The organism is Flavobacterium branchiarum (assembly GCF_030409845.1).
GTDB classification, from domain to species: Bacteria; Bacteroidota; Bacteroidia; order Flavobacteriales; family Flavobacteriaceae; genus Flavobacterium; species Flavobacterium branchiarum.
Genome location: NZ_JAUFQQ010000003.1, coordinates 1,093,652 through 1,324,337 on the forward strand (window position 1 = coordinate 1,093,652; position 230,686 = coordinate 1,324,337).

Below are 230,686 nucleotides of genomic sequence, written 5' to 3' on the forward strand. Positions count from 1 at the left end.
TTAGTCACACCACCATATGAGGGGCCTCGAGGGATATAGGTCATAGGAGGAAACGTTGGTGGTGATGATGGAGACGTAATTACAACATCTCTAAGCGGTATAGCAGGAGAACTACTACTTCCTCCTCCTCCTTTGGGCTCTTCTTCATCAAGACAAAGAGAACAAGGGCTGGCTACCATTTTGCTTTGTTCATTGTAACTGGCAGATGATACCATTGCTACTATTCCTTCTTGAACAACTTTATTGTTCTCAAATTGAGCCGCTTTTATAAAACCATTTTTCAAATCCCAAGAGCTAATGTATCCATTAAAATCGCCACCATCTATTGATTGACTACTATTTTTTGAGTTTTTATCGGGAAATATCTCAAAGATTAATGCTTCATAATTATTTTCACTTATCTTATAAAGATACAAATTTTGTTTCCAAATTTCTGATGAATTTCTTTTGCGTTCAACGATAGGAACAATAATGGTTTCAGTCCCATCTTCTGAGGTTGTTATTTTGGCTTGACTCCAATTGTATTCTAAATTTTGAAATAGATCAAAATTTGGGCTTTCAGCTTCGTACTTTTCAAACCAAGTTTGAACATCTAAGGTTTGACTTGATACAGTTTCTTCAGTGCTACAGGAGCAAACAAAAGTAAAAAGAACAAGAAAAGACAAGCAATAATTTAAAATTTTATAAGTATTTTTTCTCATATTGTTGATTTTGAGATAACAATGTAAGAATTTTAATTTAATTAAATGAAAAATTTATTAAAAAAAAGATCTACGCAAGATAATTGCGTACTTTAATTTGAATATTTGCTTAAGAAATTAAAGACACGTTCTTTTAAATAAAATAATGGAATAATCAGGTCAAGTTTAAGTTACTTCAATAACCATCAAGATATACTTAAACAATTACCGATTAATACATTTATAATAAAATGGGGCAGTAGCTCAGCGGTTAGAGCAGGTTAGTTTTGAAATTACCTAAAAGGTCAATCTTAACTTACTTCACGCTTTTGTAACGCCCAGGTCGTGGGTTCGATTCCCACCTGCTCCACAAAATTAAGGTCAAGTGTTTCTTATTTCAAAACCCTTTTAGATAGAACCAGAAACACAATTATCTAATTATTAAATATCAAAAAATGAAAACAAAAACACTATTACAAATCAGTTTACGCCAAAATGCAATTTATATTCCTAAAGATGTAGTGGTAGGTGATTCTAAAACTTTGTCTGAGTCAACAGCAATGTTGGTAGCTAATGTTTTAAAGTTAGGATTTACTTTTTCGGAAGAATTATTACAAGAATTAAATAATGTTACTCCAACTTATAAAGTTACTATTTTATCGACTTTACAATCGGTTTTGGGTACAGATAAAAACTGGACACCATTGGTAAAAAAATGGGATGTTCCTACAGGAGAATCTATTGTAGATCATATTGCTACGTTGTTTGCCAATATTTTTAAGTCTAGTAAAGGAGTTACTTTGCAATGTGGTCATGTTATTCCTAATGGTACTTTTCCGTTAGAGCGCTATAATGGTTGCCCTTTTTGTGGAACTCCATTTGAGTTTGGTGAGATTGAAAAGTTCGGACAAGGAAGTAAATTAAAGGTTTTAGAATTATGGTCGGAAAAAGAATTGAATGATTTTTTTGTTTCGCTATTAACATCTAAAACAGCTTTAGATGCTACTCAGGTAGAAAGTCTAAAAGGATTGATTACTTATTTATCATTGCCAGAAGTTGCTATTGCTATGAAAGAAACTTTAATGCTTGTTATTGATGCATTAATTGAAGAAGACCAAGCCGATAAAGCAGCACAATATTTTAAATCGCCAACGGATATTTTGAGATATTTATGGTACAAGAAAACCAATTTATTACAAATTGTAGATCCAAAGACTATTGTACAAAGAGCTGAAAAAAATAATCAGCATTTGGTTAATCATTTGGATAATAGTGCCAAATCTAAGCTTACTGCCAAAGAGAGTTTGAAACTTAAATATTCTAGAAAAGAAGGTATGATGGTGGCTAATTGGTTGAATACTCTAGAAATGAGTACCGAAGTTGCTTGTGAAATCATGCATCCGAAAAGAGGAATGTGGATTCGTTTTATACGAGCATTGCGTTTGGCAGAATATAGTAAAAGAAAAGGTTTCGAAAAATTAGCGGTTCTATTGGATGTTTTTTATAACCAAACGTACGAAGTATGGCAAGGGAATCTGAATCATTTTCGTTTGAAATTAGATGCAGATAAAACTTTTGCTTTGCTAAAACAGCGACCAGGATTATTTGCTCGTTCTTTATTTTCGAATATGCTTTGGTTTGGAGCTGATGAAACGATTACACATTTTAATGAAATCATTGATAAAGTACCATCACGTTTGGTTTTTACATTGAATATGTATGCTCAGAATTATTTTGACCCAAGCATCCAAAGAAGTGTGAAACCATTAGGAGGTACTTCTAAAAGAATTGAGCCAAATCGTTTATTGTCATTATATACTGCGGAACAATTGGATGCTATGAAAAAGCAAATCGAAGAGGTGTGTATTTTAGCGATGAAGAAAAGATTTGCTTCTATTGCTAATACTAATAAAACAATTTATATCGATCCGCAATTGTTTAATATTCCTGTTGCAATAGGGGATAGAAGCGAAACGGTTCAGGATTTACCAGTTGCTTTAATGGGAACTCGTTTTCCGATTGAAGGTAACGAAGTGCGATTGTTTATGCAATGGGGGAAAGATTTGCCTGCACAACATTTGGATATGGATTTAAGCTGTCATATTGCCTATCAAAATAGTGCGGATATATGCTCTTTTAGCCGATTAGAAACCGTAGGGTGTAAACATAGTGGAGATATCAGAAGTATTCCGAACAAAATAGGAACTGCTGAATATATCAACATAGATATTAATGAATTGGCGAAAGCAAATGCTAAGTTTGTAACCTTTACATGCAACGCATATAGTAATGGGAATATAAGTCCGAATTTAATTGTAGGTTGGATGAATAGTAAGCATCCTATGAAAATATCCGAAAGTACAGGAGTTGCTTATGATCCATCTTGCGTAGATCATCAAGTGAGAGTGACGCAAAATGCTGCAAAAGGATTAGTTTTTGGAGTTTTGGATGTGGCCAAAAAAGAAATTATTTGGTTAGAAATGACCTTTGGAGGACAAGTAGTTCAAGGATTAGATTACAAAGGAGTAAAAGCCTTATTGTCTAAATTGAGTAGTAAATTAAATATAGGTAATTTGTTAGTTCTTAAAGCGGAAGCGCAAGGTTTAGAAATTGTAGAAACAACAGATGCTGATGAGGTTTATGATGCACAATGGGCTATTAATTCGGCAGCAGTTACCCAATTATTAATAGATTAAAAGATAAAACCACGAATATCTAGTTCGTGGTTTTTCGTTTATTTATAATCGAAGTTTATTCTTTTTTAAAAGTGCCATTATCAACATCCTTCAGGAATTGAATAACGCCAGGAAAGTAATGTTTAGGGTCATCATATTGTGAAAGGTGACTTCCGTTAGGGCAAAACAAAAAGCGTCCGTTCTGAACCTCGTTAGCAATCCATTTCATATGTTCAGGATCCATTGTGTCATATTTAGAACCAATTGCGAGCGTAGGAACTGTAATAGTCTTTAATTTTGATTCCAAATTTGCCCTTCTGAGGAACAGAGACCTGAGCGATAGCAAACAGACGAAGTAATCGAACTTAGTAGCTCGACAATCTAAGAATACTTTGCGTTAGTTTCTTGAGGAGATTCTTCGTTCTTCAGAAGGACAAGATTGTGGTTAAAAAAAATGAAACAAAAAAATCTTGCTACTCCACAAGTTATCTTATTGATTCGTTAAATGTCATTTTTAATTAATACCAAACGGTGTTTACGCAACAAATTCCACGAATTAATAGGTATTAATAAGTGGAATTTGAGTTTAATGTCAGATTTCTAGTTGTTTATCTATTCGCTAAACTAATAAACGGCTGAATCTGTGTTATGTAATGTGGCGATTGTATTTTATTCGCCGTAGATTTTCTTATAAAGAGGAGCGTAAATTTCTTTGATTATTTTACGTTTCAGTTTTAAAGTTGGAGTTAATTGTCCACCGTCGATAGACCAAACATCAGGAGTAAGTTCAAAACGTTTGATTTTTTCCCAATGTCCAAATTTTTCATTTACACTATCAACTTCTTCATTGACACGTTTGATAACTTGTACGTTTGTAATGATATCATTATTAGAATCTCCTAAATCTATTTTGTGAATTTTAGCCCATTCTTTTACAAACTCAAAGTTTGGTTGAATAAAAGCAGCTGGCATTTTTTCGCCTTCACCGATCACCATAATTTGTTCGATAAAACGAGATTGTTTCATCATGTTTTCAATCATCTGAGGGGCAATGTATTTACCTCCCGAAGTTTTGAACATTTCTTTTTTACGATCTGTGATTTTAAGGAAACCTTCGCTATCAATTTCACCGATATCTCCCGTATGGAAATAACCATCTTGTAATGCTTCAGCCGTTTTTTCTGGATCTTTGTAGTAGCCCAACATTACGTTAGGTCCTTTGCAAAGAATTTCACCATCTTCGGCAATTTTAACCTCTACATTCTGGATTGGTTTTCCAACAGTTCCAATTTTGAAACCTCTATTTCTAGTATCATTTACAGATATTACAGGCGAAGTTTCAGATAGTCCGTATCCTTCCATAACTGGGATTCCAGCAGCTGCAAAAACGCGTGTTAATCTTGGTTGTAAAGCTGCACTTCCAGAAACCATTAAATCGATATTTCCACCTAAACCTTCTTTCCATTTACTGAAAATTAATTTACGTGCTATTTTTAATTGAAACTCATACCAAAAGCCATTGGCTCCGTTTGGTTCGTATCTTAGGCCTAAATCAATAGCCCAGAAAAATAATTTCTTTTTTACGCCAGTTAATTCTCCCCCTTTAGCATAAATTTTATCGTATACTTTTTCAAGAAGTCTAGGAACAGCCGTAATTACATTTGGTCTAACTTCTTTTAAGTTATCACTTAACTTATCAATAGATTCTCCAAAATATACCGAAATGCCATAATATTGATAAATGTATAATACCATTCTTTCAAAAATGTGACAAATAGGAAGGAAGCTTAATGCGATACTCAGACCTGGTTCAAAAGGAATTCTAGGAGCACTATCTAAAACATTTGAAACAATATTTTTGTGCGAAAGCATCACTCCTTTAGGACGTCCAGTTGTTCCTGATGTATATATAATTGTGGCTAAATCATCTGTAGCAATACTATCTTTTCTAGCTTCAACTTCGCTTTGATTGCTTTCGTCTGCCCCTTCAGTCAATAAAAGAGACCAGTTTTTGGCACCAGCTATTTCATCAAAAGTAAAAACATCTTTTAGCGTAGGTACATTTTGTTTGATAGCCAATACTTTGTTTAATACTTCTTTATCAGAAACAAAACAATAACTACTACCACTATGGTTTAAAACATATTCGTAATCTTCCTCAGATATAGTAGGGTAGACAGGAACGGTTTGTGCACCAGTTTGTAAAATACCAATATCCATGATATGCCACTCGGTTCTGTTATTTGAAGTAATTAAGGCAATTTTATCATCTTTCTGAATTCCCATTCGCAATAGCGCACGAGAAATAGCATTAGATTTTGCAATATATTCTTCAGTAGAAGTTTTCTCCCAAACACCATTACGTTTGGTTACTAAAGCATCTTTTTTGTTGTATTTTTCTTTCTGATAATAAGGAAAATCAAAAAGTCTCGTAATTGTAACCATGGCGTTTAGATTGAATTTTATTGCAAATTAGTAAAATTTATCGTTAATTTTTATTTTTAATAAATTAAATATTGAAACTTTAATTTTATTGAACTTAAATTACGAAATCGTTTTCTTTGTGCAGTATATTTTTATAATATTTATGTAGTTAACATGCAATGTAATAATGCTGTTTTTGCTTGTAGTTGCCGTTTATGATTTCTTTACCTCTTCAGCATATTCTTTTACTCTTTCTCCCGAAATGAACATTTTCTTTTTATTGAAATGAATTGAGAATTGTGCATAAACCCATTCACTATCTTCTTTATCATCGGTTTTATACCAAAGGGAATAAGAAGAACTATCAAATCCTTCTTTAAATATTGGAATTCCTGTCTGCGAAGATTCGATTCCCCAAGTGATATTTTTTTTAATAAGATCTTCATTCTGATAAATGCCAGTACCATTAGCATTTAGTTGCGTAATAGGTTCTTTTTCTCCAACATAATGATAAATTCCAGCGATAGGATAAGCAATAGTTGTAGTGATGAAGCGTTCTTGATTTTTGGCAATTATTTTACTAGTTTTTATTTGGGAATAAACGTTAGTTAAACAAAGCAAGAGTGTAATAAAAAGTAGGTTTTTAATTTTCATTAATAAAGTATTTAGGATGTAATTTTATTTGCTTTTGATGTACAATAAATTGTGGTATTTTTTGTACGGAGGGCAAAACTAATAAAATCATCTCAAAAAAGAAGATAAAATCAGTTTACTAATTTTATCTTTTTGGTGTTAAAAAAGAGAAGTATTGAAAATTAACTTGTTGTGTTTTTTTAGTTAATTTTTATCCATGGGACTAGTCTTAATAAAAAAGCTCATTCGGTTAGGAATGAGCTTTTTTGGTATGTTGTAAAAATTAGATTTTATCAATCCATTTTCTAGCGTTTACAAATGCCTCATGCCAAGGAGAAACTTCGTCGTTTCTGTCTTTTGGATAATGCGCCCAGTTCCATTGGAAAGTAGAACGCTCAATATGTGGCATCATTACTAAGTGTCTTCCTGTTTTATCACATAGCATTGCTGTGTTGTAATCAGATCCGTTTGGATTTGCAGGATATCCTTCGTATGCATATTTAGATACGATATTATAGTTTTCTTCGGCCAATGGTAAATTGAATTTTCCTTCTCCGTGTGAAACCCAAACTCCAAGTGTGCTTCCTGCAAGTGATGATAACATTACTGAGTTGTTTTCTTGAACTTTTACAGAAGTAAAGATACTTTCGTGTTTGTTACTTTCGTTATGAAGCATTTTTCCATGTATTTCATGTTCTGGATTAATAACTTCAAGTTCCATAAACAATTGGCAACCGTTACAGATTCCTACAGATAGCGTATCTTCTCTCTTAAAGAAATTATCCAAAGCAGTTTTAGCTTTTTCGTTATATAAGAAAGCGCCAGCCCAACCTTTTGCAGAACCTAAAACATCTGAGTTAGAGAATCCTCCAACTGCACCAATAAACTGAATGTCTTCAAGAGTTTCACGACCAGAAATTAAATCGGTCATGTGAACATCTTTTACATCAAAACCTGCTAAGTACATTGCATTTGCCATTTCTCGCTCAGAATTACTTCCTTTTTCACGAATAATAGCAGCTTTAGGTTTTGGTTTTGAACTATCGATTACTGGTTTTTTACCTGTAAAATGTGCTGGGAATGTATAGTTTAAAGCTTGATTTTTGTAGTTCTCGAAACGAGCTTGTGCTCTTCCGTTTTTAGATTGTTTTTGATCTAATAAGTAAGAAGTTTCAAACCAAATGTCTCTGTATTTAGGAATATTTAATGACCAATCTCCAACTTCAAGAGTTTCTGTAGTTGTTACAGTTCCAATTTTGAAGAATTCGATGTTGTTAGTGTTTAATTTAGCTTCAACAGCTGCATTAGATTTTGCTTGGAAAACAATTCCGATATTCTCTGCGAAAAGGATTTTTAAAAGGTCTTTTTCAGCGAAAGCAGAAAAATCAATTTTAGCACCTAAATTCACATCAGCAAAACACATTTCTAATAAAGTAGTGATTAATCCACCGCTTCCGATATCGTGTCCTGCAAGAATTTGATTGTCTTCGATTAATTCCTGAATTGTATTAAATGCATTTTTGAAGAATGAAGCATCTTTTATAGTCGATGTTTCGTTTCCAATTGTGTTTCTGATTTGTGCAAAAGAAGAACCTCCTAATTTGAACGCATCTTGTGATAAATTGATATAATAAATAGAATCACCATTTTTTTGTAAAACTGGTTCAACTACTTTTTTAATGTCAGTACAGTTTCCACCTGCCGAAATAATAACCGTTCCCGGTGCAATCACTTCATCATTTGGATATTTTTGTTTCATCGAAAGAGAATCTTTTCCTGTTGGAATATTGATTCCTAATTCGATTGCAAATTCTGAACAACCTTCAACAGCTGCATATAAACGAGCATCTTCTCCTTCGTTTTTACAAGCCCACATCCAGTTTGCAGACAATGAAATTCCTTTCATTTTGTCTTTAATTGGAGCCCAAACAATATTTGATAAAGATTCGGCAATAGCATTACGGCTTCCTGCAACAGGATCAATTAAAGCAGCAATAGGAGCATGCCCAATAGAAGTTGCAATTCCTTCTTTTCCTAAATAATCCAAAGCCATTACACCACAATTGTTTAATGGCAATTGTAATGGTCCTGTATTTTGTTGTTTAGCCACTTTTCCACCTACACAACGGTCCACTTTGTTTGTTAACCAGTCTTTTGATGCAACAGCTTCTAAACGTAAAACGCTTTGTAAATAATTTTCGAAATCAGCTGTAGTATAAGCAACAGCAGCATAATTTCTATCGATAGTTTTATCGGTCATTATTGTTTTTGGAGAACTTCCGAAGAAATCTTCAAGCGCATAATCCATAGGTTTAGCTCCAGTTGATTTTGATTCAAAAGTAAAACGGTGATCCGCTGTAACGTCACCTACTTGGTACATAGGAGAACGCTCTCTGTCAGCGATTCTTTGTAGGATATCAATATCTTTTTGACCAATTACCAATCCCATTCTTTCTTGAGATTCGTTTCCGATTATTTCTTTAGCAGAAAGCGTTGGGTCTCCAACAGGTAATTTGTCCAAATCAATTAAACCTCCAGTTTCTTCTACCAATTCCGAAAGACAGTTTAAGTGTCCTCCAGCTCCGTGATCGTGAATAGAAACAATAGGATTGTTATCACTTTCTACTAAACCACGAATGGCATTAGCAGCACGTTTTTGCATTTCTGGATTAGAACGTTGAATTGCATTTAATTCAATTCCTGAACCAAAAGCACCTGTGTCTGCAGATGAAACCGCAGCTCCACCCATTCCGATTCTATAATTTTCTCCACCAAGAATAACGATTTTGTCTCCTTCTTGTGGTTTCTTTTTTATGGCTTGATCTAATTTTCCGTAACCGATTCCACCAGCTTGCATGATTACTTTATCATAACCAATTTTGCGGTTGTCTTCTTCATGTTCAAAAGTTAAAACAGAACCTGTGATTAATGGTTGGCCAAATTTATTTCCAAAATCTGATGCTCCGTTAGATGCTTTTATCAAGATATCCATTGGAGTTTGATACAACCATTTTCTTTCTTCAACAGCATTTTCCCATTCACGATCTTTTGCTAAACGAGAGTAAGATGTCATATAAACAGCAGTTCCTGCAAGTGGCAATGAACCTTGTCCTCCTGCAAGACGGTCACGAATTTCTCCTCCTGATCCAGTTGCAGCACCGTTAAAAGGCTCTACAGTCGTAGGGAAGTTATGCGTTTCGGCTTTTAATGAAATAACCGAATCAAATTCTTTTACTTCGTAGAAGTCTGGTTTGTCTGCTGTTTTTGGAGCAAACTGTTGTACACGTGGCCCTTTTACAAACGCCACATTATCTTTGTAAGCCGAAACGATATCGTTAGGGTTTTCTTGAGATGTTTTTTTGATTAATTTAAATAAAGACGTTTCTTTTTCTTCTCCGTCAATCACAAAAGTTCCGTTGAAAATTTTGTGACGACAGTGCTCTGAATTCGCTTGTGAGAAAGCAAAGATTTCAGAGTCAGTTAATTTACGTCCTAGTTTAATCGCAAGATTGTCTAAATAATCTACTTCTTCTTGGCTTAAAGCTAACCCTTCGGTTTTGTTGTAAGCAGCAATATCATCGATGTCCAAAATAGCTTCTGGTTGTACGTTGATAGTGAAGATTTCTTGATTCAGTTCAGTATACTTTTGCGAAAGCATCGGGTCAAAATCTGAAAATTCAGTAGTTGCCGGATAAAATTCTTCAATTCTGATAATGCCAGAAATTCCCATGTTCTGAGTAATCTCAACAGCATTGGTACTCCAAGGGGTAATCATAGTGGCACGTGGGCCAACAAAAAAATCCGTTAGTACGGATTTTTCTATTTTATTGGAGTCGGCAAAAAGCCAGTTTAATTTTGAAATGTCTTGAGCCGAAATTTCGTTTTGCGTTTGTACTGCAAAAACAGTTTTGCTTTGGTTTTCAAAGAAATGAATCATTGTGTTGTGTAGTTTGTTGTAATTTAGTTGCAAATTTAGTTAATTAAGATCAAAAAAAAAAGCGACAATTGCCGCTTTTTAATTATTGGTTGACTAATTTGTAATTAGTTGATTGTTATATTTTTAATGAACGTTTTTTTCTTATTTGTTACTTTTATTACATATAAACCTTTCGGGAGATTGCTTACGCTTATAGCTTCTTGTATTATGGCTAGTTTTTTAGGTGCTTATTTAGGAAAAGGCATGTTATGATACGCTCCTAAATCGGGAGGAGAAGTTCTAGTGTTTCCTAAGATGTCTAGCGGAATACTGTATGTCGGATTTCCTTTTGCGAAAGCACCAGAATTAGCATCGATATTAAATTTGTTTTGAGATGCTTTGTAGAATTTAGGATCCTGATTTAGTATGATTCCGTTATAGTGTTGTGTATCGGTGTTGAACTGATAATCTGGATTTGTACTTGTACTGCTATGTTTAATTAAGCAATTATTGAATTGATACAGAAAGGCAGTACTACTTTTTTTCTCTAATGATAACTCATTTGTATTTGAGCCGTAGATAATGCAGTTGTTAAAAGTTGCTTGTATTAAATCTTTAGTTTCTGGAGTTGCTCCTGAAAGAGTATTGCTTAGGGAAACTGCACTTTGCTGTGAACTTTGCCAATTGTTATTGAAGGTACAATGTGTAAATTGATAATTTCCGCCATATAAACAAGCCAAACTGGATAGTCCTGCGCGGTTTATCACAATGTTTTCTCCTTTTATTTTTCCGTTTTGGGCTAAAATACCATGATTAACAGAGTTGTAAATTTGTGTATTTTTAATGTTTACCGTTGTTTGATCGCTATTTTCTATAAATAAGCCTGTAGTGGCATTTTTGATAGTTAAATGATTGATGCTATTATTTGTGCTTCCGTTGGCTAGCCAGATAGTTCCCCATTGTCCTGGAACATCAGAATATAAAGGTTCTAAACGATCTCCTTCAAAAATGACTTCTTTTTCTAATTTTTCTGTTGATGATAATGCGCCGTTTACATTAAGACTTGCTTTTTTACTAACTATGAGTCCTGAATTGGTGTGAAAATGAACTCTTGCGCCAGCATCAAACGTAGCGGTTTTTCCTTCAGGAACGGCTGCGTAACCGTATATGACGTATGGTTTTTGATTTGTAAATTGTAATTCGTTGTCTTCTAGGAAAAAGCCTTCTACTTCTTTACCGTTGATTGGTAATGTTTCGGTGGTTCCATCGGCAAAATGTTTCGGATATAAAAAAGTTGCATCTTGGATAAGAGTTACTAATTCTACATTTTGAAGGTTTGCGCCACTATCAAATTGAATCTGGTCGGTATATAAAAAATCAGTTGGATTTGCGTCGGTAATTGCAGCTGTTGTTTCTATGAAAACATACATGCTGTCTTTGGCTAATAGGGTTACATCGTTAAATATTTTACCTTCGGTTCCATGCATTCCATCAACAGTCATTCGGTATTTTGAATTTAAGCCTTTTCCTAATTTTATAGACGGAATTGTAATGTCTTTTTTGCTCTTATTGTACACTTTTAGTTGGTATGTACTGGAGCCTATATTGGTGAAAACGGTATCTAAATAAATGGTGTCTTTTGAGAAAAGTAAATCTCCAGTACTGGCAACAGTTTCAAAATCACTTCTGCATGAAGTTGTAGCTAAAAGTATTCCGATAGTAAATAGTATAAAAAACGTACGCATTTGAATAGAATTTATGTAAAAATAGCAAAAAAGTAATTCGATTAACATATCATTTTTAATTTAGAATTGTATTTGCTACTTTGTGACTTATCTTTTATTTAATTTTACATTTTAAAGCCAAATAAATGAATTTTAATAAAGAACAAATATTGGAGCGTTGCAATCAGTTTTCTAGAAACACCTTGATGCAAACGCTAAAAATTGAATATATAGATGCTGGAGAAGATTTTTTAGTAGCCAAAATGCCTGTAAATCCTGCTGTTCATCAGCCTATGGGATTATTACACGGAGGTGCATCTGTTGCACTTGCAGAAAGTGTTGGTAGTGCAGCATCTTTTTTTTATATAAATCCTGAATTACAAGAAGTACGCGGTATCGAAATAGCAGCAAATCATTTAAAAAGCATTCGTGAGGGATTTGTTTATGGAACAGCACGAATTATTCATAAAGGAAGAAGCTTGCATCTTTGGGAAATTAAAATTACGGATGAAGAGGGTAATTTGGTTTCGCTTTGCAAATTGACGAATATGGTTTTGGATAGAAAGAAAAGCTAATAACCATGAATCAATTTTTTTCTAAAATTAAAAAACACAAAGAGCAGGATTTACCTTTTGTACTTTATAAAAAACCTAAGTCGGATACAATTATAGCTTTGTTGCAACAGAACGATACGTTGTATAAAGTTCTTGATTATAAAGAAAAAGGTTTTGTATTTGCTTCTTTCGATAAGAAACAAATTGTCCTTATTCCTGAAAATGAATCTGAAATTTGTACTAGTAAATTAGAAGCAAGATCAGTTAGTTTAAATGATATAGTTGGTTTGAATGTTGATGCTAATGCTAAAAATCAATTTGAAACATTAGTAACGAATGGAGTAGGGGCGATTGTAAATGATGAATTCCAAAAAGTAGTTTTATCACGAAGTGAAATCGTTCCTTTGAAGGAGTTTGATTTTATCGAAACGTTTCAGAATCTAGCAAATTTATACCCAACAACGTTAACGTATTGTTTCTTTCATCCCGAAGTTGGTTTTTGGATGGGAGCAACGCCAGAGCAATTACTTAAAGCAAACGGAAATGTTTTTGAAACTACTGCTTTGGCAGGAACTCAAAAGGCGGCTTCGGTATCTGACGTTGTGTGGCAACAAAAAGAAAAAGACGAACAGCAATATGTTACTGATTTTATTGTGAAAAGATTAAAGGATGTAGCTTCGTCTGTTGCTGTTACTGAACCGTATAATGCTAATGCAGGAAGTATCTGGCATATAAAAACGGATATTTCGGGAGCTTTAAATGCAGATTCTAGTTTAGAGGAAGTGATTGATTTATTGCATCCGACACCTGCAGTTTGTGGTTATCCTAAAAAGAAATCTAGAGCATTTATTCTTGATAATGAAAATTACGACAGAACTTTCTATTCTGGTTTCCTAGGGGAGTTAAATAGTAGTTTTGCTTCTAACTCGATAAGCTCAGATTTATTTGTAAATTTACGTAGCATGCAAATTCGTAATTCAGAAGCAGTTCTGTATATGGGATGCGGTATCACTAAAGAAAGTATTCCTGAAAACGAGTGGGAGGAAAGTGTGAATAAGTCAATGACAATGAAAAGGGTTTTGAATGTGAAATAAGTTTTCAGTTTACAGTCACAGTACTCAGTTTACAGTTTACAGTCACAGTGAAACCTGAAACCTGAAACCTGAAACAAGAAAGACCTGAAACGAAATAGAATAGTTGCAATTTACAGTATTCAGTTACAGTATTCAGCCGCAGTTTTCAGTCACAGTATTCAATCGCAGTGTCATCCTGAGCGGAGTCGAAGGATAATTTAGTATTCAGTCACAGTATTCAGTCACAGTATTCAGTCACAGTATTCAGTCACAGTATTCAGTCACAGTATTTAGTCACAGTTTACAGTCACAGTGAAACAAGAAAAACTTGAAACAAAAAACTTGAAACAAATAAAATGTTTTAAAAAAATAAAAAAATGAAATTAGATATATTAGCTTTTGGAGCGCATCCGGATGATGTAGAGTTGGGTTGTGCTGGAACAATTTTAAAAGAGATTTCTTTAGGGAAAAAAGTTGGGATTGTAGATTTAACCCGAGGCGAGTTAGGTACTCGTGGATCTGCCGAACTAAGAGATTTAGAAGCGACGGCCGCAGCAAACATATTAGGAGTGACTGTACGCGAGAATTTAGCAATGCGTGATGGGTTTTTTGTAAATGATGAAGCGCATCAATTAGAGGTTATTAAAATGATTCGTAAGTACAAACCAGAGATTGTATTGTGTAATGCAATTGACGATCGCCATATTGATCATGGAAAAGGAAGCAAATTAGTTTCTGATGCTTGTTTTTTATCTGGACTAATGAAGATTGAAACAAGTCTTGAAGGAGAAGCGCAAACAGCATGGCGTCCTAAGTTGGTTTATCATTATATTCAGTGGAAAAATATAGAGCCAGACTTTGTTGTAGATATCACAGGATTCACTGAAAAGAAGATAGAATCCATTTTAGCGTATGGTTCGCAGTTTTATGATGCAAATTCTAAGGAACCTGCTACTCCAATTACGAGTAAAAACTTCCTTGAGAGTCTAAATTATCGTGCGCAAGACTTAGGAAGGTTAGTTGGGGTAGATTTTGCTGAAGGATTTACTATTGAAAGATGTTTGGCAGTCAGTAGTTTAGATAATTTGATGTAAATTTATTGTAATTTTTTTCATTTTTTGCTTGCACAACTAAACTTTAGTTGTATCTTTGCCACCGCTAAGCACTAGCAAAAATGGTGGTTGTAGCTCAGTTGGTTAGAGCATCGGTTTGTGGTACCGAGGGTCGCCGGTTCGAACCCGGTCATCCACCCAAAAACAAGAGCCTCGAATTTATTCGAGGCTTTTTTTGTGGAATAAACTTTCGTGAAAAAAAATGCATTTCATACAATTTGATATTGTGTGGAATTTCAGAATGACTTCAAAAAAACAAAAGCAGCTATTTAGTAATAGCTGCTTTTAATGTTTTTAGAAAAAGAAAGATTATCTAATTTCTGCAAAAGTATCTCCTTGCTTGATGTCTCCTGTGCTAAATCCTTTTTTGAACCAATACATTCGTTGTTCTGATGTGCCGTGTGTAAATGAGTCTGGAACTACTTGTCCTTGCATTTTACTCTGTATTGCATCATCGCCAACTGCATTTGCTGCACTCAAGGCTTCGTCTATATCTCCTTCTTCTAGGTATTGCTGGTTATAATGTGCCCAAACGCCTGCGTAAAAGTCGGCTTGAAGCTCTAGGGCTACAGATAATTTATTGGCTTGGGCTTCGCTTTTTCCTTCTTGTGCTCTACGCATTTTTGCCGATGTCCCTAATAATGTTTGTATGTGATGTCCAATTTCGTGCGCTATAACGTATGCAATTGCAAAATCACCACCCTTAGCACCAAATCTAGTTTTTAGTTCTTCAAAGAAAGCTAAATCCATGTATACCTTTTGATCGGCAGGACAGTAAAACGGGCCGGATGCTGATGTTGCTCCACCACATTGAGTTTGTACAGAATTTCTAAATAAAACTAATTTAGGATATTTATATGTCATTCCGTTTTCAGTAAAAATTTTATCCCAAGTTTCTTCGTTTCTTGCCAGAACAGCTTTAACAAAATGCCCCATTTCTTCATCTTCTTTGCTTAATGGCGCAACAGCTTCGGTTTGGCTGGGTTGAGAACCTTGCATTTGTTCTAAAACAGGAGTTATAAATTGTGCATTTTCACCACCAAAAATATTTACTAGTAAAATTATAATACCAATTATTCCGCCTCCTACAATAGTTTTTCCACCTGACGACATTCCTCTTCTGTCTTCAACGTTATCACTTTCTCTTGTACCTTTCCATTTCATAATTATATGGTTTTAGCGTTTTTAATCAATTTTATATACACGAATTTAGATATATTTTCCGAAATAATGCATTTAATGTTCTGTTTCTTTGGTGTTTAGAAAATAGATTTTATTATAGCTTTTTCAATGCTACCTTTTATGATTGGTTTTGGTATATATCCTGTCATTCCAGCATTGATACAATTTTGTTTTTCGTCTTTTTCGGCTCCTGCAGTTACAGCAATGATTGGTTTTTTTTTGCCTGATTTTAATTCCCGAATTGCTTTAGTGGCTTCATATCCATTCATAACAGGCATTTGTATATCCATAAAGATAATGTCTGGATCTACAGTTTTGTATAATTCAACGGCTTCTTTTCCGTTTTCGGCATCATATATTACTGCATTTACAAATAGGTTTTTTATAGTAGCTCTTAGTAATAATCGGTTAACGTTATTGTCTTCTACAATAAGAAATTTTATTTTTTTAGCAAGTTGTTCTTCGGTTAAGGCGTAAACAGTAGTATTGTCTTCGATGGAGTTTTCGATAAAAATGGGATCATATACATCGCAACTTTGAATGTTTAGATCAAAATAAAAAGTACTACCTACGTTTATTTCACTTTCTAGTTTTAAATGGCTATCCATTAAACTAAGTAATTTGTTAGAAATGGTTAGTCCTAATCCCGTACCTCCAAATTTTCGAGTTGTAGAGCTGTCTTCTTGTGAAAATGCCTGAAAAATACGTTTTTTATTTTCTTCGAGTATTCCAATTCCAGTATCAGAAACAGAAAAACGGATGGTATAAAAGTTATTTACTTTATCAAGAATTGTAACATCTAGTTTAATAGTTCCTTTTTCGGTGAATTTAACAGCGTTTGCAAGTAGATTGATTAGAATTTGTTTTACTCGAACTATGTCGATCCAAAAACAACTAGGTATGTCTTTATGAATATTAAGTTCTAAAGTAAGATTTTTAAGGTTGGATTCGTATAACAGCAAATCGGTAACTTCATTGAGTACTTCTCTAATGTCGTAATGATCGATATTTAATTCTAATTTTCCAGCTTCAATTTTAGAGAAGTCTAAAATGTCATTTATAATATTGAGTAATGATTGTGCAGACTGGTTAATTGTAATCATGTATTTTTGTTGAATCTCCATAAGGTCTGTTTTCATTAATAAATCGGTAAAACCAATAATGCCATTTAGAGGAGTTCTTATTTCGTGTGACATGTTTGCTAAGAAATTCGATTTTGATTTATTTGCGGCTTCTGCTATCTGCTTGGCTTTTATAGCATCTTCTGCTTCTTTTTTGCTTGTAATATCAAAATAAATACCGCCTACAAAATCAATCGTATTCCCTTTTTTGATGACATCACCAAACTCTTCTATCCAGATATATTCTCCAGACTTTCTTTTTATTCTATAAACACAATGTATTGGGATTCCTTTTTTTAAATCGCTAATCTGATTTTTAATGATGGTTTCTTTGTCATCTGGATGCATTAGTGACATGAAAGATAATTTATTCTCTAGGAACTTTGATTTAGGATAACCAGTTAAGTTTTCTATTTCATCATTTAGGAATATTTTTGTTGCTAATTCATCAAATTTAGATAGGTAAACAGTACCAGGTATGTTATTCGCAATTAGCTTGAATTTTTCTTCGCTTTCGTGAATTCTAGTTTCGCTTCGGTTTCTTTCTAATGTGGATGAAATGTTATTGGCTAAAGATTGTAAAATATAGATTTCATCTTCAGTCCATTTTTTCTCATTAGTGCAGTCGTCAAATCCGATAAAACCAATGAATTTATCGTTGATGTATAAAGGAAGAATCAAAATAGATTTGATTTCGTTGGCAAGCAATAGTTCTTTAAAAAAAGAATCTTTAAGCTTTGAGGTGAGTGTGTTTAGTATTTTTTTGTTTTGAGCAAGAGCAAATATCTCGTGTAATTTTTCGGTATTAAAACTTTGTAATTTTGTAATTTGTTTTACAACTCCCTTTCTTGCCCATTTGTGTTTTTGGTTTATAAGTTTTGTATTATTGTCTTTTTCGTAATAAAACAGATGATCTGCTTTTGAAGCTTTTCTTATTATGTCAAAGGTTTGCTCAAACATTTTAGAAGTGTTTTTACTAAGTAAAAATTTTTCAGTACATAGTGCTAATGCTGATAATAACTGACTTTTGAATTCTAATTTTTTTTCAGCTATTAATCTCATTTGAGATGAAACAGTGATGGATATGATGTCTGAAATTGTTCGACCAAAACTGATGTCTTCATTGTCCCAAATTCTTGTGTTTGGTGTCGACTCAAAACAAAGAATACCAGTAATTTGTCCATTTGTAAAAATAGGAAGGTCCAACATTGATTTAATATCATTCTTTAAAAAAGTATCTTTTGTAAATTCGGATATTTCTAATTGATTGAATACGTTTGGGGCGTTAATTATGGTTTTATTTACTATAGAGTCAAAGTAAATGGGATAATCTACTTTTTTTAAGACTATTTTCTTGTCGAGTTTCTTATTGTCTGTGCTAAATAAATTGGTACAAGTAATAGTGTCTTCTGTGAATTTCCAATAACTTACACGGTTAGTTTTTGAAGCAAGTGCAGCTTCTTTAATTATTAGTTGAACAACACTGCTTATATCTTCATAATTACTAAAATTGGTAGTCGATAATTTTTTGGATACAGTATTGTAGTATTCTATTTTTTCTTGTCTAATTTTGTTTTCTATCTCAATGATTTTTAGTTTGGTGATATCTCTTGCGATACCAGCATAACCGGTTATTTCTCCTAAATCATTCTTACGAATAATAACTTTGAGTGAGACCCATAATTCTTCTTTGTTTTTAGTCAATAAAGGAATTTCTATAGCTGGAAAATCATTTTCTTTTTTCTTTAGATTTTCTTCAAGATTTTCATAAAAACGCATCGCATTGGTAATGTGATCTAGACGAATGAATTCTAGGTAATTATGCGATATGATTTCTGATTGAGAATAACCTAATGTTGCAATTGCAAATTCATTGATAAAAATAAAATTTCCATCATCGTCAGTTTCAAAAATTAAATCTGTGGCTGTTTGAATTAGATTTTTATATAAATCTCGTGTGTTGATTTGTTCAGTAATATCTTGTCCGATTCCAATGATTAAGTTTTCAGAGAATTTTTTATCTTTCCATTGAATGTATTTGTATTCTCCATTTTTACACTTTAATTTTCTTATGTAGAGTTTATTGTCGGTGTAGTTTAAATGGTAATCTTCGCCCATAAATTCGGGGTCTTCGGTATGTTTCCAAAATCCCATTCCCATAACTTCTTCGGGAGTATATCCAAGGATGTCAATTATTGTATCACTACAAAATAAAATTTCTCCTTTACGATTGCTTGCAATACTGAGTGAGTTTCCTTTATGTACGATTTCATTCGAAAAACGAAATTTGTCTTTTTGGTTTAATAAAACAGCATATTTTACATAATTGACAACAAATGTAATAAGCGAAAAGTTGATTAAAATTACAGCTGTCTTTACAGTAATTAGTTGAGATATGGTTGCATCAATCAAAAACAGAAATAGTAAACTTGAAAAAAGCCAGTATAATTTTATTGGTTTTAGAACACTGTATGAAAAGTAAAGGGCTACAATGAAGCTAATTATAGGAGTAATGTCATCGGGTAGTACTACGACATTGCGTACGATGTAGCAAAAAAACAACAAAAATCCTGTGATAAAGATAGATTGTACATTTTTACGTAGATAATCAATTTTATAAGTAAGAAAATAAAATAATAAAAAGAATAGGCCGATTGAAGTATTTACTACTAGTAAGCTTTTAGGTCTTACTTTGAATATTTCATTGACAATTTCTATAATTATAATAGTAATTCCTAGAAACAAAAAATAGAGAAGGTATTCTTTGTCAGAGGTTTCGTTTTCGTTTTCTTTCTCAATAAAATTACCTAATTGTTTTTTTATATTGAAAAAATGATAAATCAAGAAAATAACAAAACCTAATAAAGCGAGCCCTAGCATTGGAAATTTAGGGCTGTCGTAAAAAATAAAAAAATTAGTGCTTACTGTACTATGACGTAACAATAGCTCATTGGACAAGCCTGTTAGGTCTGACCAATGAGCTATTGTTGATATTAAACTATAGTTAAGAACCATAGATTTTAGGTGTTTTATTTTAATTAAACATATTCAGAAGAATTATTTGATTAATTTTTTATAAAAAGAGCTTAGGACCAGAATTAGAGTCCTTAACTTCTTCTAAAGTGTCTTTGCCAATAATTGCAGCATAGATCGCATATGTCATAGAGTAAATAAATGGGATAGTAAAAATTACACCAATACAACACCCTATAAATCCTACCATTGCTGCTAATGTTGAAACGATCAGTAGTAAAATAATCGTAAGCGGTTGTTTTGAAACTAGCATGAAACTAGTTTTAATTGCGTCTACAGCATTTAAATTACCAAAAACAATCAATGGTATTGTTAGGTAAGTGAAAAGCGTAACTAATAAAGATATTACAGTTCCTAAAAAGGATAAGTTTAGCGTTTGAAGGATTGATGAAATTGGTACATTTACAATTGATATAATTAATGTAGCTATAATAATATTTGTTAAATAGGGTAATCTATAGTAATAAAATATAGTAGATACGTTGAATTCTTCATCTTTTTCTGCACAATCAGCCATTTTTAGAAAGCCTGCAGTAAAAGGAGCTATGATTAAAGCTAATACGAGCATGCTTGATATATAAATTGCAAGTGGCTCTCCTGTTAAGTTGAAGTTTTGTAAATTTTCTAGAGATTCTTTTGAGAAACTCTCGATTCCAAAAACTGAAATTACTAGTCCAGAACCAAAAATACCAAGTATAAAGTAAGCAATAAATATAATCAACCCTGCGTAAAGGGCTATTTTTTTATAATTTTCGAATGCATGATTAAAGACATCTGAAAATTCTATTTGATAACCATTTTTTTTAATTTCTTCAATTCGTTTTTGTGTAAGATTCATGTTTTTTTAGGGGAGTTGTTTGATTAAATTTAGTTATTTTAGCTTTTTTATGGGTAAAGTAGCAGTAGTAAATGTAATATATTTTTTAATTTAACAAAGAACAAAAAAACACTTTTTTGCTATAATGGCTTAGTATAATTATCTAATTTATCACTAATATTTAATTTAGCTAATTAGTTTTAGAATTTGTGGTGCTTACATCCAATCTAATATTTTTTTAATCATAGCCAGTTTATCTTTATACGGAGCGTATCGCATGGGTAAATCGAGCCAGTTTGCTTTTTTCACAATGCCTTTATGATGCGAGAAAATATCAAAACTTAATTTTCCATGATAAGCACCAATACCACTATGTCCGACACCTCCAAACGGAAGTCTTTTATTAGAAAAATGTACAATTGTATCATTTATACATCCTCCACCAAATGAATAACGGGAGATTATTTTTTTAATAAAATTTCGATTTTCACTAAATACATAAAGCGCTAAAGGTTTTTCGTATTGCTCGATAACATTTTTTATATCTGCTTCGGTTTTGTATGTGATTATAGGTAATATTGGGCCGAAAATTTCTTCTTGCATGATTGCACTTTCCATGCTTGGCTCATCAATAATAGTAGGTGAGATATAAAGATTTTTGGCATCTGTTTGACCTCCAAAAACGATTTTGTTTCTGTCAATCATACTATCTAATCGTACCCAGTTTTTAGTGTTAATTATCCTTGCTAAATCGGATGATTCTTGTGGGTTGTGGCCATAAGCTTTGGTGATTTCATCTTTTAGATATCCTATGAAATAATCTTTCATATCTTTGTGAATCAAGATATAATCGGGGGCAATACAAGTTTGTCCTGCATTAATGAATTTACCCCAAACAATTCTTTTAGCGGCTAATTTTAAATTAGCAGTTTCATCAATAATACATGGGTTTTTACCTCCAAGTTCAAGTGTAACAGGAGTAAGGTTCTCCGCTGCGGCTTTTGCAACAACTTTTCCAACTCCGACACTACCAGTAAAAAATATATAATCCCAGCGTTTCTCTAAAAGTTTTTGTGAAACTTCAACACCTCCTTGTACTACTTCGACATGATTGATGTGGAATGTTTTCTGGATTATTTCGGTTATTATTTCTGCAGTTTTTGGAGTAAGTTCAGATGGCTTTAAAATTACCTTATTTCCTGCTGCTACAGCCGAAATTAAGGGACATAACGCCAATTGAAAAGGATAGTTCCAAGGAGCAAGAATTAATACTTTTCCATAAGGTTCTTTGTAGATATAATCGGTAGAAGGAAAGTTAAGGATGGATGGGAATACACGCTTAGGTTTAGCCCAATCGTGAATGTTTTTTATTGTATCTTTTAGTTCAGAAATAACATAATTAGTTTCAGTTAGAACTGCTTCAAAAGCAGGTTTCTTGAAATCATCATGCAACGCTTTAATGATTAAATCTTCACTTTTTTGGATGTTAAATAGTAGTTTTTTAAGCGTCTCTTTTCTGTAACCAATATCATTTTTATAGTCCATTTTTAAATCAGCTTAGTTTTACACTATGCAAGTTAATTTTAAAATATCAAATAAAATAGTTTTTCTCAAAAAATCATATAGCATTCCAAATCACTTCATCGGGAGTAGGAGCAATAATAGTAAGTGGTTCTTTGGTTACGGGATGTATAAAGGTTAGTTTTCGGGCATGAAGGTGAATTCCTCCATCAGGATTACTTCTGTCAAATCCATATTTTAAATCTCCTTTTATAGGTGATCCAATTGCCGAAAGTTGTGCTCTAATTTGGTGATGTCTGCCTGTATGTAAATTGATTTCCAGCGCTACATAATTTTGTAGTTCTTTAAAAACAGTATAATCCAAACTAGCTAATTTACTATCTGGAACTTCTTTTAAATGTGCTTTTGATGTATTGTTTTTTTCGTTTCTCTTTAAAAAGTGAACCAATTTGGCTGTCGTTTCCTTAGGCTTATTTTTGACAACTGCCCAATACGTTTTTTGAGTTTCACGGTTACTGAACAATTCGTTCATACGCGTTAATGCTTTGCTTGTTCGAGCAAAAACTACTATTCCTGTTGTAGGACGATCCAAACGATGAATAACTCCCAAGAATACATCACCTGGTTTGTTGTATTTCGCTTTAATATATTCTTTTACAATATCCGATAGCGGTTTGTCACCTGTCTTGTCACCTTGTACAATATCACCCACACGCTTATTAACCACAATAATATGGTTGTCTTCATGTAAAACTTGTAAGTTGTCTTTATTGGAAAGTATTTTCAAAATTGATTAATTAGATTGTTGGATTATTAGATTTTTAGATTGTTGGATTGTTGGATTGCTTGGATTTTCGAAAACTTATTTTAATATTGATCTGAATTTAGAAGTCATTTTGACAATTTTATCAAGCTTAAAACATAATTCTTCTAATTTGATTAGTTCAATATAACCTAAATCAAAAGCTATTAATAGTTGAGTTTCAATTTCATAAATTGAACCAATTGATATCTCTAAGAACCTAGAAAAATCTTTATTACTACTTCTAGAACAGCCTTCAGCTATATTCGAAGGTACAGAAACTGAGGCTCTACGAAGTTGATTAGTTAGTCCAAATTTTTCTACTTCAGGAAAATTTGAAGTAATAGTGTAAATATCAGAACAAAATTTTCTACTTAATTTCCAAATTTCTAAATCTTTAAATCGATGCATTTTTTTAGATTTTAAATTGTTTTATTACTTCTTAGATTATTGATGTTTGTAAAAGTAGTAAAAAATAAGATTTGTACTACTTTTGTTCAAGTAAGTTCAACAATCTAAGAAGTCTAAGTCAGTCTAATAATCCAACAATCTAAAAATCTAAAATGTCTAAAATTAATATTGTTCATTCGTATTAGGGAAATCACCAGATTTCACATCATCAACATATTGGCTAATTGCTGTAGTCATTCCTTCGTATAAGTTCATGTAGCGTCTTAAGAAACGAGGGCTAAACTCATTGTTCATTCCTAGCATATCATGAATTACAAGAACCTGACCATCTACTTGACCACCAGCTCCAATTCCGATAACTGGGATTGAGATACTTTCGGCAACTTTTTGAGCTAAATGAGCAGGAATTTTTTCTAGAACCAAAGCAAAACAACCTATTTTCTCTAGCATTTTTGCATCAGCGATTAGTTTTTCGGCTTCGTCTTCTTCTTTAGCGCGAACAGTATATGTTCCGAATTTGTATATCGATTGAGGAGTTAAACCTAAATGTCCCATAACAGGAATTCCAGCGTTTAATATCTTTTTTATAGATTCTTTAATTTCTTTTCCACCTTCAAGTTTTACAGCATGACCACCGCTTTCTTTCATGATTCTGATAGCAGAACGTAAAGCTTCTTTTGGGTCTGATTGGTAACTTCCAAAAGGTAAATCAACAACAACCAATGCTCTTTCGATAGCTCTCACTACAGAAGATGCGTGGTAAATCATTTGGTCTAAAGTAATAGGTAAAGTAGTTTCATGACCTGCCATTACATTTGAAGCAGAATCTCCCACGAGAATTACATCAATTCCGGCAGTATCAACAATTTTGGCCATTGTATAATCGTAAGCCGTAAGCATTGAAATTTTTTGCCCATTGGCTTTCATTTCAATTAATGATTTTGTTGTAATTCTTTTATAATCTTTTTTTGCTACAGACATTGTAATCTATGATTTAGTTCCGATACAATCGGATTGATTTATAATTTGAATCTGTAAAAGTAATAAATTGAAATTTTTAAAATCTAATTTTGATTGGGAATATATAAAATGCTTTACTGTAATGGGGATTCTTTTGATTTTGCTAATGATGGAAGTTTAAAGTTAATCGTAAAAAGGTCACCTGAGATTAAAATTTTAACTGCAAAGCTCTCAAAGCCACACGTAAGTAGCGTAAATGTTGTTTTAACGTGAAACCTTTAAATCTGAAACTTTTGGATTGAAATTAACCTAAAAACGGTTATTGTATTTTAGTTTAATGGAATTAAACAGGGTTTTATTATATTTATCTATCATAAATTAAGAATTAAAGAACTAAATAAACTGCCCTTGTATTATGTGGACGGTATTGGAAACGACCGTAAACGCTGTCGTAGGCGTTAGAATAGCTAATATACAAGGGTTTTGTAATTAATTAGATCTAAAGTCCGTGTGGTATGGTGGCGGTATTGGAAACAACCGTAACACTTCTGTAAGTGTAGGACACCTTAGTTACACGGGTTTTATTTTAAAATAAGCTATTAAATAATAAACCTCGATTTTTAATAAAATCGAGGTTTATTATTATAAAGAAAATCAAACATTTTTGTATGTATTGAAAGAATCTAGAAAGTATTGTTGTGTGTATTGGTGGTGATTTTTAGCCCTGATGGGAACGGCATCCTTTTATGGCGATGCCGATATTTATCGGGATGCCACAAAAGATATAGTGTACAGCAGGAGATAGCTCCTAAAAATAATACTAACAGTTTTTATAAAAAGGAATTGTGTTATGATGAATTAAAAAAGAATTGTAAATTTTATTTTGCGGTATTAAAATAACTAATTTTGAAAAATAAATTCACAAAATTCTATTTTGAAAAAGATACTTATTATTGACGATGAAGAAAAATTACGTAATCTTCTCGCTAGAATTATACGTTCGGAAGGTTTCGAAGTTTTTGAAGCACCAGATTTAAAATCAGGTTACAAGAAATTGGAGCAAAATGATATTGATGTTGTGCTTTGTGATGTTAAACTTCCTGATGGAAACGGAGTTGATTTTCTTCAAAAGATAAAGTTGGCTTTTCCACTTACAGAAGTTATTTTGTTAACTGCTTTTGGTAATATTCCAGATGGGGTTCAAGCCATGAAAAATGGAGCTTTCGATTATATTGTGAAAGGAGATGATAATGACAAAATTATTCCGCTTTTGTATAAAGCTTTAGAGAAAGTACAACTGCAGAAGAAAGTCAAGCAACTCGAAAAACGTATTTCGGATAAATATTCATTTGATAATATTATTGGAAAATCAAAAGGATTAGAACAAGTGATTGATTTGGCACGAAGAGTTTCTAAAACAGATTCGACTGTGCTACTAACAGGTGAAACAGGAACAGGGAAAGAAGTTTTTGCTCAGTCTATTCATGAAAATAGTAATAGAGTTGGAAAATCATTTGTGGCATTAAACTGCAGTACTTTTAGTAAAGAAATCCTCGAGAGCGAATTATTTGGACATAAACAAGGTGCTTTTACAGGTGCAATTAAAGATAAAAAAGGTTTTATAGAAGAGGCAAATGGAGGAACTTTATTTCTTGACGAAATAGGGGAGATGCCATTAGAGTTACAAGCAAAGTTATTGCGTGTGCTAGAAACCAGCGAATACATTCAGCTAGGAGATACTACGCCTCGAAAATCTAACTTTAGATTGATTGCTGCAACCAATAGAAATTTAAAAACAGAAAGTGAAGAACACCGTTTTCGATCGGATTTATATTTTAGGTTGAATATTTTTGAGATTAAAATTCCGTCTTTGCGCGAAAGGGTAAAAGATATCGAACTATTGACTCAGTATTATGTAAAGCAATTTTCGGATAAAACCAATAAGAAAGCGTTGTCTGTAGATGGTGCTTTCATGCAGAAAATGGAATCGTACCAATGGCCTGGAAATATTCGTGAACTGAAAAACGTTATAGAACGATCTGTTATTTTAGTTAATGGTGATGTTTTAACGGTAGATGTTTTACCATATGAAATGCAACATCAAGTGGATAAAACGAGCAAAATAGTTTCTGCATTCTCTATGCAGAGCGTAGAAAAACTTCATATTCAGAAAGTATTAAATTATACTAAAGGAAATAAAGCCGAAGCAGCACGCTTACTTGAAATAGGTGTTGCGACTCTTTATCGGAAATTAGACGAATATAATATTCATTAATAGAACATACTATTTTGAGAAAAGCCTATCATTTTGATAGGCTTTTTTTATGGCTTTTTTTAATGAAAAATTGTTAATTGTTTGTTTTGTAGTGTTTTGTGGTTAAATGTTTTTTTTGGAATGTATTTTGGCATAAGGGAAGAGAACATAAAAAATAATCTTATGAAAAATCAAGTCAGCACGATTTATAAGCAAGCAGAACGGTTTGCGGAAATCACTAAGACAGCTATCATTACAGGAAATATTATTAGAGCAAAAAAATGTTTAGCACTTGCTGAGCGGCTTTATATTACGGGAAGCTACGAAACTAAAAGTGCTATTTCGAATGTGTACGTTTTCTCGGTTTCTTCTTTTATGGAATTACGTCACTGTACGATTTCTGATCTGTTTCCAAAATCGCTGAAGGCAGAATATATCAAACAAATTAACTCTTCGGGAGTATAACTGGCTAAATGTGAGATGCATTCTAGTAAAAGTAAAACGTTCTTACGGACTTGCATCTTACTATTTCACAATAAACACTTAACCCTTTTAATCAAAAATCTATGTTAATCACTATTCTCTTACTCGCACTGGCAGTTTTGTTGTTTGCGATTTGTTTTAAATCTGTCGAATTTTTTGAAAAAGTTTAAATCATGACTGCACTATTTATTATTGCCCTTGCCGTTTTTGGCTATTTGATTTATGTATTAATCAAACCCGAAAAATTTTAAATTAAGTAAAATGCTTTCTGTAAAAAGTAAGATGAGAAAAAGGGAGAAGTAAAAACAAACGGATGTAGAATATCTAACCTTCTTATATTTCACGATTCACAATTTACAATTTGCAAAAAAACATTTCACAATAAACAAAACAAATCTTATGAATACAGAATTATTTGGCATCATCGGTATTTTTATCCTTACGATAGTTTTAGCCATTCCTTTAGGGAAATATATTGCTAAAGTCTATTTGGGTGATAAAACACTACTTGATCCGATTTTCAATCCAATTGAAAAATTTATTTTTAAAATCAGTGGTATAAATTCTACTGAAGAAATGAACTGGAAACAACACTTAAAAGCTCTTTTAAGTATAAATATGGTTTGGTTTTTTCTTTGCTTTTTTATTTTATTGTTCCAAGGGGCGTTATTTTTAAATCCCGATAATAATCCATCGATGAGTCCCGATTTAGCATTTAATACTGCTATTTCATTTTTGGTAAACTGTAATTTACAGCATTATTCGGGCGAAAGCGGTGTGTCTTATTTATCTCAAATGTTTTTGATGTTCTTGCAATTTGTTTCGGCTGGTGTCGGAATGGCTGCCGCTGCAATGGTTTTTACTGCCATGAAAGATAGAACAACCGATAAATTGGGGAACTTTTATAATTATTTTATTAAAAGCTGTACTCGTATTTTGTTACCACTTTCGGCTATTGTAGCAACTGCTTTGGTATTCAGTGGCTCGCCAATGACTTTTGAAGGAAAAGATACTATTACTACTTTACAGGGTGATACTGTAGCCGTTTCTCGGGGACCTGCTGCAGCATTTATTGCCATAAAACATATTGGTACAAATGGTGGTGGATTTTTTGGAGCTAACTCAGCTCATCCATTAGAGAACCCTACTTATTTTTCGAATGCTGTTGAATTATGGGCACAATTAATTATCCCATTCGGAATGATTTTCGCTTTAGGTTTTTATCTAAAGAAACGAAAATTCTCATACGTGATTTTCGGTGTTATGACGGTTGGATTTTTATTACTGGTAATTCCAACAGTTATTAGTGAAATTAATGGAAATCCTGCTATCGAAAGAATGGGAATTGCCCAAGCAACAGGAGCTATGGAAGGTAAGGAGGTTCGGTTTGGACCAGCTATTTCAGGGTTCTGGAGTATTGCCACAACTGTAATTTCTACAGGTTCTGTTAATAGTATGCATGATAGTTCAATGCCTATTTCGGGTGCTATGGAATTACTTGCCATGATGGTTAACTCCTTTTATGGTGGTTGCGGAGTTGGTATTTTAAATTTTTATGTTTTTATTATTCTTGGGGTATTTATTTCTGGATTAATGGTAGGTAGAACTCCTGAGTTTTTAGGTAAAAAAATCGAAGCTCGTGAAGTTAAGATTGCTGCCTTTATTGCTATTCTTCATCCTTTATTGATATTATCAGGAACTGCTTTGGCATCTTATTTTGCGGCACACGATACTGCAATGGGATATTGGTTTAACGGAAACGCAACGGGTTGGTTAAACAATCCTGGAAATCATGGATTCTCTGAAATGTTATATGAATACACTTCTAGTGCTGCCAATAATGGTTCTGGTTTTGAAGGGTTAGGCGATAACAATCCATTCTGGAATATCACTACAGGAATTGTATTATTATTGAGTCGTTTTATCCCTATAATCGGGCCATTGGCTATTGCAGGTTTACTTGCTAATAAAAAATACATCCCTGAAAGTGCTGGAACTTTAAAAACAGACACTTCTATTTTTGGAGTAATGGTTTTTGCTGTAATCGCAATTATTGCTGCCTTGTCATTCTTCCCAGCGTTGGCTTTAGGTCCATTGGCAGAATATTTTACACTAACATAAATGATTGATAAGAATTTTTAAACACATAGTAACATAGAAAAAATGAATAAAAAGAAATTAAAGAAAACTCATTTTTTCACATAGCTATGTGATTGTATGGAAGTGAAACGCTCTCAACATAAAAAGAAAGAATCTATGTTTCTATGCGTTAAAAGAAACAGTCAATTAAATAAATAATATAAAAAGAAAATGACTAACAATAAATCCAATTCATTGTTTGAAAGTAAGCAGGTAAAAGATGCCTTAGTGCAATCTTTTGTGAAGCTTAATCCAAAATTGATGATTAAAAATCCGGTAATGTTTACCGTAGAAATAGGGACTGCCATTATGTTTGCTGTTTGTGTTTCGATTTTGTTTGGAGCACAAGATCAAGGTAGTTTTATTTATAACTTAATTGTGTTTTTAATTTTACTAGTAACACTTTTGTTTGCCAATTTTGCTGAAGCGATTGCCGAAGCTAGAGGAAAAGCTCAAGCGGATAGTTTAAGAAAAACACGTGAGGAAACACCAGCAAGACAAATTTTAGCCAATGGAGAAATCAAGAATATTAGTTCTTCGGAATTAAAAAAAGGAGATGTTTTCGTTTGTGAGGCTGGAGATCTAATTGCAACAGATGGTGAAATCATCGAAGGTTTGGCTACAATTGACGAAAGTGCGATTACTGGAGAAAGTGCTCCTGTAATTCGTGAAGCTGGTGGAGATAAATCATCAGTAACTGGAGGTACAAAAGTATTGTCGGATAAGATTAAAGTAATTGTAACTTCTGAACCTGGCGAAAGTTTTCTTGATAAAATGATTGCTTTGGTTGAAGGAGCAAGCCGTCAGAAAACTCCAAATGAGATTGCTTTGACTATTTTGTTAGCGGCATTTACACTAATCTTCGTAATTGTTTGTGTTACGCTAAAACCATTTGCTGATTATGCCAATGCGCCAATAACAATTGCTGCTTTTATCTCTCTTTTTGTATGTTTAATTCCAACGACAATCGGAGGTTTACTTTCGGCAATCGGAATTGCAGGTATGGACAGAGCGTTGCGTGCCAATGTAATTACTAAATCTGGAAAAGCGGTAGAAACTGCTGGAGATATTGATGTATTGCTTTTGGATAAAACAGGAACAATTACAATAGGAAACAGAAAAGCTACTAATTTTTACCCTGCTCAAGGTATTTCAGAAAAAGATTTTATTGAATCGGCTGTATTAAGTTCTCTTGCAGATGATACTCCAGAAGGAAAAAGTATTATTGAGCTAAGTAAAATGTTAGATGTGACAGGTAAAACGGAAGCAGCTATCTCACTTCTTACGGATAACATTTCACAAACTATCAAATTTACTGCAGAAACTAGAACTAGTGGTGTTGTTTTAAAAGACGGAACCAATATTAGAAAAGGAGCTCAGGATGCAGCAAAAAACATTGCACTTCAAGCAGGTAATGATTTCCCTGCAGATACAGCTCAAAAAGTAATTGATATTTCTTCTAAAGGAGGTACGCCATTGATAGTTATAAAAAATAGTCAAGTGCAGGGTGTTATCGAATTACAGGACATTATAAAAACTGGAATGAAAGAACGTTTTGACCGTTTGAGAAAAATGGGTGTAAAAACGGTTATGGTTACTGGAGATAATCCTCTTACGGCTAAGTTTATTGCTGAAGCTGCGGGTGTTGATGATTTTATTGCCGAAGCGAAGCCTGAGGATAAAATGAATTACATTAAGAATGAACAGCAAATGGGTAAACTCGTTGCAATGATGGGTGATGGTACAAATGATGCTCCCGCTCTTGCTCAAGCTGATGTAGGTGTTGCAATGAATAGTGGAACTCAAGCGGCTAAGGAAGCTGGAAATATGGTGGATTTGGATAATGATCCAACGAAGTTAATTGAGGTTATTGAAATTGGAAAACAGTTGTTAATGACTAGAGGAACGCTTACTACTTTCTCTATTGCGAATGACGTAGCGAAGTATTTTGCAATTGTTCCTGCGCTTTTTATCACTGCAATTCCTGCTCTTGAAGGTTTGAATATCATGCATTTGCATAGCCCTGAAAGTGCTATTCTATCGGCTGTGATTTTTAATGCGATTATCATTCCGATATTGATTCCGCTGGCATTGAGAGGTGTTGATTATAAACCAATCGGAGCGAGTGCGATCCTAAAACGTAACTTATTGATCTATGGTTTAGGAGGATTAATTATTCCTTTTATTGGTATTAAATTAATCGATTTGGTTGTTGCTCTATTTATGTAAGCTACTAAGGTGCTAAGTTTCTAAGGAACTAAGATAAAAGCCTAGATACTAAAGTTTTAATATGTATAAAACTTTAAAAAAAAGCTTCTTAGGTACTAAGTTGTAAAGACACTGAGGAAAAACTTAGAATCTTAGCAATTTAGTTCCTTAGAACCTTAATAAGAGACTAAGATAAAAACTTAGAGACTAAAACCTTAATATGTATAAAACTTTAAAAAATAGCTTCTTAGGTACTGAGTTGTAAAGACACTGAGAAAAAACTTAGAAGCTTAGCAACTTAGTTCCTTAGAACCTTTAAAAAAACAAAAAATGAAAAATACATTTTCAATATTAAAACTTACCCTACTAATGGTGGTTCTGTTTGCAGTTATTTACCCTTTGGCAATTTATGGAATTGCGCAGTTTGCTCCAAACAAAGGTAAAGGAGAAACTATTTCGGTTAACGGTAAAGTAGTAGGGTATCAAAAAATAGGTCAGAAATTTGATAAATCGAATTATTTCTGGGGACGCCCTTCGGCTGTAGATTATAACGCTGCAGGAAGTGGAGGAAGTAATAAAGGACCAAGTAATTCGGAGTATTTGGCATTGGTTCAAAAGAGAATTGATACTTTTTTAATTGTTCACCCGTATCTAAAAAAATCAGATATCCCTGCTGATTTGGTTACTGCTTCTGGTAGCGGATTGGATCCTAATATTTCGCCTCAAGGCGCTTTGGTTCAGGTGAAGCGTGTTGCCAAAGAAAGAAAATTATCTGAGGATAAGGTGAAAGCTTTGGTTGAAGCAAATACCACTACTCCTAAGGTTGCAGGAACTGCTATGGTGAATGTTCTGGAGTTAAATATAGCTTTGGATGCCTTGAAGTAGTTTTGGCTCTGAGGAACTGAGTTTCTAAAATTTTTATGCAAGTTTCTATTGTTTGATGTTCTTTTTATTCGTTTTGGCGAAGGAGAAATCACACTCTTAAACTTAAGTATTGGAATAGCTAAATATGATTTCTGCTTTGTTGTAATGACAAGTTGAAATCTGTTAGCAAGGTTTCTAGTGCCTTGTAAGTAGGTATTCTGATGCTAAAATATAGATAAACTTGTAGTTGCTTTATCTGTGATTCCTTTTTAATTCCTAGCAGGTTTTTGGAAGCCTGTTAGGAAACCTAAAGCTCTTGTTGCCCCAAGTGTTTTTAGCCCAGATGGAAGCGGTATCCTTTTTGTTTTTTCTTTAAAAATAAAAAGATTTTAGCGGACAGCTGGTCCCGATAATTATCGGGATAGCTCCAAAAAATAATAATTTTAATTAATCCTCGGTAGGTAGTAGAAACTTATCGGGTTTGCATCCCCTTACAAATGAAAAAAATAATACTTACTGCTTTAATAGCAATCGGATATACTACAGTTAATGCTCAAGAAGAAGCTAAAAGCCCATTTACTTTTTCGGGTTATATAGATACCTATTACAGTTATGATTTTGGAAATCCTGAGAATCATACTCGCCCAGGTTTTATTTACAATTACAACAAACACAACGAAGTAAATTTAAATTTAGGTTTAGGGAAAGTAAATTATGCGAAAGATAATGTTCGTGCTAATCTGGCAATAATGGCAGGAACGTATGCTGAATATAATTTGGCCGCTGAACAAGGTTTGCTAAAAAATGTTTACGAGGCGAATGTAGGAGTGAAAATTTCTAAGGAGCATAATTTATGGATTGATGCGGGAATTATGCCTTCGCATATTGGTTTTGAAAGTGCAATTGGAAAAGATTGTATGACTTTGACAAGAAGTATTCTGGCGGAAAACTCTCCGTATTACGAAGCGGGAATTAAAATTGGATATACTTCTAAAAGTGAAAAATGGTATTTGGCTGCAATGTATTTAAATGGATGGCAACGAATTCAAAAAGTAGAAGGGAATCAAACTCCTGCTTTTGGAACTCAGGTGACTTACAAGCCAACTTCGGCGGTTACATTAAACTGGAGTACATATGTTGGGAACGAACAACCAGATGCTGATAGAAAATGGAGGTACTTTAATGATTTCTTCGGACAATTTAAAGTGTCTGAAAAGGTAAGTCTAATTGCTGGTTTTGATATTGGAGTGCAACAAACTACTAACGGAAGTTCTGATTATGATGTTTGGTATGCTCCAATTGTTATGGCGCAGTATAAACCAACTAATAAAATTCAGATTGCAGCAAGAGGTGAATATTATCAAGATAAAAATGGTGTTATTATCACAACAGGAACTCCAAATGGATTTAAAACATATGGCTTCTCAGCCAATTTTGATTATTTAGCTGCAGAGAATGTGATATTTAGATTAGAAGCACGAACTTTGAATAGTAAAGACAATATTTTTATGAGAAATAACAACCCAACGGATGGTAACGTTTTTGTGACGACTTCTTTGGCGATTTCTCTTTAGGTTTTTAGGGGTTAGAAGTATACTGTTTTGCCCACATTGCTTCTAACCCCTATAATCTTTTTTACAGATAACAATTATGGATAACGAAAAGGAAAATAATGTAAAGCACTTTCTTGATTTAATTCAGAAATCCCGCAAAGGAAAGTTTAAGGTCTACATTGGCATGAGTGCTGGTGTAGGCAAAACTTTTCGTATGCTACAGGAAGCGCATACATTATTGAGAAACGGGATTGACGTAAAAATTGGATATATAGAAACACACAACCGTAAGGAAACACATGAGTTGCTGGATGGTTTGCCTGTGATTCCGCGTCGTTCTATTTTTTATAAAGGAAAGCAACTGGAAGAAATGGATGTGCAAGCGATTATTAATTTGCGACCAGAAGTGGTAATTGTAGATGAATTGGCACATACAAACATTGAAGGAAGTAAGAATGAAAAACGCTGGCAGGATGTGTTGGAAATTTTAGAATCTGGGATAAATGTGATTTCGGCAGTTAATATTCAGCATATCGAGAGTTTAAACCAAGATGTAAAACGCATTACTAATGTTGATGTTAAAGAGCGAATTCCAGATAATGTATTGCGACTGGCTGATGAGGTGGTAAATATTGATTTGACTTCGGAAGACTTAATAGATCGATTAAAAGAAGGAAAGATTTATACTGCAGATAAAATTCAGACAGCTTTAAATAATTTTTTTAAGTCAGACCAAATTTTGCAACTGCGGGAACTAGCTCTTAAAGAAGTAGCAAGTCAGGTTGTTCGAAAGGTAGAAAATGAGGTGCCTAAGACTCAAGCACTGCGGCATGAAAAATTATTGGCATGCATAAGCAGTAACGAAAAAACAGCAAAGAATATTATTAGAAAAACAGCTCGATTGGCAAGTTATTATAATAGTGACTGGTATGTGTTATATGTTCAATTACCAAAGGAAAGTAGTGATAAAATTGCCCTTGATAAACAACGTCATTTAATCAATAATTTTAAACTAGCTACTGAACTCGGCGCTGAGATAATTAAAATAGAAGGCACTAATATCACCAATACAATACTTACTGTTGTAGAACAAAAACATATCACAACTGTTTGCATTGGGAAACCCCATTTTAACTTATTTAAAGTAATTTTGTCAACATCGATTTTTAGACGTTTACTGAATCGTCTTTCTTCATCGAATGTTGACCTTATTGTTTTATCTTAAAAATTGTAGATTATAATTTTAAAACATAGTAGTGATTTAAGCCCGTTTAAGTTTCGTTTTTAATGTAACGACTTATGTTCTCTTAAAAAGCTAAGATGGTTTAAATAACAAATAAAAAAACTTGTTTTTAAAACATGCGTGATGAGAATTAAAACTAAATTAAATCTGGGTGTTGGATTGTTATTCTTAATGATAATCATTCTTTCATTGGTAAGTGCCTTTTATATTTTTTTGATAAAAGAGGATACTGAGAATATTTTGAAAGCGAATTATAATACTTTGGAATATTCTAGAGATATGTTGACCTCGCTTGATGCAGCAAATGAAACTGAAAATAAAGTAATTGTTGTTTTTAAAGATAATTTGAAAAAGCAACTTCTTAATGTAACAGAAAAAGGGGAAGATAAAGCCACAAACAATTTGCGAGAAAGTTTTAATAAATTAGAACATAATTGGAATAATGAAGCATTAAGGAGTGAGGTGCGTCAAGATATTTTTGCAATCATGAAACTCAATATGGATGCAATGAAACTGAAAGGTGATATTGCAAAAAAAACAGCCGAAACTGCTAATTTTTCGATTGCAATTGTTGGTACACTTTGTTTTTTGATTGCATTTAATTTATTAATTAATCTACCCAATAATATTGCAAACCCAATCAAGGAATTAACGGAGAGTATTAGGCAAATCGCTAATAAAAACTATTCAGAGCGTGTTCATTTTATGAATCATAACGAGTTTGGTGATTTGGCAAAATCGTTTAATACAATGGCGGAGAAACTCAAAGAATACCATGATAGTAATTTGTATAAATTATCATTTGAAAAGAAACGCTTAGAGACTTTAATAAACAATATGCATGATCCGATCATTGGGTTGGATAATCAAGGGACGGTTTTGTTTGTAAATGATGAAGCGCTTAAGATTATTGGAATGAAATCGGAAGAGGTAATTGGAGTATTGGCTACAACCTTGGCTTTAAGAAATGACTTGATGAAATCTTTAATTATCAATGATCTTGAAAGTACAAAAGCGCATCCTATGAAAATTTTTGCAGATGGAAAAGAAAGCTATTTTGATAAGGAGAAAGTTAATATTGCAATTACGCCAACGGGTGAAGATGAACCGATTAATATAGGAGAAGTAATTATTTTACGAAATATTACGTTGTTTAAAGAGCTAGATTTTGCTAAAACTAATTTTATTGCTACTGTTTCTCATGAATTAAAAACTCCAATTTCATCAATTAAATTAAGTCTTCAGTTATTAGAGAAACCAAATACGGGTAGTATCAATGAGGAACAAAAACAATTAATTGATAGTATTAAAGATGATAGTCAACGCTTGCTTAAAATTACTGGTGAATTACTGGATTTGGCACAATTAGAGACAGGTAATATCAAGCTTAATATTGGACAATGCAGTCCGTATAAAGTGATAGATTACGCTATTGAAGCAGTGAAAGTACAAGCTGAACAAAAACGAATTGAACTTATCGTTGAAACAGAACCGAACTTGGTAGATATAAAAGCCGATTCGGAGAAAACGACTTGGGTAATGATTAATTTTTTAACCAATGCAATTCGGTACTCTTATGAAAATAGTAGTATTACAGTTAAACTGAAAAAAGAAAAGAATCAGATTGTTTTTAAGGTAGTCGATACCGGAAAAGGAATTGATAGTCACTATAAATCGAAAGTGTTTGATAAGTTTTTTCAAATTCCAGGGAGTCATAAATCAGGAACTGGATTGGGCCTATCTATCAGTAAAGAATTCATTGAAGCCCAAAACGGAACAATTGGCGTAGAAAGCGAACTAGGACTCGGTAGCTCGTTTTGGTTTAAACTTATCAAAGCGTAGTTTTTTGTTCTCAGTCGCAGTTTACAGTATTCAGTCGCAGTTTACAGTTTTCAGTCTCAGTGTTAAGTTTGTGGTTACAATATAAAAAAAATGAAGTCGAAGTTTTCAGTATATGTATTACTGAAAACTTCGACTTTTTTATCCACAATCCTCTGAAAACTGAAAAGTGCGACGTACTTCGACTCCGCTCAGGATGACACTGCGACTGTCAACTGCGACTGAAAACTTTTTACTCTGTGACTGAAAACTGCGACTTTTTTTTATCCACAATTCTCTGAAAACTGAATACTACCAACTGCGACTGAAAACATTTTAAATCGCAAACTGAGACTGAATACTGAATACTGTAAACTGATACTGTAAACTGATACTGTAAACTGATACTGTAAACTGAGACTGAAAACTTTTCTACATCGCAAACTGCGACTGAATACTGTAAACTGAGACTGTAAACTGCGACTGAATACTATCAACTGCGACTGAATACTGTAAACAGAATACTAAAAAACTAACAATCCGCCATATTCACGGCAATTGCTAATCCACCTTCAGAGGTTTCTTTGTATTTAGAGTTCATATCTTTTGCAGTTTGCCACATTGTATTAATTACTTTATCAAGAGGAACTTTTGCATTTTTTGAGTCAGTTTCTAGAGCTAATTCAGCGGCATTGATAGCTTTTATTGCTCCCATTGTATTTCTTTCGATACATGGAATTTGTACTAGACCTCCAATAGGATCACAGGTTAAACCTAAGTGATGTTCCATAGCAATCTCAGCGGCCATTAAAACTTGTGCTGGAGTTCCGCCCATTAATTCGCAAAGTGCTGCCGCAGCCATTGATGATGAAACACCAATTTCGGCTTGGCAACCACCCATTGCGGCAGAAATTGTAGCACCTTTCTTGAAGATACTTCCTATTTCGCCAGCAACCATCAAGAATTGTTTGATTTCTTTCTCACCAGCATTATGGTTTTCGATTACTAAATAGTACATTAAAACGGCTGGAATAACACCAGCACTTCCGTTGGTTGGAGCAGTAACTACACGTCCTAACGCGGCATTTACTTCATTTACTGCAAGTGCAAAACAACTTACCCATTTTAATATTTGACGGAATTTAACTTCCGTTTTTCTTATTTCTTCTAACCATGTTTGTGGTGAATTGTAATTGGATAAACCGATGAGGTTTTGATGCATGTCAAATGCTCTACGACGCACATTTAATCCACCTGGGAGTATTCCTTCAGAATGGCAACCAATGTACATACATTCTAGCATAGTATGCCAAATGCGCATTAATTCATCATTAATGAACGCTTCGGTACGCATTGATTTTTCATTCTCATAAACAATCTCAGAAATAGATTTGTTTTGAGCAATGGTATAATCTAAAAGTTCCGCTGCGTTTTGTATAGGAAACGGAAAAGCACATTTTATCTCCGATTTGATTTTAGCATTTTCACGCTCTTCTTTCACTACAAATCCACCTCCAATTGAATAGAAAACAGATTCGTATTCAGAATCATCTTTGGCGTAGGCCGTAAATTTTAAACCATTAGCGTGAAATGGCAAGAATTCTTTATTAAAAACAATGTCTTGCAAAAAGAAAAACGGGATTGTAGACTCGTTTCCAAGTACAATTGTATTCGTTTCTTCGATAGATTTGATGATTCCAGCAATATCATTTATTGGAATATATTCAGGATCTTGACCACTTAATCCTAACATAACAGCTAAATCTGTAGCATGTCCTTTTCCCGTTAAGGAAAGAGAACCGTACAAATCGACTTTTACACGAGTGACTTGAGAAAACAGATTTTCACTTTTTAATTCAGCAAGAAAACGTTCTGCTGCACGCCAAGGTCCAAGAGTATGTGAGCTTGAAGGTCCCACACCAATCTTAAGCATATCAAAAACCGATATACATTCTTCCATTATACTATAATTTTGTTTTCACAAAGATAATTGAATAATGCAAAGAAATTAAATGATGAATTGTTAATGTTGCATATTTATTAAAATTTGTATTTAATTTTAATAATTTGGCAATAAAATAATAATGTGAAAAATATTGTTTATAATGTTTTGCTAATGTATAAAATTTAGAATTAGTTTTTTGATATTAAAAAACCCATCTAAACTTCAATGTTTTAGATGGGTTTTCAGTGTGATTAATGTAATATGTTGTATGTAATTACTTCGCCAATTCGCTTCGCTTGGTCGAAAAAATGACATTTAACACATAGAGACATAGTTCCGATAGCCATCGGAATAGAATTGATAATCTAAGGTGATTTAAGAAAAAATATTTTTTTTTACATAGCTTATGTGATTTATCTTAAGTGAAACGTCTTTTTTAGGTTTCGTAAGACTATGTTTCTATGCGTTAAAATAATTAAATCCAACGGGCTAAATTCATTACTAGCTTAATTCTGGTTTCATTTCGGTAGTAACTCCAATTCTATTCCATGCATTCATAGTAATAATTGCCATTATAATTTGTGAAAGATAATTTTCATCAAATAGTTTAGCAGCTTGTTGGTAGGTTTCGTCTTTAACTCCTCCGTTGCTTATTAATGTAATTTCTTCTGTCAAAGCTAAGATGGCTCTTTCTTCTTCCGAATAAAAATCTACCTCTCTCCATGCATTTAATAGATAGATACGTTGTTCTGTCTCTCCATATTTGCGAGCGTCTTTTGTATGCTTATCAATACAATAGGCACAGCCATTTATCTGTGAAGTTCTGATTTTTATTAATTCGTGATGTGTATCTGTTAATGAAGTTGATTGTAAATAAATATTTAAAGTTGATAAAGCTTTAATTGCTGCAGGTTGCGTTTGTGCGATTTTGATTCTATTGCTCATGATTTCTTTGTTTTAATATTATAATACAAAGGTATTTAGATGAAAATCAAAAAAACTTAAGCTGGTTTAAGAAATGATTTTCAGGAGTTCTTTTTTCTTATTTCGCTTAAATATTCAGGAGTTAAATTCAAATAAGAGGCTAGCATATACTGCGGTATTCGTTGAATAAATTCGGGGAATCTAGAAGAGAAATGCTGGTAGCTTTCTTCTTTTGAAAAATCATATAAATATTTCATTCGCAGTTGGGCTGCAGAATAAGCTTTGTGTAAAACCAGTCGGAAGTAGCGTTCTAGTTGTGGTAATTGGCTAAAAACTTTTTCCTGATTGTTATGATCAAAAGTATAAACGGTGATATTTTCTATTGCTTGAATAAAAAAATGTGAAGGGGATTGAGTATCAAAACTCATATAATCAGTAATCCACCAATTTTCGATTGCAAATTGTGTGATTTGTTCCGTTCCTTTATCATTGATAAAAAAGAAACGCAAGCAGCCTTTTTCTACAAAATAAAGAGAAGAACATACTTGCCCTTCTTCTAGTAAATAACTTTTCTTTTTTACAGTTAAGGGCTTTATGTTATCCAAAAGAAAATGAGTCTGTTCATCGTTTAGTTCGACGTACTTTTTTATATGTTCAATTAGTTTTGGTTGCATCTGTTAAACAGCTATGTAAATAGGGACTTCGGCATTTTCTGGATTGGATGCTTTTTCTCCATATATTTCAAAATCGGCAGTATATTTTCTGTCAAGATCAGAATTCCAAATTTCTATCCATTTTTGGATTACAATACCGTCTGCCAATTTTCCTTTAGCTATAAATTGTTTGTAGGTTTCCTTTGCAATTGTCTTTCCAATCATTCCAGTTGGGATATTGGCTAAACTAGAAACTTTACAACCTAAAATTGTAGTGTATGGTTTTGTGTAATCTTTCTCGTATTCGGTGTAGATAGAATAGATTGAGCTATCTATTTTATTTGGAATTTTTTCAATTGCGTTTTCAGTCATGAATTTATTCCAAAGTGCTGGAATATCTGTTGCAGATTGTTCATTTTCATTCGTAGTTCTTATTGATAATCCGATAATGAAAAATTCTTCGATAGTGATTAATTCCATTTTTATTTTAAATAATATTGTTATTGTATGTAAATGTAATGCAAAAATTATGTTGTTGCAGTTAATGTAATTCCTAAAAGTGCAATTAGTAAACACAATGGAGAAAAGTATTTTGTATCCATTAGTGCAAATTTTGTGGTTTTGATTTTTTTGAAAAAGCCTACATATTTAAAGTCGCCAATTGCCCTTATAATGAATAGTAGAGAAACACACCAAAGCCCATATTCCTGTATCCAATTAGGTATATTTAAGCTAATTATTGCTAATTTCTTTAAAACTAAAAAACTAAAAGACAGCAATACAATGGCTACTGTAAAGCATTCAAATAATTTTGGATTGATAACTTTTTCGTTGTTCTCATTTGTTGGAATAGCAGCGTCATTTCCCCATTTACCACCCAATCCCCAATAAATATGGATAGTAGCCAATAATAAAAAGATTATAAATAGGAGGGCTCCAATTACTGTTTGCATAACGTAAATTTTTATAATTATGATTTCTTTGTGGCTAGTATCGAATAAACCATTGGAATTTTATTATCGAGTTGTTTTATTCGATATTTTTTTGGTTCAAATTCTATTGTATTACTGAAACAATCATAAGGAGAATAATCAAATTCATTAAGAGCATTTAATTCAAGTCCATTTTTGAGTAAACTGGTTACAACTTCGCTCATGCTATGATTCCAACATACATATTCTAGTTCGATTGGAGCATCTTTGTCGGCGTAGGTACCTTCTTTAGTTTCTATTATTGCTCCTGAATTGAAATAATTATAAGCTACTTTCTCAAAATTATCATCAAACATCCAAACTACAGGATGAAATTCGGCAAAGACCAATTTACCATTTCGATTAAGGAAACTTGCAATTAATTTTGCCCATTTATCTAAGTCAGGTAACCACGGAATGGCTCCATAGCTTGTAAATACAATATCAAATTTTTTGTTTAGATGATTTGGTAAATCATAAATATCACAACATATAAATGTGGCATCAGTATTTGTTTCTTTTGCTAGTTTGTTTGCACTATCAATCGCTTTGTCTGATAAATCAACACCAGTTGCATTTGCACCAAGTCTAGCAAGTGATATTGTGTCTTGACCAAAGTGACATTGTAAGTGCAGAATCGATTTCCCTTTTATATCACCAAGTAATTCTAATTCGATACTGTTTAATGACGTGGCTCCTTTTAAAAAGCCTTCTAAATCATAAAAATCTGATTTAAGATGTGACTCAACACGACTGTTCCAAGATTGTTTATTGACTTCAATGTAATTATTTTCTAAACTCATTTTCTTTGAAATAAAATTTGATAATTTGAATGAAATTTCTTTGAATTATTTTAAGCTAATTTATTATTTTTTTATTGCTTAGAAGCGTGCATATAAAAGTATTCTTTTGAATGCGTATAATGAAGGTGTTTTACGGAACCTTTTTTCGATTCTAGCTTTAAATTCTTTGATGAATTGATTTTTAATTGACTCTTCGAATCTCTCAAAATAAGGAACTAATGTAGAGCCAGAGATAAATTCATATAACTCGTCATGTGACTTGGCTATCATAGGATATACCTTTTGGTAGATAGTGATTTCTGTTCCTCCGTTTTCGAATAAAATTTGTGCATAACCATCCATTGTAAGCACAGGAGAAAGTCGTTTCCAGTTATTAAGCGCAGTTCGGTACGGTTGAAAAGAATCCAAGATGATTTGCTTTGAGATAATAATTTATTCTGAGAATCTATTTAAAATGGTAATTGCATGCTCAGTATCTCTTCTGTTTACAAAGATATGATCATGATAAAATGCGGCTACCACATTACAACTAATTTGATTATCCGAAAGTGCTTTTGCAAAGGCGGCTGTTAAACCTACAGCTTCTAGAGAAGAATGTATAGTAAGTGTTATCCAAGACATGACTACAGTATAATCAAGTTTTAGCGCGTCGGCAATTTCTTTTTTTACGATTAAAGTAGTGCCTTCGCTTTCAACAAATGACATGACAACATCGTTAAAATTTATATTATCAAAGCTTTTAACAGTACAGAAAACATAGTCACCGCTATTATGTTTTGGTTTCATGCTTTTTAGTAATTTCTCTAAATCTTTTTCTCCTGACATCTTTAATTGAGTTACTTTATTTTATTTAATCTGTATTTCATTTCATTACTGATACCTTCATCTGCTGAATTAGTATATTCTTCAATCAATGCAATTGCATCATTGTTTCCAATTGAAAATAAAATCCAACTAAACCACTTAGCTATTGCATCTGAATCTGAACAAGTGTAATCTAAATAATCAAAATTGGATTCTAATGCTTTCTTTACGAAAGGAATAGTTGTTGGACTTTTAATTTCTTGTAAAGTTTTGGCAATTTCTTGATGATTATAATGATTAGGATCAATTAATAATTCATTTAATAATTCGGTATAATTAGAAATTGTTTCAGAAGCCAAAAGATTTGAAATAGAAACTTCTATTTGGTCTGAATTATTGTCTTGAATTGCATTTCGAACTTCGACTTCAATAGTATCTTCTTTCAATGTATTGTATTTTTATTTATTAATCATATGTAGTGCGATTCTATTTCCTTCGCAGTCTTTAAATTCTGCTACTGAACCAAATTCTCCATTTGATGTTATCGGAAACAAAATTGCAGCACCATTTTTTACTGCTAAGTCTAATGTTTCAGCAATGTTTTCGGTATTAAAATAAATAAGTGTTCCGCTTATTGTTGGTTTGTATATTTCTCCTTTTGCTAAAGCTCCAGAAATACCTTTATGATTTTCGGTAAGAGGAAAAAATGCCATTTCGTTATCATGAATGGTATCTCGCTCAAACTCAAAATTAAAAACAGCCGAATAAAACTGTATTGCTCTTTCTATATCAGTAACAGGAATTTCAAAATATACAACTGGATTTGATTTACTTTTCATATTTAATTTAAAAGGTATTTTATTTTACTTTGGTCATGTACATATACCAATTCCATTCCCATGTTTCTCCATCATCAGCTGACATTGCTTGACTCCAAATCGGATTTTTTTTATCTCTTGCATCCCAGCGAAATACCTGAATTACTTTTTTTCCTTCATAAATATCTCTTGAAAAGAAATGGCCAATTTTTTTTTCGAATGAACCAATAACAGGTTTATCTAAAACTCCTGTATTAGAATCAGACCAATAAATACTCCACAGTTTTGTATCGGGGTTAAATAAACGAACTGTCATTCCTTCAAATGGTTCTCCATTAAATTCGGCAAGGAAATTATCGATATTGCCAATTCCGTTAAGCACCTTGTACATTTCCTGAGTCGATGGAAATTCGATCCATTCGGTACAGTCAGAGAATCTGTATTTTAATTTTTTATTTACAATATTTGATTTCCCTTGAAAAAAATCAAAATCATCTTTGGATGAAGTAGGGGAAGGAAGGATTATTAATTCTCCACTTGCATTAAAAATCAATTTTGGAATTTCTAAATTTAAATTATCAGTTGGCATTATTTCTATTTTAATGTTTTATTCGTTTCCTTTTTTTATCCACTTACCAACCTCTGGAGCCACGTAGTTTTCCATTTTATGGAGTAAGTCTTGTGGATTGGCGCTTACAATTATCATTTGTTGGTTAATTTCTTTTAGGAATCCTTCGTTTACCATTTTTAGGATAAATTCTAATAATAAATCATAGAAGCCATCAATATTTAAAATTCCTATTGGCTTTTTATGAAGTCCCAATTGCGCCCAGGTAAGCATTTCAAAAAACTCTTCTAGCGTTCCAAAACCGCCTGGTAAAGCAATTACACCATCGCTTAATTCATTCATTTTGGTTTTTCTTTCATGCATACTTTTCACAATAATTAACTCTGTTAGACCATCATGTGCAATTTCTTTTTTCATTAGGAAATCGGGTAATATACCAATTACTTTTCCTTTTTTATTTAAAACGCCATCGGCAACAGCTCCCATAAGTCCCACTTTGGCTCCGCCATAAACTAAATCAATATTGTTTTCTGATAATATTTGCCCAAGTAGAAAAGCTTGAGTTTCGTATTCTTTTTTGTTTCCAAAACTTGATCCACAAAATACTGTAATTCGGTTCATATTCAGTTTTATATGTTGTAGTTAATCAAAATCCCAAGTTATTATTGGTCTTTGATTGCTTTTGAGGGATTGAACGAAGTTATGAAAAATATAGTTTTATAGCTAAACAAAACAGGCAATGACTAGAAATCTAGTATTGCCTGTTTGTTGTTTTTTGAAATGGAATCTAATTTAAGGTTTAGATTTTACTCTACTTAATGTTTCTTGAGAAATATTGAGATAGGAAGAAACTATTTTGTTTGACAGTCGTTGTGCAACTTTTGGATTTGTTTCTAGCAGATGTTTGTATCTTTCAGTTGCATTTTGAGTTAAGAACGACATAAGCCTTTTGGTATTGGTTACATAAGCCATTTCCATATAATGTCTGTAGAAACTTCCCCAATTTGGAATGCTTGCCAGCAAATGGTAAAAGTCTTGATGCGATATATAAAGCAATTCAGTTGGCTCTAATGCTTGAACAAATTCTAAAGAAGGTTCGCTTAATACAAAGCTTGATAAAGCGGTTACAAAATTGTTCTCGAAGCCCAGATAACGTGTTGCTTCTTGCCCTTCTTCTGTTATGAAAAAGATACGCAAGCAACCATTACAAATAAAGTACATTCGTTGAGTCGTTTGCCCCTGAATAACTAAGAGTTCGTTTTTTTCTACCTCCAAAGGATTGAAGTAATTAAGAATCTTATCTAGCTCTTCGTCCGTTACAGTTGATACTTCTTTTATGTATTTAGCTAATTGCTCTTTCATCTTTTAAATAAAATCTCTAACAAACTTACGATAATGTATGATATCCTCTATTGTTAAAACTACCAATTGGTGTTTTTTGGCAAATGATAAAATCTCTGGTAATCGTGCCATAGTTCCATTAGGATTCATCAATTCGCATAATACAGCTTCAGGTTTTAAACCTGATAATTTCATTAAATCTACACTTCCTTCGGTATGACCATTTCTCTGTAGAACGCCTTTGTCATTTGCTCTTAACGGAAAAATATGTCCCGGTTTTACCAGATCTGTAGGTTTAGCAAAATCAGCAGAGGCAGTTCTTATAGTTTGAATTCTGTCTAATGCTGAGAGTCCTGTTGTGACACCTTCTTTTGCCTCTATTGACACTGTAAAAGGAGTTTGGAAAAGGCTAGTGTTTTCTTTGACCATATAAGGTAGTTCTAATTCATCAGCTTTTTCATTGGTTAAACAAAGACATACAATCCCACTACATTCTCGAATCATTAGCGCCATGTCTTCTACTGACATATGCTGTGCTGAAAAGACTAAATCGCCTTCGTTTTCACGGTCTTTGTCATCGATCAATAAAATTCCTTTTCCTATTTTAAGTTCTTTAATTGCATTCTCAACGCGTTCTTGACTATTTGTACCAAATAATAGTAACGGATTTTCATTTTCTATTGCAGTAATCATTTTGAGGTTATTTTTTGAACTAGTTTTCTAATATGAAGAATAATTGTATGCATGAATCGCAAATACACTAATCATCTTTAGGTAGATTGCAACAAATAAAATGTTGTCATATTTGAATACTTTTTGTTCATGATTAAAATTTAAAGAGACAAAATTGTTTAAATAATAAAGAGAAAACATTGATGTATGTCAAAAAAAAATCCCGAACTAATTCCTATAGGTTCAGGATTTTAATGTTTTTTAAAGTACCTTTTTTTCTTTTTTCCATTGTCGTATTCTAACTCTGGCATTTTTATATGGAGAGGAGGTATTAAATTGTATCATTCTTCCCATTGTCCATTTCTCATACCATTCTTGCTCATAGAGCGTTTCGTTATCATAGCTTTTAATCAGTGTTTGCAGGTTGTCTACTGTTGTTTTTAATTTTTCCTGTAATTGTAAAAAATCTAAACCTTCGTAATCTGTATAAAATTTCTGAGCAAGTTTGCCAAGTTCATTCCATTTAAATCCTGTTTCTGGAAAATCTACACTTTGGTTATTATTCTTTTTGTGATGCCATTTTAAGACTAATTCTCCCCAGCCAACTAAGTATGAAACTAAGTTATTTACGCTCATCATTGTGCCTTTAGCATGCCCCTCGAGTGTTTTTTCGTTTGTGAGCTCAATCGGAATTGTCTTTAAATCCTCTTGGAGTTTGACATATGTTTTTTCAATATCACTTAGTAATTCTTTTTTATTTTGAGGTACAGCCATATTTAAAAGGTTAGAATAAAATCAATTGTTTTCCAGATAATTATTCCCATCGAAAAACCACCGATTGTACCTGTTAATAATCTCATTAAATTACTATGATATTTGTGCAATGAATTTTGAAAATACCAATCTGCTAGCATGAATGCCAAACCAATAATCGAAAAATAAAAGGGTGGTAAGAAATAAAGGAAATAGCAAATTGCACAAAAGATATGACCAATGCTAGCTCCTAAACATCTTGCACAAAAAGGCAGGTGTTTTTCGTTAATCTTAAAACACCTTTCAGGGATTCCGTGACAACCTAATGTAAAATCATTTAGTTTCATTTACCAAGTATGTTTGCATTTAAGACAAGTTATTCTGATCTTATTGGCTTTGTGAGTGCCACATAATAATCCCAAAGGGCCAGCCAAAATTGCACCACAGCACGCTTTTTTTCCACTAAATCCTTTTTTGTCAACATACACTTGTGTCGATTTGCATCTTGGGCATTGAATTGGTTCGTTTTGGTTAATTGTATTCATTGTTATCTTTGGATTTATTTTATAAAACAATTACTTAGTTTCAATTTCGATTATTTTTTTTCCTTTTTCTCCTAAATAGTGAGTAAGTAACTTTTCATATATTTTATATCCATCATCGACATTAGTAAAAATTAGAATTCCTTCTTTTGTTTTTGGAAGTATAAAGAAGATCGTTTGTGCGCCTTGATCGGCACCTCCATGAGATAATGCAGTTTCTCCGTTTCCTAAATCATAAATTTCGAGTCCTAAACCAAAATGTTTGTTGGCTTTTGTTTCTACTTGATTTGTTTTTAAATCTTCAAAAACTTTTTGTGATAATCCATCACCATTCATAATGCTAACTGCGAATTTACCGTAATCTTCGATGGTCGTTAATAGATCATCAGCCGCACTTGCTGTTTTTCTTTTTTCTGTTTCATAAGCTTTTCCTTTTGGATCATAGCCAATTGCAAAACGTGTTTCGTCAGTATTTTTATCCCAGATGTAATTGGTATCTGTCATTTGCAAAGGATTAAAAATTAATTCTTTGGCTAATTGATCAAGAGATTTGTGAAACTTTTTTTCTAATGCTTTTCGGAGATATTCAAAACCTTCACCAGAATATTGGTATTTAGTTCCAGGTTCAAATAGAAAGCTTAGTTTTTTGTCAGGATTCATCCATCGCCAATTTGGGAAACCTGTTTGATGGCTTAAAATAAATCTCGTTGTTAGTTTTTTTGTTCTAGGATCGTTTGCAATATCTGGATCAATCCAATATTTAGAAAGAGATTCATCTAAGTCCCATTTCCCTAAACTAACTAGTTTTAAGGCAACCATTGCGGTAACAGGTTTGGTAAGTGAAGCAACATTAAAAATTGTATTGTAAGGTGCGGTTTCTCCTTTTTTTAGTTCACCAAAAACTTTGATTTGTTGGAGCTTTCCACCATTGATTATTCCAAGTCCTAGATTAGGAATGTTATTTTCTTTAAGCCAATTTTCAATCTCATTGTCATCACCAAACATTTTTGTTTTATTGATTATGGTAGGATTGTTTTGATGATCGTAGCTAAGAGATCGGGCTAGTTTCCATGTTCCGTTTTGGAGTAGCCATAAATGTGTAAATCGAGCGATACTTCCTGGGATTTCTTTTTTACCAGATGTAGATTCATAGAATTGATGAGCACCAATTTGGACAGCACCATATAATGTTTTGTTTTTATAAAGAGGGTAAATTTCGGTAGTTCCAGCTATTAATTCCCTTCTTACTCTATATATTGAAGACGGATTGCATATTCCCTTTAGAAAATTATACAAAAAAACTTTCTTGTTGGATATACTGTCCGTATCATGATAAAATTCAAAATCTTCGGTTAATAATGTTTTAAATTGATTTACATCGCAAGTATTGAAGCCAACTTTAAAAAGCAAGCTGTCTTTGGAAATGATGGTTTTATATAAATCAGATTTTTTATCGATCTGTGCCGATAAAGAGATTGAAGCTAGAAATAGCAGTAATAAATAGAGATTGATTGATTTGATTGTCATGATGATGATGATGATGATTTTTTTATAAGACGAGATATAATTTTTTTGTTACAAAAAACAAATAGTCTTAAAGGATTGTTCTCCTATTATGTGTTTTTCCTACCTACAAATCGTATTACAGAACCTTTTCCGTTATGAAAAAGACCTTCGTTTAATTCAATTTCGGTTTCTATTAGTTCTATTATTTCGTAATCAGGAAAATCAGCTTTTATTTCATCAATAGAAAATAGCATGTCCAATTCTTTTGGACCTCCAATTTTCTCGTTTATAGAGTTGTATTCGATGTGTTTTTTACTAAATGCTTTTTTGTTTTTTTTTCATAAAAGGAGTTTTTAGTAAACGTAAATTAGGGAGAATTATGTCATTAATTGGTGATTTATAATAATAAGTTGTATGAAATATTCTTTCGGTTTTTAAACGGTTGAATTACTTATACGAGAACTATTAGAATGCAAGAATAGTAAAATAGTACTGTTTGTAATTTATTAAGTAGGAAAAAAAACATGGAAAATAAATTTATATTACGATATTTGTAAGAAAAAATTAACACATTTGAATTTGGTAAAATAAAGTTACTCTTTGTTAATGTTTCTTAATTGACGCCTATATGAAGAGTTATTTCGCACATATGCAAATTAACACGTATTGAAGCAGAATATAAAAAAACAAATTTAATGACAGAATTTAAAAATTATTATGGGACAGACCCCGGTTGGGGAACAGCTGCTAGGAGAGTGTTATTTAACGCTGCATGTAAATATTTAGGAATTAACCCAACACAAGCAGAAAATATTTTTGGTGTAGGATTTCATTCTATATTGCAAAGTAGCTCAGTCCAGCTTTCGGGGGAAATTCTCAATAAAGTCAAGAAAGATCCAGCAATTCTTAATAAACAAAGGGAAATAGTAGCCACAATAAAAAATGATGCGCGCTATAAAGTTAAATTTATAGAAGATAAAATAACAAATTCTTTCGCGATTCAGCTTGGCGGACAACGAGCCAGAGGCGAAATGTGGAAACAAGCCCTGGAGTTTTGGAAATGGAGAACAGAATATAGTGCCACTTGGGAAATGGCATTTGATGAATTAACTTGGGCAATTCGATCAGTAAATGTGAAGTATAGTTATATTGCCGATAGTAATGGAGATATTACGATATCTTATAACTTAACCGATACATTAGATCTACGCCCATCTTGGGGAGACCGTTCTATGGAGTACAATGCTATATGCTGTGTATTGGGTTTTATGTACCACGATGTTCTTGGCGGAAGCGACGAATTACAGGTAAAAGCAAACTGGAAAACGATAATTAAATAAAGATGAAAAACAAAATAAGTATTACACTTGGCATTGCTATTTTGCTATGTTTGGTATCATCATGTTTTTTAAAAAAAGAACACAAAGATGTAGATCCTTTTTATACAATTAACCATTTTGGTCAATTCCACATTCTTCCTTTGTTAAAACCTATAACATTATTGTATGACCCAAGTACAAAAGAATGGTGGTTAAATAAAAATAACTTATTAAAACAAAACATATCTAATGAAATAACTGAAAAAGAAATTGGAGTAGAGAAAACTTATATTTTTTGGAAAATCATTGGAAGGAGAGATACTATTGAAGGTTATACTTCAAAAGATTATGTGTTTTTAGATAAATATGGAGTAATATCATACGGACGTTCTAAAATAAAAACTTTCGTTGATGAGATCCAAATTTACCCTACTGATAGTATTCATAAAATATTTATAATACCAGAACGCTGGTTTGTTATTAATGTAGCAGACAGCACAACCGAAGCTTTTTTCTCGAAAAAAAAATATAAAAACTACCTGAAAGAAAAGGGGGTATCTGGCAAAATGTACAACATAGAAAGTGTAAAAAAAGAATTTGCTAAAACAGGTATCGCTCCGTGGTTTCCCGAAGACATAAAAACGAAGCTGAGAGAATAAACAAAACTATAATCGATTAGTTACCATTTAGGAATAGGAGATTTTTATGTATGACATTCTTGACGGAAGCGGTGAATTATTAGTAAAAGCATACTGGAACGATAATTAAATAAAGATGAAAAACAAAATAAGTATTAAACTTGGCGTTGCTATTATGCTATGTTTTATATCATCATGTATTTTTAAAAAAGAACACAAAGATGTAGATCCTTTTTATACAATTAACCGTTTTGGTCAATTTCACCTCCTTCCTTTAGTAAAACCGATAACTTTATCGTATGATCCTAGTACAAAAGTATGGATGCTAGCTGATAACCATTCGTTAAAGAATAGTATTGGCATTGATTCATTAATAAAAATTGGAGTAGAGAAAACCTATATTTATGGTAATGTACGTGGATGGAATGACACTATTGAAACTTATACTTCAAAAGACTATGTGTTTTTAAATAAATACGGTACAGTATACGGGCCTAGTAAAAACAGAAAGGGTATAACAAACGAAATCCAAATTTACCCTACTGATAGTATTCATAAAATATTTATAATACCAGAACGCTGGTTTGTAATAAATGTAGCAGACAGTACAACCGAAGCTTTTTTCTCAAAAAAAGAATATAAAAACTACCTGAAAGAAAAGGGGGTATCTGGCAAAATGTATAACATAGAAAGTGTAAAAAAAGAATTTGCTAAAACAGGTATCGCTCCGTGGTTTCCAGAAGATATAAAAACGAAGCTGAGAGAATAAACAAAACTATAATCGATTAGTTACCATTTAGGAATAGGAGATTTTTATGTATGACATTCTTGGCGGAAGCGACGAATTACAAGTAAAAGCAAACTGGAAAACGATAATTAAATAAAGATGAAAAACAAAATAAGTATTACACTTGGCGTTGCTATTTTGCTATGTTTGGTATCATCATGTTTTTTAAAAAAAGAACACAAAGATGTAGATCCTTTTTATACAATTAACCATTTTGGTCAGTTCTATCTCCTCCCTTTAGCAAAACCAATAGTATTAACATATGACCCAAATGGTAGAGTATGGAGGATGTTAGAAGATAACCAATCGTTAAAAAAAAATGTGTATGTTGACTCTTTAACAGAAATAGGAGTTGATAGAACTTATATTTATGGTAAAAAATTTGAGAGGAAAGAATTTATTGAAACATATCAACTAGGAGACTATTTATTTTTAAGTAAGTATGGTACAATTTCGTGGAATGATAAAAAGGACAAGCCAAGACCAGACCAAATCCGAATTTACCCAATAGATAGTGTACATAAAATATTTATAATACCAGAACAATGGTTTGTTATAAATGTAGCAGACAGTACAACCGAAGCTTTTTTCTCGAAAAAAGAATATAAAAACTATCTGAAAGAAAAGGGAGTGTCTGGCAAAATGTACAACATAGAAAGTGTAAAAAAAGAATTTGCTAAAACAGGTATCGCTCCGTGGTTTCCAGAAGATATAAAAACGAAGCTGAGAGAATAAACAAAACTATAATCGATTAGTTACCATTTAGGAATAGGAGATTTTTATGTATGACATTCTTGGCGGAAGCGACGAATTACAAGTAAAAGCAAACTGGAAAACGATAATTAAATAAAGATGAAAAACAAAATAAGTATTACACTTGGCGTTGCTATTTTGCTATGTTTGGTATCATCATGTTTTTTAAAAAAAGAACACAAAGATGTAGATCCTTTTTATACAACTAACCATTTTGGTCAATTCCACATTCTTCCTTTGTTAAAACCTATAACATTGATGTATGATCCTAGTACAAAAGTGTGGTGGTTAGAATATAACCATTCATTAAAACATAATATATCCATTAATACTTTAACAGAAATAGGAGTCGATAAAACCTATATTTATGGTAATATACTTGGATGGAAAGATACGATTCAAAGTTATACTGCAAGGGATTATGTATTTACCGACAAGTATGGAATAACATCTTGGGATGAAAAAAAAGATAAACCAACACCAGATGAAATCCAAATTTACCCTACTGATAGTATTCATAAAATATTTATAATACCCGAACGTTGGTTTGTAATAAATGTAGCAGACAGCACAACCGAAGCTTTTTTCTCGAAAAAAAAATATAAAAACTACCTGAAAGAAAAGGGTGTATCTGGCAAAATGTACAACATAGAAAGTGTAAAAAAAGAATTTGCTAAAACAGGTATCGCTCCGTGGTTTCCCGAAGACATAAAAACGAAGCTGAGAGAATAAACAAACCCTAACATCTTTTTTACTTACACACTTTATGAGATAGTACCTTTGTTTATTATTACATTTAGAATTTATGACTTACAGATTTAGATTTATAACTAGCAGAGTTAGGTTCATAGCTTATCCTATATCTATTTCAGTTCTAAATACCACTACAGCATCTCCTTTTATTTGAATCAATGTAGGTTTGTTGTCTTCTATCTTAACTTTTATATTTATCACACCAAGTCGATCTATTTTTTCTGCTTGTCTGCCATTGAATTCAAATTCATACTCTTTAAAATCAACAATTTTATTTTGGATTAAATATCCACCTAAAGGGCCGTTTGCATTACCAGTTACAGGATCTTCATTTATACCTATTCCAGGAGCAAACATTCGTCCATAAGTTAAAATGTCTTTCTCATCAGAATCAAAAGTAAAAACAAAATATCCATTGCAGTTAATGGCTGTACTCAACTCCGCTAATGCATTGTAGTTTGGCGATAACGCATTTAGTTTAGCTCTACTTTTAATTCCAATCATAACTTTAGAATGTCCTGTAGAGGCTATCTGTATGGGGCATTTTTCATTAATGTCTGCTTCTTCTAGTCCTAATGCAGTTATCATTTTAGTTGTTATATCCTTATCAAAAGTTGGACTAAGCTCGAAAGCTCCTTGTGTCATTACAATTTGGTAGTCTCCATTGTTCTTAATTATTTCAAAAGGGAGAATTCCAATTTTAGTTTTAAATCGTAATACACAAGAATCTAAATTATCTTCGACTGCTTTTGCATACATCGCTGCGATTGTAGCATGTCCGCAAATTGGAACTTCCATAGTTGGGGTAAAATAGCGTATTATTCCATCGCAGTCATCGCTATCAGGCGGGAATAGAAAAGCAGTTTCGGAATTGTTTAATTCTCTTGCAATTTGTTGCATTTGGTGATCATTTAATCCCTCGGCATTTACAACTACTCCTGCTGGATTTCCTTTGAATCTTTCTTTTGTAAAAGAATCAATTTGATATACTATTCGGTTTTTCATTTTTTTCTGCCTACAAATCGTATTACTGAACCTTTTCCGTTATGAAAAAGACCTTCGTTTAATTCTATTTCGGTTTCTATTAATTCTATTACTTCGTAATCAGGGAAATCAGCTTTTATTTCATCAATAGAAAATAGCATGTCCAATTCTTTTGGACCTCCAATTTTCTCGTTTTTTGAGTTGTATTCGATGTGTTTTTTACTAAATGCTTCAAAAATTAGCATTCCACCTTTGCGTAAGTAGTTACTAAGTATTTTATGATAAGATGATTTGATATCGCTAGGAAAGTGCGCGTAGATTAAAGCAATTGCATCAAATTGTTCAGGAACATAATTTAATGTTTGTAATTCGCCAACTTGATAATCAATTGATACATTATTGTCTTTGGCTAGGCGAAGGGCTTTATTTTTTCCTTCCATGCTTATGTCAAATGCAGAAACTGTCCAGCCAAGTTTAGCCGCGAAAACAGCATTACGACCTTCTCCTTCGGCAGGGAAGAGTATGGTTCCTGGAGTTAGTTTTTCTAATTGTTCTTTTAAATAGTTATTCGGATGTTCACCATAAGCAAACTCATCTGTACTATATCGGTCATTCCATCTGTCGGTCCAAGAATTATTCATAATTTATGTAGGGGTTATTGCTTTCATAACTTCATGTAATATTCTTATTATAGAAGTTATTAGGCGGTTTTTAGCTTAACGAAAATACGAATTTAAAAGTGAATTTACAGCAGTTTTGCGTGAAGGATAGAGGCGATATCCTTTTGTGAGCGTAGCTAAGCAAAAGATAAAGCCGAAAGCCTGACCCTTTTTCGGGTCACGCCATAAAAAAATCCGATCTGTTTTCACAAATCGGATTCTAAATTGAAAATTATATATAACTATAAAAATGTACTATTGAACATTTTTAAGTTAGTTTTTATAAGTGAATTACTTCGCCGTATGCATCTGCAACAGCTTCCATAACAGCTTCGCTCATTGTTGGGTGAGGGTGAATAGATTTTAGGATTTCATGTCCTGTAGTTTCTAGTTTACGTGCTACAACTGCTTCAGCAATCATATCAGTAACACCAGCACCAATCATGTGACATCCTAACCATTCGCCATATTTAGCATCGAAGATTACTTTTACAAAACCGTCTGGAGTTCCAGCAGCTTTTGCTTTTCCTGAAGCTGAGAATGGGAATTTACCAATTTTTAATTCGTATCCTTTTTCTTTAGCTTGTTTTTCTGTTAAACCTACAGAAGCAATTTCTGGAGTTGCATAAGTACATCCAGGAACGTTTCCGTAATCAATTGGATCTACGTGTAAACCAGCAATTTTTTCTACACAGTTAATTCCTTCAGCAGAAGCTACGTGAGCTAATGCTTGACCCGGAGTAACGTCTCCAATTGCATAATATCCAGGGATATTTGTTTGGTTGTAAGCGTTTACTAGTATTTTATCTCTGTCTACAGCGATTCCTACTTCTTCAAGACCGATGTTCTCGATGTTAGTTTTGATTCCAACAGCCGAAAGAACGATGTCAGCTTCAAGAACTTCTTCACCTTTTGCAGTTTTAACAAATGCTTTTACTCCTGCACCAGTTGTATCAATACGCTCAACTGAAGAGTTAGTCATGATTTTAATTCCAGCTTTTTTCAACGAACGCTCAAATTGTTTTGAGATATCTTCATCTTCTACAGGAACTACGTTTGGCATAAATTCTACAATAGTAACTTCTGTTCCCATTGAGTTATAAAAATGTGCAAATTCAACTCCAATAGCTCCAGAACCAACGATAATCATTGATTTTGGTTGTGTTGGTAATGTCATTGCTTGACGGTATCCGATTACTTTTACGCCATCTTGAGGTAAGTTTGGTAACTCACGAGAACGAGCTCCAGTAGCAATGATGATATGGTCAGCACTATATTCTGTAACTTTATTATCTTTATCTGTAACGTCAAGTTTTTTCCCTGGCTTTAATTTTCCAAAACCATCGATAACGTCGATTTTGTTTTTCTTCATCAAGAATTGAACACCTTTGCTCATTCCTTCTGCAACACCACGGCTACGTTGAACAACAGCTGGGAAATCTTTATCGAATTCAGAAACAGTCAATCCGTAATCGGAAGCGTGTTTTAGATAATCAAAAACCTGAGCTGATTTAAGTAATGCTTTTGTTGGTATACAACCCCAGTTTAAGCAAACACCACCTAAGTTTTCTTTTTCAACTACAGCTACTTTAAAGCCTAATTGTGATGCTCTAATGGCAGTTACATATCCGCCTGGACCACTTCCTAAAACAATAACGTCGTATTTCATTTTTTAAGTATTTATTTTATTTTTAAAATTGAAAGCCGTAAAAAAAGCATTCCATTTTCTATTTTTTTTATAATGTATATAGAATGCGAATTTAAGGATTTATTTTAAAAAAAAGTTTAATTTTTATTTCAAGGTCAATTTACATTGGCTATTTCACAGAGATTAAAATAAAAGCGATATAATTTGCTAAAATTAAGTGAATAATTCGCTTTTTTTTGAGAAAACAGCAGTAATATACAGCTGTGATTTCAAGGCGTTTTCTTAATTTGCAACTACAAATTGCGAATCGTATAAGTTTTTATAAAACCCATTGGCACGATTTATCAATTCCTGATGCGTTCCTTGTTCTACTATAAGCCCTTTGTCCATAACGACAATTTTATCTGCATTTACAATTGTTGCCAATCGATGTGCAATAACAATCGAAGTTCTTCCTTTGGTAATTGTTTCCGTAGCACGCTGTATCATTTCTTCGGAGTAAGTATCAATAGAGGAAGTTGCTTCATCCAAAATTAAAATACTAGGATTACTTACATACGAACGCAAAAATGCTATAAGTTGACGTTGTCCAGAAGACAGCATTACGCCTCGTTCTTTTACATCAAAATCATAATTATCGGGTAAGGTCATAATGAAGTCGTGAACGCCAATTACTTTTGCAGCTTCTAAAACTTGAGCTTTGGTAATTTCGGGATTGTTTAGCGTAATGTTATTGTAAATTGTATCGGCAAATAAAAACACGTCTTGTAAAACTACTGCAATTTGCTTGCGTAGCGAAGCCAAAGTGTAATTTTCAATATTATGTCCGTCGATATAAATAGTACCGCTATTAATTTCATAAAAACGATTCAGTAAGTTAATTATAGTCGATTTACCTGCTCCCGTTGAACCTACAATTGCTACTGTTTGTCCAGCCTCGACCGATAAATTGATTCCTTTTATAACTTCTTCTTCCGGAATATAGCCAAAATGAACATCTTTAAACTCTATGTCTCCATTAAAGACAGGGGCTTCGATAGTTCCTGTATCTTGTATATGGTCTTGCGTATCAATAATATCAAAAACACGATTGGCAGAGATCATTCCTAATTGCATCTCGTTGAATTTATCTGCAATCTGGCGCAATGGATTAAATAACATTCCGATAAACATTGTGTAGGAGAATAAATCTCCAAATGTGGTAAAGTTGTCGCCATTCAGAATTTTAAAACCTCCAAAAACAACAATACAACCTAATGTAAGCGACGAAATAATATCGGCAATAGGAAAGAATATCGAGTTGTACAAGATGGTTTTTATCCAAGCTTTTTTATGTTTTCCGTTTATTTCTTTGAAGCTTTCATATTCGGTTTTTTCACGATTAAAAAGTTGTACAATTTTCATACCCGTAACGCGCTCTTGTACAAAGGAGTTCATGTTTGCAATTTGGGCACGTACTTCTTCAAAAGCGACTTGCATTTTACGCTGAAAAATCCGAGTGATGTAAACCAAAATTGGCATTGCAATAACAACAATCCAAGTCAGTTTCCAGTTCATATAGAACATGAAAATTAAAACAACAAGCATTTTCATCAAGTCGCTAATAATCATAAATAAACCTTGGCTAAAAATTCTAGCAATCGATTCAATGTCCGAAACCGAACGGGTTACCAATTGTCCTACTGGAACCAGGTCGAAGTATTTCATTCTGAAACTCAAGATGTGCTTGAATAACTTTGTACGAATGTCTTTTACAATATCTTGTCCGAGCCAGTTTGCCCAGTACACAAAGTAAAACTGAGAGAAGACTTCTAGCAAAAGCACAATTCCCATTAGGGTTATGTAAAAAAGAAGACCTAATTGGTCATGCGTTTTAATATATCCATCTACCGTTTCTTTAAGTAAATAGGGGCGAAGGGCCGCAAAAATAGAAAGCGATACGGCAAAGATAATCACTCCATTGTAGCGCCATTTATAAGGCTTAGTATAAGTAAGAATTCGTTTGAAGAGACCAGTATCAAATGCTTTTGCTTTCATTTTATTTAGGAGCTGTATCCTGCTTTCCGTTGCAATCTTTATTGTTTTAAAGAAAAACAATAAAGGATTTTCACTTTAATCAGGGCTATTAAGTAATGTAATCGTATTTAACCTTCGTTAGATACAATCCGTGAGCCGGAACCGAAAAACCAGCTTTATCTCGGTTTTTGCTAGCGATAATGTTTTCTAAATCGTCTAGCGTAATTTTATGTAAGCCAATGTTTATTAGTGTACCAACAATAGAACGAACCATATTTCGTAAAAAACGATTGGCCGAAATGGTAAAAATCAGTTTATTGTTTTCTGTTTTCCAATAGGCTTCAAAAATACTACAATCAAATGTATTTACGTCTGTATTGACCTTTGAAAAACATTGAAAATTGGTATGATTTAACAAAATTTTAGCAGCCTCGTTCATCAGAGGTACATCCAAATATTGATGAAAATACCAACTTAGCTCTTCCAGAAATGGGTCTTTTACACTATTTATATGGTATTCATAGGTGCGTTTAGTTGCATCAAAACGACAATGTGCTTCGTCTTGAACCAAGATAATATCATAAATTGCTATGTCTTTTGGTAAATATGAATTTAGTTTGTGTACCAGATTTGGGACCTCAATAGGAGAATCATAATCAAAATGGGCATACATTTCTTTGGCATGAACACCAGTATCAGTACGTCCAGCTCCCATTAAATTAATAGGCGTGTTTAATAAAACCGAAAGTGCTTTGTTAAGTGTTTCCTGAACAGAGGTTGCATTAGGTTGGTATTGCCAGCCGTGATAATGTGTGCCGTTGTAAGCAAATTGTATAAAATATCTCAAAGTGTTCTGGTAAAGGTTCAAAGGAACAAAGGTACAAAGGTTTTTTTTAAGCTACAAAGCTACAAAGGGACAAAGGGACAAAGGGACAAAGCTACAAAGCTACAAAGGTTCAGAGGGTTTTTTAGCTGCAAAGGGGCAGAGGTTTTTTTAGTTGCAAAGATGCAAAGGTTCAGAGGTTTTTTTAGCTGAAAGGTTCAGAGTCTCAAAGGGTCAAAGGTTTTTTTTAGCTACAAAGGGTGATAACCTCTGCGCCTTTGCATCTTTGAACCTTTGAAGCTCAGAATCTTTGTAGTTCAGAATCTTTGTGACTTCAATAAACTTAGCATCTTAGTACCTTAGAGCCTCAGTAACTTTAGAAAACTTTGTACCTTTGCGTCTTTGCACCTTTGTACCTTAGTTTTTCACAATGAAAAAAATCCTATTACTTTCCGATACCCATAGTCATATTGACGATACTATTTTAAAATATGTAGCACAAGCAGATGAAGTGTGGCATGCAGGTGATATTGGTGATTTATTGGTAACTGATGCTATAAAAGAAATAAAACCGTTGCGTTGTGTTTATGGAAACATAGATGATGCTAAGGCGCGTTTAGAATTTCCTTTAAATAACCGATTTATGTGTGAAGATGTTTCGGTTTGGATTACACATATTGGAGGTTATCCCGGAAAATATAGCCCAGCGATTAAAGAAGAAATGGCTTCTAATCCACCAAAATTATTCATCTGTGGGCATTCACATATTTTGAAAGTCATGTATGATAAAAAGAATAATTTACTGCATATGAATCCTGGAGCTGCAGGAAAAAGTGGTTTTCATCAAGTGCGAACGATGCTTCGTTTTGTGATTGAAGGTGATAAAATAAAGGATTTAGAAATTATCGAAATAGAAAAACGTAATTAATTTACGTCTGGCGAAGTATAGGAACTTCAATTTTAATTGAGGTACCCATGTCGATTATTGATTTAACTGTGATTTCCCCTTTCAGGTTTTTTATTCTTGCTCTAATTTGGTTTAGGCCAAAACCTTCGATGATATGAAATTTATTGGTTTTGTATCCTTTACCATTATCATTTACATTAACAATTAAATAAGAGTCGTTTTCTATGGTTAATGAAACACTAGCAATGTTGGCTTCACTATGTTTAATAATGTTATTTAATAGTTCTGAAATGATAAAATAGATTCTCATTTCAAATTTTTCATGATAACGGGTTTTAGAAGGAATTGTACATTGATACTCGAATAATAATGTTGAGTTTGAGTTTTTTTCGCATAAATCTTCTAAAGCATAGAATAATCCAAATCGTACTAATAAAGTAGGTAGAAGTTCATGAGATAAATCACGGACTTTGTCATGTGCTTCTTCGAGAATAAATTTAGTTTTTAGAATTTCTTCAGATATAGGTTCGTTTTGTGTTGAAAAAACGTTTAGATGCATTCCTGCTGAGGATAGTAACGCACTAATATTATCATGTAAGAACAAAGCAATTTTTTTACGTTCACTTTCTTGACCATCAATACTTGCATTTATTATGTTTTGCTGTATTTTACCTTGAATGTCTTTTAATCTGTTTTTTTGTTTTAGTTTGGTGTTTTGATAGAAGAAATAGAATAAGATGATACTGATAACAAATAGTGAAATCATAATACTGACTACTTTTTTGTTTCTTGATTGTTCTAATAGTAAAGATTGCTGATTGGATTTGTATTGATTTCCAATTTTGTCAATGTCTCTTTTGTATTCATCAACTTCTAGATTAAGGCCTGCAACATCAACCTTTCGTAGTTTATCTTCGTTGCTTAATTCATCATTTAAGATATGATGTAAGGCAAGATTTTTATAGGCATCTTTATCATCTCCAATTTTTGATAAAAACTTAGAATATTCTAGATAGGTAAAGGATAAGTCTGATTTTTCATTTCCATTATGGCCATGCTTTATTGCTTTTTTGAAATACAAATCTGCTTTATTATTTTTGTTTTTATGATTGTAATACATGCCATTGAGCATGTTTAAAACCACAAGTGTTGATTCTGTACCATGTTTAGGGTGGTACTTGTTTATATAGCTTAGATAAGGGTAGCCATCATCGTAGCCACCAATATCAAAATACGCCCAAGCGATGTTTAATTTTGTAAATGCAATTTGTGCAGAGTCTTTTATCTTGGTGCTATAGTAAAGTGATTTTTTATAGAATGAAATTCCTTTTTCATATTCTTTTTTATTAAAGCAGTAAATGTTCCCTAAATTATTGTAAAGCCAGTTTTTAAGTTCTCCATTGGTAGTTTTTTCGGCATAGATTAATCCTTTGTTATAATAGAATAAGGCTTTGTCAGGCTCGGTTAGTTCGTCAAAATTAGCAGCAATTGTATTGTATGATTTTGCAATAAGAATTGTGTCTTTGGCTGTTAATGCATAGTTTAATGTGATTCTAGACAGTGTTAATGATTTTTCATGATGTCCATCACGCATTAATTTTACAGATTCATCTGAAAGTTTTTCTATCTCTTGTTTAGCTGTTTTTTTTTCTTGGCCAAAAGCAATATTGAAGTAGCTTTGGATAAGAAGTACTAGTAAGACAATAATCCGAGTAAAAGACATAAAAAAAATATTTTCGAATAAAAATACATTAACTTGTACGTAAAAAGCAAATTTTTGGAGACCACTTTTCTAATTAATCAAATTTGATTGCTGTATCTCAGATGGTTGTTTTGTCGCTTTAAGATTTAATTAAATTGTTTTTAATGGCGTATTTTACTAGACCAATCGTGTTTTTGGTCTTAAGTTTTTTCATGATGTTTTTGCGATGCGTTTCTACAGTATTAGTACTTATGAAGAGTAGTTCGCTAATTTCTTTTCCACTGTATTCAAGTGAAATTAATGTGATTATTTCAAGTTCTCTAGAACTTAAGATAGAGTTTTCTTCTCGAATTCGCTCGTTAAGTTTTGGATTACCTTTTGTAAATGTGGTAAATATCTTCTCTCTAACAGAATCGCAAAAATATTCCTCTCCTTTGTTTACAGCTTCAATGGCTTCGATGATATTTTCACCTGCACATTTTTTGGTTAGATAACCGCTGGCGCCAAGATTCATTACTTCTTTTATAATTTTTAAATCGTCGTAACTAGAAAGTATTATTACTTTACAAGGAAAACCTTTTTCAGAGAATTCCTTAAGAACCTCGATACCATCTTTTTGAGGCATGCTTATGTCTAACACTAAGATGCTAGTATTGTTTGTAGCTACATCATCGTATATATTCATTCCGTTTAAAGATGATCCCACAACTTCAAAGTCAGATACAGTATGTAATAAATTAGTAAGCCCATCGATAAGTACTTGATGATCGTCGGCTAGATGTACTCGTATTTTGTTTTTCATAAAAATGATGAATATATAATTTCAAATTTAGGCAAAATTATAAGAATGCGAGTGTTCATGGGGGTTTATTTTATTAGTAATTGTATTAATAACAATACTTTTCTCCACAAAAAAACCCGAATTGTAAAATTCGGGTTTTCTTCGCACAAAATAAATTAAGTTTATAGGTTTACCTCAATCGATCCACAGATTTCACAAGATCCTCGTCCTTTTTGATGGCTTTATTAGCTAACACTAATAACACGATAGCAACTATAGGTAGAAACATCCCAATACCTTTCTCCGAAACAGCAGGTGTTTCTCCAGATAAGTTTAGTGAATGATATACAAATAATCCTAATAAAATTAAATTTAATAATATATTCAGCCTGCCCATGACAAACTGGTTTTGTCTTTTTTTGTATGAAATAATGCTTACGATAGAAAGCATAGTACTTAAACCAAGCAAAATAACATAAAGTTGATTTTGCATGAAATAATATGGTTTAGCATCAGCAGTTATCCAAAGAGGAACAAAAAACATTAAAATGCCTGTAACTGCAAATGTCAAAATTAAATATATAGTTTGAATTCTTTGTATCATTATTGTTTGTAATTGTTTTACAAAAATATATTTTCTTTTTTTAAAATACTATTGTATGATAAAATTTTATTCGTATTATTGCATCATAATACCGTAAGCTCTTCATACTGCGGTTGATTCAGTAAAAAAATAAAGATACTACCTATTCTTTTACAGTATTTCTGAAAATTAATTAAATTCATAGAACATTCATGTTTGATATTTCTGCATTAAAAGAAATGAAGCTTTCTGAGCTTCAAGAAATAGCTAAGTTAGCTAAAACAATAAAATTTAACGGTGTAAAAAAGGAGACATTGATTGGTCTTATTTTATCGCATCAAGAAGGAGCTGCCAAACCAGCAGTCGAACAAAAGGTTAATGAAGTTGAAGACGATAAGCCAAAAAGAGTTCGAATTGTTCCAGTAAAGAAAGCAGCTATACAAAAGAATACAGTTCAAAAGGATATTGTTTTTGAAGAAAAAAAAGAGAATACAACAAACGAAATTATTGATACTCCAATAATTCCTGCAGTTCCAGCAGTAGAAGCAGAAACTACTCAAACTCTTGAATCTTCAGAAAATAGTGCTCCTGAAAAAAAAGCATCAAAGGTTATAAAATTTAATAAATCGGCTTATGAAAAAAAGGTCGCTTTGCAAAAAGAAAAAGAAGCATTAAAAGAAAATGCTTTGGCGATTGAAACAGTAAATGAGAGTTCAGTTGAAACTTCAGAAAATGCTACATCGGAAAAAATTGAAGCGCCAATTCAACCCAAAAAGATTAACCCAAACCAGAATAAGCAAAATCAAAATCAGAATCAGAACCCAAATCAAAACGGGAATAACGGGAATCAGAATCCTAATTTTAAAAATAAAAAGAATAATTTTAGAGACTCAGATTTTGAGTTCGATGGAATTATCGAAAGTGAAGGTGTTTTAGAAATGATGCCAGATGGATATGGTTTCTTACGCTCTTCAGATTATAATTATTTAGCCTCTCCGGATGATATTTATTTATCAACTTCACAAATCAGATTGTTTGGTCTTAAAACAGGTGATACAGTAAAAGGAGTAGTGCGTCCTCCTAAAGAAGGAGAAAAATTTTTCCCATTAGTTCGTGTTTTAAAAATTAACGGACATGATCCACAAGTAGTTCGTGATCGTGTTTCTTTTGAGCATTTAACTCCAGTTTTTCCTTCAGAAAAATTTAAATTAGCCGAAAAGCAAAGTACAATTTCAACTCGTATTATCGATTTGTTTTCTCCAATAGGAAAAGGGCAACGTGGTATGATTGTAGCACAGCCAAAAACGGGTAAAACAATGTTGCTAAAAGACATTGCAAATGCTATTGCAGCAAATCACCCAGAAGTATATTTAATTGTTCTTCTTATTGATGAGCGTCCTGAAGAGGTTACAGATATGCAACGTAGTGTTCGTGGAGAAGTAATTGCTTCGACTTTTGATAGAGAACCACAAGAACACGTTAAAATTGCCAATATCGTATTAGAAAAAGCAAAACGTTTGGTAGAATGTGGTCATGATGTAGTAATTCTTTTAGATTCAATTACGCGTTTGGCTAGAGCTTATAATACAGTGCAACCCGCTTCTGGAAAAGTATTAAGTGGAGGTGTTGATGCTAATGCATTACAAAAACCAAAACGTTTCTTCGGAGCTGCTCGTAACGTAGAAAATGGTGGTTCATTAAGTATCATTGCAACTGCATTAACAGAGACAGGATCTAAAATGGACGAAGTTATCTTTGAAGAGTTTAAAGGTACTGGTAATATGGAGTTACAATTGGATCGTAAGATTGCTAACAAACGTATTTTTCCAGCAATTGATCTTACTTCATCAAGTACGCGTCGTGACGATATGCTATTAGATGAGAAAACATTACAAAGAATGTGGATCATGAGAAAATACCTTTCAGATATGAATCCTGTAGAAGCAATGGACTTTATTAATGATCGTTTCAAGAAAACTAAAAATAACGAAGAGTTTTTAATTTCAATGAATGACTAAAAAAAAGGGACTGAGGTTCTGAGTTATTAAGTAACTTAGATTTTGAGTTTTAAATATAAAAAAATGGCATAAGTTTAAATCCTTATGCCATTTTTTTTATGCCATATTGTTACAAGAGTAAAGAGTAAAGAGTAAAGAGTAAAGAGTAAAGAGTAAAGAGTAAAGAGTAAAGAGTAAAGAGTAAAGAGTAAAGAGTAAAGAGTAAAGAGTAAAGAGTAAAGAGTAAAGAGTAAAGAGTAAAGAGTAAAGAGTAAAGAGTAAAGAGTAAAGAGTTAGCAAAAAAAAAGTGTCAAATTCTACGAATTTGACACTTTTTTTTTGCTAAAAATCTAAAAATCTAAAAATCTAAAAATCTAAAAATCTAAAAATCTAAAAATCTAAAAATCTAAAAATCTAAAAATCTAAAAATCTAAAAATCTAAAAATCTAAAAATCTAAAAATCTAAAAATCTAAAAATCTAAAAATCTAAAAATCTAAAAATCTAAAAATCTAAATTATTTTTTATCAACTACTGGTCTGTTTTCTCTATTAGCTAAATCCCAAGCTATTACAAATGCCAATTGAGTTCTTTTTGTTAAAGCATCATACTCAATTTTTTCAGGTCTATCCCCTTTTTTGTGGTAATCTTCATGAACTCCATTGAACAAAAACACAGAAGGAATACCAAGTTTAGCAAAATTATAATGATCAGAGCGCTCATAAAAATGATTTGGGTCTTTTGGATCATTGAATTTAAAATCTAAATCGATCTTAGTATATTTTTCGTTTTGAGCTACTACAATATTATGCAAATCGCTAGATAGTCTATCGGCACCAATTACATAAACGTAATTATTTGAATTTGCATGTTCTACATCGCGACGTCCGATCATGTCGATATTAAGATCTGCTATTGTATTTGCTATTGGGAACAATGGATTTTCTGAGTAAAAACGTGAACCATGTAAGCCGTGCTCTTCTCCGGTAACGTGTAAGAAAAGGATAGAACGTTTTGGACCGTGCCCATCTTTTTTTGCTTTGGCAAATGCCTGAGCCATTTCTAGCAAGGCTACTGTTCCAGATCCATCATCATCGGCTCCATTATAGATGTCACCATTTTTCATTCCTACGTGATCATAATGAGCTGAAAGTACTACTATTTCATCTGGTTTCTCTGTTCCTTCAATATACGCCCAAATGTTTTCTGAATCAGGTAAGTTTTGGTTTCTTTTCGCATTTAAGTACGATGCAGGAATGTGTTGGTAATAATCTTTTGCTCCTTTAGGAAAAGTAACTTTATCTTTTTTATATTGATCGATAAGATAAAGACCAGCTTTTTTTTGTCCTTTAGAGCCTGTTTCTCTTCCTTCCATTTCATCTGAAGCTACAATATAAAGGTGCTTTTTTAAATCAGCAGCTGTTATAGTGTTTATATATTTGGTTGGATCTGAATTATCTTTTGCAACGACACCTTGAGTGTTTTTGCATGAAAACGCCGAAGCGATTAATAATAGAATTGTGATTTTTTTCATATTTGGTTTAGTGTATATTTATGAATGTGTAAAATGCATATAGTATCAGTAAAAATAAGATAAAAAATGAATTTATGAAGAGTAATATCATGCTTTTAAAAAATGATATTGTTCTTGTTTCTCCATAAAATCGGTGATGTGCAGGGAAAAAATAATAGAACATCCATGCTAACCCTATAAAAGTTATAAAATTAATTATAGTGTTTACAAAAGTAGAATCTATTAAATTGCCTATTTTGTTAATCGAGAATAGAATTAAAAAAAGGAGCAATAGAAACGAAAAATAATGCAGGGTAAAGATGCCGTGATCAAAATAATACCAACGTTTTTTATTATGAAAAAGCCATAAGAAGAATGCGAAAAATGGCATGATGATAAATAAAATTTTAGGGATATTATGTATAAAGTTTTCTATGAATTTATTGATTGCTTGTTTACCTGTGTTTTGATCTTTTATAACTTGCACTTTTCGGTTTATCCAATAACTAAAATCGGAAAGTTTTTCAGATTTTGTGCCATATTTTTGAACTGAGTCTAATTCTCTAACTGATTTATAACCAAATTTGATTAAACTTCCCTTTTGTGATTTGGGATTATTCAATACCTCTTGGATATCTTTTTTGTCTTCGTCAGATATTGTATTAGAGTCTAATAGGACTTTAATGTCTTTGTTGTTTTTTAGTGTATCTCTTATAACTGAAGTTTGTTTCTGGATACTATCAGAGTCAAAAGTCTCATTTACATCATCATTCACATGAACTGGAAACATTGCAATTAAAAGAAAAGTAACAAAACTTATAAAGATGTATAAACGAACTGGCGCTAAATAGGACAAGCGTTTTCCCGAAAGGTATTCTTTAGTTAGTGCAGATGGTTTAAATAAAAGGTTTTTGATAGTACGCCAAAAAGCGTTCTCATAATGCGTTAAATCTTCAAAAAAATGAATAAATAAATGGTGGAATGTTTTTCGAGTATCAGTGTTTTCTTGTCCACAATTGGGACAAAATTTTTGTTCAACAACATGCCTGCAATTTAGGCAGGTTTTATCTTTTCTTAAAGCACTTTTTGACATAAAGAATTTGGTTTGTTTTTTTTGGTTTGAGATAGTTATGATTTTTTTAAGACTTCATTTTTTAAAAAAAAAGTTTTTGAATATTCGAATGAATGTTTAGTGTATATTAATGAATGTATAAAATGCAAATACAAATAGCAAAAATAGCATGAAAAGCATATTTATGAATAACAATACGATGCTTTTAAGAAATGAGACTGTTCTTGTTTCTCCATAAAAACGGTGATGTGCAGGAAAAAAATAATAGAACATCCACACTAACCCTATAAATGTTAAAAAATTAATTACAGCGTCAATAAAAGAGGAGTTTATTAAAGCGCCTATTTTTCCAATTGAAAATAGAAACAAAAACAGTAGTAATAGAAACGAAAAATAATGTAAGGTAAATATACCGTGGTCAAAATAATACCAACGTTTTTTGTTATGTAAAAGCCATGAAAAGAATGCAAAAAGAGGCATAATAATAAATAAAACTTTTGGTAAATTATGTATAAAAGATTGTATGAATTTATCGAGAGCTTCTGCAGCGGTGTTTTGATCTTTTATAATTTGAATTTTTCTATTTATCCAATAGCCAAAATCCGAAAGCTTCTCCGATTTTGTGCCATATTTTTGGATTGAATCTAATTGTTCAAGAGATTTATATCCAACTTGTATAAAACTTCCATTTTTCGATTTGGGCTTACCAATGCTCACATGAAATGCATTTTTTTCATCTTTTGATATTGTACCAGTGTTAAATTCTATTTTTACTTCTTCGTTGTTTTTTAGTGAATCATTTATGATTGAAGCTTGTTTTTGGATATTTTCGGTACTAAAAGCTTTATTTATACTATGATCCACATGGATTGGGAACATTGCTATTAGAAGAAAAGTAACAAAACTAATGAAGATGTATAAACGCACTGGTGCTAAATACGACAAACGTTTGCCAGAAAGGTATTCTTTAGTTAGTGCCGCTGGTTTAAATAAAAGATTTCTAATTGTGCGCCAAAAAGCATTTTCATAATGCGTTAAATCTTCAAAAAAATGAATAAATAAATGATGGAATGTTTTTCGAGTATCAGCGTTTTCTTGTCCACAATTGGGACAAAATTTTTGTTCAACAACATGTCTACAATTTAGGCAGGTTTTATCTTTTCTTAAAGTGCTTTTTGACATAAAGAATTTGGTTTGGTTTTTTGGTTAGAAATAGTTTAGGGCTATTTCTTTAAGACTTCATTTAAAAAAAGTTTTAAATGTTCAAATGAGCGTTTTGCGGCTTTTTCATTATAAGCAGCCCCTTTAGAATTGTCATTTCCTGCTTCGGGGTTAGTAAAAGAGTGTACAGCATTTGCATAATAAACCATTTGCCAGTCGGCTTTGGTATCACGCATTTCTTGTTGAAAAGAATCAATTTCTTCTTTTGAAACATAAGGATCATCTGCACCGTGACAAACTAAAACTTTTGTGGTAATAGGTTGTGCTGGACGCTTACTATTTTTTCCTAAGCCACCATGAAATGAAACAACTCCTTGAACATTGAGATGACCTCTTGCCGCTTCAAGAGCACCTGTTCCTCCAAAGCAATACCCTATTATAACCGTATTGTTAACATTAGCACCAGATTTTACTAATTGTTGTAAGGCTAGGTTGATTCTATTTTGATAAATACTAAAATTGTTTTTGTAATACCCAGACAGTTTACCAGCTTCTGTATTATCGTTCGGATAGTTTCCTTGTCCATAAATATCTGCAATGAAAACATGATAACCTAGGTTGGCTAGGTCTTCTGCAATTTCTTTTGATGCATTATCTATTCCCTTCCAAGCTGGAAGTATTAAAATCCCAGGGTTTTCATTACTTTTTGTTGTCGGACTTATGGCTAGTCCATTTAAAACTTGACTACCATCTGTATATTTTACGGGTTTCAATTGTGCATTCATAATGTTGCAAAAAAGTAAAGAAGTGAATAAGAATAGGGGGAATGTTTTCATAGTTTCATAAATTTAAACAAATATTAGAAATTTAATGTTAAAAAAAAATTTGAAAAATAAATTTCTTCCAAGTTTTTAGATCAGGTAAAAATTAGTTACCAGGATGATATGTTTTTTCAGCATTTTTAATAACGTCTTCTTTGTAAAACAAGACTTCTTTAAATATTCCTTTTTGGTACATTTCGGCTTGGTCAATAAAGTGCTTTGAATTAGGGTCTCCGCTATTTCCTCCAGCCAATAATGATTTTGCTTTTATTTTGTTACCAAATTCAACTGCACAAACAAAGCTATTGCCGTTATATCCGTAACGCTTTTTGGAGTCATTTTGAAAGCTACTTTTGTATGAAGGTAAACTACCCCAAGAGCCAGGACCAAAAGCAATTGGTAAGCTTGGTTTAGAATCGTCATATTTTAGATCAATAGCACCGCTAGAGCGTTGAAAACGATTAATTTCACCCCAAGCTACTTTCCATGTTCCCCATTTTGATTTTAGTTCTTTTAAAACCGATTGTAATTGTGGGATTACTTGTTCTGTAGTTGCATTTTTTGCAAAATTTTTGGTATTTTCAACCTGATCCAATTCACCTTCATCAATATAGGCTTTTTGGATAATTGGATCTAATTTGTATGCCCATTCGACTGCTAATGTTGTTGCTACAGAATTTTCATTAGCATAGTAATCCCAATCTTTTAGAATAGCAATTGATTCGGCTAGAGCAGCATATTCAGGATCTGTAATTTTTAAGTTTTTTTCAAAAACAGTAATTAAACTTGGAATCAAAATTTCGAAAATAGATAATTTAGTGTCATATCCTTCGGCAATTACTTTGTCTAAGGTGTAATTGTTTCCTTTGCTAAATAATCGGACAGCATTTACTCCTCTAAAATTTTCGCCATCTGGAGCCATATAAGGCAAGAAGTTTTCTTTTTTCGGGCTGTTGTCTCCTGCAACTGTATACGGGGTAGAATTACAGTTTTGAAGCCATCCATTTGCAGGATTATATAAGTGTACAGTTTCATTTACTTCGTGCAAGCCTTTCCATTGTGTTGATGAAACTGAGCCATCGACTACTTTTGACCAATTGAGTTTTTTGTCTCTTATCGGGATAAAGTTCCCATGCCAGTATGCTATGTTTCCTTTGTTATCGGCATAAACGGTATTGTTAGAAGTATTGGCTTTTAAATCCATTGCTTTTTTATAGTCTTCAAAATTAGTGGACTTTGTTCTTACCCAGCTCTGAACAAGACTTGTCATCGACCGATTATTCGATTTTAAGCTAATCCATTTTCCATCACGTTGTGCCATAATTGGGCCGTTATTGGTGAAATACGTTTTGAATTTTTTAGGAACTAATTTTCCATTTTCAGCGTAACTGATTGTGATTTCCTTTTCGATAATCGGCAGTAGCTTTTTATCATATTCATAAAAGATTTTGTTGTTTTTGCGAACAATTTTTTCGGCATACATATCAGCAACATCTACATTTGAAGAGGTATGCATCCAGCCACAGTTCTCATTAAAACCTTGGTAAACAAAAAACTGTCCCCAAGTTACGGCTCCATACACATTTAAACCTTCTTCGCTTGTTACTTGGACTTCGGGTCTAAAATAAAAAGTAGTATGCGGATTGATGTATAAAATAGCATTCCCGTCGACTGTTTTTGATGGAGAAAACGCAAAGCCATTTGAGCCTGTTTGTACATTTTTTTCTCTTTCTACATAGGCTACTTTGTCATTGTTTCCAGAGTAAAACGCTTTTAATTCTCCAGTTGTAAGGTCAGCAGTACTTATAGCCCCGATACTTCCATCTGTCCAGAGTAAAGGAAACCAAGGTTCAAAATGTGTTAAAAGCGCTGGTTTTACTTCAGGGTGTTTGTGTAGATAAAAGTTGATCGCATCGGCATAGCTATTTAGAAGTTTTTTAAGCCAGACAGGAGCTTTTTTATAATCTGCTTTTGCCTCTTGAGTATCAATTAAAAGGCGTATTTCTAAATCATTATATAAAACCGCTTGTCCTTTTATTTCAGAAAGACGCCCGAGTTTTTCGATATAATTCATTTCGATTCGTTTAAAGTCGTCTTCGCATTGTGCGTAAAGCAAACCAAAGACGGCATCGGCATCGGTTTTCCCATAAACATGTGGAATTCCCCAATTGTCTCTAATTATAGTAACTTGCTGTGCTAGTTTTTCAAGACGACTAATCTCTTTTGGATTTATTTTTTGTGCCGTAATTTGTAAGCTTATGCAAGAAACAAAAAAGCTTATTTTTATTATTTTAATGTAATCGAACATAGTTATTTGATGTTAAATTTTTGTCCAGCAGTATAAATACTCATTTGAAGATTCTCTATTGAAATTAGATTGTTGTTTTTAGCTTTCACAATTCCTTTAGGATTTCTAACCACAATAACTTCGCTATCACCTGCAACTTCAACTTGATTGTTTCTAACAATAATTGCAGTGGCTTCATCAATTCCGATTCCTGTTAAAGTTGGGAACTCAACTAAAGCAGTTAGAAGTCGGTTGTAACGATTTCTTTTTAAAAAATGCTGATCGATAATAGCTGTTTTTAGTAAACCTAAACCCTCTGAAGTTTCTAGGTTATTGTATCTAATATTATCAAAAGTTCCTGAATATTCTTTTTGCAATTTTTGATTTCCAGTTATCATTTTCTCCGACATAACTGCTGCGCCTGCACTTGTGCCCGAAATGGTACTTCCGTTTTCATACGCTTTTTTTATAGCAGTTTTTATTGGTGTATTCTGAACAATATCCATAAATCGTGATTGATCGCCTCCACTTATAAAAATTAGTTTTGCTTTTTGTAGCGAGTCAGTTAAGGTTTTATTTTGTGCTGTTTCTTTATTAAAATTGAGCATGACAATTGGGTTTGTTGTCAATTTTAGCATTTGTGTTTTAAAAAAGATAAAAGAACTATCTGGTTCTTCACTTGACATTGGTAAAACAACGATGTAATCTTTTTTAGTTAAGTCGGCAACGTTTATGACTTGTCTCATTAAATTGTCGGATCGGTCTCCTCCTCCAATTATAAAAAGTTTTCCTTTGGGTGATTGTGCCTGAAGGAAGCAACTCATGAATAGGAGTGAAATCAATAATGGTGTTTTTGACAAGTATTTGAATAGTAGCTGGTTTTTCATGGTTTATTTGGTTTAGTTAAGGTATAGTTGCAATAAATCTTAAGAGCGATGTATTTACTATAAAAAGAACATCTTTTATTTTTTCTAAATCTACTTTTGAGGCTACATCTCGCATGGAGTGGTAATCTTCATGAAAACCACTGAAATAAGTCATAATAGGAATTCCTTTTTCAGAAAAAGACGCATAATCACTTCCGGTATGTCCGTTGGTTTCCCAAAGATCGAGTGTAAAAGGTTTTGAAAGTTTACTGTTGCTATAATTTACAATTTCCTTTAAATAACCCGTTTCTTTTTGTGTTCCAATACTTAAAACGCGGTGGGTTTTATCTTCTGGAGCACTTCTGGAAATCATATCCATATTAACAGCAAGCAGTATTTTTTGTTTTTTAAGATCAAAATTATCAATGAAATATTGACTTCCTAAAAGGCCCATTTCTTCTGCAGTCCATGAAGCAAATAAGATGTTGCATGGCGGTTTTATTTTTGATTCAGACCAGTTTTTGGCTAAAGCCAACATTCCGGAAACGCCCGATGCATTATCGTCAGCTCCATTATAGATTGTATCATTTTTAATTCCTAAATGGTCATAATGTGCACCTACAATAATAGTTTTGGTGCTATCTTTTCCTCGAATCATTCCTAAAACATTACGAACAGGAAAAGTTTTTGAATTTAGGGCTATTGTGAAATTAACTTTCGTGTTTTTTAATAGAATAGAAGCTGTTTTTAATTTCTTTGCGGCATCTTTTTCAACTGATTCGATTGAAATACCAGTTCCAGAAAAAAGTTTTTCGGCCGCTGATTTACTTAATTTAAAAATTGGAATTGATGTTGTAGTTCTGGTTTCTAAAGAATGAAAAATCTCCTTTTCTTTAGAATTTTTAGGTTTGTAATCCCCGTTTGTATCTATGATAATTAGTGCAATTGCACCTCTGTTTATAGCCGTTTGTAGCTTGATTTCTTCTAAATTATTCTCTTCTGGAAATAACTTTATAAATTTTTTATAGGTTACCGAAGTGCTGTCCTGATGACCTGGAAATCCTTTTAAAACAACGATAATTTTCCCTTTTACATTTATGTTTTTATAATCATCATAGTCTTCTTTGGGAATAGTTAATCCATAACCCGCAAAGACAATTTGTGCTTCATTTTGTAATGATTGCGCTATTGGGGTGACTTGAAAATCATTATCGGAAGAGAGTTGGATTTTTTCTGTGCTTCCTTTTATTATTTCAAAGGTTGTTTTATTTACGGTATGTTCACGGATTTTAAAGTCTTGAAAATAACCAGATTTTGAATAGTAAGGAATTAATTGATACTGTTGCATCATCGAAGCAATATAATCAGAAGCCATAAATCCTCCTTTTTGAGTTGCTCCTCGACCTTCCATCCAATCTGAAGCTAAAAAGGAAAGTGTTCCTGAAAAATCACTTTTGGATGGATTTGAAATTGTAGTTTGCGAAAACATGACTGATTTACAGAGTAATAAAAATACTGATAAAAGAAATTGTGATCGCATCTTTTCAAATTTATTAAGGTTGATTATAAAGTAATATTTCGCTTAAAAGCACAACCTAATTCAATAATAGAATCAGTTTTAGCAATTCCAGGAATACTATCAATTTTTTCATAGAGTATTTTTCTCATGTGTTCATGATTGGTAGCTATGATTTTTATGTAAAGGGTGAATGAGCCTGTTACAAAATAACATTCGGTAATTTCTGGAATTTCTTTTAAGGCTTGTATTACGCGATCGGAATCTGAATCTTTGTTAAGAGTAATTCCTGTAAATGATGCCCAATCGTATCCAATTTTTTTCTCATTTACAACAGGTTTAATTCCAGTTAAAATACCATTGTCAATTAGTCTGTTAACTCGTTGATGGACCATCGTGTTCGAAATTTTCAGTGTCGAAGCGATAGAGGAGAAGGCCATTCTGCCATCTTTCTCTAACTCTTTTATGATGCTAATATCGAATTCGTCTAATATATCCATTGTTTTCTTTTGAATTAAAAATGAGTGTTTCTGTTAGTTATAAAAGTAATTATTTTTTATGATTTTCAAATAGGACAAACCAGAATAGTTCTATTTAAATATGACTTAATTTTGTGTTAATAAAGTTTATATTTTGTAAAATAAATAAATTTTGAGTCATAATAACTTTTATTGTTGTGTGACATATAAAAATGGCTATTTTTGTAACTTAAGTTTAAAAAATAAATAATCATGCAGACAAAACAAAACCTTTCATCAAAATCAGAAGTCTTGATTGAAAAAGAAAATAAGTATGGAGCTCATAATTATCACCCACTTCCAGTTGTTATTGAAAGAGGTGAAGGTGTTTATGTTTGGGATGTAGATGGAAAGAAGTATTATGACTTTTTATCTGCTTATTCAGCAGTAAACCAAGGACATTGTCATCCAAGAATTGTGAAAGCAATGGTTGATCAAGCTCAAAAATTAACCTTGACTTCGCGTGCTTTTTATAATGACCAATTAGGTCCTTATGAAGAATATGTAACCAAATATTTTGGTTTTGATAAAGTCTTACCTATGAATACGGGAGCTGAGGCTGTTGAAACTGCGCTTAAAGTGTGTAGAAAATGGGCTTATGAAGTTAAAGGTATTCCTGAGAACCAAGCGCAAATTATTGTTTGTGAGAATAATTTTCATGGTAGAACAACTACAATCATTTCATTCTCAAATGATGAAACTGCTCGTAAAAACTTCGGACCATTTACTGATGGATTTATAAAAATAGAATATGACAATCTTGAAGCTCTTAAAAAAGCATTAGAATCGTCAACAAATATTGCTGGATTTTTGGTAGAACCAATTCAAGGTGAAGCTGGTGTTTATGTTCCTTCTGAAGGATATTTAGCAAAAGCAAAAGCATTATGTGAAGCGCATAATGTGTTATTTATTGCCGATGAAGTTCAGACTGGAATTGCACGTACAGGAAAATTATTAGCTGTTCATCATGAAAATGTACAACCTGATATTCTAATTTTAGGTAAAGCAATTTCTGGTGGAGTTTATCCTGTTTCTGCTGTTTTGTGTAATGACGAAATCATGAATGTTATTAAACCAGGACAACACGGATCTACTTTTGGAGGAAACCCCATTGCTGCTGCTGTTGCAATTGCGGCCCTTGAAGTAATTAAAGATGAGAAACTTGCTGAAAACGCGGAGCGTTTAGGTATTATTTTAAGAAAAGGTCTAAATGAAATTGCTGAAAGAAATAACTTAATCACGCTAGTTCGCGGTAAAGGATTATTGAATGCTATTGTAATAAATTGCGGTGAAGACTCTGATTTGGCTTGGGATATTTGTCTTAAATTCAGAGACAATGGATTATTAGCTAAACCAACGCATGGAAATAAAATTAGATTAGCGCCACCATTGGTAATGACAGAATCTCAAATACAGGAGTGTCTTGAAATTATCGAGAAATCTTTGAATGATTTTAAAATCTAAATTTAATAGTTACAAAATAGATATAAAAAAAACCATTCGTTTAACGAATGGTTTTTTAGGTTTATATTGGTTTTGCTTAGAAATTATATCCTGGATTCTGAGTAATTTTTTTGTTAGTATCCATTTCTTTTAATGGAATTGGGAAAACTAAATTATCAGCGTTAAAAAGAATCAAATCAGATTCATCTCCGGTTTCGCTAATATCGATAGAACGTTTTGTTCTTCTGATATCATGAATTAAAAATCCTTCCATTCCTAGTTCTAGTTCTCTTTCAAGTAAAATATCGTCTATAGTTACCGATGGCAAATCAGCGGCATTAGCTCTTGCTCTAACAAAATTTATATCGGCGAGTGGTGTATTACCAACATTGGTACCTTCTTGAAAGTTAGCCTCTGCTCTTATTAAGTACATTTCAGCCAGACGAATAATAGTGACATTTGCAAATTGATCATTAAATTTTGAAGTTAGCACTGTTTCGCTTGCTTCATCAAAATAATTAAAAGTGCCTCTTTCGTCATTAGGGTCTGTAAATTTTTCTAAATAATGATCTCTGATAGAAAAATCTCCTCCACGTCCACCATTACTCTGAGATGCGTAGAAAGTGTTTACATCGTTTAAACCAGTTTGTTTTGTAATTTGGATAGCAAATACATCTTCTGTTTGATCTGTTTCATGATTAAAAGCCGCAGTATAATTAGTAGATAAACGATGACCACTATTTTGGATTACATCATTTGCTGCGTCTCTAGCAGCAGCATAATTACTTTGTTGTAGATACACTCTAGCTAGTAGCGCTTTTGCAGCATACTTGTCTGCATAAAAAGTATTATCTTCTGGCAAATTAGTATAAGCAAGATTTAAACCGTCGATGATTACTTTATATACTTCTTCAACAGTACTTCTTTCTTTAGATAAATCAACGTTAAAATCGTATATCGCTTTATCTCTAATAACGACACCTAATTGGCTATTCGTTTGTCCTTTTTCGTAAGGTTTAGCAAAGAAACGAACCAAATCAAAATAAGCCAATGATCTTAAGAAGTTTGCCTCTCCGATCATAACATCTCGTTTGTTTGAATTTTTTACTTTATCGATATTATCGATAACTGTGTTAGTAGCATTAATGATTTCGTAACATCTAGAATAAGTTCCTTGAATAATTACATTATCGGCTAGCATTGATTTGTAGTACATTTGCTCAAGCTCACCGTAAGTACCAGTCCATTCTAAGTCAGTTGTTTCATCAGATGCACTAACGCCAAGTAAATCGGCATACAATAAAATTCTTCCGCCATAAGCGTTGCCATTGGCCGCTAAAGCATACGCACCTGTCAAAATTTGTGTTACACCTTCCTCAGTGCTTATTGTCTGATTAGCATCTTCTGTCTGTTTGGGATCAAGATCTAATTCGTTTTCGCAACTTGTCAGTAAGATTGCAAAAAGCATAAATAGTATTAATTTATATGATTTCATTTTTGTCGTATTAAAAATTAATATTTACTCCCATTGCGATTGTTCTAGCAGGAGGAGCTGAGTAAAATTCTTGGCCAATAGATTCATTATCATCTCGTCTAGCTTCGGGATCGTAACCACTGTAGTTTGTAAAGGTTAGTAAATTAACACCTGTGAAATATACTCTTAAACTGCTCATTCCAAGTTCTTTTGTTACATCTTTAGGAAGAGTGTATCCAAAAGTTAGGTTTCTTAAACGTACAAAGTCTGCTTTGTCTAAATAACGAGTAGAATTTTCAATACCATTTCCTTGACCATATCTAGCTTGAGGTACATTGGTGATGTCACCCGGTTTTTGCCAACGGTTTAGTTGATCAATTGTTTGATTATCAAAATAATCTCCTGCTGTTGACATGTACTGACCAGCTGAGTTATAGATGCTTGCTCCCCATTCTCCTTGAAATGTAAATGTAAAGTCAAACCCTTTATAGTTTATTGTATTGGTTAAACCAGCCATTAACGTAGGGAAAGGGTTTCCTGCTATAACCCTAGACGCTTCACTATAGTTGTTTGTAGTGCTTCTATCGATGGTTCCATCTGCATTTTTAGTGTTTTTTACAAAAAGAGCATCACCATTTTGAACATCTACACCACCATATTCTACCAAGTAAAAAGAAGAAATGTTTTCTCCAACTCTATTAATTGTTGGTGTTGATATGATATCTGTATTGTTGTTAGGTAAAGATTTTACTTTCGATTTATTTGTTGTCAAATTGATACTTGTATTCCATTTGAAATTTTCTGTTTCAATGTTTTTTGTGTTCAAAGTAAATTCGAAACCTTTGCTTTCTACTTCACCAATGTTTTTATTAATTGAAGGTGTTGTACCTGCACCTGAACTTAGAGCTAATGGTACACTAAAAAGGAGGCCATCAGTGTTCTTTTGATAATAATCTACTTCAAAATTGATTCGGTTTATAAACCCAAGTTCAATACCTATATCGGTTTGTGTTGATTTTTCCCAAGTAAGTTCTGGGTTTCCTGGTTGTTGAAATGTAAGTCCAGATTTTAGATTATATGGATTCGTTTGATATAATTGACGAGAAGCAAAATTTCCTATCTCTGCATTTCCAACTTTACCCCAACTTCCTTTCAATTTTAAATAGGTTAAAACGGTATTGTCTTTTAAGAAATTTTCTTGCGACATAACCCAACCTGCTGAGAATGCTGGGAATATTCCAAATCTTTCATCTTTTCCAAAACGAGATGATCCATCACGACGGATACTAGCCTTGAATAAATATTTATTGGCATATGCGTAATTGAGTCTTACGAATTGTGAAACAAATGTAAAATCAGTTTCGCTACCATGCCCTTCGTTAACCTCTGCACCGCCATCTACAGTTTGAAAGCCATCATTAGGGAAATAAATACTACCAACATCTTGGTAACGGCGATTGTATTTATTGAATTCCATACCTACTAATGCATTTACAACATGATTTTCTCCAAATACTTTATCATAGGTAAGATAATTACTTGAAACATAATTTTCAGTATTTACAGATGTAGCAAATACAGCCCCATCTGTGGCCATAAAAGGAGCATTTTTTCCTTGCCAATAATCTTCGGTTTGAGATAAAAGGTCGTATGAAAAATCAGAATTAAATTTCAAAGAAGGTAAAATTTTATATTCACCATATACTTTTCCAATAACTCTTCTCACAATAGTTTTCCAGAATGTATTGTCTTTAACTAATAAATAATTCGCATATTCTGTATTTGGATTTGCAGTTCCATCAGGTAATCTTGCAGGCGAAATTGGTGCTTGTGCAACAGATTGTAGCGGGGTAGCAAATGCATTGTCATCTTGAACTCTATGAATTATAGATCTTGAAAAACCGATGTTCATACCAGCAGTAAAACGATCTGATACTTTATGTGATACATTAGTTCTAGCATTAATTCTTTCTAAATTATTACTGTCAACAATTCCGATAGTTTTGTTATATGCTCCAGAAAAGTAGTATTTAGTTTTGTCATCACCACCAGAAACAGAGAAATCAGCGTCGGTAGTATACCCCGTTTTAATAGCTTCTTTTTGCCAGTCGGTATTTACTTCTCCATTTCTCCAATCCGTTCCTTGTGATAAAAAATCTAATTCTCTTTCCACTCTAGCTAATCTGCCTACGTTTGTACCAGCTTCTCTTAATAATTCTACATATTGTGTTGCGTTCAACCATTTTCTTGTGTGAGTGGCTTCGCTAACTCCTTGAGAAAGATTTATAGTAAAAGTTCCTTTACCGTCTTTACCTTTTTTAGTTGTTATAATAACGACTCCATTAGCACCTCTAGCGCCATAAATAGCTGCAGAAGAAGCATCTTTAAGTACATCAATAGATTCTATCTCGCTTGTACTTAAAGTTAAAAGAGGGTTTGTTGGTGCTCCATTTCCTGATTCGTCATCTGTAATTAAAGGAATTCCATCCAATACATACAAAGGTTGTGTACTAGCACTAATACTGGCAGCACCACGTACTCTAATGTTCATTCCACCATCTACTTTACCATTGGTTTGAGTAACTTGTACTCCTGCTAATTTACCAACCAAAGCATTTTGAAAATTAGAAACAGGGACTTGTTGAATGTCTTTTGCGGTAACACGCGCAATATTATCAGTCAAATTCTTTTTAGTCTGTGTTCCATAACCTACAACCACCACGGCATCTAGTTCATTTTGAGTCTCGGTTAATTCAATTGTCATCATATTTGATGCTGACACCTGAACGGTTGTAAAACTCACATAGCTCGCAATTAAAACATCTCCCTTTTTTGCTTCTATTTTAAATTTTCCATCAAAATCAGTTTGAGTACTGTTTTTTGTTCCTTTAACGATAATATTTACTCCAGGAATTGGAATTTTCTTAGTATCGGTCACTTTACCGGATATGAATCCTTCTTGTGCATTGGCTACTTGCATTATTAGTACCGACAAAAGCCACAAATAATACTTTAAGTTAATTTTCATTTTTTTAAAGTTTAAGGTTAATATTCAAATGTCTTAAATATATGTTAATTTATACTTTTTTTTAACATAAAATATCACAAATAATTAATGTTTTGTGTAAATCGTAACAATTTTGATTCAATTTGCGCAATTCTGTTAAAAACAACTGAGGTAATTATCAATAATTTAATTTTTAGATAGTTTTATTTGTTTTTATTATTGCTATTTAACTTTTTGACTGTGTTATTTGTGTGTTTTTTCTTTGTTTGTTGGTTTTAAATTGTCTTTAATGTTAAAATGCGTTTGTTTTAAGATATTGTTTTGGTCATGATTAGTTAAAAAATAAAAAATAACAACTATTCTTTTTTATTATTTCTAATTGATGTCTCCTTAGTTTTTTCATTTTCAATAAGTTGATTGATTGTTTTTTTTCTTCTTTGTGGGATAGATTAATGAAGAGGCTTTTGTTAATTTAAAAATGGCTCTTAAATTATTATTTGACACAACAATTGACTCTTCAGATTGTAGTAAAGTAGATTTCAAATTCTATTTGATACATTTTTATAATAGAGTTAAAAGAATTAAGCTTAAATTTATGTATCTAAAAAAAAAACATATTAAACGATTGATGCTAAGAATGTTAAAGTAATTTTATTGAAATAATAAGTAAATAAAGATTTAGATATGAAAGATCTAGCAGTTTTTATTCTATGTGGAGGGAAAAAATCTCAAGAGCAATCAGATAAAGGATTAGTCTTGTTTAAAGACAAGCCCTTTGTCGAACATATTATTAAGGCAATTTTACCTATAACAAATAATATACAGTTAGTTACAAATAGTACTGATTATGATTATTTGGATTATAAAAAGATTAGAGATATTGAAATTGACAAGGGGCCTTTGGGGGGGATTTATACCGCTTTGTATTATTCTGAAACGGAGTTTAGTATAATTTTGAGTTGTGATATTCCTTTGATTTCTACTGAATTATTAGCTGAATTAATTGAAAAACATGATGATGAAGCTGTAATTACGGTCTTATCTTCGGAGAGTCGTATACATCCTTTGATTGGGATTTATGCAAAAAAAATTCTTCCAGATATAAAAGAAGCAATTGATAGGGGAGATTTAAAATTAATGAATCTGATTGTAAAAGTACCACACCAAATTATCAATTTTGATGAAAATCAAAATCAAAAATTTATTAATATTAATTCACTAGATGAGCTAAATGATCTTGATGCTAATTTAAATTCGATATTATGAAAACGAAACTGTCTTTAAATTAATTGCTTTATTTCTATAGCTTATTTTAAAAATTACTTTGTTTTATTTAGGCTGTCATAATAAAAAAGGGTTTAACTTTTAAAGTTAAACCCTAATCTAAGTTTATTTTTTCTTTTTTGATTTCGACTTTTTAGCCTTCTTCTTGGCTATTTTTTTTGCTTTAGCTTTTTCCTTTGCCTTTTTAGCTTTTTCTTTCTTTTTTGTTTTTGCTTTAAGTTTAGCTTTTTTGGCTTTCTCTTTTTTCTTGTCTTTTTTAGCTTTTTCTTTTTTCTTAGCTAATTTCTTTTTTTCTTTCTCTTTATCCTTGTCTTTTTCTTTCATCTTTTTTTTCTTTTTAGATTTTGATTTCTCTTTTATGATTTCATCAATTGCTCCAACAATTTTACCTGTACTAGGGGCTACAACTTTCTTCTCTTTTGTTGTAGTATTAGTCTTTTCTGTCTTTACAGCTTCTTTAGCTTCTGGAGGTGCTATTGGTGGTGTAGTTACTTTTTTTGCAGGAACACTTGGAGGTGTTTTTACTGCTATGGGAGTAGTTGTAGTTCCAGTTTCAGTAACGGGTTTAACTGGTGCTACTTTTTTTACAGGAGCTTTTTGTACAGCTTTTGTAACTGTTGCTCTTTTTACGGGTGCTTTGGTTGGAGCTTTTACTGCTGGCTTGGTTTCTTCTTTTTTGGTTTCTACTATTGGCTGCACGTTATCTGCCTTTGGTAAATCAGTATTTTGAGGAGTAGCCTCTGTTGCTTTTTTTTCCATATGATGTTGGCTTTATAATTGAAAAGTTCTGAAGTTAGTAATAGTGAAAGATTGACAACATGTTTAAATTGTTAATTTCCAGTAAAGTAAATATAAACAATAAAGATGTACGGTAATGTTAAGTTTTCCTCAATCTTATGATTAGTCCATTATATCAAAAAAAACACCCTTTGATTTGAATCAAAGGGTAAATATGAGATTGTATAGTCTAATATGAATAGGCTATTTTTTTGAAGTAAAAATTCTTGGATTTATAGAAATCATTAACCAAGCCCAATTGTTGGCATGTGTTGCATCTCCATTTTTTAAAAACTCTAGGGTTTTAGAACCAAACATTTGCGAGTAGCCACCACTAACATTAATATCCTTCTTAAAGGCATATCCAAAAGTTAAATCAACTTCAGTGCCTAAATAAGAATCAAGTTTTTCATTTGCAGGAGTTATAACTTTATTAGGAGCATTAAAGACATGCGGAATTAAAGCAAATTGCCATTTGTTGACATTGTAGCTTAATTTTAAATATGCATCTTGTAAACCTACACTGTTTTGATGATTACCAACATAAAAGTAATCCATGAAACCATTAAAACCATGGTTTGTTCCGAAAAGTGGACTGAATGATTTTACAACTGTGCTTCCGTCATTTGTGTCTTTTCCAGATAAGAATTCATATCCTAACGAAGCTTTAAAGGTATTTGTTATTGCATAACCAAGATTTGCTCCAGCGTACCATGCACTAACGCTTTTATTTGCACTTTTGCCGGTTTGTCCATAAACACCAAGATTAGCATCAAGTTTGGTAGTTTTATAGGTTAAGTACGTTCCAAAGGTTTGTTTGTAATCTATTAATAATTTATTCTCTAGATTCGCATATTCATAACCTGTATTAAGCATTAATAAGCTTATACCCAATGCATCTACATTAGTATGATACCAAGCATATTGCATGGCTTTATAGTTAGAGATCGTGTAGGGAGTTTCGATTACATTTTCTGCGTTAGCGTTGTATGCCACTCCTAAATCCAATTGATGGTTTTTTGGGTGAAAACTTACCAATACTGCATCATGACTTTGTCCTTGTTGTGCCCAATCTATTTCTCCAAGAATACGTTGGTTATCATAGGCAAGAACTTGACGACCAACACGAGTACTCCACTTTTTGTCAAATTCATATTGTGCCCAACCTTCAAATACAGCAACACCATTTTTATCAGCAACATTAGCATTTGCAACATCTCCCCAAGTTCTGGTGTTCTGAAGCGTTAATTTTACTTTTAATTGATCTTGTGCAAAGTTTAAATTTAATCTCGAACGTTGGGAGATAAAAGACGTTCCGTCTTGGTCTTCAGGTAAAAGCGTTTTATATCCGTTTCTAAATTCGTAACGGGGTCTTAATTGTAAATTTGCATCAAATTCTTGCGCTTGTACAGTAATGCTTATTATTCCTAATAGTAGTATAGAGATAATTTTTAAATTTTTCATAATTTGGTTATTTAAGGATAGCATAAAATTAAAATATCGTCACCGTTAGTTTTCTGATAAAAATCATGAAACCAGTGTTTTATATTAAAATAATGCGATCCCTTAATTTACATAATCAAAGTATGTTCTATTTGTGATTTTTGCTTTGAGTATATTGCTTTCAGTAGTGCTTATTGAGGAGAGTTAAAAAACTATTGCAACATAAATAAGCCTTATCAAACTGAATTACTATTTTAATTGTTTGGTAGATACTGAAAAGGGAAAAGCAGGAGGTATTAAACGTATTGTAGAAAATACGATAAGGGAGGTATGGTTAATTTGTAGTTTATTAAGTACTTACGTTTTTTTGATCTAACTTAATTGGTACGTTTTGAAATACGTATAAATACGTGTTTTTTTAATAATGATTATGTTTGTATCAAAGCGTATTCAGTAGCTTTGTTGGATAGCTCCATTAGATTTTTTACTTTGAGTTTTTTCATCAAATTAAAACGATGAACTTCGGCTGTTCTTTTACTAATGTTTAGCGTTTCTGCAATTTCTTTGTTTCCTTTTCCTGCTAATAACAATCTAAGAGTTTCTTTTTCTCTTTTAGTAATTGTGACTTCATCGTTTAAAGACTGTTTTAAATCGTTATTGAAATCATTACGGAGAAGTTGTTTGATTAATATAGAAGATACATCCCCGCTGTAGTATTTGCCACCTTGAAGTACTGTATGTAGTGCTTTTAGAAATTCTTCCTTACTAGAACCTTTTAATAAATAACCATCTGCACCTGCTTTAATAGATTTTAAAACACATTCTTCAGAGTCATACATGGTTAGTATGATTATTTTAACAAGTTGATTTTGTTCTCGAAGTTTTTCGATTACCTCTATGCCGGTTAGGAGTGGCATTCGAATATCTAATATAAGTAAATCGGGCTGTTTATCAGTAACTACTTCTAGTGTTTTTAAACCATCTGCAGCTTCGCCAACAACATCAATATTAGATTCGTTTTTTAATAATGATTTAATCCCATCTCTTACAAATACATGGTTATCTGCAAGAACAACACGAATAATATCTGCCATCTTACTTAATATTTAAATTAAATTTTACGTATATTCAGCTAGGTTATTATGCTAATATACGTAATTCTTAATTTTCTAATATTTTTTTGTACCCTTTATTTATGCGTTTTGTTTTATTTTTTTGAAGCTGTTTGTTTTTAAAGTAAAAACGATGAAGGGTAAACGATAGTTTATAGGTCTAATGAGGCTTTTATTAATCCAAGATTTTTTTTGCTATAATTTATCTTTAGTGCTTCTTGATGCCCTTTGTCAGACATTTTGTCCCACGTTTTTTTGATGATGTTTTTAAGTTTTTCCTCATCGTGTTTGTGGACAAAAGGATCTAGGTAATATTCTAAAAAAACAAGACAGATGACATCTTCTAATAATTGGGTTTCAGAATCTTTTTTAAGTAATTTTTTCTCGATCAAAAAAGAAACACGAGCGATAAATTCAGTATTATAACCAGACTTTTCTAAAATCAATGCAGTTGTCTTTGCGTGGAACTTTTTTAAATCTTCTCTCCATTTTAAATATCCTACGCGATCCATTGGGTAGGATTCACGTGCCACTTTCCATCTGCATATGTGTTGCGCTTTAGATGCAATTTGTATTTCTTCGGATGCTTCAGGGGAAAAATCCATCAATCTAGTATACATCCTGTTAGAGTATAATAGCTCCTTAGGATACGTGCTGTTATTGTCTGTTTCCTGATTTGGATCTTGAGCATTTTCAGCATCAATCCACTCGCTTGCTTTTTGAAAAGGTGTTGTCATTTAAATGAATATATAAAACCAAAGGTACTTAAATTAAGACATAGTACTAATTTAAAAGACAACATAAACAGTGCTTTTGTGTTAGAGTTTATACTACATCTCGATTGTTTGGCTTATTTTTTTATTGTAAATTAGCTTTATGTTTATTTGTGTAAAGTAAGCAAACCTCTTATTTAATTGTGCTTTTCAATTTAAAATTAAATCTATGAAAAAAATATTTTTATTAGTCGCCATCTCCATTTTTTCATTTAGTTGTAGTTCAACAGTGAAACCCTTAACTCAACCAAAAGAAGAAAATAAGACCACTATGAACACAAATAAAGCAGATGAATATGATGGTTCTACATTCTTTAAGGCTACGGGAAATGAGCCATTTTGGGGGGTGAAAATTGGAAAAGAAACTATTACGTTTACATCTTTAATCGAAGGATTAGAAGAAATTAGTGCTCCATACGTAGAGCCGATAAAAGCAATGGATGCAAATGTAAAGTTGTACCGTTTTAAAACTAAAACTGGAAGTATGAGTATTACTATTCAGCAAATGGATTGTACAGATACCATGTCTGATGATAAATCACCCTATAATGTTAAAGTAGAGGTTACGAATGCTAGTGATGGTAGTATCCAAAAAATGGAGGGTTGCGGAAAATATATTACAGATTATCGTTTGCATGATATCTGGGTTTTAGAGCAACTAAATGGAAAAAAAGTAACTACTGCCGATTTTCAACGTGAATTGCCAAGAATTGAAATCAATAGTGCTGAGAATAGGTTTATGGGATTTGGAGGATGTAACAATGTTAATGGTGGTATCTTTTATGAAAAAGATTTGTTGCGTTTTACAAACGTAATATCAACATTAATGGCTTGTGGGAATAACAATAAAGAAGATGACTTTTTACAAGCACTTCAGAGTACAACAACGTATACTATAGGAAATAATAGGTTGTCATTGTCAAATCCATCAGGGTTGCTTTTGGTTTTTAAAAAAGTTGATTAGTTATTGTTTTAATTAAGCTTCGACTCCGCTCAGCCTGACAAATAGTTTTTTGATTTATCTTATCCTTCTTATGGGGATTGAAGGGTTTTTAGATTTAATTAATCGGGCTTCGACTCCGCTCAGCCTGACAAAATAGTTTATTGACACTATCTTGTCCTTGTGATGAGGTTGAAGGATTTTTATATTTAGTTAATCGGGCTTCGACTTCGCTCAGCCTGACAAATAGGTTATTGACACTATCTTGTCCTCCTGAGCGGAGTCGAAGGGTTTTGCATATTAACCTAATATCTTAGCGCCTTAGCTACTTAGTAACTCAGCACCTTAAATTAAGGGTTTAACTTATTCCAACTCTTCTGTTTGGTCATCGACAAAATCTAATTCTAATGCTCTTACCGTTTGAACTGCATTTCCTGCGATTCCGCGAATAGAACCGTACATTCCTAAAGTATTATTAACTACTTTTTCTATTTGTTTTTCGCGTTGTTTCCAAATACGTTGCATGGCTCTTTTTTCTGAATCTAAATCGCTTTGCATTTGTGTAAATCCTTCTACGATGCCTTCAATTTGTAAACGAAATTCGTTAGTAGTTAAGAAATCGTATAACATGGCCATTTTATCACCTTTGTTTTCTTGTGCTTGTACAGCTTGACTTACTTGGATTAATGACTGACGTAAAACGGCACTTAATCCTTTAAATTCTTCGTAAGTACATATCCATATTCCGTCACGCATTCCCATACGATCCATTCCTGCAGGCATCACTTCGGTAACAAGAACCCCGATATTGGCTTTTTTGTCTCTAATGTCGTTTTTGAATTTTTCAATCCAAGCCGGTTGGAAGGCTTTAGTACGCTTACTTTCGTAATAAATAGTACCACAATTTTGTACTTCGCGAGTATTTACTATTTGTAAGCAATCGGCTCCATTGGCTCCCTTTTTAACTTCATCAATACTATCTAATGGGAAATTAGAAGCTAGCCATTCTTCAATAGCCAATTCCATTACTTCGCCTTGCAGTTGCATAGAACCTTGCTCTTGCTTGCGTTTCATTTCTTCGATCAGTTTCTTTTGGTCGTCCGATTGTTTTTGGTATTCTTTTATTTTTAACTCGTTCTTTTCTTCTTCTTGTTTTCGAATTTTATCTCTTTCTAGAACTAAGGTAGCATTGAGTTGTTTTTGAGATTCGGCTTCGATTGCTTCTTTCATCTCCAACTTTTCACGTTGAAGTTTAGCAATCTCACCTTCCATTTTATTTAATTCTCGTAACTTTTCAGATTTCTCCGAAAGTTCTTTTTCCATCGAAAGTAAACGGTCTTTGTTTTCTTCTTCGAGCTTCGTTTTTAGTTTCTCTGTTATTTCTTTTTCAGCTGTTTTTTTCTCGCGCTCTAAACGTTCAGCAAAAAGTTCGTTTTCGTGTTTCTTTTTAGCTTCAAATTCGGATTTGGCTTTTTCAAATTGCTCATTTTTGAGTTCTAATTCTTTTGTTTGAGCTGTGGCTTTTTGCTGGAATTCTTTACGAATACTGTCTTCTAATTGGTGTTTTAGAATGTCATTTACGTCGATTATTGTTCCGCAATTTGGACATTGAATTGAAGATTGCTCAGCCATTTTTTGATGATTTTTAGAAGTACTATTATTTTTTGCTAAGGTATTTAAAAGTTAGCTATAAGCATAATGTTTTCTCCTTTCGGTTTCCAATTTTTGATAAATATGTAAACTTGTATTTCGTGTTTTAATTTACAATTTATCTTTTTTTAAGGGGATTATACTAAGCGAATTAGGTTGTTTTATGATTTAATTACTCAAGATATGGAGCTGTTAAATGAATATTCTTGGGAAAGATATGGTGATTTTCTAGAAGTTGAAGGAGTAGAAGGGAAGGAGCATCGCAAAAACGTATTGGATTACGTTGTTAGAGAAGACTCATCAAGATCGATGAACTATCAGTTGGATTTAATAAAAAAGGCGGTTTTAGCAGTGTCTAAATTTTACATAAAAATAGGTGTTTCTGAGCTTTTGGTGGAATTAAATACTGATGAATTATTTTTTAAGTTTTGACCTAACAGTTTTTTTAAGCTGTCAGGTCTGCGCTTAAATTTTAATCAATAATTATATTTTGGCTATAAAATCTGAGTTGTTTTATAAACCTGAATTTGGGACGCAAGATAAGTTTCGCTACTGGTAACAAATTCTTGTAAGTAGGATTGATTATTGTGTAAATCAAGCCCTGCTTGGTCTGTCCATTCTTCCCAAATGATATAAACGTTATCTGAATTGTGTAAATCATAACGAATACAAGCAGCTTCTTTTCTAGTTTGATTCACTAGATTTTCGATCATGGTTTTAACTTGTTCGTTGTTTTCTTTTTTGCTTTTAATGATGGCTGTTATCGAAATCATGTTTATACAGTTTTAAAAAGTTGTTCTAAATGTGTAGTATATTCCTGCTTAAAGATAGCAATATTTTCTGGAGTTGCTCTTTTTTCGACATCGTGAAAATGAAAACTTTCTAATTTTTCCATTCCTGTAAATTTATTCATTTTATGAAAACCAAACATTACTCCATCATCAACAGAGGTTTGTTCAAAGAATTCTCCTGGGAGTGTAAATGCTGTTTTAGGTGCATTCCAACTTGTGGTAAGCATGTATTTGCGTCCGTGTAAAAGGCCGCCTGTTCCGTAGTTAATGTCTGGATTTACGCGACTTCTTCCGTCACTTTTGTAAATTCCGTTGTTATGTCCAGCAGTAAAAACATCATCAATATATTTTTTAAAGCCGTTTGGTAATTGAAACCACCAAATTGGTGTATGGTAAATGATTAAATCTGCCCAAACAAATTTGCTTACTTCTTCTTGTAGATTTATTTCGTCGTTTATATTGGTTGTTTTTATTTCGTATTTGCTGTTTTGTGACAGAAACTCTGTTGTCCAGTCCTGAATGGTTTGATTGAATTTTCCTCCTGAGTGAGCAAATTTCTGTCCGCCGTTTATTATAAATATTTTTTTCATTTTTAATGCTCTAATGTGTTATTGTTTTTTGTGTGAGGGGTAGTAGCGGTATCCTTTTGTTTTTTCTTTTAAAAAATAAAAGATTTAGCGGATGACCCGACCCGCTTTTTTTGCGGGTCACACCCTGTAGATTCTTATTTTGTTTTTGAGATTGCTTGGTTAATGAAATCAAGTTCTGATGCTGATAAATCAAAAGCCATTGCTTTTGCATTAGAAATTGCTTGTTCTGCATTTCTGGCTCCTGCTAAAACAATCGTGATTCCTTTTTGTAAGCTTGTCCAACGCAATACTAATTGGGCTAGCGTTGCATTTTTGGTGTTGGCTAATGAGCTTAGTTCTTCGACTAATGTTTTTACTTTGGCAAGATCGAATTGACTAAAATAGCCGTTACGATGGTCGTTGTCTTTTAGCTTGCTATCTGTAAAATATTTACCGGTTAGTAGTCCTCTTTCCATTGGGCTATATGCTATTATGCCAATGTTTTGAGACGTTGTAAGCGGAATTAAATCGGCTTCGATACTACGATTTAGCATGCTGTAGGAAACCTGATTTGATGCTAATTGTATTGTTTTTTGTGCTTCTTCTATTTGTGCTACGTCATAGTTACAAACTCCTGCGGCTCTTATTTTTCCTTGTTGGATTAATAATTCCATGGTTTCCATAGTTTCGCTAATAGGTGTTGTTGCGTCTGGCCAGTGTATTTGCAATAAATCGATATAATCGGTTTGTAAACGTTTTAAACTTTCTTCGACTTCCTTGATGATATTTGCTTTTGAAGCGAATTGGTATACTGGTACTTTTTTGCCATTGTCATCGGCATCAAAAAAGAATTCTCCCTTGCCTTGATTACTGCCATCCCAAACTAATCCAAATTTTGAAAGCAGTTGTACTTTCGATCTATCTTGTGTTTTTAGTGCTTCGCCAATCATTTCTTCACTCAATCCAAAACCATAAAAAGGAGCTGTGTCGAGTGTTGTCACGCCATTGTCGATTGATGCGTGTATGGATGCTATGGAGTCTTTCTTTTCGTTTCCGCCCCACATTGTGCCTCCTATGGCAAATGCACCGTATGTTATTGCTGATAATTCGAGTTCTGTATTGCCTAATTTTCTATATTCCATGATGCTATGTTTTTTACTTTAAAATTTATTTGGCAAAATTATACCAAATTTAAGAGTTTTAATTGGTATATATTTTCGTTTATTAGGTATATTTGCACCGCAAAATAGGTTGTGCAGAAAGTGCAGGTAATTAATTATATTGATTAGCTTGTTTGATGTAACCTAAATTGCAATAAATGTATACTCATGAAAAAAGAAAATTTATACGAACCTTTTACGGTTTCTTTTGAAACGTTAACTGAATATCCTGATGTGGGTGACCGCCATAATTTTTTTGAATTGGTTTACGTATTATCTGGAACGGGTTCACAATGCATCAATAAAAATATATTTGAATATGATGGTGGGCATTTGTTTTTGCTGACACCCGAGGATTGCCATAACTTTACGATTAAGACCGAAACGCAGTTTTTCTTCTTGAGATTTAATGATATTTATTTGAAGAATTCTAGTTTGCAGAATGAAAATATTCAGCGATTGGAATATATTCTTCAAAATGCCAATCATCAGCCTGGATGCATCTTAAAAAATGATTCTGATAAAATTTTGATTAAAACAATGATCGAAGCTATTATTCGCGAACATCAGGATAAGGATGTTTATAATAAAGAATTGATTCAGCAATTGGTGAATACCTTGATTATTGTTGTTGCTCGAAATATTGCGAAGTATTTGCCTGAGCAGGTAAATATTGGTTGTGAGGCTAAAGCGATGGATATTTTGCAGTATATTCAGAATAATATTTATTATCCTGAGAAAATAAAAGCAGAATCGATTAGTGAGCATTTTGGAATTTCGGGAACTTATTTAGGTCGTTATTTTAAGAAACATGCTAACGAAACGATGCAACAATACATTAGTAATTATAAAACAAAACTAATTGAACATCGTTTGCAGTTTAGTGAAAAACGCATTAATGAAATTTCTTATGAGTTTGGTTTTACCGATGAAAGTCATTTCAATAAGTTCTTTAAAAAACAAAAAGGCAATAGTCCTTCGGAGTTTAGGAAACTGGTCAGAATTAGTGCTTGATTGTGTTTTTTTAGCTTATTTGCTTGATATTCTTTGGATCTATTAGATGATTTTTTTGATTACACGTAGTTTATGAGTGTGTCTGTTTGTTTCTGGATTATAAATCCCTAAGTGATCTAAACGGTCAATTCGAACTTTTCCACTGGCATGAATGATGTAATTGTTGTCCATGATTATACCTACGTGGGTGATGTTTCCTTCATCATTATCAAAAAAGGCCAAATCGCCTGCTTCACTTTCTTCTATAAAACTCAAAGGATCTCCTTCTTTTGCTTGTTGCGAAGCATCACGTTGAATTTTGTACCCGTTTAGTTTGTAAACCATTTGTGTAAAGCCTGAGCAATCTATCCCAAAAGGAGTTTTTCCTCCCCAAAGATAAGGTGCGTTTAAATACATGTAGGCTGTATTTATTAAGCTGTTTTTTGATTTTATTCCGCTTATTTTTGTGCCTTCAAATTCAAAATTCGAAGTGTTAATTTCGCCATTATTCAAGAATGTTAGCGATGCACCAAGGGGAATTGGTAATAACAGATTATCGGGTGATGTTATGTAGTCTATTAAATCGGCATTTAAAATAGGTGCGTCTGATGATAGTAAATTATAACTAGCTTCAGATATTAATTGGTATTGTTTGGAATCAACCCAACCTTCGTAATTATCGAATTGGATTTTAATTTTAGACCATTGATTTTGCTGTTCTAGAATTTCGAAATGTTCTCCAAATAATAATTGGCTAACAATTTCGCTTCTATCACTTGGTTCAAATCGAACAGGCACTATGGCTAGATTACAAATTCCGAACATTTAGTGTATTTTATAAGTTAATAATCAGGAGTTATTATTTGTAAATAACTCCTGATTTATGATTATTTAGGCTCTTTCGATTACAATTGCCGAAGCTCCACCACCACCATTACAGATAGCAGCGGCTCCAATTTTGGCATTGTTTTGTTCTAAAACGTTGATTAAAGTTACGATAATTCTAACTCCTGAACAACCTAGTGGGTGTCCTAATGAAACGGCACCACCGTTTACGTTTACTTTATCGTTATCTAAACCTAGTATTTTTGAATTTGCTAATCCAACAACAGCAAAAGCTTCGTTGAATTCGAAATAATCTACATCGTTAATTGAGATTCCTGCTTTGTCTAGTGCTTTTGGTAATGCTTTTGCTGGGCTTGTTGTGAACCATTTAGGTTCTTGTGCAGCATCGGCATAACTTTTTATGTAGGCAAGTGGTTTTAATCCTAACGCTAACGCTTTTTCTTCGGACATTAATATCACTGCAGCTGCGCCATCATTTATTGTTGAAGCATTTGCAGCGGTTACAGTTCCGTCTTTTGTGAAAACTGCGTTTAACGAAGGAATCTTGTCTAACTTTACATTAGTGTACTCTTCATCTTTTGATACGATTATCGGGTCTCCTTTTCGTTGTGGTACTGCAACTGGAACGATTTCAGAATCAAATTTTCCTGCTTCCCAAGCTTTTGCACTTCTTTCATAAGATTGAATAGCAAAGTTATCTTGTTCTTCACGGCTGATGTTGTATTCAGTTGCACATAAATCAGCGCAAACTCCCATCGCGCTGTTATCGTAAGCATCTGTCAAACCATCTTTTTGCATTCCGTCAACCATTGTAGTTGGACCAAATTTAGTACCATTACGCATTTGTAGATAATGTGGAATCAAACTCATGTTCTCCATTCCACCCGCAACTACGATTTCGGCATCGCCACAAGCAATTGCCTGAGCACCGAACATAACTGCTTTCATTCCTGATGCGCAAACTTTGTTTACTGTTGTACAAGCTACTTTCTCGGATAATCCAGCAAATAGAGCTGCTTGTCTCGCTGGAGCCTGACCAACTCCTGCTTGTACTACGTTACCCATGAATACTTCATCAACTAAATTGGGGTCTAATTGTATTTTTTCTAAAGCTCCTTTAATAGCTACAGCACCTAATTTTGGGGCTGTGACTGTAGATAATCCTCCCATGAAACTTCCGATAGGGGTTCTAACGGCAGAAACAATAACAACTCTTTTGTTCATTTTCTGTGTGATTTAGTTAATGAAGCAAATTTAATGTTTATTTAAACAAATTCAAATTTTGAGTGTTTTGATTGTCTTTTTAAATTATTAGGAAAAATATTTTTTTTGTATTCGTTTGATAGTGAAGTGATTTTAAAAAAAGATGAAAAAATATTGAAAAAAGTCTCCGAAATACTTGTGAGATATATAATGTTGTCTTAAATTTGCAACCGCAAAACGAGACAAGTTTCTCTGAGCTTGGAGAGGTGCCAGAGCGGTAATGGAGCAGATTGCTAATCTGTCGACGGGTAACTGTCGCCAGGGTTCGAGTCCCTGTCTCTCCGCTTAATAAATTTTGCCTCGGGGTGTAGCGTAGCCCGGTTATCGCGCCTGCTTTGGGAGCAGGAGGCCGCAGGTTCGAATCCTGCCACCCCGACAAACTTTCCATAAAGTTTTAAAAGAAATGGACGCATAGCTCAGTTGGATAGAGCACCTGCCTTCTAAGCAGGCGGTCGAAGGTTCGAATCCTTCTGCGTTCACTTTAAAACCACTCAAATAGGGTGGTTTTTTTATTTTATATCCAAGGACGCATAGCTCAGTTGGATAGAGCACCTGCCTTCTAAGCAGGCGGTCGAAGGTTCGAATCCTTCTGCGTTCACGAAAAGCCACTCAATCGAGTGGCTTTTTTGTTTTTAGATGCTATTTCTTAAATAATAAGGAATCAGGTTCAAAAATCTGTGGATTAGCAAGAATTTTTGATTTTTTTTTTAACCATAATCTTGTCTTTCTGAGGAACGAATAATCTCTGCAAAAACTAATCCCAGTAAAGGCTCGGGTTTTCGTTCTTTTTTGCTTCTACTTTATTTTGTGTTAACAAATTGATTCGTTTTTGAACCCTCACAGGTTTTCGTATTGATCCATGTTTTACGGGATATTTTTCTATCTTTGAAGTTCGGACTTTTTAATCCAAATGACTCTATCTTTGAGTCTTTAGAAAACTGCTATTTATTATGGAACAAAAAATACATCAGGGAAGAAACATAAAACGTTTCAGAGAAATGCTTAATATAAAGCAAGAGGCATTGGCTTATGATTTGGGAGAAGACTGGAATCAGAAGAAAATTTCTATGCTTGAGCAGAAAGATGTAATTGAAGATAATCTACTTAAACAAATCTCAGCAGTATTAAAAATTCCAGTTGAAGCATTTCAGAACTTTGATGAGGAACAAGCGATAAATGTTATTTCTAATACTTTTGGAGATAATGCTTGTGTCGGAAATCCTAGCTCAACATTTAATTTCAATTCTATCGCAGAGTTAAAAAAACTTCACGAAGAAAAGATTACTTTGTTTGAACGTATGTTGAAAGAGAAAGACGAAATGATGACAAGACTTGAAAAATTAATCAACAAATAGTTTTAGATTAATTCTTTCTCTATTTGAAATTTTTTCCCTTTTTTATCTATTGTTGGGTTATTCATTCTATATCTTTCAATAAACTTTTGTGTTCAGATATTTTGGCTTATAATTGAAACTAGTAATTCGCTTGTAAATGCTATTATTGGATAATTATCGACGATCAAAAATGTTTCTAAATACCTATTAGAATTATGAATATAGAAGAATTCAGAGATTATTGTCTCTCTTTTAAAGGAACTCACGAAGGGATGCCATTTAATGGATTTTTTAATAATTCTCGGTCAATACTAGTGATCTATGTTAAAGAGAAGATGTTTTGCTTTTTTGATTTGGATAAATTCGATAGCTGTACGATAAAATGTGCTACGGATAAGATAGACAGTTTAAAGGATGAATATAATGCTATTGAAAAACCGTTCAATTTAAGCCCAAAGTATTGGATTAGTGTTCGGTTTAATGAGGATGTGTCCGATGAGATGCTTAAAGAGCTTGTGGCTGATTCATATAAATTGGTCGTTTCAGGATTGACTAAAAAACAGCAGAAAGAGTTGGCTGCAAGTTAAATTCATATTGCCGTTATTCGTGGTCAAAAAAAAATCTAACTTTGCGGCATGCACATACAATTATTAAATCTCATTTCTAAAGACAGACTTCTTTCTGAAGAAGAGAAAGAATTGTGCGGACAGTATTTTGAGCCTGTCTTTTTTTTAAAAAATTCTATTCTCGAAAAAGAAGGGCAAGTTCCTAAATACTTATATTTTGTTTTATCAGGATTTGCACGACTGTTTCATCACAATAGCAAAGGCAATGAAGTTACTACAAACATCAATTGTCCAACCGGATTCATTACATCGTACATGCATTTCATAAATCAAACAAAATCTGATGAAAATTTGCAGTGCGTTACAGATTGCGAGTTGCTTAGAATTACCAAAACTAATTTAGATTTATTGATTGATCAAAGTATCATTTTTAAAGACTTCAGTATTTCAGTCTTTCAGCAAGCACTTTTTTATCATGAAAGTCGCTCAAAAGAACTGGCAATCCTAACAGCCGAAGAGCGTTACCTAAAGTTAATGAAAAACTATCCTGATATATTGCAAAATGTTCCGTTGCATTACATCGCTTCATTTTTGGGAATGAATCCTAAAAGTTTAAGTAGGGTGCGTAAAGAAATGATTAGGTAACATTTGTGAAGTAGTTTTGAAAAAGCTATTCTCAATTTTGTGTCATCATTTAATAATAAAAATATGGCACAGAAAAAATTAGCCTTGGTAACAGGAGCAAACGGACACTTGGGTAATAACTTAGTGAGGTTGTTGATTGAAAAAAATATTCCTGTTAGGGCTTCGGTTCGTAATATTAACAATAGAAAACCCTTTGCTGGATTGAATTGTGAGTTGGTCCAAGCTGATATTACAGACAAACAGTCACTGATAAATGCATTGCAAGATGTTGATGTTTTTTATGCAGTGGGAGCAGTATTTAAACTTTGGGCAAAGGATCCTAAAAAAGAGATTTATGATGTAAATCTTGAAGGAGCCAAAAATATGATAGAAGCTGCAGTTGAAGCAGGTGTAAAGCGGATTGTTTATGTGAGTTCCATCGTAGCTACAAATTTTTCAATATATCCCATAAAGGAGAGTAATGGCTACAATCCCGACCGTAGAGATATGTATTTCAATTCTAAAAATGATGGGGAGAAATTAGTTTTTGAATTGTCAAAAAAACACAATATTGAGCTAGTTGCCGTTTTGCCTTCAGCAATGATTGGTAATAAAGCATTTGCACCTTTAAGTGTTTCCTATAATATTATTGACCTGATTTTGAAAAAACAAATTCCTATTGAAACCAATATTGCCTTGAATTGGATCGACGTTAAAGATGTTGCTGAAGGCTGTTATTTGGCAGCAACAAAAGGGAAGAATGGAGAAAGATATATTTTGGCAAACGAAAAATGTATGTCAATCAAAGAAACGACCAAAATTGCACAGGAACTTTTTCCCGAATTGAAAATAAAGTTGCCAATAGCAGTTCCAAAGGCAGGTTTGTTTATGGTTGCTTGGCTCATGGAATTAGGAAGTAAATTAAATGGTAAAGCACCTTTAATCACTACAAAGGACATTGCAGTATTTTCAGGTTTACTACAAGATTTTGATATTTCGAAAGCAAGAATAGAATTGGGATTTAATCCTAAGAGTTCGAAAGAAGCTGTGAAAGAGGCAATGTATTATTTACAAGATGGTGGAGGCGAATAAAGGTATATTCTTCAGTAGTTTTTCAGCTCAAAGCGGAGTTCCTTTTTTTATGTGCCTAGTTATAAAAGTTTAAAAATTAATAATGCATTTTTCTATTGGATTTTGCTGAAAAAATATTCTCAAGAGAGTCAACTAATATTTTAAAATAATGTTTTAAAAAAAGCCTTCCGTTTTCTAAATCGAAAACGAAAGGCATTTTTTATCTAAATTTTAGTAAATGCTATTAGTTTTAAACGGCACTTTCGCTATAAACAACACCATCATAACAAGCATTGTAAATTGCTTTTAGTTCTTCAAGACTTGGAACACGAGGATTAAAACCTGTACAAGGATCAATTAACGCATTACCTGCAATATAATCAAGGTTTTTAATCCAGTCTTCTTTAGAAATTCCAAATTCTTTAAGAGATCCAATGTTGTTAACCTCTTTTCTAAGACCTTCAATAGCTACTGCTAATCCTTCTGCTGTTTCTTCACCAATGACTTTTGCTAATGCAGGATATTTGTTTGTAGCAGATTCGTTGTAACGAATTACGTTTGGAAGGAAGATCGCATTTGCACATCCATGAGGGATACCATAAAGAGCACCTACCTGATGTGAAAGGGAATGTACAATACCTAGCCAAGCATTATTAAAAGCAAGACCAGCCATGAATGAGGCATCGTGCATGTTTTGGCGCGCTACGATATTCTCTGGATTTTTAACAGCCTCAGGTAGGTTGTTAAAAACTATTTCCAATCCTCCTTTTGAAAGTACATCGGCAAAGTTGTTATCAATATTAGAAACAAATGCCTCTACGCAATGCGTTAAAGCATCAAGTCCTGTATTACTTGTAATGTGCGCAGGCATTGAAGCACATATTTCTCCGTCAACTATAGCAATATCAGGCGTTAGTTCATAAGATACAATTGGGTATTTTACTCCTTTTTCACGGTCGGTAATAACTGCAAGACCAGTTGTTTCTGTTCCAGTTCCGCTTGTAGAAGGAATTGCAATAAATTTTGCTTTTTTTCTAAGTACAGGAACGCTAAATGGTTTGATAAGAGAATCAAAATCAGTATCAGGATATTCATAAAAAATCCACATGGTTTTCGCAGCATCTATTGCAGAACATCCTCCTAAACCGATAATCCAGTCAGGTTGGAATTCCAGCATTGCTTTAGCACCTTTAAAACTTGTCGCAGATGAAGGATCTTCTTCAACACCATCAAATATTTTGGTTTCTATTCCAGCTTCTTGTAAAAAAGTTACGGCTTTGTCAAGTGTACCGCTTTTTTTCATCGAGCTTCCTCCTGTAACAATAATTGCTTTTTTTCCTTTGATGTTTTTTAACTCCTCAAGACTTCCAGCTCCGTGGAAAACCTCAGAAGCAATAAATAGTTTACTCATTTTTATACATATTAAATTATGAGACAAAGGTAGAAGAGGTGTTGCCTGAGCTGTTATACAAACAGGACTATGCGGTATAAATTTGCGCCAATTCCTGCTGAAGTTCTGTAGGAGTTTCTTTGAGTTTAGCTTTGACAAATTTATTTAATGCAGAAGGAGAACTGAATCCCAGATCCAAAGCAATCTGCTTGTGTGAGAGATCTGAAAAAAGAAGTTGTCGTTTTATTTCAGTTAAAATTCGGTTATGAATTGCATTAATAGCAGTTTCACGACAGTGTTTTTTTGTAACGTTATTCAGTTTTTTTGCGCTTACAGCCAATTGATCTGCATAATATTGAACAGTACGTTGCGTCTTATAATGCTGATTTAGAAGTTTTTTGAAACGAAAGTAAATCAGTTTATCAGCTTCTTTTTCCTGATGTAAAACAGGGTGTTGGCCATGAATAGATTCTATAAGTCCAAGAAGAAGAACCTTGATGAAAAAACGTGCCTGTTCTTTTTTGATTAAAGTAGGAGCGTTGTATATGTTTTGAATATCTGCTATAATTTGAGAGTTGTTTTTAAATTCTTTCTCCGAAAGTAATACACAGTTTAAATTCACAGAAAGATTGACGTTATAGGCGCTGAGCTCATTTTTAAGTATGTCTGAACAGAAAAGGATTTCTTCAAACAAAATTACTTTACCAGATAAATCGTCACTTGCATTTGTGATAAAATGAACCTGATCAGGGAATATAATCGAAATTTTACCTGCTTTTAAAAAATGCTTTCTGTCTTCGATATGTACTTCTATACTACCAGTCTCAATTGCTAAAATGCAGAAATGATCTTTTTTATGAGGTTCTAAGTAAATAGGATCATTCTTGGCGCTTAAATCGAAGACACGAAATGATAAATTATGGTCTTCAATTTTGTCAATATGCTTCTTAATTTCTAATCTCTTTAAATTCATAAGTACAAATTTATTCCAATTTTATCAGGTTTAAGATTTATTAACACAAATATTTGATCCATTTTGTGCTCAAATACGCAGTTAAGATAATTAATAGTGCACTATTCATCAGTTTTAAAAGTATTAACTTCTCCTTCTATAAATTGTATGGTTCGCGTTTTCTTGCGGAGATTTGGTTTTGTTTTTCTTATTATGTTATGCTCGTAGTGAGTTTACCAAGAAGAAATGGAGATTAACAGCTTTTAGTGATATATATATGTTTTCTATAAGAACTTTTGAAATAGTGCAATAGATAAAAATAATAGTAAACATAATTTTGTAAAATATACTTTTTAGTATATTTGTATTCTAATATTTGATGTAATGTCTACGAAAGCAGAAAGAACGAAACAGTTTATACTTGAAACCGCAGCTCCTATTTTTAATCAGAAGGGGATTGCTGGTGCAAATATTGATGATGTTTTGGAAGCATCTAAATTGACTAAAGGCTGTCTTTATGGACATTTTGAGAGTAAAGAGGATTTGTCTTTTCAGGTCATTAATTATATGCTGGATTATAACACTTCTAAAATGACAGCAGTCATAAATACGAAAAAATCCGCTAAAGATAAAGTTCATGCTTTTTTAGATTTTTATAAAGATCCTTTTGATACTACTATAAAAGGAGGATGTCCAATTTTTAATATCGCTGTAGAATCGGATGATACTTTTCCTGAAATTAATGCAAAGGTGGCTGCTGTATTAAAAAGTGGGCAAGAGTGGTTTGTGTCTGTTTTAGAAAAAGGTATTAAGGATGGAGAGTTTTCTAATAAACTGCAGTCAGACATTTATGCTTTTAAAGCTTTTGCAGCCGTAGAAGGAGCTCTAGTTTTATGCAAAACGATGAATACAGCAAAGCCCATGCGGGGCTTGATTAAAAGTTTAAAAGAAGAATTAGAAAATTTCAGGATCTAATTTTTTTTACTATAAAATATACTTTTTAGTATATTTTGTAAGTTAGATTACCATATAAAATGCACATATATAATCGGATAAAAAAATATACTAAAAAGTATAAAATAATAATAACTTAAATAAAAATTACATGAAAACAACAGGAAATACCATATTCATTTCAGGTGGAAGTGCCGGAATAGGTTTAGCATTTGCAAAAAAATTAAGTGCTGCAGGAAATAAAATTATAATCAACGGGCGCAATGAAGAGCGTTTACAAAAAGCGCTCAAAGAATTGGATAATGCGATTGGTATACAAGGAGATTTATCAGTAGAGGCAGATCGTATTAAAATTGTAAAAGAGTTAAGGGAGCACTATCCAGAGCTAAATATTGTAATCAATAATGCTGGTGCTGCTTATATGAATGACCTAAGCGATAGTACAAATAATTATAATCGCAAAATTAAAATGTACACAAATCTAAATTGAAATGTACATTTTTTCAGATAAATCTTAAAAGCCTGTACATACTCTGTACAGGCTTTTAAATTAAGTTTAAACACCAATTAACCAACATTTAAACAAAACGTTGCTATACCGCCTCCAAGTAGCTCATGGGTGGCTTCAAGGTTATTTTCATAAATATGCACATTGCCTAAGAACAATGTAATAGACTTCAACGGTACGTTGATTTGTTTACTTATCAAATACAAGTGATAGATGTCGCTCGGTAAACCTAGTGAAGCATCTGAGCTTCTTTGATATGCGCTTACAACCAGTTTGCCACTCGTTATTTGAAACTGAATCAAACTTAAACACGGTTGTTGATTACTCTCAGTGTTGTTAGAACCTAAAAAAAGTACATAATTCTTTGACGTACGTTGCTCTTTATTGATTTTCTTAATCAATTTTGGTAGCTGTTCAAAGTACGTTGGGTAGCTGTTAACTAAAATAGGACCGCAATAATCCCACCAAGATATCCCTATGCCACGATAAGCCTCTGTGGATCGTTCGCCTTGCATGAATAAATTTAATTCATCCTTGAGTTTCTTTTTAGCTAAACCATGACTTTCAAATAATTCCAGTAAGTCAATTGGTTTTAACTCCAATTTTTCGTTTAATAAAAAGGTTATGGATCCTTTTTTTATTTTGTTGTACTTTCCCTCTAGCAGTAATTTTAGTTAGTATTTCGTGGTATTTATTCATTTTCGATTTTTGATTGATGATTATTATTTTATCTTTGCCTTACCACAGAATTTATATAAAATAGCAAAGCCACCATTAGAAGACATATGTCCTCCAACGGTGGCTTTGGTGCTAAATTTTTAAATTCTGTGGTAAGAGTTAAAAATGTTGGAGGACTATTTTTTACTTCCCCTCTCCTTTGGAATTACTTGATTAAAATTTGGTATTCTTTTAAAAACTCCTTTTTTTGGTTTCTTGATAGCTTGCCTCGCTTTACTCGCGTATAAGGTACAAAAACAAGCCCTATGATAGTCAATCCTACGAATCTTGAAAACGCACTGTATTGCCCTTTTCCTTTACGCTCCTGACCTTTGGCGTAAGCCCAATCCGCTTTCCATTTTAGGGTAAAACTCGATCCTACCCGATAACGAAGGTAATGGTAATCATGCAGCATGGCGTCAAGGTCGAGACCAGGAATATCACATAAATCTTTGACAACAGTTGCGCCATCAAATTCAGACGGATTGGAGCAAAAGAAGTCATACGCTATAATATAAATATTTATTTCGCAGAAGCTGTACCCCTTTAGTTTTAACAGCTGAGATACGGCTTTTCTTCGTTTTCTTAGCGCATTAGAATCTTGTTTAAAAAAATGAGAGTATGAACCTAACATTATACTTGTGGTGTTAGTTCCCAATCCCCAGGTAGTTTCCCATAAATGGTATGAATACCATCATCCAGTAAGTCACTTTGTATAAAAAGCAATAGTCCAGCTTTCGCTTTTGCCCAATCTTTTTGAGAATCAGTCATACCTTCAAAATTATGAGCAGATTTTACCGAAACACCTAATATATCAAGTTCATTGTTTTCTACCCTTTTCTGGCGACAATTGATTTGATGTTTTGCTCCAAATTCATCTATAACAAAATCTTCTATGCTAAAGATTTTTGCATCTGGCATCGTTGTCCAGGAAGTAATTTCGATTTGTAACTTACCCGTTAAGCCTCCAAATCTGTTGGAGTGGGTATATGCTGTATTTAATTGTATCATAATTGTCTTAAATAAATATTTATGTAGTTTGTCCACCATCTTTAATAACCCAATTGTTAGGGGCAGACGTAAGTACTGCTCGTGAAGCTGCAGATCCAGATGTATATTTAGAACTTCCAAAATCTATTTCTAAATTTGCTTTCAAAATCCTTGTGCTCCAACCATTATATAAGGCGTCTAAGTGTACTGCTGAAAATGTTGTTGGAGTTTTTGTTTTCATAAAATCTTTGAAATTAATTACATTTGATACATTCCAATTACCTATATTTTGGTCGAAATTTAAAGCGTTATAAAACATAGCTTTCATATTGTTAACATTATTAACATCCCATGAGTCAATAGGTTGATTAAAACTTTTAGCAGAATTAAACATAGTTCTCATATCAGTAACTTTTGAAGTGTCCCAACCTCCTATAGGTTGATTGAAGGATAAGCAATCACTAAACATTGTACCCATGTTAATAACTGTTGAAGTATTCCAATTGCTGATATCTTGATTAAATATTTTGCAACCATTGAACATTCCTTCCATTAATACCACTTTTGAAGTATTCCAGTTATTTATACTTGAGCTACCCCCATTGTCAAAATTAGTTGCTTCATCAAACATTCTTATCATATTTTCAACAGACACAACATTCCATCCACCTATATCTTGATTAAAACTTTTAGCGCCTTGAAAGAGACCTGTCATGCCCCTAATATTTGAAGTATCCCAAAGTTCTAGATGGTTTATTGTTGTTAACGATATACAATCCCTAAATGTAAATGATAAACCTCTAACCATCTTTAATTCTGGTATATCTTCGACATTAGTAAGTGTAAGATTTACACAGCCGTCAAAGGCACTACCATTAATAGTAAAAAAAAAGCTCCCCCATCGTTGAATAGTCATTAATTTCATCTTGTCACCAGTACCTCTAAATATAAATCCATCACATTTACCAGTAATAATGACCTGATAAATTCCAACGTTTGAAAAAGTGTGGGTAGCTTCTGCCTGATTCCAAGATGTAATTCTAGATACTGTGCCATCTCCCCAATCAACACTAAAGTTATAAATTCCACCAGCGGTGAGTGGTAGTTTTATTTGGTTTATTTGACTTGACCCAGTTGAAAGATTGTCCGTTTTCCAAGTAGAGATAAATGGTTTGTATTTGCTCTTTCCAAAAACTGTATTTTGTATTAACGCTCCCATAATTACAGTCCTAATAATAAAATGCTGTTAGTAGCTCCACGCTGTGTCAAGGTAAAAATCTGTTTTTCTGCAGTATTGGCAGGTGTCCCCATTAACCATGTTTTAGGAGCTATGATAGCCCAGCCAACTGTTACACCAGGCAATGTGATACCATTAAATAAATAAGAATCAACAAGTGCTATGGGTATGGTTATAGTACAATTAGCTGTAAAAATAACCGTTTTTCCATGCCAAGAAGGCTGTGCGTTTTGCGATGTAGAAACCTCAATTTGGTTTGAAATATCTTGTTTCCCTGTAATGTCTTGATTGGTGACTCCAGCTAAACGAGCTATTTCCGTTTCTAAAATCAGGCTCCTTCCAGCTACCTTATCCACTTTGTTTGCTGTTAAAGCATCGATTAAGGCTTTTAAAATTTTACCCATTTCAGCAGTCAGAGCTTTCGTGGTTCCACCCGTAGTCAAGTCATTTACCAATATCGTACTTAGAGAAATTTCAACTTTTTTAATTGCATCGACAATTTCCTGAATAGTGTCTAAATTTATATCGTCAGATGTCAACAAAAGATTAATAGCGTCTATTTGTTCTTGTAATATCCTCCCTTGTTCTACGGTCAAGAGTGAATCTTCATCACTATTTATAAGATCATTAGCAATATTCAAGTATTGAGCTGCGATTTTTATAAATTCGTTGAGTGGCACATAGCCGTTTACTACACCTTTTTGGGACTTATCTTCTTTTGAAGAAGTCAATTCAGGGTGAGCGTTAGGATCAGATAAGTGATGAGCCAAAACGTACGCTTCGGCTTTATCGTTTATAATTTCCTGTAACCCCTCAATATTTTCAACAGGAATTTTCTCCTCCTTAAACCAAATTGAGTCAAAAAATGACCAAAATTGTGTTTGTGTAGGTCGCAAGCCAGTGCGAAACCATTCTTTTACATTTGCTTTTAGTGCCATTATCCAACGTATTTAATATAGTGAACTACTCTGTAGGGGTTCATAATTGAGAAAGATTTACCGCCACCAACTGGACTCGATTTCCCATATTTCGAAGTTGCATCATCTCCAGAGTTATTACCGCCTCCTCGCCAGTTACTTGAAGCTTGGACTAGATGCCCATCATGTGCGTGTTCTGGAAGTTCTGGAATTGATAAGGTTTTTGTTTTAGATCCTCCCGCTTTACCAACGACATCATAATCGGAATCTTTTTCATCAAAACCAACAGGCATTTTACCCGCCATTTCTGTAATTTCTTGCCAACCAGCAGGGATTTCGTTTGCAGGACGGCCCCATAGCGCAATTAGTCCAATTGGTATATTACCCACCAATGGTCTTGCTTCTAATTTTTGAATTCTATCAATTAATCCTTGAATGTTTTTAGTTGGAAACCCTTGTTTAAAGTCAGCCCAATCCATCGCTTCAACACCAGAGCCAAACGTGATATAACGTGTTTTTATAACTGGATAGGAGTTATTGTTTTGAAACAGTAATGTTTCTGTCTCTTCTTTTATAATAACTTTTGGCTGTGTTAGTCCACCAATAAACTCAAAGGGTTCATTGTTTATAAAAACAACGCCATTACTCGTATTTGAGCCCGATACAACACAACCAGAAATAATAGATTTGTCGCCTACAATATTCCCAAAGGCAGTAAAAAGGTTAAAAGCAGTTTGCATCCTTCCTAAAACATTGGTAGTCGTTGGAAAACCGCCAACTTGACTAAAATTTATACTATTCATATATTACAAATTGATAGCTTTTACCAGCCAACACATAAAAGTCAACCAAAGCCGTTATTTCATTTATTTTTTGATTTAAAATAGAAGCAGGAACATTTATTATAAAATCAGCCATTCCGCTTATATAATTAAAATCCTGCTCTAGGTACATAACCCCTAAATACACATCGATATTTTCAGCCTGTGTGTACAAATAATCTTGATCTACTTGTGCAGTATTACCTATCGTTATTCGCCTTAAATCAGGGTCGAATTTATCATTAATCGCTTTCCTTAAATAGCATTTTTGAGAATTATAAGAAAGCTTTTTTAAGTTGTCTTCACGTATTTGCAACCATTGATAATGCAAATTCGCAATCGGAGAAACCAAAGAGCTGAGATACCCAAATAAAACAGTCTTTCGTAAAAATGTTGGCAATAGCAATAAAACCAATCTATCCCAATCTACTTTATACCACATAGCTCACATTGTCAAAATTAGGCACTACAAAATACCCGCTTTCCGGTACAGTTTTTACCGTGATAGGTTGTGGTGGCAAATAAGTATTTGTATTAATATCAATAATCTGAGATTCCGCATTTACGATATTTGGAATTCTTACCCCTTCAATATTTTTTAATTTTGTTTCCAAATCAAACAACACTAACTCACCATTAAAAGGAAGCTCCTTCATGTACTCCAATATAGCTTCCTGAACTGGGTAATTACCGTTTAAAATGCTCATACCAGTTGCATCGATAACTAATGAATCACGAAATATTTGTAAGTTCAACAGCAAAATGTCAGGTAAATGATTTACCACAATATATTTTACACCACAATCTGCAATTTCACTCATGTAGGCATCAAAGGATGCTTTTTGAGGAGTAGAAATTGGAGATAAAACGCCATCGCTTTCAGTTGCAATTTTTATCAGCAGTTGTCCAGCTGATTGTGTCACTGCTGAATATTTAATTATTTTAGAATTTTCAATTTGTTCCTCCGTAAATCCGACATTATCATACTTGTCGGTATCTTCAATTAAATCAAAACCATACTGAAATGCTTTTGCTTTGGTTCTGTACCAAGATGGTCTATGAGGAAATTGTTGCTCTATAATATCAGTAACTTCTGCTTTATGAGTGTCGAAAAGAGAGTCTAAAAGCCAAATTGCATAACTAATTATAAATATAAATCGTCTATAAATTGCTGATTGACTTATCGAATTTGGGAGCGTTGAATCAGCAGCTATTTTAGCGTAAATTTCGTTTGAAATATCTGTTATTTTTTTTGCCATTTTTTAATCTACTATAAATGTTGATCCTACAATCATTGTTCCTATACCTATAGGCGGTGTTAATTGATCTAATTGACCCTTAGTTATTCCTGTAGCTAGTATTGCTGTTTTGCTTTTTAAATAGACCGTTTCTTTTTTTAAAATTGTAATGTTGCTCGGGATTATTATTTGTTCGCCTGAAATTGGATCATCAGTAACTGACCTATCGCCATTAGCAAGAGCAAGCGCATAAGCGTTCATAACACTTCCTGTATGTTGTACGGCTAAATCAAACCATGATTGCAAGACTAAAACAGTTACTGTCATTTTCTAATATTTTGCATCGATTTCAATTGTCAAATCGGATGCTATTTGTATTTTATTTACTGTCATACCATCAAATGAAAATTCTAATCTAATTTCCCTGGCTAAATTTTCGGGGCTGTCATCTTCTAAATACCTTTGAGCTCCAACACCGCGCATTGGCACGTCCTTTAATTCTCCTTTTTCAATCAGAATTAACATTTTTTGATGTTGAGCCGTACTCTCTCCAACAACTAAATCGCCATCGGTAACCAATAAATCAAAATCATCATCTAATAAAAAATCTGTCATTTTAAACCTATTTTAAAAACTGATTAATTCTCGTTTCAATTTCTGTGAATTGTGGAATATTGTTCAGCGCCGTTGTGTTACCAGTTAAAGTGTCAGGAGTTGAAACAATAAAACTCATCGCTTTTATAGCAGCTATTAAATCAACCATTATCTTTTTTAATGTTTCGTTTTCTTTTTGAAATAAAAATCCGGTTGCATCAACTTCAATAATTGTATTTTCAATGTAATAGCCAACTTTTGTAACTTCATCGGCTGCAATAATCATCCAGTCGTCATCATCTTCAACGCGAACAGCTAAAACGTAACTGCCAATTTTTGGTACCAGGATGAAACTTTTTTTATCTGAGAGAACCGGGCGAAGTCGTACGTCTAAAAATTCCTGTCCGTCTTCATCTTCAAGAACACATAAAGCTGTATTTTCATCAACAGATTTAACTTTCGCAATGTTACTTACAGCAGGACCATGATTCTTAGCCATGCTTTCAAGCCCCTCCCTTATTTGATCAAATGTTGCCATTAATCCAATATGAATTTATCTGTATTATGAACTTCAATCCCTTCTACTAATTCAGCAATATTATTCTCAACTATACATTTTGTATGTGGATGGTGATTCTTAGCTAAATATTTCATTAAAGGCTCAACCGCTTTTTGAAAAGCTTTTGATTGTTTTTTTTTCTTTTTTGTAAGGGCTATTTTTTTCATTGTCTTAATTATTTTGTTGCTATAAACCCTAATTGAATTGTTTGCCTGCCTCCTGATTTTCCAAACTCACCCGAAACGCTTTCTACAAAAAAGTTTCCTGATTTATCGGGATATTTGTAACCATCTATTTCGGCTATATCTCCTTTGTTTGTGGCTGGTTCTAAAAATGCTGTTATATTGCCTTCGTACCCTTTATAATTGCTTTTGGTCTGCAATCTGTTAGCAATTTGCTTTAGCAGATCAGCGGGCAATCCCGCCTTTACTTTTACAGTTTTTAGGTTGTCGTACTTGTCAGCATCTGATTTAGTGCGCTTAACTTCTCCTTGGCCGTTTTTCTCCTGGATAACTATTCTAATATTTTTATCAACCAAACGCTTTTTAAAATCATCATCTTTTACGGTATTCCAACCTAAACGAAGTTTTACCGTTTTGCCTTTCTTTCCGTATTGAGTACCTACATACAATTCATTAAAATTGAAGTAAACCGACAAATGCACCTCTTTTTTTAGCCATTCCAAAACCTGAATACCTGTGGCATTTTTAAATCGAACATTCTTTAAAGGAACATTTGGTATTTCAGCTGATAAAACAATTTCAGTTCCTAAGCATAGATCAGTTAACAACTGCTTTACAGTTACGACTGAATAAGTTTTATTAAAAATGATGTCATATAATAAATAGCTATATCCTTCACATTCAATTTTTACAGGAATCCCCATATTTACTCGCTTGATAAATCCCTCAAAACGCTTTACGTTATTACCATCATAACCAAGCAATATGTTGATTTTGTCGTTTTCTTTAAAAAGATATTCTGTACGATTATTTAGCTCTTGCTCGTCTTCGGGGCTAGTTTTAATGTTTTTTAGGTAACTAATTGTCGGCAATTCAATCGTACAGGTATCTGTAAAACTATTAACATCCGTTTTCCAAGAAACTTTTGACGGCTTTATATTTTTGTAATTTCCTATTGCTATTTCACTGGTTAAATAAAACATTTATGGTATAATTAAATCTTGTATATAATCCGTTTCAAGGGTCATCGAAAAGGGACGTATCCAGACTGCTTTTCCTTGTACTTCTGGAAAATCCAAACTGCCAATAACTACCCTACAGCTATTATCTAAAAAAATCTCAGGATAACCGCCATTTAGCTCAACAGGATAAGTACTTTCAAAAACTTGTTTTAAAGTAGTTATTTGATCTTCAGGGACCATTTTGTTTTTTCCAATCAAAAAACCTTTTATTGTAAATTTATAATCATCAATAGCAAAACACTCTTTTACTTTTCCTTTACGCTCACTTACAGGGGTTCTAACTATTTCCTTTATTAAATTAACGCCAACGGTACAGGCTTCGATTTCAATCTCTACAAAAACAGCATTACCATTATTATCAATTGTTGTTGTTTTAAGAGTTACAGGAAACCAAATCGCCTGTCCGTAAGCACCAATTTTATTGAAAGGAATATTTTTACTTGAATAATCAATACTACCTTTTGGACGTGTATTTTCAGTTGTTATGGAATATCCCGTTTCTTCTGTTGTAGGTTGTAACGAATCCTTATCAGTAATAAAATAAGGTGAGTTTGCAAAATAGGTTTTATATAATTTTACTAAATCAACTACTGTATTTGTACTAAACATAATTAAACCATTTTTGAACCGTTATATACTATTCTCGCTAAACATTCCATTACAATTCTTTCCATTTCATCAACTGATTCGTTGGCGTTCATGGTAGTAAATTGCAGGTTTTCAAAAAACTTCCCTACATGGATATTTACCACTTTTGGACCCGAACCGGAAACGGTTTCACCCGCTGATTTTCCAGATGCGTTATTTGAAGCCATTAATGAACCTCCGGCACCTAATGGCGAATCGTCTGGACTTTCATCTTTTGGTGCCTTAGGAGTAATTAAGGTTTTTGTACCTTTTACATTAATTGTATTATTGCCTTTTATCCACTTGTAAAAAGCTTCTATTTTATTTAAAATAGGTTCTACAAGGTTGTTCCAAACCCAAAGAATGCCATCTAAAACAACACCTATAGCATCACCAATATTTTTCATGTACCAGCCAATAAACCTAAAAACGTCCTTTAGAATTTCACTTTTACGCACAAACTCCACTATTCGACTTACAAAATCCCAAAGCTTAAGAGCTATGTTTTGGATTATTGGGTACATGACGTTAAAATTGTTTTTAGCTATTGCAACCCATTCACTCCACTTGCCTGTACCGCTAACAATTTGAGTAACATAGTCGACCGCTTTACCTACACCGTTGGCAAATGCATCGATATAAGGTTGTGCACGCTCAATCATAGGACCAATACCGTTAGCGAACTTAATTCCCATATCGAGAAACTTATTGATAACTGGTGAAAACGCATCACCTAAATCAGATGCTGCAGTCGTAAAGTTATCCTTAACAGTGTCCCATTTTCCAGATTTTGTTTGCGATTGTGCCGCCATAGCTCCCTCATAGATACCTCCTTTAGAATTTGCCATCGCCAGAGTTTTTGCAAGGTCTTCATAAGTGACTTCCATTTCCTTGACCTGGTCAATACTTTTGCCTGTTGATTGTGCCAACATGGTATAAATATTAATTCCGGCTATTCCAAATTGTCGGATGTCCATTGCTGTAGCTTTCCCGACCGTCTTAATTTGTTGCATATTAGCGGCCATCCTTGATAAAATATCATTTCCGCCACCAACAGCCGAAACGGCGTTAGCTAAATTCATAGTATCAGTTCTAGCTGCCTTAGCATTCAGTCCCGCTGAAATCAAAGAACGATTTACCTCTAAAAGCGAGGCAGTATCAAAAGGCGTTGCATTTGCATCCTCTCTAATATTTTTATATGCATCTTGCGCGCCCTGCTTGCCTAAAAAAGTAGTCAATCCAGTAATTGCTCGCTCTTTTTCAAAGCTTTTTTCAATCATTGTGCCAACACCAGCAGTTACCACGTTTAGCAACATTGAAACACCAGAGGAAGCTAAATTGCCAATCATAGAACCAATTGCAACGCCTCCAACACCTAAACCTTTAGAACTGCTACCAGAGGAAAAACTTGTATTGCCCGAATGACTAACCGATTGCCTTTGTAAAGAGGCTAGCTCACGTCGAGCCATTGCAATTTGACTAGGAATAGTACTTCTGCTAATTGTGTCTTCAACTTGTCTAATTTTATTCTGTAGCTCGGCAAAGCTCATTCCTAAAATACGGTTGCGACCAGTCATTTGATTAGCCGATTGACTCATCCTGTTAAACACGGACTGAGAAGTCGAACCTAATCGGGTTAGGTTCGAGCTTGCCATGTCACGCATTCTTAAAACAAAATCAATCGTGTTATTCATAACCTAAGTTTCTTCTTTTTTTGATAATTCAAGTGCAATCCCGGTCCGATAGAAAAATGTTTCATCACCCCAATCTTTTAAGGCATTTGCTCCGAATTTCATACACCCAAATACAATCAGGTGATCTAGTCCTGCTTTTTTATTCTGGCAATCTTTTATGCCTTTATTACTAAGCGCGAAAAAACTCGGCTTTCTTCCCTTCCAAGATGTTGTTTATCTGTAAGAAAACAGAAATGAATTTTTCTTCATCTTCGATTAGGATAATATCACCATCCAACCAAAGTTGCTCCATCACCATTGCAACAGCTTTGCTCAGTCCGGCACTTCCTATCGCTTCCATATAGTCGCCTAAGTCATCGGCTGTCGGAGGTCTTAAAACTGCCAAGTCAGTTTCGTGTTTTAAATAGATCAACTTACGGCCTCCAGCTAGTTGCTTCCATTCCTCTAACTTTGGCTCCCCAAATTTTTCGATATATGGTGTTAAATCAAACTCTTTAAGTTTTTCAACTTCTTTGGCTTTACGATTAGCGAAAGCGCCTTTTAAATTTCCTTTGTTTACTGCAGTTTTTGTCATTTGTTTGTTTTTGATGTTATGGTAATCTTACATTCATTGCCAGGTAAGGCAATGTTATTTCTCTAAACTTTGCATTTTGTTCCAGATCAACACCTGATTCCGTAAAAGCAACACCTGAAGCGATGTATGTAGAGATTGGGTCAACCAATCTTTTTCGATATGTACAAGTGATTACAATTAGCTCATGTGGTACCTCGGTAATGTCTTCAAATCCTGCAATTCTTGCGGCTTTGTTCATGGCATCAGCTTCAAAACCTAATACCTTTATACTTCCTGAATTTTTCTTGTTACCAGATTGAATATCGATAGCTTCATCACCAGCCCCGTATAAATGTTCTTTTTCAACTTCTTTTTTGAAGCTAAACCCGCGTAATCCTTTAATTGTTCGCGTTAGAATTTTAATCTCAAAATTTGCAAATGCACACTCTGATGAACTTATATTTATATTCATAGCTATAAATTAGCAGTTAAACCTATTTTTACTTTAATCCAGGTCAAATAGCCAAGAGGCAAAACTTTGACTTCAATCGCTCCAGTGCTAGTATTAATTATATCTACATCAGTTGGTACATTAACATCAATATCACTTACCTGACCCGCTAATTGTGATCTCAATTGTTGAGAGATTGTTTCTTCTAAATCTTTCGCATCGGTCCCATTGATGGTTCCATCAGCATTCACACGAACAGAAGTTTCTAACATTGGAGTTGCGGCTGCTGTAGCAATTCTTTGAGCTTTATCAATTATTCTGCCGTGCACTAAGATTCTGAAATCGTCATTAGTCGCCATATTATCTCTTGCAAAATAATATCCTGCTGATCCGTCACGTCGATGCATTATGATGTAACCTGCATTGGCAAAAATATCTAGTTCCTCCGGGTAATAATCTTCGATAGCTCTGTCACCGATAAATGCATCAGAAATAGTCAAAGGACCATTTTGCCCATTGCCAATTTTTATATGAGATTGGTATTTAACTGATCTGGCCAAAGCCAAAGCAACACCACTGGCGCCAGAACCATCTTTCAAATTGCTACCAAGTACAACACCCGCAAAACCATTCCCAACCGTATTAGGTTCGAACAAATCAGCTTCTAAATCGGCAACTCTACCCTCAATAAGCATTCTAACAGGCTTATTGATTGATTGCTGATATTGTCCTAATGTTTTAGATGCTAACAATGCGTCCTCTACATCTTTATCCAAAAAGAGATTTTCTGACATTGCGTAAGCCTCGCTTGGCTTGCGAATTAACCCGACAATGGTGATTTTACCTTGTACTGAATTAAGTAACTTTTTAAGACCGTTTGCATTAGTCGAAGTAACCATTTGCGTAAGAGTCATTGTGTCTTCAACTCCAAGAATAGTTAAAGCCTTATTACCTCCCAACTCCTGATAGAACACCTCAATAGCCTTGTTTAAAAATGGTTCCGCTGCAACGGTGTAACCCTTTGCTATTGCATCATCATAACCAAAAACAGTTTCAATTACACCTATTTTAGTTTGGGCCGTTCCCATAAGTCCTGCAACACCATCCATAATTTGCAACTGACGTTGGAGGTTGCCCGAGGCTACTGCTACAGTAACCTTTGGCGTTCCGGTTCCTAGTTCCATTATTCTTGACTTTCTAAATTAGCTTTTGCTTTTGTAATAGCCTCTAAAAGGTCTTTTTTAGAATTTGAAGCACTTTCAAGGGCTAAACCTTTAACAATTGCCTTGATGACCTCATAATCTGATTCGAAATCAAAAACTTTCAAATCTTCAATAGTGTAAACTTTTTTGAGTTGGGTTTTAGGGGGTGTGATTGAAATTTCAAACAGCTCATCTGTTGATTCAAAAACATCAGTAGCAGAAATACTGCTATTAGTTTCGGCATTAACAAAATTGTCTTCAATCTGCTGGAAACCTAAAGAGACTAATTTATCAACTCTCAATTTTAATTTAGCTTCTTTTTCTTCAGGCGTTTCAGTTGCGATGCCAGTTTCAATATCAGGACCAAGTACTTCTATGTTCGATAATTCGTAATCACTTCTGTAATGAGAATTAACTTTATTGTCTTTTAGCCCGTTTGCATGACTGTCAGCAGTTCCTTTAGTGTGAAATACTCTGTTGTCAGATGTAATATGACATTCATTGCTTGATGGGTGTCTGTCGAAATAATCGACCGCTTTTTCGTTTGACATTTTAAACAGTATTTAATTAGTATTTAATAACATTTGTTTTTTGTAGCACGACAACAATTATAAAAAGTGCTAACAGGGTTAAAAACAATCGACCACAATAAATTTGAGTTAATTGCCACCACGAAAGTTCTCGTTCAACCGGATAAGGTATTTTTTTGATTATTTGTTGATGTTCTTTAGTGTAAACATCTTTCCATTGTGCAAACAACTTAATTGCCTCAGCCTTACAGTCAACGGTTAATATATTATCCTGTAAATTGACTTTTGGAGGTTCTAAATGTTTCCCTGGTGTAGACACTGGTTTTACATCTTTATTCATAACGACCTTTCCGTTAACACATTCCAGATAGGCTTTATAATAGCTATTATCTTGTGGGATTTTAAAAGTTGTATCGCGTACTACTTCTTTTGTAGTTACCGTTGTAGTGGTTTCGATTGTTGTTGGCGGTACAACACTAGAGCTTTTACAAGCCACTAGTGTTGTAGCCAAAACAACAAAACAAAAAATGGACAGACAGAATTTTAATTTTAGGTTTTTCATACTCTTAAATATGCTTTAATTGTGGATTTGTTTCGTTTTCTTCGACACACTTTGTAACCTTCCCGGCTACCATCATCGTTAGTATTACCTTCAATGGTGTGGATAATGTTTTTTTCTACCTTTTCAACTAATCCAGTATGTCCTTGACCTTTGCCAAAGTCCATGATAAAAATGTCTCCGGGCTGTGGTTCCTTAACTACTAATTCTTTTTTAAAGTTTAGCATTGCCAAAACTCCTGCAGTTTTTGCAAGAGGATTTGTGATACCTAATTGTATTGATGCTTCTTTGGTGCACCAATAAACAAATGCCATACACCAAGCATAGCCTTTGCCAAGTCCTACAGACTTTAAATATTTTTCTACTGCTGGACCTGCGTTACTGTTTTTTGGAATTTCTTCAACTCCTAACTGTGTAATCGATACAGCTAATGTTTTTTGTCCTAATGTGCTCACTATATTTTTCCGTTAAGTTGTTTGAACTTTTGTAACTCCTCCACTAGATGCTGATTTATACCCATTAATTCACGGTGTTGCGCTTCCATTGTTTTTATGGTTTCCGTTGCAGCAGTTAATCTGCTTGCCATATCGTCAAGTAAATCACGATAGTATTTTACAGCATTCACTGCATTATCTAGTTCAGCAGCTCGATCTTCAGCAAGATTTTTTCTCTTTGAAAATATATAGGTGATTAATGCAGAAAAAAAAGCAGTTAATATTGGGAATACAAATTGGTCCATGTAGTTGTTTTAAAAAAAGGTTTCTACTATAGGCGTAGAAACCTTTTGGATATATATAATATTTTAATTCATTAAGCAGATTGAACTACAACTCCAACACCTTTCCAGTCTTCACGACGACAACGACCGCCCATTTTTACAAGTCCTGAGTGAATATCGCCATAGTACAATGGGTTCTCCATGTCTTGGAAAAGCTTAGTATCTCCCAATGACTTGGTTACACTGTTCTTTTGCCAAAAGATGCTTGCCAGATTATCAGTTGCAGCCAAAGCCTCTCCAGGTAATCTAAACACTCCCGCAGATGATAATGCTAATACTGAACTTCTTTCAAGAATTGTAAAACCCGCATATTTTCCAACAACACCATTAGCCAAATCAGCAGTAGCTTGAAAGGCCGCCATTTCGTTTGTGGTTAATGAATTTTGAAACTGTTTTAACATAAAACTTTCAAGCATTGCGTAACGATCTTGTTTTGGCACATTGTCTTTATTAAAAGTTGCCTGCATAAGATCAAACTCTGCGAATGTGAATCCTTTTCTAGTACCAGTCTGGCCATCTACTGGATTTACAGCTGTTGCAGTACCGGCAGTACCGATATGTCTTGCAACGGGTAAAAATTCAACAGTTGTGCCACCGCCAACGGCAGGTTTGATACCTTTAATCCAGTTATACGTCAATTCGTCACCAATACTTTCTGCTAAGGTGTCGGTATGATCTGCTAAAAGGCTATCTTGTTTTTCGTAGCTGATTTCAAGTGTTTCAGAAGTCAACAGTGCTGTTGGATCTGTTGTAAATACGTCAAGTACATAAGCAATTGCAGTATCACCTCTTTGAACCGCTGTAGCCGCCCCAAAACCTCTATTTTTTACAACATTTGGTTTAGCTCCCGCTTGTGGAATATAGACAACAGAACCACCAACAATAAATTTGCTTTCATCAAAACAAAGTGCAATGTGTGGATTTGTTTTACGTAGTTTCTCTACGATATAAGATGCCCAAAACTCTTGGGGTATTTTTGGATTTGCCATAATTAAATTGGATTATGAATTAGGATATTTTTCTTTTTTTAATTTATCGTACAAATCAGGAAGCTGAATACGTACGGTTTCTAATTGGTCAGATTGGTATAAATCATCCCATTTTTTTCCAGCAAATACGGAAGCGTCTTTATTATCTCCCAACTGATCTGTAATCAATGTTTGCGCTGGCATCGCATCGATTAAGTCTTTTAAACCTTTTGGATCAGCTTTAAAGCTTTCTCCTAATTTTGCAGAAACTTCCTTAGTTAATTTCTTGTCAGCTTCACCTTTTGAAAGTAAGTCTTGAACTTCTTTGGCTACATGTGAATCTTTCAAATCAGACAATTCTTTTTCCTTTTCAGTTAAAGCTTTGGTTTTATCTGCTAAATCTTTTTGCAGTCCAGGTATTTTATTGGCTTTGTCAATTAAGTCCTGAAATGCACCGTTTGCATCTTCATCACTTGAATTGTCACTTAAATTCAATGCGGTCAAAAAGCCCGCGGTTAAAATGATTTTTTTCATGTTATTGGGTTTAGTTTTTTTTAAATCTGAAAGGTTTAATTCGTTGTCATCAATATCAAAAAGATCGGCAAGTGCATTGTAATTGCCCGGAATATCAACAAGCGATATTTCACGAGGAAACCACTTTGTAATAGTAGGTCCTGTTTGATCTGGCAACATCAATGATTTTAAGTCGGTATAATCCAACACAACTATTTTTCCAACGCTGGCCGCATTCAAGAAACCGTTTTCGATCTCTGAAACAATCGTCTCACCTTGTGGATGAGCCAAATTGATAATCGGTTTTGCATAAACCTTATCATTATCGATTCTAAAGTCTTCCCAACGCACCACAACACCGTTGTCGCGGTTGTGCATTTTAAAACCGATAGGGTTTTTCTTGACTTCATCTACCAATAAACCAGACGTTAAACATCGATAGCCATATACATTCACTGAGTCGTCAGTGATGCAAAATTCTTTATCGATTTTTTTCTGTTTTGGTGTACTCATTAAGCTTTCATGTTTATATGTGTTTTAAAGTGAGTACAAACTTGCGAATGTTTGCAAAGCATTGAAAATAAAGACGTAAGGATTGCACACATATTTTAAAATGGGGTTGTTTTGGGTCAATTTTGCCATGTAATCAAGAGTAAAATGGGAATTTCCAAAGCACAAGAGCGGGAGTATGCTCGAATATTATATGTAAATGAGCGAATCACTTTTAAAGAGATTGCTGAACGTACAGGCGTAACCGAAAAGACAATAGGAAAGTGGGCAGAATTAGACAATTGGGCGAAGCTTCGAAAAAGCCTATTGACAACTAAGGAGGCGCAACTTGTGCATTGGTATAATCAATTGGAGGCATTAAACGAATTGATTGCAAAACGTGATGTTCCGATTCCGGAATCTAAGGAAGCGGACATAATGAGTAAAATAACCGCAAACATCCAACGCCTGGAAACCGAAATAGGTTTAGGTGAATATGTGGAGGTTTCAAGAAAATTATTAACGTTCATTCAATCTGTTGATTTAGGTGATGCAAAAAAATTCAAGAATTACATCGATGAGTTTATCAACTCAAAATTAAAAAATGGCTAAAAGAGTTACCGACAAGGAATATTTAGAGTTATGGCGTGAGTTCTGTGAAAACATGGACAATGCTACTCCTATAGATTTAAGCGAAACTCATTCGGCAAAAATCAAGAGAAAACAACATCTTGAAAAACATCCTGAGGAATGGTTTAAATACTATTTCCCAATGTATTATACAAGTGAGCCCGCGCCATTTCATATAAGGGCTACAAAAAGAGTTATAGCTAATCCCGAATGGTATGAAGTTCGTTCGTGGTCGAGAGAACTTTCAAAGTCAGGTCGAACCATGATGGAAACTTTGTACCTGGGTATAGCTGATATTCCGGTTGACATAAAAGTAGATACTATCCTTTTAGTATCTGATTCATTAGATAATGCTGAAAGATTACTATTACCATATAAAGGAAGTTTAGAAAGTAATAATCGTATCATTAATGATTATGGTGTTCAAAAAAAGATAGGAGGTTGGGAATCTACCGAATTTACAACTCGAAAAGGTTTGGCTTTTCGTGGTATTGGAGCAGGTCAATCGCCTCGTGGAACTCGTAATAAAGCAAAGAGACCTAATCTAATTTTGATTGACGATATTGATACCGACGAAATATGCCGTAATCCAGAAAGGGTAAAGGAACGTGTTAAATGGATTGAACAAGCTTTAATTCCAACCCGTTCAATTTCTAGTGGATTAAGAATTATTGCTTGTGGAAACATTATTGCAAAGTATTGTTGTATTACCGAAATGGGTAAAAAAGCTGATATTCACGAAGTCATTAATATTCGTGATAAAGAAGGAAAAAGTACTTGGCCTCAAAAAAATACAGAAGCAAATATCGACAGGGTTCTTTCTTTGATAAGTTACGAAAGTTACCAAAAAGAGTACTTCAATAACCCAATGGATGGTGGTGATACTTTTAAAGATATTATTTTCGAAAAGTGTCCACAACTACGCCATTGTGATAATGTTGTAATTTATGCCGATCCGGCACCTAGTAATTCAGATAAAACCAATGCAAGTAGCAAGGCAATTACTATTGTAGCCAACAAGGGACTTAACTATTACATCCAAAAAGTTTGGGTTGATCAAATGAGTAACGCTAAGTTTTGTGAATACCTATTTGAAGCGCATGACATTTGTAAGCGTGGCGGAGTTGACCCAGTTTATATATGGATAGAAAACAATTCACTTCAAAATCCATTTTACGAGCAGGTTATTTTACCTCATATATACAGAATAAACGAAGAAAGAAATTCCTTTTTACCAATCCGCCCGGATGACCGCAAGAAGCCTGAAAAATACGCAAGAATTGAGGGAGGGCTTGAACCACTAAACCGTTTAGGACATCTGATTTTTAATGTAGTGGAGAAAACCAATCCACATATGGAGCGACTTGTTGCACAGTTTACCAGTTTCAGCCGAAAAGCAAAGCTAATGGATGGACCCGATTGTGTCGAAGGTGCTGTCTGGACTATAAAAGAAGTACAAATCACAACGGCTACCGGAGCAATCGAAAGTTTCAAACGTCAAGCCAATAAACATAGAATGTAATGTTAGTACAACCATCAGAATTAAACACCGAATTATACCCGGAAGTTATTGCAGCAATAACCCGAAGCAATCCGAACGAAACAATTACTCAAATCAAAGCAGCTGAGGATTTTTGTAAATCATACCTGTTTAAATATGATTTAAAAGCACTTTTTGGCGATGATTACGTAGAACCGGCATTAGCTCCAACAGTTGTAGATGAAAATTTAAAGAAGACAATTAAAGTAATTGCCTCTTATTGGTTGGTACGAAAATCAAATCCAAATGTCAATTTAGAGTTATTTCGCGAAGATTGGGAGTTGATGATTGGTAACAAGGAAGTACCCGGATGGCTGTTTGATATTAAAGAGGGAAATATAAATCCAAACTGGCCTTATAAACAAGATGATCCAGAAACACCAGAAGACGAAAGTACATTGAATGATGGTGTTTTCTGGGGTTCTAACCAAAAACGCATCCAAAGATTTTAAACCATGGAAAATAAAGAAAAAGAGGCTTATATCATTCACGACTTAACACTCGTGTCTCCTGACCGTAGCAGTAAAGACATCGGAAAACTAAAAGAAAGCGTCGTTACTGCTGAAAGTGTTTATTATCCTAATCGTGTCATGCTATATGACTTGTATCACGACATCCTTTCAATGGATGGTTTTTTGCGTGGTATTATTCAAAAAAGGATAGATGCTGTACTTAATAAAAAATTAAAATTCATTAAAAAAGACGGCAAACAGGATGATGACTTAACTGCCTTAATTAAGAGTGAAAAAGGACGTGAATTGACTACTTTAATAATGGAATCTAAAATTTGGGGAATTTCAGGTGTTGAGTTTATTATAGGTGAAGAACTGACCTTTAAAGAAGTTGAAAGAAAGCACATTAAACCCGAGAAAGGATTAATTACCAAATCGCAATACGGACTTTCAGAACAAGACGGTTATGCTTACGAAGACATGCCTTTTGTTTGGGTTGTAGGTAAACCAAAAGATTTAGGATTGCTTTTAGCGTGTTCTATTTATGGAATATATAAACGTGGAACCTTTGGAGATTATGCACAATACGTTGAGATTTTCGGGCAACCTGTTCGAATCATGAAGTATGATGCGTATGATACAAAAACCAAACAAGAGCTTAAAACTCTACTAACCGATAGCGGTTCATCGCTTGCGATGATGATACCAAAACAAGCCGAATTTGAAATGCTTGACGGCAAAACCTCAAATGGTGACGGTAAGCTTCAACTTGGTTTAAAAGATGCATGTAACGAAGAAATGGCAATCGCCATTTTGGGAAATACAGAAACAACTTCATCCAGTAAGTCGAGCGGTTATGCACAATCAAAAGAGCACGGAGAACAACAGGACGAATTGACTATTTCAGATTTGATTTTTGTTGAAAATCTATTAAACAGCAAAAAGTTTAAACAGATTTTAAAATCATATGGCTATAACGTCGATGGTCAATTTGAGTTTGAACTTGATCTTGATTTGACCAAGTTAAAAATGCGAATGGAAATTGATGTGGTTGTGAGTTCAAAAGTTCCTGTAGGTGATGATTATTGGTATGAAACATATAAAATTCCAAAGCCTGATAACTACGATGAGTTAAAAGCAAAAATGGAACTGGCAAACCAGGAACCGGCACCGGAACCAAACGATAATAATTCTAAAAAACCATCGCGTCAACAACCCCCAAAATCGCAACTAACCGAAACCAGAAAGCAAAACCTAATGGATTTACTTTTTAAAGGTTTAGCGGATTTTTTCGACCAAGCCCGACATTAGTCGGGCAATTAAATAATTTATATAGTTTAGATTGTACCTGTTGTATTGATCTTGAACTGGATGATTTAGCAGCCGACAATTGGGATGACATCTACGCAAAAATTGCAAGGCAGTTAATGAATGGTGAAGACCTAAATACTGATGCTGTTTACAACAGAACAGCAACGCAATTAATAAAGGCTGTCAATAGTGGATTAGGACCTTCATTTGACGATAATGAAAGCCGTAAAGTTTTAAAAGATGCATTCACACTAAATGTGGAACAATTCAGTTACGCTAAAACGTTAACTCAATTTCACTTATTTAAAGATGCCGTTTTCAATCTTAAAGGGCAACAGCGAAGCTTTGAATCTATAAAAAAAATAGTTGCTGATACTGGCGAAGTATTCAATAAAAATTATCTATCAGCAGAAGTGAAATACGTCACTCAAAGCTCTATAATGGCTCGTAAGTGGCATACGATGGATGCGGAATACTTGCAGTTTTCAACTGTTGGTGATAGTGCTGTACGTCCAGAACATAGGATTTTTGACAAGTTTACAGCTCTCAAAACAGATAAAATTTGGCTTCGTTTATACACTCCATTGGCGTGGGGTTGTCGATGTACAATTATACCAGGTATCGCAAGAAATCTAAGTAAAGAATTTGATAGTGATTGGGCTAATGTAATGGTCAATCCTTTGATAAAAGACACCATTTTCGATAACAATGCTGCATTGAGTAATGTGATATTTAATGATAGGCACCCATACTTTAAAGTAAAGGATCAGGATAAAATAAAAGCACCTGAAGAACCGAAAAAAGAAAGTTCAATAAACCTGCATGATTATATAAAGGGTAATTTACCAACTGATAAAGAAATCAAAACGATATTAACTAAATATGCTGAATTTTCACCGGAAGATTTCAGACGCGGGTTAGATGAAGTGAAGTTTTTAAAGTCTACTTCATACATGATGCAACATTCTATGTATCACAATACGTCAACTGGTGACTGGGCTAGCGGTTCAATAATTACATTAAGTAAGCATGAGTTTAGCAGTATTAAGTTTAATCCGCTTGAAGAATTTAGAAACGGTTTAGCGGCCATTAAAAGCGGTAAGAAAATGACCTTTAACCAGGAATATTCTTTTGAAAGTTTATGGCATGAAATTTTGCACGCAAAAACCAAATCAGCACCTAAGTCATTGAGCGCAGTTGGTACTAAAAATATGGAAACTATAAATCAGTTTTGTGCAAGGCATACTTACCCAGACTTTATGAAAAAGTTTGGAGGTAAAGCAATCCACCAAAAAGAAATTCTGGAAAACGGTTACGGCTATAAAAGTTGGATTACTGAATTTAGAGGTACGCTTAAAATGCTAAATATTGATGAAAAGCAAGCGGTAAAAGATTTAATGCCATTTTTAATGCAGGATTATAGCACAATTGGAAGTAAGGTGAGCGCTTATTTAAGAGAAAATACTAAATAGCAATATTTAAACAATCGTAGCCCAAACCACCAGATTGTAATTCTTTTGGAAGTTTTGCCCAAAACTCATCTGCTTTTTTTTGATCTTTTCTAAATTCGAAAAGGACCGCTAAATCATAATAAGCGTTTTCTTGCGAAACAAGGTTTAAATAAAGCTCTGGAGTTAGCTCTTTATCAGTATCTATACCAAATTTTTGACACAAAGAAAAAGCATCAAAACGAATATCGCTGAGCTCCTGATCTGTTGGATTATAGTTAAAAATGGTTATCATAAAAACAAAATTACTAAATGTTATTTGAATAACAATGCTTTATGCTTAAAACTACAAGATTATGACACCAGAAGAATTTTCAAGAGCACTTGAAATTAAAGCAAATGAACTAAAAAACTATGCAAATAGTCGTTTTCCATCAGTAGCTGGAAACATCGCTTTACGCTTTATAAATGGTAATTTCAGAGCAGGAGGCTTTCAGGGTCAAAGCTTTGACCGTTGGAAAAAAAGTAATAAAAAGAAAGGTTCAACTTTAGTTGATAGTGGAGCTTTGCGAGCTGACAATCATTACACCACGCAACCTGGACAAGTGACTTTGAAGAATAACAGACCTTATGCCAGGTTACACAATGAAGGATTTAAAGGTACTGTAACGGTAAAAGCACACACTAGAAACAAGTACAGCAAAAAGAAAGTTGGTACTGGAAAATTGACTAAAAAAGGAAAAGAGCGCATGCAAACAGTGACGTATAAATCTGGTGAAAGTACCATAAAGGCGCACAGTCGAAAAATGAATATACCTAAACGTCAATTTATGCCAACCAACGAAGGAAATAGTGTAGTATTAAATAAAGCTATTGAGAGACAAGTCGCAAGAGATATTAAACAAATAATGCAATAATTATGGTAGTATCAGCAATAACCAATCTTTTAAATGATGTAGAATCACCTTTTGGAAAACTCTTTTTAGAACTGCAAGAACGTATAAAAACAGAAGTTCCAGACATAGTTTACATTGAACAGGACTTAGGGCAATTAGGAATGGATGATCCTAGAAAAAATATGGCGTTTCCAGCTGTTTTAATTGACTTTCCCAACACTGCTTTTTCCAATCTACAAGGTAATAATCAACTTGCATTACCAGTTATTTCTATCACTTTAGTATTTGAAAATTACTGTCAAACATGGCAAGATGCACCACTTGATAGTAGAAAAACGGGGCTGAAATATTTAGAGATTGAACAACAACTATTTATGGTAGTTCAATGTTGGGAAAGTGATTTTTGCCAATCTCTTAATAGAACCGCAGCTACTGGTCACAATAGAAACGATGTAGGTTTAAGAGTCAGGGAACTAACTTTTACTTGTGAATTTGAAGATTATAGCTGTGATGATAATTCGCAAAAAGTTCAGTTAGGTTTACGTACCGAATAATGACAATTGTGTTTTTGGTTGTTTAGGAATTGGCATTCCTTTAATATTCATCCATTGACGGTATGATATAAAAATGTTATGCTGAGGAAAAATAGTTTTTATAATCTTAGTATCAGGCACATCTGAATATTTGACGCTTTTATAGACCTCAATAATAAATTGAGCTCGTTTGTTGTAGTTCTTTTTATTATACGCCATGAAGCAAAAGTAAGAAGCCTTTTTTTAATGTGCAACACAACTTTTAGGCATAAAAAAACCCGCTAATTAGCGGGTTCAAAAAGTTTTTAAACGATTTTTATTTTAATCTACTTGACATATTTTTAAGATACCAAAGATTATCAACTTGTGTTTTTGCAAAATTATACCAATACCCGTCTGCATCTTTTCTTACGCTATAAATTTGAGTAGTCAAAGTTTTTTCCGTTGTTGCTGTAGGTTCAATATTTTTTTGATAAAATGGGTATAAATCAAGAAACTTTCCTTTAACAAAATCAAAAACGTATTCTTTTGTTCCTTCTATTTCTAAGTCTGGATTAGCTCCAAGGTGATTAACTTTAAAATGTACCGTTATACAATTATCAAGTTGTAATTCATATCTGCCGGTGTAAATAGCAAGATATGCCTCAATTCCTTTTTTTTCCGTTTCGGTTATTCCTTCTTTTACATAAACAAAAGTTACTAATTGTAAATAATTGGATTGCTTTGAAGTCAGGAAAATATATTTCGTTTTTGCAGTTGAAATAATATCATCCGAAAGTGTCCGTGCAAAATTAAAATCGCATTTATTTGCCTTCTTCAAAAGATCAATATTTTGAGCTTTTGAAATCAAGCAAAAAAGAAGTAATAAAAGGTGTAATAGTTTTTTCATAATCATTTCAATGTGTTTCCAGCCATTGTTTTAGTTTTTCGCTTTCCAAATGTATATATAAAAGATGATAAGATATACATATAAGTGAGAAAAATAATATAATACAAAAAATAAGAAAAATCATGTCTAACTTTTTTTGTTTTGATTCCAGTGCTGAAATGACACTAGTTTCTTCCGCTCGATGTCTATAAATTATTTCGGCATACTTGTCCATAATTCAAATGTATTAAGGTTAGTTAAATATTTTTAACGGATTTCCGTAGTTGTTGTCTTTTTTAAGTAAATTCTAAATGTTCTGATTCTTTTATTATTGTTGTTTTGAATGGGAATTTGTCTTCAGGTACTTGTTTAATCATTTGCATTAAAATGTTTGATCCTGTGAATAAAACGTGTTTGATGCCTGATTTTTCGAGTTGAAGTATCAAGAGCTTTGTTCCTTGTTTTACTTTCGAATCCTCAATTTTATAGGCTAGTACTGATATTTCGGCATTTAATAATCTATCTATTTTTATTTTGTCGCCTGTAAAAGTGGATAATTCGGCTTTTATTTTAAAATCTTTAAAATTGTTCATTGGGAAGTATTTTTTTTAATAAGTGTTTGGAATTGCAATGTTTCGCCCATCCATTATAAGCGGCTATAGTAGCCTTGTTTTTTGTTTTGGAAACTGCCTTAGCAAATCGTTTTTTAATTGATTTCCGAAGCAGTGTGTGCGTGTGGTAGAACTTGTAGCCTACAAAATCAATTCCACGAGATTCAACAGGGAACACCTGATAATTATCTTTTACCTGAAGTTTTAAATTGGCGTTTAAATACTGTTTAATATATGATAAAATAGCGTGTAAATGAGGTTTGTTATTCGAAAGAATTACAATGTCATCGGCATATCTGAAGTAATATTTAATGCCTCTGTTTTCCTTTATCCAATGGTCAAAATAGGTAAGATAAAAGTTAGCCAGGTATTGGCTTAGATAATTCCCTATTGGTAAACCATCAGCGCTATCAATAATTTCGTCCAGTAGCCAAAGTAGGTCATTGTCCTTGAATTTCTTCCTAAGTAATGCTTTTAGTATATCATGATCTACATTAGGATAAAACTTGACAATATCCAACTTCAAACAGTATTTTGTATTATCCTGGTCTTTTAAGGCTATTTTGATATTGTTGGCAGCTGCATGAATTCCTTTTTTCTTTATACACGCATAGCTATCTTCTGTAAAAACCTTTACAAATATTGATTCTAAAACATTCATTACAGCATGATGGGTAATTCGGTCAGGGAAGTAAGGAAGACGAAAAACAAGTCTTTCTTTAGGCTCAAAAACGGTGAAGGTTGTGTATTGTGAGGTTTTATACTCTTTATTTAAAAGCATCTCATGAAGTTTGATAATATAGCTTTCGGGGTCTTTATCAAAAATCTTGACACCATATTGATTGGATTTACCTTTTCTTGCTTTAGTTTCGGCAATCCTTAAATTATCAACAGATGCAATCTGACTGTATAAATTATTGATTCGTTTCATTGCTTTGCTTAGATTGGCTCGCTTTCAATTACTTTACTAACGAACCTATTAATTTTGTGTTTTTTTGCCCTGTTGGCAAGGTCTGTGGTGTTTAATATTTTAAGCTCAGGTGCGAGCTGACATTCGAATTCGTGTTCCAATTATCGTAGTCGTTGTACGAAAAACTGCCACCTGAAGGAGAACTACAGCAACGACACCACACAACCTCATTTATTATGCTTTTACGAAATAGCTTTTGTATAATTCTTCAAACTGTTTTCCAGCATACTTTGCCATATCTCTGGTTTGAAAGCAAAGGCGCGAGCCGACAGCCGAAAGCGTGAGCCAACTATCGTAGCCGTAGCACGAAAAACCGCCACCCGAAGGAGAAACCATCTTGAACCATGGATGGTATTTATACTGATCCCAATCATTCCAGTCTGGTACCCAGTCGCCGTTTATGGCTTTAGCTATGATTACTAATTTGGTGTGATCAATCATTGCCTGTCTATCTGATTCTGGAAATAATGAGAAATCAGGAATAATAATTGCCGGGTCAAGGTTCAAAACCTTACAAGCATCTTCGAATGTTTTAATATCTGTGTACATAATATGGTTTTAAGCGGTTAAAAAATCTTTGTAAATACTCTCAAACAATTGTCCGGCATGTTTGGCTAAATCAGCTGATTTAAAGCAAAGGCGCGAGCCGACAAACGAATACGTGTGCCAATAAGCGCAGTCGTCGTACGAAAAACCGCCACCCGAAGGAGAACCCATCTTAAACCATGGATAGTATTTATTTTGACTGCTATCTGACCAGTCTGGTACCCAACCTTCGTTGAATGCTTTTACTATTTCTTTGATCATCTTATAAGCAACTTCGTCTGGTGACATTCCCTCGCATGATTCTCTGAACTTTTTTTCTGAAACCCCATTTTCCCGAAGCGCATCATTAAGGCTCTTGACACGTTCTTTTATTTCTGGTTGAAAGGTTTTCATTCCGAAAATGTTTTCTAAGAATACTTTTCTACCACCTTTTGCTTTGTTGTAAGCAGTTATTACTTTGCCTTTATCGGCTGTTAATGTTTCATTCATTTTGTTGATTGTTTAATAATTAATATTCGTCGTTGTATCTTTTTTGATTTAACCAAGTCACTAAATGCGCTTTTGCTTGTCCTGTTTTTGCCAAATCGGCTTCGTATTTTGGAATCACATTAAAAACTTTTATCTTGGTGGGCAAGTCTAGTTTTTCGTAGGCCTTTTTGGCTAAATCGCCTTTCCTTTTTAGTCCATACTTATTATAAAGAGCTTCGAAACTATAATCTTCCAGTTTAAGTTCGATAGTTACAATGTGTTTGTACTGACTCCATTCTTCTATCATTGCTACTGTTTCAGGAAATGTTCTTTTTTTGAACAAATTAAAAATGCCGATTCCTTTTGGATCATTAAAAAAAGAATGGAGATTTCCATCTGATTTCCGATACTGAAAAACCCATTTTTCTTTGGTTTCTTTGAAAGTAACCTCATAGGTTACATATTTATTTTCTTCCATTTAAATCTATTTTAAAAGGTATTTAACTGGTTTAACGTGTTGAAAATTCTTTGCTATTTTGCGAGCTTCTTCTACGAGTCGTGCTTCGGTATCAAAAATTGACTCTTTTTTTGCATCTGGTTTTCTTCGTTTTTTGTTGATATACATTAGGCTAATTTTTGATTCAATAGGTTAATTACTTTTTGGATTTCTAGTTTGATGTAGGAGTCATGAATCCCTTTTATTTGTTGAAGGAGTAAGAGCTCCAGCATATCAGCCTCGTGAAACTTTAATGATACTGTTATTTTCTTTTTGGCATTAAATTGGTTTCTTTTAGCCTTGATATGAACCGCTTTCCCATCTAATTTAGTAGCTAAGTCAAGAGCGATTGAAAGGATTGACTTTTCTCTCCTGGTTAATGCTTTGCTGTTATATACTGCCTCAATTGTGGCGGCTACAATCAATGCGGTTTCGGGGTTAAGTTTTAAGTCTATTTTCATTTTAGCATTCTGTTTTTGGTGGTTCTAAGGCTTCTCCACAAGTAGAGCAAACTAGTTGTGTTGTTTCGCAAGTAACACAAGTGCTTATTATTTTGATTTCGGCTATGTCATGTGAACATACTTCAGTGATGCTGTAGGTTTCCATTTTACTTGCATTTTTTGTTGTAATGATGCACTACAATAGCTTTAAGAGCAGTAATTATTTTCTCAAGCTCTTGTTTATTCATATTCATTAGTGGTTTTCTAACTGGCGATTTTTCACTTTTTAAAAAATCACTTAGTTTGTTTAAATCGGCAATTACTCCCCATTTTTCACTTGGCAAGCTCCATTCTTTACTAATACATATAGAGCGTATTAATTTGTGAACTTTGGCATATTTATGTTCTGGTTCGAACAATCCCCAATTATCTTTACCATTCCGATTTCCATTTACAATGTCGGTGAGCTGTTTTTTTGGATTATTATAATTGTCAATGGCAGAACCAGTGCCTGTATAAACTTGTGCTTTAGTTGCCATAACCTTTCAATATTTGAAAAACCAAAGAATGAAAACCACTTATCATAAATCCTTTACTATAATGCATATCAACAATTGATATTTTTAGGCCCTGACATCGACGATGAATTTCATTAAGTTCTAATGATTTATTTATTATTTCACTTTTTAAATCTTCAAGCTTGTTAACCTCAATAATTGTAGCAGATAAAGATTTTAAGTAATTTTGAAATTCATCTTGCAACTTGTTTTTTGTAGCGTTGCTGTGCCCTACATACACGAAATAATGTGTTACCTTTTTTTCCATTTTATTTATTTTAAAATTTTGCTCCCGAGGCAGGATTCGAACCTGCAAGAACCATCAGGCTCGGGAAACCGAATTAACTAACCAATAATCTATTTATGCTTATAAGTTGCTTTACTGTGTTTTTTAAGGGCTTCAATATTGGAATGATTTCGACGATCATTTTCATATTGTTTTAATGTTACATGAATTTTGAATCTTAACCAGGCGATGTAAGTGGCTATCTCCTTTTTGTTTGTACCAATCAGCACTATGACTAATATTAGTATTGTTGTAGTGTATTCATTCATTACACTGTGAATCTAAATTCTAACTTTCGAGTTCTATTATCTCCAATATCTATATGTTTCCATCCAGAAACATATGTGCTACCTTTGGTCTTATTTTGAGCATCGACGATTATGTCCATTCCTTCATCAAATTCAGGTGAATTGAAATCACTTCTCATTTGATTGAGTTGAATTATTCTTCCCGGGTTAAGCATTCCTGTTTTTAAATTTGGTTTAAGAAAAAACTTGACCGCTTTTGCAAGTTTCGCTGCGTTTTCATCATCGTCTCCTCCTGATAATGCTGTGATATAATTCATTATTTTTTGAACACCTGCAGTTTCAGTTCCATCAAATGAAATCCCTGGATTGTAGCCTATAGTTATACTACAAGATCCATCAGGATGTGTCACCGTATGACTATCTTGATCTAATCTATCAAGTCCGTATATACTTGCTTTTAGGTCTAAATAATGTGTTAGTCCTTTGAAAATTCCTGCCACGGTTTTCTCCATGTCAATTTGTTTAAAGGCTAAAGAATCTATATTGTTTTCTAAAAACTCAATGCCAATTTCTTTTAGAGTTGCAACATTGGCTTTATGAGCTTCCTTTTCTGCTTTTTCTTCTTGAGCAAGTTGTTTTTTTAAAACCTTTTTATCTGCTATTGATAAATTTGTAATATCAATTGGTGTTGTTGGTGTTTCTGTCATCATGTTTGTATTTCGGGATTAATTACTTCTATTGTGTTTGGACTTATTATTGAATATTGAATGTTGTATCTAAATTTATCCCTAAGTTCTTTTAGAAATTCACATTCTAAATTGTAATCGTGTGGGATAATTACTGTTCGTTTCTTGGCGTAATACTCAAATCGCTCTTTAATTTTTTGATGCAATTTGTAACGTCTGTTTTGCTCAGGAGTACGTTTAAGTTTCATCTGTTATCAAAAATCTACTTTGATCAAAGCCACCCCAATTGGTAGCTTCTATTTTTTTAACCACCAATTGTATCTTAGAATCAATTGTTTTAGAGACTTTACTTTGTCTAACTTCTGAAGCAAAAACCTCTTTATTTAAAAAAGCAAGTTGACTAAGAAGTGCTCCTCTTTCTTGGTTAATGCAAATTCGTTCAGGAAGTGAAAAACTTTCGATTTTACCTTCCTTTTGCTGATCTGAGCAATAGATTAGTACATTGTATAAAATGTTTAATCTGGCATATATTTGGAGACTCATATTGGTTAGTTTTAATTGGTTGAAAAGACTTTTACACCTTGAGGTGTTTTGCTTCGTTTAATTTGAGATAGTAAAGACATAGGTCTATAATTGAATAAATACATCAAACAATCATGATAACACTTTTCTAAATCTCTAGCAGTTACACTTGTCTGTGTGTAACGATCTGTTAACTTGTGAAACTCAATTTCACAGTTTGTCAATTCCATCCTAAACCATGAATTAATAGAACTGTTGGCTAAAACTTGTTGATATTCAAGAGTTGTTATGCTTACGCTTTCACACCAGTTATTGTAAAAATTCCAAATCATACTTTCGTATTGATCCTGTGTGATGTTTAATTTTTTAATTACTGTTTTCATAGTGATGTTGCTTTTATTGTTTTCCGTGTAAATCTTCATATCCTTTTTGCCAAACGACATATTGTGTTGCGTTTGGTCCAAACTTCCTTCCTTTATTTGTAGCCAAATAACCGCTTACAACTACCTTCTGTGTTGCATCAAATTTTATCCTGTCCTCAAATTCGGTTTTAGGATTTTGTCCTTTTCCATGGCCTATAAAAACCAATGTTTTGTTTTTAAATTTTTTTCTGAAATTCAAGTAGTCTTCAAATGAATAACCCATAAAAAAATAAGGAACCGAATCTATTACAACTACCTGGGCGCTGTTTCTACGCTTTAGCCGTTCTGTGAGTTGCTCTAAACTATCATCAACTAGAATAAAATTCTTTGCTACATCCTGCATCTGGAATAGCTTTAATCTGTCTTGTAGATTTTCATCGTCTAAATCCTCCTCTCTTGATACCAGAATGGTTTTTTCGGTTAAAGCGAATTCTTTAATCAATTGCATGACAAATGAGCTTTTACCGCTCGAACTATCTCCCCAAATAAACCAACGTCCTTTTTTTTGAGGGTTTCCAAAAACATCATAAAATCGACCTTTGAACATAATGACTGATACAATTACAGAAAGTACATTTGATACGGTTAAAGCTCTTTTTAATTCTGCCATATTATGCTGAAAGAAGCTTTGGCATTCCTAAAATTGTTCTAACAAAATCCTCAGTGAGGAGCTGACCAGTTCTGTCAGCTTCTTTCATTGCAGGTACAAGTACATCGTGCAATTCACCGTAGTTATCGCAATTTTGTTTTAAGAACTTAATGAGTGCTTTGTCTTCAATTTGTTCTAAAAACATTGAAAAAGAACGATCAATACTTGGTAATTCGCGGATTCCAAATTTTATTCTACGGTAAAACTGTGGTATTCCAGAACGGTTCTTTTTTCGAAGCTTGTCAAGGTTATCGGTTAACTGGCTTGTACCAATTAGGGTGATTCCGCAAATTCCTTTTAGTGCATCGTACAATTCTTTCATAGAACATAAAGCCGGTTGTTTCATGTACTCACACTCATCAAAAATCAAGTGTGGTTTTTGTCCTTCCAGTTTTAACTGTTTTAGCTTTTTAGCTACTTCACCAATTTTTTTACTTTTGGTTTTTGGAGTGGCTATTTTAAGAGAATCAATGATCTTATCTAACAAATCACCTATCGTGTCTAATGAGCCTACAACAATTTTGTAAGTATCAACCGGATTAGCTTTTAAAAACACATCCGATATATAGCTTTTGCCTGACCCTGTTTCGCCAATGATAATATTTGTTACGCCGTTTTCTTTAGCATCTTCTAAGGTTGAAAGCATGCGGAATAATTGAGGTGTTTCTTTCAATGCCCAATATTCTTTTATTAGGGACAATCCAATAAATTCAGCAATCATTAAGTACCATTTATCTTTTATCTCTGATTTACCTACTGTAGCTTTGTTGTGATAAATACTTGATATATAACTTTCGTTAATGCTTGACCTTTTTGAAACTTCGTTAGCTGAGATATTATGCAGGTCTAAATACTGTTTTAAAGCCTCAGATACTTGCTGTTTTTGAAGTGTTGTAATCATAGGTTAGTGTATTTGTTTAGGTTAACTTTATCTTTTAAATAATTGTTCTGTGTTTCTTGCCAGCTAGACTCTTCTAGTCCTCTTTCTCTCTTCTCCTGCTTTATTGCGATGCGTTCCGTTGCTTTTTTTAGCCTTTCCATTGCTTTTTGATCTTTATGTTGTCCAAGGCTGTCAGGAATCATTAATTTTTTAAGGGTGTCTAATCTTGGATTGTCATCGAATAGATTGGTTAAAACTTCTCTTTGTTGAACCCCTCTTAAAATGATTTCCTCATTCATACGGCGGTTATAATCATAAACCAATTGTCTTTGTTGTGCATCACCTTGTTGTTGATCGTATAAAGACATTGGCTGAATGTATTTTTCTGTTAGAAGAAACTCCATTGTGCCAATTTCTTCTATAAGCCTTCCGTCTCGACCTTTGGCATTACTAACCAAAATTTGACTTAAATCATCTGAATCATAAAAAATCATCCAATCCTCGTGCATATGTTTTCTAAAACTCAAATCAAATGAATCGTAGAATCTTTTAACCCCTTCAATGGTTGGTGTCAATCCGTTATCTTCCATTTTATTGGTATATCCAGTTGTTACTCCATAAGTGCGTAAATACTGATTAAGTGTCATTCCTATTTTATCTTCAAAAGCAAGAAAACTGTTCACGAAGGATTCTACTTTTTCAGAACGTTCGTTTGCAATGGCATTTTCTATTTGTGCAATACAGCCTAACTTGTCTGGAAACAAATGGCGGTGTTTGGATAAATAATCACCATTTACTTGGTTATCATTCTTTGAAGTAACGTTGTGACCTGACCAGTTCAATACCATTTTTTCTTGAAAATGCTGTTCGTTGAACTTGTCAAAAAATTGTTCTACGGGCTTACTCTTTGCATTCTTTACTTTTGCGGGAGTAAAATGCTTTGCTGTAGCTTCATAAACAGGTTTAAGGTTTTTTAGCTGATAGTGGTCGGTCTGTAACTGATAGGGTTTGTATTTTTCGCCAAATAATTCTTCAGTATGTTTAAGAGCATTTTTTAAAGCTGATCTTATCAGCGTAGGGCTTTCTTTTTCTCCAATTGCATAACCTACTATGTAATTATTAAAAGGATCAAGTATTATTACGGCAGTCAGCCTATTGTGATAGGTTGTAACTGATTTTCCATTTTTATCAACCCCCGTTTTTTGATAAAGAAGTTCGGCATCCCACCCATCCATTGACCAAAACAACATTGAGGCACTTGGTTTACTTCTTTTAATCTGCATGTGTTTTTGATGCATTAGGCTCGTCTCACCGTGTTGTCCTGCAAAAACATATAAGTCCAGTTTTTCACGATAATTTGCAATTACACCAGCATCTATAGTTTTCCAACCGATGGCACCCGCTACATCATTATAATGTCTTACAATTTGCTCGTTATTTAAGTTTTGATGTTTACCAAGTAACACCTCAATAAGCGCTAATTGTTCATCATCTTTAACTTTAGCCGCATTTTTAGAACCGTATTTTTTAGATATAATACACGAATAATCTTCTTTTATAAACCGGTTTACTTTGTGGCGCAAACTGTCTTTGGTAGTGGGTAAATCGTGGTTTACTTGCTGAAAAGCGTTAACGTCGTTACTTAAGCTTTGCCAGATATCAAATTGTCCGGTAAGACCTAATGACTTTGTGTATAATTTTCGCTTTTGGCGAACTTCTAGTATCGTATTTAATACCGATGCATTATAAGTGTACAATTCGATCGCTTCGGGAGGTAATTTTTTATTGTTATCCTCACCATAACGATGTGCTGCAAAAAAATCAAATGCTTTTCGATCGCTTATGTAATGTTTTTCAAAGAACGATGCCCTAACTTTTTCGGTGGGCTTACCAAATTTGAACACCAATGTATCCCTCCACTCTTGTATCAAAGAATCAAACTCGACTAATGCATCAAAACCAAGTGACCCCCTTCTTAATTCTCTCTCTGGCTGGGTTTTGCTTTGAGTTCGACCATATAATGCCCGATATGAAATGAGTTTTAAGCTATCCTCATGACTGCTAACAATTTTATCATTTTTAATCAAAAACTTGATTTTTACTCCAAGTTTATCATTATGATATTCAAATGGGGTTTCTTTTTTTTCCATACTGAATAATTATTACTTAGTTTCAGTAGATGTTTCTTTAGCTGCATTCAATTCACTTTCTAACATTTCTATTGCTCTTTTACGAATAGCAACTGCTACATCTGAGTTATTATAATATGCTAATGCTGCATATATGGTTGGTCTTGTTACTGAAAATTCTTTTATAAGAATTCCGATTGAACCCCTTGGTGGATTTATTTTTTTCATAAGTTTACATATGTAATTATTGTTTTGTATTACCGTTTTGCTTTTACAAATATATACACAAATTGCGAAATATCGCAATATCAATAGCGAAATTTCGCAATTAATTTTAAAAAAAACAACTTACCGTGCTTAGAATCAAACAAATAAGGGAATATAAAAATATCACTCAAGATGAAATGGTTGTCAAAACTGGAATTCCTAAGAGATCATATGTAGATTATGAGAATGAAAAGCAGGACGTATCTCTTGATAGGTTGCGAAAAATCGCAATAGCCCTAGAGGTGTCAATTTCAGACCTTATTGATGAAAAGAAAACTCTACCTGATGTTTCCGCAGCAGCAATAGAAAGTCAGCGAAAAACAAAAGATGCTATTTATGAAATGCAGCGTGTACCTTTATTTAACCTTGAAGCAACAATGGGCTTAGTCCCATTAGTTGATGGTAACGGAGTTGATGAAGAAAAAATAATAGATTATATTTCTATACCAAGTATGCCAAGTTGTGATGGTGCAATATACGCATCGGGAGACAGCATGTATCCTTTGTTAAAATCAGGTGACATGATAGCGTACAAGCGAATTGCCGTAGAGCGCGCCCAAATATTTTTCGGTGAAATGTATATAGTAGCGGTGAAGCTTGATGAATCCAGTACAATGAAAACAATAAAATTCGTACATCAAAGTGAATTAGGTGACGAATATATTAAGCTTGTCAGTCACAATCAACATCACACCCCTAAGGATATAAGATTAAGTCAAATAGCCGCAATTGGACTGGTACGAGCATCGATACGACTCCACAACTAGATAAATAACTAATAATCAGTAGTGTAAATACGGAATCGAATAGATTAATATAAAATAAAGGGGTGTTTAAACCTTATTTTTTGTTATTTACTTAAATAAAAGTGCTATTAACGGGTATTGTACAGGCTTTTTTTTAGCATCGTTCAAGTAAAGCAAGAGGTAAAGCAAGAGGTAAAGCAATAATATAAACAGGCTTTTTTGAAATATTCTTTAAGCACTTTTTAAAAGGCTTTAAAACTTCGTTTAAATCTGTTTCAACACAATAAAAAAAGCCGTAAAACACTTGGTTTTACGGCTTTTACTGTAATTTTATAGATATATAACTTAAGAATGGTAGATAGTTCTTTATACAGGCTTTTAATAGCTATTTAAATGGTAGCATAATGGTAGTAAAAAGTAATTAAAGAACATTTCAAATTACCCCAGATTTTAACCTTTTTTGGTGTTAAGCCTTGATTTTATTGGTTTTATCGACCTTTTTTATATTGGATACTATTGTATATTTGATTTATAGGCCCTTATAATGCTGCCGAAAAAGCATTTCAGGAAATAAATATTAATTATTTAAGTGTTATAGATTTTACACGATTGATATTGCCCCAACTATTACAACAGCAAGAAGCCGCGGTTGTTAACGTTACTTCTGTCGCTGTGTTTAGAGGGAATAAGTACTTGCCAACATATTCTGCAAGTAAAGCGGCTCTACATAGTTATACGCAGGGATTAAGAGATACATTCGAGGAAAATTCAAATCTTAATATTTTTGAAATTTATCCTCCTTTGGTCAATACAGAGTTTTCTGCCGAGATTGGCGGTGCAAACGGTATTCCTCCTTCAGAAGTTGCTGTTGAATTGTTATTAGGATTAAAAAATAATCAATTCGATATTTTGGTAGGCGAATCAAAAAACTTTTCCGATAAACTATAAATTCTAATAAATCCAAGTTCTTTCATTCGAACTTGGATTTTAGATTATACATATTAAACATGTCAATATGATACTAAAAAATAAAACAATATTAATTACTGGAGGAGGTTCTGGTATAGGCCTTGAAGCGGCAAAGCAGTTTCTTACTCATGGTGCAAAAGTAATTATTACGGGAAGAAATCAGGAGAAGTTAAATAATGCTAAAAATGAGTATCCAAGTCTTATTGTGATACAAAGTGATGCTGCAAATCCAAATGATGCAGTAACTCTTTTTCAGCAAGTTAAACAATTGGGCGGAATTGATATCTTGTATCATAACGCAGGTGTATTAGCTCCGTTGCTTAATTTAGGAACTGCAGATGACAATCATGTAAATAATGCTGCTTATGAAATGGAAGTTAATTACCTAGGAGTAATTCGTTTGAACAATCTCTTTATGGAGATGCTACAATCGAGAAAAGAAGGTGCGATAATAAATACAACATCACTTCTTCGTTATGTGCCTTCAATTGTAGAGCCTACATATTCGGCTTCTAAAGCTGCTTTAGGTTTTTATACAGAATCGCTTCGGAAACATTTACAACTTCTAAACAGCCGTGTAAAAGTATTTGAGTTGTTGCCACCAGTTATTGCCACAGAGATGACGGCAGAAAGAACAGGTAAAAAATTAACGACTGAAGAATTTGTAAAACAGTTTATCAAAGCTTTGATAAAAAATGAATATGTGATTAGAATTGGAGATACAAAAACGCTGTATTTACTGAATAGATTTTTTCCTAAATTAGCTTATCGTCTAGTTAATTCTAAAGAAAGCTATGTATCCTTAAAATAATATTTTAGAATAATTTAAAAGAAAATTTATGAAAGCATTTATTTTAAATAGTTATAAACCTAAAAATGGACTCAAACTAACAGATGTTTCTGATCCAGAATTAAAGGAAAATGAGATACTGTTAAAAGTAGCCGCGGCAGGTGTAAATCTATTAGATTCTAAGATTATATCTGGGGAGTTCAAAACAATTCTTCATTATAAACTGCCTCTAATTCTAGGTCATGATTTAGCAGGAGTAGTAATAAAGGTAGGGGCTTTAGTAAAGAATTTTAGAATTGGAGACGAAGTTTATTCCCGTCCAAGAGATTATAAAATAGGCACTTTTGCTGAATTTATTGCTATTCACGAAAATGATGCGGCACTTAAGCCAAAAGAGCTTACTATGGTAGAAGCGGCTTCTATTCCGTTAGTAGGATTAACAGCTTGGCAGGCATTAGTAGAAAAGGCAGCATTAAAAAAGGGACAGAAAGTTTTTATTCAGGCAGGATCTGGCGGTGTGGGAACATTTGCTATTCAGCTTGCCAAATATTTAGGCGCAACAGTTGCCACTACAACCAGTACCGCTAATATTGATTTAGTCAAAAGTCTGGGTGCAGATATAGTAATTGATTATAAAAATGAAGATTTTGAAAAAATTCTTAAAGATTACGATGTAGTGTTAAACAGCCAGGATGGAAAAACTTTAGAAAAATCACTTCGGATATTAAAGCCAGGTGGAAAACTGATTTCAATTTCAGGTTCTCCCGATGTAGAGTTTGCAAATGAAATTAAATTGAATGCCATGATGAAAATATTAGTGTTTTTTCTGAGTTACGCAGTTAGGAAAAAAGCAAAAAGATTGGGTGTCCATTTTTCGTTTCTGTTTATGAAAGCCAGTGGGGAACAGCTTACTCATATCACCTCCCTGCTTGATGATGGGGTTATACGGCCGGTTGTTGATAAAATATTTCCGTTTGAAAAAACCAACGATGCGCTGTCTTATATAGAAAGCGGACGTGCAAAAGGTAAAGTGGTAATTAAGATTTATTAGTATTTTAGAAGCTATTCCTTAAAAATATGGGAGCAGGTGCAAAAGTGGAGGCAATGCGATAAACTGTGGAGTAGTAAGAATTTTTTCAGCCCCAATATTGTCTATCTGAGGAAAGAAGAATCTCCGTAAGAAATAAACGGAAAACGGTTCTAGATTGGAGAGCCTCTAACTATGACTGTTCGTTCCTCAGATTGACAAACTTCTGATTGTTTAATATTAAGTTTAAAAGTTGTGTTTATGCTAAAATGTTAGCTAATCTATTGATGAAGAATTGACTATTTAAAAAAAGGGAATTGTAAAGATTATAAAATGAAATTAAGTCAATATAATGGCTGAAATTCATATAGTATAAATTGGTATTTTAGCTGTGAATTATATTTTTTTGAACCTATTATTTAATTTAAAAACAGGTCTCTATATTCTGTAGGTGTCAAGCCAACTTCTTTTTTAAATAACCTTGAAAAATAGGGAGGGTTTTCAAAACCTAGCATATAAGCTGTTTCAGATACTGTATTAGTAGTGCTTAATAATAGTTTTTTTGCTTCTATAAGTAAAGAGATGTGAATATGCTCTAAAGCAGTTTTTCCTGTTTCTTGTTTTAGAAGATCACTTAAATATCTCGCAGATAAATTCAATTCAGAAGCCATAAATTTTACTGTTGGGAGTCCATTTTTTTGAAGTTTACCGCTTTCAAAGTACTGGTTTAAAATTTCTATAAATTTTGAGATAGTAGACTCAGAAATTATCATTCGATTTAAAAATTGTCGTTTGTAATAACGTTGCGAATATTTTAAAATTGAATCTATGTGAGTCAGTATAATTTCTCGGCTATATTCATCTTGATTATTAAAATATTCGCAACGTATTTTATTAAATGAATCCCAAATTGATTCTTCTTCTATTGGAGATAAAGGTAGTGCTTCATTAGTTTGGTAATTTGATTCTCATTTTTTTTTTTAAACTTCAATTTATTTTTTCTGAAAAAAAATGACTGTAAGTTTATTGATTATTAATGAGTTATGTTTTTTTAAATGAAGAGATTATAATTTTTTGTTTAATAAAATTAAAAGTTTCGTTAATAAAATACAAAATAGTATGTACTTTTGTGTGCAAAATAGAAAACAAGCAGTTGAAAAGAATAGTAATCATAGTACTTTCCATTTTAATTTTATCACCATCTTTTGGTAGCTTGTTCATTTATGCTTCATTTAAAATCAATCAGAAAGAAATCGCAAAAACTATTTGTGTGCAACGTAAGTTGGCTTATAACAACTGTAACGGCCGATGTGAATTTCAAAAAAGTATCAAAAAATATTCTGATAACGAAAAAAAAATCCAAGACAGCCTAAAAGATAAAGTAGAGCTTGTTTATGTTCAAAATACTGCTGTGATTACTCCTAATGTAATCGATAGTATGGATTCAAAAGACAATTCTTCTATTATATTTGAAAAGAAACCTATAGGGGTTACTGATTTCACTTACCATCCTCCGATTTATTTTACATAGATCAATATTTCAGTTTGAATTTAAATGAAAGTTTAATGGCATTGCTATTTGGCAATGATAAAAAACGTAATTCAGATATTGAAGATAAACTCATTTCTGAGCACATCTTGAACTGTTGATCTCAATCTTGAACTGAGAGATATACTTTTTGTATTTCTTAGTTACTTTCTTATCATCAAGTAAAATTTTACGGTACTCCATCTCGTTTTTGGTATTCAAAAGCTTGTGTTTTTTGTGCTGTATTTCAAACAGTTTCATAACATTCATTAAAATGAAAATTTTTAAATTTTTAGTGATTGCACTATTTGGTGTGATTACTTCCTGTACAATAGATAAAACAGATTACGAAGCCGAAATTGGTTCAGAAGTTCCTGAATATTACGAGTTTAAAGAAGTAGTTTCGTTTACAAAAGACAATTACAAAATAAGCATAGAAGCCTTAAACGGAACATTTTATAAAGGGTATAACGAACTTCATTTAAAAGTTGTAAATGCACAAACCAATCAAAGTGTAAGTGCATCAGCAGTAACTTTTTTACCTGTAATGAGTAATTCTGATGGAAGTAAAACTTCTTGTCCACATGAATATAATCTTCAATATGATGCAACAAATAAGCGTTTCGTTGGATATTCCGTTTTTACAAGTGAAAGCGCTTTAGCAAGTAACTGGGAATTATTTGTGAGTTTTACGGTTGATAATCAGAAATATGAGGTTAATAAAGGTATTTCGGTTGAAAAACAAAACAATAAAAATCTGAATATGACCTCCTTTACAGGAAAGGATAATGAAGAATATATTATTGCGTTGCTTTCTCCTCAAAAGCCAACCGTCTCTGAAAACAAGTTGATCGCGGGTATTTACAAATACAATAAACCAGCAACTACAGCGGGAGGTTTTCCAGATCCAAGTCAGTTTTCTTATTCAGAAGTAAGAGATTATACTTTAAAATTAGATCCAAGAATGCCTGAGCCTTCAATGGGAAATCACTCTTCTCCAAACAATCAGGATTTGACACAACAGAGCGATGGATTGTATCACGGAGTTGTTAATTATACCATGACGGGAAATTGGACACTAAATTTAATAATGATTAACCAAAATGGATTGATCATAAAAGGAACTGTTGTTCCAACAGATTTTACTCCAGGTGTTGAAGGAGTTAAAAGTGAACTTTTTATTGATACCTTATTCTAAAAACATGAAATATATACTAATGTTATTTTTTTTGGGAATAACTGTAACAGCTCAAAATACAAACGTACCTAACGACACTATAAAAAACTTAGAAGAAGTAAAAGTAAAAAGTGTAGTAAAAAAGAAAATTGAAACTGAAATGAAAATGGCAGTTTCAGTTGATGAATTTCTATCATCTTCGGATAATATCAGTTTTATAAAACGCGGTGCTTATGCCTGGGAACCACTTTTGAATAATATGAGTACTGAACGTTCTACGGTTACGATTGACGGAATGCATATTTTTGGTGCTTGTACTGATAAAATGGACCCGATTACGTCGTATGTGGAAAGTAATAATCTTTCGACAATTGATATAAAATCAGGGCAGGAGGGAAGTCTTCACGGCGCAACTGTTGCTGGAAGTATTGATTTAAGAAGAAAGAGTACACCGTTTGGTCTTGAAAAAAAATGGAATGGAGCGTATCAAAGTGGATTTGAGTTTAATAATAAACAGTTTTTTAATCTTGGAAATGTGGCATATTCAGGTGAAAAATTTGTAGCCGAAGGAAGTGTTTCCTATAGAAAATCTGATAATTATTACGATGGGAATCAGGATGAAGTAAAACATTCACAATACAAAAAGTTCAATACTTCATTAGGTTTTGCTTATAAAACAACTGATTTATCATCAGTAAGATTCGATGCAATTTTTGATATGGCAAAAGATGTCGGTTATCCTGCCCTGCCAATGGATTTATCTCTTTCTCGTGCCTTAATTACCTCAGTTTCTCATAAACAATTATTTGAAGAAGGCTTGGTAAAAGTAATTGACTCAAAAATTTATTTTAATGCTATAGAGCACTATATGGATGATACAACACGTCCAGAAAATCTAGTTCATATGGATATGCCAGGTTGGAGTACAACTTATGGTTTGGTTTCAAAAGCCAATTTGAAAAAAAATAGTTACGCCGCTGAAATTCAATTAAATGCTTATGATAATCTATCAATTGCAGAAATGCGAATGTATCCGCAGGATAGAAGCAAAAGAACGATGTTTGCTTACAGCTGGCCTTGGGTAACAACACGTTATGCTGGACTTTCGATGAATAATTCGTGGGATCTTTCAGAAAAAAGTCAAGTGAATTTGGGAGGTTCATTGGGAGTAAATTACAATTACTCCAAATATGTAGAATTCAATTGGATTTTTCATCCAGGAGCTCCACAAGAAAAAACAAGATTTTTACCAAGTTTTCATGCAGGTTACAATTTAGATATTGATGATTTTAATTTCTCGGTTGGAACGGGTTATGGACATAGAGCGCCTTCTGTTTCGGAAGGTTACGGCTATTATATCTACAATAGTTTTGATCGTTACGATTATATCGGAAATCCTAATTTGAAAAATGAAATTTCGTATGAAGGAAATGCAAGTGCAGGTTTTAAAAATGAAAGATTAAAGATTCAAGGAAAAATTAATTACTTCTATATTGAGAATTATATAATTGGAAGAGTTTTAAGCATGGGAAGCCCTATGAATTATCAATCGGTTGGAGTAAAAGGATATACATCATTGGATTTCGCAACCCTTTTAAATATGTCAATTAATGCTGATTACGATATCTTAGAACATCTACATTGGAAAGGAACGCTTACTTATGCACGTGGAATGGATAATAAAGGAGGAAATCTACCTTTTATACGTCCGTTGAGTTATCAGACTTCGATACATTTTATGCATAAAAATTTCGGAATTAGAACTTCTATAAATGGTGATTTCGAGCAGATCAATTACAGTCCAGAATATGGAGAAGATTTAACATCGGCTTATACAATTTGGAATATATCAGCCGATTATTCTTTTAAAATTAATAAAGTAAAAACCGTTGTTCAGATTGGAGCAGAAAATTTATTAAATGAATATTATAGCACTTATGCCGATTGGGGAAATATCCCAAGAATGGGACGTAATATTTTTACTTCTTTAAAATTCAATTTCTAATATAAAAATGAAAAAAGCTTTTAGTATAACGATGACAATGCTGTTCCTGTTGGTTTCTTTCCAGCAGGTATTGATTATTGTGCACTTTAAACTGAATCAGGAAAATATAGAAAAGGAATTTTGTATTAACAAAACTAAGCCAGAATTACAGTGTCATGGTAAATGTCATTTAAAAAATGAGTTAGAAAAATCAAACAACAACGATTTTGAACTTACAAGTATTGGTAAAAAAATCGATATGGTTTTATTATCAAATATCGAATTTGAAGTTCAAGCTGTACTAGTTGCAAAATCTAGAAAAGTATTGATTTACAAAGAATTTGATTTGATTGAACCTTATATGGAAATTTTTGTACCACCGCCTATTTATTATCTGTTACCTCAGTTTAATTAATTAATAGAAATACAAAATATAATAAAAATGCAAAATTTAAAAAAATACTTCTTGTTGTCCATAGCCTCTTTGGCATTCGTATCATGTTCAAGTGATGATAATAATCCAGTTGCAAACAATGTAACATTAGAATTTAATAATACTTTTAAGAATACAACAATTGTTTTAGGAAATGCTACTTCAGCTTCAGCAACAGCAAATACTTCAGTAACGGGGCAGGCTCATCATTTTTCTGAATTGAAATATGTAATCAGCAATATTCGTCTTGTAAAAGATAACGGAGACGAAGTTCCATTCAATGTAAATGATTTGGATAAAGGTGCGACAGTTATAGATCAGGCAAAAACTGCCTCGTTAAGCTATGTGCTAAGTAATATACCAGCAGCGACTTATAAGCAGATTAAATTTGGTTTAGGAATAAAACCAGAGCAAAACACTTTAGATCAGGTAAGATTTCCTAATTTTTATGCAGCAGCTGGAGCAAACGACACTAAAATGATGTGGGAATGGGGAAGTGGTTACCGTTTTACAAAAGTAGAAGGTTTTTATGGAACTGATACTAAGGAAATGTCTATTCATACAGGAAGTACTGTCGAAGGAACTGCTCCAAACTATACTCAGGGTGTTAATGCTTACAGAGATATTACTTTGAACTTAACTACGAATGCAATTGTAGGAAGTAAAGCGCCGAAAATTAAAATTAAAGCAGATTTTGATAAATTATTAAGTGGAAAAGTAAATACGATTACACTTTCAACCGGGACAGGAATGGGCGATAATGCGACTCCAAATGTTCATACTGCTACTCAAATGGTAAAATTTGTTGACAATTTGGGAGGAAATGGATCTAGTGATATTACTGGAATGTTCTCTATTTCTAGTGTAGAAAACTAAATTCATATAACAGAACCGTTTGATTTTAAAACTTAGACGGTTCTGTTTTAATTCATTTAAAATGAAAAAAATAGCCAGTTTTATATTGATTTTAATAGTTATAACTTCCTGTAGCAACGATGATGATGCTTTTGTTTCTTTTGATAATCCTGAAGTTTATCTGAACATTCCTGCTGGATTTCCAGAGTTAAATACTTTTGTAAACCAAAACAAACCCACTAAATATGGTGTAGAATTGGGTAAAAAGTTTTTTTCAGAAAAAAGGTTTAGTGCAGACAATACGATCTCTTGTTCTACTTGTCATGTTCAAGCAAAAGCTTTTACAGATGGTAATCCACAAGCGATTGGTATTAAAGGCAGAGTTGGATTTCGAAATACGCCATCCATTCAAAATTTAGCTTTTTTAAAGTTTTACAATTGGGATGGAAGTAAGCTCCAGTTAGAGAATCAGGCGTTGGTTCCGATTATCACACATGAAGAAATGGATTCTTCAATTTTGGAAGTTATAGATAAAATTAAAGGCGATGCGGATTATATAGATTTATTTAAAAAAGCTTTTGGTGATGAAAAAATTACGCCCGAAAGAATTTATCAAAGTATTGCACAATTTGAATACACGTTAATTTCTGCGAACAGCAAATATGATAAAGTAAAACAGAATAAAGAATCTTTTACAGTAAACGAGTTGAAGGGGTACCAAACATTTCAGCAAAAGTGCGCCAGTTGCCATAGTACAGAATTGTTTACCGATCAAAGTTTTAGAAATATTGGCTTTCCATTAAATACAAATACCAACGAAGCTGGTCGTGGACGAGTTACGGGAATTGCAGCTGATTTTATGAGTTTTCGGGTTCCTACTTTAAGAAACATTGAATTTACTGCACCTTATGGAAGTTTTGGTCAGTTTTCTACTTTAAGAGCTGTTTTAGATTATTTTGATAATGGCGTTTTAGATGCAGAAAATCTCGATCCAATTTTTAAGAATAACGGTAATAGAATTCCACTCAATGAAGAAGAAAAGAGTAATCTTATCTCATTTATGAATACGTTAAGTGATGTTCAATTTTTAGGGAATTAGTGGATGCTTTTTTTATTTAATTACAACTTGTAACGACTCTTTATCTACTATCTTAAGATTTTGGCGATTACATTTGGAAGTATGCATATATCGTTTATTAACCTGTTTTTACAAAAAAAGCAGTAATAATTGGTAGTAATAAATTTAGATTTCTATATTTGCAACACTGTTGCGTTTAACTATTGAAAATCGCAATATAAAAACTGGAATGAAAATTAAAAATATAAAGATCATTTTTTTGATGTCTTTAATGATATTGTCTTCAATGTTATTTCAGACACTCCATTCCTATGAACATTTTTTTAAGCAACTTACAGAAAAACGTTGCGAGCATCATACAAGTTCAAACCAAAAAGAAATAACACACAGTCATTCAGTTGATACAAAATGTACTATTTGTCAATTTTCAGTTAACACTTTTATCCTAAGTCCTTTTCAGACTTTATTTTTTCAAAAAACTGAATTTGAGATCTTCATTGTATTCGAATATACCAAATCAGTTTCTACATTCTTTATTGGCAGTCTTTTTGCCCTCAGAGCGCCTCCCGTTCTAGTTTAATTACATTTTTTTATTTTGATTTAAGATAAAACGGTTTGCTATTCTAAAAAATAAGCAGATTAATTTCTATTTGATCTTTTGTTTGATTTTACATCTGCAAAAGCTTGAAACGGACTTCTTTATTTTCAATCTCAAAATAATTCGGACCTACTATGTTGCTAAGCTTCTATTTTATTAAGCCTAGAACCTTAGTAGTTCCTATATACAAACAATTTATCAAAATTAATATTACTATGCTAATAGCTGAAAAACTTACCAAAAAATATGGTGATCATATTGCTTTAAACGCTTTAAACTTAACTATAAAAGAAGGCGAAATCTTTGCTCTTTTAGGGCAGAACGGTGCTGGAAAAACGACTACTATCAATTTGTTTTTAGGTTTTATAGAACCAACAGAGGGAACTTTAAAAATAAATAATATTCCGGTTACACAAAATACTGAAACTACAAAAGGATATGTTGCTTATATACCAGAAACAGTAATGCTGTACCCCAATCTTACAGGTTTAGAAAATCTTAAATTCTTTTCTTCCCTTGCAGGTTTTAAATATTCACTAGGAGAATTGACTTATTTTTTGTCAAAGGCAGGGTTGCAAGTTAAAGCTCACGATCAGAATTTAGGTGGCTATTCGAAAGGAATGCGTCAGAAAGTGGGTATTGCGATTGCGATTGCCAAAAAGGCAAAAGTACTTTTGTTAGACGAACCTACAAGCGGTTTAGATCCAAAAGCATCAAATGAATTTTCGCAGATTTTAAAAGAACTTTCGGCAGACGGAACAGCGATTTTAATGGCAACACACGATATTTTTAGAGCGCGTGAAGTCGCCACACATATCGGAATCATGAAGCAAGGAAACTTGGTTACAGTTATCGAAGCTTCAAAAATTTCTGCAAACGAACTCGAAGATTTGTATTTACAAACTGTTTAAAGGGAACTGAAATTTCCATCTACATAAAAATGAAACATCTATATACGTTACTTTTTTTAGTAAGTAGTTTAGCTGTGTTGCAAGCACAGACAAAAAATAAAAAAGTCCTTGATAGTATTGTTAAAGATTCTATCGAAATGGAATCTAAACGTAACGAATTGCAAACTGTTGAAATCGTTGGGCGCTCAACTAAAAAATACCATAGTAACTATTCTTTTTCGGCAACAAAAACGGCTTCTTTAAACAAAGATATTCCGCAGTCAATTTCTAGCATAACAAAAGAATTAATTTCAGACAGAGGATCTATTTATCTCGCAGACGCCGTGAAAATGGCGAGTGGTGTAATTCCAGCAAGTTACTATAATCAATACACCATTAGAGGAATTAGCCAAAACGAAGAAGGTCAGATTATAAACGGAATGAGAACACGCCAATATTACTTTTTACAACCACTTACAAGTAATATTGAGCGTATCGAAGTTATAAAAGGCCCCTCAAGTGCCTCCTTTTCATCTGTTGATCCGGGCGGAAGTATAAACATGGTGACAAAAAAGCCTTTGGCGATCGATCGAAAAGAAGTTAGCCTGAGCGTTGGGAGTTTTAGTACATTACGTGGAACGCTTGATTTTACTGGACCATTAAACGAATCAAAAACACTTTTGTACCGTGTAAATGGAGCATATCAGGAAGCAAAATCTTTCCGTGATTTAGTCAACAATAAGTCATTTTTGATCTCGCCATCGTTCAGTTATATTCCAAATGAAAAAACGGCAATTAATACCGAATTGATTTTAAGCGACATGAGGGGAGTCCTAGATCGAGGACAACCCATTTTTGGTGCTACAGCTGGCGTTACCAATTTAAATAAAACACCAATTAGCTTAAATTTAGGTGCTTCGGGTGATTTTTTTAAGTCTAAAGAAATGATTTTGATGACGAATTTTGCTCATAAATTCAATTCTAAAATTGGTTTTAATGCTTCGTATATGAAGCAAACATGGACAGAAAATCTTCAAGAACATCGAACTACAAATGCTTTTGCGGTTGACATGAACAATCAGCCCGTTACAAGTCTAGCGATGATGCAGTTTGTACAGCGTGAGCAATATTGGGATATAGACAATTTGAGCGCGTATTTTAATTTTGATTTTAAAACAGGGAAACTCTCTCATAAATTATTAGTGGGCTATGATTTAAGTAGCTGGAATAAAAATAAAGGAGGTGGACAAAACGCTGCACGGGGATATTTATTAAAAGACGGAACGGTTACCAATTCTTTTGTAGCAGCAAATGCGGCAAATTACCAAACAACAACAGTTGATGGAGTTCTTTTACCAAAACCAAATGTAAACTTCTTCGATTTGAATAATCCATCCTATGGACTTAGAAGCCCAGAAGATTATATATTGAATGTTAGGACAGCACTCCCGTCTGCATTGACAACAACCAATGCAATCTATATTCAAGATCAGATTCAGTGGGGAAAAATCAGTTTTTTACTGGGTTTAAGAAACGAATGGTTTGAAGATATTACAAATTATGAAACCAATAACGAATTGACAGTAAAAAAGGGAGCTTTATTGCCAAGAATTGGAGTTACATACGCTATAAATCAAGATATAAATGTATATACCACATATCTTGAAGGGTATCAGCCACAATCGAATACGACAACTTTAATGCCTCAAACAGGGAGTCTGCCTGGCGGAAGTGTTTTTAAACCGCTTGAAAGTGATTTGAAAGAATTTGGTGTGAAAGCTACTTTTTTAAATAAAACAATGAGTTTTAATGCCGCAGTTTATGAAATCAATCAGCGTAATATTTTGATGAATGCAAATGATCCTGTAAACCCAGATTTGCTGGTAACGAGAGGTAGTGAAAGAAGCCGTGGTTTTGAGTGTGACTTAGCTGGATATATAACTCCAGACTGGCAGATAAATGCATCTTACAGTTATATAGATGCAATAATTACCAATGATGCAAATTCGGCTTTAATTGGTGATAGAAAGCAGAATACACCAAAAAACAGTGCCAATTTATGGACGCGTTACAACTTTGCTTCAGATTCTTATTTGAAAGATCTAGGAATCGGATTCGGAATGCAGTATCAAAGCAACAAAGTACCTTGGTTTACTCGTGACTTTACACTTCCCGATTTTACCATTTTTGATGCAGCGGTTTATTATAAACCAAGTCATAATATGCAACTTGCTGTAAATGCAGGTAATTTATTGAATAAAACGTATTGGTTAGGTGCTCAGAATTATTTGAGATTATTTCCGGGAAGTCCGAGAAATATAAGCCTTACTGTAACTTATAAATTTTAATGAGTATGAAATCATTATATGCCGAAATTTTAATTGCCAAACATTTTAGAAATTCTATTTTTAAAAATAAAGCAATTTTTATTATTACCCTTTTTATAGGAGGGTTATTATTGTACGCCACATTTTCAGGTTGGAATAATTATTCGAACCAAAATGAAACAAGCGAAAAATACCAGCATCAATCGCGCGAAGACTGGTTGAAAAATCCAGATAAAAATCCGCACAGAATGGCACATTACGGAAATTTTGCTTTCCGAAAAAGTACTTCGTTGAGTGTTTTTGAATTTGGGATGGAACCTTTTTTCGGAAACGCCATTTTTCTTGAAGCGCATAAACAAAATACGGCTAATTTTTCTGAAGCTGGATTCTCTAATAGTATGCTTCGTTTTGGCGAAATCAGTATTGCGATGATTTTGCAGATTTTATTGCCTTTACTTATATTTTTCTTAGGATTTAATTCGATTGCTTACGAACGAGAAACAGGAACTTTAAAAATTATTTTAACTCAGGGAGTTACTTGGAAAGAACTACTGATAGGCAAAATTCTAGGTATTGCAAGTGTTGTCATGCTACTTTTTATTCCAACAATTATTGTGCTAGTCTTGCTTTGGTTACTACTTCAAAACTTTAGTATTACAGCAGATGAGACTTTTAAAATGCTTTTGTTTATAGGATTTCATTTTATTTATTTAATCTTTTTCTGCATCATTGCAGTTTTAATTTCGGCAGTAAGCAAAACATCTAAAAAGGCTTTAATTTCCCTAATCGGAATTTGGCTTCTGTTTACCATTATTCTGCCAAGAACCACACAGGCAATTGGAGCTTATATTTTTGAAGCACCATCTAAAATACAATTTAACAGTGATATCGAAAAAGATATTCTTTTAAAAGGCGACAGTCATAATCCTAATGATTCGCATTATAAAGGAATTAAAGATTCTTTACTTTTGGCTTATAAAGTCGATTCGGTACAGCAACTTCCTTTTAATTATTCTGGTTTTATTATGACCGAAGGTGAAAAAATAAGTTCAAGAATTTACAATGAACACTTGGCAAAACTCCTTAAAGTTTACGAAAAACAAAATAGTTTTTCTAAAGCAGTTTCTTTTTTGAATCCCTACATCGCAATAAAAAATTTGTCGATGGGATTGTCTAATACAGATTACGATTCATACATCGATTTTCAAAAACAAGCCGAAGCATATCGTTATACTATGGCGCAGAAAATGAATGGTTTGCAGGTAAAATATATTAGCAATAAAAAGCCTACTTCAAATGATAAACCGCTTACAATTGGTAAGGAACATTGGGCAGATGTGGAAGAATTTCATTATGAGCCAAAAGGAGTCTGGGACGCTATAAAGAGCGAAATTATCTCGATTATTTCTATCATTCTTTGGATTACTATTCTGTTTATTTTAATAAGAACCGCCGCTAAAAAACTTAAAGCCATCTAATATGTTAGTACTAGTATTTAAAAATTTCTTGCGTTCAAAAGGCACCAAAATTGGATTGCTTTTTTTGCTTTTAATTAGTTTTATCAGCCTTTTAATAGGGCATCAATTTCAGCAAAAACAACAAAATAATATTGCCGAAGCGAAAGTATATCAAAAAGCACATATTGACAGAAATGTTGCTTTTCATAAAGACGAAATAGGGCTTTTGCTGTATTATACTAAATTCTCATTAGTTAATAAAATGTCGCCTGTAAGTAGTTTAGCAATTGGGCAAAGAGATGTAAATCCGTCGATTCAAAGTGTTACGATACGTGGTCTAGAAGCACAGAAATACGATTCGGAACTTAATAATCCGAATAATTTACTTTCCGGAAATATCGATTTTAGTTTTGTATTGATTTACCTTTTTCCACTTCTCATTGTTGCTTTTTCATACAATGTAATTTCCGAAGAAAAAGAAAGCGGCACTTGGAAAATTGTAGCAACTCAGAGTAAAAATACATTTCGATATATTCTTCAGTTATTTTATGTTAGGATTTTAAGTGTTTTGATTTTGTTTACAATTGTTCTTTTCATTGCAGTTTTGTTTTTGAAAATTCCGATAGACATTTCGTTCCTCATCTTTTTTGGACTTGGCGTTATGTATATTTTGTTTTGGTTTTCAGTTTGTTTTTTTATAGTTTCTCTACAAAAAAACTCTAATTTTAATGCGGTTATTTTATTGACTATCTGGTTGTTTTTGATCATTATTCTTCCAGCAGGAATTAATGCATATATAGTTAATAAATACAAAGTTCCCGAAGCTTTAGAACTTACACTGACACAACGAAATGCCTACCACGAAAAATGGGATATGGATAAGCAGGTGACTCTGGATAAATTTTATGCTCATTATCCGCAATTCAGACATTATGTTCTACCAGATAAAGAATTTAGCTGGCTTTGGTATTACGCAATGCAACAAATGGGTGATGATGAATCGGCTGTACAATCAAAAGAACTAGAATCGAAATTGGAACAACGAAATCAAGCTAGTCAGATGATTGCGATGTTTATACCAACGCTTCACACTCAGATTCAGTTAAATGAAACGGCAAAATCAGATTTAGGTAATCAGCTTTTATTTTTGAAAGAAACCGCAAACTTTCACGAAAAAATGAGATTGTATTTCTATCCAAAAATATTTGATGGATCACCTGTAGGTAAAGTTAATTGGGATAGTTTTAAGGTTGAAATTTTTAAAGATCCTACCGAAATTGACATTGTAAAGGCCATTCTTCCATTGGTGATTTTCAATCTCTTGTTGTTTTCTTTTGGATGGGTTAATTTCAAAAAAGAATAAAGAACCTAAAATATTATTTTTTCCTAATTACAGTTTGTAGACGTACGAGTAGTGCGTCTACAACAATTAAGAACTAGAAAAAAAACATTGGTTCAATTTTTTTTATAATTTTAGAAGGCTTTTGAGGTTCAAATGTGAAATGAAGCTGTTTTAGTATTACCTATGGAATTGTCTATAACAGAAAAGTTTAAGATTTTAAGCTTTTATGTAGTTTTAGTTTTTGGCTATTTTTTAGACAGGTTTGGGACTATTATTGAAATCTTAAAGTTTCTTTAAAAAGCAAAGTTTCTTTAGAATGGCATAATTAATGCAAACGAAATAATAGAGTAATCAAATACTTCGTAGAGTATTATAAAATTTAAAAGAATGAGAAAATTAAAATGCATGTTTGTTTTTATGATGGTGACTGTAGTGTCATCATTAAGTTATGGACAAGAAACATTAAAAATGTTTGTTAAAGAAAATAAAGTGCCTTGCCAAGGTGTTGCTCCTATGGAATGCTTACAGATTAGGTATAATAATAAGAGTGATTGGCAGTTTTTTTACGACCATATCGAAGGTTTTAATTTTGAAAAAGGAAACAGATATGAGCTTTTAGTAATTAGAACTAAAAGACAAGGTGTTATTCCAGCAGATGCATCTTCATACGAGTATAAATTAAAAAGTATTATTTCTAAAACACCTGTAACAAAGGCAAATGGAATTTATGATACCAAAATGATATTAACTCGTTTGAATGGTAAAGAAATAAATACTGGAAATGTCTATTTGACAATCAATGAGTCTACAGGAATGATTAATGGAAAAAGTGGATGTAATAACTTTGGTGCAAAATTTACTAAGCTTTCTTCAAAGGATCAAATAAAAATTGGGTCTCCTTATGGAACTTTAATGGCTTGTGATGAAAAAAACATGAAATTAGAGCAAGATTTTACTAATGCAATAAAAGATAAAAAGTTTAAAATTTTAAAGAAAAATAACAAGGTGCAGTTTAAGAATTCGAAAAATAAAATCATTATGGAATTCTCTATTCCTACTCAAAATGATATTATGAGTTTTATTGCCAAAAACAATTGGAAACTAATTATGCTAGAAAACGTTGGACAAGATTATGGACGTGCTTCTATTAAATTTGATCCAACTACAAAGAAAGTAAGTGGAAACACGGGATGCAATAACTTTTTTGGAACATATACGCTTAAGGGTGATGATCATATTGCCTTTGGTGCTTTAGGATCAACTAGAATGGCATGTATTGATGAAGAAGTTGCTAAAACAGAACGAAAAATGCTATCTCTTTTAGGCGATAAAGAACTACGTTTTGATGTAGCAGAGCAAACACTAAATTTTTATCTTGGTGATAGATTGATAATGATGTTTGGAATTGTAAAGTAATCTTCCAGTTTAAATAACAACAAAGCCTGACAATGTTCAGGCTTTGTTGTTTATACAAGGTTAATTATAAAAGAGCAAAATTTAAAGTTACTTGCTTAGGTGTTTTTTACTAATAAAGTATTCTGTAAGTATTTTGTAATTTTGTAAGATTATGTCAATCAAACTACTTTTTTACTGATAAGAATAGGTTAATTATCGTATTTTATAAATAAGAAAAACAAATTTTTATTTAGAAAATAATAGAAGATATTTGCGCTCATTAGATTTTAAATCTAATACCCCCAAAACAAAAACAAATTTAAATTAACCTACAATGATTACAAATGTTAAAAGGTGGCACTTTGCCAGCTTACTAATTTTTGGTATTCTAGTTTTCGCAAGTTGTGATCACGAAGACCAATCTACTGCATACGACGCCAAATACTTACCTAGTATTGATGCAACAAATTTACCAAAAGGGAATCGACCGATGACTATGTTTGAAGACGACGAAAGTTCTTCAAAAATGTACGATAAACAAGATCGTTGGTTTCGTGTTAACCAGCCATTACAAGTGATTCAAAAAGGGAAAGATTCGGTGCAAATTTCTCTTTATTCTCCAGTAGGACTTACCGATGTAAGAATCTACGCTAAATTACCTAATTATGGCAAAAGATTTTTAATCTACAATTTTACAAAAGTTCCAGCTTTTCATCGCTCATTTCACCAAATCCCATTGGTAGCAGGAAAAAATGATTATATGTTAGAAACAGGAAATGCGGTTACAATTGACAAAATTGATGGTTTTTCATCTGGAGCTATCGAATTTTCGGTAGAGTCTAGTGATCCATTATTCGCAAAATTCAAAAAAATTAAGTCTACTCATTTAGTTCAATTTAGTGATGCGTATCATACTAATGAGCTAGGTAAATTTTTACCTATGAATCCTGTTTTGGCTAAAGAGGCAATCGCATTGATTATTAATTATTCGTATGCATTAAGTCACCCAATGTATTACGATACCTTTATTAATTTTGATAGATATAAAAAAGAGCAAGCGGCTCAAGCTGGAACTGCTGTAAATGGCGCAACATATTGGCATGGAAATGCAGATGATGTTGATGGAGTTTACGATTATTATACTAAGGCCGAAATTGAGAAAATATATTGGAACTACCTTGACGGTAGAACTGTTTATATAGCAATGGTAGGAGGAGCTGCGGCATTGGGAGGTGGTCCTTTGGCATCGCAATGGGAATCTGGTTATGTTAGAGGACATTGGCTAGGAGATTATTCGATTTGGTCACATGAATATTCACATCATATTGGTTTTGGACATAGTAGTAACTTAGCTAATAGTGGCGAAGGTGGTGGACAACAAGAAATGATGAGTGAGTTTATTAGATACTTAATTTATTTAAAAGACCTTCCTTTTAATGATCCAGAAGTTTTACAGGGGTGGACTAAAACAAATTATTTGTCAGGTACTTATAAAAAACCTGTTTTTACAATTAATCAAAAAAATCCATTCTTGTTAAAATATAAAGGAGAAGGAAAATGGAATTAAGAAATAAAATTAAAATGAAAAAAATAGCTTTTTTTATCGTGTTACTTTGTGTTTTTACAAATTGTAGCAAGGACTCTTACGACGGAACTTCTCCAAATCATACGTACTATTACCTATCTAATGAAGCATCAATTACTGCAAATCAGATAGGTGATGGAACTGGCACGTTAGATCCTAAAGGTATCGCCGTATCAAATGACAAATTGTACGTTTGTAATGGTAATGTACTTGAGGTTTTTAATGCGAACACTTTGGCTCACATAAAAACAATTACCAAATTTACTAAAGGGGAGACTACAATTGAATTTGTTAATCTTACTTCAATAGCTATTGATAATGGTAGAATTTATATTGGAACTAAGGAATCAAGGCTTTTTGTTATCGATGAAGTAACAAATGCTGGTATTAGTGTTTTAGGAAATGGTTCATGGTCGGCAACTTTTGTGCATGTCTATGGAGTTGTTGTAAAAGATGGATTAGTATTTGTTAAAGAATTTGATAAAACGATAAAGGTTTTTGAAACCTCGCAAATTACAGATAAAAGCAATTGGAATTTAGCTCCTATTGCCAAATTAAATACTTTAACAGGTGGTTATATAGAATATTCAATGGCTGTAACTGATGGGAATTTAGTTGTAGCTGGAAGAGATACAAAAGGATATTTATATTACAATATCGCAGGTATTCGTTCTAATGCGGCGGCATCATTGAAGGCTCCAATTGTGCCTGTAGTAGTCCCTTTTAAGGAAGCAAAGCCATCGGCAGTAACTATTGATGCAGATTGGGCTGTAACGTCTGAGTATGATAATCAAAGCAGATTGAATTTTCTTCGACTTTATCCAAAAAAAGAATTTATGGATAAAACGTATAATCCAAGAGTAAATGTTTCAGATGTTATGGGACAAAATAACTTTGGAAGTATTGTAAGTATAGCGCAACTTAATGACCGTATTTTTTTATCGGATAACACGAATAAAACAATAAGAGTTATTAAGCTTAAAAGATCTGAAATTACAGAACAAAGATAGTACTGTGATTTTATTGAAATAAACATTTTAAGCCCACTCAGTAGAGTGGGCTTTTGTTTATAAAGGGGGAGATTATGATTGATTTTGCTATTTATAACGTAATTTTATAGTAGAAATAACTTCTTTTGCTTTTAGCGAAGACAAGTTTATAATCACTTTATACAGCCATAATATAATTAATTTAGAATGAAGAAAATTGATAATGTATCAGAAGGAGACATAAATGTAAAAAATCAATGGCTTATACTTGCTATTATTATCGCTTCACTTATTCCCGTAACAATTGATTCTACGATATTGCACGTTGCCATACCTACGCTCACATTATCATTAGGAGCATCTGGTAGTGAAGTTTTATGGATTATAGATATTTATCCACTTATTATGGCAGGTTTGTTATTGCCAATGGGGGTTTTAGGAGATAAAATTGGTCATAAAAAACTATTGTTATTTGGATTGTCAATATTTGGAATTGCGTCGTTTATGGCTGGGTTTTCTTCAGCACCCATTTATTTAATATTATCTCGAGCACTTTTGGCAGTTGGAGGTTCTATGATTATGCCAGTTACTCTTGCAATAATAAGTCAAACTTTTACCAATGAAGCGCAACGGGGTACCGCACTAGGTATCTGGGCCGCAGTGGGTACAGCTGGAGCCGCAGTTGGACCTGTTATTGGTGGAGTTATTGTAGAACATTATTGGTGGGGAGCAGTTTTTTTAATAAATCTTCCACTAATTTTAATTGTTATTCCTTCAATATGGGTTGGCATACCTAAAGGAATTTCGAATCCACAAAAACCTTGGGCTTTAAAAGAAGCAAGTTTAGTTTTAGTGGGTGTTATTTTATTTGTTTATGGCCTTAAGACTATTTTTAAAGAAGATCATCCTTTATGGATTAGCATTGTTGCTGGGTTAATAGGATTTGTTTTTTTAAGATTGTTTTTTAAAAAGCAAAAGATTTCTGAATCTCCAATGATAGATGTCAAATTATTGCAAAATAAAAGGATTCTGTTAGGAATGTTACTCTGTTTCGTACCTATGGCAGTTATTGTTGGTTTTGAGTTCTTATTGGCTCAGGAGCTTCAATTTGTGCATAAGCTAAGTCCAATAAGTGCTGGTTTATTCATGTTACCCTTTGTTGCTGCATCTGCAGTATCAGGGCCGTTAACTGGTTCTATATTAGGTAAAATTGGGTTTAAGAATGTTATAGTTACAGTATTGTCTTTATCTTCGCTATCGTTCTTTGTATTGAGCCAATTAGATTTTAGTTCATTTACTATTAGTTTGTTTTTGTGCTTGATTCTTTTGGGGTTTAGTTTAGGAGTAGTATTACTAGCGGGAACGACTGCTGTTATGTCTGCGGTACCTCTTGATAAAGCCGGAATGGCAGGTTCGATGGAGTCTATTTCCTATGAACTTGGTACTGGATTAGGAATTACTTTTTTTGGAATTATACTGTCTCAAATTTTCATTAATAAGTTTGCTATTAGCAATGAATTACTGAATCAACTCCCTAAGCAGGTAAACAATTCAATTGGTGATGCAATGATTGTTGCCAATGAACTAGGAGGTGAGAAAGGAGAGATAATTAAAAACGCGGCAATGATAGCTTTTAAAGATGCACATGACATAGTTCTAATTCTTGCAGGTTCTGTTTTGGGTATTTTGGCTCCGGTGTTAATGTTTGTTTTACCTAAAGATAAAAAGTAGCATTATTTAAGTTTTAAAAGCTTTTGTTTACATTTACTTTCTTAACAAATCACAATCATGAAAATCATAAATACTTCATATAGTAGAGCGTTATTTTTAATCTCTTTGTTATTCTCTGTTATTGCTGTAAAAGCTCAGAATGAAAAAGTCTTAATTTATGGAAGTCAAAACGTTTCAGATACTACCTTTGTTAATTTAAAGGATTATAGCAATGATTTTGTATATGATATGAAGTACGCTACTGAGGATAATTTCCTTAAAGCAAAAGTATATGATTGTGCCGAATGCTTTCTCCGTTTAAAGACCGTTAAAGCCTTGGTAGAAGCAAATAAAAATTTCATGAAGAAAGGATATAAAATCAAATTGTTTGATTGTTATAGACCTTTATTTATTCAAGAAAGAATGTGGGAAATAGTTTCTAATCCTAAATATGTTGCAGATCCCAAAAAAGGCTCCATCCATAATAGAGGAGGAGCCGTTGATATTACTCTTGTTGATCGTAATGGTAAGGAATTGGATATGGGTACTTCTTTTGATTTTTTTGGAAAAGAAGCCAGTCACAGTTATGTGAATTTATCAGATACTGTTAAAGCAAACCGACAATTATTGAAAAAAATAATGATAAAACATAAATTTAATTCTTTTGATTCGGAGTGGTGGCATTATAATTTAAAAGCTGGATTAACTGATAAAGTATCAAATACAAAATGGGATTGTAATTAAATTTACTCTACACATTTTATGTTTTCCATAAAGTAAGTTTCGGGATGATATACTTTATTGTCTAGTTCTGATGTGAACTCCTTTTTTAAGATATAATCTTCGATATCAGTTAAGTATTTAATGCGAATCATAGAGATCGGTGATTTTTTTAATTCTTCAAAATTATCTTTCAAAAACATAAAAATACCAGTATTTACGCGATTGTCAAATCCTTTTTCATCACGTATCAATGTTCCACAAGTTTCTTGATCGATATGAACTAGGGTTACAATTTTTCCATTGTTTAATTGTAAGTATAATTTTGAGTTTTTATCAAAACAGTTCGCTTTTATGAAGTCTTTGCTTTTTTTGATCATTTGTAAATTAAGGGTTGGTAAACCATCGGTTTGTGCCAAAGAAAAAAAGATATAACTAGCTGTTCCTGCAAAGTTTTTTTCAGAAATCATTTTTTCTTTAGTCGACTTATATGTCCCTAAAGAGTCAGTAATGTTTACAGAGTATTCACAATCTTTTTGTGCAAATAAATTAAAAGTTAATAAGAAAAAAGTTAAAGTAATTAGTTGTTTCATTGTTATTGTATTTTTTTACAAATTAAAACTATTTTATTGTCATTTCTATCAGTTGTAAAAAAACAATACAAATTTCCTCCATCTTTTATTTTCCATTTTTTTCGAATGGTTTCTACGCTATCAGGAAAGTTCCTTGTAGTGATGTTTGCTTGTTGATTCGAGAGATGCAGTTTCATTTCATTTTTAGTGTATGAAATGCTTTTTTGAATTTCAAAAGTTCTTCCCGGAAATGCAATTAGTTCGTCTGAAGTATATAAATGAGAATGTTTATGTAGTTTATCGATTTCATAAAAAGCTCCTACTTCGTCGAATCCGCCAGATTTCATGATTGCGCTATTCGGTTCGTATAAGTATTTTTTAGGTAAGCCATAAGCAACATATTCTGGTGCTTCACCCAATGAAAATTCAAAAGACTCTGTTTTGTCTTTTAAGATATTCGCAGTAGCAAGAGTTATATTGCCTAAGTAGTCTTTGTGTATTTCCCAAAGCAATTCTTTAACCTCATTATCGACAGCAATTATATGTATCGTTTTTACATTCTTTAGTTCAGATAATCCAGCTGATATATCTAATAAAGGAGCTGTTTTTATTAAAATAGAATCAGAGTTTTCAAAATAAAAGTCTAATAAATCGGGTACGTTGGGTAAGCAATCCCTTAACATAAAAACTTTACCTTTAGCATCGTTTCTTCTAGAAGGATCAATATAAATCCAATCCCATTTTTTATTTAGTTTCTTTAAAACTTCAAAACTATCTTCAGGATAGCACGTGCAATTATCAATTTTCAATTGTTTTAAATTATGTTCTACTATTGCTGATAAATCTGAGTTTAACTCGCAATGTGCCACATTTTTTATTTTTTTAGAAAAGTAATAATCATCAACACCAAAACCACCAGTTAAGTCTATAAGGCTATCTCCAGAAACTAAATTGGCTTTAAATTGTGCTGTTTTCTCAGAAGAAGTTTGTTCTACTGAAATTTTACTCGGATAGAGTATGTTATCAGTAGCAAACCAAGTTGGTAATTTATCTTTAGCTTTTGTTTTAGCCTCAATCTGATTTAGAATAGCAATCCATTCAATCTCTGGGAAAGGATTTTTTTGAAGAGCTAATTTAGAGACAGATTCATTTACTTTTTTATTTATAAAATCCTGAACAGAAGGATGTAAAAGGGCTAAATTCAAGGCTATATTTTTTCAGTTAATACAATAACAACTTTATTGTTTGGAAAAAATTCTTTGGCTATCACTTTAAGGCAAGTATAAAATGGGATAGCAATAATCATTCCTACGATTCCAAAAGTAATACCACTAATTAAGGTGATTAAAAATATTTCCAGCGGGTGCGAATTTACGCTTTTTGACGAAATAATCGGCTGGCTAATATTATTGTCGACGGCTTGAACTAATAAAAAGCCAATTACAATATATATAGTTTTAGGTAAGATTACAGTTTGAAAATCGGCACCAATTAAACTCATCATTGTTAATAAAGCGGCAAGAGTGGTTCCTATTAGCGGTCCAACATACGGAATGATATTTAGCACGGCACATAAAAAAGCAATAACAAATGCATTTTCACTTCCAAAAATGATAAGCACAATATAATACAGAATAAATACAACAGTTAATTGTAGTAACAAGCCTATAAAATAGCGGGTTAGTAAATGGTTTATTTTGGTAATCGAGTTGATAATTTTATCTTCATTATTGTCAGGAAGAATTCTTTTAGCATTTTCTTTAAATATGTTTTGATCTTTAATAAAGAAGAATGTAATAAAAAACACAGATACTAATCCCATTCCTAAACCAGCAAGCATATTTATGATAGAATTAATAAAGGCTGTAAAATAACTAAAATCTAGTTTAGAAGTTATTTCAGGGTTTTTTAATAGTGATTGAAGATCAATATGTTGTAAGTTGAAGTAATTCTCAAAATCACGCTCAATTAATAGGAGTTGTTCTTGTAGACTTTTAGTGTCTAGGAGCGATAAATTGTTAGCCTGTGATATAATTAAAGGAACAAACAATAGTATGAATCCGATCATCAATAAGACAAAGAAAACGACAGTTGTTGCCGCAGCAAAAGAACCACTGAATTTTAATTTATGTTTTAAGAAATTTACAAATGGGTTTGCAATTAAACACAATATTAATGAAACGCACAAGTAGATAATTACAGTTTGTATTTGATATAAGAAATACAAAATTAGCGATACTATCAATATAGTCGTGATAGCTCTTAAAATTCCAGTTGAAATTACTTTAGATGTAATCATAGTTTATCTTTCTTTAGAGCATAAATATAGAAAAAATGGAGGAAAATATTACAATTTTAAACTAAAAAAAGCAAGACGATTAAATCTTGCTTTTAATAATTATTAACACGTTATGTTATAAGGTTTTAAATTTAGATGCCAAAACCAGCTCTTGGTCCACCAGTTACAAACGTAGCGGCCATTCTGTTTTTTTGTCCTGTAGTAAACATATACATTCCAAGGTCATCAGTGTAATCCATATAATTCATAGTCATTTCTACAGGAGTTCCTGTACAAGTACTGTAATGAGGATAAGTAGGTACACCATAGTTAGCAGTATTATGTAAAGGAGTATCAAGTACAAAATCATTTCCGCAGGTTGCATCTCCCCAGATGTGACGTAAGTTCAACCAGTGACCTACTTCGTGTGTTCCAGTTCTTCCTAAGTTATAAGGAGCGGCAGCTGCACCCGATAATCCGAATGAATTACTATCTATTACAACTCCGTCAGTAGCTGCATTTCCTCCAGGAAATTGAGCATAACCTAATATACCACCACCAATTTTACAAGACCATATATTTAGTTTTGACGTTGGAGATGTTGGATTTAGACCACCAGAAGCCGTTTTTTTCATGGCATCAGCAGTTCCCCAAGAAGTTTTTGTTGTTGATTTTCTGTTTATTTTCTCTAGAACAAAGCTAATTTCAGTATTCGCTTTAACTCCAGCAAATATAGCAGGAACGTTTGCGTAATCTGGATTTTGAGCATTAAAATCTTTGTTTAATACATCGATTTGGGATTGAATTTGTGCGTCTGAAATATTTTCAGCAGCAGTCCTGTATAGTACATTTACTATAACAGGAATTTGAATTTTTCCATTTACCAATTTACCAGTTAGTATTTTGTTTTCTGTAAATGCTTCAATTTCATTCATTCTAATAGCCAATGTAGGATCGGCTTTTATTTGAGCTTCAAGAACATCTTGTGTTGCACAACCACGTTGATTAGCTACCATAGCTAGTGGGTCTGTAGATTCTGTTTTGTCATTTTGACAAGAGAAAAATAATAACGCTGTAAATGCGGATAAAACGACTTTTTTCATAATAATTTGGGGTTTTGTTATAAAATTTTAGTTTTGTTAATAATTAAAGCAATTTTATAACAAATATTTTAACAAGCAAAATTTTATTATTAATTTATTTATCAGAATTTACAAAACCCTTGTATAGCGTAGTTCTTACAAAAATAAGCAAACATTTAAAGCAGTGTAAATTCTTACTTTTGTATTTTTTTATGAGAAGTATGATCTTGATTTAATGCTAAGTATTGCCTTTTTTAAGAAGAATTGGAGCTTTTTATTAAATAAACCGCTTTAATAGGAGAAAGTGGCTACTAAATTCTATAAGCTTTCGTTAGTTAACCTTTCATTAATTAACGTTGTGATTGAAAATAGAGTATTTACTACCACATGAATATTGAGAAGCATTTGTAGTTCAAAAATAAGAAAAAAGTATTTATAAAGAAGTGATTTCGTATAATGCAATACTTGCGGCTTGTACAACATTCATGCTGCTGTTTTTTCCAAACATGTTAATGTGAACAATTTGATTCGAGATTTTTAAAAGTTCATCAGAAATCCCGTCAATTTCACTTCCTATTAAAAGTGCAATTTTTTTGTTTTCTGGAATTGTAACGTCTTTTAAAGGCTTACTATTGTTTGCAATTTCTAAAGCTATAATTTCAAAATCATTTTCAATTAAATGAAGAACCAAATCAGGGGTTTCTTCAATGATAGTATGAGGTACATGAAGATGAGTACTTCGAGAGGTTTTGTTTATTTTTCTAGGCGTTAACGGAATATCTTTTCCTAAAAAAATGATATTCTCAACCCCAAAGGCTTCACTTATTCTAAAAAGAGAACCAATATTTTGTTGAAAATAAATATGATCGCAAACTAGCGTTATAGGAAAATTTTTTCTTTCGAATTGTATTTCTTCGTGTGTTAATTGCACTTGATTTGAGTTAATTGGTAAAGATATAATTGATAATGTTTGCACCCATTTTTAGTGCTTTTTGGCGTACTTCGAGAGGGTCGTTATGTACTTCGGCATCTTCCCAACCATCGCCTAGGTCACATTGAAAAGTATAAATTAATACCAATTTGTTTTCGATGAAAATTCCAAATGCCTGAGGTCTTTTTCCGTCATGCTCATGGATTTTAGGGAGACCGTTTGAAAAAAGAAATGGTTTTTGAAAAATAGCGTGATTGGCAGGAAGTTCTACCAATTCACTATTTGGGAATATTTTTTTTATTTCTTTTCGAATATACTGATCCATTCCATAATTATCATCAATATGAAGAAAACCACCACCATATAAATAATTACGTAGATTAGTAACATCTGCATCGCTAAAAACTACATTTCCGTGACCAGTCATATGTACAAAAGGATAGGAAAGTAAATCAGGATTGCTAGGTTCTACCGTACCAGGTTTTGCTTTAATTCGGGTATTTATAGTTGCATTACAAAACTTTATCAAGTTAGGTAATGCAGTTGGATTTGCATACCAATCACCACCGCCACTATATTTTAGTAATGCAATTTCTTGCGAAAAAGAAGAGGCGGAAATAAATAAAAAAAGCAAAAATAGTTTCTTCATAACGGTAAAGTCAGAGATTAGTATTTTTAAATTTAAATTGTTTCATTAAAAAAAGCAACACTATGACAAGCAACTATTGCCGCAGTTTCTGTACGTAATCTTGTATTTCCTAAGGATACAGGTTGAAAGTTATTTTCGATAGCCAAAGCGATTTCCTTTTCTGAAAAATCACCTTCTGGGCCAATAAGTAGCGTTATGTCTTCATTAGGTTTTAAAACCGATTTTAATGTCTTTTTATCTGTTTCTTCGCAATGAGCAATCAACAGTGAACCTTTATTTTTACGTTTTACAAATTCCTTGAATGAAATAGCTTCATTTAGTTTAGGAAGATATAATTCGTTAGATTGTTTCATTGCTGATAAAATAATTTTTTCATAACGCTCAATATTAATTACTTTACGTTCCGATCTATCACAAATAATAGGTGTAATTTCATGAATTCCAATTTCAGTAGCTTTTTCTAGAAACCATTCGTAACGATCGTTCATTTTGGTTGGAGCAACCGCAAGATGCAAACGATATTTAGGATCAGGAGCTTTTTCAAATGAAATTATTTTAACAGTGCATTTATTATCAGAAGCCAAAGTGATTTCTGTTTCAAATAAATACCCTAGTCCATTTGTTACATGTAATATATCAGAATCTTTTTTTCGTAATACTTTTATAATATGTTTACTTTCTTCTTTATCAAAAGAAAATTCTTTAGTCGTTTCGTCAATATTAGGGTTGTAAAATAATTGCATAGTTTAAAATTGTATTCGTGCTTTAGAAACAACAGCAGCTGTTTCAAATTGTTCAGATAAATATTTTTGATAACCCACAATTCCAATCATTGCAGCATTATCGGTCGTGTATTCAAATTTCGGAATATAAGTTTTCCAACCGTATGTTTTTTCGCTTTCTTTCAGTCTGTTTCTTATTCCAGAATTAGCCGAAACTCCACCACCAATAGCAATTTGAGTAATTCCGGTTTCTTTTACCGCTAATTTTAATTTGTCCATTAAAATCTCGATAATTGTATATTGTATAGAAGCACAAATGTCATTTAGATTTTCTTCTATGAAATTTGGGTTTTCTAGTTTTTTCTTTTGAATAAAATATAAAATAGCCGTTTTTAAACCAGAGAAACTAAAATCAAGTCCAGGAACTTTAGGTTTTGTAAACGGAAATGCTTTTGGGTTTCCTAATTGAGCGTATTTATCAACAAGTGGGCCTCCAGGATAGGGAAGACCTAAAATTTTAGCACTTTTATCAAATGCTTCACCAACGGCATCATCAGTTGTTTCGCCAATAATTTGCATGTCAAAAAAACCATTTACTTTAATAACCTGAGTGTGACCACCACTAATAGTCAATGCTAAAAATGGAAAAGTTGGCTTGTCGTACCCTTCCTCATCAATAAAATGAGCCAAAATATGAGCATGCATGTGGTTAACGGCTATTAATGGAATATTTAAAGCTAATGCTAATGACTTGCTAAATGAGCTTCCAACTAGCAGTGATCCCATAAGTCCAGGGCCTTGTGTAAATGCGATGGCAGATAATTGATCTTTTTTAATATTGGCCTTACGAAGTGCCGCATCAATTACTGGAACTATGTTTTGTTGGTGCGCTCTTGAAGCAAGTTCAGGAACTACACCTCCATATTGTGTGTGAATCAGCTGGTTGGCAACAACATTTGATAGTACTTTGTCGTTAAGTAAAACAGCTGCCGCAGTATCATCGCAAGAACTTTCGATAGCAAGAATAAAAACCTCAGGATTTTGCATGTAAAGGCACGAATTTTGAATTATATTTGACGAATCAAATTTTGATTTTTTTATATTTAAAAGTAGAAGCCAAAATTAAAGAATTTTTATCAAAGGAACCTTCCTTTGGTTGCTCTAAATTAAATTTAAAGAAAAACTAAAAAAACAATCGGTATCAGAAAAATAAAAAAAATAGTATCTCGTTCCCTAATCGGACTAATTCTACTTTTGTTAGTGTTGGCTATCGCATTGTCTTTACCTGTTGTTCAGACCAAAATTGCAAATTATATTACAGACACATTAAACGCGGATTTTGGTACTCATATATCTGTTGATAAAGTTTCTGTAAGTGTTTTTGGAGGTGTAAAACTTAGGAAAGTTTTGATTATGGATCACCATAAAGATACTTTAATCTATTCTGATTTAGTTAAAACAAATATTTTAGGTGTTAAAAGAGTTCTTGATGGCGATTTAATTTTCGGTGAAATTCGTTTGACAGGTTTACTATTTAATTTAAAAACGTACAAAAACGAAAAAAAAACCAATCTCGATGTGTTTATTCATTCGTTTGAAACAGGAAAACCAATTCCTCCCAAAACAAAAAAATTCTTGCTTACTGCAAAAGATGCCTACATTACTAATGGGCATTTTATTTTAACAGATGAAAATCGACTCGTTCCAAAAGATGTTGACTTCACGAAGTTAAATGCACATATTAGCGATTTTAAGCTTCTTGGACCTGATGTAAGTACAAGGATTCATAAGTTATCATTTTTAGACCATAGAGGATTGTATGTTGCAAATTTAACATCACGATTTAGTTATACTAAGAAGCAAATGAAGTTAGAAAAGCTATCTATTTTAACTAAATATTCTAAAATATACGGAGCTGCTACTTTAAACTATCATATTGAGGATTTTGCTAAATTTACAGATAAAGTTCAGTTTGATGTTGCTTTAGATTCTGCAAATATTGGTTCAAATGACATCCGTTATTTTTATAAAGAGTTAGGTAAAGACCAGTATTTCCGTGTCAAATCAAAAATTGAAGGAACTCTAAATGATTTGAATTTAAAGCGACTTACATTAACAGATTTGCATAAATCTAATATTGTTGGAAATATAAATTTTAAAAACCTTTTTGGAAAAAACGGCCAAGAGTTTCTAATGAACGGAAAATTCGACAGACTCTCTTCAAGCTATGATAATCTTGTTGTTTTATTACCAAATGTGTTAGGGAAAAAATTACCTAAAGAATTACAAAGAATTGGTAAATTCACTATAGATGGTAAAGCAAAAGTTTCTAAAACAGAATTAGATGTCGATTTTTATATGACAACCGATTTAGGAAACGGCCTTGTTGATTTAAACATGAATGAAATCAACTTTATTGATAAAGCTTCCTATTCTGGTAATATAGTTTTAGAAAATTTTGATTTAGGTGCTTTATTAGGTCGAAAAGATATTGGAAAAACTACACTTAATTTAGATGTTGATGGAAAAGGATTTACCGAAAAGCACTTAAATACTGTAATCAAAGGAGATGTTCAGAAGTTTAATTACAATAATTACACATACAGTAATATAGTATTGAACGGTAATTTTAAATTGCCACATTATAAAGGAAAACTGTCTGTAAATGATCCAAACCTGAATATGACTTTTGATGGTTTGGTTGATTTAAGTAGAAGAGATAGTAAATATGATTTTCATATTAATGTTGAAAATGCCGATTTACATAAGCTGAGATTTATTAAAGATTCTGTATCTGTTTTTAAAGGAGATGTTGTAGTTCAGGTTGCTGGAAATACAATCGAAAATCTTCAAGGAAATATCAGTATTAATGATGCAATTTATCAAAATCCAAAATCAACCTATGTTTTTGATCAAGTCAATATTAGTTCAAATTTTGATGTCGATAAAATTCGTACCATTACTATAAATTCGACCGATGTTGTTAATGGTGAAATTGTAGGTAAATTTAAATTCAATCAACTTGAAAATCTAGTTGCAAATTCAGTAGGTAGTTTATATGCTAATTACAAGCCGTTGAAAGTGAGTAAAGGACAGTTTTTACGCTTTGATTTTACGGTTTACAATAAAATAATTGAAATATTTTATCCAGATATTGAACTAGCAACCAATACGATTGTTAGAGGGAAAATTGATGCTGATAAACAAGAGTTTAAGCTTAAATTTAATTCACCTCAGATAAAAGCTGCACAGAATACTTTTGATAATATAAGGGTTTCTGTAGATAATAAGAATCCTCTATATAATGCATATGTAGAACTCGATAGTATTAAAACCAAGTACTATAAAGTGCGTGATTTTAGTTTGATCAACGTAACTATGAACGATACTTTATTTGTAAGGTCAGAGTTTAAAGGAGGTTCAAAAGGAGAAGATTTTTTCAACTTCAACTTATATCATACGATAGATAAAAATAAAAACAACATTGTCGGAATAAATAAATCAGAGTTGAAGTTTAAAAACTCAATGTGGTATTTAAATGAAAAAGACGAGCCCGATAATCAGATAATTTTCGATAAGAAATTTAAAAATTTTGATATCGATAATATTATTTTGTCTCACCAAAGTCAGCAAATAGAATTGGTCGGGCAAATAAAAGATGGCGATTATAAAGATTTGAAATTGAGTTTTAAAGATGTTGATCTTAATAAAATTACACCAGCTAATGAAAAGCTTGTTTTGAATGGTGATATTAATGGAGAGATTAATTTTAAGCAAAAAAAGAATGCTTATCAGCCAACTGCTTCAATTCAAATCAATAAATTGAATGTGAACAAAACCGACTTAGGAGCTTTGAATTTTAATATTGCTGGAGATGAAAACCTAAGGAAATTTACAATAAATTCATCTGTAGAAAATGATAAATCGGAGTTATTTAAGTTATTTGGAACCTTCGAAATTATTAATAAAGAAACGATACTCGATTTACAATTAAAGTTTGATACATTCAATTTAGCAGCTATTAATACTTTAGGAGGTGATGTGCTGTCTAATATTAGAGGCTATGTTTCTGGAAATGCCGCAATAATTGGTAATTTAAAAAGACCAGACGTAAATGGACGCTTGTATTTAGATAAAGCAGGAATGACGATTCCTTATTTGAATATTGATTATCAATTAAGTGATAAGACAATTGTTGATGTAACGGATGAAAAGTTTTTATTAAGAAACAATACAATTACGGATACTAAATATAATACCAAAGGAATTTTAAATGGTGTTGTAGAGCATAATAATTTTACCGATTGGAAACTCGATTTAGATATTAGTTCAAAAAGATTACTCGCATTAGATACAAAAGATAGCGAAGATGCTGCTTACTTTGGAACGGCATTTATTAATGGTAAAGCCACTATAAAAGGGCCAACTTCTGCATTGTTTATTAAGGTAGATGCAAAATCAGAAAAAGGAACATCAGTAAAAATTCCTATCAATGATGCACAAACAATGAGTGATAATAATTTCATCCATTTTGTTACTGCCAAAGAAAAATACAATCTAGCAAACGGAATTGTTGAAAACACAAGGAATTATAATGGTCTTGAGTTGGAATTTGATTTTGATATTACCTCAGACGCAGAGGTTGAAGTCATCCTAGATAGGAACTCTGGTCATGGAATGAAAGGTAAGGGGTTTGGATCGTTACTGTTTAAAATTAATACACTTGGTAAGTTCAATATGTGGGGGGATTTCCAGGCATATGAAGGAACGTATAATTTTAAATACGGAGGATTAATCGATAAGAAATTTATAGTACGAAAAGGAGGTTCGATTTCATGGGAAGGTAATCCGATGAAGGCGCAGTTAAATCTTGAAGCTGTTTATAAAACATCTGCAAATCCAGCGGTTTTACTTGAGAACTCTTCATTTAGTAAAAAAGTGCCAGTAGAGGTGGTGATAGGTATTCGTGGGGATTTAACAAGCCCAGAGCCAGATTTTAATATCGATTTTCCAACAGTTAGTAATGTGTTGAAATCTGAAATTCAATATAAATTGGTAGATAAAGATGTTCGACAAACACAAGCACTTTATTTATTATCTTCTGGAGGGTTTTTGAGTCCTGAAGGGGTGAGCCAATCTGATTTTTCTAGTAGTTTGTTTGAAACGGCTAGTAATTTATTAGGAGGGATAATTCATTCTGATAGCGATAAAATTGATATCGGTTTTACCTATACTTCAGCAGATAGAAGACTTGGACAGGAAGCAGATGGTCAATTTGCAGCGACAATTTCGTCACAAATCAATGAAAGAATTACCATAAACGGAAAAGTGGGAGTTCCAGTTGGAGGGATCAATGAATCTGCTATTGTAGGTGATGTCGAAGTGCAATACAGAGTTAATGAAGATGGAAGTATGAACTTGCGTCTGTTTAATAGAGAAAACGATATTAATTATATAGGACAAGGAATTGGTTATACCCAAGGTATGGGAGTTTCGTACGAAGTCGATTTTGATACTTTTAGGGAGTTGGTAAATAAGATATTTAAGAATAATAAATTAGAACGCGCCATTAAAGGATCAAACACTAGTGATGATTTTCAAGATTCATCTATAGATCCAGCTTATCTTGATTTCTCAAAATCAAAAAAAACTAATAAAAAAGATAAAGAAAAGGTAAAACCTAATACGCAAGGATTAATCCCTGAAGAAGATTAGCAAACGTACATGTATTAATGTGTTTTAGTTTTGTTAATCTTTTTTTTACCCCTCTTAATTTTCTTATCTTTAAATTTGATTGTCTTTCAAATTTTTAACACTTCAATCAAGTATTGTTATTTTTAAATTATCAATTAAAATAAATGCCTTTTTTTATTTTATTGATTTTTTTTTACTGTCCAAAAACTTATTAACGAAAACGTTTGAATTTAACATATTTTATTAACTTATTATAAATATAGCTCGAATAGTGGCGAATGTTTGTTAATTTTACCCTTTAATACTTAAATAATGCCAAAAACAATAAAAAAAGTTGGTGTTCTTACATCAGGAGGAGACTCACCAGGAATGAATGCAGCCATTCGAGCAGTAGTTCGAACTTGTGCTTATCATAACATCGAATGTATCGGAATTTATAGAGGCTATCAAGGAATGATTGAAGGAGACTTCAAAGAGATGGGACCTCGAAGTGTAAATAATATTGTAAATAAAGGAGGAACGATTTTAAAATCGGCTCGTTCATTGGAATTTAAAACTCCCGAAGGAAGAAAAAAAGCTCATGAGAATCTTGTAAAAGCAGGAATTGATGCGTTTGTAGTAATAGGTGGTGATGGAAGTTTTACAGGAGGTTTATTATTCAACTCAGAATTTGATTTTCCAATAATGGGAATTCCTGGAACCATAGATAATGATATTTTTGGAACGAGTCATACTTTAGGATATGATACCGCTCTAAATACAGTTGTAGATTGTATTGACAAAATACGTGATACAGCGAGTTCTCATAACCGTTTGTTCTTTGTAGAGGTAATGGGAAGAGATGCAGGACATATTGCTCTTAATGCAGGAATTGGTGCTGGAGCTGAAGAGATTCTTATTCCAGAAGAAGATTTAGGTTTAGAAAGGTTATTAGAATCACTTCAAAAAAGTAAAGCTTCAGGAAAATCATCAAGTATTGTTGTAATTGCTGAGGGAGACAAAATTGGTAAAAATGTATTCGAATTAAAAGATTATGTTGAAGCTAATTTACCAGAATATGATGTTAGAGTTTCTGTTTTAGGACATATGCAACGTGGAGGTTCACCTTCATGTTTTGACCGTGTTCTTGCAAGTAGATTAGGTGTAAAAGCTGTTGAATCTTTGATTGACGGAAAATCAAATTTCATGGTTGGTTTGCAAAATGATAAGGTAACATTAACACCTTTGGAGCAAGCTATTAAAGGAAAAAGTGAGATTGATAGAGAATTGCTACGCGTTTCGGATATCATGTCAACATAATATAGAATAAAGAGTTAAGATTAAGGTTTATTGTGAGGAAATTAGACTTTGAAAATAAGTAGAATAAACAAAAAAAATAAATAAAAATTTAGAAAAATGTCAAAAGTAAAATTAGGAATAAACGGATTTGGAAGAATTGGAAGAATTGTTTTCAGAGAATCTTTCAATAGAGATAATGTAGAGGTAGTAGCAATCAATGACTTGCTTGATGTAGATCATTTAGCCTATTTATTAAAGTATGATTCAGTTCACGGACGTTTTAATGGTACTGTAGAGGTAAAAGAAGGTGAACTTTATGTAAACGGAAATCACATTCGTGTTACTGCAGAAAGAGAGCCAGCTAACCTTAAATGGAACGAAGTAAATGTAGATGTTGTTGCTGAATGTACTGGATTTTTTACAACTATCGAAACTGCAAATGCACACATTACAGGTGGTGCTAAAAAAGTAATTATTTCTGCTCCATCAGCAGATGCTCCAATGTTTGTAATGGGAGTAAACCACGAGACAGCAAAAGCTTCAGATACTGTAGTTTCTAATGCTTCTTGTACTACAAACTGTTTAGCTCCATTGGCTAAAGTTATTCATGATAACTTTGAAATCGTTGAAGCTTTAATGACAACTGTTCATGCTACAACTTCAACTCAAATGACAACAGATGGTCCTTCTAGAAAAGACTGGAGAGGTGGTCGTGCGGCTAACTTAAATATCATTCCTTCATCAACTGGTGCTGCAAAAGCAGTTGGTAAAGTTATTCCTTCGTTAAACGGAAAATTAACAGGTATGTCAATGCGTGTTCCTACTGCTGACGTTTCTGTAGTTGATTTAACTGTAAAAGTTGCTAAAGAAACTTCTTATGAAGAAATTATGGCAGTTTTGAAAAAAGCTTCAGAAACTACAATGAAAGGTATCTTAGGATATACTGAAGATTTAGTTGTGTCTCAAGATTTTATCTCTGACCCTAGAACTTCTATCGTTGATGCTCATGCTGGAATTGGATTAAATTCTACTTTCTTTAAATTAGTATCTTGGTATGATAATGAGTATGGATACTCAAGTAAATTAATTGACTTATCTGTGCATATCGCAGGTCTTAAATAATTTTATATACATTTCAAAATCCCGTTATTGAATAGATAGCGGGATTTTTTATTATTTTGTTTGACTCTCAATAATGTAAAAAATTACACTTAATATTGTATGATGAAAAACTAAACCGAAAACTAAATAAAATAAAATGAAATTAATAGTTGATAGTGGTTCTACTAAAGCAGATTGGATAGCAATTGATGATAATGGCAAGATATTATTCACAACACAAACCTTAGGATTAAATCCTGAAATTCTTAATGGTGATGAAATCGTAACCCGATTAAATGACCGTTTTGATATTCTACAAAATAAAAATGCAGCGACACATTTGTTCTTTTACGGAGCAGGTTGTGGTACTGATAGAATGAAAATTTCTCTATCTCAAATTTTTCAAGAATATTTCGTTAATGCAATTGTTGATGTTCACGAAGATACTTATGCTGCAGTATATGCAACTACCCCAAAAGGAGAAAAAGCAATTGTTAGCATCTTAGGAACAGGATCTAATTGTAGTTATTTTGATGGTAAGCAATTATATCAAAAAGTGCAATCATTGGGTTATATTGCTATGGATGATTGTAGTGGTAATGTTTTTGGGAAAGAATTAATTAGAAAATATTACTTTAATAAAATGCCTCAGGAATTGGCTGTTGAATTTGCAAAAGAATACAACATGGATCCTGATTTTATTAAAAACAAGTTATATAAAGAACCAAATCCAAATGCTTATTTAGCTACTTTTGCTAAGTTCTTGATTAAGCATAAAGATTCTGAGTTTTGCAGAAAAATCATCTTCAAAGGGATGAAATCATTTGTTAAGAATTACATTAGACAATTCGATAATTGTAAAGAAGTTCCAGTTCATTTTGTTGGTTCAATTGCTTTCTATTTAAAAGATGAATTGCAAGAAACTTTTGATAAATACGAATTGCAGTTAGGTAACGTTTTAAGACGTCCAATCGATGGGCTTATTGCATATCATATATCTAATAAATAAAAGTAAATGAAACGTATGGAGATTGCTATTATAGCCCATGATGGTAAGAAAGCGGACATGGTTCAGTTTTTGAATAAAAACAAAACCCTCCTACTTAATGAAAATATTAAGCTTATCGCAACAGGAACTACTGGAGGCAAGGCGATAAACGCTGGTTTTAAAGTCAAAAAAATGCTTTCAGGACCTATGGGAGGTGATGCTCAAATTGCTGCAAGAGTAGCAGAGGGAAAGACACAATTGGTTTTCTTTTTCAAGGATCCGCTTGCTAGTCATGCTCATGAGGTAGATATCAATATGTTAATTCGTGTTTGTGATGTGCATAATGTTCCATTAGCGACTAACGAAGCTTCTGCGCAGTTGATATTAAATGCCATCGCGTTACAATTGTAATAGACATACATTAAAATTTATAACGAACCGTTTCAATATTGAGACGGTTTTTTTATGTCTTATTTGTTTTAAAATTCAAGAATAAGTGCATCATCATAGCTAATTTAAAAAGACATCGTGTGTAAAAAGATCTATGCGAAAGCCTGTGGAGTAGTAAGTTTTTTTTATTCGAAATTTTTTAACCACAACTTTGTCCTTCTGAAGAACGAAGACCCGAGCGACTGCGAACAGACGAAGTAATCTCTGCAAGAAACTAACGCAAGAAACTAACGCAAAGTATTTCCTAGATTGTCGTGTTACTAGGTGCAATTACTTCGTCAATTTGATATGGATCGGGTCTTGATTTTTTAAAAGAACAAGTTTTTGGGTCAAGACGAATTTTTGGAGAATCAAGATACGTAATGTCGGATTTTGTAGAAAAAAGTTTAGTGTTAGCTACTTGATGAGAATTTTGTCTTCCCTTAAGTTTTCATATTGATCCTATAAAAGCTTTTTCCTATGGAATAGAGTCGTTTTAAGAGGTGATTTTGTCCTAAGTGAGAATTCCTTGAAAGAATTGAATAAGTACTATATATGCTAAGGATAAAAATAGGTAGAGTTTTTTTTTTTTTTTCTTTAGTTGAAGAAGAATCAAACCATTAAGAAGAAGTTTTGCAAAAGAAGATGCAATATACTTACGTATTAGTGTACAATGTGCCGTTTGCTACTGTAAGCCTCGGCACATTAGTACTATATGTTATCGGATTGCTATTATAGAAATCTCTACGTTTACGTTTTTAGGCAAACAAGCTACCTGAACAGTTTCGCGCGCAGGAGCTGTTTTTTCATCAAAATAAGATCCGTACACACTATTTATAGCCGCAAAATTATTCATATCCATTATAAAAATAGTTGCTTTTACGATGTGTTCAAAAGTCATATCTGCCGCTTCTAAAATAGCAGCTATGTTTTGCATTACTTGTTTAGTTTCATCAAGAATGTTATCTGTAATTAATTCTCCAGATTGTGGGTTAATTGCGATTTGACCCGATGCATAAAGAGTGTCATTCTTTAAAACAGCTTGGTTGTATGGGCCAATTGGAGCAGGAGCATTTTCGGTAAATATGATTTTTTTCATGATTTTATCAATTTAAATTAAATGTGTTTTAGTTTTTAGCAGATTAATTTATCTGTTTATAGTACTTCTTTTGTTCCATTTAATGTCACTAAGAACCCCAGATTTTATTCCAATGAAAAAGTTCCAGTTTGAATATGGTCCAATAGGAGTCCAGTTAAAATCCATTCTCCAACTTAATAAATCTCTTTCGAAACGAAGCTGCGTAAAAGTGACTCCCTTTTGTACAAAATCATAACCTGTAGATATACCGCCTTTCCACTTTGGTGTAATATCCATGTTTGCAGAAACCATTATAGAGTTTCCTATGATTTTGTTTTCTCTCATGTTATTTCCGTAGGTTAGGGAGTAAGCCAAAGTCATATCCCAAGGAAGTTTTGCATTAAAAAACTCGGTTATTGCATTGTCTTCATCATCTTCAGAACCGTCAAATTGGCTTCTACGACTGTCATTTAAATCTGTGTTTCTTCCAAATAAATCATCCTCACGACCACCATTTCTTGTGTTTTGGCTGTTTGGGTCTTCTTTTTTGTTTTTGTTTTTATCTCTGCTTGAAATAGAGTAGTTCAATGTCATGTTTGCACTTGTCATTCTGAATAAACTACCTCCATTGTCAATATTGAAAACATTTATTTGTTTTCCAGCATTATCAATTGCATATGGGTTTAATGTAGCGCCAAAATTAATGTTCATTTTGTTTTCAAGAAGCTGTGTTCCTCCACTAACTCTTAGTGGTTGCCATGCAAATGATGAGATTCCGTCGGCATTAAAATTATAACTTGTAGAAAAGTTTAAATTGTTAAGTAACATTATCTTTTTAGGTTCTGTTTTTGTGCTGTCTCTATCTGTGACTTTTGCTTCAAAAGTATTGCTTAAATCAAATCCTACAATATTGGAGTTGTTGTTTCCAGGTGCTCCAAATATACCGCCCTCAAATCGGCTATACTCTTTCATTATAGTTCCTGTTGCATCAGCAGAGTAGGTGTCGTAATATTTATCGAAACTAGGAGTGTATCCATAAGAAATGGATGGACGCATTACGTGGCGAATCGATTTTATTTTCTTGTCTTCACCAAAATTAAATGTACCATATATAGTTGTACCAAGGCTTGAGCTAAATGAGTAGGTTCTATATGCATCAAAACCATTGACTGTTTTATCAATTACTTTGTTTTGATCTGCGTCGTACATCTTTTCGATGGTTTTTGTTTGCCATACTTCTTGGTAATTTGCAGTTGTACTTGCGCTAAAATATTTGAATAATTTAAAGTTAGTACTTATTGGAATACTATGTTTAGCTCCAATTTTTGCATCATCAAACATTTGAGGTTTGAAAAATAGAGAATCGGTTGTTACGATACTATTCTTACCACTCAGGTTGTATTGAAAGTTAATGTTTTTAATGAATCCTTTTTTAACTCCGTTTTTCCCTGCGAATGGGTAAATTCGATCAACACTCGCTTCTAATGTTGGTAAAGTCATATTGATGACTTCGGTTTGTGTATTTTGAGAGTGTGTCGCAGTTAACGATGTACGTATTTGTGGTAGCGTATTAAACGTTTTACTGTAAGAAACAGATGAGCTTAAAGTATTATTTAAGTTAGATCCAATATTGGCTTGGTTAATAGATTGTTTAAAATATTTACTACTACCCATATTCACCGAAGCAGAAAAGCTTGAATTCGGACTAGACTTTGTGTCTTTAGAGTGTGACCACTGAATGTTGTAAATGTTTTGTTTTGAGTAATCTGGATATCCTCTTTCACTTGATATCAAGTTTTCAAAACGAACATTTATATTACCTCTGTATTTGTATCTTTTTGCATAGGATGATTCAAAACGCATAGCATAACTTCCGTTTGTATAGTAATCTCCTAAAACCGTTAAATCATAGTTATCGCTTAGGGCAAAATAATAACCACCATTTTGTAATGAGAATCCTCTAGTATTAGAGTCATTATAACTTGGTAGAATTAACCCAGAGATACTTTTTTCAGACGACATAGGGAAATACGCAAAAGGCAACGCAATAGGAGTGGGTACATCCGCAATTACCATATTGGTTAATCCGGTGATTACTTTTTTTCCAGGAATAAATTTAACTTTACTTGTTTGAAAGTAGTATTCAGGATTGTCAACATCCTTTGCAGTTGTAAAACGAGCTCCTTTTAGAAAATAAACAGAGTCGTTTTCTTTTTTTGTGATACTGGCTTTGATTCTAAATTCACCTTGTTCAGATCTTGAATTCCAGATTAAAGCTTTTTTTGTTTTAAAATTAAATCGAATAGAGTCAGGTTCAACCGCACTTGCTCCTTGTTTGAAATTAGGATATTGAGAGTAAACACCTGCTGAATCTTTGAGACGACCTGCATAAACTTCATTTTTTTCGTAATCTAAAACAATGATACCTGATTTTAGTTCAACATCTTGGTAGTATAACTCCGCTTCATTATATAAGGTAATGAGTTTTCGTTTTTGATCAATCTTAGCATAATCTTTGGCTTTGTATCTTACTTTGCCATCAAGAAAAGGTTTTTTAGGTTTTATACTATCGACTTTTATGGAATCTATAGTTGTTGTTTTTGTGCTATCTGGCTGTATATTAGCGTTTATAGCTTTCTTTTTTTTGTTCGTGTCTTGTGAATATATATTAGCACTTCCTAATGTTAGGAAAAATGATAATAAAACGATATTAAATAAGTTTGTATGCAAAGGTTTAAATACTATTTTTGTAAAAATATGGCTTGTTTTTTTGACATGTCAAACTTACATATAATTTTTTGTCAAAAATAATCAATTGAAAAAATTATAGTAGTTGTATTTTATTAAAATTAACTTTTAGATTATATGAATATATTTAACAAAAATAGGGTAATATTTAGTCTTTTTCTAACTATAATGTCATTTTGTGCCCATAGTCAATCTAATATTTTTAAAGTAACTTTAGATGCAGGACACGGGGATCATGACTTTGGAGCAGTTTATAGTGGGCGTATTGAGAAAAATATCGCTCTGGCAATAGTTTTAAAAGTTGGAAAAATATTAGAGGCTTATCCTAATATTAATGTAATATATACCCGTAAGACAGATGTTTTTGTAGGTTTGATCGAAAGAGCCAACATTGCAAACAGAGCCAATTCAAATATTTTTGTATCTATTCACTGTAATGCAAATAAAAATACGGCTGCATTTGGAACCGAAACATATGTAATGGGTATGAATAAAGCTGCTTCTAATCTTGAAGTGGCAAAAAATGAGAACTCGGTTATTACATTAGAGAAAGATTACAAGCAAAAATACGAAGGCTTTGATCCAAATTCGCCAGAATCTATGATTGGAATGACTCTAATGCAAGAGGAATATTTAGATTATAGTATTGCACTAGCTAGTAAAATCGAAGATGCATTTGGTTTAATGGGGAAAAAACTACGTGGAGGTGGTGTAAAACAAGCGCTTTTTATGGTGCTTCATAAAGCATATATGCCAAGAGTTCTGGTTGAAACAGGCTTTATTTCTAATCCTGCTGAAGGAGATATCTTAAATTCAGAAGCTGGACAAGATGAATATGCAAAAGCAATTGCAGGGGCTATCATAAGTTACAAGAAAGAATATTTTGGCAGTGGTTCTGCTGATCCAGTTGAAGAAAGACCAGTTTCGAAAAATGTTGAAAAGCCAGTAAAAGATTCAACACCTGTAAAAACTACAAATATAGCTCCAACTCAAAAAAATACGATAAAACCAAATTCAGATGGTTCTATATATAAGGTACAACTTTTGGCTAGTATAAAAAAGATGCCATTAGCACCAGCAAACTTTAAGGGCTTATCAGGAGTTTCTGTAGTATACGAGAATAATGTTTATAAATATACCTATCAACAAACAGCCGATTATAATCAAGCAAAAAAATATTTGCAAGAAGCAAAAGAGAAGGGCTATGACTCTGCTTTTTTGATTGCATTTAAAAATGGAGAAAAAATTAGTATCCAAGACTCGCTTAAATAATAATTACAAGTTCAATATTTTTATATTAAATTTGTACAAACACTTACATTTTGAAACTAACAAGAGAAATTAAAACGGCTATTTTAGTCATTGCATCAATTTTATTATTTATTTGGGGATACAGCTTTTTAAAAGGCAAGGACCTCTTTACTGATTACAAGACATTTTATGTTGAATACGATAATGTAGAAGGATTGGCTACATCTGCACCAGTTACATTAAACGGATTAGCGATTGGTAAAATCAATGGTATTAAAATTAATGAAGCTACAGGGAAACTATTGGTTGAATTACAATTAAAAACAGATTTTCCTATTTCTAAAACAAGTACGGCTTCTATATACGAGCCAAGTTTAATAGGAGGGAAGCAAATTGCAATTTATCCTAACTATAATGATAAAGAGCCTGCTGTTGAGGGACAATTATTAAAAGGAACTACTAAACTTGGCTTAACTGCAGGTTTAGCTGATAAATTAGCGCCAGTTCAGGACAAGGTAGAGAAGATGCTAGTTAATATTGATAAACTTGTTTCAGGTTTAAATAATGTTCTTGATCAAAAAGGACAAGAGGACCTAAAGAAGAGTTTAGCTGAATTAAGTAAAACTATGGAGCAATTTCATAAAGCTTCAGGAAGCATCAATTCTATTTTGGATACCAATAAAGGACAGATTAATGGTGTAGTTACCAACTTTAATAAAATGTCTGGAAATTTTGCTAAAATGTCTGATTCGTTAAATAAAGCAGATCTAGGTAAAACGGTTAGAAGTTTAAACCAAACATTGGCTAAAGTTGATGGTTTGATGAATGGATTAAATTCTGGTAAAGGTACAATGGGTAAATTATTAAAAGACGAAGCGCTTTATAATAATCTGCAAGCAACTTCTAAAGAATTAGAATTATTGTTGCAAGATGTACGTTTGTCGCCAACACGTTATGTAAATGTTTCGCTTTTTGGAAAGAAAAACAAGCCATACGTTGCACCAGTTAACGATTCGATTTCAAAAAAATAAACTTAAAATATGAGTTATTTAGATAATATTTTATTTGCCATTCTTCTTATTATTGGTTTTGGTTTTTTTGCGTCAAGCGTAAAAAAAATAATCCGTAACATAAATTTAGGAGTAGATGTAAATCGCAAAGACAATCCAAAAGCACGTTGGAAAAACATGGCGATGATTGCTTTGGGTCAGTCTAAAATGGTAAAAAGACCAATTGCAGGAGCACTGCATATTGTTGTCTATGTTGGTTTTATTATCATAAATATTGAATTACTTGAAATCATCATCGATGGTTTGTTTGGTACGCATAGAGTTTTTGCACCCTATTTAGGTCCAGTATATGATGTTCTTATAGGTTCATTTGAAATATTGGCTTTGTTAGTTTTGGTCGCAGTAATCGTTTTCTGGATAAGAAGAAATGTTATTCGTTTGAAGCGTTTTGTTAATCCGGATTTAAATGGATTTCCTAAAAATGATGCTAATTATATCTTATATTTTGAGGTAGTATTAATGACATTGTTTTTGTTGATGAACGCTTCTGATTTGCATTTGCAAAATGTTCCTGGAGGCTTTTCTCACTTTCATAAAGCAGGGAGTTTTCCTGTTAGTCAGTTTATAGCGCCAATTTTCAACGGAATGTCTAATGAACTTGTGATGTTGTTATGTGAAGCATTTTGGTGGTTACATATTATAGGTATTCTTATTTTTATGAACTATTTATATTTTTCTAAACATTTACATATTTTATTAGCTTTCCCAAATACGTATTTTGCTAATTTGAATCCAGAAGGTCAGTTTGATAATTTAGAGTCAGTTACAAAAGAAGTTAAATTAATGATGGATCCTAATGCTGATCCATTTGCAGCAGCTCCTGTAGATGAAAATGCAGCTCCAAGTAAATTTGGTGCCAGCGATGTTCAGGATTTGAATTGGGTTCAGTTGTTAAATGCATATACTTGTACAGAATGTGGTCGTTGTACTTCATCTTGTCCAGCAAACCAAACAGGAAAAAAATTGTCTCCTCGTAAAATTATGATGGACACAAGAGATCGTTTGCAAGAAGTAGGTAAAAATATAGATGCTAATAAAGGAGTCTTTGTTCCAGATAATAAGTCATTATTAAATGATTATATCACTCCAGAAGAATTATGGGCATGTACATCATGTAATGCATGTGTTGAAGAATGTCCAGTTAATATTAGTCCATTATCAATTATTATGGATATGCGTCGTTACTTAGTTATGGAGCAAAGTGCAGCACCAATGTCTTTAAATGCAATGATGACAAATATTGAAAATAATGGAGCGCCTTGGCAATACAATCAGCAAGATAGATTGAATTGGAAGAATGAAAATTAGAATAATTTAATTGATTTTTTAAGCGTTTAAATAAAATAAATTTCGGTTTTAGTGAATTAGCAATTAGATTAATTTTTACAACGATATAATCAGATTAGCGATTAACCGATTTAACAAAAAAAGAAGATGTCAGAAAGTTTAGTTGTGCCAACAATGGCAGAAATGCTAGCTCAAGGAAAACAACCAGAAGTTTTATTTTGGGTAGGTTGTGCAGGAAGTTTTGATGATAGAGCTAAGAAAATTACAAAAGCATTTGTTCGAATATTAAATCGTGCAGGTGTTTCTTTTGCTGTTCTTGGTACAGAAGAAAGTTGTACTGGTGATCCTGCGAAACGTGCTGGAAATGAATTTTTGTTTCAAATGCAAGCAATGATGAATATTGAAGTTCTGAATGCTTATGAAGCAAAAAAAATAGTTACTGCTTGTCCGCATTGTTTTAACACATTAAAAAATGAGTATCCTGAATTGGGTGGGCAATATGAAGTAGTACATCATACAGAATTTCTTAAATCTTTGCTTGATGATGGCCGATTGACAATTGAAGGCGGACAGTTTAAAGGTAAACGTATTACTTTTCATGATCCGTGTTATTTAGGTAGGGCTAATAAAATTTATGAAGCGCCAAGAGCATTAATTGAGAAACTTGATATTGAGTTGGTCGAAATGAAGCGCTCAAAAGCAAACGGATTATGTTGTGGTGCTGGTGGTGCTCAAATGTTTAAAGATGCTGAACCTGGAACAAAAGAGATTAATGTAGAGCGTACAGAAGATGCACTTGAAACGAAGCCAGACATTATTGCTGCGGGTTGTCCGTTTTGTAATACAATGCTAACAGATGGTATTAAGCATCAGGAAAAAGAAGATTCTGTAAAAGTTTTAGATATTGCAGAGCTAATCGCAAATGCTCAGGATCTTTAGTTTTTAGGAGCAGAGGTTCAAAGTAGCAGAGGTTCAGAGGTGCAAAGGTTTTGATTCTAAGTTTTTTTAATCTGAAACCTGAAACCTGAAACCTGAAACCTGAAACAAAGAGTAACAGTCGCGGTTTTCAGTTTTCAGTCACAGTGTGAAACTTGAAACATTAAACCTGAAGCAAAAAAAATAATAATAAAAAAATAGTAAAATGTATATCCCTTTTGAAAATTTACCTGGTGAGTCTAGAATTTGGATTTATCAATCAAACAGAAAATTTTCTGATGAGGAATTTTCTGAAATAGAGGCTGACTTAAAAACCTTTGTTGAAGGTTGGGCAGCACACGGAACAAGTTTAGAAGCTTCGTATGAAATGAAATACAACCGATTTATTATATTGGCGGTAAATCAAGATGTACAAGCAGCTACAGGATGTTCTATTGATAGTTCTGTTGAGTTTATTCAGGCTTTAGAAAAAAAGTACAACGTTGATTTACTTGATAAAATGAACGTTACTTTTAAACTTGGTGATCATATTGCTCATAAACCTTTGATTGATTTTAAGAAAATGGTTAAAGATAAATCGGTATCAGAGAATACGATTGTTTTTAATAATCTTGTAAATAATATAGAAGAATACAACGAGTCATGGGAAGTTCCTGCAGCTGATAGCTGGCACAGTCGTTTTTTCTAAGAAGATACCAAATAATACTTGAGGCATGAGATTTATATTTCATGCCTTTTTTTTGTCTCAAAATGAAATTAATTAATTTGATTGATGAGTTTATGTAATTCATTGATATGTAGAAATTAATGACGGTTTCTTATGAAAAACAAAATTTCTAACCTAGCCCCGATGGGAACGATATCCCGCGCTTTTTCTGGGCGGATTTAGTGGATAGCGGGTTTATATGTTCTGTTGGATTAAGAATGCTTCTGCTCCTTAAAAAGAGCCAAACTATTTATGGTAGCTTTAAAATGGCTTTATATCTTTAGTTGGGTTTACTTGATTACTTTTTTAACTTAAATTTCACTTCTATCAAACGCTATTTTTGAGTACTTTCGTAGTACTAAAATTAATACATGAAAATAGCAATAGTTTGTTATCCTACTTTTGGTGGGAGTGGAGTCGTGGCAACTGAGCTCGGCCTTGAATTAGCAAGACGTGGTCACGAAATTCATTTTATTACATATAGCCAGCCTGTTAGGTTGGCACTCTTAAATCCTAATGTACATTATCACGAAGTAAACGTTCCAGAATATCCTTTGTTTCACTATCAACCTTATGAATTGGCTTTGTCTAGCAAATTGGTTGATATGGTAAAGCTTTATAAAATTGAGTTGCTTCATGTGCATTATGCTATTCCGCATGCCTATGCAGGCTATATGGCAAAGCAAATGCTTAAAAACGAAGGAATTCACATTCCTATGATTACAACGCTTCACGGGACTGATATTACGCTTGTTGGGAATCATCCTTTTTATAAGCCTGCTGTGACTTTTAGTATCAATAAATCAGATTATGTGACTTCGGTTTCGCAGAGTCTAAAAGAGGATACGTTGAAGTTGTTTAATATCAAGAATAAGATTAAGGTAATTCCAAATTTTATTGAATTGGACAAGGTTAAGAAAGATCCAGAAGCTCCTTGTCATCGATATGTTATGGCTAAGGAAAATGAGCGCATAATTACGCATATAAGTAATTTTAGAAAAGTAAAACGTATCCCGGATATCATTAAGATTTTTTATAATATTCAGAAAGAAATACCGGCTAAGCTAATGATGGTTGGTGATGGTCCTGAGAAAGAAAAAGCCGAAATTTTATGTCAGGAATTGGGAATATACGACAAAGTAATCTTTTTTGGAAATAGTAATGAGATTGATAAAATTTTATGTTTTACTGACTTATTTTTATTGCCATCTGAAACAGAGAGTTTTGGTTTAGTAGCACTTGAAGCGATGTCTTGCGGTGTTCCTGTGATTTCAAGTAACTCGGGTGGATTACCAGAAGTGAATTTTGAAGGATATTCTGGATATTTAAGCGATGTTGGTAATGTTGAAGAGATGTCTGTGAATGCTTTGAGAATTCTTAAAGACGATGCAACTTTAAATCAGTTTAAAGCAAATGCTTTAGAGGTTGCTAAGAAATTTGATATTAAAAATATCTTACCTAAGTACGAGGCTTTATATCAGAAAGCGATTAACAATTATAAGGAAATTAAGTAATTATTAGTTTAAATAATTAAAAATGAAAAAGCTATTACTATTATTTGTTTTTGTTTTTGTAATTTCTTGTGGGACTACAAAATCTGTAGAAAAAAGTACCGCTTTGTATGAAGTGTTGACACAACAAAGTGATGGTGGTGGTAATATACGTTTTTTTGAAATCTTGAGTGAACCCAATGAAATTAGTATGCTTAAAAGCGATGCATCTCTAAAGGGTAAAATAAATGAAGATGATATTGCTAAATCAAATTTTATTATCTTGAATATGGGAGAGAAAAACACTGGAGGTTATTCTATTGGAGTTGAAAAAGTAGAAGAAACAGCTACCAATATTGTTATCACTGTCAAAGAAACGGCTCCTGCTCCTGATGGTATGGTAATGCAGGTGATTACTTATCCTTATGCAGTTGTGAAAATAAATTCAAAAAAAGATATTATCATTAAATAATAAAAGGTCCTGTAGCTTAAGTTACAGGACCTTTTATAAATACATTTCTATTAAAATTTAAATTTGATTCCTAATCCGATATCAAACCCAAAATTATCATCATCATAATATCCAGAACCAATTTCTGGTCTTGCATCCAATGAAAGTAAAATTGGCACTTCTTTGAATCCATATTCAATACCTATGTTTCCGGCAGCAAATACAAAAGTTCCATTGTCTTTATAATTGTTGTAATCATGGTTCCAGCTACCGATACCACCACCGACACCTGCGTACCAATTAAAACCTTGATCTATGTTCCATACCCATTGGTAAAGACCTACTAATTTAAACGCATCAACGTCTCTACTGTTTCTCCAACCCAAATCAGCTTCAATTCTATTATTTTTAGATAATGCTCTTTGGTAAGAAATCTCACCACCAAATCCGTGATTATCTCCTAAACGTAAACCAAGTGCGTTTTTAGAAATATCTTGTGCCTGGGCAGTAAATGCCAATCCTAGCAGCATAATAGCTGACAAAATTATTTTTTTCATAAAGTAAGTATTTATTTTGACAAAGTTATTATATGAAATATAAGTTAAATTTACAGAAAATTTGTTAATTGTTTCATAATTCACATTTATAAGTTTGCAAAGCCTTTTTATAAAGGATAATAATAGAGCTATTTAGGGATAAAATGTGATGTAATCAATTGATTACTTATGCTATCCTCCATTTCAAAGAGATTTTCTTCTTCTTCAAAATTCATTTGGGAGTAGTGAAATAGCTTCCATCTTTTTTTATGGTATTCCAATGCAGTTAAGTTCTCAATCCAGTCTCCCGAATTTAGATATAATGTCGAGCCATTTTTGTTCTCTTTTTTTATAATTTTTGGCTCATGGATATGTCCACAGATTACATAATCATATTTCTTTTCTATTGCCAAATCGGTTGCTGTTGTTTCGAAGTCTGAAATGTGTTTGACAGCTTTTTTTACGCTTGCTTTTATCTTTTTTGAAAAAGAGTAGGGTTCTCGGTCTATTTTAGATAAGCACCAGTTTACGAATCTATTGGTTAAAATGAGATAATCGTACCCAATTCCACCGAGTTTTGCAATCCATTTTGAATGTTGTACAGATGCATCGAATACGTCCCCGTGAAAAATCCAAGCTTTTTTATCATCTAATTCTAGAATTAATTTATCAACAAGGGCAAAACTCCCCATTGTCATTTCGCTGAATTTTCTTAAAATTTCATCGTGGTTTCCAGTTACATAATACACTTTAGTTCCCTTAGAAGCGAAAGCAATAATTTTTTGTATAACCTTTAAATGAGACTTTGGAAAGTATGATTTTCGGAATTGCCAAGCGTCTATTATATCTCCATTTAATACTAATATTTTCGGTTTAATGCTTGATAAATAGTTGCTTAGTTCTCTGGCGTGACTTCCGTAGGTTCCTAAATGTACATCTGATATTACGACAACTTCAACAGTTCTTTTTTTCAATTTTTTTTAATTTGATGTTTAACAAATTTAAATAATCTGCTGTTGATTTGCTTTTAATAAAAAGTTATCAATTTTCCTTCAACTTTAAGAAATCGTGATGATTATGCAGTTTAATCTTTAGATAATAATACCAATTTTAAATTTTTTAGTTTAATTCATAAAACTTACATTTGCTTAAAACTAATTACAATGGCGGGAAATAGCTACGGAACACTATTTAAAATTACAACATTTGGAGAATCTCATGGGGAAGCTTTAGGCGGAATTATAGATGGTTGTCCTTCTGGAATAACATTGGATCTTGAGGCGATTCAGTTTGAAATGTCTAGAAGAAAACCTGGACAGTCGGCAATAGTAACTCAACGGAAAGAACCAGATGATGTGCAATTTTTATCTGGTGTTTTTGAAGGTAAAACTACTGGTACTCCAATTGGTTTTATTATTCCGAATACAAATCAGAAATCAGATGATTATTCACATATAAAAGACAATTATAGACCTAGTCATGCTGATTATGTTTATGACAAGAAGTATGGTTTTCGTGATTACCGTGGTGGTGGTCGTAGTTCTGCTCGTGAAACAGCTAGCAGAGTTGTAGCAGGAGCTATTGCTAAACAAATGCTACCAGATATTAAGATTAACGCTTATGTTTCGTCAGTAGGACCAATTCATTTAGATACGCCATATCAGGAATTAGATTTTTCTAAAACAGAAAGTAATCCTGTTCGTTGTCCAGATGAAGCAAAAGCGGCAACAATGGAAGAGTATATTAGAGATATTAGAAAACAAGGAGATACTGTAGGTGGTGTAGTTTCATGCGTGATTCAAAATGTACCTGTAGGTTTAGGAGAACCTGTTTTTGATAAACTACATGCAGAGTTAGGAAAAGCGATGCTTTCTATTAATGCTGTTAAAGGTTTTGAATATGGTAGTGGTTTTTCGGGTTCAGAAATGAAAGGAAGTCAGCATAATGACCTATATAATACTGATGGAACAACTAAAACCAATCTTTCTGGAGGTATTCAGGGTGGGATTAGTAACGGAATGGATATTTACTTTAGGGTAGCTTTTAAACCTGTTGCTACAATTATGCAAACTCAAGACTCATTAGATAATAAAGGAAATATTACTCCAATGACAGGTAAGGGACGCCATGATCCATGTGTTGTTCCTCGTGCTGTGCCAATTGTTGAAGCCATGGCTGCAATAGTTCTTGCAGATTTTCATTTGATTAACAAAACATATTAGAAAAATACGTAAAACAAGAGAGCGTTTTATATTTAATTAATACAAAAAAACATACTTGATGAACAATAAAACAGAGACGAAAAAAACATCTTTTTTCAGAGGGCTAACAGGGCAAATTCTTATTGCAATGTTTCTTGGTGCTACTTTAGGAATTATATTGCATAATACTATATCACACGAAGCAGCGGTAGAGTTTAGTAACAAGATAAAAATGCTAGCTACTATATTCATTCGTTTGGTACAAATGATAATCTCTCCTTTGGTATTTACAACTCTAGTAGTTGGAATTGCTAAACTTGGAGATATAAAAACAGTAGGTAGAATTGGAGGGAAAGCTTTAGCATGGTTTTTTACAGCTTCTTTTGTATCGTTGTTAATAGGTTTATTTTATATTAATGTTTTGCAGCCAGGAGTAGGTTTAAAGTTAGACCATGTTGATATGGCAGCTGCGACTGAAGTAACTGCAAAAACAACAACTTTATCTTTTGAAAACTTTGTTGAACATATTGTTCCTAAAAGTATTTTTGAAGCAATGGCAACCAATGAAATATTGCAGATTGTTGTTTTTTCTATCTTTTTTGGATTGGCTGGTGCTTCATTAGGAAGTTCAGTAAAGCCAGTTATAAACGCTTTAGATAAAGTTTCGCATATTGTTCTTAAAATGGTAAACTATGTGATGAACTTTGCTCCAATTGGTGTTTTTGGTGCCATTGCAGGAGTATTTGCTGTAAGAGACGCTGGAGAATTAGCGATTACATATTTTAAGTTTTTCGGATCATTTCTTGTCGGAATAAGTACTTTATGGGTTGTTTTAATTTTAGTAGGTTATATTTTTCTTAAAGGAAGAATGACTGAATTATTAAAACGAATTACAGGACCTGTAGCTATTGCTTTTGGAACTACTAGTAGTGAGGCTGTTTTTCCTAAATTAACTGAAGAATTAGAGGAATTTGGGGTAAAAGATAAAATAGTTTCTTTTATGTTGCCGTTGGGTTATTCTTTTAATCTTGATGGTAGTATGATGTATATGACTTTTGCAAGTATTTTTATTGCTCAGTTTTATGGTATACATTTAGATATTGGAACCCAAATGGTTATGCTTTTGGTTTTAATGTTGACCAGTAAAGGTATTGCAGGAGTACCAAGGGCTAGTTTGGTTGTTGTTGCTGCTACATGCGGTATGTTTGATATTCCTATTGAAGGAATTGCTATAATCTTACCAATTGACCATTTTTGTGATATGTTCCGTAGCGCGACCAATGTACTAGGAAATGCTCTTGCAACATCGGTAGTGGGGAAATGGGAAGGTGATAAAGAGATTAATTTTGACGCTCCAGAGGATGTTAATGGTTAATTGAAATCGAGTTAAGGAATATATTTTTATAAATAAAAAAAGTATTCTTTCCTAGTCATAAATATATTTGAAGGAGTTGTATTTTATTTGTAAAATACAGCTCCTTTTTTTTGTTTTTAGCTGTATATTTGATAAAACTTTATCTATTTATGTCTGGAATTCGTATTCTTTTGATTTTTTTTTGGATATTTTGTTTAGGTCAACCAGTGTTTGCCAAAACAGAATTACCAACTGTAGATGAAATTTCAAAAACCGCTAATATTGCGCTTAAGTATTTAAATGAATCCGATTTTGAAAAATCACTAATCGTTTCACGTGTTGCTTTGCAACAAGCATTAATAGCTAAAGACAATAACTTAATTGCTTTCTCATATAATATTATTGCAACAAATTATAATGAGTTTTCTGAATTTGATAAAGCAATATACTATTATAAAAAAGCACTCTCCTTTGCCAATAAAACAACTAATAATGTTTTAAAAAATAAAATTAATAATAACTTGGGTAACGTGTATTGTTTTGAAAAAAAACAATACAAAAAAGGAATTGAGCATTATAAAAAATCTCTCGAGTACAGTAAAAAAGAAAAAGACAGCTCGCTTGTTTATTTCATTAATCTAAATATTACATGGGCATATTTTGATATTGGCGAATTTAAATTAGGCTTGCCTTATTTTAATTACATAAGGGCGCATCATAAAGAGCACTTCAATAAGCCTTCTGTTGTTGTGTTTAATATGCTTAACGGAATGTATTACTCTCATATGAAGGATAATGCTAAGGCTAATGAGAGTTTCTTGCAAGCAATTAAGCATGGGGTTTCTGGGGTTGTAAACTCTGATTTATTGTATTCGTATATTGAATATTCTAAGTTTTTAAATAAAATTGGAGATTATAAAAATGCATACAAATACATTGTTAAGTACAATGAGATAAAAGAAAAAATATACAATGAAGAAAAATTAAAAAAAGCTGAAAGTGCTGGGTTTAATCTTGAATTAGATGAGTATAAAAGGCAGATTGGTAAAATTGAAATTGAAAAAGGACTTCAAGATCAAAGTTTAAAGAAATCTAAGATTATAGTTTTGTTATTTGTTTTGACTTCTTGTATTTTTCTAATCTTAATAGTTACGTTGTATAAAAATGTTATTTTTAAAAAGAAGACAAATGCTAAGTTGTTATTTACAAATGAAGAACTTATCAAGGCTAAAGAACAAGCAGAAGAAGCTTCCATTCTTAAAACGCAATTTATATCTACAATAAGCCATGAATTACGTACGCCTTTATATGGTGTTGTTGGGATAACAAATATGTTATTAGAAGAGCATAAGGAATTAGCAAGAAGTAAGCATTTGAGTTCTTTGAAGTTCTCGGCTAGGTATTTATTGTCTTTAGTTAATGATATTCTTCAAATTAATAAAATTGAAGAGAATAAAATTGTACTCGAAAGTTTGACTTTTAATATGACTGACGAGATTAACATGATTAAAAATTCATTGTCTTTTTTGTCTCAAAAAAATAACAATCAGATTACAGTAATGATTGACCCAGCTATTCCAGAATATCTGATTGGGGACAAACTTAGATTTGCTCAAATTTTAATGAACTTAGTGAGTAATGCTTTAAAATTTACTAAAAATGGAGAAGTGTCTGTTATTGCAAACTTGGTAGAAGTCATTGGTAAAGCAAACTTTATTGAATTTCAGATAAAAGATACTGGAATGGGCATTGCAGCTGTAGATCAGGATAAAATTTTTGAGAAGTTTGTACAAGTTGGGCGAAATGAAGAGGATTATCAAGGAACTGGTTTAGGGTTGACAATTGTGAAACGATTGTTAAGTTTGTTTGGAAGTTCAATCTCTTTAGAAAGTAATGTTGGGGAAGGGACGGTATTTACATTTACAATAGTTTTTGAACATGATCTTGAGAGGACAAAAAGTATAATTAATGAAATTCAGGTTGATTTAACGTGTAGTCAAATGTTTAAAGTCTTAGTTGTCGAGGATAATTTAATTAATCAAATAGTTACTAAGAAAATTATAGAAAAGAATAATTATAGCTGTACTGTTGTTGATGATGGGTATGCGGCTTTAGAAATATTAGATGTCGAGGATTTTGATGTGGTTTTAATGGATATTAATATGCCAATGATGAATGGGTTTGAAACTACAAGAAAAATACGTTTAAAAGGTATAAAAACGCCTATTGTAGCTTTAACAGCTTTTGATAAAGATGAAATTAGTGAAGAGGCTATTTCTGCTGGTATAAATGATATTATAATAAAACCTTTTGAATCTGTGAAACTATTCAAAATTATAAATTGCCTTATAGTAGAAACAAAAAACGTTGGTTAGTACCAACGTTTTTTATTTTGCTTAGATGCATCTGATTTTCTTGATTTATGTGCTCCACCACTTCGGTTTGAGTTTTTAGGCTTAGCCGTTGCTGCAGCTTCTGGACTTCCAGCATGCCATTGATAAGGGTGGTCAGAAACTGTTTTTACATCAACTTTTATTAGTTTTTGAATGTCTTTCCAGTATCCGTGTTCGTCTTTGCTACAAAAAGAAATTGCAACTCCTCCGTTTCCTGCACGACCCGTTCTACCAATTCGGTGAACGTATGTTTCTGGAATATTAGGTAAGTCGAAATTGATAACATACGGTAATTGATCGATATCAATTCCACGTGCTGCTATATCTGTAGCTACAAGAACACCAACTTCTTTGTTTTTGAAAGCATCAAGTACGCGTTGTCTTGCGTTTTGAGATTTATCACCGTGAATTGCTTCGGCAGCGATATTGTTTTTTCTAAGTGCTTTTACAACATTATCGGCTCCGTGTTTTGTTCTAGAGAAAACCAAAACATTCGATAGTTCTTCATTTTTTATTAAATGATAAAGTAAGTTTCTTTTTTCTGTTTTTTCTACAAAATAAACACGTTGTTCTACGTTTTCTGCTGTAGATGATACAGGAGAGACTTCGACTTTTGCTGGATCTTGTAAGAACATTTCAGCTAGTTCACGAATTGCAATTGGCATTGTAGCTGAGAACAATAGTGTTTGTCTGTTTTTTGGAGTAAGTTTTACAATCTTTTTTACATCATTAATGAATCCCATGTCTAGCATTTGATCTGCTTCATCTAGGACTAAAACATGTAAATGATCTAAATCTAAAAATCCTTGTTTTTGTAAATCAAGTAATCTTCCTGGAGTTGCTACCAGAATATCTACTCCTTTTTTAAGAGTATCTACTTGTGGATTTTGTGAAACTCCACCAAATATTGTAAGCTGTGTTAAGTTGGTGTATTTAGCATAAGTTTCAAAACTTTGTCCAATTTGTACGGCTAACTCTCTTGTAGGTGTTACTATAAGTGCACGAATTTGCTTGGCTTTTTTTGATGAGCCTACGATTCGGTGTAATTGATGTATAATAGGAATAGCAAATGCTGCAGTTTTTCCGGTACCTGTTTGGGCACACCCTATTAAATCTCTTCCTGATAAAACAATCGGAATAGATTGCTCTTGGATAGGAGTAGGGTTTGTGTAGCCTTCTTCATATACGGCTTTTTGTATACTTTTTGAAAGTGATAAGTCTTCGAATAACATATTTTCGGTATTAAGAATTTAGTTTTAAGTACTAAATTTCTGTGCAAAGATAGGTTTATTCGGCTAATCGTTTATTTGATTATGGGTTTATTTGGTAAATGAAGGTATTAATTAGATTTTTTGATAATTAGCTTTTATAAAATCTGTAATCAAATAGCCTATTAGTTTGCCTATTAAATGGCTGTTTTTTTCTTCACCTAAATCAGGTGCACCTTCACAAATATGGATGTAGGCTGCATTTTGATGTTGACCAAAATAAGTGATAAACTGTCTTAATTCTTCTATAGAAAAGCCACTTAGTGTCATGGCGCTACTTGCGATATTCGGAATTGCATCCAAATCAATTTCGATTCCGTAGATGTCGGTTTTAACAAAGTCTAAAGCAAATTGCATTTCTGCATTGAAATCCTTTTCTTTTCGAATCTTCACGCTGTCATAGGTATTGTATCGAACGCGGTCTTCAATTTTTTTAATAATATCTAACACGCTTTTTGAGGTATAATTTTCGTGTAGACCAAATATGAAATATTTTTTTAAGAATCCTTCTTCATAGGCATATGAAAATCCATTTCCACTATGTCTTCCTTCGAGAATTCTAAAATCAGAATGTGCATCAAAATTAACTGCATTTATAGGTTTTCCATGTGCAAGAGCAGCTCCTTTTATGTTTCCGTAGGCATTGTTATGACCTCCACCAATGATTATTGGGATTTTTCCTGCTTTGATAACGTTAAATATAACGTGTGAAACCTCTTTGTCAACGCGCTCTACAAGTTGGCTTAGTTTTGATCGGTCATCGATGTCGTTGAAATCAAGATGTTCTACTTCTTTCATTTCTTGGCGTACATCAATTTGACCTAAAACGACAATATGGTTTCCTTTGCAAAAACGATTGTGCTGGATGTTTGCAATACTCTTTATGGCACTATCCCAAGCAGATGCAGCACCTGGTCTTCCGTAATTGGCGCGGATTCCAATATCTTCGGGAATTCCTAAAAGCACATACTTGGCTTCGCAATTTTTAAGAAAATCAATTACGTCAGCTCCCTTTGGAACTATAAGCATTTTTTCGCCAAATTTAATTTCACCACTTCTGTGATTCGTAACTTTAGCTAAGTCGTTAATAGTAAAAGGGATTAGTTTTTCCATAAAAAAAATATATTTCCCAAAAATAATATATTTGTAGCAACTTACGTTATTAGCTTATATTAATTATTAAATTTGTTTATAAAAAATTATTTAAAATATGGAAAATCAAAAGAAGAACAACTCGAGTCTAAAGGCAGTAATAGCGGTTTTAGCAATTTTATTGGTAGGTAGCTTAGTGTATATATATAAAATGACATCTGATTCAGAGGTTGTTAAAAATGAGCTTACTACAACCTTAACAGAGAAAGAATCTGTTATGAAAGATTTACAAGAATTAAAAGCAACTTACGATGCTGCAATTGCAGAAAACACATCTATGTCTGACGAATTAATTCAAGAAAGAGACAAAGTAGTTGGTTTAATGGATGATTTGAATAAAACGAAAGGTGATGTGTCTAAGTTTAGATCTCAAGTTCAAGCTATGCAAGGTAAAATGAAAGTTTTAGTAGCTGAAAACGATGAGTTGAAAAAACAAAATGGTGTATTAACTGTTCAACGTGATAGTACAATTGTAGTTTTAGGAGAGTCTAAAAAATTCAATGAAGTATTAGTTGGTCAAAATGAGGAATTGGCTAAAACAGTTGAAAAAGGATCTAAATTATCTATTTTAAACACTAAAACAGCTGCTTATAAATTAAGAAGTTCTGGAAAACAAATAGAAACTGATAAAGCTAGTAGAGCTGATGTATTGAAAATTAGTTTTACAATTGCTGAAAATCAAATTGCTAAATCTGGAGACAAGACTTATTATATACAAGTTATTGATAGTAAGAACAATGTTTTAGGTGATAAAAAGACAGAATCATTTGGAGATAAAACTTTAGTTTACAGTTTTCAAACGAAAGTTCAATATGAGAATAAAACTGTAAACGTTTCTGAAGATTTACCAGGTAAAAATTTCGAAAAAGGAACTTACTTTATCAATGTTTTTGATAATGATGAGTTGGTTTCAAAATCTAGTTTTACTTTAAGATAGTAAAAGGGCTTAAAAGTTAAAAGGGCTGTAAAACTTAGTTTTACAGCCCCTTTTTCTTTTTAATTTATTATCTAGATTTTCTTTTTTTATTCTGGTTGTCTTCTAGTTTCTTTAATGCTTTTTCTTGTTTCTTAGCCTTTAAATCTTTAGTAGATACTTTCATATTGTTTACCTTAGCCATGCTCTTAATTTTTTAATTATTTAAATTGTTTAAAAAGAACCGTGATCCTAAAATTTATGGAAATAAATAAAACTTTATATAGCGAGTATCATTATCCAATTTATGTTGGCAATGATTAGAATGTGAAAAAAATAAAGTTTATAGGATTCAATAAGCACACTCGCGGGTGCTTAATAATTCGGGAAGATTTTTAATTTAAAGGAATTAAGAAACGTAACTGGAACGTTGACATTAGGAATCATGATTATGCTAGTATTGAAACCTCTTTGTTTCAAACTAAATTTGCATAAAGCTATTATGTTGCCTAATGTATTCATAAAAAAAAAGCTATTTCTTAAAAAGTAAAGATACTGACTTATTTACTTGAAACAAAGGCTAAATTGTTCTTTTATAGTTTTTTAATGTAATTCAGCCTCTGTTTGGTTTTGTGTTTTTTATTTGAAAATTTCTCCTTCAATAAAAACACTTTCTATTAAATTACTAGCAAAAGCATAAGGCAATTGATAATAAGAGGTAATAGGTTTAGTAATTATGAAATTGGCTTTTTTGCCTATTGTTATAGAACCGTGTGTGTTAGAAACTCCCATTGCATAAGCTCCATTTATTGTAGCGGCATTAATAGCTTCTTCGGGTGTCATTTTCATCTTGATGCAAGCAGTAGCAACAACAAAATTCATATTACCAGATGGAGTAGAGCCAGGGTTGTAATCTGTAGCTAATGCTACTGGTAATCCTGCTTTTATCATTTCTCTTGCAGGTGTATATGGAATGCTTAGGAAATAGGAACACGATGGCAATGCTACAGGCATTGTTTCAGTGTCTTTTAATGCTTGGATGTCCTCTGGAGTCATTATCTCAAGATGATCGACTGAAAGAGCTTTATGTTTAACACCTGCTTGGATACCACCAATAGAATTGAATTGATTGACATGGATTTTCGGTGTTAATCCGTTTTGGACACCAGCTTCCATGATTTGTTCTGTTTCTTCTACAGAAAAATAGCCTGTTTCGCAAAATACATCGACATAATCAGCTAGTTTATTTTTAGCTATTTCGGGTAGCATTTTGAGAATGATCTCATCAATGTATCCTTTTTTGTTTTCTTTAAATTCTAAAGGAAATGCATGTGCACCTAAAAAAGTCGCCTTTATGGTTACTGGGTAATTTTCGCTAAGTTTTTTTATAACTCTCAGCATTTTTAGTTCTCCATCGACTGTAAGTCCGTAACCAGATTTTATTTCAACTGCTCCAGTTCCTAATCGCATCACCTCTTCAAGTCTAGCTTTGGATTGGTTATAGATATCTTCTTCGGAAGTTTCGTTAAGTTTTTTGGCGGAATTTAAAATTCCACCACCACGATTGGCAATTTCTTCATAAGAAAGACCATTTATTCTATCTACAAATTCTTGCTCTCTGTTACCAGCATATACAATATGTGTATGACTGTCACACCAAGTTGGAAGAATCATTTTTCCTGTAGCATCAATAGTTGTGTCAGCTTTTATTTCCGGAATACTTTCCATTGTCCCAAAGCCTGCTATTAAATTATCTTTTAAAACTAAATAAGCATTTTTTATGGTTGGAAGAATTGCCATATCGGCTCCAGAAACTTTAGAGATTGCAGTTTCTCGAACTTGTATTAACTCTTTTATATTGATGATAAGGGTTGTCATTGTGTGTGTGTTTAATTATTCTGAAACAGTGATTTCGAACATTTTGTCCCAGTTTTTACCTGTTACAAAAATTGTTTTTGTTTTTGGGTTGTATGCAATTCCGTTTAAAACGTCGTCGATTGTTATACTAGGTGCTAATTGTTTGCGTAACCCTGACATATCAAGTATTCCTTCGACAGCTCCATTTGTTTGGTTTACTACAGCAATTGCATCTTTTTGGAAAACATTTACATAGAATTTTCCGTTGATTAATTCTAGCTCGTTTATAGCTTTAATTTTAGAAGTTCCTGAGTAAACATTGATGTAATCAATCATTTTTTGAGTTTCTGGATCCATCTTCCAAATCTTTTCAGTTCCATCACCTTGATAAATGTATTTACCGTCATTTGTCATTCCCCAACCTTCAATGTCTTTGTCATATTGGAACGTTTTGATAAGTTTTAATGTATTGATATCATATATAAAACCTGTTTTTTCTTGCCAAGATAATTGGTATAGTTTGTTGTTGATGATGGTAATTCCTTCGCCAAAATATTTACTATCAAGTGTGATCTCTTTATATACTTTACCTGTTTTGTAATCGAACTTTCTAAAATAAGAATCTCCTTTTTGTCCTGTACTTTCGTAAAGGGTATCTCTGAAAAATTCTAGACCTTCAGTAAATGCTTTCACATCGTGTGGATAGGTGTTTACAATTTTATATTTCAGTAATTTTGGTTGTACGTTTGAAACTAATTCTATTCTAGAAGTAGCTTCTGAGTTATCTCCATCAAAATAAACTACCGCTTTTAGTTTTTGGTATCCTAGTTTTTGATCTTTCAATTCAAAGTTTACTTTGTTTAAACCTTTCACCGATCCGACTTTTTTGTCGTTTACAAAGTAGGCAATACTATCGATTTGTTTAGAATCTGGGTTTAAAACTCCTAAGGAAACAGACTGATTTGTCAGAAAATGTGCTGGAAAAGCAGAATCGTCAAAAGAAAATATAGAATTTTCACTTTTTTTTGTCTCATTGCATCCGATTAGTGTTATTCCTAATAAAATGAAAGCTAGTGTGTTATGTTTTTTCATGGTGTAAAATTTGAAGTAGGCAATATACAATGTTATTTTTATAGGCACAAAGCTCTTGCAAAAATATAAAAAGATTGTATATTTGCACCGGCAAGTCCTACACGATCTGCTCCTGCAGACTCCCCCAGGATGGGAACATAGCAAGGGTAAGTGGTTGAGCGATGCGATGTAGGTCGCTTGCCTTTTTTTTAATCTGAATTTTTATTCAGATTTTTTTTTGAAATTAATTTAAATGTTATCTTCCTTAGGGGAGATTTTTTTATTTTTGGACCTTACTAAGTTATATTATGTTTCTCTATTGTGGGATTCACTTAAAAGATCCTTAACGGATATAGCTTTTTATATTTAATCAATAACATATAATCTACAATATGAGTAAAGTAGTGCTGATTACAGGCGGATCTTCGGGAATTGGAAAATCTATTGGTGAATTTTTACATAATAAGGGATTTGTAGTGTATGGAACGAGTAGAACTCCTGAGAAGGTTTTGAATTCTGTTTTTCCTTTAGTTGCTTTGGATGTTCGTAATGCGGAGTCGATTAAAACTGCAATTACTAAAATTATTCAAACTACAGGGCGTTTAGATGTTGTTATTAATAATGCTGGTGTTGGAATTACGGGGCCTTTGGAAGAAATTCCTTCTGAAGAAATCAAGAATAACTTTGAAACTAATTTTTTTGGACCTATTGAGGTTATGAAAGCTGTTTTACCTCAAATGCGTGAGCAAAAATCGGGATTGATTATAAATATCACTTCTATAGCTGGATATATGGGATTGCCTTACAGAAGTGTTTATTCGGCTTCTAAAGGGGCACTTGAGTTGATTACTGAAGCTTTACGAATGGAAGTAAAGTCTTTTGGTATTACTATTACTAATGTTGCTCCAGGTGATTTTGCTACTAATATTGCTGCAGGGCGTTATCATGCACCTGTAATCTCTGGTTCTGCTTATGAAAAAGTATACGGAGAGGTTCTTTCTACTATGAATGAACATGTGGATGCAGGCGGTAATCCTAATGAAATGGCAGAAGCGATTTATAAAATTATGCAGACTGATAAACCAAATGTGCACTATAAAGTTGGGGCATTTATGCAGAAATTTTCAATTGTTTTGAAACGTATTCTTCCTGATAAAGTTTATGAAAAGATGTTAATGAATCATTATAAGTTGTAATTTTGTAATGATGATGCGTGAGGGATAGGAGCAAACTACCAAAGTAGTGCGTATAGCCCGACCAGATTTACAAAAGGCGCTTAATAAGCGGTTTGTAGGTAGCGCATTTTGGAAATTGGGTCACGCCCAAATATTGGAACACAATTAAATATAATACATATGAAATTTTTTATTGACACAGCTAATTTAGCTCAAATTAAAGAAGCACAAGCATTAGGTGTTTTAGACGGAGTTACTACTAATCCATCATTGATGGCAAAAGAAGGAATTACTGGAAAAAATAATATTTTGAAACATTACGTTGACATTTGTAACCTTGTTGAAGGTGATGTTAGTGCCGAAGTTAATGCTTTGGATTACGACGGAATGATTAAAGAAGGAGAAGAATTGGCTGAATTACACGAGCAAATCGTGGTTAAATTACCAATGACTAAAGAGGGGGTTATGGCTGCTAAATATTTCTCTGATAAAGGAATTAAAACAAACGTAACTTTAGTATTCTCGGCTGGACAAGCTTTATTGGCAGCTAAAGCTGGTGCGACTTATGTTTCTCCTTTTATTGGTCGTTTAGATGATGTTTCTACAGACGGTTTAGCACTTATAGAAGAAATTAGATTGATTTATGATAACTACGGTTATGAAACTGAAATTTTGGCTGCTTCGGTACGTCACACTATGCATATCGTAAACTGTGCTAAAATTGGTGCTGATGTTATGACTGGGCCTCTTTCTGCAATTTATGGTTTATTGAAACACCCATTAACAGATATCGGATTGGCACAGTTTGTTGCTGATTTTGAAAAAGGGAATAAATAATTTTCCTTAAAATAATTTTGAACCGCCTGTTTGTAATAAAATAGGGCGGTTTTTTTATGCTTTTTTTTAACTGCAATCTTGTCTTTCTGAGGCACGAAGAATCTCCGTAAGTAACTAGGTAAAGTATTACTAGATTGTTGAGCTACTAGGTGCGATTACTTCTTCTATTCGCTATCACTCGGGTCTTCGTACCTCAGAAAGACAAGATTGAGGTAATGTAGGATTCTAAAAAAAACGATTTTGTGTTAGCTACTTTTTGTATCCCTGCAGTTTTCGTATCAATGCAAAAAAAAAGTCCCATTGTAAAATGGGACTTTTCTATTTTGGTAGGTGTTTATTAGTGACCACCTGATAATTTTTTGTCGAAGCTTATTCCTTGTTTCTTAAGGATTCCGCTTACTTTCCAAGCGTAAAATGCAAGGTAAGCAAAACATAAAACACCAATGATGTAACTAGCTTGGATTCCGATACTTTCTGAAACGTAACCTTGTAGCCAACTGATTACTCCACCACCCATGATCATCATGATTAAGAAACTACTTCCTTGGCTTGTGTTTTTTCCTAGTCCGCTTACTGCTAATGTAAAGATACAAGGCCATAATGTACTACAGAAAAGACCAACACTAGTAATTGCGTAAACGCTGACCATTCCGTGAGTTGACATACCAATTGCAAGAGCAATGATTCCTAATGAAGAAAATATAAGTAACATTCTAGCTGGGTTTCCTTTACTAGCGATATCGGCAGCAATAAGTACTAAAATGATTAATCCGTAGATATAGAATGGAGTTAAATCGTGTTTTGCAATTGCATTTACTCCTAAGAATACACCAAATGCTAAATATGGAGCTAAGAAACGTAATATTTTTTGTAAGCTAAGGTCATTTGTAAATGCTTCAACAGCACCTGTCCAACGACCAATCATTAAACTCGCCCAGTATAGCGAGATATACGGTGCTACTTCGTGTGTTAAGAATCCTAATTTGGTTTCCATATAAGCAGGTAAGTTACTCGCTGTAGATACTTCAACTCCTACATATAAAAAGATTGCAATCATTCCCATAACTAATTGTGGGTATTGTAAAGCAGATTTTTTTGCAATTGAACCTTCAATTGCAGCGTCTTCTTGTACTAAAGCTGGTCTGTCTGGAAGAGATGAGAATTTTAATAATATTGCAACTAATAAGAAAGCAAATCCTAGTATTAAATAAGGGATTTTTACACTTTCGATGCTTAAAGTAGTTGTTTTGTCAACACTTGATCCAAAGATTGCAAAACTCACGATTAACGGACCAATTGTTGTTCCAAGGTTGTTGATTCCACCTGCTAGAGTTAAACGCTGTGAGCCTGTTGAAATAGGGCCTAAAGCGATTGCTAACGGGTTGGCAACTGTTTGTTGTAATGAGAATCCTAATGCAACAATGAATAAACCTGATAACATTAATGGAAAAGATCCTGTGTTTGCAGCTGGATAAAATAATAATGTTCCTAAAGCTGAAATTAATAAACCTAATGATAAACCGTTTTTGTAACCAATTTTGTTGACTAAATCTTCTTTGATTAAGTAAGAAATACCCATATATATTAAAGATCCAACAGTATAAGCTATATAAAATGCTAATGATACTAACTGACTTTCTCCTTGTGATAAATTAAAGGCTGTTTTAAATACTGGGATTAATATATCATTACTAGCTGCAACGAATCCCCAGAAGAAGAATACGACCACTAGAGGAATAAATTGTCCCCATTTTGTTTGTACATTTTCTGAACTCATAATGTGATAAGGTTAATTTAATTTGTTTTTATTTGTTTTTTGACGAGCGTAAATGTATTTGTTAACTCGATGAAAAAAAAATAAAACGGAACAAATAATGTTAAATTTATACCAACGGCATGAATTATTCAACAAAGTGTTGTTTTTTGGTAACGTAAAACAAATGATATTGAGGGGTTTATTCCAGTATTTTACTCTTTACTTCTTTGCTATAATTCCTACCTATAGGGAGAGTGAAAGATTGGATTTGTATTCGGTTTCCTTCAATGAATTTCACTTTATTGACTGCAATTAGATAGGATTTGTGAATACGCATGAATCTATCAGCAGGTAATTCATCTGATAATGCTGTTAATGACTTGTGTGTGATGTATGTTTTATCAAGGGTTACAACCTTAATGTATTCTTTCATTCCTTCTACAAATAAAATTTCATCAATGTTTATCTTTATCATTTTTTTATCAACTTTGATAAAAAGATGCGGTTCAACACGGTGATTTTCAATCTTAATGTTGTTCTTTAAATTGTATTCAGTTGTAATTTTATTGATGCATTTTATAAATCGAGGTAATGGAATAGGTTTTACTAAATAATCTAAAACTTCAAGATCATAACTTTCAGCTGCAAACTCTCTAAAAGCTGTGGTTATAATAACTTTTGTTTTGTTTTCTATTAGGCTAATGAGTTCAAAGCCGGTCATCATTGGCATATTAATATCCAAGAATACAGCATCGACGCTAGTATTGTTTATAAAATCTAGCGCTTCAAGTGCGTTAACAAAAGTACCGGTAACTTCAAAATCGGTAAAATTTGTGAAATAGTTTTGTAGAACTTTGATTGCCAATGGTTCATCGTCAATCAATACGCATTTAATCTTCATTATTAATAGGTATTTGCAAGCGAATTATGTAATAATTAAATTTGGTTTTGGATTCTAAATTGTAACTGTTTTTGTAGATTAGTCTTAGTCTTTTTAGTGTGTTAGTTAAACCAATCCCTTTTTTAGTATTTAGATTTTGTGAATGTACAAAATTATTTATTACTTCAAAATCCAGTATTTTATTATCAATGATTTTACAATTTACTTTTATCTTTAAATTGGGATTATTAAGGCCTCCATGTTTAAAAGCATTTTCTATTAACGAGATGAATATCAAAGGAGGAACTTCTACCTCGTCTATGTCTGATTCTAGATTGATGCTTACTTCGACATTTTCGAATCGGAGTTTTTCTATTTCAACATAATTATGGATGTAATCAATCTCTTGAATTAATTTAACATATTTCGTTCCTTTTATGTCATATAAAACATATTCCATTAATTTAGAAAGTTTGATAATCACATCTGGAACTTTATCAGATGATTCTAGAGATAATGCGTATAGGTTATTTAGAGTGTTAAAGAAAAAATGGGGTTGTATCTGGTTTTCAAGATATTTTAATTTAATTTTAAATTGATTTTCTCTCAACGATCGATTTCTTTCTCTTTCTCTCAACCATGTAAGAGTTAGATATACAGAAGAAGCCATTGCTACTACATATAATTCACCAATGCATACCGCTACAATATGATTTATTTCAAAAGGTTTGTATTCACGATTTGCTTCTGGCCAAATATCTTGTGATATTATATAATAGGTAAGAGCCGTTTTTATTAAATAAATTGCAAACAAGCTCAGTATTAGACTAAATGTGTATTTGGTATATTTTGATTTTAATACATAACGAGGTACCAGAACAAATAGATTAAAATATACTAAAGGTATGTGTAATGAGAATTCTATAAGGTTTGATTTAAAGGAATAAGGATAATCATTAAAATAGGCTCCCCATCTTAAAAAATTTAATATAAAGTAAACTCCCCAAAACCAAAGGTGATTTTGAAGTTTAATATCAAATTTCATTTTACTGATTGCTTTCAATTATTATGTAGGTTTTATTGTGTGAAGATATTTTGTGCAACTTTAAACAATTTGTTAATGAAATCAACTATTTTTTATTTAAAATTTTAAAAAAAATATAAAAATCGTCATTTTTTCAGTCTGAAAACGTTTTCGTATAGCGTATTATTGATTATTTTATGTCGTTCGTTTAAAGTTTGTTGTTGTTGGTATAATTTATTTTTTTTAACAATACGTTAAGAATAGATTTGCTACATAACTAACAAAAAAAATAAACATGAAAAAAATTTTCTTAATCTTTATGATTGTTTTTACGGCTCAAGTTTCGCTTGCTCAAGTAAAAAATATCAAAGGTGTGATTACAGATTCTGATGGACTGCCGTTGCCAGGGGCTTCCGTTGCAGTTCAAGGGGGACAAAAGGGAGCTATTACCGATTTTGACGGTGTGTTTTCTATTGAAGCTCAAAAAGGACAAACATTGGTTTTTACTTATGTAGGTTTAGAAACGCAAAATATTGTAGTTGGAGATGCAACTACTATTAATGTAAAATTACAAAATGCAAGTTCGAATGCTTTAAATGAAGTTGTCGTGACTTCATTAGGTGTTAAAAAATCGAAAAAGTCTTTAACATATTCTGCACAAGAATTAAAAGGAGAAGAATTAACACGTGTAAAAGATGCTAACGTTATTAATACAATTGCTGGTAAAATTGCCGGTGTTGCAGTAACTAAGAGTTCTGGTGGTACTGGAGGATCTACAAAAGTACTTATTCGTGGTAACTCTTCTATTACTAATAGTCAACCTCTTTATGTTATTGATGGTATTCCTTTGTATAACGGAAGTTCGAATCAACCAAACGATTCTTTTGGTAGTACTGCTGGTGGTAACCGTGACGGAGGTGATGTTGTTTCTTTAATTAATCCAGATGATTATGAAGGAATGACTGTACTTAAAGGAGCTGCTGCAACTGTATTGTATGGTTCTCAAGGAGCTAACGGTGTTATTTTACTTTCTTCTAAGAAGACTAAAGAAAATAGTTCAAATTTAGCTGTTTCTTCTGTTACTACTTTTGAATCGGTACATTCTTTACCAAAATTCCAAAATGAATACGGAACTCTTAACGCACAAAAATCTTGGGGCGGAAAAGTAGATTCAAAAGATTTCGTTAAAGATTTCTTTAATACTGGTGTTACTCAAATTACATCTTTGGCATTTACGTCAGGATCAGATATTGCTACTACAAGTTTATCTTATGCTAATACTACTGCTTCTGGGGTTATGGAAGGAAACGGATTAAAGAAAAATAATTTCGGAATTCGTCAAACAGCTAAATTTTTTAATAATAAATTAACTGTTTCAGCTGATGCAAAATACACAAGTCAAACTATCGACAATAGACCAGTAAATGGACTTTATTCAAATCCTTTAACAGGAGTTTATTTGTTCCAAAGAGCTAATGATTTCGATTATTATAAAAATAATTTTGAAGTATTTATGCCTAATAGAAATCTTTATGGTCAAAATTTTTATACTCCATTGAATTCTGATATTTATGTTCAAAACCCTTATTGGTTAATCAACAGAAACAAATCTGTGGATAAAGATAATTTCTTTAACGGAAATTTAGCTTTAGATTTTAAAGCTAACAATTGGTTGAGTATTGGAGCAAGATATAGTTATAATAGAATTGAAAATGATTTCGATAAAAGAATTTATGCTACTACAAATAATACTTTGGCTGGTGTAAATGGAAGATATATTAATATAAATACATTAAGTACTCAACGTTATGGAGATTTAATTGCTAAAATTAATACTAACTTCAATGAGAATTTTAGTTTTAATGCAATAGTAGGTGCAAGTATTAATAATACACTAGCAAATGACGCGACTGTTTTAGATTCGGGTATTACTCCAGGACTTATTAATGCTAACCTTTTTACATTAGGTAACTTTGGAAGTAATAAAGGAGTAGATAATTTAAGTCTTCAGTCTACTGGTTCTTCAAGAGAGGTTCAGTCTGTATTTGCTTCTACTACTTTTGGTTATAAAAACATGTTGTATTTAGATATTACTGGACGTAATGATTGGTCTTCTACTTTAGTAAATACAAAAACAGGATCTTATTTTTACCCATCTGTAGGAGCAACGGCTATTATTAGCGAGATGGCAACTATGCCAGATTGGATTAATTTTGGAAAAATTAGAGCAACTTATGCAGAAGTTGGTAATGATGTTTCGGCTTTCGTAACTTCACCAAAATCAACTGTTCAAGGAGGTAACCTTATTTCTCCTATAGTTGGGCCTAGACCTGGAGAAGGATTAAAACCAGAGCTAAAATCAGAATATGAGTTTGGTACTGAGTGGAGAATGTTTGATAACAGATTAGGTTTAGAGGTTTCTTATTATAAATCAGAAACTAAAAATCAATATATTCAAGTTCCTGCGCCTTCAACAAATCCTTTTGGTTATACTTTTTACGGAATTAATGCTGGTAGCATTGAAAATAAAGGTTTTGAGGTTGTTCTTACTGGAAAAATTATTAAAGGAGATAAATTTTCATGGGATACTACAATAAACTATTCTCAAAACAAGAATACAGTTAAAGAAATCCCTTCAGAATTAGGAGGTTCAATTCCTTTAACTCCTGTAAACAATGTTAACTACAGATATGCTTTAACTGAAGGTAGACCTTTTGGAATTATTGAAGGAAAAGAGATTCTTAAAAACGATAAAGGGGAAATTATTTTAGATTCAAAAGGTAATTTATCTGTTGATGGTAAATTTAAAGAAGTAGGGAATTCAAATCCAGATTTTATGTTAGGTTGGTCTAACACATTTAAAATTGGTGCTTTTACGGCTAACTTCTTGATTGACGGACGTTTTGGAGGAGATGTAATGAGTATTACTGAGGCTATGAATGACTCTTATGGAGTTTCAAAAAGAACTGGAGATGCAAGAAATGCTGGTGGTGTTCCAATTAATGGAGTTAAACCAGATGGTTCAAAAGTGACTTCAATGCCAGCTGAACAATATTACAGTGCAGTTGGTGGATTTGCTGGAGCTACTGCTGAGTATGTTTATGATGCAACAAACGTTAGTTTAAGAGAGGTTTCATTAGGTTATACTTTTAATAAAAAAGTTATTCCATTTGTTAACACAGCGACTTTATCATTAATAGCAAGAAATTTATTCTTCATTTATAAAGATGCTCCATTTGATCCTAACATTGCTTTAAGTACAGGTCAAGGTTTACAAGGTGTTGATATATATGGTGCACCATCAACAAAAAGCATTGGACTTAATTTAAATGTAACTTTCTAATTTAAAAAATCATGAAAACAAATCATATAAAAAAATCATTAATCTGTTTTGGTCTTTTAACCTTAGTTGGTTGTACAGATAATTTTAATGAAATTAACAGTAATCCTGATGCTTTTACCTATTTGGAAACAACTCAGGACTTTAATCACATCAACGGGCCTTTTAAAACTATGTTTGACAACGTAGGAGTTAATACTCCAGGTTGGAAATACCAGTTGGCTAATGATTTATCTGGAAACAATTGGGGTGGATATACAGCTGCACCAGGTTTCGATGGGGCCAATAATCTTTCGTATGCACTTTCTGACAACTGGAATCTTTGGGCTTGGGAAGCAGCTTATGCACAAGTGATGGCGAATTTCTTCAAAGTAGAAAGAGAAGCTAAAGGTAAATATGATGAGTTTTTTGCTCTTGCTACAATTATAAAAGTACAAACTTTACATAAAGTAGCAGATGCATGGGGTCCAATTGTATACTCTAAATTTGGTACTACCGATCCAGCAATTGGGTATGATTCTCAAGAAGAAGTTTATGGATTTATGTTTAAAGACTTAGATTTTGCTGTTGCAGAATTGACAAAAAGAGTTGATGCAGGAGAGGAAAGTTCTTTTAATAATATTGATCGTTCATCATACAAAGGAGATTACAAAAGATGGGTTATATATGCTAATTCTTTAAGATTAAGATTAGCGATGCGTATTGTAAAAGTTAATCCAGCATTAGCAAAAGCAGAAGCTGAAAAAGCAGTTAGTCAAAAATTTGGTGTAATGACTACGGCTGATGATACTTTTATCGTAAATAAAGATGTGTCGCAACATCCTCTTAGAGTAGTTTCTTATGATTATAATGATAGTCGTATGTCTGCAGATATGGAGTCTATTATGGGTGGATATAATGATCCTAGAATGAAAGTTTATTTTGCTACCTCTATAAAATATCCTGGAGAATATAAAGGAATTCGTACTGGAGGAATTATGGGAGACAAAACGTTACATCAAGATTTTTCTAACTTCGGTAAGATAATTAAAGAAGACAAACAAGTTGTTTGGTTAAATACGGCTGAAATTTATTTCTTAAGAGCTGAAGGAGCTTTAAGAGGTTGGAATATGGGTGGTGATGCAGGAACATTTTATAAAGCTGGTATTACTGCATCTTTTGATCAACTTGCTACTGGTGGTGCCGCTGATTACATTCTAGATAATGTAAAAACGGCTAAAGATTACGTAGATCCAGTTGCTTCATTTAATAGTGGTTTAGCTGTAAATAAAGTGACTATTGCTTGGGATCCTGCAGCAACTAATGAGGTGAAATTACAAAAAATTATCACTCAAAAATGGATTGCTAACTTCCCTGATGGTTTCGAAGCTTGGTCTGATCACCGTAGAACGGGTTATCCTAAATTGTTACCAGTTCTTAATAATCAAAGTGGAGGTAAAATTAGTACCGAACTTGGTGTAAGAAGAATAAATTTTGTACAGACTGAAAAAGATGGAAATCCTGAAGGTCTTAAAACAGGTATTGCAAAACTTGGAGGACCTGATCATGGTGGAACTAGAACTTGGTGGGATACTACTGGTCCTAACTTCTAATAAAAAATCAAATTTTTAAGAAAGAATGTAAGTGGCATAAGTAATGAAAATTACTTATGCCTCTTTTAAACTTGCATGTCTTTACAATAAATATTATAAAAAAAATAAAATGAAAAGTGCTATAGAAATTAAACCAGACATTAGTTATAAAAGCGCTGGTAAATTTGAAGAGACACGATTTGAAAAAATCCACAATGAAATCTTCAAGAATTCTACCGAAGCATCGATAATTGTTGCGCAGGAAATTGCTCAATTAATTAGATCAAAACAAGAAAAGAACAAATCTTGTGTACTAGGTTTAGCTACAGGTTCTTCACCTATAAAAGTGTATGAAGAATTAGTTAGAATGCACAATGAAGAAGGATTAAGTTTTAGCAATGTTGTTACTTTTAATTTGGATGAATATTATCCGATGACTAAAGAAAACAAACAGAGTTACCACCATTTCATGCATCAACATTTGTTTAATCATATCGATATTAAACCAGAGAATGTAAATATTCCAGATGGTACGGTTTCGATTGATGAATTGAATCAATATTGTATTGATTATGAGATGAATATTAAAAATGCTGGAGGACTAGATTTTCAATTATTAGGAATTGGTCGTACAGGGCACGTAGGATTTAACGAGCCGGGTTCACATATAAATTCAGGAACACGTATTATTACTTTGGATCATATAACGAGAGTAGATGCTTCTTCCGATTTTAACGGGATTGATAATGTGCCAAAAAGGGCTATTACAATGGGAGTATCTACAATTCTCAGATCCAAAAGAATAGTACTGATGGCTTGGGGACAAAACAAAGCCGATATTATTAAGAGAACCATTCAAGGTGATATTAGCTCAGAAGTTCCAGCTACATTTTTGCAAAACCACGGTAATGCAACTTTTGTATTAGATCAATCGGCGGCATCAGAACTAACACGTTTTAAAACACCTTGGCTAGTAGGAGAATGTATTTGGAATCAAGAATTAAAAAGTAAAGCGATTGTTTGGTTGTGTCAAAAAACAAAACAATCTATTTTAAAATTAACTGATAGAGATTACAACAATAACGGAATGTCCGATTTATTGGCTCAAGAAGGTTCTGCTTACGATTTGAACATTAATATGTTCAACGTATTACAACATACGATTACAGGATGGCCAGGAGGAAAACCCAATACAGACGATTCACATCGTCCAGAGAGAGCCAATCCAGCTAAGAAAAGAATTATCCTTTTTAGTCCACATCCGGATGATGACGTTATCTCAATGGGGGGAACATTCTCAAAATTAATAAAACAAGGGCATGATGTACACGTAGTATATCAAACCTCTGGAAATATTGCAGTAACTGATGATGAGGCATTAAAGTTTGCTGAGGTTAGTAATGATTTTATTGCTGATGCAGGCGCAAAAATAAATTTCAAATCTGTGATTGACTTTCTGAATAATAAATCGGAAAATCAAATTGATTCATTGGAAGTGAGGAAGTTAAAAGGACTTATCCGTCGAAGAGAATCGTATGCAGCAACGAGATATATTGGATTAAAAGATGAAAATACCCATTTCCTAGATCTTCCATTTTATGAGACAGGACAAATCAAGAAAAATCCGTTAGGTCTTGAAGATATAGCTATCGTAAAAGATATTATCGAAAAAATAAAACCACATCAGGTATTTGCCGCAGGAGATTTAGCAGATCCACACGGAACGCACGAAGTATGTTTAAATGCCATATTCGCAGCAATGAAGGAATTAAAACCACAACCTTATATGGATGATTGTTGGTTATGGTTGTACCGAGGTGCTTGGCACGAATGGGATATTCATGAAATAGACATGGCAGTACCGTTAAGCCCATCAGAAGTGTTATTAAAACGTCATGCGATTTTGTATCACCAATCTCAAAAAGATAGAGTGATGTTTCAAGGTAACGACTCAAGAGAGTTTTGGGTTAGAGCCGAAGATCGTAATAAAAACACAGCAATTTTATATGACGATTTAGGACTAGCAGAATATGAAGCAATCGAAGCTTTTAAACGTTTTGATTATTAATAAGTTTTAAAGAGTATTTAGAATAATTTTAGTTACAAAATTCAGATGGCAATCTTAGTGATAAAGAGGTTCAAATAGGTTTTCTTCTGAGTTTTGTTTTTACCCCCGAGTTTTTTAGGTCAATATTTATTGATTGCAAAAGGCTCTTTACAACAAAAAGTATGAAATATATATTGATTTTATTATTTTCTGGGATAGTTGCAAATGCTCAAATAAAGAAAGAGCAATTAAACCTTATGCCCTGGCCACAAACAGTAAATTTAAGCCAAGGCACATTTGCTCTAACTAAAGGTTTTAGAGTGAATATTACTGGAAATCCTAATCCAAGAATCTTTAGTGCAGCAACTCGTTTTTTAAGACGATTAGATGGAAGAACAGGTTTGTTTTTTGAACAAGATTTTTTGACTAAGTTAAATTCGGCACCTACAGCACAATTACAAATAAATTGCACTAAGAGTGGTAAAATTGGTTTATATGAAGACGAGAGTTATCATCTTGATATAAAACAAAATCAAATTACTATTAATGCAACAAGTGATTTAGGAGCATTGCATGGTCTTGAAACATTGTTACAAATGTTACAAAACAATAGTACTTCTTACTATTTTCCAGTTTCTCAAATTTCAGATTTCCCAAGATTTACTTGGAGAGGTTTAATGATGGATGTTGCAAGACATTTTCAACCTGTAGATGTTGTTAAAAGAAATTTAGATGCCTTAGCAGCTGTTAAAATGAATGTTTTTCATTGGCATTTGGTAGATGATCAAGGTTGGAGAATTCAATTAAAAAAACATCCTAAACTTACTGAATTAGCATCGGATGGTTTTTTCTATACGCAAGAAGAAATTAAAGATATTGTAAAATATGCTGATGAACGTGGAATTATGGTAGTACCAGAAATTGATGTTCCAGGTCATGCATCTGCTATTTTAACAGCTTATCCAGAAATAGGAAGTAAAGTAGTTAATATCTCTACTGGAAATGCAGAGGGTAGTGCAACAGCGGCAGTAGTTTCGACATATAGCATTGAACGTAATGCAGGAGTTTTTAGCCCTACATTAGATCCAACAAATCCTAAAACATATCAATTGTTAAGTGAAATATTTGACGAGACTTGTCCATTATTTCCAGGTGCATACTTTCATATTGGAGGAGATGAAAACGAAGGGAAAGATTGGGATTCAAACCCTAAGATTCAAGAGTTCAAAAAGAAAAATAAGTTAGTAACGAATCATGACTTGCAAACTTATTTTACAATGAAATTGGTTCCAATGCTTAAAAAACATGGTAAACAATTGATGGGATGGGAAGAGATTATGACCAAAGATATGTCTAAAGATGCTATCATTCATGCATGGAGAGGTCCGAACGAAGGAGTTGCAGTTGGAAAATCATTAACAGATGCTGTTAAAAATGGATATAAAACGGTTTTATCAAACGGATATTATATTGATTTGGTTCAAGGTGTAGAAGCTCATTATTTAAATGATCCATTGCCTAAGAGTGCCAATTTTACTACGGAAGAAAAAGCTAGAGTATTAGGTGGTGAAGCTACGATGTGGACTGAACTTGTTACACCTTTGACAATGGATTCAAGACTTTGGCCAAGAACTGCAGCTATTGCAGAAAGATTATGGTCTGCTGAAGATGTTAGAGATTTAAGTAGCTTACGCAAAAGATTAGCAGTTGTTTCTTTTAGATTAGAAGAATTAGGAATCACACATATTAGAAACAAAGATGTGATCTTAAGAAATATAGCAAATAATCAAAATATTGCTCCTTTAAGCGATTTTTCAAATGTATGTGAGCCTTTAAAAGGATATAAGAGAAACAAAGGAGGAGTTGAATATCAAACATATTCTCCATTCACGCTTTTTGCAGATGCTTGTACACCAGATGCTTCAGATGCAATTGCTTTTGATGAGGTTGTAAAAGAATATTTAGCAGATAAATCGGTTGCAAATAAAGCTAAAGTTACTGCTTTCTTGAATAAATGGATTGGATTAAAAGCTAGTCTTGCAAGTTTAAGTGAAAATGCACCTTTGATTCAGCCTATTTTACCTCTAGCAAATAATCTTAGTGATCTATCACAACAACTAGTAAATGTGTTGGATAATAAAGCAACAGTTGCTCCAGCAGTTTTAAATGAGTTATTAGAAAAATGTAACTCTAAAGAGTATGGTGATGTAGAATTGGCTGTTTATGAAAGTTTGAAAAAATTAATATAAATTATATAAAGTAAAGTTTGAGTGATTAATAATTGAAGTTTAGTTGCCATAATTAGTGATTATCTCTCCTAGAGATTTCTGGGAGAGATAGGTTATGGTAAAAGCAATTAGATTAGATTTTTTCGAATCAAAATTTATATTTAAGCTTATATATGAGATATAGTTTAATATTTAAGATTTCAAAAAAATGAGAAATTGGGGCAGTTAAAATTGAGTTTGGTTATTTATTTTTTAATTAGATTTTTCATATTTTGGACAAATGCATAGAATTTAGGTAATTTGTTATTTGGTTTTTACCTAAAGGAAATCATTATAAACCTGGCACATTGTGTCAGGTTTTTTTAGTTTAAATGGGCTTGTATGACTTATATGGTTCAAAAACATATAAAAAAAACTTACCTCCTTAGTTTCTTTGTACCTCTGAACCTTTTTCACTACTTTTGCACAAAATTAATTAAATAGACATTCATGTTAACAGTCAATAATTTATCGGTACAATTTGGCAAACGAATTTTGTTTGACGAAGTAAATACAACTTTCACTCACGGAAATATTTATGGAGTTATCGGAGCCAATGGTGCAGGGAAATCAACTTTTCTTAAAATAATTTCAGGCGAAATGGATCCTACTTCGGGACATATCCATTTAGAGCCAGGAAAACGTATGTCGGTTTTAAACCAAAACCACAATATGTTTGATGAGCATACAGTTCTTGAAACCGTAATTATGGGGAACAAGGTATTGTACGCTGTTAAGAAAGAAATGGATGAACTTTATTTAGACTATAACGATAAAAACGCAGACAGAATAGGGGAGTTACAAGTTCAATTTGAAGAAATGAACGGATGGAACGCTGATTCTGATGCTGCTTCGATGTTGTCTAATTTAGGTATTGCAGAAGAGCACCATTATACATTAATGGGAGATCTAGAGGGTAAAATTAAAGTTCGTGTCCTTTTGGCACAAGCCTTATTTGGTAATCCAGATTTACTTATCATGGATGAGCCTACCAACGATTTGGATTTTGAAACAATCGCTTGGTTAGAAACATTTCTTGCAAACTATGAAAATACAGTAATTGTTGTATCGCATGACCGTCACTTTTTAGATTCGGTTTGTACACACATTTCAGATATTGATTTTAGTAAAATCAACCATTATTCAGGTAACTATACGTTTTGGTATGAGTCTAGCCAATTAGCTGCAAAACAACGTGCACAACAAAACAAGAAAGCCGAAGAAAAGAAACAAGAATTAGAAGAATTTATTCGTCGTTTTAGTGCCAACGTTGCTAAGTCTAAACAAGCAACTTCTCGTAAAAAAATGATTAGTAAGCTTAATATTTCAGAGATTAAGCCTTCTAGCCGTCGTTATCCAGCGATCATTTTTGATCAAGATCGTGAGGCAGGAGATCAAATTTTAAATGTCGAGAATTTAAGCGCTTCGATAGATGGAGATCTTTTATTTAAAGGAGTAGATTTGAATATGGCAAAAGGAGACAAAATTGTTTTGTTTTCTAAAGATTCACGTGCAACTACCGCTTTCTATGAAATCTTAAACAATAATAAAGCTGCCGATTCTGGTACTTTTGATTGGGGTATTACTACAAATCAAGCGTATTTACCAGCTGAGAATCATTCTTTCTTTGAAAATGATTTGAGCTTAGTTGATTGGTTACGTCAATATGCTAAAACTGAAGAAGAACGTGATGAAGTTTTTATTAGAGGATTCTTAGGGAAAATGATTTTCTCAGGAGAAGAAGCTTTAAAAACAAGTAGAGTATTGTCAGGAGGAGAAAAAGTACGTTGTATGTTATCTCGAATGATGATGGAAAGAGCTAATGTATTGATGCTAGATGAACCAACAAATCACTTAGATTTGGAGTCGATTACAGCATTTAATAACTCATTAAAAAACTTTAAAGGCTCTGTAATTTTTACAACTCATGATCATGAGTTTGCACAAACTGTTGGTAATAGAGTAGTAGAGCTTACGCCAAATGGTGTTATCGATCGTTATATGACATTTGATGAATACCTAGATGATGAAAAAGTTCAAGAATTAAGAGTGAAAATGTATTCTTAATACTTAAAAGATATCTTTTAAAAATCCCATTTGCTTAGTTTGTAGCAAATGGGATTTTTTTATTATTTCTTTCCGAGGATTTTACTAATTATGAAAATTATTAAAACGATTATTGCAATTACGGCAAAAGCACCCACTCCCATTCCTGCTTTAAAAATTCCTGCTATGGCTTCACAACTGGTAAATGAAAAAGATACTATTAAAGCGACTAGTATTGTAGTTAATTTAATTTTCATGATTTTATGTTTTTAAATTAATAAAAAAAGACAATCGTTATTATGGTATTGTGAAATTAAGAAAAAAAACAAATGAGATGTTATAGAATTTCTCTAAAATGTTTTATTATTCTATTTTTAGTATTTGTTAAAATAGATGATAATAATTGAAAATTAAGTTGTTAGGTTACGTAATAATTGAGGATTTTGATTATAGATTTTAGAGGAATAAAATTATATTTGAGTCTATTTACTATACTAAAACCCTTAAAAGAATATGTCAGAAAATGCCTTTAGTTTAAAATCTCCTCGAATAGAAGTGATAGATGCATTACGTGGTTTAGCCATTATGGCGATAATGTTGCTCCATAATTTAGAACATTTTGATTTCTATTATTTACCCGAATATTTACCTGAACCAATTAAAGTATTGGATAAGATTATCTGGGATACTTTGTTTTTTATTTTTGCAGGAAAATCGTATGCCATTTTTTCACTACTCTTTGGGTTTAGTTTCTTTATTCAATATGATAATCAGCGTAAAAAAGGAAACGATTTTAGATGGAGGTACGTTTGGAGACTCGCTATATTATTTGTTTTTGGATTAGTGAATACAATCTTTTTTTCTGGAGATATATTAATGATGTATGCCGTTTTAGGATTGCTATTAATTCCAGTTTGTAACCTGAAAACCAAATATGTATTGATAATTGCTACTTTCTTGTTATTGCTTCCGATGGAATGGTTTAATTTATTTAATATTCTTTATAATCCAGATTATGTTTTGCCACTCAATTTATCAAATGCTTATTATGGAAATATGCATACTTATTTTAGCGGAAATTCATTTATAGATCATTCAGTTGGAAATCTATCAATCGGGAGATGGGCTTCGATATTTTGGTCATGGGAAAATGGAAGGTTTTTTCAGGCTCCTGCTTTGTTTATGTTCGGAATGATTGCTGGAAGGAAACAACTTTTTGTAGCCTCAGCTGCTAGTATTGCATTTTGGAAAAAAGCGTCGCAATATGCAATTCTATTATTTATTCCCTTTTTTGCATTCAAGACCTATTTGCCAGAACTAATCGCAAATAAAGATTTAGTAAATAGTCTGCTGATTATTTTTACCTCTTGGTCAAATGTAACTTTTATGGTTGTTTTAGTAAGCTCATTTGTGTTGTTGTACCAAAAAGAAGCAGTGAATAAAGTTTTAATTAAACTAATCCCTTTTGGAAAAATGAGTCTGACAAGTTATTTCTCTCAATCAATTTTGGGATCTTTTATTTACTACCGTTATGGTTTAGGACTTTATGAATATACAGGAGCAACCTTCAGTTTATTAATAGGTATCGTTTTATTTTTATTACAATTAGGATTCTGTACCTGGTGGCTCAAAACGCATAAGCAAGGCCCATTAGAAGCGTTGTGGCACAAGCTGACTTGGATTTCTTTTGGAAAAGAAAAAAAGGCAGTTGTAGCATAATGTGCTGTGACTGTATAAAGACATAAAGTATGCGAACTTTCTATTATTGGTTATTGAGTATATTTTTATGGATTTTTTATTTCTAATTGTTACCTTTGAGTTATGAGCACAATAACAAACCCATATCACATAGGGCGAAAAATTAGCCGTATTCGTGAACTGAAAGACATGAAGCAAGAAGCATTAGCGCAGGCTTTAGGAACTAATCAGCAAGCTGTTTCAATTATAGAAAACAGTGAGGCTATAGGAGAAGAAAAATTAATAGAAATAGCTAAAGCTTTAGGAGTAACTCCAGAAGCAATTAAGAACTTCTCTGATGAAGGCGTTTTTAATTATTTCAATAATTTTAATGATAATAGTATAAATCAAGGCCTTATAGGTACTAATAATATTTGTAATTTTAATCCATTAGATAAATTAATGGATGCTGTTGATGAAAATAAAAAATTATACGAGCGTTTATTAGAAGCTGAAAAAGATAAAGTAACTTATTTAGAGAATTTACTAAAAGAGAAATAAGAGTTGCAATATTAGAAATAGTGTAAAAAAGGAAGCTTAATTTGCTTCCTTTTTTTATGTTTTATAGTTTTCATGTATTAAGAAATCTAATGTTGCTTACAAAAGGATTGTAGTTTGGCTTAGTGTTATTTTAAATTTTATTAATTTCAAAAGCTTGGTTTTTATTTCTAATTATTACCTTTGAGTTATGAGCACAATAACAAACCCATATCACATAGGGCGAAAAATTAGCCGTATTCGTGAACTGAAAGACATGAAGCAAGAAGCATTAGCGCAGGCTTTAGGAACTAATCAGCAAGCTGTTTCAATTATAGAAAACAGTGAAACTATAGGAGAAGAAAAATTAATAGAAATAGCTAAAGCTTTAGGAGTAACTCCAGAAGCAATTAAGAATTTCTCTGATGAAGGCGTTTTTAATTATTTCAATAATTTTAGCGATAATAGCACGAATCAAGGACCGATAGGTGCTCACAATATTTGTAATTTTAATCCATTAGACAAATTAGTTGAGTCTTACGATGAGAATAAAAAACTGTACGAACGTTTATTAGAAGCTGAAAAAGACAAGGTAACTTATTTAGAGAATTTACTAAAAGAGAAATAAGAGTTGTAGAATTTTAAAACTTATTGTTTTGATAATTTTTGGTTTATTGAATTCAAAAATATTTTTTAAAAAAGGAAGCTTAATTGCTTCCTTTTTTTTTAATTGTCCGCCTGTGATTTTTATTTAAGGTTTGAAAATTTCAGGTATATGTAAAAAATAATCTCTATCGTTGTGTATTTGAGTGTTTGGATTTTTAGATGCTTTTCATTTTTTCTTGTATTCTTTCAATTTGATGTAAGTGACGGATGATATGATTGATGAGAAATTGAAAAGTATCGCCTAATTTAAGCTTTAATAATTTTGAAATAGAGATTGGTATTTTTACTTTATTTAAGCTAATATTTTTTGATTGGTCCAATAATGCTAATAATTCAATTTGTTGATTAATAAATTTATCAATAACACTTTTGTCAAGTTTCGAGTTTAACGGGTTTTTGTCCTTAAAAGTTTTCATTTTGTTTAGCTTTTCTTTTGGTAACATGCTTTTGGTAAAGTAACTTCCTAGAACTCCGCTTTTGAAATGATTTTCTGGTTTGGTCTTTGAGTTTTTTATTTTGCTTTCTATTTGTGGTATATAAAAATCACTGTATAAATTTAGATGTTCTAAACATTCTAAAATGTTCCATGAAGCTGGGGTTTCTTTCCATTTCAAGATTTGTAAATCATTAGTTTTTAGTTCTTCAACCTGATTAATGATTTGTCTTGTTTGTTCAGTAAGTGATTGTATTAATTTTTCTGATTGCATAGTTTTAAGCTTTTGTGCAAAACTCCAAAAAGTATTTTTATAAAATATTGATTGAAATCAATACTTTTTTAATCGTGATAAGGTTTCAGGACTCATTCTTAAATAATTGGCAATAAGTCTATTTGGGATTTCCTGAAAAAGTCGCGGACTTCTCTTTAGGACTCTCTCATATCTTTTTTTTGGTGAATTTGTCAAAATATCAATTTCACGTTCCATTTGTTGAACAGTTAAGTTTTCTAGAATTCCAATCCATAAATTTCTGTTAGCTTCAATTTTTAAAAAGGGCTCTATTTGTTGTTTAGTGATAACTTTTATTACAGATTTTTTAATTGCTTGAATAAACAAATCAGAAGGTTTGTTTGTTAAAAAAGAGTCAAGAGAAATGATTAAGTTCTCTTTATAACCAAATCGAATGGTATGTTCTTCGTTGTCATCTAAAACAAAAATTCGTAAGCTTCCGCTTTCTATAAAATAGATGTTAGTATCAATACTACCCTTTACTTTGAGGAATTCGTTTCTATTAATAGTTATTGTTTTCTCAGAAAGTTCGATTATTTCTTTCATTGTATGATGTAATGATTGCTATATTTGTAGATAACCTTATTTTATATCTTGTTAAAAAGCAAGTTAATGTTTTTTCTAAATATAATATTAAATCAAAATAATTCATGAAGACTAAGATTTAATTTTTGCTATAATAAAATGTTATAACTCCAGGAACTATTTCAAAACCTCTCAAATCACCCTCAAAATCAAAAAATAATATTTCTCACTCGAACACCCCAACAAATAAAATCTGATTTTGTATATTTGCCCAACCAAACACTACACTTTACTATGAGTCAAAAAGTATTACTTAATTCAAAAGAAGTTACTATCATATTGCATCGTTTGGCCTGTCAATTGATAGAAAAGCATCTTGATTTTTCAGATACGATTTTGGTAGGAATACAGCCTAGAGGTGTCTACCTGGCAGAACGATTGAAAGAATTATTAGAAAAAGAATACAATACACCCGAGATTACGTTGGGTTATTTGGACATTACTTTTTTTAGAGATGATTTTCGAAGAACAGATAAACCATTAGAAGCTAATAAAACCCAAATCAATTTTATTGTAGAAGATAAAAAAGTCATTTTTATAGATGATGTTTTATTTACAGGACGAAGTATTCGATCGGCATTAACAGCCATTCAATCTTTTGGACGACCTGCAGAAATTGAATTATTGGTGTTAATAGACAGGCGTTTTAGCCGACATTTACCAATACAACCAGATTATCGTGGCAGACAAGTAGATGCTATCAATAACGAGAAAGTGATTGTGAGTTGGAAAGAAAATGATGGTGAAGATGTTGTTTATTTGATAACTAGTTAAACAAACAGATTCATTAAAAGTCACCCATTCAAAAATAATAATCGTAAAAGAAAATGAAAGAATTAAGCGTAAATCACTTGTTAGGAATTAAATATATCAATGAAGATGATATTAACCTAATTTTTGAAACTGCCGATCATTTTAAGGAAGTTATTAATAGACCAATTAAAAAAGTTCCTACTTTAAGAGATATTACGATTGCCAATATATTTTTCGAAAATAGTACAAGAACAAAGCTTTCATTCGAACTAGCCCAAAAAAGATTATCAGCCGATGTTATTAGTTTTTCTGCTGCCCAATCATCGGTTAAAAAAGGAGAAACGCTTATTGATACAGTAAACAACATCCTTTCAATGAAAGTTGATATGGTTGTTATGCGTCATGCCAATCCCGGAGCTGCTTATTTTTTATCTAAAAATGTAAAGGCTAGTATTGTAAACGCAGGTGATGGAGCACACGAACACCCAACTCAAGCATTATTAGATAGCTATTCGATTAGAGAAAAACTAGGTGATGTTTCAGGAAAGAAAGTAGTTATTGTTGGAGATATTTTACACTCAAGAGTGGCATTATCTAATATTTATGCTTTAAAAATGCAAGGAGCCGAAGTAAAAGTATGTGGGCCAAAAACATTAATTCCTAGATATATTGAATCGCTTGGAGTTACAGTTGAACCAAATTTACGTAAAGCTTTAGAATGGTGTGATGTTGCTAATATGCTTCGTGTACAAAACGAAAGAATGGATGTAAACTTTTTTCCTTCAACAAGAGAATATTCACAACAATATGGCGTTGATAAAGCATTGCTGGACTCTCTCAATAAAGAGATTGTAATTATGCACCCAGGACCAATAAATAGAGGAGTAGAGATAACATCAGAAGTAGCTGACTCAGAACATTCAGTTATTTTAAATCAAGTCGAAAATGGAGTAGCTGTTCGTATGGCAGTTATCTATCTTTTGGCTTCAAAAATTCAATAAGTTCTAAAAAAGAAACACCTTCGTTATTCCATATATTTATTTGGAATAAATGAAAGTATAGCAATTGAAAAAATGAAAGTAGATCAAAAAGGACATACTACAATAATTAAAGATACTCAAGGAGATTTCAATTCTTTTTTGGATAAAATCACGAGCCAGTTTAAGACTTACGAGAAGCACAATATTATTATCGATTTGTTAGCTCATAAAGATTTAACTATAAGTGATATTAAATTATTGTTGCCTCTTTCTAAGCAACAAAAAAAAGCTAAAAAATCTTTTATCATTGTAGTTTCAGATATTGACTATAATGCAGTTCCAAATGCTTTAGTTGTTGTTCCTTCTGTTTTAGAGGCACATGATATTATTGAAATGGATGAAATCGAAAGAGATTTAGGATTCTGAAAATTGGATAATTTCGACTGTTTAATCGATTTATTTTGATGCTTTAATCTTAAACGATTAACCGATTTGCCAAATAAACGAATAAACAAACATAAAATTGAAATTAACAATATTAGGCTGTTATGCCGCAACCCCAAGAACACTTACCAATCCAACTTCGCAGGTATTAGAAATAAAAAATAGATTGTTTCTTATAGATTGTGGAGAAGGAACTCAGGTACAATTGCGTAAAAACAAAGTGAAATTTTCTAAAATTAATCATGTTTTTATTTCGCATTTACATGGAGATCATTTTTTCGGACTCATCGGATTAATATCTACATTCAGCCTTTTGGGCAGAACTACAGATTTACATATTCATGGACCAAAAGGAATTAAAGAAATCATTTTGCTTCAGCTAAAACTATCTAGTTCGTGGACAAATTATGGTTTGTTTTTTCATGAGTTGAAATCAGATGAAAGTGAAATTGTTTTTGAAGACCAAAAGGTTATTGTAAGGACTATACCATTAAAGCACCGTGTATATACCAACGGGTTTTTATTTCAAGAGAAATTAAGTGAAAGAAAACTTGATATCGATGCAGTTCAACATTATAATATTGATACTTGTTACTTTCAGAAAATTAAAAATGGAGGAGATATAACTTTGGATGATGGAACAATCATTGCAAACGAAAAACTATCATCTGATCCTTTGCCTCCCAAAAGTTATGCATTTTGTTCTGATACAGTATATCATGAGGCTGTAATTCCTATTATAGAAAATGTTGATGTCTTGTATCATGAAAGCACCTTTTTACAATCTGAAGAAAGCCTAGCATTAAAAACATTACATTCAACTGCAAAAGAAGCGGCTACAATTGCTTTAAAAGCCAATGCTAAACAACTGGTTCTAGGACATTACTCTACTAGATATGAAAGTATTGAATTGTTTAAAGAAGAAGCAGAAACTGTCTTTCCGAACGTCCTATTGGCAGATGATGGAAGAAGTTTTGAATTTTAAAATTGGTAAGGCTCAGTGATTATGAGTTACAATAATTTTTCAGCTTATAACAATCTAAAAATTAATTTTCCAGCGTTTAAAACCCAACAAACTAATTAAGACTAACAATCTAAGAAATCTAAGAAAATGAATGATTTAAGTAATTATAGAAAATCCTACGAGAAAAGTGAATTACTAGAAACCACAATTCCAGAAGATCCTATTAATCTTTTTAATAGATGGTTTCATGAGGTAGAAGATTTTGGTGGCGTTGATGAAGTAAATGCAATGACTGTTTCTACCATAGGTTTGGATGGTTTTCCTAAATCGAGAGTGGTGTTATTGAAGAAATTCTCAGAAGAAGGTTTTATTTTTTACACTAATTATAATTCTGAAAAAGGGAAAGCGATACAGAATAATCCACACGTTTGTTTGTCTTTTTTTTGGCCAAATTCAGAACGTCAGGTAATAATAAAAGGTATTGCTACAAAGACAGCTGAGGCAGTCTCTGATGGATATTTTGATACAAGACCAGACGGAAGCAAACTAGGCGCGATTGTATCTAATCAGAGTGAGGTTATTCCGTCACGCACTTTTTTAGAAGAAAATTTAAAAGCTTTAGAGAAAGAATTTGAAGGAAAAGCAATTCCTAGACCTAAACATTGGGGAGGATTTCTTGTTACTCCAGTTGAGGTTGAGTTTTGGCAGGGTAGGCCAAATCGTTTACATGATAGAATTCGGTATGTTACGCAAGCGGATTATTCATGGAAGATTGAGAGGCTTTCGTCTTAAAAGTAAGAAAATTACTTTTTTAAAGTAATTTATAATGTAGTTCATCGATTTTTTTTGGTATTTCAGCGATAAAAGATGTAGATTTAAATAATAAAAAGAAACAAATTTTATAAAATACCATTTTTAAAAAGGAGTTTGCCCCACAATCTACTTTAAACTTAAACTGCTGATATCATGAAACTAAAAAATCATATCCTATCGCTATTGATAATAGTGTTCACAATGAATTCTTGTGCTTCTGATTCAGTTGATTCTGTTTCTAACAAAGAATTAAGTGTTTCTTCTGCAGTTGTTACTGACTATACTTATGATCAGTCTGAACTTGAGACAATGAAATTGATTAATGAATATAGAGTTAGTATCGGATTAAATGAACTAAAAGCAATTAATCATATCTCTTTTAAATCAGACGAGCATAATGCTTATATGATTACTAATAAAGTTGTAAATCATGATGATTTTGTAGCTCGTTCAGAAAATATTATCAAAGTTTTAGGTGCAATTAAAGTTTCTGAGAATGTAGCTTATAATTATAATACACCCGAAGCTGTATTAAAAGCATGGCTTGCAAGTGAAGGGCATAAACGTAATATCGAAGGAGATTTTACGAATTTTGGCTTAGCAATAAAAATTGATCCTGTAAATGGAAGAAAATATTATACTAATATTTTTGCAAAAATATAATTTGAATCTATTTTTTAGAATCTAAGAATAGATATTAAAGAGCCCTTTTTATGTTACTGGTTTATTTAAGTTGAGGTTATAGCCGTTATTAATTTAATAACGGCTATTTAATTTGTAGTGTAAGAGCTGTCTTTATTGACAGCTTTTTTTTGCTTCCTGAGATATGATAAATCAATATGTAAACCTGTGGGAGATAAAAATCGAATCAAACCGTTAACACAAAATAGGATAGTAGTAAGAAATGAGCAAAGAATCCTAAAGAAGAGTTAACACAATACAAATTTTTATAGAATCTGCATTACCCGTAATCTTGGTGCTCGACAGGTTTTGGTATTGATTTGTTGGCTAATGTTTTTTTGCTAAAAGTGTATTCAGTTAATCTTAAATAAATAAAAAGCCAGTGAAGTTAATTTCACTGGCTTTAGTTTTTTAATATGTCTTATTGTTTGTATTCTTATTATAAGGCAGTAATGATGAATTCACTTCGTCTATTCATTTGATGTTCTGCTTCGGTACATGGTACTCCATCTGAGCATCCATTTACTAATTGCGTTTCTCCATATCCTTTACCAGTTAACCTGTTTGGAGCAATGCCATTTTGAACAAGCCATTTTATGGTTGATTTTGCTCTTCTATCAGATAAAGCTTCATTGTATTTATGAGTTTGTCGACTATCAGTATGAGAACGAATGTCTAATTTCATAGTTGGGTGCTCTTTTAAAACATCTAAAATTTTCTCTAAATCTAATGCCGCTTCTCTACGAATGTTTGATTTATCCAAATCGAAGTAAATCATTTTTATACCAAAACATTTACCAAGATCATCTCCAATTGTTACTACGCATTCTGATTTTTCAAGAGCAATAGATAATTGAGTTCTTCCATTTTCTTTTAAAATAGTTACGTTTTGTTCCTTGGTCGTATATTTCTCTTTTTCTGCTCTTAGGTTGTATATTAGACCACATTCAACCGGAAAAGTATAATTTCCGTTTTGATCTGAATAGCCTGTGTTTATAATTTTAAAATTATTGTCGTACAATGTCAATTTTGCATTTGGTAATACTTCTCCTGTAGCCAAATCGGTTATGGTTCCGTATAATTCCTGAACACAAGCCAACCTTCTTGTTTCTATGAATTTATAAATATCGTCTGATCCTTCTCCTCCTTCTTTATTCGAAGTAAAGAATCCTCTTCGTGATTTGGTGTCTATTACATAAGCAAAATCATCTTGAGGGGAATTGATGTCAGATCCAACATTTTGGACATTACTAACTCCTTTATTGCTAAGTTTTCCAACAAAAACATCTAATCCACCAAGTCCAGGATGTCCATCGGAAGCAAAATAAATTTCGTTTTCATCAGTTATAAAAGGGAATGTTTCTTTTCCTTCGGTATTGATTCCAGGTCCTAAATTTTCTGGTGAACTAAATCCTCCATTGTTGTTAATAGATACTTTGTATATATCAGATTGTCCAAAAGTTCCAGGCATATCCGATGCAAAATAGAGTGTTTTTTCATCAGGACTTAGTGCCGGATGTGCTGTGCTGTAATTATCACTATTAAATGGAACTTCCATTATATTAGTCCATTGGTTATTTTCGTTTGTAGCTTTGTATATTTTTATTAAAGTAATTTTGTTTTCATCTTTTCCTTTTTTGCCATCAATATAATTGTTTCTTGTAAAATAAACAGTCTTTCCATCTTTTGTGAAAACAGGTGTAGATTCATGAAATTTTGAATTTATTTTTGATTTAAATTTTTTGGGAGCACTTAGATTAAAATCTTGATCAATATCCGACTCGTAAAGATTTGTAAAATATTCACCAGTCCATTTATGTTTGCGTTGACCTAAACTTCCTGTATCTCTTGCAGAGGCAAAAACAATTTTGTTTTGGTAAAAAGCAGTACCATAATCTGAGTATTTACTGTTGATACCTGCATTTTCAATTTTATAGCGCCCAGAGTTTAATTTGATCTGTTCAAGGTAATTTTTATCTTCTTCATAAAGTTTAGCTCTAGTATCTTTATTTGATTTTTGATTAAACAAATCTAGTATTTGATTGGCTTTTTTTATGTCACCAGCAGATTTTAATGATTGTGCGTATCGATAATAATATTCTGGTTCTACTTCGGTATTCATAGCAAATAATTCGCCATACCATCTTGAGGCTTTGTCAAATTCGGAGTTGAAATAATAAGAATTACCTAGTTTCTTAAACATATCTTCCGATTTGTATCCTTTTTCTGCAACGCGTTCATAAGTTTTAATGGCATCTATATAAGCATAGTTGTCATATTTCTTGTCACCAGCTGCAATCTTGCCTTGTTGTGAATAACTGTTTGTTGAAAAAACACTTATTATTGTTATGAAGAGGATTGTGAAATTTTTCATAGTAAATATTTTTAGAAGAAACGTGGGGTTGTAATTTTACCGTTGTTTTTGAATATTTCATAGCGCAAGAATATTTCATGCGACCCAGAATTATAGTTGTTTAAGTTTGTAGTTTCACGATCATAACCATATCCGATATATAGTCCATCGCTAACTTGAAACCCAACCATTGCGCTTAATGCAGCACTCCATCTATAGGCAACACCAACTACAAACTTGTTGATGAACATGAAATTAGCCGAAACATCAACTTGTAATGGTGCTCCCTCTACTATTTTGGCAAGTACAGCAGGTTTAAATTTGATATCTTCATATTTGTCTAAATCAAATACATAACCAGCCATAGCATAATAATTGATTTTATCTTTGTAAATGGCATAATCATTATCATTATAGCGATTGGTTTCGATAAAGTTTGGTACCGATAATCCGATGTATGCCTTATCTGAGTGATAATACACCCCAGCTCCAATATTTGGTCTAAAGACACTATTAAAATTCTGAAATTGAGGATCACCTTGCTGTTCAGGATTTAATTTATCTACATCTAAATTAAATAAATTACCAGTGGCTTTAATACCAAAGGAAAGTTTATAGTTTACCGATGTTTGTATAGTGTAAGATAGGTCTACAGATAAATCATTCTCATTAGTGGGACCAATTTTGTCATTGATTAATGATACTCCTAAACCTAAATTACTGTTGTTAATTGGTGTGTTTACCGAAAAACTACTTGTCTCAGGTGCACCATCAAGTCCAACCCATTGAGTACGGTATAAACCAAAAATACTTAGAGCTCCTCGCGACCCAGCATAAGCAGGGTTGATATTTATGGTGTTGTACATGTATTGTGTAAATTGTGCATCTTGTTGAGCGTAACTTACTATAGCTGTAAACATCAAAACGAAAGAAAATAATTTTGTTCTCATAGTAGATATTTATTATTTTATTATTGCAATTGTTTTTCTTGTTTATGATAAAAATGGGTCAATACATTTATATCAAATTTACAGAATTTTTTTTCTAAAAACAGCTTACTGGTGATGTAATTAGTATATTACCAGTAAGTTGTGTTTTTATGTTTTTATCTTGTTAGATATAAATAACCATCTTTTTTATTGTTTTGAATTGCACCGTTTCCATCAACAGAAGTATAATTTAGGATATAAAAGTACGTTCCTGTAGGTAGTCCTGATGGTTGGCTTATAGTTGTTCTTCCTCTAGAAAATCCTTCAAAAGCATTTGTTGTGTTATTATAGTTTCTAGTTTCAAATACAAGGATTCCCCAACGGTTATATATTTCGAGAGTATTATCAGGATAACAGGTTGTATTATCTATATTGTCGATAACAAATTTATCATTTAAGCCATCTCCATTTGGTGAGAATGCATTATGAATTAATACGCTTCCGCATCCTAGGACTTTACATTCATCATTCACTACAAGGTTTACGAATAAGCTTCTTGGGCAAATTTCGTCTTGTATTTGATACTCGAATGAGTAAGTACCAACAGGAAGTCCGTATGTAGTAACAGTATTACCTTGCAAAGCGTTTGTGTTATCAGTATCTACCCATGTACCTACCGTAGTTGTGTTTCTTGGTAGTGGGACAAACAAATTAACAGTTGATTCATCAGCATTACAAGCTTGATCAGGAAAGATCACTCTTGGTTGTATGGCTTGACGGCTTATTGTTATTGTTTGTACCAATTGCGTTTTATTGCCCGCACAATCTGTTAAGGTGTAAGTTCTTGTTAGGATATACGGAACACCTGCGCAGCTAGAACCACCATTGTTAGTATCGCTTACTGTTATGTTTACAGTTGCACTACAATTATCGGCTGCATCTGTTATTGCATTTGGATTTGCTACTGGTATATCAGATATGTTTACCAAGTTTGTAATATCAGCAGGAGCAGTTCCTGTAGGAGGAGTTGTGTCTCTTACTGTAATTATTTGAGTAAATGAAGCTGTATTACCAGAACAATCACTAGTTGTCCATTTGCGAGTCAATATATAGTTCGTGCTACATTCGTTTTCAATGTTACTTTTTGTTTCTGTGTAAACTACAGGTACATCAAGGCTACAGTTATCAGATGCTGTAATATTAGCAGCCTGAGGAACATTATCGCATGATGCAACCATATCTGCAGGAAGTACTCCATTAAATGTTGGTTTAGTAGTATCTTCGATAGTAATCACTTGTGTGAAAGTATCCGCAACATTACCACAATTATCAGTAACGGTCCAGGTGTTAGTATATGTTCCTGCGTTTGTACAAGATTCAGATGCTACAAATTGTCCACTTGTTTTTACAATATTGGCAAGATTACTATCGCAATTGTCAGTAGCAATAGGAGTATTCGCTTGTGCTGTTGCTAATCCAGAAGTATCACTACATTGTAGAGTTACATTAAGAGCAGTTGCATTAGTTG

General features: G+C 32.7%; 222 protein-coding genes, 6 tRNA genes, 1 other RNA gene and 1 pseudogene (2 of these 230 cut by a window edge). 96 read left to right on the plus strand and 134 right to left on the minus strand.

Annotation, left to right across the window (positions count from 1 at the left end; all coding sequences use genetic code 11):
- On the minus strand, nt 1-701 hold the 5' end (the start) of the coding sequence (locus QWY99_RS05480; RefSeq protein WP_290262490.1) for a hypothetical protein. The gene continues 709 nt to the left of window position 1, outside the view; only the first 701 of its 1,410 coding nucleotides appear in the window; its start codon is at nt 699-701; its stop codon lies off the left edge, out of view.
- Nucleotides 702-933: 232 nt separating this feature from the next.
- Between QWY99_RS05480 and QWY99_RS05485 the strand changes: the two genes are divergently transcribed.
- Nucleotides 934-1,050 (plus strand) — tRNA-OTHER (locus tag QWY99_RS05485).
- 85 nt (nt 1,051-1,135) lie between these two features.
- Nucleotides 1,136-3,376 carry a hypothetical protein gene (locus QWY99_RS05490; RefSeq protein WP_290262492.1) on the plus strand — a complete coding sequence of 747 codons (2,241 nt, stop codon included), beginning with the start codon at nt 1,136-1,138 and terminating at the stop codon, nt 3,374-3,376.
- 55 nt (nt 3,377-3,431) lie between these two features.
- Here QWY99_RS05490 and QWY99_RS05495 read toward each other — a convergent pair whose 3' ends face one another.
- The 6 genes from QWY99_RS05495 to QWY99_RS05515 form a co-directional block, all read right to left on the minus strand.
- The gene (locus QWY99_RS05495) at nt 3,432-3,662 is read right to left on the minus strand and encodes an alpha/beta hydrolase family protein (protein WP_290262494.1); all 231 of its coding nucleotides are present in this window, start codon (nt 3,660-3,662) and stop codon (nt 3,432-3,434) included.
- Between the two features lie 362 nt (nt 3,663-4,024).
- A complete protein-coding gene (locus QWY99_RS05500) occupies nt 4,025-5,800 on the minus strand; it encodes an AMP-dependent synthetase/ligase (RefSeq protein WP_290262496.1) in 1,776 nt (591 codons plus the stop codon).
- 192 nt (nt 5,801-5,992) lie between these two features.
- Nucleotides 5,993-6,433: a hypothetical protein gene (locus QWY99_RS05505; RefSeq protein WP_290262499.1), complete on the minus strand. Its 441-nt coding sequence runs from the start codon at nt 6,431-6,433 to the stop codon at nt 5,993-5,995.
- Between the two features lie 262 nt (nt 6,434-6,695).
- Nucleotides 6,696-10,349, minus strand: a complete 3,654-nt coding sequence (gene purL / locus QWY99_RS05510) for a phosphoribosylformylglycinamidine synthase (RefSeq protein WP_379690232.1) — start codon at nt 10,347-10,349, stop codon at nt 6,696-6,698.
- 104 nt (nt 10,350-10,453) lie between these two features.
- On the minus strand, nt 10,454-10,558 hold the full coding sequence (locus QWY99_RS22230; RefSeq protein WP_353960577.1) for a T9SS type A sorting domain-containing protein: 105 nt from the start codon (nt 10,556-10,558) through the stop codon (nt 10,454-10,456).
- 18 nt (nt 10,559-10,576) lie between these two features.
- Nucleotides 10,577-12,073, minus strand: a complete 1,497-nt coding sequence (locus QWY99_RS05515) for a hypothetical protein (protein ID WP_290262503.1) — start codon at nt 12,071-12,073, stop codon at nt 10,577-10,579.
- A gap of 125 nt (nt 12,074-12,198) precedes the next feature.
- On the opposite strand from QWY99_RS05515, the gene QWY99_RS05520 reads away from it, so the two are divergent.
- The 4 genes from QWY99_RS05520 (at nt 12,199) to QWY99_RS05535 (ending at nt 14,930) form a co-directional block, all read left to right on the plus strand.
- Entirely contained in the window at nt 12,199-12,627 is a 429-nt protein-coding gene (locus QWY99_RS05520) for a PaaI family thioesterase (RefSeq protein WP_290262506.1), read from the plus strand.
- A 5-nt stretch (nt 12,628-12,632) separates the two neighbouring features.
- Complete coding sequence (locus tag QWY99_RS05525; RefSeq protein WP_290262508.1) at nt 12,633-13,700, plus strand: chorismate-binding protein; 1,068 nt, start codon at nt 12,633-12,635, stop codon at nt 13,698-13,700.
- 356 nt (nt 13,701-14,056) lie between these two features.
- A complete protein-coding gene (gene bshB1 / locus QWY99_RS05530; RefSeq protein WP_290262510.1) occupies nt 14,057-14,773 on the plus strand; it encodes a bacillithiol biosynthesis deacetylase BshB1 in 717 nt (238 codons plus the stop codon).
- An 83-nt stretch (nt 14,774-14,856) separates the two neighbouring features.
- Nucleotides 14,857-14,930: transfer RNA gene (locus tag QWY99_RS05535), tRNA-His, on the plus strand.
- A gap of 170 nt (nt 14,931-15,100) precedes the next feature.
- Here the strand turns inward: QWY99_RS05535 and ypfJ are convergent.
- The 7 genes from ypfJ to panB all read right to left on the minus strand — a co-directional run bounded on the left by ypfJ (nt 15,101) and on the right by panB (nt 24,659).
- Complete coding sequence (gene ypfJ, locus QWY99_RS05540; RefSeq protein WP_290262512.1) at nt 15,101-15,955, minus strand: KPN_02809 family neutral zinc metallopeptidase; 855 nt, start codon at nt 15,953-15,955, stop codon at nt 15,101-15,103.
- 95 nt (nt 15,956-16,050) lie between these two features.
- Nucleotides 16,051-20,109: a PAS domain S-box protein gene (locus QWY99_RS05545; RefSeq protein WP_290262515.1), complete on the minus strand. Its 4,059-nt coding sequence runs from the start codon at nt 20,107-20,109 to the stop codon at nt 16,051-16,053.
- Between the two features lie 58 nt (nt 20,110-20,167).
- On the minus strand, nt 20,168-20,965 hold the full coding sequence (locus QWY99_RS05550) for a DUF2189 domain-containing protein (RefSeq protein WP_290262516.1): 798 nt from the start codon (nt 20,963-20,965) through the stop codon (nt 20,168-20,170).
- A gap of 195 nt (nt 20,966-21,160) precedes the next feature.
- Nucleotides 21,161-22,489 carry an aldehyde dehydrogenase gene (locus QWY99_RS05555; RefSeq protein ID WP_290262518.1) on the minus strand — a complete coding sequence of 443 codons (1,329 nt, stop codon included), beginning with the start codon at nt 22,487-22,489 and terminating at the stop codon, nt 21,161-21,163.
- A gap of 73 nt (nt 22,490-22,562) precedes the next feature.
- Nucleotides 22,563-23,252 (minus strand): RluA family pseudouridine synthase, encoded by a 690-nt coding sequence (locus tag QWY99_RS05560; protein WP_290262520.1) that lies wholly within the window; start codon nt 23,250-23,252, stop codon nt 22,563-22,565.
- 75 nt (nt 23,253-23,327) lie between these two features.
- A complete protein-coding gene (locus tag QWY99_RS05565) occupies nt 23,328-23,678 on the minus strand; it encodes a four helix bundle protein (protein WP_290262522.1) in 351 nt (116 codons plus the stop codon).
- A 162-nt stretch (nt 23,679-23,840) separates the two neighbouring features.
- A complete protein-coding gene (panB, locus tag QWY99_RS05570; RefSeq protein WP_290262524.1) occupies nt 23,841-24,659 on the minus strand; it encodes a 3-methyl-2-oxobutanoate hydroxymethyltransferase in 819 nt (272 codons plus the stop codon).
- A 910-nt stretch (nt 24,660-25,569) separates the two neighbouring features.
- On the opposite strand from panB, the gene QWY99_RS05575 reads away from it, so the two are divergent.
- The 9 genes from QWY99_RS05575 (at nt 25,570) to QWY99_RS05615 (ending at nt 37,224) form a co-directional block, all read left to right on the plus strand.
- On the plus strand, nt 25,570-26,913 hold the full coding sequence (locus QWY99_RS05575) for a sigma-54-dependent transcriptional regulator (protein WP_290265342.1): 1,344 nt from the start codon (nt 25,570-25,572) through the stop codon (nt 26,911-26,913).
- A 162-nt stretch (nt 26,914-27,075) separates the two neighbouring features.
- On the plus strand, nt 27,076-27,357 hold the full coding sequence (locus QWY99_RS05580) for a DUF7674 family protein (protein WP_290262526.1): 282 nt from the start codon (nt 27,076-27,078) through the stop codon (nt 27,355-27,357).
- 191 nt (nt 27,358-27,548) lie between these two features.
- Nucleotides 27,549-27,626, plus strand: a complete 78-nt coding sequence (gene kdpF / locus QWY99_RS05585; RefSeq protein ID WP_129541086.1) for a K(+)-transporting ATPase subunit F — start codon at nt 27,549-27,551, stop codon at nt 27,624-27,626.
- Nucleotides 27,627-27,774: 148 nt separating this feature from the next.
- A complete protein-coding gene (gene kdpA, locus QWY99_RS05590) occupies nt 27,775-29,496 on the plus strand; it encodes a potassium-transporting ATPase subunit KdpA (protein ID WP_290262529.1) in 1,722 nt (573 codons plus the stop codon).
- 189 nt (nt 29,497-29,685) lie between these two features.
- Nucleotides 29,686-31,743 (plus strand): potassium-transporting ATPase subunit KdpB, encoded by a 2,058-nt coding sequence (kdpB, locus tag QWY99_RS05595; protein ID WP_290262531.1) that lies wholly within the window; start codon nt 29,686-29,688, stop codon nt 31,741-31,743.
- Between the two features lie 309 nt (nt 31,744-32,052).
- A complete protein-coding gene (locus QWY99_RS05600) occupies nt 32,053-32,607 on the plus strand; it encodes a K(+)-transporting ATPase subunit C (protein WP_290262534.1) in 555 nt (184 codons plus the stop codon).
- Between the two features lie 476 nt (nt 32,608-33,083).
- The gene (locus QWY99_RS05605) at nt 33,084-34,160 is read left to right on the plus strand and encodes a porin (protein ID WP_290262536.1); all 1,077 of its coding nucleotides are present in this window, start codon (nt 33,084-33,086) and stop codon (nt 34,158-34,160) included.
- A 76-nt stretch (nt 34,161-34,236) separates the two neighbouring features.
- Nucleotides 34,237-35,364 (plus strand): sensor protein KdpD, encoded by a 1,128-nt coding sequence (locus QWY99_RS05610; protein ID WP_290262537.1) that lies wholly within the window; start codon nt 34,237-34,239, stop codon nt 35,362-35,364.
- A gap of 141 nt (nt 35,365-35,505) precedes the next feature.
- Nucleotides 35,506-37,224 (plus strand): ATP-binding protein, encoded by a 1,719-nt coding sequence (locus QWY99_RS05615; protein ID WP_290262539.1) that lies wholly within the window; start codon nt 35,506-35,508, stop codon nt 37,222-37,224.
- A 508-nt stretch (nt 37,225-37,732) separates the two neighbouring features.
- Here QWY99_RS05615 and QWY99_RS05620 read toward each other — a convergent pair.
- The 19 genes and pseudogenes from QWY99_RS05620 to QWY99_RS05710 form a co-directional block, all read right to left on the minus strand.
- Nucleotides 37,733-39,160 (minus strand): L-serine ammonia-lyase, encoded by a 1,428-nt coding sequence (locus QWY99_RS05620; protein ID WP_290262542.1) that lies wholly within the window; start codon nt 39,158-39,160, stop codon nt 37,733-37,735.
- A gap of 486 nt (nt 39,161-39,646) precedes the next feature.
- Nucleotides 39,647-40,090 carry a carboxymuconolactone decarboxylase family protein gene (locus QWY99_RS05625; RefSeq protein ID WP_290262544.1) on the minus strand — a complete coding sequence of 148 codons (444 nt, stop codon included), beginning with the start codon at nt 40,088-40,090 and terminating at the stop codon, nt 39,647-39,649.
- 80 nt (nt 40,091-40,170) lie between these two features.
- The gene (locus tag QWY99_RS05630) at nt 40,171-40,743 is read right to left on the minus strand and encodes a Crp/Fnr family transcriptional regulator (RefSeq protein WP_290262546.1); all 573 of its coding nucleotides are present in this window, start codon (nt 40,741-40,743) and stop codon (nt 40,171-40,173) included.
- Between the two features lie 3 nt (nt 40,744-40,746).
- Nucleotides 40,747-41,202, minus strand: a complete 456-nt coding sequence (locus tag QWY99_RS05635; RefSeq protein ID WP_290262548.1) for a GyrI-like domain-containing protein — start codon at nt 41,200-41,202, stop codon at nt 40,747-40,749.
- A gap of 47 nt (nt 41,203-41,249) precedes the next feature.
- On the minus strand, nt 41,250-41,675 hold the full coding sequence (locus QWY99_RS05640) for a DUF3995 domain-containing protein (protein WP_290262550.1): 426 nt from the start codon (nt 41,673-41,675) through the stop codon (nt 41,250-41,252).
- A 17-nt stretch (nt 41,676-41,692) separates the two neighbouring features.
- The gene (locus QWY99_RS05645; protein WP_290262553.1) at nt 41,693-42,496 is read right to left on the minus strand and encodes a class I SAM-dependent methyltransferase; all 804 of its coding nucleotides are present in this window, start codon (nt 42,494-42,496) and stop codon (nt 41,693-41,695) included.
- A gap of 78 nt (nt 42,497-42,574) precedes the next feature.
- On the minus strand, nt 42,575-42,904 hold the full coding sequence (locus QWY99_RS05650) for a hypothetical protein (RefSeq protein WP_290262555.1): 330 nt from the start codon (nt 42,902-42,904) through the stop codon (nt 42,575-42,577).
- Between the two features lie 24 nt (nt 42,905-42,928).
- Nucleotides 42,929-43,321, minus strand: a complete 393-nt coding sequence (locus QWY99_RS05655; RefSeq protein ID WP_290262557.1) for an ACT domain-containing protein — start codon at nt 43,319-43,321, stop codon at nt 42,929-42,931.
- An 11-nt stretch (nt 43,322-43,332) separates the two neighbouring features.
- Nucleotides 43,333-43,746: a HEAT repeat domain-containing protein gene (locus tag QWY99_RS05660; protein WP_290262559.1), complete on the minus strand. Its 414-nt coding sequence runs from the start codon at nt 43,744-43,746 to the stop codon at nt 43,333-43,335.
- Between the two features lie 12 nt (nt 43,747-43,758).
- The gene (locus tag QWY99_RS05665) at nt 43,759-44,139 is read right to left on the minus strand and encodes a VOC family protein (protein WP_290262560.1); all 381 of its coding nucleotides are present in this window, start codon (nt 44,137-44,139) and stop codon (nt 43,759-43,761) included.
- Between the two features lie 19 nt (nt 44,140-44,158).
- Complete coding sequence (locus tag QWY99_RS05670) at nt 44,159-44,707, minus strand: hypothetical protein (protein ID WP_290262562.1); 549 nt, start codon at nt 44,705-44,707, stop codon at nt 44,159-44,161.
- 18 nt (nt 44,708-44,725) lie between these two features.
- Nucleotides 44,726-45,307 carry an LOG family protein gene (locus tag QWY99_RS05675; RefSeq protein ID WP_290262565.1) on the minus strand — a complete coding sequence of 194 codons (582 nt, stop codon included), beginning with the start codon at nt 45,305-45,307 and terminating at the stop codon, nt 44,726-44,728.
- Nucleotides 45,308-45,478: 171 nt separating this feature from the next.
- Nucleotides 45,479-46,048, minus strand: coding sequence for a Crp/Fnr family transcriptional regulator (locus QWY99_RS05680; RefSeq protein WP_290262567.1), 570 nt, complete (start codon nt 46,046-46,048; stop codon nt 45,479-45,481).
- 3 nt (nt 46,049-46,051) lie between these two features.
- Nucleotides 46,052-46,720 carry a 3,4-dihydroxy-2-butanone-4-phosphate synthase gene (gene ribB / locus QWY99_RS05685; protein ID WP_290262570.1) on the minus strand — a complete coding sequence of 223 codons (669 nt, stop codon included), beginning with the start codon at nt 46,718-46,720 and terminating at the stop codon, nt 46,052-46,054.
- 240 nt (nt 46,721-46,960) lie between these two features.
- Complete coding sequence (locus tag QWY99_RS05690) at nt 46,961-47,473, minus strand: ClbS/DfsB family four-helix bundle protein (RefSeq protein WP_290262572.1); 513 nt, start codon at nt 47,471-47,473, stop codon at nt 46,961-46,963.
- A gap of 2 nt (nt 47,474-47,475) precedes the next feature.
- Nucleotides 47,476-47,799: a DUF2085 domain-containing protein gene (locus QWY99_RS05695; protein ID WP_290262574.1), complete on the minus strand. Its 324-nt coding sequence runs from the start codon at nt 47,797-47,799 to the stop codon at nt 47,476-47,478.
- Nucleotides 47,800-47,997, minus strand: a complete 198-nt coding sequence (locus QWY99_RS05700; RefSeq protein WP_290262577.1) for a hypothetical protein — start codon at nt 47,995-47,997, stop codon at nt 47,800-47,802. It lies immediately after the preceding gene.
- Nucleotides 47,998-48,027: 30 nt separating this feature from the next.
- Nucleotides 48,028-49,521, minus strand: a complete 1,494-nt coding sequence (locus tag QWY99_RS05705; RefSeq protein ID WP_290262580.1) for a serine hydrolase domain-containing protein — start codon at nt 49,519-49,521, stop codon at nt 48,028-48,030.
- Between the two features lie 86 nt (nt 49,522-49,607).
- Nucleotides 49,608-49,826: pseudogene (locus tag QWY99_RS05710) on the minus strand (SAM-dependent methyltransferase); the annotation flags it as partial.
- A gap of 369 nt (nt 49,827-50,195) precedes the next feature.
- On the opposite strand from QWY99_RS05710, the gene QWY99_RS05715 reads away from it, so the two are divergent.
- The 5 genes from QWY99_RS05715 (at nt 50,196) to QWY99_RS05735 (ending at nt 53,729) form a co-directional block, all read left to right on the plus strand.
- Nucleotides 50,196-50,840 carry a hypothetical protein gene (locus QWY99_RS05715; protein WP_290262582.1) on the plus strand — a complete coding sequence of 215 codons (645 nt, stop codon included), beginning with the start codon at nt 50,196-50,198 and terminating at the stop codon, nt 50,838-50,840.
- 2 nt (nt 50,841-50,842) lie between these two features.
- A complete protein-coding gene (locus tag QWY99_RS05720; RefSeq protein ID WP_290262587.1) occupies nt 50,843-51,478 on the plus strand; it encodes a hypothetical protein in 636 nt (211 codons plus the stop codon).
- 115 nt (nt 51,479-51,593) lie between these two features.
- Nucleotides 51,594-52,226, plus strand: a complete 633-nt coding sequence (locus QWY99_RS05725; RefSeq protein ID WP_290262590.1) for a hypothetical protein — start codon at nt 51,594-51,596, stop codon at nt 52,224-52,226.
- A 117-nt stretch (nt 52,227-52,343) separates the two neighbouring features.
- Complete coding sequence (locus tag QWY99_RS05730; RefSeq protein ID WP_290262593.1) at nt 52,344-52,979, plus strand: hypothetical protein; 636 nt, start codon at nt 52,344-52,346, stop codon at nt 52,977-52,979.
- A gap of 117 nt (nt 52,980-53,096) precedes the next feature.
- Complete coding sequence (locus tag QWY99_RS05735) at nt 53,097-53,729, plus strand: hypothetical protein (protein ID WP_290262596.1); 633 nt, start codon at nt 53,097-53,099, stop codon at nt 53,727-53,729.
- 120 nt (nt 53,730-53,849) lie between these two features.
- On the opposite strand, the gene QWY99_RS05740 is transcribed toward QWY99_RS05735, so the two are convergent.
- The 5 genes from QWY99_RS05740 to truA all read right to left on the minus strand — a co-directional run bounded on the left by QWY99_RS05740 (nt 53,850) and on the right by truA (nt 59,904).
- Nucleotides 53,850-54,755 carry a PhzF family isomerase gene (locus QWY99_RS05740; RefSeq protein WP_290262599.1) on the minus strand — a complete coding sequence of 302 codons (906 nt, stop codon included), beginning with the start codon at nt 54,753-54,755 and terminating at the stop codon, nt 53,850-53,852.
- A complete protein-coding gene (locus tag QWY99_RS05745; protein WP_290262602.1) occupies nt 54,752-55,375 on the minus strand; it encodes a class I SAM-dependent methyltransferase in 624 nt (207 codons plus the stop codon). The genes QWY99_RS05740 and QWY99_RS05745 overlap by 4 nt, the downstream gene beginning before the upstream one ends.
- 298 nt (nt 55,376-55,673) lie before the next feature.
- On the minus strand, nt 55,674-57,062 hold the full coding sequence (gene lpdA / locus QWY99_RS05750; protein ID WP_039112873.1) for a dihydrolipoyl dehydrogenase: 1,389 nt from the start codon (nt 57,060-57,062) through the stop codon (nt 55,674-55,676).
- Nucleotides 57,063-57,323: 261 nt separating this feature from the next.
- Nucleotides 57,324-59,078: an ABC transporter ATP-binding protein gene (locus tag QWY99_RS05755; protein WP_290262612.1), complete on the minus strand. Its 1,755-nt coding sequence runs from the start codon at nt 59,076-59,078 to the stop codon at nt 57,324-57,326.
- Nucleotides 59,079-59,166: 88 nt separating this feature from the next.
- The gene (gene truA, locus QWY99_RS05760) at nt 59,167-59,904 is read right to left on the minus strand and encodes a tRNA pseudouridine(38-40) synthase TruA (RefSeq protein ID WP_290262617.1); all 738 of its coding nucleotides are present in this window, start codon (nt 59,902-59,904) and stop codon (nt 59,167-59,169) included.
- Nucleotides 59,905-60,310: 406 nt separating this feature from the next.
- Between truA and QWY99_RS05765 the strand changes: the two genes are divergently transcribed.
- Nucleotides 60,311-60,808 (plus strand): metallophosphoesterase family protein, encoded by a 498-nt coding sequence (locus QWY99_RS05765; RefSeq protein ID WP_290262620.1) that lies wholly within the window; start codon nt 60,311-60,313, stop codon nt 60,806-60,808.
- Between the two features lies 1 nt (nt 60,809).
- Here the strand turns inward: QWY99_RS05765 and QWY99_RS05770 are convergent, their stop codons facing one another.
- The 3 genes from QWY99_RS05770 to QWY99_RS05780 all read right to left on the minus strand — a co-directional run bounded on the left by QWY99_RS05770 (nt 60,810) and on the right by QWY99_RS05780 (nt 63,874).
- Nucleotides 60,810-62,510 (minus strand): tetratricopeptide repeat-containing sensor histidine kinase, encoded by a 1,701-nt coding sequence (locus QWY99_RS05770; protein WP_290262624.1) that lies wholly within the window; start codon nt 62,508-62,510, stop codon nt 60,810-60,812.
- Nucleotides 62,511-62,628: 118 nt separating this feature from the next.
- Complete coding sequence (locus tag QWY99_RS05775; protein ID WP_290262626.1) at nt 62,629-63,291, minus strand: response regulator; 663 nt, start codon at nt 63,289-63,291, stop codon at nt 62,629-62,631.
- A gap of 169 nt (nt 63,292-63,460) precedes the next feature.
- On the minus strand, nt 63,461-63,874 hold the full coding sequence (locus tag QWY99_RS05780; protein ID WP_290262629.1) for a DUF4293 domain-containing protein: 414 nt from the start codon (nt 63,872-63,874) through the stop codon (nt 63,461-63,463).
- 191 nt (nt 63,875-64,065) lie between these two features.
- On the opposite strand from QWY99_RS05780, the gene rho reads away from it, so the two are divergent.
- Nucleotides 64,066-65,871 (plus strand): transcription termination factor Rho, encoded by a 1,806-nt coding sequence (gene rho / locus QWY99_RS05785; RefSeq protein ID WP_290262632.1) that lies wholly within the window; start codon nt 64,066-64,068, stop codon nt 65,869-65,871.
- A gap of 494 nt (nt 65,872-66,365) precedes the next feature.
- Here rho and QWY99_RS05790 read toward each other — a convergent pair whose 3' ends face one another.
- From QWY99_RS05790 to QWY99_RS05825, 8 genes are all read right to left on the minus strand, one after another.
- Complete coding sequence (locus QWY99_RS05790; protein WP_290262636.1) at nt 66,366-67,382, minus strand: M28 family peptidase; 1,017 nt, start codon at nt 67,380-67,382, stop codon at nt 66,366-66,368.
- Nucleotides 67,383-67,389: 7 nt separating this feature from the next.
- The gene (locus QWY99_RS05795) at nt 67,390-68,454 is read right to left on the minus strand and encodes a DUF3667 domain-containing protein (protein WP_290262639.1); all 1,065 of its coding nucleotides are present in this window, start codon (nt 68,452-68,454) and stop codon (nt 67,390-67,392) included.
- A gap of 96 nt (nt 68,455-68,550) precedes the next feature.
- The gene (locus tag QWY99_RS05800; protein WP_290262642.1) at nt 68,551-69,615 is read right to left on the minus strand and encodes a DUF3667 domain-containing protein; all 1,065 of its coding nucleotides are present in this window, start codon (nt 69,613-69,615) and stop codon (nt 68,551-68,553) included.
- Between the two features lie 41 nt (nt 69,616-69,656).
- Entirely contained in the window at nt 69,657-70,430 is a 774-nt protein-coding gene (locus tag QWY99_RS05805) for a dienelactone hydrolase family protein (protein ID WP_290262645.1), read from the minus strand.
- 91 nt (nt 70,431-70,521) lie between these two features.
- Complete coding sequence (locus QWY99_RS05810) at nt 70,522-72,723, minus strand: penicillin acylase family protein (RefSeq protein ID WP_290262648.1); 2,202 nt, start codon at nt 72,721-72,723, stop codon at nt 70,522-70,524.
- A 2-nt stretch (nt 72,724-72,725) separates the two neighbouring features.
- Nucleotides 72,726-73,589 carry a cyanophycinase gene (locus QWY99_RS05815; RefSeq protein ID WP_290262651.1) on the minus strand — a complete coding sequence of 288 codons (864 nt, stop codon included), beginning with the start codon at nt 73,587-73,589 and terminating at the stop codon, nt 72,726-72,728.
- A gap of 16 nt (nt 73,590-73,605) precedes the next feature.
- A complete protein-coding gene (locus QWY99_RS05820; protein WP_290262654.1) occupies nt 73,606-75,057 on the minus strand; it encodes a M20/M25/M40 family metallo-hydrolase in 1,452 nt (483 codons plus the stop codon).
- A gap of 74 nt (nt 75,058-75,131) precedes the next feature.
- On the minus strand, nt 75,132-75,584 hold the full coding sequence (locus QWY99_RS05825; RefSeq protein ID WP_290262658.1) for an Lrp/AsnC family transcriptional regulator: 453 nt from the start codon (nt 75,582-75,584) through the stop codon (nt 75,132-75,134).
- 231 nt (nt 75,585-75,815) lie between these two features.
- On the opposite strand from QWY99_RS05825, the gene rocD reads away from it, so the two are divergent.
- Nucleotides 75,816-77,066 (plus strand): ornithine--oxo-acid transaminase, encoded by a 1,251-nt coding sequence (gene rocD / locus QWY99_RS05830; protein ID WP_379690685.1) that lies wholly within the window; start codon nt 75,816-75,818, stop codon nt 77,064-77,066.
- A 76-nt stretch (nt 77,067-77,142) separates the two neighbouring features.
- Here the strand turns inward: rocD and QWY99_RS05835 are convergent, their stop codons facing one another.
- A complete protein-coding gene (locus QWY99_RS05835) occupies nt 77,143-78,540 on the minus strand; it encodes a RagB/SusD family nutrient uptake outer membrane protein (protein ID WP_290262660.1) in 1,398 nt (465 codons plus the stop codon).
- Nucleotides 78,541-78,550: 10 nt separating this feature from the next.
- On the minus strand, nt 78,551-81,547 hold the full coding sequence (locus tag QWY99_RS05840) for a SusC/RagA family TonB-linked outer membrane protein (RefSeq protein WP_290262663.1): 2,997 nt from the start codon (nt 81,545-81,547) through the stop codon (nt 78,551-78,553).
- A 663-nt stretch (nt 81,548-82,210) separates the two neighbouring features.
- On the opposite strand from QWY99_RS05840, the gene QWY99_RS05845 reads away from it, so the two are divergent.
- On the plus strand, nt 82,211-82,792 hold the full coding sequence (locus QWY99_RS05845; protein ID WP_290262666.1) for a molybdenum cofactor guanylyltransferase: 582 nt from the start codon (nt 82,211-82,213) through the stop codon (nt 82,790-82,792).
- A gap of 123 nt (nt 82,793-82,915) precedes the next feature.
- Here the strand turns inward: QWY99_RS05845 and QWY99_RS05850 are convergent, their stop codons facing one another.
- The 4 genes from QWY99_RS05850 to QWY99_RS05865 all read right to left on the minus strand — a co-directional run bounded on the left by QWY99_RS05850 (nt 82,916) and on the right by QWY99_RS05865 (nt 86,879).
- A complete protein-coding gene (locus tag QWY99_RS05850) occupies nt 82,916-83,569 on the minus strand; it encodes a hypothetical protein (protein WP_290262668.1) in 654 nt (217 codons plus the stop codon).
- Between the two features lie 222 nt (nt 83,570-83,791).
- On the minus strand, nt 83,792-85,051 hold the full coding sequence (locus QWY99_RS05855) for an alginate export family protein (protein WP_290262671.1): 1,260 nt from the start codon (nt 85,049-85,051) through the stop codon (nt 83,792-83,794).
- Between the two features lie 407 nt (nt 85,052-85,458).
- Nucleotides 85,459-86,124, minus strand: a complete 666-nt coding sequence (locus tag QWY99_RS05860) for a response regulator transcription factor (protein WP_290262674.1) — start codon at nt 86,122-86,124, stop codon at nt 85,459-85,461.
- Between the two features lie 170 nt (nt 86,125-86,294).
- The gene (locus tag QWY99_RS05865) at nt 86,295-86,879 is read right to left on the minus strand and encodes a DUF4202 domain-containing protein (protein ID WP_290262677.1); all 585 of its coding nucleotides are present in this window, start codon (nt 86,877-86,879) and stop codon (nt 86,295-86,297) included.
- Nucleotides 86,880-87,084: 205 nt separating this feature from the next.
- Between QWY99_RS05865 and QWY99_RS05870 the strand changes: the two genes are divergently transcribed.
- The gene (locus tag QWY99_RS05870; protein WP_290262680.1) at nt 87,085-87,879 is read left to right on the plus strand and encodes an META domain-containing protein; all 795 of its coding nucleotides are present in this window, start codon (nt 87,085-87,087) and stop codon (nt 87,877-87,879) included.
- Nucleotides 87,880-88,218: 339 nt separating this feature from the next.
- Here the strand turns inward: QWY99_RS05870 and QWY99_RS05875 are convergent, their stop codons facing one another.
- Nucleotides 88,219-89,487, minus strand: coding sequence for a DUF2130 domain-containing protein (locus QWY99_RS05875; RefSeq protein ID WP_290262683.1), 1,269 nt, complete (start codon nt 89,485-89,487; stop codon nt 88,219-88,221).
- A gap of 201 nt (nt 89,488-89,688) precedes the next feature.
- On the opposite strand from QWY99_RS05875, the gene QWY99_RS05880 reads away from it, so the two are divergent.
- Nucleotides 89,689-89,937 carry a hypothetical protein gene (locus QWY99_RS05880; protein ID WP_290262686.1) on the plus strand — a complete coding sequence of 83 codons (249 nt, stop codon included), beginning with the start codon at nt 89,689-89,691 and terminating at the stop codon, nt 89,935-89,937.
- A gap of 62 nt (nt 89,938-89,999) precedes the next feature.
- Here the strand turns inward: QWY99_RS05880 and QWY99_RS05885 are convergent, their stop codons facing one another.
- The 3 genes from QWY99_RS05885 to QWY99_RS05895 all read right to left on the minus strand — a co-directional run bounded on the left by QWY99_RS05885 (nt 90,000) and on the right by QWY99_RS05895 (nt 92,007).
- Nucleotides 90,000-90,278: a putative quinol monooxygenase gene (locus QWY99_RS05885; RefSeq protein ID WP_290262691.1), complete on the minus strand. Its 279-nt coding sequence runs from the start codon at nt 90,276-90,278 to the stop codon at nt 90,000-90,002.
- A 2-nt stretch (nt 90,279-90,280) separates the two neighbouring features.
- Nucleotides 90,281-90,886 carry an NAD(P)H-dependent oxidoreductase gene (locus QWY99_RS05890; RefSeq protein WP_290262694.1) on the minus strand — a complete coding sequence of 202 codons (606 nt, stop codon included), beginning with the start codon at nt 90,884-90,886 and terminating at the stop codon, nt 90,281-90,283.
- 134 nt (nt 90,887-91,020) lie between these two features.
- Nucleotides 91,021-92,007 carry an aldo/keto reductase gene (locus QWY99_RS05895; protein WP_290262697.1) on the minus strand — a complete coding sequence of 329 codons (987 nt, stop codon included), beginning with the start codon at nt 92,005-92,007 and terminating at the stop codon, nt 91,021-91,023.
- 186 nt (nt 92,008-92,193) lie between these two features.
- Between QWY99_RS05895 and QWY99_RS05900 the strand changes: the two genes are divergently transcribed.
- A complete protein-coding gene (locus QWY99_RS05900) occupies nt 92,194-93,039 on the plus strand; it encodes an AraC family transcriptional regulator (RefSeq protein ID WP_290262699.1) in 846 nt (281 codons plus the stop codon).
- A gap of 42 nt (nt 93,040-93,081) precedes the next feature.
- Here QWY99_RS05900 and QWY99_RS05905 read toward each other — a convergent pair whose 3' ends face one another.
- Together QWY99_RS05905 and QWY99_RS05910 are read right to left on the minus strand one after the other, a co-directional pair.
- Nucleotides 93,082-93,843 carry a C40 family peptidase gene (locus QWY99_RS05905; protein ID WP_290262702.1) on the minus strand — a complete coding sequence of 254 codons (762 nt, stop codon included), beginning with the start codon at nt 93,841-93,843 and terminating at the stop codon, nt 93,082-93,084.
- A 66-nt stretch (nt 93,844-93,909) separates the two neighbouring features.
- Nucleotides 93,910-95,088, minus strand: a complete 1,179-nt coding sequence (locus QWY99_RS05910) for an acetyl-CoA C-acyltransferase (protein ID WP_290262705.1) — start codon at nt 95,086-95,088, stop codon at nt 93,910-93,912.
- Nucleotides 95,089-95,327: 239 nt separating this feature from the next.
- Here QWY99_RS05910 and QWY99_RS05915 point away from each other — a divergent pair.
- From QWY99_RS05915 to QWY99_RS05950, 8 genes are all read left to right on the plus strand, one after another.
- A tRNA-Ser gene (locus tag QWY99_RS05915) sits at nt 95,328-95,411 on the plus strand.
- Between the two features lie 17 nt (nt 95,412-95,428).
- Nucleotides 95,429-95,503: transfer RNA gene (locus QWY99_RS05920), tRNA-Pro, on the plus strand.
- Nucleotides 95,504-95,532: 29 nt separating this feature from the next.
- Nucleotides 95,533-95,606, plus strand: a tRNA-Arg gene (locus QWY99_RS05925).
- A 45-nt stretch (nt 95,607-95,651) separates the two neighbouring features.
- A tRNA-Arg gene (locus QWY99_RS05930) sits at nt 95,652-95,725 on the plus strand.
- Nucleotides 95,726-96,077: 352 nt separating this feature from the next.
- Entirely contained in the window at nt 96,078-96,482 is a 405-nt protein-coding gene (locus tag QWY99_RS05935; protein ID WP_290262707.1) for a helix-turn-helix domain-containing protein, read from the plus strand.
- Nucleotides 96,483-96,676: 194 nt separating this feature from the next.
- On the plus strand, nt 96,677-97,048 hold the full coding sequence (locus tag QWY99_RS05940; protein ID WP_290262710.1) for an MmcQ/YjbR family DNA-binding protein: 372 nt from the start codon (nt 96,677-96,679) through the stop codon (nt 97,046-97,048).
- A gap of 48 nt (nt 97,049-97,096) precedes the next feature.
- Nucleotides 97,097-97,672, plus strand: a complete 576-nt coding sequence (locus tag QWY99_RS05945) for a Crp/Fnr family transcriptional regulator (protein ID WP_290262714.1) — start codon at nt 97,097-97,099, stop codon at nt 97,670-97,672.
- Between the two features lie 63 nt (nt 97,673-97,735).
- Nucleotides 97,736-98,743, plus strand: a complete 1,008-nt coding sequence (locus QWY99_RS05950; RefSeq protein WP_290262717.1) for an NAD-dependent epimerase/dehydratase family protein — start codon at nt 97,736-97,738, stop codon at nt 98,741-98,743.
- A gap of 229 nt (nt 98,744-98,972) precedes the next feature.
- Here the strand turns inward: QWY99_RS05950 and QWY99_RS05955 are convergent, their stop codons facing one another.
- Together QWY99_RS05955 and QWY99_RS05960 are read right to left on the minus strand one after the other, a co-directional pair.
- Entirely contained in the window at nt 98,973-100,133 is a 1,161-nt protein-coding gene (locus QWY99_RS05955) for an iron-containing alcohol dehydrogenase (protein WP_290262721.1), read from the minus strand.
- A gap of 67 nt (nt 100,134-100,200) precedes the next feature.
- A complete protein-coding gene (locus QWY99_RS05960; RefSeq protein ID WP_290262723.1) occupies nt 100,201-101,085 on the minus strand; it encodes an AraC family transcriptional regulator in 885 nt (294 codons plus the stop codon).
- 363 nt (nt 101,086-101,448) lie between these two features.
- Between QWY99_RS05960 and QWY99_RS05965 the strand changes: the two genes are divergently transcribed.
- Together QWY99_RS05965 and QWY99_RS05970 are read left to right on the plus strand one after the other, a co-directional pair.
- Entirely contained in the window at nt 101,449-102,039 is a 591-nt protein-coding gene (locus tag QWY99_RS05965; RefSeq protein ID WP_290262725.1) for a TetR/AcrR family transcriptional regulator, read from the plus strand.
- Between the two features lie 130 nt (nt 102,040-102,169).
- Nucleotides 102,170-102,508, plus strand: coding sequence for an SDR family NAD(P)-dependent oxidoreductase (locus tag QWY99_RS05970; protein WP_290262726.1), 339 nt, complete (start codon nt 102,170-102,172; stop codon nt 102,506-102,508).
- Between the two features lie 77 nt (nt 102,509-102,585).
- Here QWY99_RS05970 and QWY99_RS05975 read toward each other — a convergent pair whose 3' ends face one another.
- From QWY99_RS05975 to QWY99_RS06090, 24 genes are all read right to left on the minus strand, one after another.
- Entirely contained in the window at nt 102,586-103,128 is a 543-nt protein-coding gene (locus tag QWY99_RS05975; protein ID WP_290259706.1) for a thymidylate synthase, read from the minus strand.
- A 281-nt stretch (nt 103,129-103,409) separates the two neighbouring features.
- Nucleotides 103,410-103,877, minus strand: coding sequence for a hypothetical protein (locus tag QWY99_RS05980; RefSeq protein ID WP_290259704.1), 468 nt, complete (start codon nt 103,875-103,877; stop codon nt 103,410-103,412).
- Complete coding sequence (locus QWY99_RS05985) at nt 103,877-104,254, minus strand: hypothetical protein (RefSeq protein ID WP_290259702.1); 378 nt, start codon at nt 104,252-104,254, stop codon at nt 103,877-103,879. The genes QWY99_RS05980 and QWY99_RS05985 overlap by 1 nt, the downstream gene beginning before the upstream one ends.
- Before the next feature lie 19 nt (nt 104,255-104,273).
- Nucleotides 104,274-105,452, minus strand: a complete 1,179-nt coding sequence (locus tag QWY99_RS05990; RefSeq protein WP_290259700.1) for a BspA family leucine-rich repeat surface protein — start codon at nt 105,450-105,452, stop codon at nt 104,274-104,276.
- Between the two features lie 2 nt (nt 105,453-105,454).
- A complete protein-coding gene (locus QWY99_RS05995; RefSeq protein WP_290262728.1) occupies nt 105,455-106,408 on the minus strand; it encodes a hypothetical protein in 954 nt (317 codons plus the stop codon).
- A complete protein-coding gene (locus tag QWY99_RS06000; protein ID WP_290262730.1) occupies nt 106,408-107,190 on the minus strand; it encodes a phage baseplate protein in 783 nt (260 codons plus the stop codon). The genes QWY99_RS05995 and QWY99_RS06000 overlap by 1 nt, the downstream gene beginning before the upstream one ends.
- Nucleotides 107,183-107,650, minus strand: a complete 468-nt coding sequence (locus tag QWY99_RS06005) for a hypothetical protein (protein ID WP_290262732.1) — start codon at nt 107,648-107,650, stop codon at nt 107,183-107,185. The genes QWY99_RS06000 and QWY99_RS06005 overlap by 8 nt, the downstream gene beginning before the upstream one ends.
- Nucleotides 107,640-108,467, minus strand: a complete 828-nt coding sequence (locus QWY99_RS06010; protein ID WP_290262734.1) for a nucleotidyltransferase — start codon at nt 108,465-108,467, stop codon at nt 107,640-107,642. Before QWY99_RS06010 ends, QWY99_RS06005 begins: the two co-directional genes overlap by 11 nt.
- Nucleotides 108,468-108,470: 3 nt before the next feature.
- On the minus strand, nt 108,471-108,773 hold the full coding sequence (locus tag QWY99_RS06015; protein ID WP_290262735.1) for a hypothetical protein: 303 nt from the start codon (nt 108,771-108,773) through the stop codon (nt 108,471-108,473).
- Nucleotides 108,774-108,776: 3 nt separating this feature from the next.
- Nucleotides 108,777-109,061, minus strand: coding sequence for a hypothetical protein (locus QWY99_RS06020; RefSeq protein WP_290259687.1), 285 nt, complete (start codon nt 109,059-109,061; stop codon nt 108,777-108,779).
- A gap of 7 nt (nt 109,062-109,068) precedes the next feature.
- Nucleotides 109,069-109,578, minus strand: a complete 510-nt coding sequence (locus QWY99_RS06025) for a hypothetical protein (protein ID WP_290262737.1) — start codon at nt 109,576-109,578, stop codon at nt 109,069-109,071.
- A complete protein-coding gene (locus QWY99_RS06030; RefSeq protein WP_290262739.1) occupies nt 109,578-109,766 on the minus strand; it encodes a hypothetical protein in 189 nt (62 codons plus the stop codon). The genes QWY99_RS06025 and QWY99_RS06030 overlap by 1 nt, the downstream gene beginning before the upstream one ends.
- An 8-nt stretch (nt 109,767-109,774) precedes the next feature.
- Nucleotides 109,775-110,764 (minus strand): hypothetical protein, encoded by a 990-nt coding sequence (locus QWY99_RS06035; protein WP_290262741.1) that lies wholly within the window; start codon nt 110,762-110,764, stop codon nt 109,775-109,777.
- Nucleotides 110,765-111,412 carry a DUF6046 domain-containing protein gene (locus tag QWY99_RS06040; RefSeq protein ID WP_290262743.1) on the minus strand — a complete coding sequence of 216 codons (648 nt, stop codon included), beginning with the start codon at nt 111,410-111,412 and terminating at the stop codon, nt 110,765-110,767.
- A gap of 2 nt (nt 111,413-111,414) precedes the next feature.
- A complete protein-coding gene (locus QWY99_RS06045) occupies nt 111,415-113,124 on the minus strand; it encodes a tape measure protein (protein WP_290262745.1) in 1,710 nt (569 codons plus the stop codon).
- 169 nt (nt 113,125-113,293) lie between these two features.
- Nucleotides 113,294-113,698: a hypothetical protein gene (locus QWY99_RS06050; RefSeq protein WP_290259676.1), complete on the minus strand. Its 405-nt coding sequence runs from the start codon at nt 113,696-113,698 to the stop codon at nt 113,294-113,296.
- 16 nt (nt 113,699-113,714) lie between these two features.
- Entirely contained in the window at nt 113,715-114,149 is a 435-nt protein-coding gene (locus tag QWY99_RS06055; protein ID WP_290259673.1) for a hypothetical protein, read from the minus strand.
- Between the two features lie 2 nt (nt 114,150-114,151).
- Complete coding sequence (locus tag QWY99_RS06060) at nt 114,152-115,312, minus strand: DUF2586 family protein (RefSeq protein ID WP_290259671.1); 1,161 nt, start codon at nt 115,310-115,312, stop codon at nt 114,152-114,154.
- Entirely contained in the window at nt 115,312-115,881 is a 570-nt protein-coding gene (locus QWY99_RS06065) for a hypothetical protein (protein WP_290259669.1), read from the minus strand. The genes QWY99_RS06060 and QWY99_RS06065 overlap by 1 nt, the downstream gene beginning before the upstream one ends.
- Before the next feature lie 16 nt (nt 115,882-115,897).
- Entirely contained in the window at nt 115,898-116,422 is a 525-nt protein-coding gene (locus tag QWY99_RS06070; protein ID WP_290259667.1) for a hypothetical protein, read from the minus strand.
- Nucleotides 116,419-116,874, minus strand: a complete 456-nt coding sequence (locus tag QWY99_RS06075) for a CHAP domain-containing protein (protein ID WP_290259664.1) — start codon at nt 116,872-116,874, stop codon at nt 116,419-116,421. The genes QWY99_RS06070 and QWY99_RS06075 overlap by 4 nt, the downstream gene beginning before the upstream one ends.
- On the minus strand, nt 116,874-117,158 hold the full coding sequence (locus QWY99_RS06080; protein ID WP_290259663.1) for a hypothetical protein: 285 nt from the start codon (nt 117,156-117,158) through the stop codon (nt 116,874-116,876). Before QWY99_RS06080 ends, QWY99_RS06075 begins: the two co-directional genes overlap by 1 nt.
- A 71-nt stretch (nt 117,159-117,229) precedes the next feature.
- Nucleotides 117,230-118,186 carry a hypothetical protein gene (locus QWY99_RS06085; RefSeq protein WP_290259661.1) on the minus strand — a complete coding sequence of 319 codons (957 nt, stop codon included), beginning with the start codon at nt 118,184-118,186 and terminating at the stop codon, nt 117,230-117,232.
- A gap of 12 nt (nt 118,187-118,198) precedes the next feature.
- Nucleotides 118,199-119,191 carry a hypothetical protein gene (locus QWY99_RS06090; RefSeq protein WP_290259659.1) on the minus strand — a complete coding sequence of 331 codons (993 nt, stop codon included), beginning with the start codon at nt 119,189-119,191 and terminating at the stop codon, nt 118,199-118,201.
- 144 nt (nt 119,192-119,335) lie between these two features.
- On the opposite strand from QWY99_RS06090, the gene QWY99_RS06095 reads away from it, so the two are divergent.
- From QWY99_RS06095 to QWY99_RS06115, 5 genes are all read left to right on the plus strand, one after another.
- Nucleotides 119,336-119,779 carry a terminase gpP N-terminus-related DNA-binding protein gene (locus QWY99_RS06095; RefSeq protein WP_290259657.1) on the plus strand — a complete coding sequence of 148 codons (444 nt, stop codon included), beginning with the start codon at nt 119,336-119,338 and terminating at the stop codon, nt 119,777-119,779.
- Complete coding sequence (locus QWY99_RS06100; RefSeq protein WP_290259655.1) at nt 119,772-121,319, plus strand: hypothetical protein; 1,548 nt, start codon at nt 119,772-119,774, stop codon at nt 121,317-121,319. The genes QWY99_RS06095 and QWY99_RS06100 overlap by 8 nt, the downstream gene beginning before the upstream one ends.
- Complete coding sequence (locus QWY99_RS06105) at nt 121,319-121,789, plus strand: hypothetical protein (protein WP_290259653.1); 471 nt, start codon at nt 121,319-121,321, stop codon at nt 121,787-121,789. Before QWY99_RS06100 ends, QWY99_RS06105 begins: the two co-directional genes overlap by 1 nt.
- 3 nt (nt 121,790-121,792) lie before the next feature.
- Nucleotides 121,793-123,100 carry a phage portal protein family protein gene (locus QWY99_RS06110; protein WP_290259650.1) on the plus strand — a complete coding sequence of 436 codons (1,308 nt, stop codon included), beginning with the start codon at nt 121,793-121,795 and terminating at the stop codon, nt 123,098-123,100.
- Nucleotides 123,101-123,216: 116 nt separating this feature from the next.
- Complete coding sequence (locus tag QWY99_RS06115) at nt 123,217-124,572, plus strand: putative phage head morphogenesis protein (RefSeq protein ID WP_290262747.1); 1,356 nt, start codon at nt 123,217-123,219, stop codon at nt 124,570-124,572.
- Here the strand turns inward: QWY99_RS06115 and QWY99_RS06120 are convergent.
- Nucleotides 124,565-124,843, minus strand: a complete 279-nt coding sequence (locus QWY99_RS06120) for a hypothetical protein (protein ID WP_290262749.1) — start codon at nt 124,841-124,843, stop codon at nt 124,565-124,567. The two genes, QWY99_RS06115 and QWY99_RS06120, sit on opposite strands and share 8 nt — an antisense overlap.
- A gap of 61 nt (nt 124,844-124,904) precedes the next feature.
- On the opposite strand from QWY99_RS06120, the gene QWY99_RS06125 reads away from it, so the two are divergent.
- Complete coding sequence (locus QWY99_RS06125; RefSeq protein WP_290262751.1) at nt 124,905-125,465, plus strand: hypothetical protein; 561 nt, start codon at nt 124,905-124,907, stop codon at nt 125,463-125,465.
- Nucleotides 125,466-125,467: 2 nt separating this feature from the next.
- On the plus strand, nt 125,468-125,998 hold the full coding sequence (locus tag QWY99_RS06130; RefSeq protein ID WP_290262754.1) for a hypothetical protein: 531 nt from the start codon (nt 125,468-125,470) through the stop codon (nt 125,996-125,998).
- On the opposite strand, the gene QWY99_RS06135 is transcribed toward QWY99_RS06130, so the two are convergent.
- The 20 genes from QWY99_RS06135 to QWY99_RS06230 all read right to left on the minus strand — a co-directional run bounded on the left by QWY99_RS06135 (nt 125,984) and on the right by QWY99_RS06230 (nt 136,983).
- Nucleotides 125,984-126,196: a hypothetical protein gene (locus tag QWY99_RS06135; protein WP_290262756.1), complete on the minus strand. Its 213-nt coding sequence runs from the start codon at nt 126,194-126,196 to the stop codon at nt 125,984-125,986. The genes QWY99_RS06130 and QWY99_RS06135 overlap by 15 nt on opposite strands.
- Nucleotides 126,197-126,293: 97 nt before the next feature.
- On the minus strand, nt 126,294-126,866 hold the full coding sequence (locus tag QWY99_RS06140) for a hypothetical protein (protein ID WP_290262758.1): 573 nt from the start codon (nt 126,864-126,866) through the stop codon (nt 126,294-126,296).
- Nucleotides 126,867-127,141: 275 nt separating this feature from the next.
- Entirely contained in the window at nt 127,142-127,438 is a 297-nt protein-coding gene (locus tag QWY99_RS06145) for a DUF8468 domain-containing protein (RefSeq protein ID WP_290262761.1), read from the minus strand.
- The gene (locus QWY99_RS06150) at nt 127,425-128,387 is read right to left on the minus strand and encodes an RNA-directed DNA polymerase (RefSeq protein ID WP_290262763.1); all 963 of its coding nucleotides are present in this window, start codon (nt 128,385-128,387) and stop codon (nt 127,425-127,427) included. The genes QWY99_RS06145 and QWY99_RS06150 overlap by 14 nt, the downstream gene beginning before the upstream one ends.
- Nucleotides 128,388-128,600: 213 nt before the next feature.
- Nucleotides 128,601-128,975, minus strand: a complete 375-nt coding sequence (locus QWY99_RS06155) for a hypothetical protein (RefSeq protein ID WP_290262766.1) — start codon at nt 128,973-128,975, stop codon at nt 128,601-128,603.
- A gap of 9 nt (nt 128,976-128,984) precedes the next feature.
- Nucleotides 128,985-129,461 (minus strand): hypothetical protein, encoded by a 477-nt coding sequence (locus QWY99_RS06160; protein ID WP_290262768.1) that lies wholly within the window; start codon nt 129,459-129,461, stop codon nt 128,985-128,987.
- Nucleotides 129,462-129,480: 19 nt separating this feature from the next.
- Nucleotides 129,481-129,918, minus strand: coding sequence for an LvrA C-terminal domain-related protein (locus QWY99_RS06165; RefSeq protein WP_290262770.1), 438 nt, complete (start codon nt 129,916-129,918; stop codon nt 129,481-129,483).
- Between the two features lie 6 nt (nt 129,919-129,924).
- Nucleotides 129,925-130,065, minus strand: a complete 141-nt coding sequence (locus QWY99_RS06170; protein ID WP_290262772.1) for a hypothetical protein — start codon at nt 130,063-130,065, stop codon at nt 129,925-129,927.
- Complete coding sequence (locus QWY99_RS06175) at nt 130,065-130,397, minus strand: hypothetical protein (protein WP_290262774.1); 333 nt, start codon at nt 130,395-130,397, stop codon at nt 130,065-130,067. The genes QWY99_RS06170 and QWY99_RS06175 overlap by 1 nt, the downstream gene beginning before the upstream one ends.
- A 1-nt stretch (nt 130,398) precedes the next feature.
- Nucleotides 130,399-130,542, minus strand: coding sequence for a hypothetical protein (locus QWY99_RS06180; RefSeq protein WP_290262777.1), 144 nt, complete (start codon nt 130,540-130,542; stop codon nt 130,399-130,401).
- 1 nt (nt 130,543) lies between these two features.
- On the minus strand, nt 130,544-130,915 hold the full coding sequence (locus QWY99_RS06185; protein WP_290262780.1) for a hypothetical protein: 372 nt from the start codon (nt 130,913-130,915) through the stop codon (nt 130,544-130,546).
- Complete coding sequence (locus tag QWY99_RS06190) at nt 130,905-131,201, minus strand: hypothetical protein (protein ID WP_290262782.1); 297 nt, start codon at nt 131,199-131,201, stop codon at nt 130,905-130,907. The genes QWY99_RS06185 and QWY99_RS06190 overlap by 11 nt, the downstream gene beginning before the upstream one ends.
- A 286-nt stretch (nt 131,202-131,487) precedes the next feature.
- Entirely contained in the window at nt 131,488-132,177 is a 690-nt protein-coding gene (locus QWY99_RS06195; RefSeq protein ID WP_290262786.1) for a DUF3164 family protein, read from the minus strand.
- The gene (locus QWY99_RS06200; RefSeq protein ID WP_290262787.1) at nt 132,174-132,401 is read right to left on the minus strand and encodes a hypothetical protein; all 228 of its coding nucleotides are present in this window, start codon (nt 132,399-132,401) and stop codon (nt 132,174-132,176) included. The genes QWY99_RS06195 and QWY99_RS06200 overlap by 4 nt, the downstream gene beginning before the upstream one ends.
- A complete protein-coding gene (locus QWY99_RS06205; RefSeq protein ID WP_290262789.1) occupies nt 132,391-132,696 on the minus strand; it encodes a hypothetical protein in 306 nt (101 codons plus the stop codon). The genes QWY99_RS06200 and QWY99_RS06205 overlap by 11 nt, the downstream gene beginning before the upstream one ends.
- A gap of 11 nt (nt 132,697-132,707) precedes the next feature.
- Nucleotides 132,708-133,058, minus strand: a complete 351-nt coding sequence (locus QWY99_RS06210; RefSeq protein WP_290262791.1) for a hypothetical protein — start codon at nt 133,056-133,058, stop codon at nt 132,708-132,710.
- A 13-nt stretch (nt 133,059-133,071) separates the two neighbouring features.
- Complete coding sequence (locus QWY99_RS06215) at nt 133,072-133,707, minus strand: P-loop NTPase family protein (protein WP_290262793.1); 636 nt, start codon at nt 133,705-133,707, stop codon at nt 133,072-133,074.
- Nucleotide 133,708: 1 nt separating this feature from the next.
- Complete coding sequence (locus QWY99_RS06220; RefSeq protein WP_290262795.1) at nt 133,709-134,647, minus strand: AAA family ATPase; 939 nt, start codon at nt 134,645-134,647, stop codon at nt 133,709-133,711.
- The gene (locus tag QWY99_RS06225; protein WP_290262797.1) at nt 134,644-136,776 is read right to left on the minus strand and encodes a hypothetical protein; all 2,133 of its coding nucleotides are present in this window, start codon (nt 136,774-136,776) and stop codon (nt 134,644-134,646) included. The genes QWY99_RS06220 and QWY99_RS06225 overlap by 4 nt, the downstream gene beginning before the upstream one ends.
- A gap of 12 nt (nt 136,777-136,788) precedes the next feature.
- Nucleotides 136,789-136,983, minus strand: coding sequence for a hypothetical protein (locus QWY99_RS06230; RefSeq protein ID WP_290262799.1), 195 nt, complete (start codon nt 136,981-136,983; stop codon nt 136,789-136,791).
- A 125-nt stretch (nt 136,984-137,108) separates the two neighbouring features.
- Between QWY99_RS06230 and QWY99_RS06235 the strand changes: the two genes are divergently transcribed.
- The 4 genes from QWY99_RS06235 to QWY99_RS06250 all read left to right on the plus strand — a co-directional run bounded on the left by QWY99_RS06235 (nt 137,109) and on the right by QWY99_RS06250 (nt 140,578).
- Complete coding sequence (locus QWY99_RS06235) at nt 137,109-137,789, plus strand: XRE family transcriptional regulator (protein WP_290262801.1); 681 nt, start codon at nt 137,109-137,111, stop codon at nt 137,787-137,789.
- 549 nt (nt 137,790-138,338) lie between these two features.
- Nucleotides 138,339-138,716, plus strand: a complete 378-nt coding sequence (locus QWY99_RS06240; RefSeq protein ID WP_290265351.1) for an SDR family NAD(P)-dependent oxidoreductase — start codon at nt 138,339-138,341, stop codon at nt 138,714-138,716.
- Between the two features lie 67 nt (nt 138,717-138,783).
- Entirely contained in the window at nt 138,784-139,548 is a 765-nt protein-coding gene (locus QWY99_RS06245; protein ID WP_290262804.1) for an SDR family oxidoreductase, read from the plus strand.
- 28 nt (nt 139,549-139,576) lie between these two features.
- Nucleotides 139,577-140,578, plus strand: coding sequence for an NADP-dependent oxidoreductase (locus QWY99_RS06250; protein ID WP_290262806.1), 1,002 nt, complete (start codon nt 139,577-139,579; stop codon nt 140,576-140,578).
- Between the two features lie 395 nt (nt 140,579-140,973).
- Here the strand turns inward: QWY99_RS06250 and QWY99_RS06255 are convergent, their stop codons facing one another.
- On the minus strand, nt 140,974-141,327 hold the full coding sequence (locus tag QWY99_RS06255) for a helix-turn-helix domain-containing protein (protein WP_290262808.1): 354 nt from the start codon (nt 141,325-141,327) through the stop codon (nt 140,974-140,976).
- 380 nt (nt 141,328-141,707) lie between these two features.
- On the opposite strand from QWY99_RS06255, the gene QWY99_RS06260 reads away from it, so the two are divergent.
- The 15 genes from QWY99_RS06260 to QWY99_RS06330 all read left to right on the plus strand — a co-directional run bounded on the left by QWY99_RS06260 (nt 141,708) and on the right by QWY99_RS06330 (nt 160,646).
- The gene (locus QWY99_RS06260; protein WP_290262810.1) at nt 141,708-142,085 is read left to right on the plus strand and encodes a hypothetical protein; all 378 of its coding nucleotides are present in this window, start codon (nt 141,708-141,710) and stop codon (nt 142,083-142,085) included.
- Between the two features lie 271 nt (nt 142,086-142,356).
- A complete protein-coding gene (locus tag QWY99_RS06265; protein ID WP_290262812.1) occupies nt 142,357-143,280 on the plus strand; it encodes a hypothetical protein in 924 nt (307 codons plus the stop codon).
- 4 nt (nt 143,281-143,284) lie between these two features.
- Nucleotides 143,285-145,264, plus strand: a complete 1,980-nt coding sequence (locus QWY99_RS06270) for a TonB-dependent receptor plug domain-containing protein (RefSeq protein WP_290262814.1) — start codon at nt 143,285-143,287, stop codon at nt 145,262-145,264.
- Nucleotides 145,265-145,271: 7 nt separating this feature from the next.
- Nucleotides 145,272-145,658: a hypothetical protein gene (locus QWY99_RS06275; protein ID WP_290262816.1), complete on the plus strand. Its 387-nt coding sequence runs from the start codon at nt 145,272-145,274 to the stop codon at nt 145,656-145,658.
- Nucleotides 145,659-145,685: 27 nt separating this feature from the next.
- Nucleotides 145,686-146,552, plus strand: coding sequence for an MbnP family protein (locus QWY99_RS06280; protein WP_290262819.1), 867 nt, complete (start codon nt 145,686-145,688; stop codon nt 146,550-146,552).
- A gap of 61 nt (nt 146,553-146,613) precedes the next feature.
- Nucleotides 146,614-147,630 (plus strand): cytochrome-c peroxidase, encoded by a 1,017-nt coding sequence (locus QWY99_RS06285; protein ID WP_290262821.1) that lies wholly within the window; start codon nt 146,614-146,616, stop codon nt 147,628-147,630.
- A 792-nt stretch (nt 147,631-148,422) separates the two neighbouring features.
- Entirely contained in the window at nt 148,423-149,118 is a 696-nt protein-coding gene (locus QWY99_RS06290; protein WP_290262824.1) for an ABC transporter ATP-binding protein, read from the plus strand.
- Nucleotides 149,119-149,147: 29 nt separating this feature from the next.
- Nucleotides 149,148-151,445: a TonB-dependent siderophore receptor gene (locus QWY99_RS06295; protein ID WP_290262827.1), complete on the plus strand. Its 2,298-nt coding sequence runs from the start codon at nt 149,148-149,150 to the stop codon at nt 151,443-151,445.
- Between the two features lie 5 nt (nt 151,446-151,450).
- Nucleotides 151,451-152,902 carry an ABC transporter permease gene (locus QWY99_RS06300; RefSeq protein ID WP_290262830.1) on the plus strand — a complete coding sequence of 484 codons (1,452 nt, stop codon included), beginning with the start codon at nt 151,451-151,453 and terminating at the stop codon, nt 152,900-152,902.
- 1 nt (nt 152,903) lies between these two features.
- The gene (locus QWY99_RS06305; protein ID WP_290262833.1) at nt 152,904-154,244 is read left to right on the plus strand and encodes a DUF3526 domain-containing protein; all 1,341 of its coding nucleotides are present in this window, start codon (nt 152,904-152,906) and stop codon (nt 154,242-154,244) included.
- 366 nt (nt 154,245-154,610) lie between these two features.
- Nucleotides 154,611-155,639: an META domain-containing protein gene (locus QWY99_RS06310; RefSeq protein WP_290262836.1), complete on the plus strand. Its 1,029-nt coding sequence runs from the start codon at nt 154,611-154,613 to the stop codon at nt 155,637-155,639.
- 313 nt (nt 155,640-155,952) lie between these two features.
- Nucleotides 155,953-157,185, plus strand: a complete 1,233-nt coding sequence (locus QWY99_RS06315; RefSeq protein WP_290262837.1) for a hypothetical protein — start codon at nt 155,953-155,955, stop codon at nt 157,183-157,185.
- 14 nt (nt 157,186-157,199) lie between these two features.
- On the plus strand, nt 157,200-158,213 hold the full coding sequence (locus tag QWY99_RS06320; protein WP_290262839.1) for an NHL repeat-containing protein: 1,014 nt from the start codon (nt 157,200-157,202) through the stop codon (nt 158,211-158,213).
- A gap of 186 nt (nt 158,214-158,399) precedes the next feature.
- Nucleotides 158,400-159,923: an MFS transporter gene (locus tag QWY99_RS06325; RefSeq protein ID WP_290262840.1), complete on the plus strand. Its 1,524-nt coding sequence runs from the start codon at nt 158,400-158,402 to the stop codon at nt 159,921-159,923.
- Between the two features lie 57 nt (nt 159,924-159,980).
- Nucleotides 159,981-160,646 (plus strand): M15 family metallopeptidase, encoded by a 666-nt coding sequence (locus tag QWY99_RS06330; RefSeq protein WP_290262843.1) that lies wholly within the window; start codon nt 159,981-159,983, stop codon nt 160,644-160,646.
- 2 nt (nt 160,647-160,648) lie between these two features.
- On the opposite strand, the gene QWY99_RS06335 is transcribed toward QWY99_RS06330, so the two are convergent.
- The 8 genes from QWY99_RS06335 to tsaD form a co-directional block, all read right to left on the minus strand.
- The gene (locus QWY99_RS06335) at nt 160,649-161,215 is read right to left on the minus strand and encodes a hypothetical protein (RefSeq protein ID WP_290262844.1); all 567 of its coding nucleotides are present in this window, start codon (nt 161,213-161,215) and stop codon (nt 160,649-160,651) included.
- Nucleotides 161,216-161,217: 2 nt separating this feature from the next.
- The gene (locus QWY99_RS06340; protein ID WP_290262847.1) at nt 161,218-162,399 is read right to left on the minus strand and encodes a THUMP-like domain-containing protein; all 1,182 of its coding nucleotides are present in this window, start codon (nt 162,397-162,399) and stop codon (nt 161,218-161,220) included.
- Between the two features lie 2 nt (nt 162,400-162,401).
- Nucleotides 162,402-163,493, minus strand: coding sequence for an AI-2E family transporter (locus QWY99_RS06345; protein ID WP_290262848.1), 1,092 nt, complete (start codon nt 163,491-163,493; stop codon nt 162,402-162,404).
- 131 nt (nt 163,494-163,624) lie between these two features.
- Nucleotides 163,625-164,575 carry a zinc metalloprotease gene (locus tag QWY99_RS06350; RefSeq protein ID WP_290262851.1) on the minus strand — a complete coding sequence of 317 codons (951 nt, stop codon included), beginning with the start codon at nt 164,573-164,575 and terminating at the stop codon, nt 163,625-163,627.
- Between the two features lie 412 nt (nt 164,576-164,987).
- Nucleotides 164,988-165,485, minus strand: coding sequence for a TrmH family RNA methyltransferase (locus QWY99_RS06355; RefSeq protein WP_353960567.1), 498 nt, complete (start codon nt 165,483-165,485; stop codon nt 164,988-164,990).
- Nucleotides 165,486-165,495: 10 nt separating this feature from the next.
- A complete protein-coding gene (locus QWY99_RS06360) occupies nt 165,496-166,134 on the minus strand; it encodes a DUF4159 domain-containing protein (RefSeq protein WP_290262854.1) in 639 nt (212 codons plus the stop codon).
- A 32-nt stretch (nt 166,135-166,166) separates the two neighbouring features.
- Complete coding sequence (locus tag QWY99_RS06365; RefSeq protein ID WP_290262856.1) at nt 166,167-166,877, minus strand: 16S rRNA (uracil(1498)-N(3))-methyltransferase; 711 nt, start codon at nt 166,875-166,877, stop codon at nt 166,167-166,169.
- Between the two features lie 3 nt (nt 166,878-166,880).
- Nucleotides 166,881-167,903, minus strand: coding sequence for a tRNA (adenosine(37)-N6)-threonylcarbamoyltransferase complex transferase subunit TsaD (gene tsaD, locus QWY99_RS06370; RefSeq protein ID WP_290262858.1), 1,023 nt, complete (start codon nt 167,901-167,903; stop codon nt 166,881-166,883).
- Between the two features lie 207 nt (nt 167,904-168,110).
- On the opposite strand from tsaD, the gene QWY99_RS06375 reads away from it, so the two are divergent.
- The 5 genes from QWY99_RS06375 to QWY99_RS06395 all read left to right on the plus strand — a co-directional run bounded on the left by QWY99_RS06375 (nt 168,111) and on the right by QWY99_RS06395 (nt 176,328).
- Complete coding sequence (locus tag QWY99_RS06375; RefSeq protein ID WP_290262860.1) at nt 168,111-172,571, plus strand: translocation/assembly module TamB domain-containing protein; 4,461 nt, start codon at nt 168,111-168,113, stop codon at nt 172,569-172,571.
- Nucleotides 172,572-172,862: 291 nt separating this feature from the next.
- Nucleotides 172,863-173,849, plus strand: coding sequence for a 6-phosphofructokinase (gene pfkA, locus QWY99_RS06380; protein WP_290262862.1), 987 nt, complete (start codon nt 172,863-172,865; stop codon nt 173,847-173,849).
- A 96-nt stretch (nt 173,850-173,945) separates the two neighbouring features.
- The gene (gene gap / locus QWY99_RS06385; RefSeq protein ID WP_290262864.1) at nt 173,946-174,950 is read left to right on the plus strand and encodes a type I glyceraldehyde-3-phosphate dehydrogenase; all 1,005 of its coding nucleotides are present in this window, start codon (nt 173,946-173,948) and stop codon (nt 174,948-174,950) included.
- Between the two features lie 136 nt (nt 174,951-175,086).
- A complete protein-coding gene (locus QWY99_RS06390; protein ID WP_290262866.1) occupies nt 175,087-175,938 on the plus strand; it encodes an N-acetylglucosamine kinase in 852 nt (283 codons plus the stop codon).
- Between the two features lie 15 nt (nt 175,939-175,953).
- Entirely contained in the window at nt 175,954-176,328 is a 375-nt protein-coding gene (locus QWY99_RS06395; protein ID WP_290265353.1) for a methylglyoxal synthase, read from the plus strand.
- Nucleotides 176,329-177,064: 736 nt separating this feature from the next.
- Here the strand turns inward: QWY99_RS06395 and QWY99_RS06400 are convergent.
- Complete coding sequence (locus QWY99_RS06400) at nt 177,065-177,445, minus strand: RidA family protein (protein ID WP_290262868.1); 381 nt, start codon at nt 177,443-177,445, stop codon at nt 177,065-177,067.
- 48 nt (nt 177,446-177,493) lie between these two features.
- Nucleotides 177,494-180,154, minus strand: coding sequence for a putative LPS assembly protein LptD (locus QWY99_RS06405; protein WP_290262870.1), 2,661 nt, complete (start codon nt 180,152-180,154; stop codon nt 177,494-177,496).
- Between the two features lie 135 nt (nt 180,155-180,289).
- Between QWY99_RS06405 and QWY99_RS06410 the strand changes: the two genes are divergently transcribed.
- From QWY99_RS06410 to QWY99_RS06440, 7 genes are all read left to right on the plus strand, one after another.
- On the plus strand, nt 180,290-181,444 hold the full coding sequence (locus tag QWY99_RS06410; RefSeq protein ID WP_290262873.1) for an N-acetylmuramoyl-L-alanine amidase family protein: 1,155 nt from the start codon (nt 180,290-180,292) through the stop codon (nt 181,442-181,444).
- Nucleotides 181,445-181,494: 50 nt separating this feature from the next.
- Nucleotides 181,495-182,454 carry an MlaD family protein gene (locus tag QWY99_RS06415; protein ID WP_290262875.1) on the plus strand — a complete coding sequence of 320 codons (960 nt, stop codon included), beginning with the start codon at nt 181,495-181,497 and terminating at the stop codon, nt 182,452-182,454.
- A 9-nt stretch (nt 182,455-182,463) separates the two neighbouring features.
- The gene (locus tag QWY99_RS06420) at nt 182,464-183,801 is read left to right on the plus strand and encodes a 4Fe-4S dicluster domain-containing protein (RefSeq protein ID WP_290262878.1); all 1,338 of its coding nucleotides are present in this window, start codon (nt 182,464-182,466) and stop codon (nt 183,799-183,801) included.
- A gap of 126 nt (nt 183,802-183,927) precedes the next feature.
- Complete coding sequence (locus QWY99_RS06425) at nt 183,928-184,719, plus strand: (Fe-S)-binding protein (RefSeq protein WP_290262880.1); 792 nt, start codon at nt 183,928-183,930, stop codon at nt 184,717-184,719.
- A gap of 202 nt (nt 184,720-184,921) precedes the next feature.
- Nucleotides 184,922-185,404, plus strand: coding sequence for an ABC transporter ATPase (locus tag QWY99_RS06430; RefSeq protein WP_290262882.1), 483 nt, complete (start codon nt 184,922-184,924; stop codon nt 185,402-185,404).
- Nucleotides 185,405-185,793: 389 nt separating this feature from the next.
- Entirely contained in the window at nt 185,794-186,936 is a 1,143-nt protein-coding gene (bshA, locus tag QWY99_RS06435) for an N-acetyl-alpha-D-glucosaminyl L-malate synthase BshA (RefSeq protein WP_290262884.1), read from the plus strand.
- Between the two features lie 22 nt (nt 186,937-186,958).
- Entirely contained in the window at nt 186,959-187,384 is a 426-nt protein-coding gene (locus tag QWY99_RS06440; RefSeq protein WP_290262885.1) for a protease complex subunit PrcB family protein, read from the plus strand.
- 50 nt (nt 187,385-187,434) lie between these two features.
- Here the strand turns inward: QWY99_RS06440 and QWY99_RS06445 are convergent, their stop codons facing one another.
- Both QWY99_RS06445 and QWY99_RS06450 read right to left on the minus strand, forming a co-directional pair.
- On the minus strand, nt 187,435-187,920 hold the full coding sequence (locus tag QWY99_RS06445; RefSeq protein WP_290262887.1) for a hypothetical protein: 486 nt from the start codon (nt 187,918-187,920) through the stop codon (nt 187,435-187,437).
- 128 nt (nt 187,921-188,048) lie between these two features.
- A complete protein-coding gene (locus QWY99_RS06450) occupies nt 188,049-188,873 on the minus strand; it encodes a UDP-2,3-diacylglucosamine diphosphatase (protein WP_290262889.1) in 825 nt (274 codons plus the stop codon).
- A 189-nt stretch (nt 188,874-189,062) separates the two neighbouring features.
- Between QWY99_RS06450 and aroC the strand changes: the two genes are divergently transcribed.
- The 3 genes from aroC to QWY99_RS06465 all read left to right on the plus strand — a co-directional run bounded on the left by aroC (nt 189,063) and on the right by QWY99_RS06465 (nt 193,829).
- Nucleotides 189,063-190,121 carry a chorismate synthase gene (gene aroC / locus QWY99_RS06455; protein WP_290262891.1) on the plus strand — a complete coding sequence of 353 codons (1,059 nt, stop codon included), beginning with the start codon at nt 189,063-189,065 and terminating at the stop codon, nt 190,119-190,121.
- Nucleotides 190,122-190,179: 58 nt separating this feature from the next.
- Complete coding sequence (locus QWY99_RS06460) at nt 190,180-191,475, plus strand: dicarboxylate/amino acid:cation symporter (RefSeq protein ID WP_290262893.1); 1,296 nt, start codon at nt 190,180-190,182, stop codon at nt 191,473-191,475.
- Nucleotides 191,476-191,624: 149 nt separating this feature from the next.
- Nucleotides 191,625-193,829 carry a response regulator gene (locus QWY99_RS06465; RefSeq protein WP_290262895.1) on the plus strand — a complete coding sequence of 735 codons (2,205 nt, stop codon included), beginning with the start codon at nt 191,625-191,627 and terminating at the stop codon, nt 193,827-193,829.
- Here the strand turns inward: QWY99_RS06465 and QWY99_RS06470 are convergent.
- A complete protein-coding gene (locus tag QWY99_RS06470; protein ID WP_290262897.1) occupies nt 193,826-195,079 on the minus strand; it encodes a DEAD/DEAH box helicase in 1,254 nt (417 codons plus the stop codon). The two genes, QWY99_RS06465 and QWY99_RS06470, sit on opposite strands and share 4 nt — an antisense overlap.
- 111 nt (nt 195,080-195,190) lie before the next feature.
- Complete coding sequence (locus QWY99_RS06475) at nt 195,191-196,228, minus strand: formimidoylglutamase (RefSeq protein WP_290262900.1); 1,038 nt, start codon at nt 196,226-196,228, stop codon at nt 195,191-195,193.
- Between the two features lie 97 nt (nt 196,229-196,325).
- On the opposite strand from QWY99_RS06475, the gene QWY99_RS06480 reads away from it, so the two are divergent.
- Nucleotides 196,326-197,204 carry a DUF8428 domain-containing protein gene (locus QWY99_RS06480; protein WP_290262902.1) on the plus strand — a complete coding sequence of 293 codons (879 nt, stop codon included), beginning with the start codon at nt 196,326-196,328 and terminating at the stop codon, nt 197,202-197,204.
- Nucleotides 197,205-197,819: 615 nt separating this feature from the next.
- On the opposite strand, the gene hutI is transcribed toward QWY99_RS06480, so the two are convergent.
- Complete coding sequence (hutI, locus tag QWY99_RS06485) at nt 197,820-199,058, minus strand: imidazolonepropionase (RefSeq protein WP_290262904.1); 1,239 nt, start codon at nt 199,056-199,058, stop codon at nt 197,820-197,822.
- Between the two features lie 15 nt (nt 199,059-199,073).
- On the minus strand, nt 199,074-200,129 hold the full coding sequence (locus tag QWY99_RS06490) for a glutaminyl-peptide cyclotransferase (protein ID WP_290262906.1): 1,056 nt from the start codon (nt 200,127-200,129) through the stop codon (nt 199,074-199,076).
- Between the two features lie 88 nt (nt 200,130-200,217).
- Between QWY99_RS06490 and ffs the strand changes: the two genes are divergently transcribed.
- The 3 genes from ffs to fsa all read left to right on the plus strand — a co-directional run bounded on the left by ffs (nt 200,218) and on the right by fsa (nt 202,120).
- An RNA gene (gene ffs, locus QWY99_RS06495) (signal recognition particle sRNA small type) lies at nt 200,218-200,315 on the plus strand.
- 185 nt (nt 200,316-200,500) lie between these two features.
- The gene (locus tag QWY99_RS06500) at nt 200,501-201,304 is read left to right on the plus strand and encodes an SDR family oxidoreductase (protein ID WP_290262908.1); all 804 of its coding nucleotides are present in this window, start codon (nt 200,501-200,503) and stop codon (nt 201,302-201,304) included.
- 159 nt (nt 201,305-201,463) lie between these two features.
- A complete protein-coding gene (gene fsa / locus QWY99_RS06505) occupies nt 201,464-202,120 on the plus strand; it encodes a fructose-6-phosphate aldolase (RefSeq protein WP_035620438.1) in 657 nt (218 codons plus the stop codon).
- Between the two features lie 337 nt (nt 202,121-202,457).
- On the opposite strand, the gene QWY99_RS06510 is transcribed toward fsa, so the two are convergent.
- From QWY99_RS06510 to QWY99_RS06520, 3 genes are all read right to left on the minus strand, one after another.
- On the minus strand, nt 202,458-203,897 hold the full coding sequence (locus QWY99_RS06510; RefSeq protein ID WP_290262917.1) for an MFS transporter: 1,440 nt from the start codon (nt 203,895-203,897) through the stop codon (nt 202,458-202,460).
- Nucleotides 203,898-204,075: 178 nt separating this feature from the next.
- Entirely contained in the window at nt 204,076-204,777 is a 702-nt protein-coding gene (locus tag QWY99_RS06515) for a LytR/AlgR family response regulator transcription factor (protein ID WP_290262919.1), read from the minus strand.
- A complete protein-coding gene (locus QWY99_RS06520) occupies nt 204,767-205,801 on the minus strand; it encodes a sensor histidine kinase (RefSeq protein ID WP_290262922.1) in 1,035 nt (344 codons plus the stop codon). The genes QWY99_RS06515 and QWY99_RS06520 overlap by 11 nt, the downstream gene beginning before the upstream one ends.
- A gap of 274 nt (nt 205,802-206,075) precedes the next feature.
- Between QWY99_RS06520 and QWY99_RS06525 the strand changes: the two genes are divergently transcribed.
- From QWY99_RS06525 to QWY99_RS06545, 5 genes are all read left to right on the plus strand, one after another.
- The gene (locus tag QWY99_RS06525) at nt 206,076-209,123 is read left to right on the plus strand and encodes a SusC/RagA family TonB-linked outer membrane protein (protein WP_290262924.1); all 3,048 of its coding nucleotides are present in this window, start codon (nt 206,076-206,078) and stop codon (nt 209,121-209,123) included.
- A gap of 11 nt (nt 209,124-209,134) precedes the next feature.
- Nucleotides 209,135-210,712, plus strand: coding sequence for a SusD/RagB family nutrient-binding outer membrane lipoprotein (locus tag QWY99_RS06530; protein WP_290262926.1), 1,578 nt, complete (start codon nt 209,135-209,137; stop codon nt 210,710-210,712).
- Nucleotides 210,713-210,821: 109 nt separating this feature from the next.
- Nucleotides 210,822-212,759 carry a glucosamine-6-phosphate deaminase gene (gene nagB / locus QWY99_RS06535; RefSeq protein ID WP_290262928.1) on the plus strand — a complete coding sequence of 646 codons (1,938 nt, stop codon included), beginning with the start codon at nt 210,822-210,824 and terminating at the stop codon, nt 212,757-212,759.
- 161 nt (nt 212,760-212,920) lie between these two features.
- Nucleotides 212,921-214,987 carry a beta-N-acetylhexosaminidase gene (locus QWY99_RS06540; RefSeq protein WP_290262930.1) on the plus strand — a complete coding sequence of 689 codons (2,067 nt, stop codon included), beginning with the start codon at nt 212,921-212,923 and terminating at the stop codon, nt 214,985-214,987.
- A gap of 468 nt (nt 214,988-215,455) precedes the next feature.
- Nucleotides 215,456-217,072 (plus strand): ABC-F family ATP-binding cassette domain-containing protein, encoded by a 1,617-nt coding sequence (locus QWY99_RS06545; RefSeq protein WP_290262932.1) that lies wholly within the window; start codon nt 215,456-215,458, stop codon nt 217,070-217,072.
- 62 nt (nt 217,073-217,134) lie between these two features.
- On the opposite strand, the gene QWY99_RS06550 is transcribed toward QWY99_RS06545, so the two are convergent.
- Entirely contained in the window at nt 217,135-217,308 is a 174-nt protein-coding gene (locus QWY99_RS06550) for a hypothetical protein (protein WP_290262934.1), read from the minus strand.
- Between the two features lie 256 nt (nt 217,309-217,564).
- Between QWY99_RS06550 and QWY99_RS06555 the strand changes: the two genes are divergently transcribed.
- The 3 genes from QWY99_RS06555 (at nt 217,565) to QWY99_RS06565 (ending at nt 219,893) form a co-directional block, all read left to right on the plus strand.
- Nucleotides 217,565-218,770: a DUF418 domain-containing protein gene (locus QWY99_RS06555; protein WP_290262937.1), complete on the plus strand. Its 1,206-nt coding sequence runs from the start codon at nt 217,565-217,567 to the stop codon at nt 218,768-218,770.
- Nucleotides 218,771-218,872: 102 nt separating this feature from the next.
- Nucleotides 218,873-219,289 carry a helix-turn-helix domain-containing protein gene (locus QWY99_RS06560; RefSeq protein ID WP_290262938.1) on the plus strand — a complete coding sequence of 139 codons (417 nt, stop codon included), beginning with the start codon at nt 218,873-218,875 and terminating at the stop codon, nt 219,287-219,289.
- A 187-nt stretch (nt 219,290-219,476) separates the two neighbouring features.
- Nucleotides 219,477-219,893 (plus strand): helix-turn-helix domain-containing protein, encoded by a 417-nt coding sequence (locus tag QWY99_RS06565; protein ID WP_290262940.1) that lies wholly within the window; start codon nt 219,477-219,479, stop codon nt 219,891-219,893.
- 193 nt (nt 219,894-220,086) lie between these two features.
- Here the strand turns inward: QWY99_RS06565 and QWY99_RS06570 are convergent, their stop codons facing one another.
- Complete coding sequence (locus tag QWY99_RS06570) at nt 220,087-220,638, minus strand: DinB family protein (RefSeq protein WP_290262942.1); 552 nt, start codon at nt 220,636-220,638, stop codon at nt 220,087-220,089.
- A gap of 57 nt (nt 220,639-220,695) precedes the next feature.
- A complete protein-coding gene (locus QWY99_RS06575; protein ID WP_290262944.1) occupies nt 220,696-221,202 on the minus strand; it encodes a Crp/Fnr family transcriptional regulator in 507 nt (168 codons plus the stop codon).
- A gap of 273 nt (nt 221,203-221,475) precedes the next feature.
- On the opposite strand from QWY99_RS06575, the gene pyrR reads away from it, so the two are divergent.
- The 6 genes from pyrR (at nt 221,476) to QWY99_RS06605 (ending at nt 225,858) form a co-directional block, all read left to right on the plus strand.
- Complete coding sequence (gene pyrR, locus QWY99_RS06580) at nt 221,476-222,015, plus strand: bifunctional pyr operon transcriptional regulator/uracil phosphoribosyltransferase PyrR (protein WP_229987494.1); 540 nt, start codon at nt 221,476-221,478, stop codon at nt 222,013-222,015.
- 53 nt (nt 222,016-222,068) lie between these two features.
- Nucleotides 222,069-222,995, plus strand: coding sequence for an aspartate carbamoyltransferase catalytic subunit (locus QWY99_RS06585; RefSeq protein WP_290262951.1), 927 nt, complete (start codon nt 222,069-222,071; stop codon nt 222,993-222,995).
- Nucleotides 222,996-223,067: 72 nt separating this feature from the next.
- Nucleotides 223,068-223,400, plus strand: a complete 333-nt coding sequence (locus QWY99_RS06590; protein WP_290262953.1) for a ribonuclease Z — start codon at nt 223,068-223,070, stop codon at nt 223,398-223,400.
- 97 nt (nt 223,401-223,497) lie between these two features.
- Nucleotides 223,498-224,403, plus strand: coding sequence for a ribonuclease Z (locus QWY99_RS06595; protein ID WP_290262955.1), 906 nt, complete (start codon nt 223,498-223,500; stop codon nt 224,401-224,403).
- Between the two features lie 126 nt (nt 224,404-224,529).
- On the plus strand, nt 224,530-225,174 hold the full coding sequence (gene pdxH, locus QWY99_RS06600) for a pyridoxamine 5'-phosphate oxidase (RefSeq protein ID WP_290262957.1): 645 nt from the start codon (nt 224,530-224,532) through the stop codon (nt 225,172-225,174).
- Between the two features lie 174 nt (nt 225,175-225,348).
- Complete coding sequence (locus QWY99_RS06605) at nt 225,349-225,858, plus strand: CAP domain-containing protein (protein WP_290262959.1); 510 nt, start codon at nt 225,349-225,351, stop codon at nt 225,856-225,858.
- Between the two features lie 457 nt (nt 225,859-226,315).
- Here QWY99_RS06605 and QWY99_RS06610 read toward each other — a convergent pair whose 3' ends face one another.
- The 3 genes from QWY99_RS06610 to QWY99_RS06620 all read right to left on the minus strand — a co-directional run.
- Complete coding sequence (locus tag QWY99_RS06610; RefSeq protein WP_290262961.1) at nt 226,316-228,250, minus strand: OmpA family protein; 1,935 nt, start codon at nt 228,248-228,250, stop codon at nt 226,316-226,318.
- An 11-nt stretch (nt 228,251-228,261) separates the two neighbouring features.
- Nucleotides 228,262-229,179, minus strand: a complete 918-nt coding sequence (locus tag QWY99_RS06615; protein ID WP_290262964.1) for a PorP/SprF family type IX secretion system membrane protein — start codon at nt 229,177-229,179, stop codon at nt 228,262-228,264.
- 155 nt (nt 229,180-229,334) lie between these two features.
- Nucleotides 229,335-230,686, minus strand: the final stretch of a protein-coding gene (locus QWY99_RS06620; protein WP_290262967.1) for an Ig-like domain-containing protein. The gene runs 8,083 nt beyond the window's last position; 1,352 of the gene's 9,435 nt are visible here — the last part of the coding sequence; its start codon lies beyond the right edge, outside the window — the gene reads right to left on this strand; it ends in the stop codon at nt 229,335-229,337.

Coding starts and splice junctions, on each gene's coding strand:
- QWY99_RS06390 (WP_290262866.1), top strand. CDS start 175,087: ATGAAATTAATAGTTGATAGTGGTTCTACTAAAGCAGATTGGATAGCA.
- QWY99_RS06100 (WP_290259655.1), top strand. CDS start 119,772: ATGGCTAAAAGAGTTACCGACAAGGAATATTTAGAGTTATGGCGTGAG.
- QWY99_RS05670 (WP_290262562.1), bottom strand. CDS start 44,707: ATGCCAACTGATAATTTAAATTTAGAAATTCCAAAATTGATTTTTAAT.
- QWY99_RS06085 (WP_290259661.1), bottom strand. CDS start 118,186: ATGGCAAATCCAAAAATACCCCAAGAGTTTTGGGCATCTTATATCGTA.
- QWY99_RS05860 (WP_290262674.1), bottom strand. CDS start 86,124: ATGGCAGATATTATTCGTGTTGTTCTTGCAGATAACCATGTATTTGTA.
- QWY99_RS05615 (WP_290262539.1), top strand. CDS start 35,506: ATGAGAATTAAAACTAAATTAAATCTGGGTGTTGGATTGTTATTCTTA.
- QWY99_RS06060 (WP_290259671.1), bottom strand. CDS start 115,312: ATGGAACTAGGAACCGGAACGCCAAAGGTTACTGTAGCAGTAGCCTCG.
- QWY99_RS06145 (WP_290262761.1), bottom strand. CDS start 127,438: ATGAACAATTTTAAAGATTTTAAAATAAAAGCCGAATTATCCACTTTT.
- QWY99_RS06425 (WP_290262880.1), top strand. CDS start 183,928: ATGTCAGAAAGTTTAGTTGTGCCAACAATGGCAGAAATGCTAGCTCAA.
- QWY99_RS06020 (WP_290259687.1), bottom strand. CDS start 109,061: ATGACAGATTTTTTATTAGATGATGATTTTGATTTATTGGTTACCGAT.
- QWY99_RS05545 (WP_290262515.1), bottom strand. CDS start 20,109: ATGGTTCTTAACTATAGTTTAATATCAACAATAGCTCATTGGTCAGAC.
- QWY99_RS06200 (WP_290262787.1), bottom strand. CDS start 132,401: ATGAAACTTAAACGTACTCCTGAGCAAAACAGACGTTACAAATTGCAT.
- QWY99_RS05730 (WP_290262593.1), top strand. CDS start 52,344: ATGAAAAACAAAATAAGTATTACACTTGGCGTTGCTATTTTGCTATGT.
- hutI (WP_290262904.1), bottom strand. CDS start 199,058: ATGACAACCCTTATCATCAATATAAAAGAGTTAATACAAGTTCGAGAA.
- QWY99_RS06470 (WP_290262897.1), bottom strand. CDS start 195,079: ATGTTATTCGAAGACTTATCACTTTCAAAAAGTATACAAAAAGCCGTA.
- QWY99_RS06030 (WP_290262739.1), bottom strand. CDS start 109,766: ATGAAAAAAATAGCCCTTACAAAAAAGAAAAAAAAACAATCAAAAGCT.
- QWY99_RS06520 (WP_290262922.1), bottom strand. CDS start 205,801: ATGAAATTTGATATTAAACTTCAAAATCACCTTTGGTTTTGGGGAGTT.
- QWY99_RS05680 (WP_290262567.1), bottom strand. CDS start 46,048: ATGAAAGAGCAATTAGCTAAATACATAAAAGAAGTATCAACTGTAACG.
- QWY99_RS06560 (WP_290262938.1), top strand. CDS start 218,873: ATGAGCACAATAACAAACCCATATCACATAGGGCGAAAAATTAGCCGT.
- QWY99_RS06025 (WP_290262737.1), bottom strand. CDS start 109,578: ATGGCAACATTTGATCAAATAAGGGAGGGGCTTGAAAGCATGGCTAAG.
- QWY99_RS06345 (WP_290262848.1), bottom strand. CDS start 163,493: ATGATTACATCTAAAGTAATTTCAACTGGAATTTTAAGAGCTATCACG.
- QWY99_RS05875 (WP_290262683.1), bottom strand. CDS start 89,487: ATGGCTGAGCAATCTTCAATTCAATGTCCAAATTGCGGAACAATAATC.
- QWY99_RS05500 (WP_290262496.1), bottom strand. CDS start 5,800: ATGGTTACAATTACGAGACTTTTTGATTTTCCTTATTATCAGAAAGAA.
- QWY99_RS05990 (WP_290259700.1), bottom strand. CDS start 105,452: ATGGGAGCGTTAATACAAAATACAGTTTTTGGAAAGAGCAAATACAAA.
- QWY99_RS05655 (WP_290262557.1), bottom strand. CDS start 43,321: ATGTCAGGAGAAAAAGATTTAGAGAAATTACTAAAAAGCATGAAACCA.
- QWY99_RS06175 (WP_290262774.1), bottom strand. CDS start 130,397: ATGAAAATAGACTTAAAACTTAACCCCGAAACCGCATTGATTGTAGCC.
- QWY99_RS06255 (WP_290262808.1), bottom strand. CDS start 141,327: ATGATAATTTCTGAGTCTACTATCTCAAAATTTATAGAAATTTTAAAC.
- QWY99_RS05905 (WP_290262702.1), bottom strand. CDS start 93,843: ATGTTCGGAATTTGTAATCTAGCCATAGTGCCTGTTCGATTTGAACCA.
- QWY99_RS06605 (WP_290262959.1), top strand. CDS start 225,349: ATGAAACTAAAAAATCATATCCTATCGCTATTGATAATAGTGTTCACA.
- rocD (WP_379690685.1), top strand. CDS start 75,816: ATGCAGACAAAACAAAACCTTTCATCAAAATCAGAAGTCTTGATTGAA.
- pfkA (WP_290262862.1), top strand. CDS start 172,863: ATGCCAAAAACAATAAAAAAAGTTGGTGTTCTTACATCAGGAGGAGAC.
- QWY99_RS05645 (WP_290262553.1), bottom strand. CDS start 42,496: ATGAGTTTAGAAAATAATTACATTGAAGTCAATAAACAATCTTGGAAC.
- QWY99_RS06490 (WP_290262906.1), bottom strand. CDS start 200,129: ATGAAAAAACATAACACACTAGCTTTCATTTTATTAGGAATAACACTA.
- tsaD (WP_290262858.1), bottom strand. CDS start 167,903: ATGCAAAATCCTGAGGTTTTTATTCTTGCTATCGAAAGTTCTTGCGAT.
- QWY99_RS06165 (WP_290262770.1), bottom strand. CDS start 129,918: ATGGAAGAAAATAAATATGTAACCTATGAGGTTACTTTCAAAGAAACC.
- QWY99_RS06365 (WP_290262856.1), bottom strand. CDS start 166,877: ATGCAATTATTTTACAACCCTAATATTGACGAAACGACTAAAGAATTT.
- QWY99_RS05745 (WP_290262602.1), bottom strand. CDS start 55,375: ATGAATAATTCTTGGACCGACAGATGGAATGACCGATATAGTACAGAT.
- QWY99_RS05755 (WP_290262612.1), bottom strand. CDS start 59,078: ATGAAAGCAAAAGCATTTGATACTGGTCTCTTCAAACGAATTCTTACT.
- QWY99_RS06460 (WP_290262893.1), top strand. CDS start 190,180: ATGAACAATAAAACAGAGACGAAAAAAACATCTTTTTTCAGAGGGCTA.
- QWY99_RS06010 (WP_290262734.1), bottom strand. CDS start 108,467: ATGGCAAAAAAAATAACAGATATTTCAAACGAAATTTACGCTAAAATA.
- QWY99_RS05580 (WP_290262526.1), top strand. CDS start 27,076: ATGAAAAATCAAGTCAGCACGATTTATAAGCAAGCAGAACGGTTTGCG.
- QWY99_RS06510 (WP_290262917.1), bottom strand. CDS start 203,897: ATGAGTTCAGAAAATGTACAAACAAAATGGGGACAATTTATTCCTCTA.
- QWY99_RS06465 (WP_290262895.1), top strand. CDS start 191,625: ATGTCTGGAATTCGTATTCTTTTGATTTTTTTTTGGATATTTTGTTTA.
- QWY99_RS05880 (WP_290262686.1), top strand. CDS start 89,689: ATGGAGCTGTTAAATGAATATTCTTGGGAAAGATATGGTGATTTTCTA.
- QWY99_RS06590 (WP_290262953.1), top strand. CDS start 223,068: ATGAAAGTAGATCAAAAAGGACATACTACAATAATTAAAGATACTCAA.
- QWY99_RS06500 (WP_290262908.1), top strand. CDS start 200,501: ATGAGTAAAGTAGTGCTGATTACAGGCGGATCTTCGGGAATTGGAAAA.
- ribB (WP_290262570.1), bottom strand. CDS start 46,720: ATGATTACTGCAATAGAAAATGAAAATCCGTTACTATTATTTGGTACA.
- QWY99_RS05625 (WP_290262544.1), bottom strand. CDS start 40,090: ATGAGCAATAGAATCAAAATCGCACAAACGCAACCTGCAGCAATTAAA.
- QWY99_RS06565 (WP_290262940.1), top strand. CDS start 219,477: ATGAGCACAATAACAAACCCATATCACATAGGGCGAAAAATTAGCCGT.
- pdxH (WP_290262957.1), top strand. CDS start 224,530: ATGAATGATTTAAGTAATTATAGAAAATCCTACGAGAAAAGTGAATTA.
- fsa (WP_035620438.1), top strand. CDS start 201,464: ATGAAATTTTTTATTGACACAGCTAATTTAGCTCAAATTAAAGAAGCA.
- QWY99_RS05895 (WP_290262697.1), bottom strand. CDS start 92,007: ATGGAATATAGAAAATTAGGCAATACAGAACTCGAATTATCAGCAATA.
- QWY99_RS06150 (WP_290262763.1), bottom strand. CDS start 128,387: ATGAAACGAATCAATAATTTATACAGTCAGATTGCATCTGTTGATAAT.
- panB (WP_290262524.1), bottom strand. CDS start 24,659: ATGTCTGTAGCAAAAAAAGATTATAAAAGAATTACAACAAAATCATTA.
- QWY99_RS06540 (WP_290262930.1), top strand. CDS start 212,921: ATGAAATATATATTGATTTTATTATTTTCTGGGATAGTTGCAAATGCT.
- pyrR (WP_229987494.1), top strand. CDS start 221,476: ATGAGTCAAAAAGTATTACTTAATTCAAAAGAAGTTACTATCATATTG.
- QWY99_RS05890 (WP_290262694.1), bottom strand. CDS start 90,886: ATGAAAAAAATATTTATAATAAACGGCGGACAGAAATTTGCTCACTCA.
- QWY99_RS05980 (WP_290259704.1), bottom strand. CDS start 103,877: ATGTTAGGTTCATACTCTCATTTTTTTAAACAAGATTCTAATGCGCTA.
- QWY99_RS06135 (WP_290262756.1), bottom strand. CDS start 126,196: ATGGCGTATAATAAAAAGAACTACAACAAACGAGCTCAATTTATTATT.
- QWY99_RS06005 (WP_290262732.1), bottom strand. CDS start 107,650: ATGTGGTATAAAGTAGATTGGGATAGATTGGTTTTATTGCTATTGCCA.
- QWY99_RS05490 (WP_290262492.1), top strand. CDS start 1,136: ATGAAAACAAAAACACTATTACAAATCAGTTTACGCCAAAATGCAATT.
- QWY99_RS05610 (WP_290262537.1), top strand. CDS start 34,237: ATGGATAACGAAAAGGAAAATAATGTAAAGCACTTTCTTGATTTAATT.
- QWY99_RS05705 (WP_290262580.1), bottom strand. CDS start 49,521: ATGACAATCAAATCAATCAATCTCTATTTATTACTGCTATTTCTAGCT.
- QWY99_RS06130 (WP_290262754.1), top strand. CDS start 125,468: ATGGTAGTATCAGCAATAACCAATCTTTTAAATGATGTAGAATCACCT.
- ypfJ (WP_290262512.1), bottom strand. CDS start 15,955: ATGAAATGGAAAGGTACAAGAGAAAGTGATAACGTTGAAGACAGAAGA.
- QWY99_RS05935 (WP_290262707.1), top strand. CDS start 96,078: ATGGAACAAAAAATACATCAGGGAAGAAACATAAAACGTTTCAGAGAA.
- QWY99_RS06440 (WP_290262885.1), top strand. CDS start 186,959: ATGAAAAAGCTATTACTATTATTTGTTTTTGTTTTTGTAATTTCTTGT.
- QWY99_RS05790 (WP_290262636.1), bottom strand. CDS start 67,382: ATGAAAAAAATCACAATTCTATTATTAATCGCTTCGGCGTTTTCATGC.
- QWY99_RS06555 (WP_290262937.1), top strand. CDS start 217,565: ATGTCAGAAAATGCCTTTAGTTTAAAATCTCCTCGAATAGAAGTGATA.
- QWY99_RS06480 (WP_290262902.1), top strand. CDS start 196,326: ATGGAAAATCAAAAGAAGAACAACTCGAGTCTAAAGGCAGTAATAGCG.
- QWY99_RS05695 (WP_290262574.1), bottom strand. CDS start 47,799: ATGAAACTAAATGATTTTACATTAGGTTGTCACGGAATCCCTGAAAGG.
- QWY99_RS05815 (WP_290262651.1), bottom strand. CDS start 73,589: ATGAAAAACCAGCTACTATTCAAATACTTGTCAAAAACACCATTATTG.
- QWY99_RS05675 (WP_290262565.1), bottom strand. CDS start 45,307: ATGAACCGAATTACAGTATTTTGTGGATCAAGTTTTGGAAACAAAAAA.
- kdpB (WP_290262531.1), top strand. CDS start 29,686: ATGACTAACAATAAATCCAATTCATTGTTTGAAAGTAAGCAGGTAAAA.
- gap (WP_290262864.1), top strand. CDS start 173,946: ATGTCAAAAGTAAAATTAGGAATAAACGGATTTGGAAGAATTGGAAGA.
- QWY99_RS05810 (WP_290262648.1), bottom strand. CDS start 72,723: ATGTTCGATTACATTAAAATAATAAAAATAAGCTTTTTTGTTTCTTGC.
- QWY99_RS06270 (WP_290262814.1), top strand. CDS start 143,285: ATGAAATATATACTAATGTTATTTTTTTTGGGAATAACTGTAACAGCT.
- QWY99_RS06195 (WP_290262786.1), bottom strand. CDS start 132,177: ATGATGACAGAAACACCAACAACACCAATTGATATTACAAATTTATCA.
- QWY99_RS05945 (WP_290262714.1), top strand. CDS start 97,097: ATGCACATACAATTATTAAATCTCATTTCTAAAGACAGACTTCTTTCT.
- QWY99_RS06215 (WP_290262793.1), bottom strand. CDS start 133,707: ATGGCAGAATTAAAAAGAGCTTTAACCGTATCAAATGTACTTTCTGTA.
- QWY99_RS06410 (WP_290262873.1), top strand. CDS start 180,290: ATGAATATATTTAACAAAAATAGGGTAATATTTAGTCTTTTTCTAACT.
- QWY99_RS06525 (WP_290262924.1), top strand. CDS start 206,076: ATGAAAAAAATTTTCTTAATCTTTATGATTGTTTTTACGGCTCAAGTT.
- QWY99_RS05735 (WP_290262596.1), top strand. CDS start 53,097: ATGAAAAACAAAATAAGTATTACACTTGGCGTTGCTATTTTGCTATGT.
- QWY99_RS05600 (WP_290262534.1), top strand. CDS start 32,053: ATGAAAAATACATTTTCAATATTAAAACTTACCCTACTAATGGTGGTT.
- QWY99_RS05835 (WP_290262660.1), bottom strand. CDS start 78,540: ATGAAATCATATAAATTAATACTATTTATGCTTTTTGCAATCTTACTG.
- QWY99_RS06170 (WP_290262772.1), bottom strand. CDS start 130,065: ATGTATATCAACAAAAAACGAAGAAAACCAGATGCAAAAAAAGAGTCA.
- QWY99_RS06295 (WP_290262827.1), top strand. CDS start 149,148: ATGAAACATCTATATACGTTACTTTTTTTAGTAAGTAGTTTAGCTGTG.
- QWY99_RS06290 (WP_290262824.1), top strand. CDS start 148,423: ATGCTAATAGCTGAAAAACTTACCAAAAAATATGGTGATCATATTGCT.
- QWY99_RS06350 (WP_290262851.1), bottom strand. CDS start 164,575: ATGAAAAAAGTCGTTTTATCCGCATTTACAGCGTTATTATTTTTCTCT.
- QWY99_RS05555 (WP_290262518.1), bottom strand. CDS start 22,489: ATGGACTATAAAAATGATATTGGTTACAGAAAAGAGACGCTTAAAAAA.
- QWY99_RS05960 (WP_290262723.1), bottom strand. CDS start 101,085: ATGAATTTAAAGAGATTAGAAATTAAGAAGCATATTGACAAAATTGAA.
- kdpA (WP_290262529.1), top strand. CDS start 27,775: ATGAATACAGAATTATTTGGCATCATCGGTATTTTTATCCTTACGATA.
- QWY99_RS06055 (WP_290259673.1), bottom strand. CDS start 114,149: ATGAATATAAATATAAGTTCATCAGAGTGTGCATTTGCAAATTTTGAG.
- QWY99_RS06090 (WP_290259659.1), bottom strand. CDS start 119,191: ATGAGTACACCAAAACAGAAAAAAATCGATAAAGAATTTTGCATCACT.
- QWY99_RS05995 (WP_290262728.1), bottom strand. CDS start 106,408: ATGGCACTAAAAGCAAATGTAAAAGAATGGTTTCGCACTGGCTTGCGA.
- QWY99_RS06120 (WP_290262749.1), bottom strand. CDS start 124,843: ATGATAACCATTTTTAACTATAATCCAACAGATCAGGAGCTCAGCGAT.
- QWY99_RS06325 (WP_290262840.1), top strand. CDS start 158,400: ATGAAGAAAATTGATAATGTATCAGAAGGAGACATAAATGTAAAAAAT.
- QWY99_RS05970 (WP_290262726.1), top strand. CDS start 102,170: ATGAAAACAACAGGAAATACCATATTCATTTCAGGTGGAAGTGCCGGA.
- QWY99_RS05850 (WP_290262668.1), bottom strand. CDS start 83,569: ATGGAAAAAAAAGCAACAGAGGCTACTCCTCAAAATACTGATTTACCA.
- QWY99_RS05505 (WP_290262499.1), bottom strand. CDS start 6,433: ATGAAAATTAAAAACCTACTTTTTATTACACTCTTGCTTTGTTTAACT.
- QWY99_RS05795 (WP_290262639.1), bottom strand. CDS start 68,454: ATGTCAAAAAGTGCTTTAAGAAAAGATAAAACCTGCCTAAATTGCAGG.
- QWY99_RS05840 (WP_290262663.1), bottom strand. CDS start 81,547: ATGAAAATTAACTTAAAGTATTATTTGTGGCTTTTGTCGGTACTAATA.
- QWY99_RS06550 (WP_290262934.1), bottom strand. CDS start 217,308: ATGAAAATTAAATTAACTACAATACTAGTCGCTTTAATAGTATCTTTT.
- QWY99_RS06000 (WP_290262730.1), bottom strand. CDS start 107,190: ATGAATAGTATAAATTTTAGTCAAGTTGGCGGTTTTCCAACGACTACC.
- bshB1 (WP_290262510.1), top strand. CDS start 14,057: ATGAAATTAGATATATTAGCTTTTGGAGCGCATCCGGATGATGTAGAG.
- QWY99_RS05770 (WP_290262624.1), bottom strand. CDS start 62,510: ATGTCTTTTACTCGGATTATTGTCTTACTAGTACTTCTTATCCAAAGC.
- QWY99_RS06230 (WP_290262799.1), bottom strand. CDS start 136,983: ATGAAAAAAATAAATCCACCAAGGGGTTCAATCGGAATTCTTATAAAA.
- QWY99_RS05820 (WP_290262654.1), bottom strand. CDS start 75,057: ATGTTTTCGCAAACTACAATTTCAAATCCATCCAAAAGTGATTTTTCA.
- QWY99_RS06360 (WP_290262854.1), bottom strand. CDS start 166,134: ATGAAGAAACTATTTTTGCTTTTTTTATTTATTTCCGCCTCTTCTTTT.
- QWY99_RS06220 (WP_290262795.1), bottom strand. CDS start 134,647: ATGATTACAACACTTCAAAAACAGCAAGTATCTGAGGCTTTAAAACAG.
- QWY99_RS06310 (WP_290262836.1), top strand. CDS start 154,611: ATGAGAAAATTAAAATGCATGTTTGTTTTTATGATGGTGACTGTAGTG.
- QWY99_RS06140 (WP_290262758.1), bottom strand. CDS start 126,866: ATGAAAAAACTATTACACCTTTTATTACTTCTTTTTTGCTTGATTTCA.
- QWY99_RS05775 (WP_290262626.1), bottom strand. CDS start 63,291: ATGAAAAACAAAATACGAGTACATCTAGCCGACGATCATCAAGTACTT.
- QWY99_RS06050 (WP_290259676.1), bottom strand. CDS start 113,698: ATGACAAAAACTGCAGTAAACAAAGGAAATTTAAAAGGCGCTTTCGCT.
- QWY99_RS06300 (WP_290262830.1), top strand. CDS start 151,451: ATGAAATCATTATATGCCGAAATTTTAATTGCCAAACATTTTAGAAAT.
- rho (WP_290262632.1), top strand. CDS start 64,066: ATGTTTGATATTTCTGCATTAAAAGAAATGAAGCTTTCTGAGCTTCAA.
- QWY99_RS05665 (WP_290262560.1), bottom strand. CDS start 44,139: ATGAAAAGTAAATCAAATCCAGTTGTATATTTTGAAATTCCTGTTACT.
- QWY99_RS06035 (WP_290262741.1), bottom strand. CDS start 110,764: ATGTTTTATTTAACCAGTGAAATAGCAATAGGAAATTACAAAAATATA.
- QWY99_RS05620 (WP_290262542.1), bottom strand. CDS start 39,160: ATGGAAGAATGTATATCGGTTTTTGATATGCTTAAGATTGGTGTGGGA.
- QWY99_RS06225 (WP_290262797.1), bottom strand. CDS start 136,776: ATGGAAAAAAAAGAAACCCCATTTGAATATCATAATGATAAACTTGGA.
- QWY99_RS05690 (WP_290262572.1), bottom strand. CDS start 47,473: ATGGCTGTACCTCAAAATAAAAAAGAATTACTAAGTGATATTGAAAAA.
- QWY99_RS05805 (WP_290262645.1), bottom strand. CDS start 70,430: ATGAAAACATTCCCCCTATTCTTATTCACTTCTTTACTTTTTTGCAAC.
- QWY99_RS05870 (WP_290262680.1), top strand. CDS start 87,085: ATGAAAAAAATATTTTTATTAGTCGCCATCTCCATTTTTTCATTTAGT.
- QWY99_RS06115 (WP_290262747.1), top strand. CDS start 123,217: ATGAATGGTGAAGACCTAAATACTGATGCTGTTTACAACAGAACAGCA.
- QWY99_RS06545 (WP_290262932.1), top strand. CDS start 215,456: ATGTTAACAGTCAATAATTTATCGGTACAATTTGGCAAACGAATTTTG.
- QWY99_RS06335 (WP_290262844.1), bottom strand. CDS start 161,215: ATGAAACAACTAATTACTTTAACTTTTTTCTTATTAACTTTTAATTTA.
- QWY99_RS06285 (WP_290262821.1), top strand. CDS start 146,614: ATGAAAAAAATAGCCAGTTTTATATTGATTTTAATAGTTATAACTTCC.
- QWY99_RS05520 (WP_290262506.1), top strand. CDS start 12,199: ATGAATTTTAATAAAGAACAAATATTGGAGCGTTGCAATCAGTTTTCT.
- QWY99_RS05885 (WP_290262691.1), bottom strand. CDS start 90,278: ATGATTTCGATAACAGCCATCATTAAAAGCAAAAAAGAAAACAACGAA.
- QWY99_RS06530 (WP_290262926.1), top strand. CDS start 209,135: ATGAAAACAAATCATATAAAAAAATCATTAATCTGTTTTGGTCTTTTA.
- QWY99_RS06125 (WP_290262751.1), top strand. CDS start 124,905: ATGACACCAGAAGAATTTTCAAGAGCACTTGAAATTAAAGCAAATGAA.
- QWY99_RS06160 (WP_290262768.1), bottom strand. CDS start 129,461: ATGAATGAAACATTAACAGCCGATAAAGGCAAAGTAATAACTGCTTAC.
- QWY99_RS06180 (WP_290262777.1), bottom strand. CDS start 130,542: ATGGAAACCTACAGCATCACTGAAGTATGTTCACATGACATAGCCGAA.
- QWY99_RS06400 (WP_290262868.1), bottom strand. CDS start 177,445: ATGAAAAAAATCATATTTACCGAAAATGCTCCTGCTCCAATTGGCCCA.
- QWY99_RS06570 (WP_290262942.1), bottom strand. CDS start 220,638: ATGCAATCAGAAAAATTAATACAATCACTTACTGAACAAACAAGACAA.
- QWY99_RS05525 (WP_290262508.1), top strand. CDS start 12,633: ATGAATCAATTTTTTTCTAAAATTAAAAAACACAAAGAGCAGGATTTA.
- QWY99_RS06065 (WP_290259669.1), bottom strand. CDS start 115,881: ATGTCAAACGAAAAAGCGGTCGATTATTTCGACAGACACCCATCAAGC.
- QWY99_RS06330 (WP_290262843.1), top strand. CDS start 159,981: ATGAAAATCATAAATACTTCATATAGTAGAGCGTTATTTTTAATCTCT.
- QWY99_RS06305 (WP_290262833.1), top strand. CDS start 152,904: ATGTTAGTACTAGTATTTAAAAATTTCTTGCGTTCAAAAGGCACCAAA.
- QWY99_RS05565 (WP_290262522.1), bottom strand. CDS start 23,678: ATGCATCGATTTAAAGATTTAGAAATTTGGAAATTAAGTAGAAAATTT.
- QWY99_RS05720 (WP_290262587.1), top strand. CDS start 50,843: ATGAAAAACAAAATAAGTATTACACTTGGCATTGCTATTTTGCTATGT.
- QWY99_RS05630 (WP_290262546.1), bottom strand. CDS start 40,743: ATGCAACCAAAACTAATTGAACATATAAAAAAGTACGTCGAACTAAAC.
- nagB (WP_290262928.1), top strand. CDS start 210,822: ATGAAAAGTGCTATAGAAATTAAACCAGACATTAGTTATAAAAGCGCT.
- QWY99_RS06585 (WP_290262951.1), top strand. CDS start 222,069: ATGAAAGAATTAAGCGTAAATCACTTGTTAGGAATTAAATATATCAAT.
- lpdA (WP_039112873.1), bottom strand. CDS start 57,062: ATGAAATACGACGTTATTGTTTTAGGAAGTGGTCCAGGCGGATATGTA.
- QWY99_RS05715 (WP_290262582.1), top strand. CDS start 50,196: ATGACAGAATTTAAAAATTATTATGGGACAGACCCCGGTTGGGGAACA.
- QWY99_RS06080 (WP_290259663.1), bottom strand. CDS start 117,158: ATGGACCAATTTGTATTCCCAATATTAACTGCTTTTTTTTCTGCATTA.
- QWY99_RS06040 (WP_290262743.1), bottom strand. CDS start 111,412: ATGTTTAGTACAAATACAGTAGTTGATTTAGTAAAATTATATAAAACC.
- QWY99_RS06015 (WP_290262735.1), bottom strand. CDS start 108,773: ATGACAGTAACTGTTTTAGTCTTGCAATCATGGTTTGATTTAGCCGTA.
- QWY99_RS06070 (WP_290259667.1), bottom strand. CDS start 116,422: ATGAAAAACCTAAAATTAAAATTCTGTCTGTCCATTTTTTGTTTTGTT.
- QWY99_RS05845 (WP_290262666.1), top strand. CDS start 82,211: ATGAAAGATCTAGCAGTTTTTATTCTATGTGGAGGGAAAAAATCTCAA.
- QWY99_RS06475 (WP_290262900.1), bottom strand. CDS start 196,228: ATGGAAAAACTAATCCCTTTTACTATTAACGACTTAGCTAAAGTTACG.
- QWY99_RS06280 (WP_290262819.1), top strand. CDS start 145,686: ATGCAAAATTTAAAAAAATACTTCTTGTTGTCCATAGCCTCTTTGGCA.
- QWY99_RS06265 (WP_290262812.1), top strand. CDS start 142,357: ATGAAAATTTTTAAATTTTTAGTGATTGCACTATTTGGTGTGATTACT.
- QWY99_RS06250 (WP_290262806.1), top strand. CDS start 139,577: ATGAAAGCATTTATTTTAAATAGTTATAAACCTAAAAATGGACTCAAA.
- QWY99_RS06190 (WP_290262782.1), bottom strand. CDS start 131,201: ATGGAAAAAAAGGTAACACATTATTTCGTGTATGTAGGGCACAGCAAC.
- QWY99_RS06105 (WP_290259653.1), top strand. CDS start 121,319: ATGTTAGTACAACCATCAGAATTAAACACCGAATTATACCCGGAAGTT.
- QWY99_RS06245 (WP_290262804.1), top strand. CDS start 138,784: ATGATACTAAAAAATAAAACAATATTAATTACTGGAGGAGGTTCTGGT.
- QWY99_RS06575 (WP_290262944.1), bottom strand. CDS start 221,202: ATGAAAGAAATAATCGAACTTTCTGAGAAAACAATAACTATTAATAGA.
- QWY99_RS06110 (WP_290259650.1), top strand. CDS start 121,793: ATGGAAAATAAAGAAAAAGAGGCTTATATCATTCACGACTTAACACTC.
- QWY99_RS06045 (WP_290262745.1), bottom strand. CDS start 113,124: ATGAATAACACGATTGATTTTGTTTTAAGAATGCGTGACATGGCAAGC.
- QWY99_RS06445 (WP_290262887.1), bottom strand. CDS start 187,920: ATGAAAAAAATAATTTTGTCAGCTATTATGCTGCTAGGATTGGCATTT.
- QWY99_RS06185 (WP_290262780.1), bottom strand. CDS start 130,915: ATGGCAACTAAAGCACAAGTTTATACAGGCACTGGTTCTGCCATTGAC.
- QWY99_RS06395 (WP_290265353.1), top strand. CDS start 175,954: ATGGAGATTGCTATTATAGCCCATGATGGTAAGAAAGCGGACATGGTT.
- QWY99_RS06205 (WP_290262789.1), bottom strand. CDS start 132,696: ATGAGTCTCCAAATATATGCCAGATTAAACATTTTATACAATGTACTA.
- QWY99_RS05515 (WP_290262503.1), bottom strand. CDS start 12,073: ATGCGTACGTTTTTTATACTATTTACTATCGGAATACTTTTAGCTACA.
- QWY99_RS05780 (WP_290262629.1), bottom strand. CDS start 63,874: ATGATACAAAGAATTCAAACTATATATTTAATTTTGACATTTGCAGTT.
- QWY99_RS05900 (WP_290262699.1), top strand. CDS start 92,194: ATGAAAAAAGAAAATTTATACGAACCTTTTACGGTTTCTTTTGAAACG.
- QWY99_RS05855 (WP_290262671.1), bottom strand. CDS start 85,051: ATGAAAAATTTAAAAATTATCTCTATACTACTATTAGGAATAATAAGC.
- QWY99_RS06315 (WP_290262837.1), top strand. CDS start 155,953: ATGATTACAAATGTTAAAAGGTGGCACTTTGCCAGCTTACTAATTTTT.
- QWY99_RS06320 (WP_290262839.1), top strand. CDS start 157,200: ATGAAAAAAATAGCTTTTTTTATCGTGTTACTTTGTGTTTTTACAAAT.
- QWY99_RS05605 (WP_290262536.1), top strand. CDS start 33,084: ATGAAAAAAATAATACTTACTGCTTTAATAGCAATCGGATATACTACA.
- QWY99_RS05725 (WP_290262590.1), top strand. CDS start 51,594: ATGAAAAACAAAATAAGTATTAAACTTGGCGTTGCTATTATGCTATGT.
- QWY99_RS05550 (WP_290262516.1), bottom strand. CDS start 20,965: ATGAATCTTACACAAAAACGAATTGAAGAAATTAAAAAAAATGGTTAT.
- aroC (WP_290262891.1), top strand. CDS start 189,063: ATGGCGGGAAATAGCTACGGAACACTATTTAAAATTACAACATTTGGA.
- QWY99_RS06095 (WP_290259657.1), top strand. CDS start 119,336: ATGGGAATTTCCAAAGCACAAGAGCGGGAGTATGCTCGAATATTATAT.
- QWY99_RS05640 (WP_290262550.1), bottom strand. CDS start 41,675: ATGCAAACAGTAATTGGAGCCCTCCTATTTATAATCTTTTTATTATTG.
- QWY99_RS06210 (WP_290262791.1), bottom strand. CDS start 133,058: ATGAAAACAGTAATTAAAAAATTAAACATCACACAGGATCAATACGAA.
- QWY99_RS06275 (WP_290262816.1), top strand. CDS start 145,272: ATGAAAAAAGCTTTTAGTATAACGATGACAATGCTGTTCCTGTTGGTT.
- QWY99_RS05985 (WP_290259702.1), bottom strand. CDS start 104,254: ATGATACAATTAAATACAGCATATACCCACTCCAACAGATTTGGAGGC.
- QWY99_RS05910 (WP_290262705.1), bottom strand. CDS start 95,088: ATGAACAAAAGAGTTGTTATTGTTTCTGCCGTTAGAACCCCTATCGGA.
- QWY99_RS05740 (WP_290262599.1), bottom strand. CDS start 54,755: ATGAAAAACCGAATAGTATATCAAATTGATTCTTTTACAAAAGAAAGA.
- QWY99_RS05765 (WP_290262620.1), top strand. CDS start 60,311: ATGAAAAAAATCCTATTACTTTCCGATACCCATAGTCATATTGACGAT.
- QWY99_RS06615 (WP_290262964.1), bottom strand. CDS start 229,179: ATGAGAACAAAATTATTTTCTTTCGTTTTGATGTTTACAGCTATAGTA.
- QWY99_RS05965 (WP_290262725.1), top strand. CDS start 101,449: ATGTCTACGAAAGCAGAAAGAACGAAACAGTTTATACTTGAAACCGCA.
- QWY99_RS06155 (WP_290262766.1), bottom strand. CDS start 128,975: ATGTACACAGATATTAAAACATTCGAAGATGCTTGTAAGGTTTTGAAC.
- QWY99_RS06420 (WP_290262878.1), top strand. CDS start 182,464: ATGAGTTATTTAGATAATATTTTATTTGCCATTCTTCTTATTATTGGT.
- QWY99_RS05700 (WP_290262577.1), bottom strand. CDS start 47,997: ATGAATACAATTAACCAAAACGAACCAATTCAATGCCCAAGATGCAAA.
- QWY99_RS05950 (WP_290262717.1), top strand. CDS start 97,736: ATGGCACAGAAAAAATTAGCCTTGGTAACAGGAGCAAACGGACACTTG.
- kdpF (WP_129541086.1), top strand. CDS start 27,549: ATGACTGCACTATTTATTATTGCCCTTGCCGTTTTTGGCTATTTGATT.
- QWY99_RS05800 (WP_290262642.1), bottom strand. CDS start 69,615: ATGTCAAAAAGCACTTTAAGAAAAGATAAAACCTGCCTAAATTGTAGA.
- QWY99_RS05825 (WP_290262658.1), bottom strand. CDS start 75,584: ATGGATATATTAGACGAATTCGATATTAGCATCATAAAAGAGTTAGAG.
- QWY99_RS05940 (WP_290262710.1), top strand. CDS start 96,677: ATGAATATAGAAGAATTCAGAGATTATTGTCTCTCTTTTAAAGGAACT.
- QWY99_RS06610 (WP_290262961.1), bottom strand. CDS start 228,250: ATGAAAAATTTCACAATCCTCTTCATAACAATAATAAGTGTTTTTTCA.
- QWY99_RS06515 (WP_290262919.1), bottom strand. CDS start 204,777: ATGAAGATTAAATGCGTATTGATTGACGATGAACCATTGGCAATCAAA.
- QWY99_RS05955 (WP_290262721.1), bottom strand. CDS start 100,133: ATGAGTAAACTATTTATTGCTTCTGAGGTTTTCCACGGAGCTGGAAGT.
- QWY99_RS05865 (WP_290262677.1), bottom strand. CDS start 86,879: ATGACAACACCTTTTCAAAAAGCAAGCGAGTGGATTGATGCTGAAAAT.
- bshA (WP_290262884.1), top strand. CDS start 185,794: ATGAAAATAGCAATAGTTTGTTATCCTACTTTTGGTGGGAGTGGAGTC.
- QWY99_RS06430 (WP_290262882.1), top strand. CDS start 184,922: ATGTATATCCCTTTTGAAAATTTACCTGGTGAGTCTAGAATTTGGATT.
- purL (WP_379690232.1), bottom strand. CDS start 10,349: ATGATTCATTTCTTTGAAAACCAAAGCAAAACTGTTTTTGCAGTACAA.
- QWY99_RS05635 (WP_290262548.1), bottom strand. CDS start 41,202: ATGGAATTAATCACTATCGAAGAATTTTTCATTATCGGATTATCAATA.